Source organism: Kibdelosporangium philippinense (genome assembly GCF_021390435.2).
GTDB classification, from domain to species: Bacteria; Actinomycetota; Actinomycetes; order Mycobacteriales; family Pseudonocardiaceae; genus Kibdelosporangium; species Kibdelosporangium philippinense.
The window spans coordinates 1,669,845-1,896,802 of the sequence record NZ_JAJVCN010000004.1; the positions used below are offsets into that span (position 1 = coordinate 1,669,845).

Consider the following 226,958-nt stretch of genomic DNA (forward strand, 5'->3'; position numbering starts at 1 on the left):
AGTGCCTGGCATGGGCATTGAACGCGCCGAATCTTCCCGCATAACCCTAGGTCCGGGCGATCATCTTGATCTCGATCAGCTGCACCGGTAAGGCGAGCCCGGTCACGCCAAGGATTGTGCTCGCGACCTGAGGGTCTTGCCTGCCGTACGCTTCCTTGCGGACCGGCCCGGCGACCTGCATGGCGGTGGGCACGTCCAGTACGTAGATGACCTCCTCGACGACGTTGTCCAGGGTCGCGCCGAACGGCTCGAGCATCTTCTTGGCGTTCTCGTAGGTCTGGCGCATCTGCTCGGCCATGTTGCGGAAGTCGGTGATTTTGCCGTTCTCGTCGAGCGGCGCCGGAGCCACGAAATCCGCGCCGTCGTTGGCCAGCTGCCCGGACACGTAGATCGTGTCGCCGTGCTGGATGGCCTGCACGTAGCCGTACGCCTCTTCCCAGGGGACGCCGAAATTCGCGGTCTTCGCCATGGCTCTCTCCTTGCGCATCGTTGCGGTGAGTCACGACGTTATGCGGGCTGTGACGCCTCGAACACCGGCGACGATGCCGTAGTTCGCAAGGATCGTGCCACTATGGGTGGATGGCTCGGACGATCGCGATCGTGGCGTTGCCGGGGGTGATCGCCCTCGACTACAGCATCGCCGCCAACATCCTTGGCGGCCAACCTGGATATCGGGTGATTATCGCTGGCGAGGCGTCGGCCTCCGGCGGCGTGCGGATCGTCCCGACGCATGACATCGCCGGGGTCGACGAGGCGGATACCGTGGTGCTGCCGGGTTTCGACGACCCACACATCCCGCCTCCCGACGAGTACCTCGATGTCATCGCTCGCGGGTTCGACCGTGGCGCGACCATGGTCGGGATCTGTACGGGCACGTTCGCCCTGGCCGCCGCTGGAATCACCGCTGGGCGTCAGGTGACCGCGCATTGGCAGTTCACCGCGCAGCTGCAGGATCTGTATCCGTCGACCAAGGTGATTGAGAACGTTCTCTTTGTGGAGGACGGAAATTTGCTCACAGCGGCGGGCGGTGGCGCCGGAATTGACCTGTGCCTGCACCTGATCCGCTCGGATTTCGGCGTCGACGCGGAACTGACGGCTGGCAAGAGTTTTGTCGCCGCGCCTGCCCGGCCAGGTCCGCAACCCCAGTACGTCGACACGTTGACGCCGCCTGGTTCCGACTTGGCTGAAACTCGTTACTGGGCAATGGAAAACCTGAGCTCGCTGATCACTGTGGACTCGTTGGCCCGCCGCAGTGCGATGGCGCGCAGGACTTTCATCCGCCGGTTCGGTGAAGAGACCGGGATGCCGCCGATGCGGTGGCTTACCCTGCAACGGATCCTGCTGGCCAGGCGGTTGCTGGAGACGACGGACTGGTCGGTCGACCGGATCGCTGCCCAGTCGGGCATGGGGACCGGCGCGAACTTCCGTGTGCTGTTCCGCCGGGAGACCGGTCTGGCGCCCAGCGAGTACCGCCGCCTGCACAAACACTGAATTGTCTGACCCCTGTGCCATGCTGCTTGGCATGGTCATCACGTTCGACGCCGAAGTGTGGGAGTGGGACGCCCGGCGAGCCGACACCTGGACTTTCGTCAGTCTCCCTGAGGATGTGTCCGAGGACATCAGGGAGCTCTCGGCCGAGCCGAGACGGGGGTTCGGCTCGGTCCGAGTGCGGGTCACGGTTGGTGGCACGTCGTGGGCGACTTCCATCTTTCCCAGCAAGGACGGCGTTTTCGTGTTACCCGTGAAGCGTGCCGTGCGCAGGGCCGAGGAGCTGGACATCGGCGACGTGGCCACCGTGACCGTGGAGTTGGTCGACTTCTAGGTCCTGAGTGGACGCTTGGACTTGGTCGCGGCAATGATCCCGCAGACCAAGGCCACGATCACGCCGCCCATTTGCAGTGCCGTGCCAAGGAAAGGCCCGAAGTCGGCCACGTTGCCCAGCCTGCCCCAGATGGACCCTTCAACCAGGCCACCAACGAGGATGAAGGCCGGGGCGACGATGCCGACGGCGACGATCCACTTGATCCGGTCGGCCAGCGTGAGCATCAGGATGCCCGCGACGGCAAGGATGATCGGACCCGGTGGCACGTAGGGATATCCAGGAACACCCGAGATGATCTGCAGCACGATGCCCGCCGCGGCGATGAGGAGGAAGATGCCGTTGATTCGGTTCATGGCCAAGAGCATGGTCCACTGAGCAGGGCCGAGGCGTCCGCTGGCGAGCGGCTCGGTCGTACGCAAGTTTGCGTACGACCGGATACGCAGCTGGCAGCTTCTGGAGAGCCGTCACGTTTTCAACAATGGCTGCGTGAAAACTCGCTTCGTGGTGGCTGCGGTGATCGGCGCTGCGTTGATCGGCGCAGTGGCCGCCACCGTAGGCGCTGCTGCACTGCAGGCGGGGCGTAGCGAGCCCTTGGATGTGTGGGCTTTCCTGCTCGTCGTGGTGGCTGTTGTGACGACCTTGGGCCTTCGTCGGACAAGGCCGGTCTTGGCGCTGGCCGTAGCCATCGTGGCGACGGGCGGCTACTTGCTCGCTGGGTATCCGTATGGGCCGATCCAGCTATGCATGATCGTCGCGATGTTCGAGGTGGCTCGGCGGTGCTCGCTGAAGGTGTCCTTGCTTGCCTGCGGGTTGGCGGCTGTTGTCGCGTCGGCGTGCGTGGCGGCGAGGTTCAGCCGCGAGCTCGAAAGCCCGTTGCTGATGATGGCGGCCTGGATGGGCTGGGTCGTCCTGCCGTGGTCGCTTGGCGCGCTGGCCAACGCGATCGGCTCGGCCAGGGAACGCGCCCGTCAGCAGCTGGTGACCAGAGTTGCCTTGGAGGAGCGAATGAAGATCGCCGCGGACGTGCACGACATCGCCGGGCATGGGTTCGCGCTTGTCGCGATGCAGGCCGGGGTGGCGTTACTGGTCTTCGACGAACAACCCGACCAGGCGCGCACGTCCCTCAACGCGATCAAGGAGACGTCCGCGAAAGCATTGGCAGAGCTGCGCGGCATGCTGGACGCCATCGCCATGCCGAAAGCCGCTGGTTTGACCGGATTGCCAGACCTGGTCGAGCAGGTCAGAGCCGGTGGACTACGAGTGCATGTGGAGGTGGAGCCTTTCGACCTCGCAGAGGACATCGACGCGGTCGCGTACCGGGTGGTGCAGGAGTCGCTCACCAACGTGTTGCGACACGCAGGATCGAGCAGCGCGGACGTGCGCATCGCGCAGCAGGACGACGAACTAGTGGTGCAGGTGGTGGATCGTGGCCAAGCGAAGGTGGCGCCGCGCGTGGGGCGTGGGCTGAGCGGAATGCGTCGCCGGGTGGAAGACATTGGCGGACGGCTCGAAGCAGGGCCCAGAGCAGGCGGCGGGTTCGGCGTGGTTGCCCGGCTGCCATTAGTCCGATGATCCGGGTGGCGCTCGCGGACGACCACGAGTTGGTCCGGATGGGCCTGCGCGTGCTGATCGACCGCGAGCCCGACATGATCGTGTCCGCCGAGGTTTCCAGTGGCCAGGAGACTTTGCAGTTGCTGCACCGGGATCCGCCGGACGTCCTGCTGCTCGACGTCCGGATGCCAGGGATGGACGGACTGGCGACCTTGCGTGAGGTGCCGGACGGCATATCCACCCGGGTGATCATCGTGACGACGTTCGAAGTGGACCAGTACATCTTCGACGCACTCAGTTCAGGCGCCGCCGGATTCATCTTGAAAGACGCCGATCCCGGCGAACTGGTCCGCGCGATCCGCGTGGTCGCCGACGGCGATGCGTTGCTGTCCCCATCAGTTGCGAGCCGCGTCGTCGCCAGATTCAACCGCCCGACGGCCACTGTTGTCGGTCTCGATGAACTCACCGAGCGCGAATGCGAGATCGTCGCCTGGGTCGCAACCGGTAGTTCCAACGACGAGATCGCCAAGGAGTTGGTGGTCAGTCCCGCGACCGTCCGCACACACATAGGCCGAGCCATGGTCAAACTCGGTGTCCGGACCCGCGCGCAACTCGTGGTATCCGCCATGCGTGCAGGATTGACGATTGATGCGTATCGACAAGCGCCGCGCGCCGATATATGACTGTTGGGACAGATCAAGTGCTCGCCGCGGCTGGACTGGTGAACAAGCTGGAACTGGAGAAGCTGATCCGCGGCGACGGAGTGGAACCAGGCTTGGTCGACGCGGTCGACCTGGTCGTGCAGTCCTTGTCGACTGCGCCACCTGGACCGCCGCTCGCGGGCGTGTTCCTAGTTGGAGGATCCTCCCGGATCCCATTGCTCGGAACCCTTGTCGTAGAACGAATCGGCCAAATCCCTTTGAAACATGGCGATCCGACAACCGCCGTTGCCGACAACCGCCGTTGCCGACGGCCCCGCACGACACGCTTTGGCCGCAGTACAACCCGTGCAGTACTGGGCCTCGCCACCACCGCAGCCGCCGCCACCAGCGCGGAGCGCGGTGGTGGCGGCTGTCGTGATCACCCTCTTCGTCATCCTGGCGCCACTAGCGGTTTTCGCGGAACTGTCCACCTATTGAATGCCCCAGAACCGCGCGATTTCCGCGGCCGCGCATACGCCAACGTCGAGTATGTACGGCCCAGCACGGCCACACCCAGGAGCGACAGGCTGCCCATGCCCCATCCCTTGAATGGTACGGGTCTCCACGCGAGCGCCCACGTTCGTCCACTGCTCCGAACTTTCCCGCAGATTCGCCGGGGCCACAGTGTAGTCAGCAGTACCGTGCCAAATGCTGACACCAGGGCGGACAACCGTGGAACTCGCTGCGCGCACCTTGTCACCCCATTGCTGTGGCGTGAGGTTCAGGCCGGGATTCATGCAGGTGAAAGCCTCGAAAATGGCGGCAGCGCACCCATAGGGAATCCCAGCGACCACACCACCACCCGCGAACAAATCGGGATACTTCGCCAGCATCACCGACGTCATCGCGCCACCCGCGGACAACCCGGTCACGTAAACCCGCCGCGGGTCCGCATTGGTGTCGGCGATGGCACGGCGCGCCATCTGCGCAATGGATTCAGCCTCGTTGGAACCGCTGGCCTGGAACCAGTTGAAGCACTTGTTGATGTTGTTGCCAGTAGTTTGTTGCGGGAGAACAAGAGTGAACTTCAACGAATCGGCAAGCCCGGTCCAGCCCGCATTGTGGCTGTAGCTCGCATCCTGGGTACACCCGTGGAGTGCGACGACGACCGGTTGCCCGGCGGCCAGTCCATCGGGTACGTATTCGAACATCTGCAACGCGCCAGGATTGCTACCGAATCCGGTAACTGGCCTGAGTTCAGCGGCATTGGCCGGTGCTGCCAGGAATGTCAGGGCCAGCAGCACGGCGGAGAAAACCTTCACGACCACCTCCTTGTGACCGTTCGTGAATCGAAGGTAAGTCGCCTGGTGAGATGTGCCCACGTTGCCAGCCACCACAATGTCGTAGCCGTTTGTGTGGCCGCAACGGATACCCACACAAGCACTGGTGACCTACGGTCCGCCCATGCGCATCCTCCTGGTCCTCGCCCTCCTCACGGTCACCCCCGCCGCAGCGCACGCGAGCACCTGCGCACCGGTCGCCGTTCCCGGCGCGGCCTACGCGAAACAGTCCTGTTTGGACGACCTCACCACAACAGGAACGCTGCGCACGGGCCACACGGTCCAAGCCGACTGGGCTGGTCTGACCTCAGCGGGATTCCCGTTGGTGAGCGCGGTTCCCGGAATCCAGGTCGACGGGTATTTCCCAGATACCTCGAAGACCAACACAACGCATGGCTGGAACCACGATTCCAAGTTCGTCCTCAGACTCCCATCCCGCTGGAACGGGGGATTGGTGGTATCCGGCTCGCCGGGAGTCCGCCGCCAGTACGCGAACGACCGCGCGATCGGCGACCAAGCGATAGCTTCCGGACACGCATTTGCCGCAACAGACAAGGGAAACACCGGAGCCGACTTTTTCACCGACGGCCACCGCCCTGCAGACGCGTTGGTCGAGTGGAATATGCGGGTAACTCAACTGACCGTGGCATCGAAGCTGGCCTTGGCACTCCACTATGGACGCAGTCCGAACAGGACGATCGTCGCAGGCATCTCCAACGGCGGTTACCTTGTCCGGTGGCAACTGGAAAACGCGCCATGGCTGTACGACGGCGGCGTCGACTGGGAAGGAACCCTGTGGAACCAAGACGACAACCTGCTGACGTTCCTCCCGCCCGCGATCCGAGGCGAACCCCTGGCGGCAGGCTTCGACCCCGCATCGGAATTCCTTTGGCTGTACCACAAACAGGTCTACTGGGACCTCACCCAACGGATCTACCGGACAGAACTCGACCCCAGCTACAACGGTCCGGAAGCTGACTACGACTACGCATCCCGGCCGAGAGCAGTCCATCAAGCAGTTTCCCGAATTTCACTGACCGGCCGAATTGGCAAGCCACTTCTGACGTTGCATGGGACCTTGGATGCCTTGCTGCCGATCAGCCGGGATTCCGATGTGTACAACCAGATGATCGCCAGCCAGGGTCGGGCGCATCTCCAGCGTTACTACCGGATCGAGGGCGGCAACCACGTCGACGGACTCTACGACGCTTACCCAGACTTGTTGCGCCCCATCGCACCCTGCTTCACAACAGCATTCCACGCACTGGAAGATTGGCTCAAGGGCGCCCAACCACCGCCGTCGGCCACCATCCCACGCCCGACCGGCACGGATCTTGCGACCACGTGCGCGCTCAAATAAACCTTGACTTCAAGCAAACTTCAACGTCAAGACTGACTACATGACAATCTGGATCTGTGCGACGTGCGGAGTGGAACACCCAGAAGCCGCTGAACCCCCGAAATCCTGCCTGATCTGCGAAGACGAGCGCCAATGGGTCCCGGAGGAAGGCCAAATCTGGACAACCATCGAAGAACAGAACGAAGGCGACCACACACTCCTGCACCACAACCCAGAACCAGGGCTGCACCAGCTCAACCGGGAACCCGCCCTCGGTATCGGGCAATGGTCCTATCTGGTCCAGACCTCAGCGGGAAACCTCCTCTGGGACGCGCCGAACCACCTTGACCCTGCCATGGCCGACAAAATCGAAGAACTCGGCGGAGTGGCGGTGATCGCGGCCAGCCACCCGCACATGTTCGGCTCACAAGTCTCCTGGAGCCACAGGTTCGGCAACGTCCCGGTCCTCGTCCACGCCGCCGACCGCCACTGGGTGCAGCGGGAAGACGCCGTCATCCGGGAATGGAAGGACACCGAACAGATCCTGCCGGGCATCACCCTCGTCACCGCGGGCGGGCACTTCCCGGGAGCGGCGGTCGCCCACATCGAAACGGGCGCGCTGCTCGCGGGCGACACTATTGTCCCGGTCCAGGACACCGGCTGGGTGTCGTTCATGCGCAGCTACCCCAACAAGATCCCGCTCTCGGCAGGCCTCGTCCAGCAGATTGTCGACCGGATCGAGCCGTATGAGTTCGAGCGCCTGTACTGGCTTGCCGACGCCAAGCGGGTCGACGATGCCACAACCGCGGTCAAACGCTCGGCGCGCCGCTATATCGCCTGGGTGAGCGGCGAAAACGACCACCTCGGGTAGAGGAAGTGGCAGGTGACGGCCGCGAAGGGAACTATGGGCAGCATGATCCTGTCGTTCCCGTACCGCGGCGGCCTGTCGTGGCCGTTACGGCTGGTCCGGCTGGCGGGCTTGGTGGTGCTGATCCTCTCGCTGCTCCCGGATCCCAGCTGGTCCCCGTGGCAGACTGGGCTGCTCACGGCGGTAAGCGTGGGGTGGCTGCTGTGGCTGTTCGCTGACTGGCTCACGATGCCCTGGCAGACAGCCGTGCTCCTGCTGATCGGCCTCGCCGGTGGAGTGCTGACGGGACTGAGCCCACACGGCGTCGCCATCGCGTTTCCTGCGGTTGCTTTGCTAGACGCCGCGACTCGCCTGCGTACGCGGTACAGCCTGCCGATCACCGCGGCGGTCGTGGCGTCGACGGTCGCTTTCGACAGCTGGGACCGCGTCCTGGAACACGGCTTGATCCTGCTCGCGGCGGCACTCGTTGGCGCACTTCGGTGGCAGCACTTGCAGCGGGTCGAACAGGCTGATCTGCTGCAAACCCAAGTCCAGCGCGCGGCGGTGTTGGCCGAGCGAACAAGGATCGCGCGCGAGCTGCACGATGTCCAGGCGCACGCGCTCGCGGCGTTGTCCGTGCAGCTGAAGGTTATCGATGCGCTCGTCGAGGACGGCGCCTCGGCCAACCGGATTCGCGAGTTCGTCAATCGTGCCGAGCAACTGACCCGCGAAGGTCTAATTGAGACCAGACGGGCGATTCTGGCGCTGCGCGGGGAAGTTCTGCCGATCGACGACCTGCTTGACAGCCTGGCCAAGGTGTACACCGACCGCGACGGCAACAACGCGTCGCTCGTCGTCACCGGCAGCCATGCCACATTGCCGACAGAAACCACCATGGTGCTTTATCGGGCGGCGCAGGAGGCGTTGACCAACATCCGCAAGCACGCCGGGAACAGCCCAGTGACAGTGAAACTCGACTACGCGGGAAATGCGGTTTCGCTGACTGTCCTCAATGAACTGATTCCGCACGAATCCGACCTGGCCTCGGTCGGTGCAGGATATGGCTTGCCGGGCCTGCGGGAGCGCGTTGACGCCGTTGATGGCACGCTAACCGCAGGGCCGAAGGGCGGGATCTGGGAACTGGGCGTCAGGATACCGATATGGTGAGAGTGGCCATCGCCGACGATCATCCCGTGGTCCGTGACGGCCTTGGGCTGCTGATGGACATGCTGCCGGACGTCGAACTTGTCGGAGTGGCCGCGACCGGGCTGGAAATCGTCGCACTGGCCGACGCCCGCGAAATCGACGTGATCCTGATGGACCTGCGGATGCCCAAGCTCGGCGGCGTCGAGGCAATCCGGAAGATCCGGGCTCGGCACCCGGACATCAAGGTTGTCGTGCTGACCACGTATGCCGACGATGTGGCCGAGATTGCGGACGCTTACGAGGCGGGCGCGGTCGATATCCTGACGAAAGACGCTGACCGCAAGGATATTCACGCGGCGGTCGTGGCCGCGTTCAAGGGCCTGGTATCGCCGAGGATCGTGCGGCGACGGGAAAATCGTGCGCCAGATGGGCTGACGGCCCGCGAGGTCGATGTGCTGCGGCTGATCGCGGCAGGCAAGTCCAACTCGGAAATCATCGCGCAATTGGGCGTGAGCGAGGCGACGATCAAAACGCACATCAACCGGATCTTCGCGAAGACCGAGAGCGAGCATCGGGCGCAAGCCGTGCGATACGCCTACCGGCACGGGTTGGCGTCGAGCGACGAATAAGAGTCAACCCTGGGTTTGACGCCCGCTGCCGTTTGCCTTCCTAGCGTTGACCGTATGACGGTTTCCATCCTGTTGCTGAACCTGATCGTGGTCTTCGTCGCACTGGAAAGCGATATCGGCCGCCGCAAGATCGGCCCGTTCCGGGTGTTCCGACCGTTGGTCACCGCGCTGGTGATCGTGCCGTTCTTCTTCAGCGGCATGGCTTGGTCCGGTAATGGGCTGCTGTTCGAGGTGGCGGGCGCGCTCGTCGGCGTGCTGCTTGGCATTGCGGCGATGTCGTTCATGAGGTTCGAGCACGACCCCGACCAGCGCCGGTCCTATTCGCGCACCGGTGTCGGATATGTCCTTGCGTGGCTGCTGATCACCGGCGTCAAGATCTTCTTTTCTTACGGCTCAACGAATATCTGGGGGAGCGAGCTGTTCACGTGGATGGCGCGCAACGAGATCTCGGTCGACGCCTTCCGAACCGCCATCATCTTCCTCAACGTCACCATGATGCTGACTCGCATCGGCGTGATCTATTTCGGGTGGCGGTCGGCGGAAACCCCGGGTCAGATACGTGAGGCTGCCGAAACCGAGCGCCAGCCAGATCACGCCGAGCGTGACGGCTGTCCCGTCGAGGTGCGTGAGCAGCCAGATGTTCACGACCGCGCCGATCGCCGGGAACACCACGTGAGTCAGGGCTGACCCGCGCCGCCGCAACCACATCGCGATCACGGAGATGTTGACGAACGTGAACGTGGTGAACGCCCCGAAGTTGATGAACGATGTGGACGTCGTCACGTCCAGCATCAGGGCGCCGAAACCGACAAGTCCGGTAAGGACAATCCCGAACACCGGTGTCTTCAGTTTCGGGTGCAGGTAAGCGAAAACCCGCTTGGGGAGCACGCCGTCCCGGCCCATCGCGAACATCAGCCGGGACGCGCCTGCCTGCGTGGCGATGCCGGACGCCAGTTGCGCGACCATGAACGCGGCGAGGAATAGCGCTGTCATCAGGTTTCCGCCGATCTCACCGGCGATCTCCAGCGCGGCCGAGGACTCGTCACGGAATGTGTCACCGGGATGTGCGAGCTGTGTGGCGTAGGCCAGAACCACGAAGATCACGCCGCCGAAGTGCCGATAGCAGGATGGCGCGCGGGATCGTCTTGCGTGGCTCGAATGTCTCCTCGGTCAACGTACTCACGGCGTCGAACCCGAGGAACGCGTATGCGGCTAGCGCGGCGCCCGCGGAGATCCCGTCAAACGTGGAACCGTTGTGGTAGAAGGGAGCGAGCGCGGGACCGGTGGCGTGACGCAGCGACAGGATGACGAAGAACAGGATCACCAACATCTGGAACGCCATCAGCAGGAAGTTGACCCTGGCCGCCACCTTGATGCCGAGCACGTTCAGCCCGGTCGTCACGACGATGAACGCCACCACCCACAGCCAGCTTGGCACCGACGGGAACTGCGCCGACATATAGGCGGCGCCGATCAGCCAGATGACCATCGGCAGGAAGAAGTAATCCAGCAGAACCGCCCAGCCGACCAGGAAACCGACCCGGGGATCGATGGCTTTGCGTGTGTATGTGTACGCCGAACCCGCGTACGGATAGATCCGGCACATCTTGCCGTAACTGGCGGCGGTGAACAGCATCGCGACCATCGCGAGAACATAGGCCGTCGGCACAGTGCCATTGGTTGTGCCCGCGAGGATGCCGTACGTGCCAAGCACGACAATCGGCGCCATATAGGACAGTCCGAACAGGACAGCGCCACGTAGACGCAGATGCGGTGTCAGTGCTGTGGTCATGACCGCGGCTGCCAGTTTCCGGCGTCGATCCGTCCCTGATACAAGGGAACGTCAAGGGGAGCGTCGCCGTCGGTGAACTGGTTCCACATTCGGTTGAGGCCTTCCGTGCCACGTTCGCGCACGCGGCGTACCTCGTCGAGATCGAGCGTCAGCGCGATCACGGCAGGCCGATCGTCGGGCGTTTCGGCGAGAATCTGGCCTTCTGGGCCGACGATGATGCTGCGGCCTCTGCCAAAGGGCGCCGCGGAGTTGATGCTCGCCACGAACACCTGGTTGACGATGGCGTTCGCCTGCGCCAGCACCACTTCCTGCTTGCGGTCGGGCGTGTGCGTCAGCACCGGGTTGATGATCAGATCGGCGCCCAGCCAGGCCAGATGCCGTGCCGATTCGGGAAACCAGGCGTCGTAGCAGATGGCAAGGCCGATCCGGCCGGTGTCCGGGATGTCGAACACGACAAACCGGTCGCCGGCCTCGTAGGGCTCGTGCGGTTTCCACGTGAAGACCTTGCGATAGGACGTGACCAGCTCGCCGTCGGGCGAGAAGACCAGGGCGGTGTTGTACATCTTGCCGTCGTCGCCCAGCTCGGCCACCGAGCCTGGGATGAACCAGACGCCAAGGTCACGGGCGATTTCGCCGAGCTTGCGGCTGCGCGGCCCGTCGAGCGGTTCGGCAGCGATTTCTCGCCGCTGCGGTGAGCACAGGTGTAGCTCCGGGTAGACGAGCAGCCGGGTATCGGGATGGTCGGCCAGTACTGCCTTGGCATCGCTGGCGAACCCGTCCAACGGCTGGTCAACCGCGTACTGCGGCGTCTGTACCAGCGCTACGGGCAACGGTTTCGACACGTGGGCAACCCTTTCGTCGATCGTTGCGAGCAAAATAGCTCAGTTTGAACGCTTTTTGTAAGTGCTCACTTTGAGCAATTTTGATGGGCCGGTAGTAGGGTTCAGCCGTGGACGCGCTGAGCACGCCGGCGCTGACGGGTATTCGTCGGCTATCCGCACTGGACACTGTGCGCGCGCGGATAGCACTAGCTGTGGAGCTGGGCCTGCTCCAGCCCGGCGAGCCGCTGCCACCCGGCCCGGAGATCGCCCGCGCGCTCGGCGTCGGCGAGCCGACCGTGCGCCGCGCCCTGGAGTCGCTGTGCGCCGATGGCGTGCTGGAGCGCCGACGCGGCCGTGGCGGCGGAACCTTGGTCGCCGCCAACCCTGTTCGCGGCACGGTTGCTGAGATCAACGCGTACACGGACGCGACAGCTGAAGTGCACGAGCTGATCGACCACAGGCTTGCATTGGAAAGCGGCCTTGTGCACCTGGCTGCGCTGCGGCGATCTGACGCCGACGTGGTGGCGTTGCATGAGCTGGTCGACGGGATGGAGAACGCGCACTGCTGGGCGGAGTTCCACGACCTCGACGCCCGTTTCCATCGCACTGTCATCGCGGCAAGCGGCCTGCCGTCAGCCGTGGCCCGATACGACGACCTGATGCGCGACCTGTACCGCTACTACCTGCCCTACCCGATCGAATACCTGCTCGAATCCAATCGGGAGCACGACGAGCTAGTCACCGCGATCGAACACCGTGACCCGGCGGCAGCGGTGGCGGTGACATGCAAGCACGTAGAAGTGCTGCACCAAACCATGCTGTCCCGCCACAAGGACTAAAACCCACTCCCTCGGCCGTGTTCACCGTTCCGGCACACCGTGTCGACCGTTGCAGAACACCGTGTCGACCGTTGCAGCACACCGTGTCCACCGTTCCGGCACGCCGTGTCCACCGTTCCGGAACGCCGTGTCCACCGTTCCGGAACGCCGAAATTTCCCTGGCCATCGACTGGACAACTGCAAGTTAGACCATCTAACCTTCAAGTTAGGGGCTCTAACCACGGATGGGTCAGCATGGCGCGCGCAGGTCTGTCGAAAGTCAAGTTGACCTCGTCAGCCGCCGAGATGGCTGACGAGGTCGGCATCGACAACGTCACCATCTCGGCGTTGGCCAGGCGTTTCGGCGTGACAGACGCGAGCTTGTACAAGCACTTCAAGAACCTGCGTGAACTGCGGGTGCGGGTCGCGTTGATGGCTGGCGAGGAGATGACTGACCGCATCGGCACGGCGGTCGCCGGGCGTTCAGGCAAGGACGCATTGATCGCCTTCGCCGACGCTTACCGACGGTACGCGCTTGATCATCCTGGCCGATATGCGGCGACCCAGATGCGATTCGAGCCGTCGGAAGTCGCCGACTCCTTGGGGTTGCGTCGAAGCATCGAGCTGACCTACGGGATGCTGCGCGCGTATCGGCTCACCGAGCCGGACCTGACCGACGCGGCCCGGCTGTTGCGTAGCGCGTTGCATGGCTACATCCATCTGGAACTCAGCGGTGGCTTCGGGCATCCGCGTGACGTCGAGGCGTCGTGGTCGCGATCGCTCGACGCGCTGCACGTACTTCTGCGGAACTGGCCGTCACACCAAGGGGAAAGCTCATGATCGACGTTCCTGGCGCGACTTTGTACTACGAAACCCATGGCAGCGGCCCGGTTTTGCTGCTCATTCCCGGTGGTGCGGGCGATGCCGGTATGTACGCGGGCATGATCGCGCAGCTCGCCGATCAGTACACAGTGGTCTCTTACGACCCGCGCGGTTTGTCCCGCAGCAAGCTTTCCGGGCCCGTCACCGATCAGGTTGTCGCTGAATGGAGCTCCGACGCGCGCTGCCTGCTCGACGTGGTCACGCCTGACGAGCCAGCTTTCGTGATGGGGTGCAGTTCTGGCGCGATCGTCGCGTTGGATTTGCTTGCCCGGCATCCCGAGCGGGTGCGCGGGGTGATCGCGCACGAGCCGCCGTCGCTGAACCTGTTGCCGGATCCCGTTCCGTGGCGAGAACTGTTCGCTGAGGTTCGCGAGATTTCGCTGACCGACGGGGTCGGTCCTGCCATGGCCGTGTTCAACAAAGTGCTTGACGAGCCCGAGTTCGAGCTGCCGCCTGAGATACAGGAGATGCTGCCTCGGATGGTTGCCAACATGCCGTTTTCCTCTCGCGCATGCTGGTTCCATTCTCCTCGACGATGCCGGACGTGACGGCGTTGCGAGCGGTCGCGGCCAAACTCATCCCGGCCGCCGGCCGCGAATCCCGTTCACAGGTGCCTTTCCGTGGCCCCATCGCACGGCTCGCGGACTTGGTGGGGCGTGAGCTGGTCGAGTTCCCAGGCGGGCACCTCGGCGTGACCGAACACCCGAGTGAGTGCGCGCTTTTGGTTGGTCAGTTGGCGAAACCGTCACGCCATGAAGACCATCGGGGCTTCCAGTCAAGTTCTTTGCGCGCGTAGCGGTTGTCGGCGCCACGAGCCCACGGCGTGCGGGGAGCGTCTGATGTAGACGGTGATGGCGCTCCGACAGCCTTGCAGAACGCGGGAGTCCAGTCGTAGCCCGTGGCAGGCTCGTCGTCGCAGACGTTCACGGCGCCCGTTGGCCATTCCAACGCCGCCACTGCTGCAGTGGCCGCGTCGTCGATGTGTAGGAAGCTTGTGACGTCGGCGGTTGCGGGAAGTTCGCCGCGATGTGCGAGTTGCGCCATGAGCCCGTCGGCCGTGTACCAAGTGTCTGGGCCGTACAGCATTCCGTAGCGCAGCACGACCCACTCCGGGGCTTTTTTCACCTTCGCTTCGAGCGTGGCCACCGCGCTGACCGTGGCCAGGCGGCCGCTGGAGGATTCCAGGTCGAGTGGGACGTGTTCGGCTGCCGGGGCCGATCCGGGTTCGTACACCCAGCAGATGCTCTGGGCGATGACGCGCCGCACGCCCGCTTCGAGCGCCGCTTCCACCAAGTTGGCCGTGCCCACCTCGCGAATCCTGGCGTTCGCGGCGCGGCTGCCGTCACGCAGATCTGTCAATTGGTGCATGACGACGTCCGGCTGGGCCGCCCGGACCGCCTCGGTCAGCGCGGCACGGTCGTAGACATCTCCGATGCTGACTTCGGCGCCGAGTATCTCGAGCAGGGGCGACGGTTTCCTGGTCAGTCCGACAACCTGATGTCCACCGGCGATCAGCAGCTGGGTCGCTCGCCGCCCGATCACGCCGGTGGCACCGGCCATGAAGATGCGCATAGATCCGAACCTAGGGCCTGGTCAACGCCTGCCGTGGTCCAGTTGGGACTCGATTTCGCGAGCCACCTGCTATGGACGCCAGATCCAATCCGGTCGTGGATAAAGCAGACGCAGCCCGGCGCGTACGAGGTTGTTCAGCGAGGAGTTGGTGCCTTCCTCGGCTGGATAAAACGCCTCCGAGGTAATGAAACTGCTTCCGTTCGCGGCTGCTTGCTTGATCCGGTGGGCGATCAGGGCCGACTGGATCTGGATGCCGCGGTTTCGATACTCAGCGCGTACCGCGCCTATGCCAAGGTGTCCAGACTCGCCGATTGTGACCAGCGCTGCCGTCCCTGCGAGGTGGTCTTCATTTCGTAGACGTCAGTGACCAAGTCGAGCCACTGGGCGCCGTCATCCCTGGTCAACTCTCGGATCGGCAGGTCCGTTTCGCCTGTCGGGCGTACATCCGAGATGGGGGCCGCGACTTTCGCGAAGTTCATCTCCGTTGGCTCGATCCCGAACTTCGCACAGATTTCCGGCCAGTCATCCGGCAGGATCTCCGGCGCGATCTGCAGAACAGCCAGCGGACTGCCCTCGGCGCGGTAGAAATCCAGCAGCGACTCGATCAGTTCCCCGGTGACCTCAGTGAAGCCAAGAACCTTGTTCCAATAGTCCGAGGGATCATTGCGCACAGACAAGGCCGTGCCGCCCTCGCCAAACCTGCGCAGCGCAATCCCCAACGGGCCGCCGGGACGATACAAACCGATCTGGGCCATGTACTCAGCTTCATCAAGCTCGGTCATCCGCGACAGTTGATCCACAGTCGGAGTCTCGCGCCATTTCCCCACCCCCGCCTGGCACATTGATGCCGCCCAATCCTGAGACTTGTGGACAACCAGGCGATGTGGATCTTGGAGCCCGTCGCCTTGTCGGTAGCCGTCGGTACGCTGGTGATTGGGGGCCGTGGCCGCGCTTCTGGCGGTCGGCGGAGCCTTCGAAGGTGCCTGATGGCGCCTGGGGCCAGTGACCGCAATGGCGATTGGCGAGGTCGGCCAGGCCGGTGGTCGCGACTATGGCTGGCTGGGACCTGATAGCTGGATAGTGGCTGGGTGGCGACCGGCTCGATGGCCGCAATGGCGATCCTGACGGTGACCATGGCGATGGGCATGGCTGGCGCGACAGGGACCGGCACCGCCGCCCGTACACCCTGTCCGACCTGCGGCTTTCGGGTGAAAGATCCGGTATGCCCGACCTCGGCGTGATCACGGTATCCTGGATCTTGCGTGGGGGCGTCGACGGCGACGGTTCCGCATTGTGGTTTTCCACAGTAGGCGTGGTGAGGTTTAACGCCGCGAAGTGGGAGGAACACTTCCTTATGGCGGCGTCCACGCATTCCTAGGCTTGTGGGTGTAAGAAAGGTTTCCTGGAAGAGAGCGTTGATGTCTGCTTACCTGTTGGCCGAGAACGCGCAACAACCAGTCGGCGGTATGGCTGGCTGGGCCGTCGACTTGATGGACACCCTTGGCGGTGTCGGCGCGGCACTCGTCGTAGGGCTGGACAACCTTTTCCCACCTATCCCGAGTGAACTTGTGTTGCCGCTTGCCGGGTTCTCGGCGAGCAAAGGCGTGTTCACGCTGGCTGGCGCGCTGTTCTGGACCACGCTCGGCTCTGTTGTCGGTGCGGTCATCGTCTACCTCGCTGGTGTCTTACTTGGCAGGGAGCGGACGAGAGCCATTGTCGGAAAGATCCCGCTCGTCAAAGTCGGTGATTTCGACAAAACCGAGAAGTGGTTCGCGAAGCACGGCACCAAAGCCGTCTTCTTCGGTCGGATGATTCCGTTGTTTCGCAGTTTTATCTCGTTGCCTGCTGGCGTTGAGAAGATGAATTTTCCCAAGTTTCTCATTTTAACGGCAGCGGGTAGCCTGATCTGGAACACCATCTTCGTGGTCGCCGGATTCCAGCTGGGGGAGAACTGGCATCTTGTCGATCAGTACGCTGGCGTTTTCCAGAAGATCGTCATTGGCGCGGTCGTTGTGGCCGTCGTGCTGTTCGTCATCCTGCGGATCAGGAAAAAGCGCAAGGACGACGACGCGACGCAGGTCCTGCCAAGGATCGAGCACGACAACGAAGTCACTCGTCCGATTCATCAAGGCCGTCGCTAGTGTTTGACTGTGTCAGAAACCGAGCCGTGGTCCGTTGAGAAGTTCGTTGCCGGGTTGAACCGCAAGCGGATGGCAGCAGGCGTGCTGTTTCGCGACGACAAGGACCGTGTCCTGCTCGTCGAGCCGTCGTACAAGGCGGAGTGGGAGATCCCCGGCGGCGCGGTCGACGAGAACGAAGCGCCATGGGCGACCGCGACAAGGGAACTGACCGAAGAACTCGGCATGAAGCGCGACCTCGGCAGGCTGCTGGTCGTCGACTACGTCTTCCCGCGGGAGAGTTGGCCCGAGGCGGTCATGTTCATCTTCGACGGCGGCACGCTGACCCAGTCCGATGTGGACGCCGTCGAGTTCGTCGACGGCGAGATCCTCTCGGCGGGTTTCTACGACCTCGACGAAGCGCGTGAGCGCCTCGTGCCGAGGCTGGCCAGGCGGGTCGAGGCAGCGATGCATGCGGTGCGGATGGGCACGACCGTGCTCTGCGAGCACGGGCACCGCATCGCCTAGGCGGAGTTGGCGAACACCAGCACGGCCGCCTGGTCGCCCGCGCGGACCGGGATCCAGGCTTCGGTGAGGTCGTCGAGACGGTCGAAGTCGAGGCTCAGCAACGCGCGGGACTCGAACTCGATCTCGGCGACGAAGTACACCACTTTCTCCCGGATCAACCGCTGCAGGTCGTCAAGGTCGCCAGCGGTCCACCGGACCGGCGGCCTGCCGTCGAACTTCGCGAAGAAATCGATGAACGGCGTCGCCCGGCCGACCACGACCAGGTAGCCCTCAAGGGAGTTCTGCAAGCACGCCCGGCCACCGCACCGGTTCTCGTACACCACACCCGTAGCCGACGGCACAAGAAGACACAGCACTTCGGGAACCGCGTCATGCGGATTGAAATCGACGCGCACCTGCATGGACGTAAGCGTAACGTCCGTACTTCAAAAGCCTGGCGCCGTACGTCCTGTTTGCGGTAGATGTGGTGTGTGGTCCAGATCGTGGACCGGTGGAACACGGCATATTTCCATGGCCGTCTCTCCACTGGGGTACTCGCCGAATTGCGCCAGCTCGCTGATGCGTCGCCGGACGCCCTGGCATTGGCCGACCGGGCTTTCCGCTTGATGCGGACTGCCCGGCTCGCGCCTGCCGACGTCTCGGTCTTCACCGCGTGGCTGATCGGTTTCGCCATGCCGAGAACCGTGCCAAGCGCTTGGTCAGGCACGGTCCCACCGGTCACAATGGCGGGCAGACACCGCACCATCGACGAATACGTGGCCCGAAACCCCTGGCACCGGCCGGCCGGGCAGGGCGTGTTCGTCGACATCGGCTGCGGATTCCCGCCATTCACCACCATGGAGACCGCACAACGGCTCAACGAGTGGCGCGTCATCGGCGTCGACCCGTCGTTCGGGCGATATCTGGTGTACGACAAGCAAGGCACGTACGCCTCCTACGACGATGACCTGCGCCTGCGCTACTACCAGGCGGGCAACTTCGATCCTGATCAGACCGCCACCAGGAAGCGCTTTCAGCAGATTCTCGATCGGCTCCTGCCCAAGCTGACCGGCGACGAAGTGGCCGACGAGGATGGCCGGATCGTGTGCGACCCGATGCGTCAGTACGAGACCGGCAACCTCGAACTGCGTGGCGGCGGCATTGGCGAGTTCACAGTGGACGGCGGGGCCGACGTGATCAGGTGCATGAACGTCTTCATGTACTACGACCACCCGTTCCGGCAGAAGGCGTTGGCGTGGGCCGAGGACCTGCTGCGGCCCGGCGGCCTGTTCATCTGCGGCAGCAACTGGATCGACTCGGTCGCCTCGCGCTACACGGTCTATCGCAAAGAACAGTGCGGGCTGATCGCCAAGGAGTTCGCGTTCAGCATCGACAACATACGGCCGATCGAACTGGCGCCTTGGTACGGGTTGCACGACGACTACCTGGAAAACCTCGCGAACGCGCATGCGGTCGGCACGATCCGCGAGGACACGCCGTTCCGCCGCCGGTTCGACAAGCGTCTGGACATGTTGCTCGCCAAACTGAACATGTGCCCACGTGACGCGAACGGCTACCTCGGGCACGCGCCCGACGAGATGCCCGCGGAGGAACGCTCCCGGTGTAGCTCTGTCCTCGCCTCGCAGCTGGACGACGAAGGTTTCGTGGCCGAGGCCGTCGATGTCCTGCGGCGATCGGGGCGGCACGCGTGGCGCAACCATGTGGGCCATATCGCGATGCGACCAGTGACACCACCCCCACTGGCGCCTTCATCTGTACTTTGACCCACGTGAACACTGAGCTCATGCTGATCGCCACCCAGGCCGTGTCGTTGGCGCGACGGATCATCCAGGAGCGGACGCCCGCGAACGTGTCCGCGAAAGGCGACCGCGACATGGTCACCGACGTGGACCTGGCGGTGGAGGAGGCGGTACGGGAGTTCCTTGCCGCCGAAACCCCGGAGATCGGCCTGCTCGGCGAGGAACACGGACAAACCGGCTCAACCGCGCAGAACTGGGTGCTTGACCCGATCGACGGAACCGCGAACTTCGCCCGTGGCATCCCGCTGTGTGCGGTGTCCCTTGCCTTGGTCGACGGTACGAAGCCCGTGCTCGCGGCCATCGACGCGCCCTTTTTGGACACTCGGTACACGGCGAGCTCCGGCGCGGGCGCGTACGTCAACGGCGAGCCCATTGAATGCTCATCAGTGGAGAACCTGTCCGACGCGATGATCTCGATCGGGGACTTCGCGACCGGGGAGCACGCCGCCGAGAAGAACCGGATCCGCCTGAACCTGCTCGCTGAGCTGGGCGCGAACGCACAGCGCATCCGGATGATCGGCACTGCCGCGATCGACATGGCATGGGTCGCGCAGGGCAAGCTGGACGCGACGATCAACCTGTCCAATCACCCGTGGGACACCATGGCTGGCGCGTTGGTCGTGCGCGAGGCGGGTGGCATGGTCGTCGATCACGATGGATCAGACCACTCGATGGAATCCGGCTACACGATCGCGACAACCCCCGGCATCTACACTGCGATCATGACGCGACTGGCGGACGCGCAGCGATGACGCGTCGAGTGGCTGTGTTCGGGCTCGGCGGCACGATCGCGATGACCGCGGACGCCGGTGGTGGCGTGGTTCCAGCATTGTCCGCAGGGCAACTCGTTGCGGCCGTCCCGGGTCTTGCTGAGACGGGCATAACCGTTGATGTGGTGGACTTCCGGCGTGTCCCTGGCGCCTCACTGTCCTTTGCGGACATTTACGAGCTTGCCTCGGCCTTTGGCGAGCATGATGGTTTCGTGGTCACGCAGGGGACCGACACCATTGAGGAAACCGCTTATCTGCTGGACCTCCTGCACGCACGGGACGAGCCCGTTGTGGTGACGGGAGCTATGCGCAATCCGACGTTGGCTGGAGCCGACGGCCCGGCCAACGTGTTGGCAGCCATCCAGACCGCGGCGTCTCCGGTGGCTCGTGGACTTGGTGCGCTTGTGGTGTTCGCTGACGAGATCCATGCCGCGGTCCGCGTGCGGAAGACGCACACCACAAGTGGATACACGTTCCAGTCGGCGAATGGCGGGCCGCTTGGCTACGTCGTCGAAGGCACTCCCCGCATCGTCAACCGACCAAACGCTCGCTTGAGCATCCCTCCTGCCCGAGAGCGCGACCAAGTCGAAGTTGCCGTGGTCCCCATGCTGTTGGGAGACAACGGGACTGTTCTTGAGGCCGTAGGTGACCGGGTCGATGGGCTTGTGGTGGCCGCGTTTGGCGTCGGGCACGTGCCGGTGGCCGTCGTTGAGGTCCTCAGTGGACTGGCCGAACGGATGCCGGTTGTGCTGGCTTCCCGTACCGGCGCGGGGTCAACGCTTGAGCGGACGTACGCTTTTGCGGGGTCCGAATCGGACATGCTCGGCCGAGGCCTGATCCCGGCTGGCTTCCTCGACCCGCTCAAATCCCGTGTCCTCTTGCGACACCTGCTCAGCACCGGTCACGACAAAGCAAGCATCGCCGAGGTCTTCCGGCGCGCGGGTTAGGCACGTTCCTCGGCGACGGCCGTACGCAGCGCGGGAGCGACTTCCTCGGCGAACCTCCGGATGGTCCGTGGATCGTCGCCGCCGATGAAGAACGCGCTGAACCCGTGCTCGATGACCAACGGCAGCAGCTCGTCAACCCAGTCCTCTGGCCTGCCACGCAGGAAAGTGTCCGACTGGTCGTCGAAACTCGGCCGCACGATGTTCAGCAGCCTGCGGACCTGACGCGGGTCACGGCCCGCATTCGCCGCGGCCTCGTCGATGATCGCGTTGGACCGGGCGATGTCGCCTTGCTTGAGGTACTCGAGGGTCGGCAGCCAGCCGTCGGCCTTGCTCCCGGTCAGTTTGAGCATCCTCGGCTTGTACGCACCAAGCCAGATCGAGATGTCGTGCGCGGGCTTCGGGCCGTGTTTCATCCCAGGCACTTGATAGTGCTTGCCGTCAAAGCGAAACGCGCCTCGGGTATCGGCATCCCACACACCCCGGAAGATGTCGATCGCCTCGGACAACGTCTCGATCCGCTCGCCAGGGCTCTTGCGCCCGCCGCCCATGCCATGGATCGGGTCGACGAAACTGCCCGCGCCGATGCCCAACTCGAAACGCCCGTGGGAGAGCAGATCCAGGCTGGCCGCTGACTTGGCGAGAACCGCGGGCGGCCGCAACGGCAGGTTGAGCACGTTTCCGGTGACCAGGATCCGCTCGGTCCGCGCGGCGACCCAGCTCAGCAAGGTCCACGCATCCAGCAGGCCCACGTTGTACGGGTGGTCCTGGAAAGTGGCCGCGTCCAGCCCGACAGCCTCGGTCAACTCGGCCAGTCCCACCACACGGTCCGGATCGTTCACGGACGGCGTGATGAACGTGCCCAACACCAGGTCATGACCATAGTCAGTCATGGTCGCGACAACACAGTCGATGGCCGAGATATTCCTACACCTCACCGCGTTTACGCAGCGAGCAGGAACAACGGGACGCCGACGAGAGCGGTGAACACGCCGACGGGAACCTCGCGTGGCGCGTACGAGATCCGGGCGAGCGCGTCCGTCCAGACCAGGAAAATCGCACCGGCCAGCGCGGTGAACGGCAGCAGGACCCGGTGCGTCGGGCCAACCAGAAAACGCACCCCGTGCGGAACGATCAGGCTGACGAAGCCGATCGCACCCACCGAGGCCACCGCGACCGAAGTCAACAGAGCGGTAGCGACCAGCAGGACAACCCGAGTCCGGCGAACGTTGACGCCAAGGCCGGCGGCGGTCTCGGTACCCAGCGCGAGTGTGTCCAATGCCCGAGTGCACAGCCAGATCGCGGCGAGTCCCACAACTGCCGTGACAGCGCTGATCGCGACCGATTCCCACCGCGCCGAAGACTGGACCCAAGCAACCCGTGACACCAACGGCGTTGGCTCCAGTGCCGAGCACGACAACCGCAACCGCGCTTGAGGACGCTCCATTTGAGACACCCAGAAGGTGCGGATCAGCCAGCGAATTGCGTGTGACACCTTGCAAAACGGCGCCACAGACCGCGAGGACCGCGCCGACCATCGCAGCCAGTACGACCCGGGGAATACGCAGCTCCCAGATCACCGAGTCGGTCAGTCTGGGTCGCCTGCTTGATCACGTCGCGTTGCTTGGCGATCAACGCGTTGGCGCGGTCCTGGATGCCGAAGATCTTGCCGTAGTCCTCGTAGTCACGGAAAAGCCGCTCGAACGGGGTGCCCGTCTCCTGCTGGGGACAGTCCACCGCGCTGATGTACGACGGCAGCCCGAGGCTCTGCAGCTCTTCGCGCGTGCCGACCTTGTCCTTGGTGAACCACGACTTGAACGAGCTGACCACCAGGTCGGGCGTGGCCGCGCGGAGTTGCTCGCCGGACAGCTCCTTCGCGCTGAGCACTGGGATCTTGTTGTACGCGTCCAGGTACTCCGGCAGGATCCTGCCTGCCCGGTACGCCGTGGCCCAGCGCCAGCAACGTCTCGGTCGACGACTGTTCCAGCGTGACAACCCGGCTGGGGGATCGGTCGAACCGGAGTTCTTGACCGCAGCTGGTCACAGTGATTGGCCCTGGGACTGCGTTTGCTGTACGGGTACCGCACACGCCGCGACCATGACCGTTGCGGACAACACCGCAGCCAACCGGATCACCAAGACCTCCGCTATTGCATATATTTTGCAACTACCAATTAGTTGTCGGTATACCGTAACGTACTGACAACGGTTTTCATCAGTGGTCAGGGGTTGGGACCCAACGAGCGTCTATCGAAGGGGAGCCGTGTTTCTCCGGCTATGGACTGGCACGACCGCGTCCGGCCTGGCCACCTGGGCGCTGCCGTTCATTCTGGGGCTGGCAGTCCTCGACCGAACCCTCACACCGGCCGCACTTGGTGTGATCTTGGCCGCCAGGACGATCGGTTTCCTGGCGGCCGTGCCTGTCGGCAGGGTTCTGGCGGACAGGTACGCACGCCGAGCGGTGGTGTTGTGGTCGGGCTTGATCGCGGCCATCGGGTCGCCGGTGATCGCGATGAGCTCGGTGCCCGTGATGGCTGTCGCGGCCACGGTCGTCGGAGTTGGGCAGGGCGCGTGCCGTCCGGCGTTCCAGGCCTTGGTGGCTGAGGTCGTGCCCGAGGATCGCAGGCAGCGGGCCAACGCGGCGATGACGCTGTCGGTACGTGTGACCACCTTGGTGGCGCCCGGCCTGACCGCTTTGCTCGCGACTGTCGTGAGCACGGGCGGGCTGCTTGTCGGAACTGGCGTGTTGTGGCTGGTAGCGGCTCTGGTCCCGCCCAAGGGGGCGGGGAAGCCCGTGGCTGCCCCTGACACGCGGCTGGTGAAGGAGTTCGTCGAGGGGATTCACGAAGCCCGGCGGCATCCGTGGTTTGTCGCTGGGCTCGGCGCGTTGGCAGCGGTGATCTTCACCGGCTACTCGGCGACCGGCGTGGCCTTGCCGCTGTTGAGCGAATCCGAGGGGATGCTCACCGCGGCTCTGACCGGATACACCGCTGGGGCGCTGGTCGGGGCGTTGATCATGTCCAGGTGGCGGCCCCGATCACCGGGACGGGCCGCCCTGGCTGGACTGGCGTGTTACGGGTTCGCGCCGCTGAGCCTGTTGCTGGACGCTGGGCCCGTTGTCGTGGTGGCTGCTTATGTCGTCACCGGGATCGGCATCGAGCTGTTCAACGTGCCGTGGTTCACCGCGACCCAGCGCGAGGTCGAGCCGCGGCTGCTCGCCCGGGTTTCCTCTTTGGACTTCCTGCTGTCCTACGGATTGGCCCCCATCGGCTTGGCGTTGATCGCACCGGCCATCGAAGCCTTTGGCACGACGGCTGTTTTGGCCGCGTGTGCGGCCGTGTGCTTCGCCGCTCCCGGCCTCGCGGCCTTGGTTCCGGGGGCCCGCGGGTTTCAGTCGCTTGTCAAAGCCAACCGCTGACTGATTTCCTCGCCAGCCTTACGAACCAGTTCAACCAGTTGGGGCTGTTGCTCGGGCGAAACCCGAGACGCCACCGCGGCAACACTCACCGCGGCCACGACCGAACCAGCCTCATCCCGGATAGGCGCGGCAACCCCGAGGACCTCGGCATCAACCTCAGCCCGGGTAACTGAATATCCGTTCTCACGAATCTCAGCCAACCGAGCCATCAAGTCATCGACGCTGGTCAGCGTGTTCGGCGTGAACCGCTGCAGCGAAGAAACCGCCAGAATCTCGCGAGCCTCCTCCGGAGCCGTCCACGCCAGCAGCACCAACGCCGAAGCGCCCGCGTTGATCGGCAAAGTGCTTCCGCGCTCGTAAGAGATCCGGACCCGGTGCGTTTCGGACTCCGCCCGGTCAAGGCACACCACGAGATCTCCGACCCGCCGAGTCAGCAGCACGGTCTCGTGCGCCGAAGCCGCAAGCGAGGCCATCACAGGCGCGGCCACCTCGGACAGGCCGTACGACTTACGAGCAAGCCTGGCCAGTTCGAGGATCCGCAGGCCTAGGCGGAATCCGCCACCGGGTGCCTCCTCAAGGAAATGGCTGCCGACCAGGCTTTGCAGGTAGCGATACGCCGTCGACTTCGCCACGCCAAGCCTGCTCGCCACTTCAAGCCCGGAGACCACCGGCAGGTCCTCGGAGAACATGCCGAGGATGTCCAGCGCCTTGTCCGCGGTGGAGTTGCGCTCCCGATAGCCCGATGAATCGCGTCCAGCCATAGGCAACATTATGCGTAGGTGATGTGCACCGCCTTCGTCTCGGTGAAGCTGACCAGCTCTTCGAGACACTCTTCCCGGCCGATCCCGGACGACTTGACCCCGCCGAACGGCGTACCGACGTAGTGCGTCGACGAGCCGTTGACCCACACGTACCCGGCTTCAAGGGCATTGGCGACGCGGTGTGCGCGGCGCAGGTCGTTGGTCCAGACCGACCCGGTCAGGCCGTATTCGACGGAGTTGGCGATGCGCACGGCCTCGGCCTCGTCCCGGAACGACAGCACGCTCAGCACCGGCCCGAAAACCTCCTCCTGCGCGATCCGCATGTCCGGCGTGACATCCGTGAACACGGTCGGCTCGACCGCCAGTGCCGTGCCAGGAACCGCGGCGCCACCAGCCGCGACAGACGCGCCTTCGCCGCGTGCGATCTCCAGGTAGCTGGTGACCTTGTCGAACTGGTCCTGGGAAACCAGGGTGCCGACGTCGGTCGCCGGGTCGAACGGGTCGCCAGCGCGCAGCGATTGGGCCAGCCGAGCGACCTCAGCGACGACCTCCGCGCGAATGTCCTCGTGTACGACCAAGCGCGTGGTGGAACCGCAGGATTGGCCGCACCACGAGAAGTTCATGCCGTGCACAACCGATTGCGCGACCTCAGCAGGCGAGGCGTCCGGGAAGGCGATCATCGCGTTCTTGCCGCCCAGTTCCAGCGTCACGTTCTTCACCGAGGTCTCGGCCGCGGCACGCTGAATGATCAGCCCGGTCCGCGCGCTGCCGATGAACGCGATCCGCCGAACCTCAGGGTGCCGCACGATGGCGTCGCCGGTCGCCGGTCCGCTGCCGGTCAGGATCGACAGCACGCCCTCTGGCAGCAGATTGGCGATCAGCTCGCCGAGCCGCAGGGCCGAGAGCGGAGTCTGGTGCGGTGCCTTGAGGATCACGCTGTTGCCCGCCACCAGCGGCGCCGCGATCTTGCCTGCCGCGAACATGATCGGGTGGTTGTAGGGGATGATCCTGGCGACGACGCCGATCGGCTGGTGGGTCGTGAAGTGCAGCTGATCCGCGGTCACCGGGATCGTGTCACCGGTCAGTGAGCGGGCGATGTCGGCGAAGTACTCCAGCATCTCCGCGCCGCGGTGCACGTCGTCCTGCGCCAGCCGGATGATGTTTCCACCGTCCAAAGTGTCCAGTGCGGCCAGCTCGGCGGCGTTTTCCCTGACCCTGGCCGCGATCTGGCGGACGATCGCGGCACGTTCCACGATCGGCGTGGCCGCCCATGCGGGAAAGCCTTGGGCCGCGGCGGCTACGGCCGCGTCGACTTCTGCTTGGCCCGCGTCCGGCACGTGGGCGATCACCTTGCCGGTGACCGGTGACGGGTTGTCGTAGGTGGTCTTCGCCGGGACGAGCTTGCCACCGATGAGCAGCCGCCAGTCGTGCGCGAGCGTGTCGGCGGTCAACGTGATCGCGTCAGGCATCGGTTATCTCCTTCCTTGGCGGGCCAGATAGTCCCAGCCCGCTTCGATCTGGCTCGGCGGCCAGCATTCGGCTACTTTCAGCGCCACTTCGGCCGGGTCCGACCACCGCTTCGGGCCACCGGCGGCCATCGCGGTGAGCTGGATGCTGCACGCCCGGTCCAGCAAGACCGTGTGCATGACGGCATGTGCGACATCCATGCCCACGGCGACAAGACCGTGCTGCGGGATCAGGCACGCTCGCGCGTCGCCGAGGGTTTCGGCGAGGGCGTCGCCCAGCTCTTTTGTCCGAATGAGACTGCCGGTTCGCGTGAAGCGGGGGATGTCCGGTTCGGTGAACAGCACGCCGTCGTGGTTGATCGCGCGAATCGGCACTTCGAGCGACGCGAACGCGCTCGCGGCCATGGCATGTGTGTGGATCACGCAGTCCACATCGGGGCGTGCCGTCAGTATACGCGTGTGGATCGGGTACTCGATATGCCGCTTTCCTTCTCCTTCAAGCACTTCGCCGTCCCACGAGACCAGAAGGACACGATCGGGGTCGATCTCGTCGAAACACCAGCCGGAGGCCTTTATCCAGATCCCGCGGCCATCGCGATCACGGATGGACACGTGCCCCCACACCATGTCGTCGTGCCCGGCCACGGCGAGTGCGTGGTGCGCTCTGACGACATCGGCGACCTGCTCATTCATGCGTTGACCTCCTGCTGCTGCCTTCTACCGACGACAACCAGCACCGACACAATGACGGCGGCGCAGAGGGCGGTCGTTGCGAACGTGTAGAACACCGCTTGCGGACCCAAGCCCGCGGAGAGCACCCAGCCGCCGAGTGCCGGTGCGATTACCGCGCCGGATCGTCCCATGCCGTTGGCCCAGCCGATAGCCGTGCCACGCAGGCGAACCGGGTACGAGTCCGCGACCGAGGCGATCACCATGTTCAACGCCGAGTGCGCACCCGCGCCGATCAAGGCGATCAACGCAAGGAGCAGCACCATGCTGCTGGTGCCGATGGCGGCGCCGAAGATGCCCGCGGAGGTGAGCAGGGCGCATACGACAGCCATCGGCCGGGCGCCGAATCTGCGTGCGGCGGCGGCGAACAGGAAGGACGCCACGACCGCGGCCGTGTTGAGCGTCATCGAGAACTGCAGCGCAGAGCTCAGCGGGTAGTGCAGTTCGCGCATCAGCGTGGTCAGCCAGGTGTTCATTCCGTACCAGGTCAACAGGTTCAGTACGGACGCGGCGGCGAACAGGATCGAGGTCGCCAGGAACGCGCGGCTGAACAGCGCGGTGATCCTGGTTTTCTCAGTCGTGCCAAGGAACTGCTGCGACTCCGGCAGCTTGAACCAACCGAGCAGAAGGATCGCCACCGAGATCGCGCCACCGATGAGGAACATCGGGCGCCAGCCGTGCGTCGGCAGAATGGCAAGTCCCAGCAGGGATGCCGACGTGCCGCCGAGCGGAACGCCCGCCATCAGGATCGTCACGGTCAGCGGGGTGCGGCCTTCCGGCGAGTACTCCTTGGCCAGTGCCAGCGCCGACGGGATCACGGCGCCCATGCCGAGCCCCGCCAGCAACCGGAAAAGCCCTAGCTGCCACGGCGCTTGGGCCAGCGCGCAGGCGAACGTCCACACGGTGAACATCACGGTCGACGCCAGCACGATCGTGCGGCGGCCGTGGGTATCGGTGAGCCTGCCGCCGATCAGTCCGCCGACGAGCATGCCCAGGTAGACGAGGCTGCCGATCTCGCCAGCGCTCGACGTGGTCAGTCCCCATCCGGGCTCGGCGAGCAGTTTCGGCAGCAAGGCGCCGTACACGATCAAGTCGTATCCCTCGGCGACGACGACCGTCGCGCACAGCGCGACCACCGTCCACGAGCTGGTCTTTGACATCAGGACTCCCTCGGCTTTGACGTCCCCGGGCCACCGCTGACAGTAGAGTCCTGAATTTCGAAAAACAAGTCCTTGTATTCAGGACTGAGATGGGTTACCTTCGAGAAGTCGGAAGGAGGACGCCGTGCAGACACGACAGTTCGATGTGGCGATCGCAGGCGCTGGGCCGGTGGGAATGACCGCGGCCGCGTTGCTTGTCCGGCTTGGGCTGGACGTCATCGTGATCGAACGCAACGCCACCACTAGCGACGAGCCGAAGGCGATCAGCATCGACGATGAGGCTCTGCGCGTTTACCAGTCTGCTGACCTGCAGGAACGCCTGCTGGACATCATCGTTCCCGGTACCGGTACGCGGTACTACAACGCTTCCGGGCGCCCGGTTTTCCAGGCTCGGGCGGCTCGTCCGTACCGCCTGGGGCACCCGTTCAAGAACCCGTTCGCGCAGCCCGACCTGGAGCGCGAACTCATGGCGCACCTGCGTGCGCAGAGCAACGCGACGGTCATGATGGGCACGGAGCTGCTCGGCTTCACCCAGGACGCCGACGGTGTCGAGCTGAAGGTCCGCGACGGCTCGATACGTGCGCGCTACCTGCTCGGATGCGATGGCGGCCGGTCGACCGTGCGCGAATACCAGCACATCGGCATGACCGGCGAGAGCTATTCAGACGTGTGGCTCGTCGCGGATGTGCTCGGCGACCCGCACAACGAGCGCTACGGCATGCACCACGGCGACCCGTCGCGGCCGTACGTGATCATTCCTGGCCGCGATGGCCGCTGCCGGTACGAGTTCTTGCTGCACCCTGGCGAGGGCGAAGCGGGTGTACGACCTCCTTTCGAACTGGTCCAGAGCCTGCTGGCGCCGTTCCGGACGCTGGAGCCAGCGGAAGTCGAGCGCGTGGTGACGTATCGGTTCAACGGCGTGGTGGCCAACGAATGGCGCCACGGCCGGACGTTCCTGCTCGGCGATGCCGCGCACATGATGCCGCCGTTCGCGGGGCAGGGCCTCAACTCCGGTATCCGGGACGCGGCCAACCTGACGTGGAAGATCGCTGACGTGCTCGCTGGCAGGCTCGACGAGTCCGCTTTGGATAGTTATGAAGCCGAGCGCCGCCCGCATGCCGAGGCGACCGTGCAGCTTTCGGTCAAGCTGGGAAGGGTCGTGATGACCACGAATCCCCGGCTTGCCGAGCGGCGTGACGTGTTGATCGACCGCGTGATGTCCACAGCGGACGGACGTAGTTTCCTTGAAGAGATGCAGTATCGGCCGCCGCACGTCTACCGGTCAGGTCTGGTGTCCGCGGGTGGCGGCGATGTGATCGGTCAGCCACGGGTTTTCGACACGGCGACCAATCGGACGGTAATGCTCGACGATGTCCTTGGCGTCGGCTGGGCACTCGTCGGGGTCGGAGTCGATCTGGACTCTTATGCAGACGCTGTGTCCGAGACTTGTCCTGTCGCGCCCGCGGTTTTCCACGTCCCTGTTGACGATCGGTTGCCGGGCGGGGATGTGCGAGTGCTCGTTGACGTGGATGGCGGTCTGGACATCGAGTTCGCGCCGTACCGCGGGAAGTTTGTGTTGGTGCGGCCCGACAGGTTCGTCGCCGCCGCTTGGGAGCCCGGCGACCCGCCCGCTCTCGCTTCGGATCTTTCCTGGTCCCTGGAACGAAAGGCAGTGTCATGAGCAAACCTGTCCGCGTGACCCTCCCCGAGACGGGAGCGGCCGGTGCGTTGCGAGAGACCGCCGTGTCGCACATCGGTTTCCGCGTCCCGGATGTGCCAGCCGCAGTCCAGTTCTACGCCACTGTGCTGGGCCTTGTCGTTCAGGACGAACTGCCCGACGGCGGAGCGCGGCTCGGCTGGGGGACGGGGCACCACGTGGTTGACTTGATCCCTGGCGAGAAGGGGCTCGACCACTTCGGCTTCGAAGTCCGTGACCCAGGTGGCATCGAGGCCATCGCGTCACGGTTGCCGTCGTACACCGAGCTGGACGAGTCCTATGTGGATCATCCGCTTGGCAAGGTGAGCGGGATCAGCACGACCGACCCCGAAGGCAACACCGTGCACTTCCACAGTGCCGTGTACCGCCAGGGCGAGAACGCCGCGGACACCGGCCGCAGGCCGATCAAGTACCAGCACGTCACTGTGGCCACATCGGACGTTGCCCGGATGGCCGAGTTCTACGTCGGCACAGTGGGTTTCCGGATCTCCGACCAATTGGCTGACGGTGGATTCGCTTGGTTGCGCAGCAACCGTGACCACCACACCCTCGCGATTGTCGGAAGTGGACAGAAGGGTCTCGACCACTACTCCTACGACCTGGCGGAGTGGGAGGACTTCAAGGCGTGGTGTGACCGGCTGACCGACATCGGCGTTGACGTGGTCTGGGGCCCCGGACGGCACGGGCCGGGCAACAACCTGTTCGTGTTCTTCGACGACCCGGCGGGCAACCACATCGAGCTGTCGGCGGAGATGGAAAAGTTCCACGATGACCGCGTCGAGTATGTGCCGCGGCGGTGGGAACCGGTGCCCAACAGTGTGAATCTGTGGGGCGGCCAGTTGGCGAAGTGGCGCCACACCTCGGAAGGGAAATGAATCGTGCCTTATGCCAGCTACACGTACCAAGGCGTCGACCGTGTCGGCAGGGTCGACGGCGACACCCTGATTCCGTTGGATTTGCCCGCTTTGGGTTCGTCGGAAGCCCTGCAGGCGGCTGCTGAGTTGCCTGCGGAGGCGGTCGCGGTTGCCGACGTCCATCTTCGCCCGGTGATCCGTCATCCCGACAAGATCATCTGCGTTGGCCTGAACTACCACGCGCACGTCGGCGAGACCGGGCGCGAGCTGCCGACGTATCCCGTGATGTTCACGAAGTACGCCAGCAGCCTGATCGGCGCCAACGACGACATCATCTTGCCCCCGGAGTCCAACCAAGTGGACTACGAAGCCGAACTGACCGTGGTGATCGGCCGTGCGGGCCGCCGAATCCCGTTGGAAAAGGCCTACGACCACGTCCTTGGCTACACTGTGGCCAACGACATCACCATGCGGGACTACCAATACAAGACCCACCAGTGGTTGCAGGGCAAAGCGTGGGACAACTCGACCCCGCTGGGCCCTTATCTCGTGCTGCCGCAGGAGGTTGACCTGACTTCGGCGGGTATACGGACTCGGCTGGGCGACCGGGTGCTGCAGTCGTCTGACCTGTCAAAGCTGATCTTCGACATCCCGACCTTGATCTCGACAGTCTCCGAGTTCACAACGCTGCTGCCCGGAGACCTGATCCTGACCGGCACCCCTGGCGGCGTCGGCTACCGCCGTGACCCGCAACTGTTCCTGCAGAACGGCGACGAGATCACCGTCGAGGTCGACGGCGTCGGAACCTTGAGCAACAGGGTTAGAAGCGAGTAACCCATCGGCTGTGTCCACCATTCCGACACACCGAAATACACTTTCCGGCACACCGAGATGTGCGGTGCCATGTCCGGTGGGGAATTCGCCGTGCTGGAACGGTGGACACGGTGTGCTGGAACGGCACCGCCAACGGGATCAGTGCGCCGAGGATTCCGGTGGTGGAGTTGAATGCCGAGACCAGTGCACCGATCAGGCAGATGATGATGGCTGCGAGCAAAGCATGGACGGCCCGATGGCCGTGAATCTGATCAAAGCAGGCCACGAAGTGATCGGCTACTCCCGCAGCAAGCGCGAGTTTGGCGGGCGCGTTGCCAATAGCATCGCCGCGGCAGTGTCCGATGTGGAGGTCACGCTGACGGTTTTGCCGGATTCACCAGACGTTGAGGCACCCTTGATCCGGGTCAGCTCGAAGCCATCGGTGTCACCTCCGTGTACACCCTTGCTGACCTCGAGCCCGACCTGAACGTCTGCATGAGCCGGCCAGGACCGATCCTGGAACGCATCGGCCGCCTGATCGCTCAACGCCTGCGCTGACTGGCCCGATACAGGTCCATCACGTGCCCTTTCACCATCGAACCAAGCCCTGCGGCCTCGATCCGCAGGCCAAGCGCTGCCTCGGTGATGCCGATCGCCGCGGCGGTCGTCGGGATATGCCAGTTGTTCGCGGCCAGCAGGTTCAGCAGATACCCGCGACGAACTTGGTTCTCTGACAGCCGAAAGGTCTTCAGGTACGCCGTGCGGCCGTGTTGATCCGTGATCAGCTCACCGATGTGGTTCTCGTGCTTGGGCAGGAAGCCAGGCACGAAACGGGTCAACGTGTAGTCGCCCATACGGTACGTCCGGCGAATGTCGTAAGTAGCGTCGAGCAGACCCGAGGCCATCGCCGAGTCATGAAACCGCGGCCACGCGAGCTGCTGCCGACGAGCCTCGGCGCGCAGGTCAGCCAGCGAGTTGACATGACTTTCGTTCAGGCGCACCCGGAACTGTGGCACAGGCGGGGAAAACAGCGCGTACTGATAGATCAACTCGCCGTACGCGTCCATGATCAACGTGGGATGCAGCTCCCGGTAGTCATCCGGGTGCGGCACGACAAACGCAGCAGCCAACGCGTCGGCGACGTAGACCATGACCCCGCATTGGCCAGGGTGGATCTCGAAGACCCGCAACGCGTCCGCGAGCCCTTGGACCTGGGCGCCGACGTATGCCTCCTCCACACGGGGTGAAAGCCCGTTGCGGATCGCGCGCTGCGACCACTCCTCCCACACGATGTCCGGGCCGCCGAAATGCAGCGCGAGGTATCCCTCGATGGCAAGGTGCATCGGCAGGAACCGCAGCCGCTTTTTGTCCGCACGCTGGGCCATCCTGCGATGGAAGTGCAAGCGCAGGAGAGCCGAAGGAGCGTCCTGCGTAATCTCCGTGCCATACGCGGCAGCGGGCGTGCCGTCGGTGGACCATGTCGTGACGAACCCATGCGGGATATACGACATATACGCCGTGCGGTGATTGACCTTCGCGACGCCGATCGAGTCACCGTAGATCTGCGCGTGCAGGCGCAAAGTCTCGATCGGCTCGTCGCGGACGAGCGGCACCAGCCGGACACCGCCCCATACCTGGGAAGGCCGGACGGACAGACCGGTGAGGTCGAACGTGCTCATCATCCCTCCAGGAATCGGGTGATCCGGGTATCGAAGTGTTCGCGCAGCTCGGCAAGGCTCGTGTCGCCTTCGGTGAACCGCGCGAACTCCACCAGCGCAGGCACGTCCTCGGCGTTGCGCACGCCGACCGTCGGCACGTGCCCGATTTTGCGCACGTCGAAAGAGTCCGCGTCGTACTCCGGATTCAGGTGCACGACACTGACCTTGTGCTGGGGATCCAGCCGTGTGCGCCAGACCCGGAGCACTTCGCCCGCCATGCCGTCGGGCGCGTTGTCCCAGCCGTCGGACACGATGAGCAGCCTGTCCGGGTTGTGCTCCAACGCGTCGAGGATCCGTTCACCCAGCGGTGTCATCCCGAGTGGGTACGTCAGCAGCGCGTCGGTCCGTCCGGACGTCCACAGTGGAACGTAGCTGTCGGCCATCGCCTCGAACAGGTAATGGCAGGCCAGCGCGACCGCCAAGGGACGCCTGCGCTTATGCCGCGAACCCGACGCCGAGAAGCTGTCGTCAAGCACAGCGACAACCCGGCCCCATCGATTGCTGGCAATCCGCGCTGCCGCAGCCCGCAACGCGCCCGTCAGCTCGTCCCGTCGCGAGGCGCGCTCGGCCAACGGCAGGGACAAAACGTAGGACGACAGCCGTGTCAACGGCATTGACCCCAGGTCGACGTCCACATCGACCTTGCTGCGACTGGCGGACCCTTGCAGCCGCAAGAGTTCCATGCGAGTCATCCGAGGCGTGATCCGCTCGAGGAACGTGGCCCGGTTAATGTTGTGTTTGGCAGCAAAGCCTTCTGCGACCGTGTACGGCAGCTTGTAGATCGCCGCCTGCTCGTAGTGCGCCCGTCGCCACGCCTCCAGAATCGGCGTGTCGTAGTGGGTTTTCCCGGTGAACAGGAACGGCGCGAGTTCGTCGCTCTCCGGCTTGACGTGCGCGTGCCGGACAGCCTGCTTGAGCTGCGCGCGATACTTCACGGCATCGAACGCCGGGTCAGGCCGGTGCGCCAACCAGTCCCGGACGATCGCCCTGGTGCGTCGATTGTTCACACGCGACTGTCGCAGCCTGCGAAACAGCCGGTACACCCGTTGCGGCGCGACAAGACGCAGCCTGCGGCCGATCAGCTGCCCTTCAAGGCGCCGCTGGTCATCGTCGGCATCGCGTGACGTTGCCAACAGCTGGTGCACGATCAACGTCGCATTGTGGTCGTTGATGTCCAGCGCCAACGCCGCCGCATACAGGTCGCGGTAGTTGCCGATCATGTACTCGTGCAGGAAATCCAGCGAAAGCCGCTGCTCGGCCTCGGCACTGTGGAACTCACGCTGGCCGCTTGATGTGATCGCCGCGTTGACGAACATGAGCATGTCCTCAGCGGTGACGCGGTCCATCCGTTCCTCCCCCAAACCCTGGCGCCGGCCGGGGAATGGGAGCACGAGCTGCTAAACATCGCTTCAAAGGCGGGTTCCGGAAGTCGCGCCGAAGTCCCACGGCCGGCTCGCAGAACCGTAGCAGCCGTCGTGTCCGCAGGCGAGGCGAATTATGCAGGTAGCTGCGAGTGTTCGTCGGAATCCGTGCACAACGAGGCGATGTAGTCCAGCGAGATGTCCAGCGCGTCGGCGATCGCCGCGACCGTGAAGAACGAGGGGCTCGGAATCCGGCCTGCCTCGATCTTTCGCAGCGTCTCGTGTGACAGGCCGGTTTCGCCTGCCAGCTGCACCAGGCTCATCGAGCCACGCGCCGCGCGCAATACTGCGGCCAGTTGCTTGCCGCGTTCCCGTTCTTGGGGTGTCAGGGGAGCCCGCACCATGGATCAACGGTAACCCAGATCATGAAGCGAGTCACCTCAAGACAGTGATGTGCTCGAGAACATCCTCGAATACGTCGATATCGCCGAAGTTGACAGTGACGTCGCCGACCGACACCAAGGGCTGCGCGGCCGCCGGGCTGCCGATGAGAATCGTGCAGCAGGCCGCCGCGACGAGCATGGTTCTACGCATGTGAACCTCCTGGAGGCAAACGGGGTGTTCTTTCCAGAAAACACGGGGTTCGCGGGATGATCAATCGGCCGGTGGGTGGCTTGTCGCTCCACTCTGGACACGCTCGGCCAGCAGTTCTGCCAGGTGATGGGCCGATCGGTTGGTCAATTGGGTGATCTGTGTCCGGCAGCTGAAACCATCGGCGAGTACGAGGGTATCGTCGCGCGCGGCGCGGATCCGCGGCAGGAGTACCTGTTCGGCGGCGGCCACGGACACGTCGTAGTGTCCGCGTTCGAAGCCGAAGTTGCCAGCCAGACCGCAACAACTCGCCGGGAGTTCGGTGTTGTCCACACCCGCCCTGCGCAGCAGTTCGACATCCGCCGCGGAACCGGTGTCGGCGTGCTGATGGCAATGCGTTTGGCTCATTGAGCGTGCGTCGAGTTTCGGCGGTTCATAGTCCGCCTCGATCAGCAACTGCGCGAACGTCCGGACACGGCTTGCGCTCCGACGTGCGGCTTCGGTGTCGAGTACGCGGGGAAGATCCGAGTGCAGTGCCGCGGTACAGCTCGGTTCCAAGCCGACAATGGGGATGTCCGGGATGGCGTCGAGCGCACGCACAGTCCTGGCCATAACTCGCCGTGCGACGCCGAGTTGACCAGTGGTGAGCCAGGTCAGGCCACAGCACTGGGTTCCTGGCGGCACGATCACCTCAAATCCCGCCGATTCCAGGACTTCGACGGCTGCTTGGAGTACCTGCGGGCTGAAGTGGTTGTTGAACGAGTCCACCCACAGCAACACGGGACGGTGTGCCGTGAAGGTCACCTTCGCGGCGTCTGACGCACCAAAAGAGGCCCTCACGGCGTTGCCATCGTGGGTGTGCCGTGCCCGGAACCATTGCCGGAACGTTTCCCTCGCGTACTGCGGGATCGCCCGTTCTGGCGCGATTCCGCCAAGGCGCTTGACCAAAGCGGACCGTGTCACCGCGTTCACCAGGCGTGGTGCTCGTGCGGCCTTTCGTGACCACAAAGGAAGCCAGCCCATCGAGTAGTGTGACATCGGGCGCAGCCTGCGGCGGTAGTGGTGGTGCAGGAACTCTGACTTGTAGCTGGCCATGTCCACCCCGACGGGGCAGTCCGAGCTGCATCCCTTGCATGACAGGCACAGATCCAGCGCGTCACGGACCTCGGTCGACCGCCAGCCGTCGGTGATCACTTCGCCTTGCGTCATCTCGTACAGCAACCTGGCACGGCCACGGGTGGAGTCACGTTCGTCGCGCGTCACGCGATAGCTCGGGCACATCACCGAACCCGACATCGTCCGACATTTGCCGACGCCGACACAACGCCTGGTGGCCTTGGCGAAATCGTCGCCATCCCCGGGATAACGCAATACCGGGGTCAACGGCAGCGGGACGCGCGCCGGTGACACCCGCAAGTCCTGATCGGACGGTCGAGCGTGCACGACCATCCCTGGGTTGAGCAGGCCCTCGGGATCCCAGATCGCCTTGAACCGGGCCATCAACGCCATTGCCTGCGGGCTGTAGACCAGGCCGAGCAAATCGGACCGGGCCTGGCCGTCGCCGTGCTCACCCGAAGGGGAACCGCCGTGTTTCGCGACAAGGCGGGCCGCGTCGGTGAGGAACCGCCGGAACGCGGCCGTACCGTCGGTGGTGCTGAAGTCGAAGGAGAGCCGGACATGCAGGCAGCCTTCGCCGAAATGGCCGTAAACCGCACCACGAAGTCCATACCGCCGCAACAAGTCGGTGAATTCACGCAAGTACGCGCCGAGATTGGCAGGCGGGACGGCAGCGTCTTCCCACCCGGGCCATGCTTCCGAACGATCCGGCAGCCGGGTCGCCAGACCGGCTCCATCCTCGCGGATGCTCCACAATGCGCGCTGATCCGCGGGATCTTGGGCCAGGTAGGCGCCGACGAATCCCTCGGTCTCTTTCGCGGCTGCGATGAGCCCGTCGGACTGGTCCGGGGTGATTTCGGCGAACAGCCATGCGTTGCCGTCGGGCAGGTTTTCCAGCGCGGCGGGCCTGGTGACCATTTTGGTCAGCTCGCGGTCCAAGCCCTCCAAGGTCATTGGCTTGCGCTGGATCAACGCGGGCACCGCGTTTGCGGCGGCGAACGTGTCGCTGTAGCCGAGCACCAGCAGTTCTCGTGTTTTCAGCCGGGACACCAATTTCAGGGTCGCCGAAAGCACCACGACACAGGTGCCTTCCGTGCCGACGAGGGCGCGGGCAAGGTCGAAGCCGTTCTCGGGCAACAGGTGCTCTAGTGCGTAACCAGACACCTGGCGGGGAAACCGGCCGAACTCCGTGCGGATCGTGGCCGGGTTGTCCATGACCAGTGTGTGGACGGCAGCCAGTGTTTCGTTCGCTGGCTCAAGGTTGGGACCGACGGTCATGATCGTGCCGTCGTAGGTCATGACTTCGAGCTCGCGGACGTTGTCGCTGGTCCGGCCCCACGCCAGGGAATGCGAGCCGCAGGCGTTGTTGCCGATCATGCCGCCGATCGTGCACCGTCCGTGTGTGGACGGATCCGGTCCGAACGCGAGGCAGTGCCCATTCGCGACTGTTTGCAGGTCGTCCAGCACGATGCCGGGCTCGACGACAGCGGTTTTGGTGTCTGGGTCGAACTTGAGGACCTTGTTGTAGTGCCGCGAAAAGTCCAGGATCACGCCATCGCTGATGGCCTGGCCGGATGTGCTCGTGCCACCTCCGCGTGCGGTGATCGGCGCGTTGTGCCTGCGACATGCTGCACGGCCGCGACCTCGCCACGGACCGATGCGGGCAGGTCGTCGATCAGCTCAGTGCTCATGCTGACGAGCTTCTTGTTGAGCTTCGTACAAAGCGAACGGGTCGAGCACTTGCCTGCCGATCATCTCCGCGAGTGTCGCTTCATCGTACGAGGTCACGGCCTGTGTCGCGTCCCGTGTTCCTTCGTCGGTGCGGTTGGACTGGAAGATCCCGGCTGCGGATCGGGGCAGGAAGTCCTCGTAGACAATCGGTTTCGCTTCGCCCGCGAGGTGCTTCGAGGCGAGGCCCTGCTCTGCCATGCCTTTCTCGTCCGCTGGCAGGTCCTCCCGCCACACGCTTTCGGCGATGTCCTGCCTCGGTTGCCCTGTCTCGGCGACCAGACGGTCCACTTCGGCGATCATCCGGTCGTAGAGTTCTCGGCCTTTGCGGGTCAACGCGATGCCACGGGCTTCGACTTCGCCGAACCTCACGCGCATGGTTCCGTCGGTTACCTCGCCATCGGTTTGGCGGAACTTGCGTGGCAGCCAATGCGCGGAAGGACGTCTGTCGCAAAGGACGTCCAGGTCCGGCATCTCGGTGTGCCCCTCGGACGGTCTTCGAGGCAGCATGAAACCCGCAGCCGTCGACTACGTCCGCGCGGAGTCCGTGGCCCACACACTGGCCCTTCTGTCCGATGTGGATGGAGCTAGGGTCATCGCAGGCGGCCAAAGTCTTGTCACCATGATGAATCTACGCCTGGCCAGGCCAACGCTCCTTGTCGACGTCACCGCATTGCCCGAGCTGGCAAGGACCTTTGACGACGTCGACTCGGTGGTGCTCGGAACCCTTGTGCGGCAACGAACCCTGGAAACCGACCCGCTGCTCACGCATCGCCTGCCATTCGCGGCCGATGCCGTGCGGCACACCGGACACGTGGCGATCCGAAACCGCGGAACTCTCGGCGGCGCCCTGGCGCACGCGGATCCGTCCGGCGAGTTGCCGCTGGTAGCGGTGGTGAGCGGCGCGACGATCCACCTGGAGTTCCAGAGGGGACGCCGGGAAGTGGCCGCGGAGGACTTCTTCCTGTCGTACTACATGGCCGACATCGAGCCCGACGAACTCCTGACCTGGGTACGGATGCCCACCCAATCTCCAGGCCAAGGCTGGGGTTTCACAGAACACGTCCAACGCCACGGCGAATACGGCATCGCGGACGCGGGCGCCCTGATGACCACGGACGCAAAAGGCCGTGTGACCAGTGTCCGCGCAGGTCTCTTGCACGCCGCCGACCGCCCGCTGCTCGTCCGCGAACCCGCGGACGTCATCGGAGAAAACCCGTCCTCCGAGGCTTGGGCAAGCGTTGCCCGTTCCTGGGTACGCAGCGCCGAACCCGCGGAGGACCCCGACTACATCCGTGCCGTCGCCGCAGACGCACTGGCAACAAGCCTGACCCTGGCATACCGCCGCGCGCAGGAGGAGCAGCTATGACCGACCATGCGATTCGCCTCGTGGTCAACGGCAAGGAGGTCACCGCGACCGTGCCCGCGCGTCTGACCCTCGCCGACTTCCTGCGTGACCACCTCGGTCTCACAGGCACGCACCTTGGCTGTGAACACGGCGTCTGCGGCGCGTGCACAGTCCTGCAGGACGATCGCAGCGTGCGCGCGTGCATCACCTTGGCAGTCCAAGCCGACGGATGTTCAATCACCACAGTCGAAGGGCTCACCGGGCCACTCGCCGAACGACTCAGGGCGTCGTTCACTCGTTGCCACGGCCTGCGATGCGGGTTCTGAACGCCGGGATTCCTGATCACGGCAACGGAAATGATCGAGAGCGAGGCCCGGCCGAAGCCGCTGACCGCCGAGTTCGTCCGCGAGACGTTGTCCGGCAACACCTGCCGCTGTACCGGCTACCAGGGCATCGTGCAAGCCGTTCTCGCAGCTGAAGACTCGTGAGTGGTTAGCCGTGTTCTAACCCTGCTAACCACTCACGAGGGGTGGGTTACTGCCTGGCGTCCGGTGATCCGCGCAAGGTGCAGATCGATGGCGCCATGACCTCTTGCGGGCTGCCCCAGCCGGCACACCGGTACGTGGAGTGGCCGTACCAGTCGTGGCCGAACTCGTGCGCGGCAAGCAAAGCGTCGTCACCGACGCCGCCCATGTACAACGCGATGCGCTGGCCACGGCCCCAGTTGCAGCCGACGATCCGGCCGCCACCACCGCAGTCGGTGATGTAGCTGTTCCGGCATTCCACTGGGGTTCCGCCGCCTTCGGTCAGGCCTTGCCACGCGGCGGCGCCCCGCCGGATGGCGGCGGCGTGCTGCGAGCAGGAGGCGGTGATGTAGTAGCTGCGCCGGTTGGGCACCGGCCACGCCTGGATCTCCACGCCGTCGGGCAGTGCCGCTGGCAGTGCGCTGGCCTCGACTTCGACGGCCGTGGTCGCGTGTGCTTCGTTTTCGTCGTGGCCGAGATCGACTTGCACGGCCGGGCCCATGACCGCGAGCGCGACACCGGCGGTGGCTACCAGGCCATATCTCAACAACAGCTTTTTCAGCATAGATGTGTCCTTCACTTGCAGGGGAGTGACGGCGAGGGCAAACCTCACCAAGTGGACACCGGAAACGTAAACCCTTAACTCTGGCTCGTTCAATACGACGTTAGTAGGTATTAGGTTCCCGCGATATGTACATCTGAATATGATTCAGGTTTGACGGGAGGAGCTCGAATGGTCGAAGCGTATCCCTTTGGTGCGGCGGACAGTGCCGCACCGCACCCGCGATATGCGGCGCTACGTGAGGAAAGCGGGCTCGCGCGGATCAAAACCCGGTGGGGCGGCGAGGGTTGGCTGGCCACGCGATACCAGGACGTCAAGCTGGTACTGGGTGATCAACGGTTTTCCCGCGAACTGGCCGCGGGACGCGAGGAGATCCTCCGGCCCAGGCCCTCGGTGGACGCGCCAGAGCAGATGATCAGTATGGATCCGCCCAATCACACCCGGCTGCGTCGCTTGGTAGCCAAGGCTTTCACCGCGCATCGCGTCGAAGAACTCCGCCCGCGTGTGACCGCGATGGTCGACGACTTACTTGATCAAATGGACGTTCCCGCGCGTACCGGCGATCTCGCGACCGCGCTGGCATGGCCGCTGCCGATGATGGTGATCAGTGAAATGCTCGGTGTTCCCGAGGCGGACCGGGACAACTTCCGCCGGTGGACCGAGTTGGTGCTGGCCCTCGGCACGGAAACCACACTCGAGGAAATGACCGACGCCCGCGGGCAACTCAACGGATACCTTGCCGATCTGATCGCGCAGCGGCGCGTGAACCCGACCACTGACCTGCTGTCCGACCTGGTGGCGGCACGTGACGAAGGCGATCGGCTGTCCGAGGAGGAACTGATCCGGCTCGGCGTCACGCTGCTCATCGCCGGGCACGAGACGACCGCCAACCAGATCGGCAACTTCGTATTCGTGTTGCTCGACAACGATCGCGCGGGCTGGCGGCACCTGGTGGCCTCACCGGATGTGGTGCCCAAGGCTGTTGAGGAACTGCTGCGCTACGTCCCGATGGCCGCGAGCGCCGACTTCGCTCGTGTCGCCCGCGAGGACGTCGAAGTCGGTGGCCACCTGGTTCGCGCGGGTGAAACCGTTCTCGTGCAGATTCACGCCGCCAACCGTGACAGCTCGGTATTCGAGGCGCCTGACGACCTCGACCTGGCCCGGACGCCGAACCAGCACATCGCGTTCGGGTTCGGCGTGCACCACTGCCTCGGGGTTTCCTTGGCACGACTGGAGCTGCGGATCGTGCTCAGCGCACTGCTCGCGCGTTTCCCTGATCTCCGCCTGAATGTGCCCGCTGCGGACGTGCCGTGGCGCACCGACCGGTTGGTCCGTGGCGTGCGCGCTTTGCCTGTGGCGTGGTGAAGTCAGCTCGCCGGTTTCCACCCCAGTTCCGGTCCTAGCTTCGTGGCGATGTCGGTGAGGATCTGCACGTAGTCCTCGTGATCGAAGGTGAACGGCAGCGCGAACGCGACTTCGTCCACCTCGCGGAAGGCCGGGTCGTTGTAGAGCTGCTCGGCGATCTGGGCTGAGGTGCCGATGATGTCGCGGGCGAACATCATCCGTGCTGGCCCTTGTGGTGTCGCGGTTCGAGGCGTGCGCTTTTCCACGTACGCCTCGTACTTCGCGCGCTGTTCCGGCGTGGCGGTGTCGGTCGGGATGACGACAAGGCCTTGAGAGACACGGGATTGCTCGCCGTTCGGGTGATGCGCGCGGTACGCGTTGACCAGTGCGAGCTGGATCTGCGCGAAATCCTCGATCTCTGTCGCCTTGACCACGTTGCTGATCAGCAGGTTCATCCCGTTTTCGGCGGCCCACTGGGCGGATCGTTCGCTGCCGCCGCCGTACCACATCCGGTCGATCAGACCGGTCGAGTGCGGCTGCACGTGATCGGAGAACTCCTCGATTCCCACGGTCGCGGTCTCGCTTGCCTTCTCGCCCTTGATGAAGTTCAGCAGCCGGGTAACGCGCTGGTAGCTGAAATCCTCGATGTCCGCGGTGTCCGGATAGAGGGATTCTTTGACGGTTTCGTACCGCATCGGCGGGCCGACACTGACACCCGGATTGAGGCGCCCGCCGGTCAGGATGTCGACGGTGGCAAGGTCTTCGGCGAGCCGCAACGGATTCTCCCAGCCGAGCGGGATGACCGCGGTGCCGAGGCTGATCCGGCTGGTGCGCTGGGACGCCGCCGCGAGGATCGCGACCGGTGACGAGATTCCGTATTGCAGGTGGCGGTGCCGGACCCACGCACTGTCGAAGCCCAGCTCCTCGCCGAGGGCGATGATGTCCAATGTCGACTCATGGCCGGGGCGCGGATTGTTCGCGTCGAAGAGACCGATGGTCAGGAAACCCAGTTTGCGCAGGGACTGCGTAGGCAACGGCACGGCTGCGGGTCCTTCCTAGCTGAGAGATGACCATCTTGGAAACATCGCAGATTGTCCAACGTACTGACCATCTTCGTTGAGAAGGTTCCATAGGGTGAGAGCCTCGACCCGGAAAAGTCGGCCGGATTTTGCCACCCGGATCCCGTGGTAGCCCGAGATGAAACCGTTCTCGCTGACGGTATCCAGCAGGTGCTGCCGGTCTTCCCGGTTGCCAGGCAGCGCCGACAGGCGGGAAGGTAGTGTGACGAACTCGTCCCAGCTGTATTCGAAGCAAGCCTGCGCGGTCTTGTTGGCGTACGTGAAGACCGGATCGGGCGCCGCGTCGTGGGCCAGCAGGCCGAAGGGTGCTTCTTCGTAGAGCCACTCGGGGTCGTCGCTTGGCAGCGGATGCCCGACGAGCTTGAGGTGGTTCAGGTTGAGCAGCCTGGCGAAGGCTTGCGCACGCCGAATGTCCACACTGCACTGTAACCCCGCTTGTACTGGGACGATGCCGCATGGCCTGAAATTGTCGGACCCCATTGGCATGCTGTTGCGGTGACCGCATCAGACGAGAAGGAAAACCTGCGAAGCTACCTGCAGGCTGGCCGGGACGCGCTGGTCTGGAAGCTGGACGGGCTGGGTGAGTACGACATCCGCCGTCCGATGACCAAGACGGGGACGAACCTGCTCGGCCTGATCAAGCACGTGGCGGCGTGCGAGCTCGGGTACTTCGGCTGGACCTTCGGCAGGCCGTTCGACCAGCGGCTGCCATGGTCCGAAGAGGGCGCGGAGCTCAATTCGGACATGTGGGCAACCGAGGACGAGTCCCGTGAGGAGATCGTCTCGCTCTACCGCAGGATCTGGGCGCATTCGGACGCGACGATCGAAGCCTTGGACCTCGATTCGCTCGGCCGCGTGCCGCACTGGGCGCCGGAACGTGCCGAGGTCACGCTGCACAGAGTCCTGATGCACATGATCGCGGAAACGCACCGGCACGCGGGCCACGCGGACATCGTCCGTGAGGCGATCGACGGGGCGGCAGGCCGAAATCCGGCGTACTCCAACTTGCCCAGCGAAGACAGTGCCTGGTGGGCCGAATACAACCAGCGCCTCGGGCGGAGCGCGCGAGCAGCGGCAGAACGCTGGGAGAATTGAGCCATGGCTGACGGCGACTACAAGCGCGACCAGAACTACATCACAACCCGGATCACGGCAGACGGCCGCGACGGCTACCCCGTCGAACCCGGCCGATATCGCCTGGTCATCGCCCGTGCGTGCCCGTGGGCCAACCGTGCCGCGATCGTCCGCAGGCTCCTCGGCCTCGAAGAAGTGCTGTCCATGGGCATCGCCGGGCCGGTACACGACAAGCGCAGTTGGAGCTTCGACCTCGACCCGGGTGGCAAGGACCCGGTGCTGGGGATCGAGCGCCTGCAAGAGGCCTTCTTCAAGCGTGACCCGGAGTACCCGCGAGGGATCACGGTGCCCGCGATCGTGGACATCCCGACTGGGCAGGTCGTGACCAACGACTTCGACCAGATCACCATCGACCTGTCGGGTGAATGGACCAAATACCACCGCCCCGGCGCCCCCGCGCTGTACCCCGAGCACCTGCGCGACGAGATCGACGATGTGAACGCCAAGGTGTTCGCCGACGTGAACAACGGCGTCTACCGCTGCGGCTTCGCTAGCACGCAGGAGGCGTACGAGGCCGCGTACGCACGACTCTTCGACCGGTTGGACTGGCTGTCCGACCGTCTGGCAAACCAGCGGTACCTGGTCGGCGACACGATCACCGAGGCCGACATCCGCCTGTTCACCACCTTGGCCAGGTTCGACGCGGTGTACCACGGGCACTTCAAGTGCAACCGCCAGAAGCTGTCCGAGATGCCGGTGCTGTGGGCGTATGTGCGGGATCTCTTCCAGACGCCTGGCTTCGGCGACACGACCCATTTCCCGCAGATCAAGGAGCACTATTACGTCGTACACAGGACCATCAACCCGACCGGGATCGTCCCGGTGGGACCGGACGAGTCCGGCTGGCTGACACCACACGGCCGGGAAGAGTTGGGCGGCAAGCCTTTCGGCGATGGAACGCCACCCAATCCACCCATCGAAGCCGAGCGCGTGCCTAGCCCGCGAGCAGAATCGTCCCCAGTGGCGTGATCACGTGCAGCACCGTGTTGCGGTGCCGGTAACTGGTGATCAGCTTGCTGTCCCTGAGCACATTCAGGTGATGGCTCGTGGTCTGCGGGCTGATTCCGGCGGTCCGGGCGATCTCGCTGGTCGTCATCCCGTACGTTGTCGCGGCGAGAACGGCCGCTCTGGTTGGCCCAATCAGAGCGGCCGCGTGTGCGTTGCCCGGTAGGCCATGTTCGTTGGCGATGGTGTTGACGAGTGGATAGATCAGGACAGGGGGAAGATCTGGGTCGGCGAGGGTGACTGGGCGGTGCCAGCAGAAGTACGACGGCACGAGCGTCAGCCCGCGACCGCCCAGGTGGATCTCGCGCGTCACCGGATAGTCCAGTTCGAGCACGGGCGGCCGCCATCGCATGAGCGGGCCGAAGCTGTTGAGCAGGGCATCGACGCCGCCGTCGAGCATCGCGCGCCCACGTGCGACCCGGTCTCGGCCCACTGCGGGCTGGATCAGGCTTTCGTGCGGTGCGATCACCAGATCGTGGTACTTGCGCAGGGCGAGCACGAGTTCCTTGCGCATGTCATTGCTGGCGACCGACCGCGCCCACGAAGGCGCGCCATGCAGCCGGTCCAGGGTCTCAATCTCAAACGTCACCCGATCGTGGGGCGCACGCAGGATCGAGTCCAACCCGGCCTCGAAACTCTCCCTGCCTTCGGCTGGTGTCAGGAAGTCGGGGAAGTAGGCCGCCCTTGGCAGCAACGGGATCAAAAACCGGGCGACCGTCCTGCGGAAATCCGCTTTGGCCAGTGTCCGCACGGTATTGCCGTGCCACTGGCCGAACTCGTGCCTGCCATCGGTCGTCTGCAGCCGGTCGAGGCTGTTGGTGATCTCCCACAACGGATCGGGAACGCTGGCGACGCGCACTCTGGCCAGGTCCCGATCGGTGAACACGATACGCAACACCCTTGGCCACCTTCGTCTTTCGAACCAGGTCGTAGGACGTCGACACCCTGAGTGTAAGGCCAGACACTGCTTGTCAGCGCCGCTGAAGCGGCAACTGGCCCGTGATTGGCCTTTCCGGGGAGGTAGGGCGTGGGACAGCCAAAGAAGAAGATGAGCCTGCAACACATTGTCAAGCAACGTCAGGAGGCCGGTTTCGTCGGCCGCGAGGATCGGTTGATCGAGTTCCGGGCGAATCTCGATCTGCCCATCGTGGACCGGCGGTTCCTTTTCAACATCCATGGTGATGCCGGCGTCGGCAAAACCTTTCTGATCCACCAACTGCGCCGCATCGCCGAACAACGCGGCACCCGCTGTGCGTACCTCGACGAAAGTTGTTACGACGTGCCTGAGGCACTGGCCGCGATCGCGGCGGATTTCGCCAGGTCAGGTGTGCATCTCAGCAGATTCGAACGTCGATATGCGACGTACCGTCAGCGCCGTCACGAACTGGATGTCGATCCACAGACGCCTGCGGGATTGACACATGTGTTCACCAAGGGCGTTTTCCGTGTCGGCCTGCATTCCGCCAAGCTGGTTCCGGTCGTCGGTGCGGCGACCGAATTGGTCGACCCAGCTGCCGCGGCCGAACAACTGGACCGGTTCCGGGCGTTTCTCGGACGAAAGTTCCGTGGTCCGGACGATGTGACGTTGGTATTGTCGCCCGCGGAGGCGCTGACACCCGTATTCGTCGAGGATCTCTACGACGTCGCGCAGGATCAGACCGTGGCGTTGTTCATCGACACCTATGAGCGAACTGGCACCTTTTTGGACAGTTGGTTCCTTGATCTGCTGGCGGCCAAGTATGGTGAGTTGCCTGCCGATCTCGTTCTGGTCATTGCCGGACGCAGCCCGCTCGACGCTGGCAATTGGTCCTCGTATCACAGCATCATCGCCGATGTCCCGTTGACACCGTTCACCGACACCGAGGCGCGGATGTTCCTCGCGCGCCAGAACGTGGTCGATACTCAGGTCGTCGACGTGATCCTGCAACTGTCCGGCCGATTGCCGCTCTTGGTCGCGATGCTTGCCGAGGGAAAACCCAGCAATCTCGCGGACATCGGCGGCAGGACAGGTGACGCCGTCGAACGATTCCTCAAATGGGAGACCGACGAACGCCGCCGTGCCACCGCATTGGCAGGCGCGTTGCCACGCAGGCTCAACGAGGACCTTCTCGCCGCGGTGTGTGATGGCGGTTCGCTGTTCGATTGGTTGCGGTGTCAGCCTTTCATCGCGGAAACAGCAGGCGGTTGGCAGTATCACGATGTCGCGCGGATGTCGATGGTTCGGTTCCAGCGCAGTACTTCTCCGCAGCTGTGGCGCGCCCAGCACCGACGTCTCGCGGAGTATTACCGTGTGGAGCGGGCGACTTGTGGTGTGGCCGATGAGGACGGTTGGGCGGATCCAGCATGGCAGGACCAGTTGGTCGAGGAGAGCTACCATCGGCTTTGCGGTGATGGCGCTGCCGCGCTGCCCGCGGCGCTCAGCCAATTCGTGTTCGCGCTGAACGACGGGACGACATCGGCTCGACGATGGATCGACACGATGGTCGCCGCCGGTCGTGACTCGGACTCTGATGCGGTTCAGGGGTGGGGCGCGCGATTGTCGGCCAATTTGTCGGACCAAGTCGGGTTGCTCACAACACTGCTTGAGTCCGGCGAACTGGAATCAGCGGCATACCGGGAGGGACTGCTTCTGCGCGGTGACGCGTACCGCCGAGCCGAGCGATTTCTCCTAGCCATAGCCGACTTCGACAAAGTGCTCAGCCGGAATCCCGACTCGTCGGCGGCGCTCGCCCGACGTGGGGAAGTCCATTGGTCCACTGGCTCGTACGAGAACGCGTTGATCGACTTCACGCGCGCGATCGAGCTCGATCCCAAGTATGGCTGGGCAGTCGCCAGCCGTGCGTACCTCAACTGGTGGCTGGGACGATACGAGACGGCACTCGGCGACTTCAAACGTGCCCTGGAGTTGAACCCCGGCTATCACTGGAGTGTCACGCTCCCCGGCGACATCTACCGCAGGATCGGCCGGAGCAAGGAAACCCTGGCCAAAGCTCAGCGAATGCCGGGATTCGACGTCAGCGACGCGTTCGCCGCGCTAGGACGTGGCGAAATCTACTGGCTGATGGGCCGCAACGAGGACGCGCTCGGCGAGTTCGACTCGATCGTCAAACGTGAGCCGAACTTCGCACGAGCGATCTCCAACCGTGGCGAGACCCTGTTCCTCCTTGGCAGATATTCCGAAGCGATCGTGGATGTGAACCGGGCCATCGAGCTTGACCCGGACAGCAGCTATCAGCAGTTCCTGCGTGGTGCGTTGATCACGCTCCAAGGCCAGCAAGAGCTTGGGCGTGCGGAGATCCGCAAGGCGATCGACGTGGTCGGACGTGAATCGCGCCGAGAGCCCGCGGAAGTCCTGCACCTCTGCCACCTGACCGTTTATCTTGCCGCACTGGGCGAGTGGTCCGAGGCACGCAACCAGTTGCGAACTTTCCTTGGCCGTAGCCGAGTCCCGTGGTTCGCCGCGCACGCTTTGTTCGATCTCCGCCAGTTGTTCCACCTGCCGGAGATCTGCCGTGACAATGTCGTCGAGCTGATCGAGGAGGTCGAACGCAGTGGGTCGCTCGGCTAGCCTTCGACGGTGAAAATCGTTGAGTGCCAACCGGTCGCCCCGTCCGGAATCGGTGGCACGCGCTGTTCCGGCTGGGTGTATCCGGTCTTGTCCGTGGCCCGGCATTCCACTGTGTACAGGCCAGGAGAGAGGTCAAGCTCAGCTCGCCACATCCGCCATGTGTCCACGTTGACCTCTGCGGCCAGACGTGCGGGAACCCATGGACCGTTGTCGAAACGGACTTCTACTTTGGCGATCCCGCGCGTCTGCGCCCACGCCGTACCAGTGATCTGGACTTTGCCAGCGGGCACTCTGGCAAAACCAGCCGGCGAGTCGATCCGCGACTGGGTCTTGATCGGCGCCCGCTGGGCCCAGCCACGTTTGAGCCAATAGGACTGCTTGTCCGCGAAGGTCGTCAACTCCATGTCGACGACCCATTTCGTCGCCGAGACGAACCCGTACAGTCCAGGAACAACCATCCTGGCTGGGAATCCATGCTCTATTGGCAGCGGTTCGCCGTTCATCCCGATCGCGAGCAGCCCACGGTCCAGAATGTCGGCTAAGGGGGTTCCAGCGGTCCAGCCGTCCACACTGGTTGAGAACAATTGGTCGGCATCGGGTTTGACGCCTGCGTCGGCGAGGATGTCGCGCAGCGGCACACCGATGAAGTTCGAAGTGGACAAGTACGGCCCACCGACCTCATTGGACACGCAGGTCATCGTGATCGTCCGTTCCACCAACGGAAGCCTTCGGATGTCCGCGAACCGCAAGACCACCTCCCGATCGACCCAACCGTGAATCCTGAGCACGTAATCCTCGGCACGCAGTTGCGGCACAGTCAAAGCTGTGTCGACACGGTAGAAATCGCGGTTCGACGTGATGAATCGAGGTGTCCCGAAGTCCGCGTCCTGCGGAATCGGCGGCGTGGGTGTCGCGGGAGTCAAGTCTCCAACCGCGGCCCGTGATGTCGAAACATCCCGTGCGGCGAGAAGTTGACCACCCACCCCAGCCGCCACCACACCCGCGGAGAGGAGCAAGAACTGCCGCCTACCAGGCACTGAACTCGTCTTGAACACGTGGAAGACGAGTACCCCGGTAACCAGACTCGCTACTGGCGCAAGGACAGCAACGAACGCCAGGTCCGGTCGAGAAAAGACGGCGGCGATTCCAAGACCGCCAAGCAAGAGCGCAAGGATGACGCCAGGAAGTGGACTCTTTCTGGACATCAATCCCGCGACGACGCCAACAGTCAGGAGGACCAAGCCCATGCCGCCAAGGAGAACGAGTTTGTCATACGTCCCGAAGGTACGGACCGCGAAGTCCTTGACCGCAGAAGGAGTCAGGTCGATCGCGGTATTGCCAACAGCGAGGAGGGGCGACGCATTAGGCCCGACAATACCGGCGACAAGATGACCGGTGGCCAGTGCACCCGCAACCGCAAGTACACCTACCGCGATCCTGGCCAACACCGAGTTCCCCACCGAAGGCGTTCCTGCCATCTCGACAGTCGGGTCTGCTGCCCTGTTCTTATGTTCAGCCATTACCTTTGCTGGATCCTCACCATTGGCCGTGCCTGGAGTGGCTGATGGTGAGACTCCGGACTTTCCCGCCACCACACCCTTCTGATCAGCCGACTGTGTTGCGGTGCGTGCTCGGCGGCGCGAGAGGCTCATGCCGGACATTCGGTGCTGCCCTTCACCCGGTTGGGGAGTGTCCACAAAGAATTTCAAGATTTTTCTGAACCGGCCAATCCGTTCGGCCGTACGCGGCGAATGTCTGGCGAAGTTCGTATCCACCCAAGGAGATCACTGATCATGCGTTTGCGACGTTCAGCAGGTCTTGCTGTCGCCGGACTTGCCGTGTTCGGCATGGCCGCGTGCGGCACCAGTGAACAGGCCTCAACCGGCAATGCACCGCCAACCCAGCCGCCGCCTCCGCCAGCCACGACGCAGATGGCTGACGCGGAGTTCGGTTCCGCGTGCGGCGCCGTTCCCAAGGAAGGCGCGGGTTCGTTCGAAGGCATGGCACAGGATCCGGTCGCTACGGCCGCGTCGAACAACCCTGTTCTGTCTACATTGGTCAGCGCGGTGAAGCAGGCGGGGCTTGTCGACACGCTTAACACTGCCAAGAACATCACTGTCTTCGCGCCGACCAACGACGCGTTCGCCAAGATTCCCAAGGAGACGTTGGACAAGGTGCTCGCCGACAAGGCGACGCTGACCAAGATTCTCACGTACCACGTCGTCGGTAAGCAGGTCACGCCAAGCGACCTGACGATGGGCAACTTCGAGACCCTTGAGAAGGGCGCCGTCAGCACGACCGGCAGCGGCCAGTCGTTCAAGGTCAATGACGCCAATGTGGTGTGCGGGAACGTCAAGACCGCCAATGCCACGGTCTACATCATCGACAGTGTGCTCATGCCTCCCGCGGCATGATTTCCCGATAGTGCCTCGCCGTCCACAAGGGCGGCGAGGCAAGGTTATACCCTGTAACAACTATGTCTGGAGCACGCCGTCGTCTAAAATGGATGAGTCAGAACGCTTTTCAGCGGTGGTGGGGTTTTCGCGAAAGGGCGGCCCGAACTGGTGGACGGTGGCGATCTCGTGGTGGACGGCACCCGGATCGCGGCGGTGGGCGCACCAGGCGAGCTCAGCGGCGAAGAAGTCGACCGGACAATCGACACAACCGGCGCGCTTGTGCTGCCAGGCTTGGTGAACACCCATCAGCACGACTGGTACATCTACGGCAAGGGCCTCGGCGGCAACATGCTGCTGGAAAAGTGGATCTCCGACTGTCTTTTCCCGCTGAAATCGCACATCACCGTCGACGATCTGCGGCTGGCAAGCGAGCTCGCGTCGCTCGACATGCTCAGAGGCGGAACGACAACCTCGGTGAATCACCAGGTCAACGAAACCACGCTGAGCGTTGAAGAAGCGATACTGCAGCCGGTCGCCGAAACCGGAATCCGGCAGTACTTCGGGAAAGTCATCCGGCCAAGTGACGTGGCGACCGGATACGAAGGCGCGCAGGAATCCTTCGAGCGATGGGACGGTTACGCGAACGGGCACGTCCGGGTCGGATTTGTCCTTGAAGCAACCGCGCATTGGGTGCAGGTGGGCACGTGTACTCCCGAGATGGTCCTAGGTGGACAGAAACTCGCTGTCGCCAAGGACACGTTCGTCACCTCGCACATCGCTGGCGGCACGATGTCCGAAACCGTGGGTTACTTGAAGTTCGTCAACGCCATGGGCCGGACGGATCTTCAGTTCCTGCACCAACTCGGCGTGCTCGATGACCGGTGGATCCTCGCGCACACCATCAACCCGATGGGCAATGACCTTGACTTGATCGCCGAGTCCGGCAGCACGGTCGCGCACACGCCGAGTTCCGAGGCAGCACGTGGTGGGGGCATCACGCCGGTCAAGCACATGCTTGGCAATGGCGTCCGGGTCGCGATCGGTACCGACGGCCCGATGGTCGATCTCACCAACGACATGGTCGAACAGCTCAAGTGGACTCGTTTGCTGCAGAACCAAGTCACCCTCGACCCGGACTCGATCCCGCTTGAGAAGATCATCGCGATGGGCACGGAGGATGGCGCGCACGCGGTCCGTGCGGGTGACCTTTTTGGATCGCTCGAAGTCGGCAAAGCCGCGGATATCGCCGTTTTCGACCTTGCGACCCTGCACGCATCGCCGGTTTACCGTCCACTCAGTACATTCGTGCACGCGGCGAGGGGCCGGGACGCCAAACACGTGATGGTCGATGGTGAAATGCTTGTCGAGAATGGAAAGTTCACCAGGGTCAACGACTTGTACGTGACGGACTTGCTGCGCCAGGCAGGGGAGCGCGGGAAGGCGCTCGCCCGCCGCGCCGGACTGATCACTTCCGACTGATCTGGTAGCCGAGGACTTCGCGGATGTGCACCTCGATGAAGTCACGCAGATAGACATCGCGTCCCATCTCGGCGAAGAAGTCAATCATCGCCTGGTCCGGCTGGTCGGTCACGTGCACCATGCGCCACCGGTTGATCGGCTCGTTCTCCTCGCCCTCGACCCAGTGCTCGACGTGGACGATCGGCTGACGGGTGTCCGCGACAAGGTGACCACCATCAGGCGTGGTGTAGTCGGTCGCGCCGATGAAATAAACGGACTGTTTGGCGTGATCGAGCTCGACGTGTTCGATGATCACCCCGAATTCCGCGGGGTTGAGCCAAAGGCGCTGCTCGGACGCCCGCGTGAACACATCGGGATTGTCCGACGGCCACTTCTCCGCGGTGTACGGCTTGACCACCGAAGGGATGTAGAAATCCGGGGCCGACGCCTTCCTGATCTCCATGTCCCACAGGTTCATCCTGGTGTACCGCAGGTCCACCCCCGGCCGGTGGTCACCCTGTGTCCACCACCCCAACACGCTGAGATGCCCGTTCCAGCACACCGTGTCCACCGTTCCAGCACACCGTGTCCACCGTTCCGGAACATCGTGTCGACCGTTCCGGAACATCGTGTCGACCGTTCCGGAACATCGTGTCGACCTTTCTGCACATCGTGTCCACCGTTCCGGCACACCATGTTGCGTTTTCCGGCGTCGTGAGGTGTTCGTTCCCGCGAGGTGGCTCGAGTCGTATGACGCTGGGGGAATTTCATGCTGTCGCAATGGTGGACACGGCCTTCTGGAATGGTGGACACGGTGTGTCGGAATGGTGGACACGCGCGTCTGTCCATTTGCGACTGTCAATAGTGGGACGGGTTTCCGGAGAGTGGGACATGACAGGGTGGGTACCTTCATGGGAAGTGCTGTAACCCAAGGAAAGGCACTCCCCGTGACACTCGATCGTCGACGGTTCCTGCTGACCGCCGGTCTCGGTGTCGCCGCCGCAACGGCATCCCTGCCTGCCATTGCGGCGGCCCACCCGAAAGCGGAGCCTGACTGGGCGGCTCTGCGCAGCAAGCTCAGTGGACAGTTGTTCCTCCCTGCCGATTCCGGCTACAACGACGCCAAGCTGGGCTTTTTCACCATGTACGACCGGCATCGACCGGCCGCTGTGGCCAGGTGCACGCGTCAAGAGGACGTCCAAGCCTGCGTAGCGACCGCGGTAGCCAACGATTTCCCGCTAGCCGCACGCTCCGGCGGCCACAGTTACGCCGGATACTCCACGCCGGACCGTGGGCTCGTGATCGACATCAGCCGGATGAACACAGTCGAGGTCCGTCCGGACGGCACGGTCGTTGTCGGAGCGGGCGCCAGATTGTTCGATATCTACAGCGCGGTCGCGAAGGCGGGACGCCTGCTACCAGGCGGAACCTGTCCCTCGGTGGGCATCGCCGGACTGACGCTTGGCGGTGGGCTGAGCGCGATCGGCCGCAAATACGGGCTGACGTGCGACCGCCTGGTGAACGCGCGCATCATCACGCCGGACGGCACCATCCGGGAAGCATCGGCCACTCCGGACTTGTTCTGGGCCTTACGAGGCGGAGGTGGGGGCAATTTCGGCGTCGTCACGTCTTTCACGTTCCAGACCGCGCCGAGCCACAACTTCACCACCTTCAACCTGTCGTTTCCGGCACAAGCATCCGCTGCGGTCGTCCACACCTGGCAGACGTGGTGCCAGGAGGTGCCCGACGAGCTGTGGTCGCAGATCGGCGTCAGCGGCAACACCCAACTCGCTGGCACGTTCGCCGGACCGCCCAACCAGTTGCAAGGCTTCCTGGATACGTTCATCCGCCGCGTTGGCAGTCAACCGACTGGGCGTGACGTCCGCGAGAGGTCCTATTTCGACACAATGGTCTCCTTCGCGGGCTGCGAACCGTCCAACGGCGGCTGCACTCCAAGTTGGAACGGTGGTGGCGGCAGGCTCGATCGCGGGACGTACGTGGCGACATCCCGGATTCTGACCAAACCGGCCGCCGATCCGCAGGCGTTCGTCAATCTGTTGAACAGCGTTCCAGGCATGTACACGCTGCTCGACTCCTTCGGCGGCGCGATTGCGCGCGGCGGCGACGCGGCTTTCCCGCATCGCAAGGGGATCGCGAGCATTCAGCTGATCAAGGGTGTGAACAACGGTGACGAGGCGGCGGCGCGGGCGGCGATGCGGCCTGTGCGTGACGAACTTGGCCGCATGTTCGGTGAGTCGGCGTATGTCAACTACATCGATCCACAGATGCCGAACTGGGCCAATGCCTACTACGGGGCGAACTTGGCACGCTTGCGATCCATCGCGGCCAAGTACGACCCCGGCAAGGTGTTCCGGTACGGGCAGAGCCTGCATGTGTGAGCCAGGTGACAGTCCAGCCGGGATTATCCGGACGATGGGCGCTGTTCGAGGCAGTCAGACTCACTGACCTCTTGAACACGAATAGTCCACTGGAGTGACCGTCATGACCTACCGCGTCGGCTACATAGTTGGCAGCCTCTCCCAGCGTTCGATCAACCGCAGGCTGGCGAAGGCGCTGACCAAGCTCGCGCCGTCGCACGATCTGGAGCTCGTGGAGATCCCGATCGGAGATCTGCCGTTGTACAACCACGACTACGACGCGGACTACCCGGAGGTCGGCAAGCAGCTCAAGGCGGCCATCGAGTCCAGTGACGCGATCCTGATCGTGACGCCGGAGTACAACCGCTCCATCCCCGGCGCGCTGAAGAACGCGATCGACTGGGCGAGCCGTCCGTGGGGAACCAACTCGTTCAACGGAAAGCCAGCCGCGGTGATCGGCGCCTCTGGCGGCTCGATCTCCACCGCCGTCGCACAGCAGCACCTGAAGAGCATCCTGCTGTTCAGCAACGCCGCGGTGCTCGGTCAGCCGGAGGCGTACATCCAGTTCGCCGAGGGACTGGTCACCGAGGACGGTGAGGTCACCAACGAGACCACTACCGAGTTCCTCTCCTTGTTCCTCAACGCGTTCGCCGCGCACACCAAGCGCAACCTCGGACGCTGATATACCAACGAGAAGGGTGCCGCGATCCGGCGCCCTTCTCGTTGCGCACTGGCGGGTTTGTGCCAGTGAACGTGCTGGTCAACGATCTTTGTGAGCTACGAGTCATTGTCCGGCAACGGCATTTCAGGTTAGCGTTCCTAAAAGTCAGGGTCGTTGACTACCGATGGCCCGTCCGGGGACAGGAGCCTGACATGGCGTCCGAACTGGCGCAGGACTACGCGGCGGAGTTCGACCGAGATTGGACCGCCGCGGAGAACACTCCCGTCGAGTTCCCGCCGATGGACGTGAACGCCCTGATCAAGCAGCATTTCCGGCTTGGCCGCGAGCTCGTGGCCAGCAAGTCGATGCTATGGGACTTACTGGTGCGTCAAGCGCACGCGATGGACATCTACGTTCCGTGCCGGATCAAGCCGGGTTCGATGCGTACCTTTTCCACCGAGGAATCCGACTTCATCCGAGTATCGGATCAGCCTGTGTGGACCGACGACACCCGCTACACCCAGGTGATCCAACGCGTGTTCGTGGACAACGACAGGCGCGCGGTGCTCCACCTTGGCACGGGCCACATGACCACACCGGACGGTGAGTATTTGTGGGCCGGTGCGGACCAGCCGCTGTATCACATCGAATGGGTCGTAACGGGCACGGAAACGCGGCCGATTCTGCGGCGGCGGATGGTTCATTTGACTGACGCTCCGGACGCCCGTCTTGCCTGGTACTTCGCGCGCCTGATGCGCGAGAAGCCAATGGTCGAGTCGTTGGAGATCTACCTGCGCGAACAGTGGGGCCTCGACACGGCGCACCACCCGATCAGCGCTTAGACGAAGACCTCAGGATGGCGCGAAAGTTCCACTCTGGTCCGCCGGATATGCATTTCCAGCACCTGTTCCGCAGACGCGTGATCATGGTCCCGTAGCGCCTGAATCAGCAGCCGGTGCTCGGCGCCGATGATCCAGTTGCGTTGTGAACCGGCAAGCCTGGTGAACGCGCGGCGATAGTGCTGCGTGGTGTCCCACAATCGAGCCACAATGGACGCGAGTTCCTCGGCGTTGTGGTGCTTGTAGACAGCCCAGTGTAGACGCCGGTCCAGTACGAGGAAGTCCTCGACGTCCGCGCTGCGCTCGATCTTGTCCTGCAGCTCGTCCATCTCGTCGATGTCCTCATCGGTCAGCAACGGCGCGGACTCGGTGAGCAGCAACGGTTCCAGGCGTTCGCGCATCCGGTAGATCAGGTCACACTCGCGCATGTCCATTCTGGTCACCCACGCGCCTTGGTTGGCGCGCAACGTGATCAGGCCTTGTGACGCCACAATCCGCAACGCCTCGCGTACTGGGAGCCTGCTGGTCTGCAGTTCCTCGGCGAGCTCGTCCTGGATGATCCGCGTACCGGGCGCCAGCCGGCCGGTCAGGATGCGTTCACGCAACACCTCGGCGATCCGCTGACTCGCGACGCCGGCGCCCTCGGACACCGCTTCCCCCTCTACCGGAAGGCCTCTGGATGATGGTCGAATGCTTTGCCGTTCGGATAGGACACTAGCTCACACTGCAGGCCCCACGGGGCGAGGAAGTACACCCAGCGCTGCCCCTCACTTGGTCCTTTGCTGACCGTCGGCTCACCGAGAACGCGCAGGCCACGGCGGTGCAGGTCGGCGACGGCTGCGTCCATGTCCTCGACGTACAGCGCGATGTGGTGCCCGCCGATATCGCTGTTACGCGGCGGTTCGGTGTCCTGGTCGGGCGCCTCGTACTCGAACACCTCGAAGATCGCCTGGCCGCCGAGCCGGAAGAAGTGCAGCTTGCGCATCACCGTGCGGTCGTCGACGTTGAGGTGCTCGCTCATCCACGTGCCGTCGTCCTGGTACGGCCCGAGTGTGTACATGTACTCGCAGCCCAGCACGTCAACCAAGAACTCTCGCGCCTGCGCGAGGTCGGGCACGGTCAGCCCGATGTGGTCGACGCGGCTCAGTCCCGGGATCGGCATCGATGCCTCCAAATGTATCCATTCGGCTTGATTTTGGGCCCGCTTTCTCGCATAGTACTTGATGAGACGCTCAAAATGGATCCATTTGGAGCTCAGATGCCTTCCCATGAACCTCTGTCCGCCTCGTCGCCGTTGACCGCGCTGAGCACAACGACGGCTGACTGGGACGATGCCGATCCGGCCTTGCTGCTGCGCCTACTCGGGCAGGCGGCTTGGATCCGATCGTTCGAGGAGTACGTGCTTGAGCTGGCTGGTGAAGGGCTCGTGCACGGCCCCGCGCACTCCAGCATTGGGCAGGAAGGCGGCGCGGTCGGCTCGATCGTCCCGCTGCGCACCGACGACTTCGTCAATGGATCCCATCGGGGCCACCACCAGTTCCTGGCCAAGGCGTTCGGGCACGTCATACCGGGCAAGACCGACGGCCTGCCGGAAGTGACCGACGACGTGCGGACCGTGCTGCGCCGGACGTTGGCCGAGATCTGCGGCCTGGCTGACGGTTATTGCCGCGGCCGTGGTGGATCCATGCACCTGCAGTGGAAAGAAGCGGGCGCGATGGGCACGAACGCGATCGTCGGCGGCGGCGTACCGCAGGCCGCGGGATTCGCGTTCAACCAGCGCCGCGCGGGCACTGACGCGGTCACTGTCACCTATTTCGGTGACGGCGCCGTGAACATCGGGTCGGTCCTTGAGACATTCAACCTCGCGGCGGCCTGGAAGCTGCCGCTGTGCTTCTTCATCGAGAACAACCTGTACGCTGTGTCGACGCCGGTCGATGAGGCAACGGCGGAACCGCGACTTGCCGCGCGTGGCCTTGGGTTCAACATCCCGAGCTGGCGGGTCGACGGAATGGATCCATTGGCGGTCCACCTGGCGATGACCGAGGCGCTCGAGCACATGCGGGCAGGCAACGGGCCCACGATCATCGAGGCTGAGGTCTACCGGTACTTCCACCAGAACGGCCCATACCCGGGCAGTGCGTTCGGCTACCGGACCAAGGCTGAAGAGAAGGCGTGGCGCGATCGTGATCCGATAGAACTGTTGCGGTCACATGTAATCCGGCGAGGTATTGCCACAGCCGACGAGATCACGGCCGCCCACGACGAAGTAGTCAAGACGCTGCGCGAGATCGGCGATTCGTTCCTGGAGGCTGACCCGGCGGGTAAGCGGCGGATCAAGGAATCCGCTTGGCCTGACACGAGTTTCGTCGATGTCGGTGTCCGAGGTGATCTGTCCGAACTGGACGGAAGCCGGTATGAGGAAGAGGACACGTACTCCGGAACGTTGGGAAAGCGCAAGTTCGTCGACGCGATCAGCGACGTGCTCGCCCGCCGGATGGAGACCGACGAACGAGTCGTGATCCTCGGCGAGGACGTCAACAGGCTCAAAGGCGGCACGAATGGTGCGACCAAGCGTCCGCTTGAGCTGTTCCCCGACCGGGTTTTGGGCACGCCGATCAGCGAAAACGCGTTCGCTGGGCTTGGTGGCGGGATGGCGATCGACGGGCGAGGTCGTCCGATCGTCGAGTTCATGTACGCCGACTTCATGTGGGTCGCCGCCGACCAGTTGTTCAACCAGATCGCCAAGGCACGGCACATGTTCGGCGGCCAGGGGAGTGTCCCCTTTGTACTGCGCAGCAAGCTCGCGGCTGGGACGGGGTATGGCTCGCAGCACTCGATGGATCCAGCTGGCGTGCTGACCACGGCGGCGGGTTTGCGGGTGGTGGCGCCTTCCAATCCCTTTGACTACGTGGGCCTGATGAATACGGCGCTGGCGTGCGACGACCCTGTCGTGGTTTTGGAACATGTGGACTTGTATACGTCCACCGGAACAGGGCCGGTGGATGACTTGGACTATCGGATCCCGGTTGGGAAGGCCGCTTTGCGGTCGCAGGGTGATGATGTAACTGTCATCTCTTACCTGTCCATGGTCGGGCATTGTCTTGAAGCGCTCGGTCAGGTTCCTGAGGTCAGCGCGGACTTGATTGACCTGCGCTGGCTCGACCGTGCCAGCCTTGACTGGGACACCATTTCGGCCAGCGTGAAGAAAACCAACAAGGTGTTGATTGTCGAGCAAGGCGCGATCGGGACTTCGTACGGGGGACGGCTCGCCGACGAGATCCAGCGGCGCCTGTTCGATTGGCTGGACGCGCCCGTCGAGCGGGTCACCGGCGGCGAGGCTTCGCCGAGCATCAGCAAGGTCCTGGAGCGCGCGGCCGTTGCGCGCACGGAGGAAGTCGTTGCCGCGTTGCGTCGCATCGCCGCGTATTGAGCCGATAGGAGACATGATCATGGCGACGCTGCTGCGCGTGCCTGAAGTCGCGACCGGCTCTACGTCGGCTTTGCTGACCGAGTGGCTGGTGGCTGAGAATGCGCGGTTCGCTGCGGGCGACCCGCTTGTCGTGCTGGAGACCGACAAGGCCGCGGTCGAGGTCGAGGCCGAGGTGGACGCTGTGCTGTTGCGGGCTTTGGTGCCCGGCGGGACGAATGTGGAGGCTGGCTCGCCGATCGCGCTGCTCGGGTCGGAGGCCGAGGCCGCTGATGTGGACAGGTTGCTGGTGGAGCTCGGCGTTGGTACCGGGTCAGAGGCCGCGGTTGAGTCTGGGCCGGAGTTGGCTGCCACCAGTCCTGAGCCTGTTCAGCGGCCGCGGGTTTTCGCCAGCCCGCTGGCCCGGAAGCTGCTCAAGGAAGCGGGAATGACGCCGGACCAGGTCACAGGCACGGGTCCGGATGGCCGGATCGTGCGCAGGGACGTGGACAAAGCGATTGAGCTCAAGTCGATGGCCCTCAACTCGACGGACCCCAATCTGGCTGCTGCCAACTTGGTCGCGCCCAGTTCGGTTGCGCGCAACTCAGTTGAGGCCAGCTCGATTGAGTCCCAGTCTGTCGGCCCCAACTCAGGAGGCCTCAACCCGGCGGGGCTCAACCCGGTGGGGTCCGATTCAGCGGGACTCGATTCAGCAGGGCTCAACTCGGCTGGCCTCGACTCAGCGGGGCTCGATTCAGCAGGGCTCAACTCGGCTGGCCTCGACTCAGTGGGGCTCGATTCAGCGGGGCAGGACCGAGTTGGCCGCGAGTCAAGTGGATCTGATCGAGTTGGCCATGATCTGGCTGGATCCGAGCGAGTTGGGTCTGATCGGGTTGGCCGTGAACCTGTTGTGGGCAAGCACCTGCCGCCTCAACTTCCGCCTGCTCAGGGCGAGGAAGTCCCGCTGACCCGGATGCGCCGGGCGATCGCGCGCAGGCTCACCGAAAGCAAGCGGGACATCCCGCACTTCTACCTCCGCCGGACCGCCCGCATCGACGCGCTACTGGCCCTACGCAAACAACTCAACGAGGTGTCGCCGGAGAAGATCTCCGTCAACGACCTCGTCGTGCGCGCAGTCGGAGTCGCTCACACCCAAGTGCCCGACGCCAACGTGATCTGGACTGGCGACGGCATGACCCGATACTCCACTGTGGATGTCGGAGTTGCCGTCGCGTCCAGCCGCGGCCTGCTCACCCCGGTTCTGCGCGGCGTCGAGCGTAGCTCGCCCAGTGCGATTTCCCGGCAGATCAAGGAATTCGCCCGGCAGGCCGATGGTGGCAAACTTCGCCAGTCCGATCTGGAAGGCGGCACGATCACCGTCAGCAACCTTGGCATGTACGGCGTCGAGGAGTTCTCCGCGATCATCAATCCACCCCAGTCCATGATTCTCGCTGTCGGCGCTGGTCGTCAGGCGCCGGTTGTCGTCGATGGCGAAGTCCGGGTGGAAACCCAGATGGCGCTGACGTTGTCGGTCGACCACCGTGCCATCGACGGCGCGTTGGCCGCCCAATGGATGGCCGCTCTGATCACAGCGCTTGAGGAGCCACTTCGACTGCTGGCTTGAGCGCGTACTGGTGCGAGAGGGTCCGGTAGGGCCTGGACCTCAGCGCGAAGATGGTCACGATCAGGCCGATGATGCCGACCATGATGAAGACCAGGGCGATACCGCGGTCGGGTCCGGTGCCGAACCAGCTACCGATCAACTCGGCGCCCGAGCCCGTGGTCATGTACGGGATGAACACGAACTCCGCGATCGGGCTGATCAGGAACGCGGTCAACGGCGACGCCGCCTGCTCGACGCTCTGCGCGAAACCGAACACCCGGCCTTGTCGTTCGTAAGGCACGACCTTCTGCAGGATCGTCTGCTCCGAGGCTTCGGCGGCCGGAATCAACAGCAGGTAGACGAACAATCCGACAGTCAGCAGGGCTATCGACGGTTGGAGCGGGAAGCCGAGCGTGATCGTCCAGAGGACGAGGTTCACCAGCAACAGTGTCCGGACCGGGTTTCTGCCGAGCCCGGTCCTGGCGATCAGCAGTCCACCGAGGATCATGCCTGAGCTCAACGCGCCCCAGAGGAAACCCCAAACTTCGACGGACACGAGCGCCAAACCGTAAGCGTCCAGCAACGCCATGAACGCGCCGCCGAGGAAGTTGTTGAACGTAGCGAACAGGATCAACGCCATCAGGCCAGGCATACCCCTGACGATCTTCACTGTGCCTCGGATGTCCACGCGCTTTGGTTCGCCAGAACCCTCCGTAGCTACGATCCTGGGGACGCGGGTGAGGATGACGTCGATGCTCGCCAACGTCAGCACGGCGATACCGCCGGTCAGGACGTACGTCATGCCGCCCTGTGCGACGAGCACACCGCTGATGACCGAGGTGACCAGCATTGACACGCCGGATGTTGTGCCGGTCAGTCCGTTGGCGCGATCACGTTGGCCTTCGTCGATCAGTGCCGTGACCATGGTCGGCAGCGTGATGTTGCGGATGTTGCCGGTGATCACGCCGAACATCAGCATGATCGCCATCAGCCACAGGTACGGACTCGTCGGATCCTTGAACGAGCCGTCGGGCGCGGTCACGTAGATGATGTAGCTGACTAGGTAGAACGCCAACGACCCGACGCCGGACAGCAGCATCATCGTCTTCTTGTTGTGATGGTCGACAAGACTGCCGAACCAGATGCCCGTCGCCGCCGTCAAGATCAGAAACAACCCGGAGAGCACACCGGTCGCGAACACCGACCGCGTCTCCAGGTACACATAGAACGTGATCGCGAACAACACCGTGAAGTTGGTGACGGACACCAGCAACGTGTTGCTCAGCAACCGCAGGAACGTGCGTGTCCCTGGCGCACGCATGTCCAAGCGTTGTTTTGTGGATGCCTGTGGAGCACTCATCGTGTCACAGTATGGACCGTTTGTCCGTTCTCGCCACCGGATTAACCGGATGTGACAAATCCCGATTTCGGGACGGGGACTTGCGAATGGGGGACGATGTCCGCATGCGTTTGGTGCTGGTGTGTCTCCTGGTCATGGCGGTGGCCGGATGCGGACCGGAAACGTCCGCGTTCACCAGGATCGACCTGACCGGACAACCTGTTCTGCTGACACCGGCAGGTGACGATCTACTGGTCGGCGTGCGCCGTGACGGCCAACCGGTTGTCCCGGGCCTGATGCGCATCGCACGAGACGGCACGGTTACTGAGATCCCGATCCGCGCGGAGAGTCCGTACGGAATGCTCGCGAAGTGGTACGCGATCGACTCCGACGGCACCCAGATCCTGGCGGTCGGCGGTGAACGTGGTGGAGCCCATGCGAACGTCCGCTGGTCAGTGTGGACGGGGACAACGGCGGGAATCACGGAGAGGGTCCAGGGCTTCAGCACATTCGGCGGCTGGGGCGCGGGTGAACTGGTTGGTGCGGCTGTTTCGGCCTCGGGACCGTTGGTGGTCGGCTCATGGCAAAGCGCCAAGGCCGGTTTGGACATCGCGGTGTGGACGACTGATGGGGAAACCTGGACGCGCCAGGACTCCGGGGGGAGTGTGGTGGAGAGCAACCGGGACACGCTTGGGTTTGCCAACAGTGCTGTGCCGTACAAGCAAGGGATTCTTGTCGCGGGGATGGTGTTGACGGGCGGGCGTCAGATAGCGGCCGTGTGGCAGTCGACCAATGGCAACACCGGGTGGACGGTGACTCCGCTGCCAGACGCGGGCACGATCGCGGTGGCTTCCGGGATTCGTTGTTGGGGCGCGGTGTGTGGCGTCGCTGGGACTGACGATGGCAAGTTGGCTTTGTGGCGCTTGACGAGCGGGGTGTGGACGCGAGTGCCAGGCACGCCGCCGATTCCGGTGAAGGACAGCGACAAACCTGCGGCGCCGGTGGACGAGAACATGACGCAGGTCTTGTCGGAGAATGGCCAAGTGAAGATCGTCCGGGCCGATGGCGGCAAGTGGACGGTGGACGAGGTGCCCGGTCCAAGTGGGACGGTGACGTCGGCGGCGAAAGTGGCCGGAAAGCTCTACATCCTCGCGGGCGACCAACTCTGGCGCGAGTAGAAAACCTCGTGAGTGGTTATCAGGGTTAGAACCCTGATAACCACTCACGAGGGGTTTTATGCGTTGGGGTCGAACGGGATTCCGGCGGGTTTGGCTTTGCCGAGCTCGTAGCTGAACGAGCCCTCGCGGATGCCCAGCTGCGCCGCGCCGAAGTCGGCGCTGGTCAGCTTGTCACGCAGACCGGCTGGGAAGCCGTCCCAGCCGACCAGCGGCGGGTACTGCCACGACATCTCGTGGTTCTCCGGCTGCTCGCCGAAGTTCGCGAAGCGGAAGCAGTGGGTGCCGATGCCGTCCTTGTGGTAAATGATCTTCGGGTGCGTTCCGCTGTCATCCCAAGGGATGTCGTTGCGGGACTTGGTGTTGTAGTTGCCGTGCGCGGATGCCGAGACGTACTGCGGCCAGCCGCCGTCCTGCACCCACACCACCACGTGCTCCCAGTCGTGCTTGTGCCCGCCAAGCCCTGACCCGGCTACTGCCTGGTCTTTCTCGAAGTAAAGCGCGTAAAGGTAGGCGCACCAACCGTTGTTGCACTTGGACCTTGAGTAGGCGTTGGTGTTGTCCAAATCGGACTGGTCGTGGCACTGGCCGTTCACCGCTCCGCCTGGGTTCAGGCCGGGCGCGATGGTTCCGTCCCGTCCTATTCCTGGCGTCGGGTAACAGCCGTCATTGTCGTAGTCGAATGCCGGTTCGTACGTGCGGTCCGGCCATGGGGCGCTCCAGTCGAGTGCTTTCGGCGGTTCCGCGAAAGCCACTCCAGCGAAAACAAAAAGCATTCCGGCTGCGGTAGCGAGCAGCACCGAAATCCATCGGCGCAGCCGCGTCCGCATGGCCAAAGGTCGCAAGGTGACCTCCTTGTCAAGTTCGGCAGGGAAACCGCGTCAGACGCGGCCGAACAGGCGACGCGCCGCACAGCACACCATGCCGAAGATCATCTGCGCTAGCGCGCGCGTCGACTCGATGCCGGATCGTCACCGGTATCAAGGCAATCTCAGCCCAGCCGGGTTTCATGATCATGAACAGCGCGCTCATGGAAGGTCAACATCGCTGGGCCGCAATGAGATCCGGCATCCCGTGCATATCGGGTTGACCGGGGTTCAGCCCGTGCGCGTCCCCTACTTTCGAGGGGTACTCCGGCCGGGCAGGCCGCGGTTACGGTGATCCATAACGGGAATCGTGAGGGCAATTCCCGCTTCTTTCCCCTGCGAAGAAGGCTGGAAACAAATGAAAATGAGAATTCTGGGCGCCTGCCTTACTGTCGGCGCCACGGTAGGCGCTGTCTTCGCACCGGCCGCGCAGGCCGTGCCGCAGTTCGACCAGGCCATGGTGCAGGCAGCCGCGACCGAGCTGGGTGTCAGCACTGCCAAGGCCGCCAGCGCCTCGACCTTGAGCAGCGCCTTTCCCGCAACCTGGCCACTCTGCAGGCCAGTGGAGTCGCTACGGACGGTGCGTTCTTCGACAACGCGGGCGCGCTCGTTGTGAACACTTCGGACACTGCGAAGGCCAAGGCCGCTGGTCTGACCCCGCGTACCGGTGTTCGCGGTGAGCGTGCACTTACCGACATGTCGGCGCAGGTCGAGCGGGTTCTCGGGGCCGTCATCAGCCAGGTTCAGTCGTGGGGCCCGGATGTCGCGGGCGACCGTGTCGTTGTCACCGTCGACCCCGGTGCGAGCAAGGCGTTGGTGAGCAAGCTGTCCGCAATGGACGGTGTGGTTGTCGAGACCGGCGCGAAGCTGGAAAAGCACGCTGACGTCGTCCCCGGCCGGATCATGGACCTGCAGCCGGGCACCAACTGCTCGCTCGGTTTCAACGGCACCCGCAACGGTGCCAAGGTTCTGCTGACCGCTGGGCACTGCGTGGTCGGCAACCCTGACATCCTCGACGCCAACGGCACCAAGATCGGCAAGGGCGCGGGCACCCGCTTCCCGTCGGTGGACATGGGCATTGTGAACGTCGACGCCGAGGACACCCAGCGGGCCTATGTGGACACCCGGATGGGCACGACCGTCCGCGTCACCGGCGCCTCCAAGGCCCCGATCAACACCACGATCTGCAAGGCTGGCAACACGACCGGCTGGACCTGCGGCCGGATCACGCACTACAACCAGTCCGTCCGGTACTCCGGCCAGTCGACGACCACCACGGGCCTTGCCCGCGCCACGGTTTGCACCGAGGGCGGCGACAGCGGTGGCGCGTACATCTCCGGCAACACCGCGCAGGGCATGACTTCCGGTGGCCCGGTCGGCGTGGACTGCGGCTGGAACCAGGGCGCCAACGCCGGTTCCTACTCGTTCTACCAGCCCGTCGTCGACGCGGCGAGCTACTACGGAGTCACGCTGCTGACCTCGTGATGACAGCATGAAAAGAGGGAGCGTGCCGCACGGCACGCTCCCTTTTTACTACGCGGCGACCGGCTGGAGGTCGACCTTACGGGCCCGCGGCACGAGCAGCGCGCAGCCCGCGGCCAGGATCGCGATCACCGCGAACGTCGCGAAACCGTTGATATATCCCGCTTCCAGTGGCAAGCCGGTAATGCTGAGCTGTGCCGTCACCAGGCTGCTCATCACGCCGGCGCCAATCGATCCGCCGATCGTCCGGATGTTCGCGTTCATCCCGCTGGCCACACTTGTCTGCGTCACCGGCACGGCGTCCACGACCAAGTTGGTCATCGTCGCGTATGCGAGTCCCACGCCAAGTCCCAGCAAACCACCGCCGACGGCGACCTCCCAAGCCTGATCGTGCGCGACGGCAAGGACAGTGCACGCGGCAGCCGTCAAGATGGAGCCGACGGCCAACTGGGCACGGAAACTGAAGAACGGCGCCATCCGTCCACTGAGGATGCCCACGAAGAACATCACAACCAGCATCGGCAGCATCAACAAGCCAGCCTGGGACACGCTCGCCCCGAAGCCGTAACCCTGGCTCGGCGGAGTCTGCGCGAGCTGCGGGATGAACGCCCACGCGGCGAACATCGCCGCTCCGAACAACAGCGCGACGGTATTTGTCGTCCACACGGCGGGCAGCCGCATCATCCGCATGTCGATCAGCGGGTTCGCCGAGCGCACTTCGAGCCGGATCCACGCCACCAGCAGCACGATCGCGACGCCGAACAGTGTCAGCACGGCAGGCGAACCCCAGCCCCAAGACGAGCCTTGACTGACACCAAGCAGCAGCGCGACCAGCCAACCCGACAGCAAGAAGGTCGCGGTCCAGTTGATCCGGCCCGGCGTGCGGACACGCGACTCCGGCACGAATCGGTACGCGGTGAACGCGGCCATCAGCACGACGATCATCGGAAGCTAGAAAAGCCAACGCATTCCGAGCGTGTCGACGATGGGACCGGCCAGGATCACGCCAAGCCCGCCGCCAGCGGCGATGATCGCGGACAAGGTGCTGATCGCGCCAGCCACTCGTTCACGCGGGAACTCGTCGCGGATGATGCCGTACGCCAGCGGGAACACCGCGCCACCGGCACCTTGCACGGCACGGGCGAGGATCAGGATCTCAATGGTGGGAGTGAGCGCGGCCAGGAGCAGGCCTGCGGCCAGCGCGGTCATCACGGCGACGAGCGTGCGGCGTTTGCCGACCATGTCGCCGACCCGGCCGAGCACCGGCGTGAAGATCGAAGCGGACAGCAGATACGCGGTCAGGACCCAGGTCGCGGTGTTCTGTGAGGTGTGCAACTCCTGCTGGATCGTCGGCAGTACCGGGGCGATCAGCGACTGTAGGAGCGAGAAGACGCCGGCGCCGATCGCCAGCACGACCATGGTTCTGCTCATAACTGTCACACTACTGCGACATTTAGGTGGAGTAAAGCGACGGGCATGTGACGGAAGGCATGTCAGGTGTCACACGGTTAGACTTGGTGACGTGAGAGCTGACGCCTGTCGAAACCTCGACAACCTGCTGCAGACCGGCGCGAAGGTGCTGGCCAGGGACCCATCGGCGTCCATTGCCCATATCGCGGCCGAGGCTGGCCTCGACCGCAGGACGGTCTACCGGCGCTTCGCCACCCGCGAGGCGCTGCTGCTCGCCTTGTTCGAAGCCAAGCTCGACGCCGCCGAGCAGGTGCTGGACGAAGCCCGGCTGACCGAAGCGCCGGTCGCGGTCGCGCTGCACCGCTATGTCGAGGGCATCGTGCCCGTCTCCCGGCAGTGGCCGATGGAGTTCTCCAGCCTGGAAAGCCCTGATCAGGGCACTGAGGACCGGCGTCAACAGCTGCGTGGCCGGATCAGGGCCTTCGTCGACCGTGGGATCGACGAAGGCTTCTTCCGTGCTGACGTGCCGAGGGAATGGGTCCGGAAAATGCTGGATGACCTGGTGAAACTCGCCGCGCACAGCGAACCGCTGATGGACCCGCCGAAGGCAGCCGACCTGGTGGTCGAGATGCTGCTCAAAGGCGCCGGTTGCCGTACGGCCTGACCGCCCGGGCGTCGCGCAACGCGTGCGCCCACCAGGCCAGCTGGTCGAGCATGCCCTTCGCGGCGATCGCACAGGGCGACGGATCCTTGGGATTGCCGTCCCTGTCGAACTGCGCATGCGCACCGGCGAAACTGACCGAGTCGCGGATGGTTACGGCGTGCAGCTCGGCGAAGACCTGACGCAGCTGTTCCACCGCGCGCACACCGCCCGAAAGCCCGCCGTACGAAACGAATCCGACGGGCTTGGCGTGCCATTCCGTGTAGCAGAGGTCGATCGCGTGCTTCAGGGGCGCCGGATAGCCGTGGTTGTACTCCGGCGTCACGATGACGTACGCGTCCGCCGCGGCGATCCGTTCGGTGAAGTCGGGCGCATCGAGCAAGTCGATCACGTCGACGTCCATGTCCGGGTGGTGCGAGGCATGCGTCGCGAACCATCGGGCGATCGTCGGACCGAACCGTCCTGCACGCGTACTGCCGAGCACGACGGCCAAACGAAGCTGCTCACTCATGCGGCGACCGCCATTTCCTTGGCAAGAAAGCCTTTTCGCAGCAGCGGCCGGGCCAGCACGATCGCCAGCAGCACTGAGATCCCGCCCATCAACCACAGCACGGTGTGCAAGCCGCTGGTGAAACCCGGTTCGGCCAGCCGTCCGCCGGTGCTGCCCGCCAGCACCGCGCCGGTCACCGCGATCGCGACCGTCTCGATGGCCAGCCGGACTGTGTTGAACATGCCTGCCCCCGTGCCCGCGTGATCGGGTGGCACGCTGCCGATTGCGACGCCATCGACAAGGCCAGTCGACACACCGAATCCCAGTCCGATCGTCAGCAACGGTCCCGCGATCGCGGCAACTGACGTGTCAGGTTCGAGCACGGTCAGCCAGGCGGCGCCGATTCCGACGAGTGCCACGGAAAGCACGACCACGGCAGCCGGCGTGATCCATTTGGTGATCACGCTGCCCAGCATCGGCAAGACCAGCAACAATCCGGTCAGCAGGAGGAGCGTGGCACCGGCTGCACCCGTGCTCATCCCGCTGACATTCGTGAAATACGAAGGCAAGTAGACGACCAGTGGAACGGGAACCGACACGAGTACGGCCGCAGCCAGCGACAACCCGATGAACCGGGGATTGGCCAACAGGCCGAAGTCGAACATCGGCTGCGTCTGGTGCCGCTCGACCACGACAAACACCGCCAGCAACGCGGCTGAGGCGAGGAACCCCCCGACAACCACAGCCGAGGACCAGCCGAGCTCAGGCCCTTCGACGAACGTGAAAACCAACAACAGCAAGGAAAGCGTGAACGACGCCGTCCCAGCCCAATCCACCCGGCGCGAACCTGGAGCACGCGATTCGGACAGCATCGGGACCAGGCAGAAAGCCACGAGGCCCGCGACGGCTGGTGCGCCGAACACCGCACGCCAGCCGAGCCATTCCAGCAGCAAGCCCGCGATAGTCGGGCCGAACGACAGCCCGATTCCCAACGTGGTTCCGAACATGCCAAACGCTCGGATCCGAGCGCGGCCTTCGAACGTGGCCGCCAGGATCGCCGCGGCGCTACTGGCCGCGGCGGCCGCGCCGACTCCGGCGAGCACGCGCAGGACGTCCAGCAGGACGATGTCCCACGCCACCGCGCTGAGCACTCCGGCCGCCGCGAACAACGCGACTCCAGAAGCGAACACTCGCCTGCGGCCGATCATGTCCGCGAGGGAGCCCGTTGCGAGCATGAAGCTGGCGAAGGTCGCTATCTGGCCGTTCACTACCCATTGGGTGGCCGCGAGCCCGGCTTCGAGGTCGGTGGCGATGCTCGGCAACGCCACCGACGCGCCGGTCAATGTGATCGGGATCGACAGGGTCGACAGCAGGACAGCGCCCAGTGCGACGGTTGGTTTCGGGTGCACGGCAGTAACCGTGCAACCTCAAGTAATGTTGAGGTCAACTCGCCAGGATCGTGCTGACCGCATCGACGGTCGTGGGCGCGTTGTCCCTGCCCAGGGCACGGATGATCGGTCCGGCGATGGCGTCGAGCTCGAGGGCGCGGCCGTCGATGAAGTCCTTGAGCATCGAAGACCGAAACGTGGGCGGCATGCCGCGCAGGCGCGCCTCGATCGCATCGGCGTCCACGTCCGCGCCTTGGCTCGCCGCTGCTGCCGCGGCCTCACGGATCAACAGATGCAGCCGGTCGCCGTGCTTCTCGACAGCTTCGCCCAGTGGCGCGTTCAGGCCGGTGGTCAACAGGGCGAACGGCGCCAGGAAGACCAGCTTGCGCCACAGGACAGTGTTTTCGTCCGGGTGCGTTGCCACATCGAACCCTGCCTTGGACAGCAGTTCGGCCACGTCGCTGCCTTCGGTGATGGTCACGTTGGCCATTGGCGAGACCTGCTCGATCACGCCAGGGCGGTGGCGCGTGGCCTCAACCGCGATGGTCGCGCCCACGACGTTCGCTTCGGGATAAGTCGCACGTAGCAACGGCATGTGGTCGACGCCGTTCAGAAACGGGACCACTGTGGCGTTTCCGAGCGTCTTCGCAGGGATTCGTTGCAGCGCGGGGACTAGATCGGTTGCCTTGACGGCAACGAACAGCACGTCCACCGGCGACGCCAGGTATGTTCGCGCTGTCGGATACGACACGACCTCAGCTGCGTCGGGCGCGGTGAAACGCAGCCCTCGTGCGGTGATCTCGGCGGCCGTGCTTTCGCTCGCCACGATCGTCACGTCGTGTCCGGCGGCGGCAAACCTCGCAGCCAGCAAGCCGCCGATTCCGCCTGGCCCCAGTACGCCGATCATCTGATCTCCCTGTTTCGTCCACTATGGAACTTACCGGTCGATCAGCCTGGCGCGTGTGGGTTACTTCTCACATCCGATACCGTCGTTGTTGTTGTCAAGGCCGTAGATATCGGTGCCGATCACCCGCACCGGGCCGTCGACATACGCGGGGCCGTTGCCCTTGCCAGCACAGTCGACGTCCTCGGCGATCGGTACACATCCTGAGTAGTTCGGATCGCACTTGCCTTTGGCAGGCTCTTCGGCGGCACGACTAGTGGGCGGCGGTGTTGTTTTCTTGGTGCTGGTGGGTTTCTTGGCCGTTGTCGATGGCGGGGGAGTGGGGTCCGCGGAGGAAGTGGTCGTCAGCGGTTCCAGTGTTACCGGAACCGTCGTTGTTGTTGTCGCGGGTGCGAGGTCGGCGATGGGAGCGGATGAGGTTGGCTTCTCGTCGCCTGAATTGACCAGCCCGGCGGTCAACAAGAACCCCACCACACCGGCCGGGATCCATACCGGTCGCCTTCTGTTACGCGGTTTCTTTTGCGGCACGGGAGCGTGCGCGGGCAGAGTGGGCCGGGCAGCGGGAATGGCAACGCGGGTTTCGACACGGGGCAGCCGTAAACTGACCTCGATACCGCGCTTGCCGATGTATACAAGGGCTTCGCAGCCAGGTAGGTAGCCGCTCGCGGTGATCTCGGTCAGCAGGTCCTGGTAACGCTCCGACATCGTGTGGGTCAATTCCCCGACACGCATTCCGTCCAACCGGACTTCGACCGCGCGCTCACCGCGGTATTTCCCGGTTTCGATCGTGCACCAGGCCAGTTCGGCGACAACCTGCCGCGCGACACCCGCCGTGACCGGATATCGGGCAAGAGCCTGCTGATCCTGCTCCTCGCGGGTGACTGTCACCGTGACTTCGGCCGGAAGCATGAAAAGACCGGTCATCAACTCTCCTGGCTGCTGGCTGGACACGTACCCAATCGGGTCACACCACCCGGCGTTACCTGTCCACAAAGGATCGACTTGACCAGCAACGCGACGACGCAAATCAGCCACGTTCGGCCCATGGCGCTTTGTCGGGAAATCGCTGACACTTGGCGAGAGCAGAACAACGGGAGGTGCGATGACGAGCCCTGCCCACCCGAAATCGATGAATCGGGAAGCCAAGCGCGTCGCGGTCGCGAGCGCGATTGGTACGACGATCGAGTGGTATGACTTCTTCATCTACGGCACGGCGGCCGCGCTTGTGTTCGCGCCGCAGTTCTTTCCGCAGGTCTCGGAGCTGACCGGGACACTGGCCTCGTTCGCGACGTTCGCCATCGGGTTCATCGCGCGGCCACTCGGCGGAATCGTGATGGGACATTTCGGTGACCGGATCGGCCGTAAATCGATGCTGGTCTGGTCCTTGATGCTCATGGGTATCGGCACGGTGGTGATCGGCCTCTTGCCGACGTACGCGCAAATCGGTGTCTGGGCGCCGATCCTGCTCGTGCTGATGCGCTGCGTGCAAGGCTTCGGGCTGGGCGGTGAATGGGGCGGCGCGGTGTTGATGTCGGTCGAACACGCGCCGGAGAAACGCCGTGGATTCTTCGGCGGATTCGTCGCATTCGGGCTGCCAACCGGGATCATCCTGTCAAACCTGGTGTTCCTGATCGTCACAAGCGTGACGACCCGTTCGGAGTTCACCGACTGGGCATGGCGCATCCCGTTCCTGTTCGGTGCGCTGCTGGTAGTGGTCGGCCTGTTCATCCGGCTGAGGGTCGCCGAAAGCCCGATATTCGAACGTTTGGAGCAACACCGCCGGATCCCGATCGTCGACGTGCTGCGGACGGATCTGCGCAAGGTGCTGCTGGCCGCGGGAAGCTACCTCGGAATCGGCGGAATCGGATACATCGTCATCGTCTACTTCGTCTCATACGCCAACCGTCAGCTCGGAATACCAACCCCGACGGTGTTGACGATGCTGATCTTCGCATCGGTGGCGTTCGCGATCGGCGTGGTCTTCTTCGCGCGACTGTCGGACCGAATAGGCAGAAGAAAGGTGATGGTGTGGGGCTGTGCGGCGCACGCGGCATGGGCCCTGGTGTTCTTTCCTTTGGCGGACACTAAATCCGTCCCGCTGATCGCGATCGACTTGATCATGATCCTGGCACTGCAGTCGGCGTACATCGGTCCGCAACCGGCGATGTTCGCGGAGCTGTTCTCGACCGGAATGCGATACAGCGGTGCTTCGCTCAGCCTGACCCTTGGCACGATCCTTGGTGGCGCCGTGACTCCGTTGGTCGCGACTGCGCTATACGGCGCAACGGGTTCGTCGTGGTCGGTGACGGCGTATGCGTTCCTGATCGCGTTGATCACTCTTGGTTGCCAATTGGCTTTGAAGGAGACATACGAGAAAGAGCTGTAGTCGCGTGAACACGCGCGTCCTCGCGTGGACACGGGCTCGCGTTCGCGTGTCCACCGGCTCCGTCATGGTGTGTTGAACACGCGAGCGGCGCACAACGGCGATCCGGCCACAGCGGTAGCGAGTCGAGCAGTTTGACACACCGTGACGGAACGGTGGACACGCGCCAGGGCGGAGCAATGCCAGACACCGTCCGGTGGAAGCCCCGACTCTTTACGGCCCGGCGATACCGACAGACCCGGCCTATGGCTCGCCTGACGTTCACTGCCGGGTTGGGTTGGATGAACTACCGCGTGTCCGCCCCACCGGCACGGCGAGTCAAACTGCTCGACTCGCCACCAGCCTGCTTGCTCGCCACCGTGCGCCGCTCGCGCGTTCAACACGCCATGCCGGAGCGGCAGACACGCGCGGGCACCCGTCGCTGACTCCCCGCCTGTTCGCTACCGCTCACGGCGATACGTCATTGTGCTACCGGGTGCACGCCGCACATTCCAGGCCCAACCCTTCATCCCCTCAACCAAGGTCGGCACACCGCCCAACCCCTCAACCAACGTGAGCTAAGCCGCCCAACCCTCGATCAAGGTGGGTGTACCGCCCGACTCTCGACCAAGGTGGGTATGCGGCCCGACTCTCGATCAAGGTGGGTGTACCGCCCGACTCTCGACCAAGGTGGGTATGCGGCCCGACTCTCGATCAAGGTGGGTGTACCGCCCGACTCTCGACCAAGGTGGGTATGCGGCCCAACTCTCGATCAAGGTGGGTGAACCGCCCAGCTCCTCATGCAAGGTGGGTGAACTGCCCAGCCCTTCACGCAAGATGGATAAACCCAAGGTGGGGCTAGGCTTGGGTGGGCACAGTGGGAGGTGGGCGGACTTCTTTCCCGTGCGGGTTTTGGGGTGATCGAGTTATTTCGGCCTTGGTGCTTTTCGCCTTCGGCTCAGTACTAGCCAGCCTGTCACCACCACTGCCGAGATTGTCCAGACCGTCCACAGGAGGGCCCAGTCGCTGAGGATGTTGCTGCCTTGGGTTCGGTTGGTTGGACCCAGGAGCAGCAATGATGCCACCATCACCGCTGCGGGCACCACTGTCTTGAAGCCTGGTAACGCGATCACCAGGATGGCGATCGGGATCGCGAAGGCCAGACCGACAGCCGTTGCCGTCGGCTCGTCACCACTCTTGATGTACCCGGCGATGCCTGCCGCCAGCGCGGCGATCAGGATGCTGAGCAGTCGCTTCATGGCATGCAGGTGCCCGCCGGGCCGGGGTGTTCAAACCAGCCGTGCGTGGATGTTCCGCAACGCTTCATATGAGTCCCGGTATACCGAGTACAGCATGTCCATCGACTTCGATGGCTCGAACACCGAGTCCACTCTTACTGTCGCCGCGGCCGCTTTCGCGACCGATGGGTAGATCCCGGCGCCGACCGCGCCCTGCAAGGCCGCGCCCAGGGTGCCGCTGTCATGGATGCGCAAGCGTTCGACTGGCCGTCCGAGGACGTCCGCGAAGATCTGAGTCCACAACGGACTCCGGGCGCCACCGCCAGAGAAAGTCAAGGATTCCAGGGTGAACCCGCACGCGGCCTCGACGGATTCCAACACGTGTCTGCCGGACATGGCCACGCCTTCCAACACGGCACGGGACATGTCCGCCTGCGTCGTCGACGACTGCAGGCCCAGAAAGGATGCCCGGACAGTGGAATCACACAGCGGCGCGCGTTCACCTGCCAGGTACGGTGTGAAGACCACTTCGGACGATCCAGAAGCGGCTGAGGAGAATACGTCAGCGATGTCCAGGCCGCTGACCTGGCTCCACCACCGGACGGCGTCACCCGCTGCCTGAGTCGGCCCGGCGTGCACCAGAACTCCGTCATACGGCGGAAAGGTGACAATTCCAGGCGCCGCACCGGAAGCCGAAGCGCCAGCCACGACAAGGGAAGTCCCGCACAACACCATGCCCCGGCGCTCGGACCACGGCAGACCGGTACCCAGGACCGCGCCGAAGGCATCCATCGTGCCAACCTCTTCCGACGGCAGGATCGGCGGCAGGCGATCCCCGAGGCCGTCGACCAATGCGACGGCCTCGGGGATGTAGCCCGATGGCCCGGCAATTCGGACAGAGGACAACAGGTCCGTAGCGACCCGGCCGGTCAACCGAGCGGCGATGTAGTCCTTTGGGGACAGTACCCATCGGACAGCGTCCCAATTGGATGTTGACGCGAACCATTTCGCCCGAGCCGGGAGGAACGAGGCGTCAAGGACTATGGGCGAGCCCCAGATCCGCTCCTTTTCCGCTGCGCTGAACTGTGCGTCGAACGTGGCCGCGATCGACGCACAGCGCTGGTCCTGCCAGATGATCGCCGGGGCCAGCGGCTGCAGCCTCGCGTCGACGAACACGTGCGTGTTCACCTGGCTGACTATCCCGATCGACTGGATGTCGTCCTTCGGCAGCGAGGCGAGGCCTTCCTGCGTGCCGCGCCACCAGTCGAGCGGGTCTTGCTCCGCCCAGCCGGGCCTTGGCCTGCTGATCGGGTAGCCCACGCTGTGCGTGTGCACGAGCGTTCCGTCCACTGTGAACGCGGAGACCTTGACTGCCGTTGTCCCCACGTCGATGCCCACGATCACATCACGACAGTACCTACACCCGTGAGCCCGACCAGATCGACCTCAGGCCACGCAGGAACTGCAACGGCATCGGCTGCCCTGGCAGGCTGATCCACGCCCGTGCGGTCGTCTCCTTCACCGACACGCGCACTTCACGGAAGTCCGTCGGGTTGGTGATCCCGCTGTGCCGGACCACCTCGCTGTAGAACCAGTCGGACGTGATCAGCGCGAGCACGCCCGGCGAACGCGTCAAGGCCTCCTTCAAGGGCTGGGAGCTCAGCAGGCGGAACGCGTGCATGATCGCAGCGCCCGTTGAGCCGCTGTCGTCCAGCTCCACTTCGCCCGCGTGCATCGCCATCCTCAAGCGAATTTGTTCTGCCTTCGGGTGTGACGAGTTGTGCTCGTTCAGGGCGGCCACCAGTTCCAGTGGCACGTAGTCGATGAACACCGACTTCGGGACCTCGGCTGGTACGAGGACGAAGACGCCGTCGCCTCTGTCCTCAATGGCGCATCGGTCCGGATCGACGCCGGCGTGGCGGAAGGCCCGTCGCCACGCGTGTTTCAGGCCTTCCCTGACGACTATCTGGTTCTTGTTGGTCCGGCTGTGATCGCCGAACGCTTCCACATCGACCAGAAAGATGGTGCGATGCGTGGCAGGTGGTCTCGCCATGCCGGTTAGTCCCCTCGGCTTTGGTTGTGGTCAGGCGGTTTTGTCGTAGTGCCAGACAGGTTCGGTCGGCCACCGCCGTAGGTCGGCCAGTGTCGGCACGGGCAGCGGGGATCTCCCCGTCTGCCGGGCGGCGTGGATGTACGCCGCCAGTCTTGCCCGGAGTCTCGTGGCATTCGCCGCGGTCAGGTCGATTTCGTAGCTCTCGCCGTCGATCGCGAAGGTGACCCGGTGCACGTCCGGCGCTGCTGTGCCATCCATGTCGTCGATCAGCAGGAATCGGACTCGAATAGCCATTGTAGACACTCCTATCGCAGCATCGGCTTGACGTCAAGCCGCCGGTTGATCACGGAGAACTCCAGCATCAGGTCGGCGACCCGCTGGATCTGGCCGGCATCCAGGTCCTTCGGGTACTGCGCGATCCGGACGTGTCGTGCGATATCGGCGTCGATCCGGAGATACTTCATCAGCAGTGGTTCGAGCACCTCACGGTCGGACACATCGTCGATTCCCTTGCGCAACGCGCGGACGAACTTCTCGACGGCGTTCGGGGCATCGTCGTTCTGGCTTCGTGCCGCATATCCCGAAAGCGGGATCCGGGCGGTCGCGCCCAGTGCAACGTCCAGAATCGGCAACGCGTTGAAAGCCCTGTTGTTCAACTGGATGTACGGTTCGACGATCACCCCACCGTCCACTTCGCCACGTTGGATGGCCGGGCCGATCTCCGGCATCGGCATCGGCACCCACTTGATCCCCGAGATGTCCACATTGCGTGCTCGCAGCTCCGACATCGCGCCGAGGTCGGAGATCGATCCGACACTGGTCACCGCGATCCGTTTGCCCGCGACGTCTTCCGCTTTGCCGATCGGACCGCCCGGTTTGGACACAAGCATCAGGTGGCTCGTGTCCGCTGTGTACGCGGGCGCGATGATCTTCAAGTCCGCGTGCCGTTCGCTTTGTGCCTGCAGCACACCGGGATAGCTGGTGAAGGCGATGTCGAGCCGTCCGGCGGTCAGGTTCTCGATCGCCTCTGGGCCGCTGTTGGCGACCACGGTGTCGACCGAAAGTCCTTCGTCGGCAAAGTATCCGGCGTCCAGCGCGCGGTAGAACGGTGCCGCGTCGACAACCGGCAGTACGCCGACCCTGATCTTGGTCAGCCCGGTGGTGACGCCGCCGAGTCCCGGCCGGGTCATGAAGACCCCGACGACCCCGATCAGCACCACGACGACAACGACGATCCCCGCTTGCACCGTTTTCGGGATCCGGTGCAAGCGGTTGATCAGCGACTTCGGTTCCGCCCTGCGCAGTTGCCGTCGGGTCGGCCGCGCGTGGCGTGGCGTGCGGCGGCCGGTTTTCGGCTCGGTCAGCAGGGTGTACTGCCTCGGCTCGTGGCCTTCCGGTTCGGACTGGGGCGGATCCATCCGGCCCATGGCGTCGATGAGTTCGATCATCAGCCGGGCCCGGTGTTCAGTGTCCATTCCCTGCGGCAGTTCCGCGTTGGCTGCCTGCCGCAACTCGGCGAACCACTGGTCGACATCGCGGGGACCGAGGTGTGATCGCGACCGCGTCCGACGAAACATTCTCAACGACCCTTCCGTTGTCTGAGCATCCTTTCGACGCTTGCTAACCGTCGGCTGGCGGCCGGACGGATCGACTGGGATGCCGCGGGTTCTTGCGCCGCCGGTACTGGAGGATCTTCCCCAGGTTCTTGCGGCCCTCGTAGAGGTAATGGGCGATGGAATTCTCGGCCAGCCGGGTGATGCCGGCGATCTCCTTGTTCGAGAAACCGAGCGCGGCGAGAATGATCACGCACGACTGCGATCGGGGCAGCGCGTGCAGCGACTCAATGATCGCGGTCACCCGCACCTGTTGATCGGCCACACCGAGACCGGAGACCGGTGTGCCGTTGCCGTTCACGATTTCTTCCTCCAATCGGCTGGCCGGAGCCTTGCGCAGTTCGTCGAGCGCGAGATTTCTCGCGACCGTGATCGCCCATGGCAGCGGGTCGTCGACCGTGTGCCATTTGACGTACAGCCGCTCCATCGCCGCGTCGGCGATCTCCTCGATGTCGACCAGCCTGGCGAACTGGTGGTGGAGATAGACACGAACCTGTACACGGATGTCCTGGTAGCTATCCGTGAAGAGGTCCGGCTTGCTATCTCGCATCGGATCGTCGTTCAAGCTCCGGGGTACATGCGGCACTCTGCATTCGCCTTTGCCTGCGTTGGTGGTGGTCGAGGTGCCCTGGTTGCATACCTATGACGGGTCGTGTCGCGCCAAATGTATATCTGTCACCCGATCGATGTATGTGAATTACTTGTATGACCATTGCCGATCAAGAATCGTTTGCCGTGCGTACTGTTCGTCGGATATCGAAGCTCGCAGCGTGACCGGCAGAATTGTTGATCTATAGCCCGCGCGACCCACTTGATCGAAATCAGGCAGGCTTGATTCTTCCCGCATTTTCGCGGAATTTGCCAGTCAGTGGGAAGGGGTGGACCGGCGGGGCAGGATGGCCAGTGGCATATCCGAGGACAAGGAGTTTGATCAATGCGACTTCGAAGAGCCGTCGTGCTCTCGTCGGTGCTGATGATCGGGTTGACGCTGCCCGCGGCGGCTACCCAGCCGGAAAAGGTGATCGTGCTGCCGGGCGCCAGCTCGGCCGAGGGTATCGCCGCAGGGCACGGGTCCGAGTTCTTCGCCGGTGACCTGCTGCGCGGCGACATCTTCCGAGGTGACGCGCGACGCGGCAAGGCGGAGCTGTTCATCGACGCGCCCGACGGCCGGATAGCCGTCGGCATGACAGCCGAGTTACGGCACGACTTGCTGTTCGTAGCGGGTGGCGCGACCGGCCAGGCGTACGTCTACGACACCCGGCGCCGGACCACGGCGGCAACGTACCAATTCGTCCCCGCCAACCAGGGCTTCATCAACGACGTGACGTTGACCAGGGACGGCGCCTGGTTCACCGACTCGATGAACCCACAGCTGTACTTCGTGCCGCTGAGCCACTTCGGCAAGCTCGGACCGTCGAAGACCTTGGCGCTCAGCGGACCGGCGGCCGACACGAGCGGGTCGTTCAACCTCAACGGCATCAACACCACGCCCGACGGCCGCGCGCTGATCGTGGCGCACTCGTCCAACGGTCAGCTGTACCGGGTCGACGCACGCACGGGCACGAGCCAACTCGTTGCGGGCGTGAGTGTTCCCGGCGCGGACGGGGTTGCCCGCGACGGGCGTACCGTGTGGGTTGTGCAGGGTGTCAACCGTGTCGGCGGAAATCCCGTCACCGGACAGGTGGATCGGGTCCGCCTGACGGCCGACGGCACTGCGGGGACGCACGACAAGGTCATCACAAGTACGAAGTTCCAAACCCCTGCCACAGCAGCGAAACTGGGGAACAAGCTGGCTGTGGTGAACGCGAAGTTCGACACCGGCTTCCCGCCGACCGCGGACCGCTACGAGGTCGTCGTCACCAACAGCTGAGCGCGTCACGGCCGACAGGAGTGTCCTGTCGGCCGTCACACAAGAGGAAATTTCCGGTTGTTTGCGCGCACCGGCGAGCTCACAGTTTTGGCCATGACAAACGAGATTTCGCAGCAGCGGATGCCGGGCAGGCTCAAGCTGACCCTCGGCATCCTGGTTTTCCAGGTTCTCGCCAACGGATTCATCGGATTCCTGATCGTCGACGAGATCAGCACCCGGTCAAGCCACGGCGCGCGGACCCCGAACTCGGGCCTGCTCTACTTCATCGGGTTCCTGTCCATCGCGATCGCGTTGACACTCTTGGCATGCGTGCTGATGGCAGGAACGCGGCGGGCGTGGATCAGGATGACCGTGATCGGCATCGAGGTGGTCGGTCTGATCAGTGGCGTGATCAACCTTTTCAGCGGGCAGGTCACCGCTATCGCCGGGATCGCGCTGGCGATCGGCGTGCTGTCCATTCTCAACCGCGACGACGTCCGCGAATGGTTCAGCGAGTGAACTCACGATACGGTGTCCGTTGTGGATACCAGATTCCCGGCGACGCGGAGTTTGTTCGGGCTAGCGGTCGGTGACGCGTTCGGCGCGCAGATTCTTTTGCCGGGCGACCATCCGACCGTGCTCGAACGTCGTTTGCCTGCGGCGCCGTGGGAATGGACCGACGACACCGAGATGGCCTGCTGTATATATCAGACACTGACGCGATATGGCCAGATCGATCAGGACGCTTTGGCTATGTCCTTCGCCACGCACTTCACCGCCGAGCGTGGCTACGGCAGTGCCGCCGAGCGGATGTTGTTGCGGTACCGCAAAGGCGACTCGTGGCGGGAAGTCGCGCCGTCCATGTTCGGCGGTAAGGGTTCGTGGGGCAATGGGGCCGCGATGCGAGTGGCCCCACTCGGAGCGTGGTACGGACCGAATCTTGACGCCGTCGTGACCGAGGCTGCGAAGTCCGCGCTGGTCACGCACAATCATCCGGAAGGCGTCGCCGGTGCGATCGCGGTCGCGGTCGCCGCGGCAATTGCTTCAACCGCACCAAATATCTCATCTGGCGAATTCCTGCAAGCCGTTGTCACGCGTGTGCCGGACAGTCAAGTCCGTAGCGGAATCCATACTGCATACGAGCTTCTGAGCACTGACGATCCGCGAATTGCCGGGGAGCGACTCGGGATCGGCCACGGCGTCAGCGCGCAGGACACCGTCCCGCTCGCACTGTGGCTCGCCGCGAGAAATCTCAACTCCTTTGAGGATGCGATGTGGACGGCCGCTCGCGTCGCCGCGGATCTCGACACCGTTTGTGCCATCACTGGCGGCATTATCGCTGCTGGGCCGGGGTCGGTGACCGTTCAACCGGCATGGTTGCGAGCGTGTGAACCGCTGCCTGAATGGGTAGGTTGACCAGATGATCAGCCGCTGTGCGGTTGCGCTCACTGGATGATGTCGATCACCACGTTGCTGTGGTTCATGATAAAACCTCCGTGATCGGTTCCGCGGTAGCTCGGAGAGAGCCCGGGTTCCCAGTTTTCGCCGACAGCACTCAGGAGTTCGTGAACCGTGCAGCGCACAGACGAAGACGAGTCCGGTAAGCCTTATGACAAGTCGATCCGCAAAAGGCTGACCAGGACTGTTCTCATTCCCAGCGTGACACTGCTGGTGTTGTGGATTGCGGTGTCGTCGTACTTCTTCATCAACGGTCTTTACGTGCGGCTGGTCGCGGCGTCAGTGCGTGAGGTGTCGATCCCCGCAGCCACGGCGCTCGCCGCGTTCCAGCGGGAACGCCAGATCGCCTTGCAGTACCTCGACAATCCCGCGCTGGGGCAATCCTCGATGCAGGAACAGCAAAAGGCTACTGACGAGAAGCTTGTTGCGTTGCGCAGCGCGTTCGACGCGACCATCTCCAACGCGCCAGACGAGATCGCCACCAAGGTCAACACGCTGAAGGCCCAGTTCGAGCAGTTGCCGGTGGTGCGGTCGCAAATCAACTTCCGAAGCATCGATCGGGGAAAAGTCAACGACTACTACAACGAAGTGCTGGACACGGCGTCGGATCTGTTCGACACCCAGGCCCGGATCGTGCCGGACGCGCAAGCCGCGCAGGGTGGCATCACCGCGACCTCGACCTTTCGTGCCGGCGATTTGATGTCACGAGAGACTTCGCTAGTCCTCACGGCGTTCGCGGCCAAGGCGTTCACGCCGGACGACTTCGTTCAGTTCACCCAGTTGCGCGGCTTCTACCGCACGGAACTTGGCCAGATCGCGCCGTTCCTCGATCCCGAAGTTCGCGCCGCGTACCAGGCCTTGACCACCAGTGATGCCTGGCGGCAGCTGACCAGCGCGGAAGACGCACTGATCAAGCGCGGCCCGTGGACGGCGCGTGAGATGAGCAGCGTCGCGGTCAGCGAAGCCGACTGGCAGAAGGCGACGAACGAAGTCGCCCAACGTCTCAACGAGATCGCGATCAACCAGGCGGACAAGGTCTCGGCCGCCGCATTGGAATCCGGCAACTCGCAGCTACGCAACGCGATCGTCGGCAGCATCTTCGCGCTGCTCGCGTCACTCGTCGCGATCATCGTCGCGGTGCGGGTGTCCCGCTCGCTCGTTGACCGTGCGCTGATGACGCGGCTTGCCCGGCTGCGCAACGACTCGCTCGACCTCGCCCAGAACCGGCTGCCGAACATCGTTGACCGCCTCAAGGGCGGCGAGCACGTCAACGTGGCCGAAGAGCTGCCACGACTCGACCACGGCCGTGACGAAATCGGACAGGTGGCCGAGGCGCTGAACATCGCGCAGCTGACCGCGGTCAACGCGGCCGTCAGCGAGGCGAAAGCCCGTAGCGGTGTACACAACGTGTTCCTCGGTATCGCACACCGCAACCAGGTCCTTGTGCACCGGCAGCTGCAGATCCTCGACGAGATGGAGAAGCGCGAGGAAGACTCGTCGCAGCTGGCGTCGCTGTTCCAGCTCGACCACCTTGCCACCCGCGCGCGGCGGACCACCGAGAACCTGATCATCCTCGGTGGCAAGCAGCCAGGCCGCCGGTGGCGCAATCCGGTGCCGCTGCTGGAAGTCCTGCGTGCCGCGGTGTCCGAGACCGAGCAGTACTCCCGGGTGCGGGTCGAAGGCATCCCCGAGGTCGCGATCGTCGGCTCGGCCGTCGCCGACACCATTCACCTGATCGCCGAGCTCGTCGACAACGGCACGTCCTTCTCGCCGCCCGGTTCGCAGGTCGAGGTCAGCGCGACGACCGTGGCGCGTGGCGTGGTCATCGAGATCTCCGACCAGGGTCTCGGTATGAAGGACGCGGTCCGCGAATGGGCGAACCAGATGATGAGCGAGGCCCCCGAGTTCGACGCCATGGCGTTGCGCGCGGACACCAGCCTCGGCCTGTTCGTGGTGGCGCGGATCGCGTCCCGGCTCGACATCACGGTCACCTTCGACCCGTCGCGCTACGGCGGGACGCGGGCGACCGTGCTGATTCCAACGCACATCCTTGTCACCGACGGACAAGCCGAGGAAACCATGGTGGTGAGCGAACCGGCGCCCACGGCGCCGCCCCCTGCAGCAGCTCCACTTCCACCGGCCCCCGCACCATGGCCGGAACCCCGCGAAGCTGATCATTCCAACGGATTCCTGCCCCGGCGCGCCGACATCGCGCCGCGGCCGCACCCCGTCCAGCCACCACCCGTGGCCAAGGAGCCGGTCGCCGACCAAGAGCCGACGCCGGCCACGGACGCGCCTCGCGCGCCGCTGCCACAGCGAAGGCCGCAGCAGAACCTCGTGTCCCAGCTGCGCGACGACCCGGCGGCGGACACCATCGAGAACATCGAGCAGCAGACGGACGACGACACGGTCGAGTACGGCCAGTCGAGGACGTTGTCGGCGTTCCACAAGGGCAGCAAGCGCGGTCGCGAATCCGATGTCACGCCCACCTGATCCACCGCTCTCCAGCAGGGAAAACTCGACAATGAACCAGAAAACCGATCTGAACTGGCTGCTCGACGACATCGTCAGCCGGGTTGTCGGCTCCCAGCACGCGATCGTCCTGTCCGCGGACGGTCTGCTGCTCGGCAAGTCGGCAGGCATGAACAAGGACGACTCCGACCAGTTGTCCGCGATCGCGTCAAGCCTGCAGAGCCTGGCAAAGGGCGTGAGCAGGCACTTCGACCGCGGTGGCGTACTGCAGAACCTGATCGAGATGGAGCGTGGCTACCTGTTCGTGTCCGCGGCGGGCCGTGGGGCGTGCCTCGCGGTGCTCGCCGAGGAGACCGTCGACGTCGAAATGATCGCTTACGAAATGAACCGCCTGGTCAAGCGCGTCGGCGACTACCTCGCCTCGGCGCCACGGGACACCGTGAAAACCGGGGAAAGGGCGTAAGGAGTGGACGACGGTTGGTATGACGACGCCGCCGGTCCCTTGGTCCGGCCATACGCGATCACCGCTGGCCGGACCCCGTCCGCGTCAGCGGGGGCGCAACTGGACGTGGCCACCCAGGTGATGACGTTGCGGTCGGCCGAGAAGACCGACAACGGCCTCACCCCAGAACACCTGAAGATCAAGCGGCTGTGCCAGCGGCCGCTGTCCGTCGCCGAACTCGCGGCGCACATGAACCTCCCACTCGGAGTGATCAGAGTGCTGTGCGGCGATCTCATCGAACGCGGCGTTGTCCTCGTCCGGTCCCCGGCGCAGCGGGTCGAGGCACCTGATCGCGAACTACTACAGGCGGTACTTGATGGCCTCTCCAACCTCTGAGGACTATGTCGATGACGGCGGGGACACGATCCCAACGCCGGTCAAGATCATCGTGGCAGGCGGATTCGGCGTCGGGAAGACCACTTTGGTCGGCTCGGTCTCCGAAATCCCACCGCTGACAACGGAAGAACTGCTGACCGAAGCCAGCGATGGAATCGACGACCTCGCCGGTATCGAACGCAAGACCACGACAACGGTCGCACTGGACTTCGGCCGCATCACCATCTCGCCGAAGCACGTGCTGTACCTGTTCGGTACGCCAGGCCAGGATCGCTTCTGGTTCATGTGGGACGAACTGGCGCGCGGCGCGATCGGTTGTGTTGTCCTTGTGGACACGCGACGGCTGGACAACAGCTTCGCGGCGATCGACTACTTCGAACGCAGGCGGATTCCGTTCATTGTGGCGGTGAACGTGTTCGATGACGCGCAAAGCTATGCTGAGGATGAGATCCGTGGCGCGCTTGCCGTCCCGTCACATGTCCCGATCGTCATGTGTGACGCGCGAAAGCGGGATTCGGCCAAGCTGACGTTGATCAAATTGGTCAAACACGCGATGAGCGAGCTCCCCGTCGCCTGAGAAACCCTCGTGAGTGGTTAGACGTGTTCTAACACGTCTAACCACTCACGAGGAATTTCAGGCAAGACGCTCCCGCCATTCTGTGAATGCGGTGACCAAGTCGGCCGTCTTGCCCTGAAACCTAGGCAGCTGCACATCGATGTAGTGCAGATAGAGCGGGATCAATCCCGTTGCCAGTTCCGGGGTGAGCTCGGCGGGATCCAGTGGGTGTCCTGCTCGGACGCGCGCGGCCAAACGGACCAAGGACGCTGCGACGGGTCGCGGTTCATCCAGGTACCAGTCGATGGCCTCGTCGTTGGTCGCGGCACGGCCGGATGTTCTTGTGCTGTACAGGAAACGCACCGGGAACAGTACGGCCTTGCTGAACCATACCGCGTCATCGAGGAGACGCCGAGGTCTGTGGAATTCTGCGATCACCGCATCGGATGCGAGAATGTCGACGGCGAACTTGGCGCTCTCCAACAACAATTCTTCGCTTGTCGGTCGAGCCACCTGGTTGGCGATGTCTTCACCGAACAGGAGCTTGCCGTGGTCGGCTACTTCCAACCGGTCCAGTGCGGGAAAGCGCCCGTCGTCACGCCCTTCGCGCAGAGCCGTCAGCGAGCCCCAGAAAACAGACAGCTTGCGGTGCAGATCGCTTTGCGCGTGGAGGGATTCGTTCGTGGTAGCGACCGTTTCACGGTCACCTTCACGAATGTCGTTCAGGACAACGGCAAGGTCGATGTCGCTGACGACAGGCGAGTACCCGCCGTACGCGAGGCTGCCTAAGAGATAGGCCGCGATCAAACGCTCACCGAAGGCGTTCTGATAGGCGCGGACGCTTTCATTGACGACCGCGCATGCCGCTTTGGTCATGCTGCGACGACGCTCGTATCCCGTCGGGCACACTCGGCGATTCTGTCGGAGACCACGGCGATAACCTGCCATGCTCGGTCCAGCAGGGTGATCAGGTCGTCCGCAGTCCAGTCGCTGCGGCTACGCAGCAGCCGGTACCCCATTTCGAGGTGCTCGGCGTCGGCTTCGTCGTGCAGCGTGAAGTACGGGTCTTCCGGGAACGCGCGGGTGCCCGCCTGGCTCAGCACAAGACTACCTGCCTCTAGCGCGAGGTGAGCGAGGACTGCGCGCTGAACCCCCGGCAGGACAGCGAATTGGTCCACGAACCACGACGCGCCCGATTCGATCACGGGGTCCCAGACGAGCCGCTGGTCGTCCGCACGGCTGCGGGCCAGGATGGCGTCGTGACCAACTTCTTCCTGCTGATGCTCAAGTGCGAGGGTACGCAGCTGCGGGTCGGTCTCGAAGGTGACACGGGCGCTGATCATCCGCTGGAACGCGTTGGACCACGGCTGCAGGTAAGTGAGCACGGCCTTTTTGGTTTCGACGGTGGTGTTCTCATCAGCCAGTAGGCGAATCAGCTCCGACGACTCGTATTCCCGTTGCCGTTGCTCGTTGTAGCTGGCGATGCGCTCGATATCTTGCTGGCTCACTGCCGGTTCCTTTCGATCACGCAGAACAAAATCACCATACGACGACGGAGGCACTGGGTGGTCATAGACCGGAAACCGGAAGTACGTGGTGATGTCACCCCGTCGTCCCGCGGCGCGGTAGCTGACCAACGTCAGTACGCGTTGACTGTCCTCCAATGGTTCCGGTGCGAGTGCGGTGACGAGCGCGCGGAACCGACCGGGATCTACGCCTTCATTGTGCATCAGTGCCGCCGTGCGGTCCACGGCTTGGCGGTCGTTGGAGGCCAAGTCTGCCATCCGGAGATAGCTCGTACACTCCGCTACTTGGTCTAGACCATAGCGGAACGCAAGGCAACTCAAAGCGGCTTCGCCCGCATTCGCGTCGCCTCCGGTCAGTGTTCGGCAGGCCGTCAGCGACCCTTGGGCGTCGTGACGCCTTGCCACCGAAGCGATCCGGTTCACTTCGTCGATGTCGGCGTCGTGGCTGCGGTAGTAGATCTTGACTCTGGCGTGCGCTTCGTCAGCTTGGTCAATGGCGAAGAACTCGATCTCGCGCCTGCCGCCGATACTTTCGATCCGCCTGCGGGCATCGTTCCATGCGGCGCCCATGCCTAGCCGGTTCATGGCTTCGTCCACAGCGGCATAACGTTGTGCGAGCGGCCATGTGTACAACCCGAAGTATGTTTTGTGGACCACTTGCATGGGCGGGCGCCATGCGACCGAACGCCACAGTGGTGCACGCGACGGACGGCCGATGTGTCTGCCGAAGATCTCTCTGATTTGTGTGATCCTGGTTTCATCCTGCCACACAGGAGAAATCAGGGTGTGGTCGTCGTCGAGGCAGTCGAAGAGCAGTCGCACCTCCGGATGTCGTCCCGACCAGTTCACGGACAACTCGGCCGGGAATCCGTCATCCGCCACATAGGACGGCTGCCTTGGCGCGGTCCCGATTCGTTCGGTTGCCCATGCCGGGAGCGCGTTTCGCAGCATCCGGGTGGTCCGGATGGACTGTTCGGCAGGGACATGCAGCGCACCACAGGCCGTAGCCCACAGCTGGCACAGGAAGTCAACGAACCGTCGACCTTGTGCGGGGTAGATTTTCCTTACATAACCAGGTAACCGCAGCGATCGGCTGGCCACCAGCGGAGGTTATCAGCGGGGTAGGTGTGCAACGATCAAGCTTTACCCGAGTGGTCCAACCAATTGGGCCATCCGGGGTTCGCCTTGTCCGCAACGAACACTCAGAGTTCGTAGGTCATCTCGACGCCTTCGAGCTGCACACCGTCCGGCATCCGAACCATCGTCTTGCGTGTTTCTTCGAAGCCGTAGGAACGGTAGAGCGGAACCCCTGGCAGCGTTGCCATCAGCGACAACGAGCGAAACCCTTCGGTGCGAGCGGCTTGCACGCAACCGTCGAGAATCTGCTTGGCCAGTCCTCGGCGAGTCCAGTCGGCACGAACGAACATCGCTCGCACTCGTGCGGGTTCTGTTGCGGGATCGAGCATCCGGCCGTCGTCTTCTTGCGCACCCGATCCGGTGTAGAGCTTGTTGCGTTTGCTCCAACCACCACACGCGACTATCTCTTTGTGAACTTCGTGAACGAAGTACGTGCCATCATTGACAAGTGTGACGTCCGGCTCAGTTAGATAGATTGCCGCACTGGCAGCCTGTTCCGTGGTGTAGAAGCGCGGGAACAACTCGGTTCCCGAGACACGCATCAGGGTTTCGATCTGTGAAATATCGGTGATGGTGGCAAGGCGCATGGTCTAAAGGATCCCAGGACCGGGTGTCAGGATGTGGTCAGGGTCATACATTCGTTTGGCGCGCTGGACTTCGGGCCACTGCTCGCCATAATGTGCGACCCAGTCCCGTTGACTGAAGTCTATTGAGCCGATCGGGTACCGGACTCCGCCGAGACTGCGTGCCTTGTCGAACAAATGGTTGTTGCGGGCCAGCATCTCTTTGGCGAAAGCCGGATTCGGGCCGGGTCGCTCGGACGCGGTGAGAATGTCGAAAAGGAAAACCCAATCGTCGTCGGGAACCCGCATCATCGGCCGGGTCAGCTTGGCCCGCTGGACAGGAAACAGCAGAACCCAGCCGCCCGCGCCGACATCACGTGGAGTGAGCGCGGGGACGACCTCGTTGACGTAACGCTCCACTGTGGAGGATGGCAGCCAGACGTCGAACCACGGCTTGACGAGTTCGTTCCACGAGATGCTCTGGCGCAGGCCTTCGACCTGAGTGTCGACGCGTTCGACGTATGTCAGGTGGTCGAGGTCGACGGCTTGGAAGACGGTCCCGCTGATCCCGCGCAGCAGTTCGGCGTCGTTGGGCGGGTTCACGGGATCGAAGGTGGCTGCGGCGAAGATGTGTGGCACGCCGCCGAGCCATTGCCCGAAGATGTCACCTATCTCGTTACGTGCCAACAGAGTTCGCAGATCCTTGAAGAACGTCTGCTGGTCGGCGTACGACAGGATGTACGAGCGGGCCATCGGTAACGCGGGCACCAAGTCCACAATGGCCCTCGTGATCACGCCAAACTGACCGACACCGGCGAGAACCGCTTCGAACAGTCTTCGGTTTTGCTTGTGCGAGCACCGGACTGCGCGACCTTCTCCCGTGACTACTTCGAGTTCTCTGACCCGGTCGACGATCAGACCTTCCCGGTTGGTCGACGACACGCCACCCATCGACAGCACGCCACCGATGGAAAGTCCAATGTAGCCAGTCAAAACCGGTGGCGTCAGCTGCTTCTGGTAGGCGGCCCTGGTCAGATCAAGCCAAGTCGCGCCCGCGTCGATGTCCGCGTAGTCAGGGCCGATCGCGTGAATCCTGTTGAGGGTCCGGCTGTCGATGAGCAGACCGGCGACCAAACCCTGGCCGTGCGTGGAATGCCCACGGCCTCGGGTGGCGACCTTGATCCGGTGCTTACGGCAGAACAGAATCATCTTCTCGATGTCACTGACCGACTTGGGCCGCAGCACTGCCAACGGTTTGCGGACTACGTATTGCCCGTTGTCGGTGGACACGTCGTCGAAGACGAGTTCACCGTCCAGGTGCGGTACACGTTCGAATGGGCCTTCCGCGGCCCAAACCCGTCCGACCGGGTCGAACCCTGCGACAAGAACACCAAGACCCAAGCCAGTCAACAGGTTCCGTCGAGTCAGCATATCGCCGGATGTTACTCGGGCCAGGCGTTGTCCTGAATGACCGAGACGAAATCGGCACGACGAAAGTTCGCCTCGAAATGCGCGATGACGTCGTCGTTCATCGTCCCGAAAGTGCTGTCCGGGCGGTCTTTCATGCCTTCATAGAAGGCCTTGATGATGCCCTTCTTGAAGTCCGGCCGCGGATGTGCGGCGGTGACGGCCTTGACCTCGTCCTCGGTGACCTGGTCGAGGTCGAACCCCAGCACATCGGTCTCCACACCGAGAGTGACCACGGCGATCTCGGGCGCGAGATACATGGGCAGCTCTGGCGTTGTGTGCAGCGCGATGGCGTACCAGACCTGGCGTGCGTCGTACTCGCTGTAACCGTGCTCGAGCAGGAACGCGAGCGCGAGCTCGGCACCGTCGACCTCGAAGCGGCGGTTTCTCGTGCGGTACTTCTCGGTCAGCCCGAGATCGTGGAACATCGCGCCGACGTACGCGGCCTCGGGGTCGACCTCGAGGCCACGGTAGCGGGCCTTGAGCGAGCCCCAGAGATAGACCCGGCGGGAGTGGTCGTAGAGCAGGTCGTCGGCGGCTTCCCTGACGAGGTCGGTTGCCGCCTTGGCGATGGGGGTGTCCGGGATTTCGATCCCGGCGATGATCTCGGTCATGACATGAGCTTGCCGCTGCTCAGGCAGCGCGCCCATGCGCTGGCAGACATACTTCGCAGTGATCCGGACATGGGAGTGCAGATGCGTGTGGGTGTCGTCGTCTTCGACGGTGTCAAGCTGCTGGACGTCGCCGGGCCGACGGAGGTCCTCGCCGAGGCCAACCGAATCGGCCGGACCGACTACTCGCTGGTCACGCTGGCGGTCGGCACGAACGCCGTGACCTCGTCGACCGGCATGGCGATCAAGGTCGACGGTGACCTGCGGGACGCCGAGGTGGACACGCTGCTGGTGGCTGGCGGTGACCGGCTTGTCGGCAGGCCGATCGAGCCTGCCCTTGTCGATGCGGTCCGGGACGCGGTGCAAGGCACGCCCCGGGTGTGCTCGATTTGCACGGGTGCTTTCGTCCTGGCCGCCGCCGGAGTGCTCGATGGCCGTCGCGCGACCACGCACTGGCAGCACGCGCGCCTGTTGGCGAAGAGCTATCCGGAGGTGGTCGTCGAGCCGGATTCGATCTGGGTGCAGGACGGATCCGTGTTCACCTCGGCCGGGGTGTCGGCCGGGATCGACCTAGCGCTTGCTCTCGTGGAGATGGACGCGGGTGGCGAAGTAGCCAGGACCGTGGCCCAGTCACTCGTGGTGTTCCTGCAAAGACCAGGCGGGCAGTCGCAGTTCTCGCCATCGACTTCGCGGCCGCGCCCGAAGTCGTCCCTGCTGCGCGAGGTGATGGACGCCGTTGTCGCGGATCCAGGCCAAGACCACTCCACAACGCGGATGGCTTCGTTCGCTTCCGTCAGCCCTCGGCACCTGACCCGCTTGTTTCACGCCGAGTTGGGGGTCACGCCCGCGAGGTATGTCGAAGAAGTGCGGATTGACGCGGGGAAACGGGCACTTGAACAGGGGATGACGGTTTCGGATGCGGCGCGGGAAGCCGGATTCGGGACCTCGGAATCCATGCGGCGTGCCTTTGTTCTGCGCGTGGGAGTTTCGCCACGCAGCTACCAGCAACGGTTCCGTTCCACGCTAAGATGACCTTGTTCTGGGGGGCAAGGGGAACATCAATCGTGTATCGAAGACTTCTCGTCCTCGCATGCGCTCTGCTGATCTCGATTCCGGCTCCAGCTGTGGCAAGCGGAGTCACGCAGTCGTCCGCCCTCGTCGGCGTGCAGCAGGTGCTTTACCGAGGCGGCACGAACGGCTATGGATGCTTCCGAATCCCTGTCCTGTCAAGGACTTCGGCGGGCACGCTGCTGGCATTCGCCGAGGCTCGCAAGTCGCCGTCGTGCGCTGATCGCGGTGACATCGATCTGGTGGTCCGGCGGTCCACAAACGACGGTCGGACGTGGGGACCGATCCGAGTGGTCACGTCGGGTTCGCCGACGGATCCGGACGCCCCGTTCACCCGGGGCAACGCGGTGCCGGTGGTGGACAGGGAAACCGGCAAGATCAACCTGATCACAACGTCCAATGAGGCCACACCGACCGGCAAACGGGTGCCGTGGATCCAGCAGAGCTCGGACGACGGTCTCACGTGGACCGCGCCGCGACCGTTGGGTGCTTCCTTCGACGGGACAAACAACGGATGGTTCGCTACGGGGCCTGCCCACGGCATCCAGTTGACAAAAGACGGGCCTTACAAGGGGCGTCTCATCGTTGGCGCACACCAGAAACCGAACTCCACGACCGTGCTGGCAGGTGTGCTGTACAGCGATGACCATGGTGAGACCTGGAATGCCAGCCAGGTTCCCAATTCCTTTGTGGCCGGTCAGCTCAGCCCCGGCGAGATCGCGGTCGCTGAACTGCCCAATGGCAACCTTTACGCGGCCGCGCGCAACGAGGTTGACGACGCACCTCACCGTGCCAAGGCAGTCAGTACAGATGGCGGCACCACGATGCCCGCGTTCAGCACGGTTCCATCGCTGGCATCACCGAACGTGCAAGGCTCGGTTCTGCCGTTGCAGCAGACTTATCGCACGACCCCGGGCGATGTGCTGATCTTTTCCGGGCCTTCGGATCCGAACAACCGGGAAGAGCTGAAGATCCGCTATTCCACCGACGGTGGCACGACGTGGGCGGGCGCGTCGAACGGTCTGGTGACCAACGAACGTTCGGGGTACTCGGACCTCGCCGAGCTCACTGGCGGCGAGATCGGCGTCGTCTACGAAGGTGGTGTCACGTTCTCCGCCGACGAGATCCGCTTCACCCGGTTCACTCCCACCCAACTGGGACTGCCAGGTACGACTCGGGGCACGCCGTCGCCGCAGCCCTCGGTGCCTGCCGGACTCACGACGCCGGACAGCACGGCCGAGGCCAACGATGCCTACCTGCGCGGGAACGCGACCTTGAACGACGGGCTCCTGCTCGACGGAACCGGGGACTACGCGGACATCCCGTACACGCGGACCCTCGATCCGGGTGCTGACGACTTCACCATCAGCACCCGGTTCCGCTATTCCGCCACTGAAACCAGTGCTGACCAGGTGCTTTTCTGGGGCTACGGCACCGGATCGGCCATCCCGCAGGTCTGGCTCAGGGTGCGACCAGGCAGCGACGAGGTTGCTGCTTGGGTGCAGGGCCAAGGCGGTCACGCGTATTTGACGATGAACGCGGTCCGTGCGTTTGGGGACGGCATGTGGCACCAACTGACCCTCACCAGGACCGGTTCCAGGGTCGATCTCACGATTGACGACGTCACGGCGACTGGAACCGGAGTTGTAGGCCCGGTTTCGACGGGTGTGACCGGCCTTCGCCTTGGTGCGAAACAGGATGCGACCGCCAGCGACGCGTTTGCCGGTCGACTCGGGAACTTCAGCTTGGTGCGTAACGGCGTTCCCCGGGTGAACCTGGCGTTCAAGACTGTCGATGGGGCCTCGGTGCCTGCGCGGGCTGTCGCACCGGTCACGGATGACGTGTCCGGGCATTGCGCGACCGGACGCTTGCTTGGTGGCAAGCAGACGCCGGTTCCTGGCCGTGCCACCAACACTGTGGCGTTGCCGGTCAACAGCGCGCATCCCGGGGTGGAAACCCCGTTCTCGCCGACGCTCGACCTTGGCGCTGGCGATTTCACCTTCGCCGTGTGGTTCAAGTACTCCGGTTCAGCTGAACAAGCGATTGTTTGGGCATACGGAACGACCTCGGGCAAGCGCTCGCTTTGGGTTCGGGCGCAGCCGGAGCACGATCAGCTGTTCGCCTGGGTGGAGACCGGCACGGACCGGGTCTCGCTCCACTTGGCGGACAACTCGAACCAGGTGGCATTCGGCGGTGACCGGTGGCACCTGCTTGCGTTGACGAGGTCGGGGGAGCGGGTGGAACTCAGTGTCGACGGCGGTGAGCCCGCGGTCGCCACTGGACTCACTGGGTCGGTCAGTGCCGATCAGGCCGACGCCATCAAGGGCCTGCGGCTAGGGTCCAAGATGGACGGATCAAACGTCATGCAGGGCGCGGTGGACGACTTCCGGCTCTATCACCGGGCGTTGACCAGTGCGGAGCTGGCGCAGGCCGCAACCGGGCGGTTCCCAGCCGATCTTGCCAACCTGTGGTGGACGTTCGAGAACCAGAACACCCAGGCACACGATGTCGTCCAGCCGATCACCGGCCCACAGACCTCGGACGCATCCGTCCATTGTGCACACGCGGCAGTGTCGGGAACCCCGGCGGTCGTCACAGGGAAGATCGGAAACGCTGTGCGGTTCGACGGTGCCGATGACGCGGTGTACATGCCGTACAAGCCAAGTATCGCTTTGGGGGACAAGGACTTCAAGGTATCGACCTGGCTGCGCTACGCCGGAAGCGGCGACCAGGTGGTCTTCTGGGCGTACGGCATGGGTGCGACCGAACGCGGCCTGTGGATGCGCGGCCAACCCACCCAGAACCGTCTGTTGGTGTACATGCAGACGGACACTGGCGCGTTCCAAGCCGCGACGCAGAGCGCGTTCAACGACGACGATTGGCATTTCGTTGAGGTCGAACGGAAAGCCGGAACGCTCACTGTGAGCGTGGACGGCATACAATCAGGCAGCGTGACTGTCAGCGGTTCTGTCACGTACGGCGACACGTTCGCGGTGGACGGGTTCCGGTTGGGCGCCAAACCGGACGGCACCAACCGTCTCATCGGGACACTGGACGAGTTCCAGATCCACCGTGGCGCGGCGTTGGCGGCACATCTGCCACTCAACGCCGCGTCATAGACAGCTACATTCTCGCGGTGACGAGCGGGGTGTAACCAGCGGACTGGCCTGTCCGATTTGGATGGTAGGACTCCGAGATCGGATCGGATAGTCCATTGATCCACTCGGTGTCGTCGCACACGGCGTGACCCGTGAACGCCGAACGCGGGTCCACGAAGGTGAAACCGTGTGCGGCGGCCCGTGCCGAGATCACTCCGGCGAGCAGGTCCGCGCTCTTGTTGAGCTCGGCCTGCTCGCCCGGGCTGATCCTGGCGAGCAGGTTGCATTCCTCGCCGTTGAAGATCCGCGGATAGCCGACCACGATCACCCGAGCACTCGAAGCGCGGCTGCGAATGGCGTTGTACAACGCGTCGAGCCTGCCAGGGATCGTGTTGCGGATGGTGTTGTTGGCGTTGTTGATCTCCGTGGTGCACGTGGTCGGCCATGGCTTGGCGCACTGGGTGATCACGGAACTGAACCCGGCGTCGTTCCCGCCCGCTGACACCGTTACGTATGTGGTGCTCGCGTTGAGACTGCCGAGTTGGTTGTTCTGAACGTCCGCGATCCGCGCGCCGGAGCACGCGGTGAACGTCAGCGTCGCCCCTTTTTGTTGCGCGGCGAGCACTGGATACGCGTAGGGGGAGCGTTGGCAGGAACCGCTGTCGGAGTAGTAACTACGTGACCCGGTTCCGGATGAGTACGAGTCGCCGAGGGCGCTGTACGTACCGGCGGCGGCCTGCACGGTGTGCACACCGACCAGGCTCAACCCGAGAACAAGCACGGAAAGCAAGGACAATCGGCGCATGGTGACCCTTCCAAGCGTCGAAGCAGGGAAGACCAGCTTGATCGGATCGCCCGGGTTCCTCAATGGACTGAACAGGTGAAGATTTCAACGATTGCCTGAACGACTGGTTACTTATTGCCCACCGCCCCTCGTGAGCGTTTTAGCCGGTTAGAACCGGCGAAACCACTCACGACCCTCACCCAGCGCGGCGCGGCTTCTTCGCGGTGGACTCGTCCGGAGAACCCTCGGCGATCCGGGCGAAGTCCGCGTTTGCCTTGTCTAACAAGTCGCGCATGGCACGCTCGGCGCCGACAGCGTCGCGTTCCCTGATCGCGTCCAAAACCTTGCGGTGACTGGGAACGGGATCATCAGCCTCGGCGCCGTGCACAACTTTGTCTCGCATGGCGAGGCCGTTGGCGAGAACTCGCTGCATCTCCATCAGCAACTGGTTGTGCGTCGCCCCGAACAGGGCCCGGTGGAACTCCAAGTCCGCCTCGACCGCGTCATCAGAGGCGTCGGCCATCCGGTCAAGCGCGGCCGTCATGTCCGACAGATCGTCCTCTGTGGCCCGTTCCGCGGCCATCCTGGCGGCCGCGGGCTCGATCACGGACCGAACTTCGGTCAGGTTCTCCAGCAGGTCCATGTCCGGCGGCCCTGCTGACCGCCAGCGCATCACGTCCACGTCGAACATGTTCCAGAAGGCCTTCGGGCGGACGAACGTGCCACGCTTCTGCCTGGCGTCCACAAGGCCCTTGGCCGAGAGGACCTTGAGGGCCTCGCGCAGCGCGGTCAGGCTGACGTCGAGTTCTTCCCGCAGGGCCATCAGGTCCAGCGTCGCCCCTTCCGGCAGGTCGCCGGACAGGATGCGGCCGGCAAGCGCCGCCACTGTCTGTCCATGGACGCCGCGAAGCTGGTAGTCGGCCACAGTGGTCCTCTCGTAGGTGGTGGGACCTAGTATCTCGCGCCGATGGGTGATCGTTGCAATAATAATTTAGTAATTTATCTTGACACGGGCGTCACAAGCTTGCAATCTCTCGCCATGAGCAACGACAGCTTCAGCCGCAGAGGGTTCTTGGCCGGTCTCGGCTCCCTGGGAGCGGCGACATTGCTCGGGGGATGTGCCACTTCCGCCACTGGTGGCGGCGGTGCGCAGACGAGTGGGGCAGTCACCATCGAGTCCAATCTGTCCGCACCGGCGGCCAAGGCGGCCATGCAGGCACTGGTCGACGCGTTCAACGCCCGCAAGGGCGCACAGGCCACTTTGAACACGATCGCGTCCGAGACCTACCGGACGCAGCTGCCGAGTTACCTTACTTCGCAGCAACCGTCCGATCTGTACACATGGTACGTCGGTTCGGTCGCACGGTCCTATGCGGACAAGGGGCTGCTGCTTGACATCAGCGATGTCTGGCAGAACGTCCAGGGCTACAACAATGCCGCGAAGACGTTGAGCACGGCTGGTGACGGCAAGCAGGTGATCGTGCCGATCAGTTACTACTGGTGGGGCATGTTCTACCGGAAGTCGAAGTTCGCCGAGTGGGGCGTGCAGCCGCCGACCGACTGGAACAGCTTCATCGCGCTGTGTGAGACGCTCAAGAGCAAGGGCGTCGCGCCGATCGGGATGGGAGCCGGTGGCACGACTCCGTGGGTCGCCTCCGCGTGGTTCGACTACCTCAACATCCGGATCAACGGCGCGCCGTACCACCGCGAGCTGCTCGCCGGGAAGCGCAAGTTCACCGATCCGCAGGTCAAGGCCGTGTTCGACCGGTGGAAGACGGTTCTGCCGTACTTCGACCCGCAGGGCACCGCGATTCCGTTCCAGGACGCGACCACGTCGTTGCTGCAGGGCCGGACCGCGATGATGCTGATCGGCACGTTCTTCGCCGACTCCGCGCCGAAGGACCAGCTCGCGGACATCGACTTCTTCCAGTTCCCGATCATCGACCCGGCCGTCCCGGTCGCCGAGGAAGGCCCGATGGACGGGTTCTTCGCCAGCGCCCGGTCCTCGCACGTCGCGCAGACCAAGGAGTTCCTGTCCTACGTGGCCACCGCGGAGGCGCAGGAGCTGTACGCCAAGGCCTCGACGAGCACGGTCCTGCCGGTCAACACCGGCGCAAAGGCGAACAGCTCGCCGTTGGTGGACAAGGGCAAGAAGCTGCTCGACAGCGCCGCGGAGATCACCCAGTTCTTCAACAGGGACTCCAGCGACGCGCTACAGCCGACCGCGGACACCGCGCTGATCAAGTTCTTCAACCAGCCGAACAACGTCGACGGCATCCTGTCCGAATGGCAGTCGGCAGCAGAGAAGGTGTGGGCCTCCTGACATGGCGACCCTGACCGCCCAGCGACCGAAGGTCAAGGCGCCGGTTGTCCACAACCGGCGCCGTAAGCGGATTTCCCCGCTGTTGCTCGCGTTCGTCCTTGTGCCGCTGGCGGTCGAGGGTTTCTTTGTCTTCTGGCCGGCCATCCAGGGCGTGTACCTGTCGTTCACGAGCTGGGACGGCATCACCGCACCGGTGTCGGTCGGCTTCGGCAATTACGTCGAGATGTTCTCCGACCCGACGTTCCTGTCGGCCTTGTGGCACACCGTGATCTGGCTCGTTCTGTTCGGCGGCGTGTCCGCGCTCGCCGGGCTCGGGATGGCGATGCTGCTGGCCAAGGAACGTCGTGGTGTCGGGTTCTACCGTTCGGCGTTGTTCACGCCGGTTGTGTTCTCGCTCGTCGCGACTTCCTTGATCTGGCAAGGGATGTACCAGCCCGACGGATTGATCAACAACGTTCTCGGCTGGGTCGGGCTCGAGTCGTGGCAGCATTCGTGGCTGGCCGATCCGGACACCGCGCTGTACGCCGTGATCGTTCCCGCGCTGTGGCGCCAGATCGGTTACGTCATGGTGCTGTACTTGGCCGGGCTCAAGGGAATCGATCCGACGCTGTACGAGGCGGCCACTATGGACGGTGCGTCCGCGTGGCAGAAGTTCACGAACATCACGTTGCCACAGCTGAAGAGTGTGAACTCGGTCGTGCTGTCGGTGATCGTGATCGACTCGCTGCGGTCGTTCGACGTGGTCTGGTCGCTGACCAAGGGCGGGCCGTTCCATTCGTCCGAACTGCTCAGTACCTATATGTACTCGACCGCGTTCCAGACGCTCCGGCTTGGTTACGCGTCCGCGCTCGCGGTCGTGATCTTCTTGCTGGCGTTCGGCGTGATCGTCGCCTACCTGGTGCGCGCGTTCAAGGAGACCGACTGATGAAGCGCGTCAAGACGGCCACCTTCCACCTGTTCGCCGGTGGTATCTCGATCCTGTGGCTGCTGCCGATCGGGCTGGTCCTGGTCACCGCGTTCCGCAGCTTCGACGACATCGCCGCGAACGGCCTCGGCAGCCTGCCGCGGTCGTTCACGTTCGACGGGTTCGTCTCGGCATGGACCGAGGGCGGTGAGGCGCGCGCCATGCTCAACAGCATGATCGTGACGATCCCGACCGTGATCATCACGCTGTTCCTCGGTGCGATGGCGGCGTTCGCGTTGAGCCGCTACGACATCCCGTACCGGCGCACGATTCTGCTGGTCATGCTCGCCGGAAACCTGTTGCCGCCGCAGATCCTGCTGGTCCCGGTGTCGCGGTTGTCCGAGGTCCTCGGCATCTACGACACTTTGATCGCCTTGATGGTCGTGCAGATCGGGTTCGGTCTCGGCTTCTACACCTTCGTGCTGTACGGGTTCATGCGGGCGATCCCCGGCGAGATCCAGCAGGCCGCGGTGATCGACGGCGCCAACACCTGGCAGGTCTTCTTCCGGATCATCCTGCCGCTGGCCCGTCCCGCGCTCGCCGCACTCGGCGCGCTGGCGTTCACCTGGGTCTTCAACGACCTGCTGTGGGCGATCACCGTGCTGAAGACCAACACCGTCATGCCGGTCACGCCTGCTTTGCTTGCCCTGCAAGGACAGTACGTGTCGGTATGGAACGTGATCGCGGCGGGCTCGGTGGTCGCGGCGATCCCCACGGTCGCCGTCTTCCTGAAGTTCCAGAAGCACTTCGTCTCCGGTCTGGCGGTCGGAGCCGTCAAGTGATCTGGACGTGGGCAGGCGGTTCGATAGAGGTGGCGACCGGCCGGGTCCTGCAGGTCTCGGTCGGCGGCCACGACGCGTTCTGGACGGCGGCCCACCCCGAAGGTTGGAACGTCGGCGGCGACCGGCTCTGGCTCGGGCCAGAACGGGATTGGTTCTGGGCCACCGACGACCCCGATGACCTGGCGGGACACATTGTGCCCGCGGAAATCGATCCGGGGGAGTGGCGCACGGTCCGTGACGAGCTGGGACATGCCGAATTCACCGCGAATCCCGTTCTGCACCACCGTCGAAATGGCACCAGCACGAAGGTCGCCATCACGCGGCACGTGTACCTGCGGTACGCCGACGCGCAACGAGTGGCTTACGAAGTCCAGACCGAACTGACGATCCAGGACGGGCCCGCTGGGCAAGAGCTGAGCGCGTGGAGTGTTCTGCAAGTGCCGACCGGCGGCGTGCTCGAGGTCGACTTGGCTGGGCCGTGGGCGTTTCGCGACTACCTCAAGCCAGTCGATCCTGACCGGTTCACCGTCGGTGACAACCGCGCGCAGATCCAGCTGACCGGCGACACGATGGGCAAGATCGGTGTCCGGCCAGACGTTTTCGCCGGATGGATGCGGTACACGACCGACACGCTGGCGATCGAACGGGCCGTGGAAGTCCAGCCACAGAGCCGTTATTGCGATCATCCGCTCGGCGCGGATCCGGCAACGCAAGGGGACGCGTTGCAGGTCTTCGAGGACGACGGGCACTACGGCGGGTACGCCGAACTTGAGCACCACAGCCCCGCGATTCGCGCGAACGGGACGAAAACGGTAGTAGACGTCTGCCGTACGGCGGTCACCCTTCGTCACCAGGCTTGACGTCCAGATTGGTCTATGCCAATACTTTCAGGTACGTGAACCACCCGGTCATGGCGCGTGGCCAGGTTGCTCCGCTCGTCACCCTGCCAGCAGCGAGGAGCAATCCCCATGCGTGCCTTCACCGCACTCGTCGCGGCCATCGCGGCGATCTTCCTCTTAACGGCTGCCACCAGCAGCGCAGCCAACGGGCTCAGCGCGACCTTCGTCAAAGTGTCCGATTGGGGCAGTGGCTTCGAAGGAAAAATCACTGTCACCAATGGGAGTAGCAGTGCCCTGAGCACGTGGACGGTCGAGTTCGACCTGCCAGCGGGCTCGCAGATCACCTCTTCGTGGGACACCGTTCGGACCAACAGCGGCCAGCACTACACATTCCGGCCGCCGGGCTGGGCCGGTCCGCTCGCGGCCGGCGCGAGCGCGTCCTTCGGCTTCAACGGCAGCCCCGGCAACTTCGGCGGCATCCAGAACTGCCGTCTCAACGCCGACTCGTGCACGAGCGGGCCCTCAAACCCAGGCGCGCCAGGCATTCCCGGCAACCCGACTGTCACGTCAACGACCAACACCAGTATTTCCTTGGCTTGGGGCGCGTCCACAGGAACCGTCACCGGCTATCGGGTCTACGAAGGCACAACCGTGCGAGCCACGGTTGCCGGAACCAGTGCGACCATCTCCGGCCTGACCACGTGCCAGTCCCGCACTTACACCGTGGCCGCGTACAACAACCTTGGTGAATCAGGGAAATCCAGCCCGGTCACGGGAACGACCACAGGATGCCCGCAGCCGGTTGGCGGCCGCGGCGCGCCCTACCTCTACATGGGTTGGGGCAACCCGCCGGGCCCGCAGACGGTCATGAACGCGACCGGCGTCAAGTGGTTCACGATGGCTTTCATCCTGTCCAGCGGTGGCTGCGCGCCCGCGTGGGACGGCAACCGGCCGTTGCAGGGCAGCGCTGACGCTTCGGCCATCCAGCAGATCCGGGCCGCGGGCGGCGATATTGTGCCGTCCTTCGGTGGCTGGAGCGGCAACAAGCTCGGCCCGAACTGCCAGACGCCCGAGGCGCTCGCCGGTGCCTACCAGCAGGTGATCAACGCCTACAACCTCAAGGCGATCGACATCGACATCGAGAACACCGACGAGTTCGAGAACACGGTCGTGGCCGACCGGATCGTCAACGCACTGCGGATCGTCAAGCAGAACAACCCTGGTATCCAGACGATCGTCACGTTCGGCACCACGACAAGCGGGCCGAGCTTCTACGGCAACCGGCTGATCGACCAGGCGCGGGCGTTGAACGCCAACATCGACATCTTCACGATCATGCCGTTCGACTTCGGCAGCTCGAACATCGGCGCGGACACCCAGAACGCCAGTGAGGGACTGAAGAACAAGCTGAAGTCGACGTTCGGCTGGACGGACGCGCAGGCGTACGCGCATATGGGCATCTCCGGCATGAACGGCCTTTCCGACCAGCAAGAAATGACGACAACCCAGACGTGGACACAGATCAGGGACTACGCCAAGTACCGTGGCCTTGCCAGGCTCGCGTTCTGGGCGGTCAACCGGGATCGCGGTTGCCAAGGTGGCGGTGTCGTCGCCAACTGCAGCGGGATCGCGCAACCCGACTGGGAGTTCAGCCGGATAACGGCTGGCTTCTAAGCCCTCGTGAGTGGTTATCCGTGTTAGAACACGGATAACCACTCACGAGGGTCCAATGTGGCCCGGCGGTCCCTGTCCCGCTGGGTCACTTTGTTTCACTGAACGGGAAATTGACGCCTTGACCGGTGCAGTGCTTCACTGCTGAATGTCCGATTCCGCCGCCAGCAACGTTGCTCGGAGGTCCCTGTGCCCACACGACGTTCAGTGCTGCTCGGTGGCGCTGGCGCGATGGTTTCCTTGCCAGTACTCGGTTCCCCGGCCTCGGCCGCGCTACCGGACTGGTCGGTCGAACTGGTCAACTCGACGATGGCGCGGTTCACCCCCGCGACGCTCGGCGGCTGGGACTACACGCGTGGTCTATACCTCTACGGCCAGTACCTGGTGTACAAGCGGACCGGAAACCAGGCGTACTTCAACTACATCAAGTCATGGGTGGACCGGTTCGTCGACGGCAACGGCAACATCAACAACAGCTTCAACAACCTCGACGCCATGCGGCCGGGCGTGCTGCTGCCGATCCTGCACGCCGAAACCGGCCAGCAGCGGTACAAGACCGCGGCCGACAAGATCCGCAACCGGTTCAACACCTACCCGCGTACACAGGACGGCGGGATGATCCACAACACCGGTTACACCGGCCAGCTCTGGGCCGACGGCGTCTACATGGCGCAGCCGTTCATCGCCGACTATGCCAAGCGGTACAACCAGACCTACGGGTTCGACGAGTCGACCCAAAACATGGTCACGTACTTCAACCGCCTGCGGTCCAGCAACGGCCTGATGTTCCACGCATACGACGCCGACGGGTCATCAGGATGGGCCACGGGCGCCGACCGGGCCTCGGACTTCCACTGGGCACGGGCGATCGGCTGGGTCGCGATGGCCGCGATCGACATCCTGGAAGTGTTGCCCGCCAACCACGTCCGGCGGCAGGCGATGATCGACATCATCCGGCACCTCGCCGGCGGCTTCCAGCGGTTCCAGGACCCGGCCAGCGGCCGCTGGTTCCAGGTCGTCGACCGTGGCAGCACGGCTGGCAACTGGACCGAGACGTCTGCCTCGGCGATGTTCACCTACATGATCTCGCGGGCGGTCGAGCGCGGGTACATCGACGCGAGCTTCAAGCCCGTCGCCGACCGTGGGTATCAAGGCGTGCTGCAGCGCATCTCGTTGGGCGGCGACGGTCGTACCAACGTCAGGGAGATCGTGGTCGGTACCAGTCCCGGTGACTTGAACTACTACTTCAACAGGCCTCGGCAGACCAATGACTTCCATGGTCTAGGTGCGTTCCTTGTGATGAGTGAGCAACTCATTCGAGTGCCCTGATCAGGCCTTTATCGATTGTGTGGCCGGATTCCGCCGGTGTTCGATCAGTGCGTCCGTTGGGGCAGGATTAATCGACGGAAAGTTCACCGACGTGCACCGGCGGGATCAATAGCGGGAGTCGTGAACCAGCAGGTGAACTGCCAGAACCGTCCCGGTTATTCGTGAGACAAAGTGCCCGTACGGGCAATTCTTCATATATCACTGGCTTAAAAATGCCGTCACTGTGACCGTCGTTATGTCCGAAAACCAACTTTAGTAGGTTGTCGGCAATCTCGCGTCATCTGCAAGATCACGCATATGGCACGAATCAGAAAAGCCGCCGCCATCCTGGTCCCCTTAGCACTTTCGGCGAGCCTCGTCGCTTTCGCGGGACCGGCGGAGTCGAAGCTCCCACAAGAGAGCCCGATCGACGTTGTCCATCCGCGGTTGGACACGCACGCGGCCAAGCTGAACATCAGCTACGGCCGCTCGGACCTCGACCTGCACTACGACCAGAAGGACGCCGCGGAACCCAACGGGTGCAACGTCCGGCACCACGAGGAGAGTGAGAAGGCCGAGGTCAAGTCCGGCAACCCGCACATCAGGCTTGGGTCGGACGCAACTGACTGGAAGTTGCTCCAGTTCCACTTCCACACCCCGTCAGAGCACAAGTTCGCAGGTCACAGCTACCCGCTCGAGCTGCACCTCGTGCACGAGAACGTGTCAACCAAGCAGCTCGCGGTCATCGGTGTCCCGCTGAAGGTCGGCGCGGCCTCCACTGTGGACACGGTGCTTGCCAAGCTCGCGCCGGAGTGCGGTGACAACGTCCACCTCTCCCAGATCGACCTGAACACGCTGCTGCCGCACGACAAGTCGACGCTGCGCTACATGGGTTCGCTGACCACGTTCCCGTACAGCGAGGGCGTGCGGTGGTTCCTGATGGGCGAGAAGACCGTCACGCAGGCCACGATCACCCGTTTCCAGCAGATGTTCCCGCACGGCAACTCCCGTGAGGTGCAGCCGCTCAACGGCCGCGTTGTCACCGCGGTGCCGCACATCTAGTACCGCATCACTCGAGTGACCGACTGACTGATCAGCGCATCAGCCATCTGGCCGATGCGCTGATCGTTTTCGCTGGCTTCGAGGCCGAAGCGGCGACCCACTTGGCCACGGCAATCTCCTCGGCGTTCGAACTTCAGCCGAGGAGGAGAAACGGTGACAGAGCCGATTCTGGCCGGACGTGGCGTGGTGAAACGCTACGGCGACGTGACCGCGCTTGCCGGGGTGGACATCACCATCGGGGCGGGCGAGGTGGTCGCCATCGTGGGGCCGTCCGGGTCGGGGAAGTCGACCCTGCTGCACGTACTCGCTGGGATCCTGCCCGCGGACGGCGGCGAGGTGTTCCTCGGCCGCCAGGCGATTACCCGGCTGTCGGAGACCGAGCGCAGCAAGCTGCGCCGCTCGCAGTTCGGGTTCGTGTTCCAGTCCGGCATGCTGGTCGCCGAGCTGACCGCCGAGGAGAACGTGGCGCTGCCGATGCTGCTCGCGGGCACCCCTCGCGACCAGGGGATCGCCGCCGCACGCGAGTGGCTGGTGCGGCTTGGCCTCGGTGGTCTTGCCAACCGCAGGCCCGGTGAGGTGTCCGGTGGACAGATGCAGCGGATGGCGATCGCCCGCGCGCTGGCCCACCGGCCACAGGTGATCTTCGCGGACGAGCCGACCGGTGCACTGGACACCAAGACCGGCGAGGAGACGATCGGCGCCCTGCTGACCGTCGCCAAAGAGACCAACGCGGCCGTCGTCATCGTGACGCACGACATCTCTGTTGCGAATCGGGCGCAGCGGGTTATCGAGATGCGTGACGGCCTCATCGCTGTGCGGGCGGCGGCGTGAACCCCGTCCAGCTCGCACTGCGGGTACTGCGGGGCGATTCCCGGAGCCGTACGTCAGCCATCTTCACTGCCATCGGTGTCGCGGTCGGGGTGACACTGGTGCTGTGGCTGGCAACGGTTCCGGGAGCCCTGCAGTCACGCGCCGACCGGGAAAGCTGGCGTAGCCAAGGGTATTCCAGCCAGGAGCAGTTCGAGCAGTCCAAGGACAACGCTGCTGTCCTGGTCGCGAACACGCGTGACAACGTCGGCACGCAACGGATCGAACGGTTCGACGTGGCCGCGCTCAAGCCGAACGTGCCTGTCGCGCCTGGGATCCCGAAGGTGCCGGGACCGGACGAGGTGGTGCTCTCGCCCGCGCTGGCCAAACTGGCCGCGAGCATGCCCGCCGACCAGTTGGCCGACCGGTTCAAGGGGAAGGTCGTCGGGCAGTTCGGGCCCGAGGCGCTGAAGTACCCCGATGAGCTGGTCGCGATGGTCGGGCACGATCCGAGCGAGATGCCCAACGCGTCACCGCGTGCGGGGCTGACGTCGTCCGGTGTGGTTGGCGAAGTGAATCCGATGCTCGTTTTCCTCAGCCAGATCGGCATTGTCGTGCTGATCGCGCCATGCCTTGTGCTCGTGGCATCGGCGGCACGGCTGACCGCGGCTCGCAGGGAGCGTCGACTGGCTGCGTTGCGGCTCGCCGGGGCAACCCCTCAGCAAGTCGTGGCCATGACCGCGGCGGAGACCGCGATCGCGTCGATCATCGGCGCTGTTCTCGGTGTGGTTATTACGTTCCCGATGCGGGAACTGACCGCGTTGATTCCGTGGGACGGCGGCGGCTGGTATCCGTCGGACTGGACACCGTCCGGCCTGCTGATCGCCGGAGTGCTTGTGCTGGCGCCACTTCTGGTGGTTGGTGCCGCGGTCTTCGGGTTGCGGCGCGTGGTGAACCGGCCGTTGGGTGCCGCGCAGCAGCAGAACAAGCGTCAGCCCAACGTGGCACGGTTGCTCTGGCTCGTCGGTGCCGCCGTGGCGTTCGTCGTCGCGATCGGTGCGGCCCAGAACAGCCGGGGCGACAGCGGGATGTTCTTCGTCCTCATCGGACTCGCCGCGGTGGCTGTGTCGCTGGTGTTCGTTGGTCCGCTCGTGACTTCGGCGATCGGCCGGATCTTCACGCACCGCTGGCGATCGCCTGCCACACTCCTGGCCGGGCGCAGGCTGATGGACGATCCGAAGGCCGCTTTCCGTGCGTCCGCCGGTGTTGTGCTCGCGGTCTTCGCTGGATCGATGGCGCTGGCCATGTTCCCGAGCGTGGAAGCCCAGATCGGTTACAGCTCAGGGAAATGGCGTGACGGCGTGTTCGTCGCTGAAGGCTCCGGGCACACGAAGGACCAGATCGACGACGTGAAGGCCGACCTCACCGCGCGCGGTGTCAACGCGCCGGTGATCGAGATCGGTGAAGGCAGCTTCCGTAGCAACAGTGACAAGGACAGGTCGATGTCCGGCCTCGTGCTCGGCTGCTCGGACGCCGCCCAGGTGCTGGGTGCGAAGATCGACGGCTGCCGTCCGGGACCGGCGATCTACCTGCCACGCGGAACCGCGCTCGACCCGTCCCGCCTGGAGTACCAGTCCTACACCAGCAAGACAGGCGATTACCTCCCGCTGCCGCAGGGTGTTTCGGTTCAGGAGTACAACCCCAGCGGGTGGTACGGAATCCTGATGGACCCAGCGGTCTTCGGGGACCGGCCGGACGCGACCGGGACTGTCGCCGTGGTGACGTCACCGGCCAACCGGGAGGTCGTGCACACGGTCCTGGTCCGTAACCTGCCCGGGATTTCGTTGTACAGCAACGAAAGGTACGACTCGCGGGCAGACACCCTGTCGGGCGACCTTCGACGGGCGACGCTGCTCGGGTTGAGCATCGCCACCGTGCTGGGCGGGATCAGTGCCGCTGTCGCCGCGGCGGGCTCGGTCGTGGACCGGCGCCGGACGTTCGGGGCGCTGATCGCGGCAGGTACCCCGGTCAGCGTGCTGACCAAGGCTTTGCGCCGGGAGGCGATGCTGCCCGCGCTGGTCGCCACGCTGGGCGCGGGGACCGCCGGAGTACTGGTCGGCTCGGGGTTGCTGACCCTGATCAAGGGCGAAGTCTCGCTCAATCCATGGATTCTCACGCCGGTCGTGCTGGGAATCGTCGTTGCTCTGATGGCCGCCGCCGCTTGCGGACCTGTACTCCGCCGGGTCTCGGCAAGGGACTATTCGGACGAATAGAAAGCCGCCATCGCCATGACGCCGGGGGAAGTTATCGGGGCTTCCTCCGGCGTCTTTCCTTCGCCGGAGTCATGGCTGATCGGCTCGGATCCGCTTCTGCTGTGCCGACTCCCTTTCTCCTATGCCGACTCTCTGATGATCAGCGTCGGGTCGAAGATGACCGACCGTGGCGCCTGCTCCGGGGATTCGATCTGTTCCAACAGGATCCTGGCCATCTCGGCCGCCATTTCCTCAAGCGGCTGGACGACCGTGGTCAGCTGCGGCCGTGAGGTCAGCGCGGGCCCGCTGTTGTCGAAGCCGATCAGGGCCACGTCATCCGGGGCCTGACGGCCGTTCTTCTGCAGCACGAGCAAAGCCCCATGTGCCATCAGGTCGTTGGCCGCGAACACGCCGTCGAGGTCCGGGTGTTCGGACAGCAGCCGGGACATGGCCGCTTCGCCGCTTTCCTGCGTGAAGTTGCCTTCGGCGATCGGGATGTAGGGAAAACCGTGTCGTGCCATGGCTTCCTGGAAACCGGACAGTCGGTCCTGCGCCGCGGGCACGTCCAGCGGGCCGCAAATCGTGGCCACTCGCGTGCACCCGCGGGCGACCAGATGGTCGGCCGCGAGCGCGGCGCCCGCTTGGTGGGCCATGTCCACGTAACTGATCGGAACCGGCCGCGCCGGGCGGGCGAAGAGCACCGCGGCCAGCCCAGCATCGGTCAGCAGCCGGGGGAGTGGGTCTTCGGGATGCGTGGAGACGAGCAAAGCCCCATCCGCGTTGCCGCGCTTGAGGAAATCGACCACCTCGGCACGGGCCTTGTCCGTCTCGGCCAGCATCAACACCGGGTGAATGCCCTGGTTACGCAGGAAACTGACCACGCCACCGGCCACCCGGCCGAAGAACGGGTCGGCGAACACCTGGGTCGCGAACTCCTCGCCCTGGCCCGGCGCACCCGCCATGACCAGGACGATCGTGCCCGCGCGGCGCGTCACCAGCGACCGGGCCGCCTGGTTGGGCGTGTACCCGGTCGACTGGATGGCTTTGCGGACCGCTTCCTGGATCTCGGTGTCCACGTTGCGGATACCGTTGATCACTCTGGACACGGTCGCCCGGGACACGCCGGCGACCCGTGCGACATCCTCGAGGGTGGGTGTGCGAGCTGCCGGCTTGCTCATGCCCTATTTCTACAACCATCCACGCCCGGCGTTACGAGAGCGTTTTCATTCAGCTGTGGCCAGCCGCTCAAGCCAGTGCTTGAGCAGGTTCACCTCGGGCTCGACCAGCTCGGTGCCCGGGTCGGCGTCCAGGATGGCCTTGAGCTGCAGCGCCTTGGCCGCCAGCGACGAGGTTTGCTTTGGCTCCTTGTCCACGAAGATCGCCGAGAACACCGCGTCCCGCTGACGCCGGATGAGCTCGCTGTCCGAGTACACCTCCGGCTGTGTGACCAGGCTCAATGCCACGCCAACGCTCGCGGTCATGACCATCTGCGCGGCGGCTTCAGTAGGAATGCGCAGCCGTCCGGCCTCTGCACAGCGTTCCAGCAGTTGGCGCAGCAGATCCAAGGCCTCCTGCGCGGCTTTGGGAACCGCACTCAGCGCAGGGGAGTACATCATTCGGTAGACCGTGGGGTGCTCTCGTGCGAACGCCATGTGGTTGTCCCACCCGTTCATCACGTCGACCACGGGGTCGTCCGAGGGCTCGGCCACCCGCTTGATCGACAGGTACTGCTCGAAGCCGTGGTCGACGACCGCGCTCAGCAGCCCGCTTTTGTCGCCGAACAGCCGGTACAGCACAGGTGCGCCGACGCCGACCGCCTCACAGACCGCACGCGTGGAGATGTCCCGGTCAGGTGAGGAGTCCAGTAGTTCCGCAGCCGCTTCCAGCATGCGTGTCCGTAGATCCTCCATGCGTAGAGCGTAGCAGTGATACGCGAGATTGTTAGCGATGTTACCTACGTCATAGTGTTGATACGGGTTTGGGGGTAGCGCCGCTACGATCCATGCCGTAGCGTTGCTAACAACAGAGCGGAACGGCGCTAACAAGGAGAAGAAAATGACTCGGGTTGCCATCGTCACCGGTGCTTCTGGCGGAATCGGCCGCGAGGTCGCGGAGCGGCTGGCCAAGGACGGCATGACTGTTCTGGTGCACTACTCAGGTAACAAGGTCGCCGCCGACGAGATCGTCGAAGGCATCGTGAAGGCGGGCGGGACGGCAAGCACCTTCCAGGCCGACGTCGCCGACGAGACCCAGATCAGCGCCCTGTTCGACGAGGTCGAGCGCCTGTACGGCGGCGTGGACGTGGTCGTGAACACCGCGGGCATCATGCCGCTCGCGCCGCTGGTCGACCTGAAGCTCGAAGACCTGGACCGCGTGCACCGCACCAACATCCGCGGCACGTTCGTGGTCTCGCAGCAGGCCGCGCGGCGCGTTCGCGAAGGCGGCGCGATCATCAACTTCTCGACCTCGGTTACCAAGATCGCCGTCCCCGGCTACACGGCCTATGCGGCAAGCAAGGGCGCCGTCGACGGGATGACGCTGATCCTGGCCAAGGAGATGCGCGGCCGCAACGTCACGGTCAACGCGGTGGCCCCTGGCCCGACCGCGACCCCGCTGTACTTCACCGGCAAGCCGCAGTCGGTCATCGACGCGGCGACCAAGGCAGCTCCGCTTGAGCGGCTCGGCCAGCCTGAGGACGTCGCCGAGGTCGTGTCGTTCCTCGCCGGTCCGGCCCGTTGGATCAACGGCCAGGTCATCTACACCAACGGCGGCGTCGTCGCCTGATCGGCTGGTACTGGGCTCCTGGCCCGGCAGCGCACCGGGCCAGCCCTGGTCGGCCTTCACGGTCAGCCTGCTATTCCGATCGGTCCATGGCTTGCACCCAGGCCATCACTGATAACCCCATGGCCGGCCCCTTCCCAGACCAGCTTGCTATCCCCATCGCATTGTTAGGAACAAGATCATGTCGAAGATCGTCATCATCTCCGGTGCTTCAAGCGGCTTCGGTGCCTTAACCGCCCGTGCCCTCGTGGACGCGGGCCACACCGTCTACGCCGGAATGCGGAACGTCGGGGGCCGCAACGCCATCGCGGCCGCCGAGGCCAGGGCATACAGCGACCGCCTGCGCCCAGTCGAGATGGACGTGCTGGACCAGCGTTCGGTCGACGCGGCAGTCTCTGAGGTCGTCGCCAACGAAGGCCGCCTGGACGTGATCGTGCACAACGCCGGTCACATGGTGCTCGGTGCTGCCGAAGCGTTCACGCCGGACCAGTACGCCAGCGCCTACGACACCAACGTCCTGTCGACACAACGACTCAACCGTGCCGCGTTGCCACAGCTGCGTAAGCAACGTGACGGCCTGGTTGTCTGGGTTGGTTCGTCCAGCACGCGCGGCGGCACGCCGCCGTTCCTCGCCCCATACTTCGCCGCGAAGGCAGCCATGGACGCCCTCGCCGTAAGCTACGCGACCGAGCTGACCCGGTTCGGCGTCGATTCGACGATCATCGTGCCTGGCGCCTTCACTCGTGGCACGAACCACTTCGCCAACGCGGGCTACGCGGCCGATGAAGAGGTCGCGGCCGCCTACGACGAGAAGTACGCAGGGTTCTCCGAAGAGGTGGCACGGCGGCTCGCGGACCTGCTGCCGCCGGACGCCGACCCCGCCGACGTCGCCCGCGAGATCGTGCGCGTGGTCGGCCTGGAGAAGGGACAGCGTCCATTCCGCGTCCACATCGACCCTTCCGAGGACGGCGCTGAACTGGTCAACGCCGTCGGAGACGCGGTCCGCCAGCAGTTCTACCGTCGCATCGGCTACCCGGAGCTGCTAACCCCAGTGCACTGACCTCGTGAGTGGTTGGACGAGTTCTAACTCTGCTAACCACTCACGAGCTTTGACCGGGGGCAATTCAAAACTGTCGGGGGTCACCTATATCGTCCTTCGCATGCTCGTCGTACACGCTGCCTGGTCCCCCACCAGCGGCGTGTGCGTATGGGCGGAGGACGCGACCGTGCCCGCTTCGGCTGTCCGGGTGGGGAAGAAGCCGAAGATGCACCCGTTCGGTGCCTCAGCGGAGACCATGCGGAAGGTCTTCGATGTCGGCACCGAGTTCGCCTACACGCTCGAACTGCCGTCGTCGAGCACGGGACCGGTCGCCGCGCCCGAGCTGGTCCGGCCCACGGCCGATACGACCAAGAAGCTGAAGCTGGCGCCGTGGACCGTGAACGCGTTGGCGCTGACGCCCGACGAAGCCTTGCAGGTGTTGCCTGATCCGCCGGAGACACCGAGTGGTTCGTGGCGGTGGATGGCCGCGGTGGCGCGGTACGCCAAGAGCCTGGTTGATCGGGGGCAGGTGCTGCCGGGGCTTCTCGAGGGGCGGGCCCGGTGGATCCCGCAGCTGATCGGCGAGGACGCCGACCACACGAGGGCGCTGAACCAAGCGATGCCATCGGTCCTGCGAGCCGAAGCCGCCGATCTGCTGCCCCATGTGCTCACCTCGTTCGCGGACGCCACGGCACGGGGCCGCCTCGACGAGATTCAGCTCGGCGCCGAACCTTCCATCGCGGAGCAGTGGCTGCGGGCGTTGACCACGCCGGACGCCCGTGTCGAAGGGGATCTGGGCTGGCTCAGCGGCAAGCTCAAGGAATGGCACCGCTCAGCCGCCCCACCCGCGGGTCCACTGCGGACATGCTTTCGTCTTGCACTGCCGGACGAGAACAGCGACGACTGGCGCGTCGAATTCCTCTTGCAGCCCACGGCCGATCCCAGCCTCACGGTCTCGGCCAACGACGTCTGGCATGGCACGGGAGCGTCGAAACTCCTGACGCGGCATGCCAATCACCCCGAGGAAGTCCTGCTGGCCGGGTTGGGGCGGGCGAGTCGCGTCTACCCGGAGCTCGACGCGGCTCTGCGCGTCAGCACGCCGGCTGAGCTTAAGACCGATCCGGAAGGGGCGTACCGGTTCCTGCGGCAGTCGGCGAACGCCTTGTCGCTGGCCGGATTCGGCATACAGCTGCCGTCGGCGTTGCAACGCGCCCCTGACCTCGGCCTGAAACTCAAGGCCAGTTCGTCGGCCAAGGGACAGACCGCGGTCGTCAGCGGCGGCCTTGGGCTCGACGAAATCCTGAACTACCAATGGAAACTCGCGGTCGGCGAAGAAGAGCTGACTGACGACGAGATCGCCGAGCTGGCCAAAGCCAAGGCGCCGTTGGTACGCCTGCGCGGTAAATGGGTCGAGCTCGACAACGCCAGGCTCAGGCGCGCGCTGACGTTCCTCGAGCAGGCGGGCGAAGGCGAGATGACCGCCCGCGACCTGCTTCAGGCCGATTCCGTACTGGCTGAGCAGGGCGTGGATGTCCCGGTCACCGATGTCGTCGCCGATGGTTGGCTTGGTGACGTGCTGGCCGGGCACATCCAGGACCAGCTGGCGCCAGTGTCCACACCGGACAACTTCACCGCGACCCTGCGCCCCTACCAGGAACGCGGCCTTGCCTGGCTGAGTTTCCTGTCCAGGCTGGGTCTCGGTGGCTGTCTGGCCGACGATATGGGACTGGGTAAGACAGTTCAGCTGCTCGCGTTGATCGCCGCCGAGGGCAGCAAGCCGAACCTGCTGGTGTGCCCCATGTCTGTCGTCGGCAACTGGCAGCGGGAAGCCGCCCGGTTCACGCCGGATCTGAAGGTGTACGTGCATCACGGCTCCGGCCGCGTCAGCGGTACAGAGCTGGCCGCCAAGGTCGCCGAATCCGACCTGGTGATCACCACGTACGGCGTCGTGTCCAGGGAGAACGAGGAGCTGGCCGGGCTTGGCTGGCACCGGGTCGTGCTGGACGAGGCGCAGAACATCAAGAACTCCGGGTCGAAGCAGGCCCGTGCGGTGCGTGCGTTGCCTGCGGCGCACCGGATCGCGCTGACCGGCACGCCTGTGGAGAACCGGCTCGCCGAGCTGTGGTCGGTGATGGAATTCGCGAACCCCGGCCTGCTCGGACCGGCCAGTACGTTCCGCACGAAGTTCGCTGTGCCGATCGAACGGGACAAGAGCGAAACCGTGACCGCGGCGCTGCGCCGCCGGACGCAGCCGTTCATCCTGCGCCGAGTCAAGACCGACAAGCAGATCATCTCGGACCTGCCCGACAAGATCGAGATGACCGAGGTCTGCCAGCTCACCGCCGAACAGGGATCGCTCTACCAAGCCGTTGTCGCCGACATGATGGAACGCATCGAGAACAGCGAGGGCATCGAACGCCGCGGCCTCGTGCTGTCCACGTTGTCCAGGCTCAAGCAGGTCTGCAACCACCCGGCGCACCTGCTCAAAGACGGCTCACGAATGCCAGGTAGGTCTGGGAAACTGACCAGGCTCGAGGAGATCCTCGACGAAGCACTGTCCGAAGGGGACAAAGTACTGTGCTTCACGCAGTTCGCCGAATTCGGTGAGATGCTGCGAGCCCACCTGACAGCCAAGTTCGAGCAACCGGTGTTTTTCCTGCACGGCGGCGTGACCAAATCCCAGCGCGACGCGATGGTCGAACGCTTCCAGTCCGACGCGGGACCGCCGATCTTCGTACTGTCACTGAAAGCCGGTGGCGTCGGCCTGAACCTCACCGCCGCGAGCCATGTCGTGCACGTCGACCGCTGGTGGAACCCGGCGGTGGAGGACCAGGCCACCGACCGCGCGTTCCGAATCGGCCAGCTGCGCAACGTCCAGGTCCGCAAATTCCTCTGCGCAGGCACGGTCGAAGACCGCATCGACGCGATGATCCGCAGCAAGAAAGCCCTGGCCGAGATGGTCGTGGGGTCAGGGGAGGACTGGCTGACCGAGCTGTCGACGGACGCGCTGCGCGAAATGTTCGAGCTGGCGCCCGACGCGATCGGGGAGGCGGCGTAAATGCCTTCCAAACCGGACCCGAACTGGTGGCAGGACAACCCGTCGACCGGCCCGATCAAGGTCGAGAACGGCATCAAAGCGCGCCGGACCAGAGGCAAGATCGCCACCAGCTGGTGGTCACAGCGATTCATCACGGTGCTGGAAGAACTGCAGCTCGGTGGGCGGATGAGCCGGGGAAAGAACTACGCGCGCGCCGGACAGGTGATGTCGCTGAACATCTCATCCGGCAAGGTCATCGCAAAGGTACAGGGTTCCCGCCCACAGCCGTACACAGTCAAGCTGATCTCAAAGCCGCTGACCGGCGAGCAATGGGACAAGGTAACCGAAAAACTGGCGAGCAAAGCCTTGTTCGCGGCGAAACTGCTGGCTGGGGAGATGCCGCCGGAGATCGAAGAAGTCTTCGCCGAACTCGACGTCCCGCTGTTCCCAGCCGCCGCCCGTGACCTGCCAATGCACTGCAGCTGCCCAGACTGGGCGGTGCCGTGCAAGCACGTCGCCGCCGTGTGTTTCCTGCTGGGAGAACGGTTCGACGATGACCCGTTCCTGATCTTCGAATGGCGCGGCCGCTCGAAGTCAGAGCTGCTGGGCAAACTCCGCAAGAACCGTGTCGAAGAAGCCCCGGACCACCCGGCGCCGGAACTGAATCTGGAGAACTTCTTCACCGTAGGCACGCTGCCCCCGGAGCCCGAACCACAGGACGCCGACCTGGTGTTGCTCCGGGTCGACGCGCCCGCGATCGAAGTGGGCGGCGAGCCGCTCATCGACGTGCTCACCCCGCTGTACCAGCGGTTCCAGCGACCGGACGACATCCCGCAGGAGTAACTATGCGGGGAATGGGATGCCGTGAAGGTCACCTTCGCGGCGTTGAACGCGTCAAGGGAGGCCCTCGCGCGGCTAATGCCAATGGCAGGAACTTGAGCACGTCTACCGGGGGTGGGCCAGGCAGCCTGCGAGGATGGCGCGGTGTCGACCGCTGATACCGCACCATCCGTGCCAGGCAACCGGCTGGCCAAGATCGTCACCGAAGTCCTCTCACCCGCGACAATCGTGGTCCTGCTGCCCTTCGCGGTCGCCTGGAACGCCACGGGCCACCAAGTCCTCGCGACCATCCTGTGGTCACTGGTCGTAGCCATCTTCTACAGCGTCCTGCCGATGGTCTTCATCATCCGAGGGGCCCGGCGCGGGAAATGGGACGGCCACTGGGTGCGTGAACGCGAGCGCCGCTTCCTGCCCCTGATGATGTGCCTGGTGTCGGCGCTGGTCGGCCTGGCCATCCTGCTTGTCGGGGACGCGCCGAGGGATGTCCTCGCGCTGGCCTGGTCCATGATTTCGGTCTTGATCGTGTGCGTGATCATCACCAAGTGGTGGAAGGTTTCGCTGCACGCCACGGTCGCGGGCGGTGCTGTCGCCACCGTCATCCTGATCTACGGGTGGATCATGGCCGTTCTCGTCCCGCTCGTCGTCCTTGTTGCCTGGGCTCGGGTGAAGGTTCGCGACCACACGACCGCTCAGGTCATCGTTGGTGCACTTCTTGGCCCTGTCGTCGGTGGTGCCGTGTTCTTGCTTTTGCGTTGATCTAGCAGGTCGGGGCCGGTTTTCGCAGAGACTCCGGCCACATCGGGTTGTCCGCGAGAAGGTTGGACGTCAAACTATTCTCATGACTCCTCAGGCGCCTTTGCACCGTCCGGCGAACCCGGTCAGGTTCGTCACGGCGGCCAGCTTGTTCGACGGCCACGACGCCGCGATCAACATCATGCGGCGGATCCTGCAGTCTCAGGGCGCCGAGGTGATCCATCTCGGGCACAACCGCTCGGTCAAGGAAGTCGTCGCGGCCGCGATCCAGGAGGACGCGCAGGGCGTCGCCATCAGCGCCTACCAGGGCGGGCACGTCGAGTACTTCTCCTACCTCGTCGAACTGCTCAACGAGCGCGGCGCCGGGCACATCAAGGTCTACGGCGGCGGTGGCGGCGTGATCGTGCCAGCGGAGATCGAGCTGCTGCATTCACGCGGGGTCGCGCACATCTTCTCGCCTGCCGACGGGCAGAAGATGGGCCTGGCCAAGATGATCAACACGATGGTCGAGTCCTGCGACTACCCGCTGGCTGACCAAGCACCTACCTCGTGGGACGGCCTGTTCAGCGGTCAGCAGGACGTGCTGGCGCGCGCGATCACCCAGATCGAGGCAGGCGTCTTCGACAAGGACATCCTCAAGACGAGCCGTCAGGTGCCGGTTCTCGGCATCACGGGCACCGGTGGTTCCGGCAAGTCCTCGCTGACCGACGAGATCGTCCGCCGGTTCCGCCAGGACCAGCAGGACAAGGTCCGCGTCGCTGTCCTCGCGATCGACCCGACCCGTCGCCGCGGCGGTGGCGCGTTGCTGGGTGACCGCATCCGGATGAACAGCGTCGACGGCGAAACCGTCTTCTTCCGCTCGCTGGCCACGCGCCGCGCCGGTGCTGAGGTTCCTGATGGTCTCGGCGAGGTGATCACCGCGTGCAAGGCCGCTGGCTTCGACCTGATCATCGTGGAGACCCCGGGTATCGGTCAGGGTGACGCGGCGATCGTGCCGTTCGTCGACTTCTCGCTGTACGTGATGACGCCGGAGTTCGGCGCCGCGTCGCAGCTTGAGAAGATCGACATGCTGGACTTCGCGGACGCGGTGGCGATCAACAAGTTCGAGCGTCGCGGCGCCGAGGACGCGCGGCGCGATGTCGGGCGCCAGATGGTGCGCAACCGCGAGGCGTTCGGCCAGTCATGGGAGGACATGCCGGTTTTCGGCACCAGCGCCGCGACATTCAACGACGACGGCGTGACCGCGCTGTACCAGTACCTGCGTGACGAGCTGGTGGACAAGGGCCTGACGGTCAGCGAGGGCACGCTGCCGGTCGTCGACCACAAGACTTCGACATCCGCCGCAACCGTGGTCCCGGCGGCCAAAGCCCGCTACCTGTCGGACATCGCCGACACGATCCGCGGATACCACGATCGCACGGACCAGCAGGTCGCAGCGGTCCGCGAACTCAAGCACTTTGAGGCCACAAAGGACGCTCTGGCACGGGCCGAATTGTCCACAACGGACGTTGACGGACTCGTCGCGCGAGCGGCGAAGAAGGTCGACCAGGAGAGCCGGGAACTCCTTGAGGAATGGCCGAAGGTCAAAGAGGACTACTCCGGCGACGAGCTCGTGGTGAAGATCCGCGACAAGGAGCTGCGCACGCCGCTGGTCAGGGAAACGCTGTCCGGCAGCAAGATCCCGCGCGTCTCGCTGCCCCGGTTCGACGACGAAGGCGAAACGCTGCGGTTCCTGCGTAAGGAGAACCTGCCCGGCAAATTCCCGTTCACCGCAGGCGTTTTCCCGTTCAAGCGGGACGGCGAGGACCCGGCGCGGATGTTCGCCGGAGAGGGCGACGCGTTCCGTACCAACCGCCGCTTCAAGTACCTGTCCCAGGGGTCCGAGGCAACGCGGCTGTCCACAGCGTTCGACTCGGTCACGCTCTACGGCCGCGACCCCGACACCCCACCGGACGTGTACGGCAAGATCGGTACCTCGGGCGTGTCCATCGCATCGCTGGACGACATGAAGGCGCTCTACGACGGCTTCGACCTGACCTCGCCCACCACGTCGGTGTCGATGACCATCAACGGTCCCGCGCCGACGATCCTGGCGTACTTCCTGAACACCGCGATCGACCAGCGGGTGGACGCGTTCCGGGCCGACAACGGCCGCGAGCCCTCGGAGGAGGAGCGCGCGGAGTTGGCAGCGTGGGCGCTGGCGAACGTGCGTGGCACAGTCCAGGCCGACATCCTCAAGGAGGACCAGGGCCAGAACACGTGCATCTTCTCCACCGAGTTCTCGCTGCGGATGATGGCGGATGTCCAGGAATGGTTCATCCAGCAGAAGGTCCGCAACTTCTACTCGGTGTCGATCTCCGGCTACCACATCGCTGAGGCCGGGGCGAACCCGATCAGCCAGCTCGCGTTCACCCTCGCCAACGGCTTCACCTACGTGGAGTCGTATCTGGCGCGGGGCATGCACATCGACGACTTCGCGCCGAACCTGTCGTTCTTCTTCTCCAACGGGATGGACGCCGAGTACAGCGTGATCGGCCGGGTCGCCAGGCGGATCTGGGCTGTGGCGATGCGCGAGCGTTACGGTGCCAACGAGCGGTCGCAGAAGTTCAAGTACCACGTCCAGACCTCGGGGCGTTCCCTGCACGCGCAGGAAATGAGCTTCAACGACATCCGTACGACACTGCAGGCGTTGTGCGCGTTGTACGACAACTGCAACTCCTTGCACACCAACGCTTACGACGAGGCGATCACCACACCGACCGAGGCCTCGGTGCGCCGGGCGATGGCGATCCAGCTGATCGTGAACAAGGAGTGGGGCCTGTCGAAGAACGAGAACCCGCTGCAGGGCTCGTTCATCATCGACGAGCTGACCGACCTGGTCGAAGAAGCGGTCTTGGCCGAGTTCGACCGGCTCTCCGACCGCGGCGGCGTGCTCGGCGCGATGGAGACCGGCTACCAGCGCGGGCGTATCCAGGACGAGTCGATGCTCTACGAGACCCGCAAGCACGACGGATCGCTGCCGCTGATCGGCGTGAACACCTTCCTGCCGGAGAACGGCTCGGAGGAGCCGATCGAGATCGAGCTGGCGCGCGCGACCGAGGAGGAGAAGCGCTCGCAGGTCGACCGCACGCGTGACTTCCAGGCCAAGCACCGCGAGGAAGCCCAGGAGGCGCTGCGGCGCCTGCGCGCGTCGGCGATTTCCGGTGAGAACGTGTTCGCCGAGCTGATGAACGCGGCCAGGGTGTGCACGCTCGGCCAGGTGACCGAGGCGTTCTTCGAAGTGGGCGGTCAGTACCGCCGTAATGTGTGACCTATGAGCGATGAAGGGACGAGCGTGAGCGAGATCCGCCGCGTCGGGGTGATCGGCTGTGGGCTGATGGGTTCGGGTATCGCGGAGGTGTGCGCGCGTTCCGGCCTTGACGTCAAGGTGACGGAGGCGTCGGAGGCCGCGCTGACGGCAGGCAAGGCCCGGATCGAGAAGTCACTCGACCGGGGTGTGCGCAGCGGCAAGCTGTCGGCCGACGACCGTGAGGCGGCCTTCGCCAGGATCGCGTTCACGACCGACATCGGCGACCTGGCCGACCGTCAGTTCACCGTCGAGGCGGTCGCGGAGAACGAGCAGATCAAGACGGACGTCTTCACGGCGCTGGACAAGGTCGTCGAGGACGAGACCGCGATCTTCGCGTCGAACACCTCGTCCATTCCGATCATGAAGCTCGGCATGGCGACCAACCGGCCAGAGCACGTCATCGGTGTGCACTTCTTCAACCCGGTGCCGGTGCTCAAACTGGTCGAGCTGGTGCCGTCGCTGCTGACCGGCGCGGAGACGCAGTCGCGGGCGCGCGGCTTCGTCACCTCGGTGCTCGGCAAGCAGGTCATCAGGTCGCAGGACCGGGCCGGGTTCGTGGTCAACGCGCTGCTGGTGCCGTACCTGCTGTCCGCGATCCGGATGCTCGAGTCCGGCTTTGCCTCGCCGGAGGACATCGACAACGGCATGGTTCTTGGTTGCGCGCACCCGATGGGCCCGCTGCACCTGACGGACCTGATCGGTCTCGACACCACGAAGGCGATCGCGGAATCGATGTACGCGGAGTTCAAGGAGCCGCTGTACTCGCCCCCGCCGCTGCTGCTGCGCATGGTGGACGCGGGACTGCTCGGCAAGAAGAACGGCCGCGGCTTCTTCCAGTACTGAGTTAACTGGTTCGTCGTCGCGCCGCCATCCCCAGCGGCGCGACGGCAACAGCGGCCAGCGCCATCGGCACGGCGGCAACGGCGATGATGCTCGTGGCGGCGAGTCCGGCGGCGAGCAACGACCCGCCCAGCGTGGGGCCGAGAATTGAGCCGATGCGACCCACGCCGGTCGCCCACCCCACACCTGTGGCCCTGGCTGCCGTCGGATACATCGAGGCCGCGGCCGCGCTCACTCCACCTTGGCTCCCGCCAACCCCAAAGCCAGCAAGGAAAACCGCGATGAACAGCAGCGGCGGCTGCTGGGTCGTCACGGACGCCACCACCGCGCACGCCGCGGCTATGAGGTAGCCGAGTACGAGGAACCGGTGGGTTCGGCCGTGCTCGTCGCGGTCGATGAGCCGCCCCAGCAAGAACCCGCCGAAGATGCCGCCTGCCGCGAACGTCGAGGTCGCCACGGTCGCCGTGCTCGCGGACAGACCAGCCTGCTGGAACAGTACAGGCAACCAGCTGAGCAGGAAGTACACCGACACGAGGTTCATGAAGTACGCGATCCACACAAGCACGGTCCCGAGCGCCCGGCCTTCGGTGAACAGTGACGCCACCGGTGACCGCCCGGTGTGGTCAGTCGGCGATACAAGATCGACTGGCCCGTCCGCCACGGCGTCCGGCGCGACCCTCCGGAGCAGGTCACGTGCCTCGTCGGCACGTCCGGCCGCGAGCAGAAACCGGATGGAGTCAGGCAGCCCGCGCGCCATCCAGACGGCGAGGAGCAGCGGCAAGACACCGCCGATCGCGAAGATCATCCGCCAGCCGAAGGCCGGGATCACCACGGCGGCGACCAGCCCGCCGACCGACGCCCCCAAGCCCACCGCGCCGACCAGCAACATGACAACGGTCGAGCGGGCCCGCGCGGGTGCGTATTCCGCTGCCATGGCCAGCTGAGTCGAAATGGTTCCACCAAGGCCGATTCCGGCAAGGAACCGCAATATGGCCAGGGTTTCGACCGAGTTCCCGACCACGGCGACAAGCAGGGTGCCGACGCCGAAAACCAGTGCGCCGACAACCAGCACGATCCGTCGCCCGAATCGGTCGGCTGTGAGCCCGAATATTCCACTTCCGAGGAACATTCCGACCAGGCCGCTTGAGAAAACAAAGGACAGCGCGCCGGGCCCGAGCCCGAATTCCCTTGCCACGCTCGACGCGGTGTAGGCCATCGCCTGTAAGTCGTATCCTTCGAGCAACGCGAGGCCGAAGCACATCCCGATGACCAGTTTCTGCAGGGCGGACCACCTCGACCCGTCGATCACCTTCCCGATGTCGACCTTCGGCAGACCATCCATCATCGGTTGTTCCTGTGGCACGTTGAAAGCCTTATCGAGAGATCTCGGCAATGTCCATGTGCATGGCAACAAACCGACACCAAAGCCACTGGATGGACGAGTCAAACAGCGGGTCGCCGATTCGATTTCAGTGAATTCATCGAGTTTCGCCCCGCGTTGTACGCTGTTCGGTGTGACGTCCGCTGAGCCGAATGCCTTGCTCGATCTGGTGCTGACGGCCGGGCACGAGAGTGATCCCGTCTCCGAGAGCATCCTCGATGGCGCGCTCGCGGAGTTCCTCGCCTATGGCCTGCGGCGCACGAACGTCGACTCTGTTGCCAAGCGTGCCGGAGTGTCCCGAGCGACCCTGTACCGGCGTTTTGAGAGCAAAGACGTCCTTGTGCAGGCTGTTCTGGTCCGGGAGTGCCGCCGGTTCTTCGGCAGCATCGCCGCGGCTGTCGACAAGTTGCCGACCGTGCGGGAACGGCTGGTCGAGGGTTTTGTGGTAGGGATGCGGTACACCAGGCGTGACCCGTTGTTGTCACGTCTTCTGTCCACTGACCCGGAAGCTCTATTGCCCTATCTCACGGTCAATGGCGGGCTTGTCGTCGCTGCCGCCCGCGATTTCCTGGTCAGCCAGGCAGAAGGCCTGCCAGGGGGTGACAAGCCGGTTGACGGACGGGATCCAGCAGGTGTCGCCGAGCTATTCGTAAGACTGGCGATCTCGTTCGCGCTCACTCCGGACAGTTGCATTCCGCTGGACGATGACGAGTCCGTTCGCGCATTCGCGATAAGTTACTTGGCAGTATTGATGGGACCGGCGCGACACCCCGGAAAACGTAGACCTGAGGATGACGCTCTTACTCATTGGTAGCCAGCAAGATGTGGTTCATGGGTGGAGTTTCTGCTGTGAAAGTTTCTCGCATTCGGCGGGCCGCGCCGGTCGCGGGTGCCCGGATCATCGGATTCGGCGCATACCAACCGTCCACTGTGGTCACGAGCGAGGAGACGGCCAAACGGTTCGGCCGGACGGGGGAGTGGGTGGAAGGCCGCACCGGCATCGTGTCGCTGCGCAAGGCCAGCGCGGCCGAAACCGTGCAGGAGATGGCGATTCCCGCCGCTCGGCAGGCCTTGGACAACGCTGGTCTCGATGCCGGGCGAATTGGCCTGGTCATCGTCGCCAGCTGTAGCGCGGAGAAACCGGTGCCGGACGTGGCATCGGAAGTCGCGCATCGGATCGGCGCGCGAACCGCGGGCGCGTTCGACCTGAACGCGGCATGTGCCGGTTTCTGCTACGCGTTGACCGTGGCGGCGGATGCGGTGCGTAACGGTTCCGCCGAATATGTCCTCGTAATTGGCACCGAAAGGATGACGGCGTGGGTGGATCCCGCCGATCTGGGCACTTCGATCATTTTCGGTGACGGCGCCGGTGCCGCTGTCGTGGGCCCGTCACCCGAACCGGGGATTGGGCCGGTGGTGTGGGGCAGTGACGGTCAAGGCGCCGATCTGATCCGCATTCCGGACTTTTCGCACGGTATGCACATGGAAGGTCAAGCGGTTTTTCGCTGGGCAACCACCGAAGTTCACCCGATTGCGCTAGCCGCGTGTGAACGGGCCGGGGTGAAACCGGGCGATCTGGCCGCGATCGTGCCACATCAGGCGAATCTGCGGATCATTCACGCCATGGCCAAGAAGATCGGGGCGCCGGACGCCATCGTCGCCCAGGACGTCGTCCAGTCGGGCAACACGTCGGCCGCGTCGATCCCGCTCGCACTGCAACGACTGATCGAGGCCAAGGCGGTCGAGAAGGACTCGCTCGCGCTGCTGGTCGGCTTCGGCGCCGGCCTCAGCTACGCCGCGCAGGTGGTCACCTTGCCCTGACCTGGGGGAACGTGTCCCGCACCAGGGTGAGCAAGGTGTGGCTGAGCAGCAGGTGAACCTGGTCGCGGCTGAGGTGGTTGCGCATCACCCATTCGCGTCCCGCGGCCTTCACCATGGCCGCGTACGCCCTGACCATCGCGCGCAGCTGCTCGCGGTGTTCGTGGACCTCGGTCAGGCCGACGAATTCCAGCACGCGGTCCGCGGCGTGCTCGTCCGCCTCGGCCAGTATCCGCTCGATGTCCGCGTCGTGACCGACTCCGCCGACTGCGACGAGCCACGTTTTGCTGTGCCGCAACACCCGGTCGAGGAACCAGCTCACACTCGCGTCGATGCGCTCTTCCAAAGTGCCATGCTGTCCGGTCAGCGGCGCTGAACTGGGAATAGTCACCATTCGGCGTACGACTTCCAGATAAAGATCGCGCTTCGTCCCGAAATAGTGGTTGATCAAACCACGCGCGACCCCGGCATCCTGCGCGATGTCCGTTGTCGACACCGATGGGTACGGCCGTTCTGAAAATAGCTTGATAGCACAGACAAGGATCTGTTCCCGCCGAGCATCTGGTTCGAGTCGTCGCCAGCGTGGTTCGGAAGCAGAACTCATGCCTTTACTCTTCCATGCCGCTGATGGCAGCGTGGAATGAGGTGAGCCTTAAATGTCAGGCTGTTCGCTTACCGGACTTCGTCGCCTTCTTCTTCGGTGCGGGCTTGTCCGCGCTCTTCGCGCGCGTCTGTTCGACACTGCGTTCCAAAGCGGTCATCAGGTCGATCACATCGCCCTGATCCTCTTCTTCTGGTCGTTCCGGCAGCTCGGCGCCCTCGGCCTTGGCCGCGACAAGCTCGGCCATGGCATCACGGTATTCGTCGGTGAACTGCTCGGGTTTGAACGAACCGGCCATGTTGTCGATCAAAGAGGTGGCCATCTTCAGCTCCTGCGGACGCACCTCAAGATCTTGATCAAGGAATCCGAAATCGGGTTTCCTGATCTCGTCCGGCCAGAAGATGGTGTGCAGAACAAGGACGTCATCACGAGCCCGCAAGATCGCCAACGACTCACGCTGCCGGATGGTGATCTTGACAACCGCGTGCCGATCGGTGTCCTCAAGCGCCTGCCGCAACAGGACATAGGGGCGGCCAGCGGTTTTGTCGGGCTCGAGGTAGTAGGTCTTCTGGAAAAAGATCGGATCGACCTCTTCGGTCGGCACGAACTCGAGGACCTGGATCGACTTGTCGGTGGAGACCGGCAGTTTGTCGAAATCCTCGTCGGTCAGGATGACCACGCGGCCGTCTTCCAGCTCGTAGCCCTTGGCGATGTCGCGGTATTCGATCTCGTTGCCGCAGATCTCGCAGACACGCTTGTAGCGGATCCGGCCCCCGTCCTCGGGGTGGACCTGGTGAAACCGGAAGTCATGCTCCTCGGTCGAGCCGAACATCCGGACGGCGATGGTCACCAGCCCGAATGAGATGGCACCGCGCCAGACGGGTCTCATAGTCGTTTGGTACCCATTCGCAGCGAGATTCGCAACCCCAATGGGCCAAATAGTCGCAGGTCAGCACGCGTAGCCCGCAAACAGTGGGTCGCCAGCCCACGCCCGAAATCAACTGCGGCGCAGCGGCGCGGCCTGGCATGATCGCCGTCGTGGTGCACGAACTGCTCTACCTCTGATCGAGGCGCGTCCAACCGCCGCCGCAGTGGCGCGCGGATCTCCGCGCGGCCCTTTCAAACCAGAGTCAGGAGTTTCGATGATCCACGTCCTCATGTCCACCTCGGCCGCGCACGGTCATGTGCACCCCAACCTGCCGGTGATGGCCGAGTTGGTCGCCCGCGGCCACCGCGTCACCTACCCCGTCCCGGACCGTTTCGCCGACGCCGTCGCCGCCACTGGCGCGATCCCGCTGCTGATCCGTACCGACCTGCCCGACCCGGCGAAGGGCGAGCAGTGGCCGGAAGGCGGAGTCGAGGCGATGCGGTTGTTCTCCAACGAGGCCCGCTCGGCGTATGCGCAGATCACCGCCGCGCTGACCGGCGATCTGCCGGACATCGTCTGCTACGACGGCAGTGGTTGGGCCGGTCACGCGCTGTCCAGGGTGCACGGGCTGCCGCGGGTCGAGCTGGCTCCGCACATGGTCGCCTGGGACACCTTCGAAGAGGACTTCGCCGAGGCGTACGCGTTCTACGACACGCCGGAGGGACTGGCCTGGCAGGCCGAGATGGACGCCTGGCTTGACGAGGTCGGCGTCGGGCTCGGCAACCGGGAGTTCCTCGGTCAACCGGACCGGTCCGTGGTGCTGATCCCCGAGGCGATGCAGCCCAACCGCGACCGGGTCGACAGCGGCCGCTACACGTTCGTCGGGCCGGTGATCGGCGACCGCTCCCACCAGGGATCGTTCGCCGATCTCGGGGTGCGGTCGGACCGGCCGCTGTTGCTGGTCTCGCTCGGGTCGGCCTACAACGACCGGCCGGCGTTCTGGCAGGACTGCATCACCGCCATGCACGGCACCGGCTGGACGACAGTGCTGGCTGTCGGCCCGTACGCCGACATGACCGAGCTCGGTGACATCCCGGACGACGTCATCGTCCGGGAATGGGTGCCACAACTCGCGGTGCTCGCGCACGCGTCGGCGTTCGTCACCCACGCCGGGATGGGCGGCTGCTCGGAAGGCCTGTGGCACGGTGTCCCGATGGTGGCCGTACCGCAGGCGGCCGATCAGTTCGTCAACGGCCCACGGCTCGCCGAGATCGGTGTCGGGGAGCATCTGCCTGCTGAGGAGGTCACCCCGAAGCGACTGCGTGCGGCAGTGCTGCGGGTCGCGTCCTCGGAAGACGTCGCGGAGCGGTGTGCCGCAGAGAAGAAGATCGCCAGGGCCGCGGGCGGCGCCTCAGCCGCCGCAGAGGTGATCGAGTCCTTGGTGGAGTGACGAGAACTGCGGGATGACGCCTCACCCGTTCGGTGGGGCGTCATCCCGCAGTACCGGCTCGGTGAGATCAGGCGTCGTTGGACAGGCTCGCGCGCAGCGTGTCCAGGCTTTTGGCCAGCAACCGGGACACGTGCATCTGGCTGATCCCCAGCCGATCAGCGATCTGCGTCTGCGTGAGATTGCCGAAGAACCGCAGCGTGATGATCTTCTGCTGCCGCTCGGGCAACCGCTTGATCAGCGGATACAGCGCCTCGCGGGCATCGACCACGCTCAACTCGGGGTCATCGGCGCCGAGCGTGTCGGCAAGCGAAGCCGAGTCCGGATCGTCGGTGAGCAGGTAGTCCAGCGACAGCGAGTGGTGCGCGTTGGTCGCCTCAAGCCCCTCGAACACCTCTTCCCGGCTGATTCCCAAGTGTTCGGCGATCTGGCTTGGCGTCGGAGCCCGGCCGAGCCGTTGGGACAAGTCCGTCACCGCGCTGCCGATGGACAGGCGCAACTCCTTGAGCCGACGCGGCACGTGCACCGCCCAGCTCGTGTCACGGATGTGCCGCCTGACCTCGCCCATGATCGTTGGCACGGCGTAGGACATGAAATCGGAGCCGTGCTGCGGGTCGAATCGGTCGACCGCGTTGATCAGGCCGATCCTGGCGACTTGGGCGAGGTCTTCGAGCGGTGCGCCCTGGTGGCTGAACCGGCGTGCGATGTGCTCGGCGACCGGCAGGTGTTCGGTGACGAGTCGTTCCCGCAGCGCAGCGTGTTTCGGGCTGTCCTTCGGCAACGATGCGAACTCTTCGAACAGCGGGGCGAGATGGTCGTAGCCGCCGCGCGGGTTCACTCGTCGACCAGCCCGTTGCGTTTGGTCAGCTCGATCCACAGGTTTTTGCCGCTCACGCCTGCTTCGAGCGAGTCGGTCAGTGTGGAAAGCACGTGCCACGAGAAGACGCCGGTGTCCGGCCAGTCGTCGCTGTCCGACGGGACCGTGGCCAGGACCTTGATCTCGGTTTTCGGGGTGAACCGGACTGTGAGCACCGAGCCGGTTGTCGCCCTGAGCATCAGCATCGAACAGGCCTCGTCCACGGCCATCTTCAGATCCGCGATCGAGTCGAGGTCGAAGTCCTTGCGCATCGCGACCGCGGACGTGATCGCCCGCAGCATCTCGAGCTGCGCAGCGTCCGCCGCGACCCTGACCTCGATCTCGTCGCCGGACGGATCGGGCTGTTCTGGCTTCGTCACCCACACAACTGTAGTGCTAACGAACGTTTGCAAGAATGTCGGCATGACGGTCCGCCGCCAGTCCGACCGGGCAGAGTCCGGCGAGGGTGACGAGGCCCGCAAGCCGAGCAAGGGCGACTTGACGTCGCAGGCCATTCTGGACACCGCGGCCCGGCTGCTGGCCAAGCGGTCGATGCACGAAATCGGCATCGACGAGCTCACCGCGGGCGCGGGCGTGTCCCGGTCGACGTTCTACTTCCACTTCGAGTCCCGCGACGCCGTGCTGCTTGAGCTGTCCGAACGGGTGCTGCGCGAGATCTACCACTCCGGCATCGTCTGGTTCCGGCGTAGCGATGAGACGCCTAGCGACGCCGTACGCCGCGCGCTGACCGCGACCGTGGCGCTGTGGCGCAAGCACGGTCCGGTGCTGCGTGCGTCGGTGCGCGGCCGTGAGTCAGATCCGCGCCTGGCGCAACTGTGGGTCGAGGTGGCGCGGCGGTTCATGCGGTCGACCGCCGTGCAGATCGAGAGCGAACGACGAGCAGGGCTCGCACTGCCGGGCCCGCCGTCGGCCAAGACCATCGCGAGGGCGCTCGTGCTGATGAACGAGCACGTCTGTTACCACCAGTCGATGGCCAAGAAGTCGGCCAAGTGGGACGCGGACATCGTCGACACGCTGACCACGATCTGGTTGCGCACGATCTACGGGACCGAGTCCGAATAGCGAACAAAACCCCAGGTCAGCCCTCGTGAGTGGTTACGCCGGTTCTAACCGGCATAACCACTCACGAGGGGGTTTCAGCGGGCCATGATCGGTTCGGTCAGCTTCGAGCCGTCCGCTTTGCCGACAAAGCAGTAGGTCAGCCGGTTCGACATTCGATAACCGTCGCTCGTCTTGACCTTCCACGCCTCGGTGTTGGGCACGATCACCCAGAACTTCAGCGTCTCCTCCTTGTTCGGCACGGGCACGGCCTCGGACAGGAAGATCCGCGTGCACAACTGGGTCGTTTCTTCGACGAGCTGCTCGAACGGCGGATACGGGACTTCCTTCTCCAGGTCGCGGTTGGCCCAGTCCTGTTCGAGAACTTCCACGTCATGCGGGCCGTAGCAGCCGACGTCGGTGTCGAAGTCGGGGTCTTTCGCGCCTTTCTTCGGCACCCAGTCGTTGTGGCACTCGCCGGAGATCATCGCGCCGGACAGGTCGGGGATGTCGCCGCCGGGCCCGTGCGTCATCACCGGCATCATGGCTTTGGATGTCACCTTCGCCGCGGTCGTCGGCGTCGGCATGGTGAACGAGAACGTGGGCCGTGGCAAGGATTCCGGGTCGGCCTTCGAGTTCAGCGACATGACCACGGCGGCCGCGAACGCGGCGACAAGGACAACCGAGATCGACGCCGCGTACAGCGGTTTCCGGTTCTTCTTCGGCTTGCCGACGGGCGCGAGCCGGTTTGTCGGCGGATCGACGGGCTCCGCGCTGAGCGCCTCTTCGATCAAGCTGTGGGCGCGGTGCGTACCAAGGCGGCGCTCAGGATCACGCTCGAGCAGGCCCATGATCAGCTGCGCCATCGGCCCGTGAGCCAGGCGCGGCTGCGGGTACTCGGTCATCACCGCGAGCATGGTCGCCGAGGTGTTGGCACGTTGGTACGCCGAATACCCCTCCACTGCGAAGAACAGCGTGGCACCGAGTGCCCACAGATCCCACCCGGCCGTCACCTGGCCGCCTTCGAGCCGTTCCGGCGACATGTACGCGGGGGAGCCGATCAGCATGCCGGTCGTGGTCAGCCGTGGGTCCTCAAAGGACTGAGCGATGCCGAAGTCGGTGAGTTTGGCCGAATCCTTCGCGGGTACCATCACGTTGCCCGGCTTGACATCCCGGTGCACGATCCCAGCGTCGTGGGCGGCTTCCAACGCGGACAGCAGCTGCGCGGCCAGCCGTGCTGCCTTGGCGACCGGCATCGGCCCTTCGGCCTCGACCAGCTCGGTCAGGGTCGGCGCTTGGACGTACTCCATCACGATGAACGTGTCATCGTTTTCCCTGATCAGGTCGTACACCCGGACGATGGCCGGATTCGCGAGCCTGCCCGCGATCCGTGCCTCACGCAGCACACGCTCCTGGTAAGGCCCACGTTCGCTTTCCGGGACGATCAGTTCCTTGACAGCGACCGGCCGCCCGAGGACGGTGTCTTCCGCCAGCCAGACCACGCCCATCCCGCCACGACCCAGTTCGCGGACAAGCGTGTACCGCTGATTGCCGATCTGCCGCATGACGGCGCAGTGTTCCATCGGGACTGGCCGCCCGGACTGTCCTTTCGGGCAGTCAGATGGTCACCGTTACTGATTGACTCGTTCGTCCCAGGTTGCAGGCTTGGCCAGGGTTTCAAGCAATTCGTTGAGGCGCCCCGCGTTGCGCAGCACGGCGACGGTGTTGTGGTAGTCGCGTGACGTGGTGATCTTGCCGTCCACGACGTTGGTGATGATCGCGTTGTAGATGCTGTACGCCTCGCCCGTTGCCAGGGAAAAGCCCCGGTACTCCCATTCCGCGACGACCTCGGTCGGGCCGGTTTCGTGGATGATCAGGTCGTGTACTTCCACGTTGACCAGGTTCGCCTGGTCCATCTGCGTGGTCGTCGAGCGCCTGATGCCCTCCGAGCCCTCAAGCCGGTTCGGGCTCGGCAGGAAGAAGCGGACCTCGGTGACCGAGTCCTCTGCGTACAGATCGGGGATACGGGAGAAGTCCGTGGTGGCGAACTCGTGGATGAGCTTGGTGACGACCTCGGCTGGTGTTGCCATCTCAGTTCCCCTCCGCCAGCTGCGCGAGCAGCGTGTCCAAGTCACCGGAGATCCAGGCGCGCACGACGTGGTCGTGGTAGTCGCGTGAGGACACGATCTTCCCGTCACGGACCCTGGTGACGATGAGATTGCCGGTCTCGAACGGTTTGCCGGTGGCGGGACTGACGCCTGCGTAGTCCCATTCCGCGATGACCACTTCGGGGTCGGCGGTCGTGCGGATCGTCAGATTTTGGACGTGGATGTCCTCGTACATCGTCGTTCTGCTGGCGTTCGCCATTTTGCGGATCCCCGCGCCGCCGACCATGATCGGCGCATTCGGTTGCGCGAGCGGCAGAACGAGGACCGCGTCGTCGGAGTAAAGGTCGGCTGCCTTGTCGAACTGCTTGGCAGCGAAGAACTCGATCAACTGACTGACCACTTGGGACGGTGTCGTGTCTGACACGGATGACCTCCATCATTGACCCGTCATCAGTGATAGTCAGTATTAGTGACTTTCTCAAGTGAACGGCACGAACGTGCCAGCCGGTCGCAATTAAGCGAAACTAGGAACCGCAATTCAGCGAAACCACGAACCGCCCGCATTGACCTGGTGATACCCCAATGCTCGGTATGTCGCGTCCACCAAGGACTGCCCGCGTGCGTTGATTCCGATACTTGCACCCTGCTGGTTCATCGCGTATCCGAACGAGACCTTGGCCAGCGGATCGGCGAAGCCGAGCGCGCCGCCCATTCCACTGTGGCCGAACGCGTCCTCGGCGAGGAGAATGCTTTCCTGGTCGTTGGGTGCCAGATGCCGGTTGTCGCTGGACTTGAGGAACCCGCTGGCGAACCTGCTCGGCACAAGCACAGCGGCGTCGACCGAACAAGCCGAAGTCACCTGACCCATCACCGCGACCTGATTTGGACGTACCAATCGGACATCCCCGAACGTCCCGCCTAGAGCAAGCGGCCGATACATGCCCGCGAGGCCGCGAGCATTGGTGACGGCACCCACCGAACCGATGGTCGACGCGTGCGCGCGCCGTGAATTGAACTCGCCCGACACCATGTAGCCGCCGGTGTTGAGCAGCATCAGGCCAGGAGTGGACTTCGGATCGCCCGTCGCGATCATGTACACGCTGGGAACAAGGGTTCCCGGCTTCGTCAGATCCGGCGGGATGGTTGGCGCGACGCGGGTTTCTTGCTCTTCCGGCAGGCTCAGCCAAAAGTCGAGCTCGAGCGGCCCGGCGATCTCGGTGTCGAAGAACTCGGCCAGCGGCTGCCCAGACACCCGCCGTACGACCTCGCCGACCAAGAACCCGAAGGTCAGGCCGTGATACCCGTGCGTGGTGCCTGGTGTCCACAACGGCTTGGCGGCGGCAAGGGCGCTGGTCATCAGCTCCCAGTCGTAGAACGCACCCTCCGGCAGCTGCTCGGCCAGCCCAGCCAATCCGGCCTGGTGGTCGAGCAGGTGCTGGACGAGCACGCCTTCCTTGCCGTTCTGGGCGAACTCCGGCCAGTACTTGGCCACCGGCGCCTTCAGATCGAGCGCGCCCCGGTCATCGAGGATGTGGGCGCAGAGCGCGGTGGCGCCTTTGGTGCACGACCAGACGTCGACCAGGGTTTCCTCGGTCCACTCGGCGCCTGTGGCCGGATCAGCCGTGCCGCCCCAGAGGTCGACGACCGTCTTGCCGTCGACCGTGACGGTGACCGATGCCCCGATCTCGCCGCGCTCGGCGAAGTTCCGCTCGAACTCGGCCAGCACCTCGACGAACTCCGGATCGTGCGTGCCGTGGATCGACATCAGACCACTCCTTCGCGACCGGGCTGCCTCATCCCATCATTCGGTCATCTCCGGCGCCAGGCGTGGTTCAGGCGACCTGATACTGGCTGGTGATCGCGACGCGGTTGAAGGCGTTCATCACAACGGCCAGCCAGGCGACCGCCGAGATCTGGTCGTCGGTGAGTACGGCCGCGGCGGCGTTGTAGTCCTCGTCGCTGACGTGTCCGTCCGACACGCGCGCCATCGCCTCGGTCAGGCGGAGGGCGGCGCGTTCCATCTCAGAGAAGTACTCGGTCTCTTCCCACGCGGGCAGCACGGCGAGCCGGTCCGGGTTCTCGCCAAGCTTGAGGGCGTCGCGTGTGTGCATGCGCAGGCAGAACGCGCAGCCGTTGATCTGGGAGGAGCGTAGCTTCAACAGTTCGAGCAGGAGTGGGTCGAGGCCTGCCGCGGCTGCGGTGTTCAGGACCTCGGTCGACAGGGCGACAAGGGTTTTGTAGGCGGCCGGGTGCTGCTTGTCGATACGGACGCGCTGCGTGTTCGTCACAGTTCCTTCGATTCGTTCCTGGCCAGCATCGTGATGGCCGGTGGGTGCTTGTCCGGATTGATCACCCTGCGATACGCGATGATCAGGCCGTCGGTGATTTGGACCGTGTCGATGGAGAAGACGCCCTGCCGGTGAAACACCAGGGCGAGTTCGCCGCCGACCTCGGCGAACTCGATCCGGTCGGCAAGCCACTGGCGACCAACCCGGACCATCACCTCGGCGACGCGCTCGCCACCGCGAATGATCTTGCGGGCGGCCGCGGCCCTGCCACCGCCATCGGTGACGTAGACCGCGTCCGGGTGCAGGAGCCGGACCAGGCCTGCCAAGTCACCGGATATGTAGGCGGCACGGAAGATCGTCAGCAGCCGTTCGCGCTCCGCCTTCGGGGGCGGCGAGGTGTACTGCTTCGCTTTGGCCACCCGCCGTCGAGCCCGCGAGGCGAGCTGCCGGGCGCCGGGCACGGAGGCGTCCAGCACCTCGGCGATCCGGCCGAAGTCGATCCCGAAGACATCGTGCAGGACGAAGGCCACCCGCTCCGGTGGGCTCAGCTCCTCCATGATCAGCAGCATCGCCGTGCTCACGGACTCGTCGACGAGCACCGGCTCCGAGGCATCCGGCCCCGTCAACAGCGGTTCCGGCAGCCACGGCCCGATGTAGGCCTCGCGGCGTACCCGAGCGCTCTTGAGGATGTCGTACGAGCGACGCGCGGCGACCGTGACCAACCAAGCCCGCAGGTCGTCGACCTCGTGCAGATTCGCTTGTGCCGCCCGCAGCCACACGTCCTGTGCCACGTCCTCGGCATCGGCCACACTCCCGAGCAGCCGGTAGGCCACACCGAACACCGCAGGCCGGTGTGTCTCCCACTCGGTACCGAGTGTGTCGTGCCGCTCCATGCAGATTTGTCCTCCTCAGTGCGGGTCGTCCGTCTTGAGCGGATCGTCGGTGTTGGCGACGAAAACAGTCAGGAGCTTGGCCGGTTGCGTCGCACTGGCGTTTTCGGCGGCGACGTGGTGGGAGCCCGGTAACTCGACCCAGCCCTGACCCTGCTGATACGTCATCACGGCCTGGCCCTCAAGCTGGCTGCGGATGGCGCCCTCGATGACGTAGGCGTAGATGAACGCCTGGCCATGCCGGTGCGGTACCGCCTTCGCGTTGGGCGGGAAGTCGACCGTGGCCGAGGTGAACGTCTTGCCTGGCACGTCCGGCAGCGCCTGCTGCAGCAGCGGCGTCAAGATGTCGGATGGACGCTCCGCAGTCATGGAACTGGCTGACACGGGCTTGGCCGAGCTGCCACAGGCGGTGGCCCCGGTCAGCGTGGCGAGGGCCAACAGACCGCCGACAATCCTCGCGCCCTTCATGACTGGTCCTCGGTAATGGCTTGCATGGTGGTCCTTGATCCAGTGAGCGTTGTCATCAGGGAGACGAGACAGCTACACCGGACGTGACGGCCCGTTCGGTTTTGTTCGCTCTGTGAAGAAAGTCAGCAGCTCCACCAGGGCATACTGCGCAATCATCGGACTTCTCAGCTTTCGATGCGGTCACAGGACTGGACGGAGAGGACACCTAGGGGATATACATCGGATGTCTTGCCGGGCGGGGAGGAAGGGAAACCGACATGCACCTGATGCGCCTCGGCGCGATCGGCGAGGAGAAGCCCGCCGTTCGTGCCGACGATGGAACGCTGTACGACATCAGTGGGCTGACCGGCGACATCGACGGTGCTTTCCTGGCCGGGGACGGTATTCAGCGGGTGGCCGACGCCCTTGCCGCCAACACGCTGCCGGCGATCGACGGTACCGGTCTGCGCATCGGCGCGCCGATCGCCACGCCTGTCAAGGTCGTGTGCATCGGGATGAACTACGCCGCGCACGCCAGGGAGTCGGGCGCGCCGCCGCCCAGCGAGCCGGTCGTCTTCATGAAGGACCCGAGCTGCGTGGTCGGGCCGTACGACGAGGTGCTCATCCCCAGGAAGTCCACCAAGACCGACTGGGAGGTCGAGCTGGCCATCGTGATCGGCAAGACCGCGCGCTACCTCGAGTCGCAGGAAGAAGCCCTCAAGCACATCGCCGGGTACGCGATCTCCAACGACGTCTCCGAGCGTGAGTTCCAGCTCGAACGACCGGGTGGTCAGTGGGACAAGGGCAAGTCGTGCGAGACGTTCAACCCGCTCGGCCCGTGGCTCACGCCCGCGAGCGAGGTCGGCGACCCGCAGGACCTGACGCTCAAGACGTGGGTCAACGGCGAGCTCAAGCAGGACTCCACCACCAAGGACATGATCTTCCCGGTCGCCGAGATCGTGCACTTCCTGAGCCAGTACATGGTCTTGCGGCCCGGCGACGTGATCAACACCGGCACGCCGCAGGGCGTCGCGCTCGGCCAGCCGGAGCCCAAGCCGTACCTGCGTGCAGGAGACGTGGTCGAGCTGGAGATCGAAGGTCTCGGCCGCCAGCGGCAGAACGTGGGGCAGGCCTGAGATGCCCCATATTGTCGCTATGGACGTGCTCGACGTCCGTTTTCCCACATCCCGTGAGCTCGACGGCTCCGACGCGATGAACCCGGACCCGGACTACTCGGCGGCCTATGTCGTGCTGCACGCCGACGAAGGCCCGGACGGGTACGGCTTCGCGTTCACCATCGGCCGCGGCAACGACGTGCAGGCCGCTGCGATCAGGGCGCTGGAAGGGCACGTTGTCGGCTTGCCAGTGCCGGAAGACGCGGCGGCACTGGCTTCCTTGAGCCAGCAACTGGTCGGCGACTCGCAGCTGCGCTGGCTTGGCCCGGAGAAGGGCGTCGCGCACATGGCCGTCGGGGCCGTGGTCAACGCGGCGTGGGACCTCGCGGCGCGGCGTGCGGACAAGCCGGTCTGGCAGTTCCTCAGCGACATGACGCCCGAGGAGATCGTCGGCCTGGTCGACTTCCGGTACCTCACGGACGCGATCACGCCGGACGAGGCCTACGAGATCGTGAACAACGCCCAGAAGGGCAAAGCCGAGCGCGCGCAGGAGATCATCGCCAACGGCTATCGGGCGTACACGACCTCACCCGGGTGGCTTGGATACTCCGACGACAAGCTGGTGCGACTGTCCAAACAGGCCGTCGCGGACGGCTTCGACATGATCAAGCTCAAGGTCGGCGGCGACCTCGACGACGACATCCGGCGCATGCGGCTGGCACGGGAAGCAGTCGGCGACGACGTGCGGATCGCGGTGGACGCCAACCAGCGCTGGGATGTCGCGGTCGCGGTCGACTGGATGACGGCGCTGGCTCCGTTCAATCCATATTGGATCGAAGAGCCGACCTCACCGGACGACATCCTCGGGCACGCGGCCATCGCGAAGCAGATCGCGCCGATCAAGGTCGCGACCGGTGAGCACGTGCAGAACCGCGTTGTCTTCAAGCAGATGCTGCAAGCCAACGCCCTTGAAGTGTTGCAATTGGACGCTGCTCGCGTCGGTGGCGTGAACGAGAACGTCGCGATCCTGTTGCTGGCAGCCAAGTTCGGTGTTCCCGTGTGTCCACATGCGGGCGGTGTCGGCCTGTGTGAGCTGGTCCGGCATCTGTCCATGTTCGACTATGTCGCGGTGTCCGGAACTCAGCAGGACCGGGCCATCGAGTGGGTCGATCACCTGCACGAGCACTTCACCGACCCGGCGGTGGTCAAGGCCGGGTACTACCTCGCGCCACGCAAGCCCGGATTCTCCGCGCGCATGCACGACGCCACGCTGCGCCGCTACCGTTTCCCGGATGGTCCTGAGTGGACAGGAGAGAACTCGTGAGCGACTTTGACGGTCTGGTCGCGATCGTCACCGGCGGCGCCTCGGGCATCGGCCTTGCCACCGCGAACCTGCTGACCAGCAGGGGAGCCAAGGTCGCGGCGCTCGACCTGAAGCCGGACGGCCTGCCGGAGGACATCGCGGGCTTCGAAGCCAACGTCACCGACGACGCGCAGGTCAAAGCCGCGGTCGATGCGGTCGTCGAACGCTTCGGGCGACTGGACATCGTGGTGAACAACGCCGGGATTGGCGCGATCGGCGACGTCGCGGCGAACGACGACGACGAATGGCTGCGCGTGCTCGACGTGAACGTGGTCGGGATGGTGCGGGTCGCCCGTCATGCCTTGCCGCACTTGCGGAAGTCCCCGGCTGCCGCGATCGTCAACACATGTTCCATTGCCGCATGGGCAGGTCTGCCGCAGCGTGCGGTGTATTCGGCCAGCAAGGGAGCGGTGTACGCGCTCACCCTGGCCATGGCGGCGGACCACGTCCGCGAGGGCATCCGGGTCAACTGCGTCGCCCCCGGCACGGCGGACACGCCGTGGGTGGGTAGGTTGCTCGACCAAGCAGACGACCCCGCGGCCGAACGGGCCGCACTGAACGCGCGTCAACCCACTGGCCGTCTGGTGTCGGCCGACGAGGTCGCGAACGCGATTGCCTACCTGGCCAGCCCGTTGTCGGGCGCCACGGTTGGCACGGTGCTTGCCGTGGACGGCGGCATGCACGGCCTGCGGCTGCGGCCGCAGACCCAGCAGTAGACCCGGACCGACAAAAACACGTTTCAAGTGAAAAGACACCGCCGTCAAGGAGGACCTGTGGTGCCCGTCCGCAGATCAGTGAAAACCGTCGCCGTCGCGGCGACGGTCGTTCTTGCCGCCGCCGCGTGCGGCGAGTCGTCAACCGGTTCGACATCGGGCACGGCAGGCGATCCCAATGCCAAGGTCGGCGTGGACTTCCCGCGTGCTGACTCGGACTTCTGGAACTCGTACATCAAGTACGTCCCGCAGTTCGGCAAAGAGCTCAGCGTCAACCTGATGTCGCCGACCAACTCGCAGAACAAGGTCGAGAACCTGGTCGCGAACGTGCAGACGCTGACCGGCCAGGGTGCGAAGGCGATCGTGATGGCGCCGCAGGACACCGGTGCGATCGCGACCACGCTGCAGCGGCTCGAGCAGCAGAAGATCCCAGTGGTCACTGTGGACACCCGGCCGGACAGCGGCAAGGTGTACATGGTCGTGCGCGCGGACAACAAGGCCTACGGCGAGAAGGCCTGCAAGTTCCTCGGCGACAAGCTCGGCGGCAAGGGCAAGGTCGTCGAGTTCCAAGGCGCACTGTCCAGTGTGAACGGACGAGACCGCTCGGAAGCCTTCGCCGCGTGCATGAAGACGAACTACCCGGACATCACGGTGTTCGAGGAGCCGACCGACTGGGAAGGCTCGAAGGCCAGCTCGGCACTGCAGACCCGGCTGAACCAGCACCCGGACATCAAGGGCATCTACATGCAGGCCGGTGGCGTGTTCCTGGCGCCGACCCTGCAGGTGCTGCGCGCGAGCAACAAACTGCTGCCAGCGGCGGACCCGAACCACATCTTCATCGTGTCCAACGACGGCATCCCGCAGGAGTTCGACGCGATCCGCAAGGGTGAGATCGACGCGACCGTGTCGCAGCCAGCGGACCTCTACGCCAAGTGGGCGCTGTTCTACGCGAAGGCGGCGCTGTCGGGCCAGACCTTCAAGCCAGGCCCGACCGATCACGAATCGACCATTGTGGACGTAGGAAACGGCAACCTGGAAGACCAGCTGCCCGCACCGCTCGTGACCAAGGACAACGTCGATGACAAGGCGTTGTGGGGCAACCAGATCGGTCAATGATGAGTTCAGTGACACCGGCGGCGGCGAGCACCGAGCTCGCCGCCGCGGCGCGCAACATCACCAAGCGCTACGGAAAGACGGTGGCGCTCAACGACGTAGGCATCGAAATCCGCGACGGCGAGTCGCATGCCCTCGTCGGCCGCAACGGCGCCGGAAAGTCCACTTTGGTGTCTATCCTGACTGGACTGCAGGCGCCGGACAGTGGCGAAGTCTCGTTCTACGGCAAGCCATCGCCCGCGTTGAGCGACCGCGAAGGCTGGCGTCACAACGTGGCCTGCGTGTACCAGAAATCCACGATCATGCCAGCGTTGTCGGTTGCCGAGAACCTCTTCATCAACCGCCAGGGCAAAGGCCTGATCAGCTGGTCGAAACTGCGTAAGCAAGCGGCCGAGCTGCTGGAGCCCTTTGATGTCAAGGTGGACGTCACCACGCCAGCCTCGGATCTGACGGTCGAGCAACGCCAGCTCGTCGAGATCGCGCGCGCATTGTCGGTCGGCGCGAAGTTCATCATCCTCGACGAGCCGACCGCGCAGTTGGACGGTCCGGCGATCGAGCGCTTGTTCGAGCGGCTGCGGGCGTTGCAGGACAGCGGGATCACGTTCATGTTCATCTCGCACCACCTGGAAGAGATCTACGAGGTGTGCCAGACCGTCACGGTTTTCCGCGACGCCAAGCACATCCTGACAGCGCCGGTGGCCGAACTCGGTCGTGCCGAGCTGGTCGACGCGATGACCGGTGAGCCAGGCGGCCTTTCGGTACCGGGCGCGGCAGACCGGCCGACCATCGGTGACAAGTCCACAGTGGCCTTGAAGCTGAGTGGCCTTTCGGGCGATTCCTTTGACAGCATCAACCTCGAAGTCCGCAGGGGCGAGGTGATCGGCCTCGCGGGCAGCGCGTCCAGCGGCAAGCACCAACTCGCGGAGACGATCTACGGCCTGCGCAAAGCCGCGACCGGCACGGTCGAGGTCGACGGCAAGGCGGTCAAATCCGGGTCGGTGGTCGACGCGCTGCGCCACGGCGTCGGATGTGTTCCCCGCGACCGGCATCACGAAGGACTCGTACCGAGCCTGAGCATCGCCGAGAACGCCACGTTGACAGTGATGGGCCGCCTCGGCCCCGGCGGTCTGGTACCGCCGAAGCAACTGGCCGAGAAGGGCCGCGAGGCCATCAAGTCCTACGACATCGTGGCCTCGGGCGGGGAGCAGCCGGTTTCGGATCTCTCCGGCGGAAACCAGCAGAAAGTCGTGATAGCACGGGCCTTGGCCAACGACCCCAAGGTGCTTGTGCTGATCAACCCGACCGCGGGTGTGGACGTGAAATCCAAGGAGTCGCTGCTCGGTGTGGTCGACCGGGTGGCACGGACGGGCACGGCGGCGATCGTGGTGTCCGACGAACTGGACGACATGCGGGTGTGTGACCGGGTATTGGTGATGTTCCACGGCGAGGTGGCACACGAGTTCGGGCGGGACTGGACCGAGCAGGATCTCGTCGCGGCCATTGAGGGAGTGACGGAGAAATGACCAAGACATTGTCACCGGAGACGGACGTGTCGACGGCCACCGCCTCCGGCCGCCGTCCACTGATCAGATTCGCTCGGTTGCGAGACCTCGCATTGGTTCCGGCGATTGTCGCGCTGATGATCATCGGTGCCGTCCTCAGCCCGACATTTCTGACTTTCGGCAACCTGGCTGATGTTCTGCAACAGCAGACCGCACTCGCCCTGCTGGTGCTTGCCGAAGCGATGATCCTGATCACCGGCAAGTTCGACTTGTCGCTCGAGTCGACGATGGGGTTCGCCCCTGTCTTGGCGATCGTGCTGGTCATGCCCACCTCGGCGCACGGACTGGGCACCGAGTGGCCACAGTGGATGGCCGTGCCGTTGTGCTTGGTGATCGGCGGGCTGATCGGTGCGTTCAACGGACTGCTCATCCTCAAGTTCCAACTGTCCGCCTTCATCGTGACCCTCGGCATGTTGATCACTGTGCGTGGCTTGCACATCGGTTTTTCCGGCGGCAGCAGCCTGTTCGAGTTGCCGCAGTCGTTCATGTACCTGGGTTTTGAGAAGTGGGGCGGGCTCGCGGCCTCAGTGTGGATCGCGCTGATCGCGTTCGTGATCGGCATCATCGCGCTCTCGTACTTCCGGCAGGGCCGTTCACTGTATGCGATCGGCGGCAATGTGGACGCGGCAAAGGCAGCGGGTATTCGGACGAATGCCGTGACCTGGACCGTGCTGATCATCGGTGGTGTACTGGCCGCACTCGCGGGCACCTTGGAGACTGGCCGCCTCGGCGCGATCGGTGCCAACATGGGCGAACAGCTGATCTTCATGGTCTTCGCGGCCGCGGTGATCGGCGGGATCAGCCTCAACGGCGGCAAGGGCACGTTGTTCGGCGCGCTGTGCGGTGTGCTGATGCTGGGCTTGATCCAAAACCTGCTCACCCTGATGGGCGTCAGCGGACACTGGTACAAAGCGATCTACGGTGCCATCATCCTCATCGCGCTTGTGCTGTCCCGAGTGACAACTGGTAAAGCCCAGGAGTAACTGCCTTATGGAGACGGTTGCGTTACACACCCGGCTCAAGCCGGGCAAGGAAGACGACTACGACCGTGTGCACGCGGTCATCCCGCAGGACCTTGACGTGGCCCTGCGGGAGGCGGGTGTGCGTTCGTGGCGGATCTGGCGCAGTGGCCGGGATCTGTTCCACGTCGTCGAGGTCGACGACTACGCCCGGATGCGTGACCAGCTGCGGGAACACCCGGCGAATATCCCGTGGCAGGCGCGGATGGCCGAGTTGCTGGAGGTCGAGGACGACTACTCCGGTGCGCAGCCGGACGTCAAACAGGTCTGGGAGCTGCCGTCATGAAGGTCGATGTGACCAAGTTCGGCTTCGGCGCGGCCGGAATCGGCAATCTGTACACGGAAGTCTCCGACGCCGAAGCCGAAGCCGCACTGCAAGCCGCGTGGGACGCGGGCGTTCGGTACTTCGATACCGCTCCGCACTACGGCCTCGGCCTGTCCGAACGGCGGCTCGGCAAGTTCCTCGCCGGATTCCCGAGGGACGAATACGTTGTGTCCACAAAGGTTGGACGCATCCTCGAACCGTACGACGGCGAGGGACTCGACCTTGACAACGGGTTCGCCGTGCCGAAAAAGCACCGGCGGGTCTGGGACTTCAGTGCTGACGGCGTCCGACGCTCGGTTGAGTCCTCTTTGGAGCGTCTCGGGCTCGACCGGGTCGACATCCTGTTGCTGCACGACCCGGACAATCACTGGGAACAGGCTTCGCGGGAAGGTGTTCCGGCGTTGGAGGAGCTGCGTTCCCAAGGTGCCGTCGATGCCATTGGCGTTGGGATGAACCAGTGGGAAATGCCCGCGCGGTTCGTCCGCGAGACCTCGATCGACGTCGTGATGCTCGCCGGCCGGTACACCCTGCTCGAACAGACCGCCGCCGCGGAGTTCCTGCCGTTGTGTGAGGAGCGCGGGGTTTCCGTTCTGGCAGCTGGGGTTTTCAACTCGGGCATGCTCGCGCGGACGACCGTTCCCGATGACGCGAAGTACAACTACGCGCAGGCGCCGCGTGACTTGGTTGTACGTGCGCAGCGGATCGCGGCGGTCTGCGACCGGCATGGTGCGACGTTGCCTCAGGCGGCCGTACACTTCGTCCTGCGTCATCCGAGTGTGGCTTCGGTCGTGCTCGGCGTGAAGTCGGCTGAGCAGGCCGCGCGCAACGCGGATCTGTTCGACAAGCCGGTGCCGGATCAGCTGTGGGACGACTTGCGCTCGGAAGGCTTGCTTGGATGAGGGTTGACGCGCACCACCACCTGTGGGACCTGAATGTCCGCGACCAGGACTGGATCGACCCGTCGTGGGTGATCCGCCGCGACTACGACCTGTCGGATCTCGCTGACGCGGCCGTCGGGTTCGACCGGACCGTGCTCGTGCAGACGATCACTGTGCCCGAAGAGACTCCGGAATTCCTGGCGATCGCTGGGGAATCGGACCTGGTGGGCGCGGTGGTTGGCTGGGTTGACCTGACTTCGCCCGCGGTCGCGGACACCTTGGCCGAGCTCCGGACGGGCGTCAACGGGGAGTGGTTGCGCGGGATTCGTCACCAGGTTCAGGGCGAGGCCGATCCGCGGTGGTTGTGCCGTGACGACGTGCAGCGCGGGTTGCAGGCGGTGTTCGATGCGGGCCTGTTGTACGAGCTTTTGGTGCTGCCACACCAGCTTGAGGCGTCGATCGAAACCGTCGCGGCCTTCCAGGACCATCCTTTTGTGCTGGATCACTGCGCCAAGCCGCCGATCGCCAGCGGCTCGCTTGAGCCTTGGGCGTCGTCGATCCGTGAACTCGCGGGCTTCGAGAACGTGACGTGCAAGCTTTCCGGGCTGGTCACCGAGGCTGACTGGGCTAAGTGGACAGTGGATGACCTGCGGCCGTACGCGGAGGTCGTGCTCGAAGCGTTCGGGCCGTCGCGGGTGATGTTCGGGTCGGACTGGCCGGTGTGCCTGTTGGCTGCTTCGTACGAGGATGTGGTGGAAGCGGCCGAAGACCTGACCTCGAACTTCTCGCAGGAGGAACGTGACCAGGTCTTCGGCGGTACGGCGGCGCGGGTTTACACGCTCTGAAGGGACTTCTTACGGTCGAGCAGTCCTGAGTAGAGGGCCACGGCGAGACCGGCGACCGCTAGCAGCGCGCCGATCCAGTTCGGTGCGGTGTAGCCGAGGCCCTCGTCGATCGCCAGTCCGCCGAGCCACGCGCCACCGGCGTTGCCCAGGTTGAACGCGGCGATGTTGGCGGCCGACGCGAGCGCGGGCGCACCTTCGGCCTTGTCCATCACACGTGCCTGAAGCGGGGCGACCGTGGCGGATGCGGCCACGCCGAACACCAGGATCGTGATCGCCGCGGGGATCTGGGCGTGCGCGGTGAACGTGAACACGCCAAGGACGATCGCCAACACGGCCAGGATTCCGTAGAGACTCGGCATCAGCGCCTTGTCCGCGGCCTTGCCACCGAACAAGTTGCCCGCGACCATACCGACACCGAACAGCACGAGCAGCCACGTGACCATGCCGGACGAGAACCCGGCGATGTCGGTCATCATCGGCGCGATGTACGTGAACGACGCGAACACCCCGGCGAACCCGAACGCGGTCATCGCGAGCGCCAGCCACACCTGTGGCCGCTTGAACACGGCCAGTTCGTGCCGCAGGTTGGTTGTGGTGTCCCTGGGCAGATCAGGTACCAACGCGATGATCCCGACCAGGCCGATCACGCCGAGAATCGCCACGGCCCAGAACGTCGAGCGCCAGCCAAGCGCCTGGCCGAGGGCCGTACCGAGCGGCACACCGAGCACGTTGGCCACGGTCAGACCGATGAACATCATCGCGATCGCACTGGCCTGCTTGGCGGGCGCGACCAGCCTCGCCGCGACAACAGACCCGACGCCGAAGAAGGCACCGTGGGAGAGCGCGGACACGATCCGTCCGGCCATCAGCAGCCCGTAGGTCGGCGCGATCGCAGCGAGCACGTTGCCCGCGATGAAGATCAGCATCAGGCCGATCAGTAGGCGTTTGCGTGACCATCGGGACCCGGCCGCGGTGAGCAGTGGCGCGCCGACCACCACGCCGAGTGCGTATCCGGAGATGAGCAGCCCAGCGGTGGGGATGCTCACTGAGTAGGTGGCGGCGACTTCGGGAAGCAGTCCCATGATCACGAACTCGGTCGTGCCGATCCCGAAAGCACCGATTGCCAGCGCCAGCAGCGCAACAGGCATGACGTTCACTCCAGATAGTTGCACACGCGGGTATTTGCCCGAGCTCAATACTGCGCCGCGCATGGAGTGGATGCAAGCCTGGTGTCCGGTGAAGCCGGTCACTGAGCGTGCTAACCGGTGCTAACCGGCCAAAACGCTCACGAGGTAAAGTACTTGCAGACGCCGCGTACGTTGAGGAGTGAGTGACCATGTCGCTGGACGACGACGCCGCCGAGGCGCGCGCACAGGGATGGAGAACGCTCGCGGCCCTGCATGCCTCCCTCGAAGACGCGCTCGAACGCGCGTTGCAACGGGAGTTCGCCCTCTCGGTCAGTGAATACAGCGTCCTTGACGTCCTCGCGCGCCAGGACGGGTGGCACATGCGTATGAACCAGCTGTCACGTGCCGTCGTGCTCAGCCAATCCGCGACGACGCGGTTGGTCACGCGGATGGAGAACCGTGGGTTCCTGCAGCGGTATCTGTGCTCGACAGACCGTCGCGGCATCTACACCGAAGTCACACCGTCCGGGCAGGAGCTGTTGACCAAAGCCCGCCCCTTGCACGATGCCACTCTCGCGGAAGCGTTGCGGGAAGCGCAGAAGCTGCCTGAGCTCGCACCTTTGGTGGACGCGTTGGCGCGGTTGCCGGTCAGCCCCGCGAAGGCTTAACCGGCGAAGAGTGGGTAGTCCTCTCTTGTGCGCTGCGGAAGCGCATAAGAGAGGAGAGAACGGGTCATGCCTGACATTCCGGCTCACGAAGAGGAACTGGTCGCCGAAGACAGCGACCCGGTTCCGTCGCCCCGTGAGACCGAAGAGGACTTCGAGCCGACCATAGTGCGGGGACGTGAATAAAAGACGGGCACCCCTGGCCGCCTGGGGGTTACGGTCCAGGGGTGCGGTGGCCTCGGGACAGCCACCATTCATGTGGTACTTGGGAAAAGTTTGAGGTACGCCGCCGGCTCGCGGAGGGGGGATTACGCGAGCCAGCGACGCCAAAGGACGGCCCTAGGGGTGAACCATCCTTTTCACAGCCCCTGGCCTGTGGAGGGGGATACACGGGCCAGAGGCTTTGATCCAACTGGTGCGGCGGTCGCCTCGCGGCGGGTGGCGCATGGGGACTCCGGCTTTACCCGGTATTCCCCGATGGCTTTGGTTGAGGCCCGGGGACTCGTTCCGCACCAGTCACTTAGCTTAACTCGCTTTTCCGCTCCGGTGTTCCTGGCGCGAGTGTGACGTGGCTCGCGATGGGTACTCCCGTTGTGGAAGGGAGAACAGCCATGTCTGCCCGAACAATCATCAGGCTTCTCGTCGGGGCGATTGGGGTTTTCTACTGCGTGCTAGCGGTTTCCGGGTTCGCCTCACTCAGCGATGACACCAATGTCGGTGGCGGGCTGCGCGGTGGCAACGACCCGGACCTGTTGTGGGGCCTTTTCGGCGTTAACACCGTACTGGGCTTCATCCATTTCCTCCTCGGCGCGCTGACCTTCATCACGGCGTTCACCGCGGACCGCTCAAGGCTCATGCCGGGGACCATGGCGGGGGCGTTCGGCGTCCTGTTCGTCTATGACCTCATCTCACTGCTCGCCATCGACGGCACCGACCCGCTCGCCATCAACACCGCCGACCTGTGGCTGCACGGGATCACCGCGGTCGTGCTGGTGCTGACCTTGGTTCCGGCTCGCCGGACACAGGGTGACCGGCGGCAACGCCAGTCGCTGCGCAGTGGATGAAAAAAATTCTGGCAACGACCGATCCGGATCTTCGGCGGCTCCGTATAAGAGGTGTCCGAGGGAGGACGAGGCGCATGACCGACCCTTAAGGATTGGTTATGCAACAACCCCATACCGTGCGTGTCCCGCGCAAGGCACGTGCTACCGCGGCGCTGTTGGCGGTGGGCGCGGCGTTGGCCGGAGGGTTGGTTCCCGGCTCAGCCACCGCGTCCAGCCACCGTGAAGCGCCGCTGATAGCCGCTGACCCCACTGTGGACAACACGGATCTGTACGCGTTCGTCAGTCCGGACAAGCCGGACACCGTGACGATCGTGGCGAACTACTTTGGGTTGCAGGAACCCAATGGTGGTCCCAACTTCTACCCGTGGGCGGAGAACGCGCACTACGACATCAACATCGACAACGATGGCGACGCCAAGCCGGATCTGACCTACCGGTACACGTTCGTCACCGACGACCGGCGCAAGAACGCCACCTTCCTCTACAACAACGGCGAAGTCTCGTCGATCAACGACGAGAACCTGTTGTTCCGGCAGAACTACAAGCTCGAACTGATCGACCAGCGCGGCGGCGAGAAGGTACTGATCAAGAGTGCCCGCTCGGCTCCGTCGAACACCGGCGAAGCGTCCATGCCGAACTTCCGAACCATCCGTGACCAGGCGATCGCGCAGATCCCCGGCGGCGGGCTGAGCTACGCCGGTCCCGCAGAGGACGCGTTCTTCGCCGACCTGCGCGTGTTCGACCTGCTCTACGGCGGTGACCTGTCCAAGACCGGGCAGGACACCTTGCGGGGCTACAACGTCAACACGATCGCCTTGCAGATCCCGACGCACATGTTGGCGCTCAAAGCAGACGCCAAGCGCAACCCGGTCGTCGGTATCTGGGCGGACACCGAACGTCAGTCCATCAAGCTCTCGCCAGGCAAGGCCAAGGCCGAAGGCGACTTCGTGCAGGTGTCCCGGCTGGGCAACCCGCTGGTCAACGAAGTCGTCGCGCCCGCCGGCCTCAAGGACGCCTTCAACGGCCTCACGCCGGACCAGGACGGCAAGGTCAAGGCGCTGCTCGACCGGGTGACCGATCCCGAGCTGCCCAAGCTGATCGAGCAGATCTACAAGATCCAGGCGCCTGCCGGGCCGCGTGCCGACCTCGTCGAGATCTTCCTGACCGGTATCACCACCAAGGCCGACGGCCCGATCAAGGCCGACTTGAACTCGCAGCTCAACAACGCGGACGTGATGGCGCACATGTTTGTGCCCTCCGAGATGCTGCGACTCAACATGGCTGTCCCGCCGAGTGCCGAACCCAACCGCCTCGGCGTGCTCGGTGGCGACAACCAGGGTTTCCCGAACGGCCGCAGGCTGACTGACGACGTCATCGACATCGCTGTGCAGGCCATGGAAGGCGCGGCGCAGTCCGGCGTTCTCGTCGAGGCGCTCGCCGCTGGTGACAAGGTCGACGCCAACGACGTCGCGTTCGAGCACCGGTTCCCGTATGTCGCCGTGCCCAGCAACCAGGGCGTCAACACGGCGGTCCAGGCACAGGTCGAGACCAAGTCGAGCATCCTCGGCGACCTGCCAACCGGTGCTTTGATCGGTGGCGCCCTCGGTGCCCTTGTGCTGCTTGGCGGCACGGTCTACCTGTGGCGCAAGCGCCCGACCAAGGCCCGTCACCGCAGTACTCGTCCCTGGTGAGTGTCCGAATTGACGCACGGAGGCGCGATCGCGATCGCGCCTCCGGCGATCCGGGAGGCATTGGCGTGCAGTCGTTTCTCGAACCGGAGCAGCCGACCATCCTGCGCTGGTGGCCGCTCGCGGCACTGGTCGTCGGGCTGGCCACGGTGTTGTCGGTGTTCACCGGCTACTCCGAACCGCAGACGGCCGCCGCGTCGCCGAATCCGACACAGCAGAGCCGGATCCTGCAGTCGGTGACCACGTTGCAGGGCAGGCTGCATCGGATGCCGAACGACTCGCTCGGCTGGGCGCAGCTCGGATCGGCCTATGTGGAGCTTGCCAGGATCACCGCTGATCCGTCGTACTACGCCAAAGCCCAAGGGGTACTGGACAAATCGCTGGCCTTGAAGCCCGAGGACAACGGGCCGGCGATGCTCGGCTTGGGCGCGCTGGCCAACGCGCGGCACGACTTCGGCGCCGCGAAAGAGTGGGGATTGAAGGCGTTGGCCGCCCAGCCACGCTCGGCCGAGGTGTTCGGGGTGCTCGCGGACGCGTACACCCAGCTCGGCGACGAGGGCGGGGCGATGGACGCCGTGCAGAACATGCTGGACGTCAAGCCGAACGTGGCTTCGTTCACGCGTGCTTCCTATTTCTTCGAGACACACGGGCGGATCGACGACGCCCGGATGGCGCTTGACCGTGCGCTCGCCGCGGCGGGGGCGCCTGACGAGATCGCGTTCTGCCGCTATTACTTGGGTGAGTTGGCGTTCAACTCCGGCGACCTGGCCGAGGCGGATCGGCAGTTCACCGCAGGCCTCCGGGTCGTGCTCGACCAGACCTTGCAGCAGGGACAGGCCAAAGTGGCCGCGGCGCAAGGCAATATCGAACGTGCTTTGGGTGCCTACAAAAACCTTGTCATGCGGACGCCGTTGCCACAGTACATTGTGGAATACGGCGAACTGCTCGACGCGGCCGGGCGGCAAGAAGAAGCCGCTGCACAGTTCGAAATCCTGGCACAGCAACAGAAGCTGATGGAGGTTCAGGGCGCGACCGATGACCTGGCCACCTCGTTGATGCTGGCCGATCACGGCGACAAGGCTGAGGCACTGCGCCGGGCCGAGGCCGAATGGGGTCGCAGGCACAACGTGCTCGTCGCCGACGCGCTGGCGTGGGCGTTGCACGTCAACGGCCGTGACGCGGAAGCCTTGCCGTACATGGACAAAGCAATGGCGTTGGGATGGAACAACGCCTTGTTCGCCTACCATCGGGGAATGATCCACTTGGCGCTCGGGCAGTCGGCCGACGCGGAGAAGTACCTCGCGCAGGCGCTGGCGACGAACCCGCACTTCTCGGTGCTGCACGCGCCGATCGCGCACAAGCGGCTCGCCGAACTGCGGAGTGGCCGATGAAAACGCTGGCCAAGGCAGGCTTGGTCGCGGCGGTCGCGCTACCGGCGTTCCTGCTCGTCTCCGGGCACGCGGACGCTCATCCGCTCGGCAATTTCAGCGTGAACCACTACAACGGGCTGCATCTGCATCCCGACCGGGTCGAGCTCAAGTCCGTTGTGGACTTGGCCGAGATTCCGACACTGCAGGAGAAGTCGATGGACGCGGCCCGCGAGTGTGGTTCGCTCGCGGCCTCGGTTCGGTCCAGTGTGGATTCGCAGGTGCTGACGTGGTCGGTTCGTTCGTCGCACGTGGAGTATCCGAAGGGGCAGGCCGACCTGGCTACGACCAGGCTGACCTGTGAACTCACCGCGCCTGCCGAGATCAGCGGGCCGGTCACGCTGTCGTTCAGCGACTCGTTCAGGCCGGATCGGGTGGGCTGGCGGGAGATCACCGCCGTCGGTTCTGGTGTCTCGCTGGATTCACCGGTGCCCGCGCGTAGCGTCAGCGACGAGTTGCGGCAGTACCCCGAGGACCTGTTGGCCAGCCCGTTGGATGTCCGGACCGTCGAGCTCAAGGCGCAGCCGGGTGAGGGTGCGTCGGTTACCGCTGGGGCGCCGACGGGCGGCGATGCGGGGATTCTGGACCGTGCTTCCCTTGCGCTGGCTGGGTTTGTGGGTCGTCACGAACTGACACCGGCGATCGGGCTGCTGGCGATTCTGCTGTCTTTGGTGCTAGGCGCGTCGCATGCGGCTTTGCCTGGGCACGGCAAGACCGTGATCGCGGCTTACCTCGTGGGTCGGCGTGGGACTCCTCGGGACGCTGTTGTGGTTGGCGCGACCGTGACTCTCACGCATACCGCTGGTGTGCTGGTGCTGGGGCTGTTGTTGAGCTTGTCCAGCGTGCTGGCGGGGGAGAGCATGCTGCGCTGGCTGGGGATCGCCAGCGGGCTGCTGATCGCCGGGATTGGCTTGGTGCTGCTGCGTTCTGCGCGCAACCGTGAACCCGCGCTCGTGGGTCACGGACATGGCCATGGGCACGGACATGGCCACGGGCATGGGCATGGACACGGTCCGCGCTTCGGCAAAGGCAGTTTGATCGGCATGGGTGTGGCAGGTGGTCTTGTGCCCAGCCCGTCCGCGCTGGTGGTCCTGCTTGGCGCGGTTGCCTTGGGGCGCACGTGGTTCGGCGTCCTGCTGGTCCTCGCGTACGGGCTGGGAATGGCTGCGATGCTGACCGCGGCAGGGCTGCTGCTGGTCAAGTTCTCCGCGCGGCTCGAAGGCTGGTCGTCCCGGTTCAAGATGCAGCGGTTGATCGCCGCAGCGCCAGCGATCACCGCCGGAATGGTGCTGGTGGTGGGAATGGGCCTGACGGTCCGGGCCGTCCTCGGCTAACTACCTCGTGAGTGGTTATTAGGGTTAGAACACGGATAACCACTCACGAGGGGTTACCAGGTCACTGGAAGGCTTGCCACGCCGTAGATCCCGCGTTCGACGTTCAACGGCACGTCGGCGGGATCCACGGCCAGTCGCAGCGTCGGGAACCGCGTGAACAGCGCCGAGAAACCGACGCGCATTTCGATCCGGGCCAGCTGCTGGCCGAGGCATTGGTGCACGCCATGCCCGAACGCCAGGTGCCCCGCGGTCGACCTCGTGACGTCCAGCTCGTCCGGGCGCTCGAACTTGTCGCGATTGGCGGCGGGAAGGGACACCAGGACGGTCTCGCCTTTCTTGATCACCTCGCCGCCGAGTTCGACGTCCGCCAGCGCGGTCCGGTTGACCTCATACTGGACAATGCTGAGGTACCGCAACAGTTCCTCAACCGCAGCGTCGACGTCGTCGTGCAGCTTCGCAAGCTGCTCTGGATGCTGCAGCAGCGCGAACGTCCCCAGCCCCAACATGTTCGCGGTCGTCTCGTGCCCGGCGAACAGCAGCATGATCGCCATCCCGGTCAGCTCGACATCGTCAAGTTGGCCGAGCAACCCGCTGATCAGGGCGTCATCCGGGGCGGCACGCTTGGCTTGGACGAGTTGGTGGAGGTAGCCGAACAGTTCTTCGCCTGCCGCGCCACGGCTTTCGTGGCTGCCCTTGGGGTCGACCATGTCGTGCGACTTCTGCTCGAAGAACTCGTGGTCGGTGTACGGCACGCCCAGCAGCTCGCAGATAACCCGGGATGGCAACGGCAAGGCGAACGCCTGCACCAGATCCGTTGGCGGCGTCATGGCGTCCAATAGCTCTTTGGTGATCTGCTCGATCCGTGGTTCGAGGATGCGCATCCGCCGGACGGTGAACTGGCCGGTCAGCAGCTTGCGGTAGTGCGTGTGGTCCGGGGGATCCATGAACGCGAAGGCGCCGGGCGCGGCGGGTTGCATGACCGGCCGGATCGGTGACCGCACGAGTTCGCCGCGGGCGCTGAACCGAGGATCGGTCAGCACAGTGCGGCTTTCCGCGTGTGTGGTCACCATCCAGCCGAGCGTGCCGTCGGCGAAACGCAGTCGGCTGACCGCCGGTTTGTCGCGTAACTCGGCGGGCGGATCGAACGGGCATGTCCTGGCGATCGGAAGCGTCATCTGTACATCGTACGCGCGCCTGACCTGCGGACGTGCCCTATATCGCTGGGCTAATGCACTAGTGCGCTCTAGGGTTTGCGGCCGACCGCGCCCGCGATGCAGTACGAGACCTGGGTGAGCGGTTTGATCCGTGGACCGTCCGGCCACCAGTTCGCGCACAGCGAGAATCCCGGATCGACGAGTTCGAGGCCGGGCAGCATGCTGCGGATCTGCTCCTCGGTGCGGAACAGGCCCGTGCCCATCGGGCTGTGCACGAACATGTCCTCCATGCGCCGCGCGAGCGTGCTGTGTTCCTCGGTCAGCGGGTCGAGGAAGTGGCTGACGGCCACGTACGAACCGGACGGCAGGGCGTCGATGTACGCCTGCATCATCTCCTGGTAGCGGTCGCCGTCGTAGTGGTGGATCGTGCCGAGCTGGAACAACGCGACGGGCTCGCTGAAGTCGAGTTCCTGTTGCACGATCGGGTCGTTGAGCACCTCCTCGGGCTTGAAGATGTCCGCGGAGGTGAGGAACGTCTGGTCGTTCTCTTCGAGCAGTGCGCGGCCGTGGGCGAGCACGACCGGGTCGTTGTCCACGTACACGACTCGGGATTCCGGCTGGATCCGTTGCGCCACCTGGTGTGTGTTCTCCGCGGTTGGCAGCCCGGAGCCGAGGTCGAGGTACTGGGTGATGCCGGTTTCCATCGCGATGAACCGCGTGACCCGGATCAGGAATCCGCGATTGTCGAATGCGAGCTGCGCGGCCTCCGGTGCGACCGACTGCACCCGGCGCAGCACCTCGCGGTCGACCTCGTAGTTGTCCTTGCCGTTCAGAAAGGCGTCATAGACCCTGGCGATGCTCGCCTTTGTGGTATCGATATGGGTGGGCACAACCTTCTGCGACATTTGATCCTCTCAGCCCCTGGGAATCGTCAGTCAGGGTTTTCTATCCCATCACAACCACTTTGTCATTGGGCAGGGCCGGCTGGCTATCATCGCAATCTACTCCGATCAGGTGACGTGTACGTCCGCTGATCGTTTAGCGACTACTATGAGTCGATTTAGCGACAGGCGCGGATGAGGGGGTCGTCGGGGAATGGATCAACGGATGGCTGACGGTGGCGCGGCTCGTCCGGCAGGCCCGACCGCCTTGCGCATTATTCTGGGCACGCAGCTCAGGAGGTTGCGGGAGGCCGCTGAAATTTCACCGGCCGAGGCGAGTGCGCGCATCCGCGGCTCCAAATCCAAGATCAGCAGACTCGAGCTCGGCCGGGTCGGCCTCAAGGAACGAGACGTAGAGGATCTACTCACTCTTTACGGTGTCACCGATTCGAGTGAACGCCGTCAGTTCCTGGAGATGGTAAAACAGTCGAACGAGCCGGGTTGGTGGTATCGGTTCGCCGACCTGATGCCCGAGTGGTTTCAGGACTACGTCGGACTGGAAGAGGCCGCGATTCGAATCCTGACCTGTGAACTCCAGTTCGTGCCCGGACTGATGCAGACCGAGCACTACGCGCGCGCGATCGCCACGAGTGGACACCCCGCTCTGGCCACAGAGGACGCCGAGTGGCGCGTGACTTTGCGTATGCGCAGGCAAAAAGTCCTGCACCGGCCCGCGCCGCCACGGCTGTGGGCGGTGATCGACGAGTCGGTGTTGCACCGTCCACTCGGGGGTAGGGAAGTCCTGATCGAACAGATAGATCATTTGCTGGAACTGACCACATTGCCGCACGTCACGCTGCAGGTGGTGCCATACGCGCTGAGCGGGTATGCCGCTGAGGGCGCGTTCACGATGCTGCGTTTCGCGGAACCGGAATTGCCGGACATTGTCTACATAGAACACTTGACCGGTGCTTTCTACCTGGACAAACGTGATGATGTGGAGCAATACGGCCGCGTTTTCGATCAGTTGACAGTGGACGCGGCGACGCCGCGCGAGACGCGTCAGTTGCTCATGAAGGCGCGCGCATCCGTCTGAAGCATCACCCTGTTAGCCCTATCGGTCGCATGTGCACGTGCTACGGTTGACCGCAATCCCGAATGCAATTGCATCCCCACATCTGATCGACAGAGGAGGATCGGCGATGCACACTGCCGCGTCCTTGTCCGCTGATCTGTCCTGGCGAAAGAGCAGCAGAAGCGGAAAGAACGGCAACTGTGTCGAACTCGCGTGGCTTGAAGACGATCGTGTCGCGGTTCGAAACTCCCGCAATCCGCACGGCGAGATCGTGATCTACCGGGCGGGCGAACTGCGGACAATGGTTGCCCAATTAAAAGAGGGGGCCGAGGTTTGAACGCGGCGGAAGTCACCGAGGACAGACTCCGGCAACTGATCGAGCGCGGTTTCAAATTCGTGCATCCCCGTGACGAATCGGGCGACATCACCGCGATCGTCGGAGTCCGGCCACATGACAACGTCATCGACGTGGTCCAACTGCGCACCGAGGACGACGCCGTCGCCTTGCGGCTGGCCGGCGACACCAAGGATGTGCTGGCCCCGGAGAAGCACAGCTGGCGCTCGGCCGGACCCGCGCCCCGTGTCCTCGACGAGCTGCTGAACCTGCCGGACGTCATCGCCGAAACGGCTGTGCCTGCGCAGTCGACGTCGAATGGATGCTGGATCCACACAGACAAGAACCGCGCCAAGTGGGTCCCGGCTTCCTAGCCAGGCGGTGAGATCCCCAGGTTCCGGGCGTGTGTCGTGGCTGCCCCCCACGTTCGCACGCCCGTTCTCACGTCGATGGCTTCTTCGCGTACACGATCGCCGCGCCGAGCAGTGACCACCTGGCCCAACGGCCCATTTTCGACATCATCATCCTTGATCGGGCGGTGAGATCCCCAGGCTACGGGCGTGTGCCGTGGCTGCGCCCCGCGTTCGTACGCCCATCTTTCGCAACACCCGGCTGACGTGCGTTTTCACCGTCTCCTCGCCGACCACGAGCTGTCTGGCGATCTCCTTGTTGGTAGCACCGCCGACCATCAGCCGAAGCACCTGCATCTCCCGCTCGGTCAAAGTCGCGGGCGCCGGACTTTCCAGCTGCCGCAACAACCCAGCGGCGAACGGCTCGTCGATGAGGCGTAGGACAGTCGCCGCGGCTTCGCCTTCGAGCAGGATGCGTCCCGGTGTCCGCACGCACTCGGCCAGCACCGGCCGCGCGATCCGCAGTGCCTCGTCGATACGGCGGCGCTTGGCGTACAGGTGTGCCAGTCGGATTCGGGTGCTGCCATAGATGTTCAGGACTTCGAGCCGGTCCTCCATCTCGACGGCTTCGACCAATGTGGACGTTGCCTGCCGGTAGTCACCCCTTGTTGTGGCGAGCAAACCGTCCAGCGACAAGCGGTTCATCGCGATCATCGGCGCGGACCCGGTTGGTGGGCCGTCCACTGTGTCCATCATTGCGCGCGCGGCCTGTGCTTCATCGAGTCGTCCGCGTGACCACAACGCGCGGCCGATCATGAACCAGGCGTTGGGATACATGAACGAGGCTGTGGTCAACTGTGTCGCGTACGTTCGCAGATCCTCGATCGCCGATTCGATGTCGACCGGCATCGGCACTGTAGACATGAGACGCGTCGCGGCCAGTGTGAATCCGGTGAGCGGTGGTGCGCCGCCGAATCGTTGGTATGCCGTGAACGTGTCGGCGGCCTTCGTCGCGGCCTCGTCCAGACGTCCGCGTGTCATGGCGATCGACGCCGCCAGACCGTCCACTTGCAACGCTGCAAGGCCATTCAGCTGAGCAGTCGTCACGAACCGTTCAAGATGGTCGATGGCGCCTCTGATCAGCAAGAGCGTAGGGGAGACGTGCGCGGCCGCCGTTGCCGTCGCGGACTGCTCGACGGCGAGCTGGATGCCTTGCGCGACCGCGGCCTCGGCCACGCTGAACCGGCCGCTGATCTGCGCCGCACGTGCTCTGGTCAGCAGCAGGCGGACTCGCGTCTCGATATCGACAGGCCCGGCGAGCGCACGTGCCAGCAAATCATCGGCCGCCGCGATTTCCCCTTGCAGGATCAGGGTATCGGCGAGTCGTACCGGAGAATCCGCGCGTTCGTACGCGGCACGCGCCTCAGCCAAGTTTCCTGCGCCGAATGCCAGATCCCCTTGCAACACAAGCAACTCCGGGCGGTCCACTGGAAGCGCCGACAACAACTGGCGGATCGAGGTCGTACGTCCGGCCCGCAGTTGCCCCTCGCCGACCTCGGCCAGGATGTCGGCGGCTTGTGCCGTGTCACCAGCGGTTAGGAGATGCTGAGCCTTGGCAAGTGGATCGGTCTCCACGGCAGCCGCCCGTCGATGCAGGTCCGCGCGTTCCGGAAGTCTGACGCGCCCGAGGAACTCGGCGAACAGCGGGTGGTAGCGGTAAGCATTGCCTTGCTCGGTAATGAAAAGGCCGATCCTGGTCAGCCTGTCCAGTACGTCCGGCGCATCATCCCGTGCCGTCAAGGCGGCGCACGCCTCGGCGGACATTGTTGTCAGAACTGAGGTTTCGAGCAGAAACCGGCGAATGTCCTCGGGCTGCCGGTTGAACACCTCGTCGGCGAGGAAGTCGAAGACGTCAGTGTCACCTGATCGCGGCATCCGATTGGCCCGGCCGGAACCCGCGAGCAGGCGTAGCCCAGCCGGCCAGCCCTCGGTCCTTGCCAATATCCCGTCCACGGCGTCAATACCAAGCATTTCGGCCGCCTCGGCCGCGGTGAAGCGAAGGTCATCCGGGCCGCGCTCGGCGAGTTGCCCGCGCGCTCGCAGCCTGGCCAAACCGATCGGCGGATCGTGCCTGGTCGTCACCACGACGTGCAGCGCCGGCGGAGCCCACTCGATCAGGTACGCCAAGTGCCCGGCGACTTCGGGCGCGGTGATCACTTCCCATTCGTCGAGAACAAGGACAGTGTGGTCTTGGATCGCGTTGAGCAACGCGACGACTCCGCGCCGTACCGCGTCGGGATCCTTGTCGAGCGTGACTTCGTGGCCCAATGCCGTGGCGATCGCGGTGAGAAACCGGCGTGGGTCATTGTCGTCGGGATCCAGCGCCATCCAGCTCGTGCCGATCCGGGCGAACACCATCGAGGCCACCGTCGTCTTGCCGTAACCGGCAGGCGCGGAGATAACCGTCAGTGGAACTGACAGGACATCGGTGACGAGTGGGCCGACCAATGCCCGGTCGACCAGGTCCGCCCGCAGCCGCGGGGCCTGGAACTTCGTCTCCGGGAACGCCACTCCGCCGAGCGTAGATCCCCCGCGCGTCCCCCACATCAGGGACGCGCGCGGACATGCCGCCGGAAGAGGCTGGGGCAATGAGCGATATTCAGACGATCTCGCGTGTGTACGAAGCCTTCGCCAACCGGGACCTCACAGCTGTTCTCGCAGTGATGGACCCGGCGGTGACCTTCACCCAGGAGGCGCCGCTGCCGTGGGGCGGCGTGCACCACGGAGTCGAAGGTGTGCAGACCTTCCTGACCACACTGCTGTCACACCTCGACCCGCAGGTGACGGTCGAAGCGCTGTACTCGTCGGGCGAACACGTGGTTCAGATCGGCCGGACCAGTGGCCGGGTACTCGGCAACGGCAAGTGGTTCGACCTGCCCGAGGTGCACATCTGGCGGCTCGTCGACGGCAGGATCGTGTCCTACCAAGCGCACACGGACGTGCCCGGCCTGCTCGAAGTGCTGGGATGATCTCGCATTACAAGCGGCTCGTGCTCCGGCTGTGTTTCGCCGACACCGACATCGCCGAAGTGGTCACGCCGGACTTCGTCTCTCGGGGGAGGGCGTTTTCCGGTCCGGATGTGCAGGTCGTCGGTCTGGTCGGCGAAGGAACCACGGTCGTTCTGCGGGTGGTGTTGTGGGGCCGGGAGCAGGTGCAGTACTTCGAAGGGCGAGATGCCCGATTGGCGTCAAGAGTCTGTATTGATCGGTGCTTGGCCGGGCAGGAGGTCGAGGGCGGTGCCACGATGAGATGGTGGAGCGGGAGAAGATCACACTGACCGGGGCCCCGGAGACCATGCTCGCCACGCTCTACGGGCGTGCGCTCGACAGCCATCGGCCCAACTCCGTCTTGCACGACACCGCGGCCGCGCATGCGATCTCCCGGATCGACTACGACTTCCGCAAGACGCGCATAAAGGGCACGACCGCGGTCGGCGTCGCCATCCGTGGCAAGGTCCTCGACGACTGGACCAGCGAGTTCCTTACGGCATATCCCGCCGCGACCGTCCTGCACCTGGCCTGTGGCCTCGACACCCGGGTGCAGCGGATCGCGCCGCCGAGCACCGTGCGCTGGATCGACCTCGATGTTCCGGACGTCGTGGCGTTGCGGAAACGGCTCATCACGTCGCCGAGCGGGGACTATCGACTGGTCGGGGCCTCGGTCACGGCTGACTCGTGGCTGGCCGAGGTGCCCAACGACCGGCCGACCGTTGCCGTGTTCGAGGGGCTGTCCATGTACCTGCACAAAGCCGATGGCAAGCGGCTGATCGAGCGGATCACCAGCCGGTTCCCGACTGGGCAGCTGCTGTTCGACGTCTACGGCACGACCGGGATCAAGCTGCAGAAGCTCGTGCCCGCGGTGCGCAATGCGGGGGCGACCTTGCACTGGGGGCTCGATGATCCTGCCGAGGTCGAGGCGTGGCATCCGGGGTTGCGGTGTCTTGACGCGCTGCGCAGCGTGGACATGCCTGGGTTGGACAAGCTGCCGCTGTCCGGGCGGATCGGGCTGAAGGTCGTGTCCAAGATCCCAGGGCTGCGGGACGCGGGGCGCATCCTCCGCTACCGCTTCTAAAAATTTCGAACAAATGTTCGAAGCTGTGACCAGGGGTGATGGCGTCGCGCTAGGCCATTCGAGTGAGGAACGGCTGTGCGAAGGACTCAAAAATGTCAGACCCCTTCGGTAGCTTTCTCCCCATGAACAGAACCGATCGGCAGTTCGCCTTGGTGGAGGAGCTTCGCGTGGCGGCGCCCGAACCGCGTGCGGCGCGGTGGCTGGCAGATCGTCTCAACGTCTCGATCCGGACGATCGAGCGTGACCTGGCCGCCTTGCAGCAGTCGGGTATCCCGGTCTACGGCGACCGGGGACGACGTGGGGGCTACGTGCTGGACAAGGACCGGACCTTGCCCATGCTGAACATGACCACCGAGGAAGCGATGGCTGTGTCCGTCGCACTGCGAGAGCTTCGCGGCGAGCCGTTCGAAACGGCGGCCCGCTCAGCCCTCGCCAAGCTCATTTCGGTGATGCCAGAAGGAGATTTGGAGCGCGCCGACCAACTCGTCGACCGCGTCCGACGCGTCAGCGCACCACTTGGCCCACGGTCAACAGTGCCGCGTCCAATCCAGCGCGCCCTGGAAACCGGCCACGTTCTACACATCAACTATCGCGACGGCAACGACCACAACACCCGCCGCACAGTGGAGCCCATGGGCCTCTTACACGGCCCACGCGGGTGGTACTTGCTCGCTTGGTGCCGACTGCGCGACGCACCACGCGGGTTCCTGCTCGACCGTGTCCACAACGCCGAAGTCGGGGAGGAATCCGTGGTCGACCGCAGCGTCGACCTCAACCCAGCGGGGCCCGGTGCCCCCACCCTCCGCGTCGCGGGTTAGCGATTCCTACCTCGTGAGTGGTTATGCGGGTTAGAACACGCATAACCACTCACGAGGTCTGACCAGGCAGCGCTCTACTGGAAGCGCTTCGTGCGTGCGATGCGGGACCGTTGCGGGGCTGACCCGTGCCGCCTGCGATCCATCCCTCGGACATAGCCGCCGTCGCGAGGGTGGCGCTCACGGAGCCCGGGCATCGAGGCCGGACCTACCGGCTGACCGGACCGCGACGTGTCACGCCCCGCGAGCAAGCCGCCGACATAGCGGAAGCACTGGGCAGAAACTGTCCTTTGTGGAGGTCAGGCGGGACCAGGATCACCAGGAAATGGTTCCATACATGGGAAACGAGACCGCAGACGCTGTCCTCGACCTCATGGGCGGAGACGTCAACCAAGAACTGTTGACCGTCCACGACACGGTGCAACGGATCACCGGCCGCCCAGCCGCCAGCTTTGCACAATGGGCCAAGGGAGAACGTCAAAGCTTTCGACATGTGACAAAACCGTGGCCTCAAAGCACGTCACATTCTCGGGAAACCACGAAGACGTCCCGAGGAGACGCTGCGAAGCTGTCCGGCGCAATCGCACTCGGCGGAAGGACACGACATGTCGAGGAGACCGAACCCGGTATCGGCTGCGTGCACTCGGACTGGTGATCGCCACCGCGGCGGCGTTGATCACCTCGACCGAGGTGGCGACGGCGGCACCCGAGAACGAAGACTACCTCTGTGTCGAGGAAGTCGAAGTTTGTGAGACGGCCGGGCAACTGGCTGGCGGGTCCGCCCAACGGGCCACGGAATACCTGCGGGACTACACGACCCAAGTGGCTGCGAGCGGCCACCTGATCCACCCGGGGCCAGGGCAACGCCGGTTCTTCGGGTGGCGGCTGTCCCGCTCGATGATCGAAGGCGACCGGATCAAGCTCTACCGATGCCAGCTGATCAACGGCAGGCCGGTGAACTGCCGCTACATTGGCGACATCGGCGTGCAAGCGGAGTACCACCTGCGCAACAGGTACGTCTCCGACATGGAGACGGCCGTGGTAAACCTGATGAACGAGCCATTCATGATCAGGCACTCCGCGACCTGCCAACCAGTGTCACACGAGTGCATCCCGCAACCCGGCTTCTTCGCGAGCCTGTTCTCGCGCGCCAAAAGCACCCACGGATTCGAGGACTTCCAACTGCGGACCAGAGCGACGTTCTCCATGACGTTCCAATGGGAGATCGACGATCCGGTCACCAGGACGCGGGCACTCACAAGGCCCTTCACGTCACACTCGTTCATCTGCACCCAGTACCTGCCACCAGACCGCCCGGGTGACTGCTGGTTCTAAAAGCGTCACTGAACCGGCATGGTGTGGCATCCCGATGTGTGCCACCACGTCCGGAAAGCGTCGCTGCACTCCTGATGATCCGCGTACGCCTGGCCGATGTGCCCGACGATCGTCGTGATGTGGGCGGCGATCGGGCCGTCGGGCCGGAAGATCAGCCGCAGCCGTTGTCTGAGCGGATGGCCGTCCAGTGCGCGGATCACCAAACCCGGTGCCTCCTCTGTGGTGGCGAGAACCGGTGCGACGGCCGAAGTCGTCATGACCAGGCGACGGGCTTCCAACAGGTTCTGTGCGGACTGTCGGATGTGGAGCGACACTCCGGCGCGCTGGCACACGTGCTTCAGATACACCGGCCACGTTGTGGGGCCGCCGGGTTCGTCAACCCACACGTAGTCCATGAGTGCACGAAAGGGAACCTGTGGCATGTGCGCGAGTGCGTGCCGTTCGGACATCATCACGAAAACGGGTTCATCAGGCAGAACCACACGCTCGCGGACTGTCGCGGGCCTCGGCAACGCCACTGGCGGCCAATCGTAGACCACCGCGAGATCGAGGTCTCCGGTGCCGACCATCCGGATGTTCACCCTGGAATCACGGTTGTCACGCAACTGTACGCCGGACGCCCACGGCTCGCCGGCCAGCCGCCTGCCGAGTTCGCCAAGCATCGCTCCGGCGTAGCCGCCGATCCGGACCCGCATGGCTCCCCTTGTGGCTTGAGCCTGGGGGCAGCGCACCGCACGCTGCCCCCAGCCCTTTCAGCATTCGCCAATCGGCTGCCAAACCCAGCTTTGGCCCGGCGCCTGGCCGTAGGTCCAATACTGCGCCTGCCATTCCGCGTTCTGGAATGACACGGCACTGCCCGGCGGGTAATTGACTCCAGACCGCCACGCCACCGCCTGGCACGGTTCGCCGCCGCCGATTGTGCTGTCAATCCATTGCCGGTACGCGACAACATCGGTGTAAACCGCGTTGTCCGTTCCCGTTCCACACGTGGAATTCGTTCCACCGCTCCGGCTTGTCGCACCGACCAGCTGCCAGCCGCCATTGGCCTGAACCAATGCTGGGCCGCCGGAATCGCCATAGCACGCGGTCGCCGATGTCGTTCCGTACACACAGAGTTCGCTGCCTGGCTGGACGATCGTGGCTCTTCGAACTTGGCCGGGGTTTGACTGGGTCGTGAGGTTTCTGCCCAGTGTGAGGGCCCGTGGCTCTGTGCGTGATCATTTCTGTTGTCTACGCAGGAAGATCACGACAGAAGAGCCACGGGCATGGTTAACGATACGACCCGTCTGCTGGGCCTGGCCGGCCTGGTTGTCGTTCGGGTCGATGAAGCAGCACACGGTGGGCCGGTGGTCCATCTGGTCACCGCAGACGAGCAGGCCCGTGCTTGCCCGGGATGCGGCGTGACAGCGACCAGGATCAAGGAGTGGGTGACCACACAGCCGAGGGATCTGCCGGTGGTTGGCAGACAGGTCGATCTGCGGTGGCGCAAACGTCGCTGGCACTGTGACCAGCAGGACTGCGGCAGGAAGACGTTCACCGAGGCGGTCGAGCAGGTTCCGGCGCGGGCCCGGGTGACCGGTCGGTTGCGGCGGGCGGCCGGTGCGGCGGTGGCCGATGGTGGGCGCACGATCGTGCAGTCCGCTCGGGATCACGGCTTGTCCTGGCCGGTGGTGTCGGCCGCGTTCACCGCCCACGCCGCCGCGGTGCTGCCGGACAGGCCAGACCCGGTGGCGGTGCTGGGGATCGACGAGATCCGCCGGGGCCGTCCGCAGTGGACCTGGAACGACGACCAGCAGTGCTGGGAGGTCACAGTGGATCGGTGGCATGTCGGGTTCGTGGACCTCGCGGGCGGGCAGGGCCTGCTCGGGCAGGTCGAGGGCCGCACCAGCGTGGCCGTGCGGGACTGGATCACCCAGTGGGACCAGGCCTGGCGCCAGGGCATCCGGGTCGTGGCGATCGACATGTGCACCGTCTTCGCCGCCGCGGTCCGCGCCGTGTTACCACAGGCCAGGCTGGTCGTGGACCACTTCCATCTCGTGCAGTTGGCCAACCAGGCCCTCACCGAGGTCCGTCGCCGGGTCACCCTGCAGGTGCGGGGCCGGCGAGGCCGCAAAGGCAACCGGGAGTGGGAACTGCGCAACCGGCTGACCCGCTCGGCCGCCCGGATACACGAGAAACACCTCGACCCGATGATCGACGACCTGCGGGCACTCCCGACGGGGATCGGCACACCGATCCTGACCGCGTGGAACGCCAAGGAAGACCTGCTCGACCTGCTCGACCTGGCGCGCACCCACCCGGACCGGGCCGTGATCTGGCCCCGGCTGTCGCGGTTCTACGAGCGGTGCGCCACAGCCGGCCTGCCCGAACTGGAGCGACTGGCCAGCACGGTCTCGGCCTGGTGGCCCGAAATCCTCGCCTTCCTCGACACCGGCATCACCAATGCAGGATCCGAGGGCACCAACCGGGTCATCAAAACCGTCGCCCGCGACGCCTACGGCTTCCGTAACCCGGTCAGTCAACGTCTGCGCACCCGCTGCGCCACCACCCGCAAAGGCCGAGGATGCCTCAACCCCGCATAACTTCGAAGAGCCACGATCGTCTGGCAACTGGAATCCGGCAGAATCCGGGTGTCCAGTTGTTTCAGGCCGTCCGGGCCTTGGTCACAGCCGCGCTGCGGACACGTCTGGCCCCAGCCGAGCAGGCGGCTGCCTGAGTTCACGGCAGGGCTGGTAGATGCGATGGTCACCGGCGTGTTGGACACCGACTGCGACAGGCGCATCAACGCGATGTCATAACCGCCGCTGACGTCACCACGGTAATTCGGGTGCTGCACGATCTGCGAAACCCGCACCAGCGTCCCGCCACTCGACCGGCTGCGTGAGCCGATTCGCAGCTGGAATTGGCTGGCGCTTTGCCCAGCCACACAATGAGCGGCTGTGACGACCCACTGCGCATTGATCAGCGAGCCGCCGCAGCCATGTCTTCCGTTGACCTGCAGGCTGGTCATGAATGTGTAGTCCTGGGTGGCGGTGCCGCCTGTGCCGGGGTGGCCGCGAATGCCGCGATCACAATCGGCACGAGCAGCAGCATTGTCTTCATTGAAATTGCAGGGACTCCTTGAAACGCACAGCAGGGAATGCCCCGGCACGTCAGCGCCAGGGTGCGACAGGTATTGCCCACTGACCGCCCTGATGGGTTACACCAAGCGGTCGAATCAACTGTGCGACACGAATACCGATTCCTATGACAGCATTGATCCATAACTCTGGCTGATGCCCCTGTGGCGTCCACAGAGGACGAATCGGCGAAGGTTGGCCGCCGAACCGCCCATCATCCTGCGTCCATTGGGTTGAGGCGCCGCACGGCCGTGCAACCCGCAGGTCCGCACGGATAGTCGCCCGAAAGGGCGGTGTTGATCAGTAGCACGCGCGAGAACCTGTAGGCCTAGCCAAGCCGAGGTAGAAGGAGCACTTCATGGCGGCGACTTACGGCGCCCCAGGCGTCTACATCGAGGAGCGTCCCAGCGGTTCGATGCCGCTGCAAGGTGTGGGCACGGCCGTTGCGGCGTTCGTGGGTTTCACCGCGACCTACAACGCGGACGCGGGTGACCCGACCGACCCAGATGGCGTCAAGCCGCAGCTGGTCACCAGCTGGCCGCAGTACGAGCGCATCTACGGCGGGTTCGCGCCGGGCATCCTCCTGCCGCACTCGGTGAAGGGTTTCTTCGAAAACGGTGGCGGCATCGCCTACATCGTGCGTATCCCGAGTGGCAACGGCACCGGAAAGGCGCAGCGTGCGCTGCCCGCGTCCGGCCGCCAGGAGATCGAGACGCTGAACGTCGAGGCGCTCGACCCGGCAGCCACCTATGACATCGTCGTCGAACCCGCGCCGGTCGCCGAAGGCGAGACCAGCCAGGAGTTCACGCTCAAGGTCATGGACAACGGTCAGGTCCGCGAGGAGTTCGGTGGCGTCCACCTTGGACGCGGCCCGAAGAGCGTCGAGAAGGCGATCAACGAGCGCTCCAAGCTGATCCGCGTCGAGGTCAAGAACGCGCAGGGTCTTTCGGTCGCCGAGCGCGCACCGGCTCCCGGCCGCTACGCCATCCAGGCCGTCGCGCCCGCGACGAACTCCGTCTCGCCGACCGAGTTCGAAGGTTCCGAGGTGACCCGTACCGGTTACGAGGGCCTCGCGATCGCCGAGACCGTCACGATGGTCGCGATCCCCGACCTGATCACGGTCGCCACCCGCCCCGACGGCACCTTCGACACCGAGGGATACCTTGCCGCGCAGTCGAAGCTGGTCGACTGGTGCGAGCGCAGCCACACCAAGATGGCCATTCTCGACTCCCCGCCTGGACTCAACGCCCAGCAGGCGCTCGAGTGGCGTACCGCGCTCGGCAAGGACAGCGCGTTCGGTACCGCGTACTACCCGCACCTGGTCGTGCAGAACCCGTTGGCGCGTCCCGGCGCGACCGATGGCGAGAAGTTCCTGACGGTTCCGCCGTCCGGCCACGTCGCCGGTGTGTGGGCACGCACCGACGCCGCACGTGGTGTGTGGAAGGCCCCGGCCAACGAGGTCGTCCGCGGCATCGCCCGGCTCGAGACCGACGTGACCACCGGTGAGCAGGATCTGCTCAACCCGCAGCAGGTCAACTGCATCCGGTCGTTCGGCGCCAACGGCATCCGGATCTGGGGCGCCCGCACGCTCGCGGCGACCGACCAGAGCTGGCGCTACATCAACGTCCGGCGGCTGTTCAACTTCATCGAGGAGACCATCCGCCAGGGCACCCAGTGGGTCGTGTTCGAGCCGAACGACGCCGACCTGTGGGCCAGGGTCAAGCGCACCATCAACGCCTTCCTTCGCAACCTGTGGATGCAGGGCGCACTCGTCGGCAACACGCCTGAGCAGGCCTTCTACGTCCTGTGCGACGAGAGCAACAACCCAGCGTCCTCTGTGGACGAAGGAAAGCTGATCGTCGACGTCGGGCTCGCGCCGGTCAAGCCGGCCGAGTTCGTGATCTTCCGGCTGAGCCAGTGGCAGGGCGGCGCGGAGACCTCGGACTGAACAGGGTGACAGGGAACTAGGGAGCAGACGCTATGTCAGACGTGACAGCCACGAACATCTTCGTGATCGAGGCGGACGGCATCGAACTCGGCACGTTCATGAAGTGCAGCGGCGTCGTCAACGAGTCCGAGGTCATCGAGCACAAGGAACTCAACAAAGAGGGCCGCATGATGATCATCAAGACGATCGGCGCCCTGAAGTGGTCCGACATCACCCTTGAGCGCCGTGTCGACAACGACACAGGCCTCTGGGAGTGGCGCAAGGAGATCATCAACGGCGACATCACCAAGGCGCGCCGCAACGGCTCCATCGTGGCGAAGAACTCCAAGATGGAAGAGGTCGCGCGGTGGAACTTCACCAACGCGTGGATCTCGAAGTGGGAGGGCTCGGAGCTGTCGGCCGACGCGAACTCGGTGAGCACCGAGAAGGTCACCATCACGCACGAGGGTCTTGAGCGGGTATGAGCGAGCTTGCGAGCGAATCATCGATACAGGGTCGGGCTCATGCGACGCGACTGGACCAGATCGAGGAGCCCGCATGAGTCTGAACACCGAATACCCTTTCACGTTGCCGAAAGGCTTCATTGACGACGAAGGCGTGATCCACCGCGAAGGCGTCATGCGCCTGGCGACGGCTCGCGACGAGATCGAACCGTTGCGCGACAACCGCGTGAAGGACAACGAGGCGTACGCGACGGTGATCGTGCTCGCGCGTGTGGTCACCGAGCTCGGCACGTCCGGCCGGGTGACCACGCGCACGATCGAGCGCTTGTTCGCCAGTGATTACCGGTATCTCCAGGACTTCTACCGGGTGATCAACTTCGGTGACCCGTCGATCCTGGAGAACATGGAGCCAGGCAGCCCTTTCCCGGAGGAGGCGGCAGCGGTGGGCTGACACGCTACGCCGCGGCGACGCTGTGGCGCGAGATCACGTATCTGGCCTACCACTTGCACTGGGGGTTAGACCAGTTGCTTGATCTCGAGCACGGCGACCGGGTCACGTTGCTCGAGGAAGTCAGCACTTTGAACGAACGTTTCTGGCAGGGGATCGGCGGCAATGGCGAATAATCAGGCTCGCACCATGGATCCGCCGTTCGCAGGCCAGTTCGTGTTCACTGTGGACGGACTGACGATCGGTACGTTCCTCGAGGTGTCCGGGCTCTCGGTGCAGATCGACACCGAGGAGATCGTCGAGGGCGGGCAGAACCAGTTCACCCACAAGGTGCCCAAGCAGATGAAGTGGCCCAATCTCGTGCTCAAGCGCGGGATCACCGAGACGGACGTGCTGTTCGAGTGGTTCGCCAAGTGTTCAGGAGAGGGCCTGGACGCGGCTGGCAGCAAGATCGAACGCAGGCACGGCTCGGTCCAGTTGAAGGACTCGACGGGCAAAGTGGTGAGGCGTTGGGATTTCACCGACGCCTTCCCGGTCAAGTGGAGTGGTCCCAAGCTGGCCGCGTCGTCGAAGGATCTGGCCACCGAGGAGCTGGAGGTGTGCCACTGTGGCTTCAAACCGGCGAAGTAGCATCGGTGGCCGCCTGCGTGGGCTTATCCCGTTTCGCAGTAGGCAACCGGAGGTGGCTCGCAGCACCCCGGTAGGATCAAGCAAGTCGCTGGCTGTCCGTCCGCCCTGGTGGCGGATGGCGGCCCAGCGGCTTGTCGGCGGTTTGCTGCCGGGGTTCCGTACCGGCAGCGACCCCCAAGCGAAGACGTTCGCTGAGCCGACGTACACGCCCGAAAGGCCGCTGCTGGCCAGGCGCATCCCATTGGCCAGCAAGGATTCCATGCTGCGGCATGGGAAAGACAAGGTTGTCGGCGGCTCGACGGCGCATCTGACGATGGCGCCGCCGCAAGGGCAGGCTGCAGTGGTACAGCGGGAAGCCACGTCCATTGTGGTCCCGCCGGTGCAGCCGTTGATCGGATCGCCTGTGGCGCAAAGGCCAGTGGCGCCCGCGAGTGTTACCGGACCGGTGGCGAACTCGCCGGGAGCAATTGGAGCGGCGGCGCAGGTCATCGCGACGCAGCGGCTCGCGGCGGCCCAGCCTGGCCAAGGGCGCCTGACCACCTCGGATGGCGTGTCGGTACAGCGGCTCGCGGCCGCGGCCTACCAAGCGACCGGCCAAGCCTCTTCGGCTCACGGGCCATATACCCGGGGCTCGGCGGGCCCATTCGGTGACCGTTCTTCGGGCCTGCCGAACCAGAGTCTCGCGGCAGCCTCGGCGGTGCTCGGCCGCGGACTGTCCGCGCACCCCGCAGCCCCGACGTCAGCCCCCGGGCTCTTCGCGCATCGCCTTGCCGCGGCGGCCCGGATGTCGGTCGTTCAAGCGTCGGCGGCGCAGGGACTTTCGGCAGAAAGCCTTGCCTCAGCGGCACAATCCACCTCAGGTTTCCCAGGTCAGGCTGCCGGACCGGGCCACCCGCCTGCCCCGCAGCGGCTGGCCGCCGCGCCCCTTTTTGCCGCTAGGTCGGCGAAGGGCCAGTCCGGGCCAATGTCCCTGCCCGGTCAGCCACTCTCGCTGGCGTCGGGCACATCCGGCCAGCCACGCGTTCTGCCATCTGCTTCCGGCCGGCCTTCGCTCGCGGGTCCCGAAGCTTCCCCAGAACAACGCTGGCGAGCGGCCGTTGCCGCCGTCCCACTCGAATCTCCCAAGCCTTTCCCGACCAGCATGCGACCCCTTGTCGCACAGCTGACCGGCAGCGCCGACGGAGCCTCGTACACGACCGGCTCCGCGACCCGCCGGGCCCTCAACGAGGTCGGCGCGCTGGGCGCGACCACCGGCCGAGTCGTCCACCTGGCACAACAGCCCAGCAGCGACCCGGCTTCACTCAGCGTCCTTGCCCACGAGCTCACCCACGCTCGTTCGCCGATCACCCGGCCACGCTTCATGCTGCACAACCACACCGGCTCGATGGACTCCGACGAACGGCACGCAAGGACCGTCGGCTCTCAGTTCGAAACCGCTGCGCCCATGCGGGTGCAGCGGTTGTTCGGCGGTGGCGGACTGCCTAGTGTCGGTGGTCTGACCAACCAAGCGACCGGTGCACTGAGCTCACTCGGCAACAAGGCGACCAGCATGGTCGGCGGCCTCGCTAACTCCGTGACCTCGGCAATCGGGTCAGGGGCGAACGACATCAGCGAGCGCTTCTCCAGTGCCGCATCGGGTTTCGCCAACCGGGTCGGTGAGGAAGCCGGATCCGTCTCAGCCGGTCTGATCGACAGTCTGCCGGTCGGTGGCGGAGCCAGTGGCGTTGTCGGTGCCGTGTCGCAGATCGCCAAGACCGTTGTGGACAATGCGGTTCGCGAGGCCACGCAGGGTGCGATCAGCGAAGCCAACCAGGCCGTGAGCCAGGTGAGCCAAGCCGCCCAAGGCATGGTCAGTCAGGCACAGGGCATGGCGACTGAAGGCGTGAACGGCCTTGCAGGTCAGGCAAACCAATGGGTCAACGGCGCGGTGTCGCAAGCCACGGGCGCCGTGCAGGACTTGGGCAACCAGGCACAGGGCGCCGTCGATGCCGCGCAGAACGCGGTTGGCCAGGCGCTCGGCCCTGGTGTCCAACAAGCACTGTCTGGTGTGGACCTCGACCGGATCGCCGAGGCCTTGGAAGAACGACTGCTCCGCCAGCTCGAACGGCGTGGCGGACGCTATGCGGGGGTGTTCTAGATGGCCGCGGTGAAGGCGTACCTGCTGACCGAGGGCGGGGACCAAATCAAGTGCTTGTTCAACCCGGCCGAGCTGACCATCAGCAAGTCCAACAGCTGGCAGGGCGGCGAGGCCAAGGGCAAGAACGCGCCTGAGCTGCGGTTCCAGGCCGGTCAGTCGGCCACGATGTCGATGTCGCTGATGTTCGACACCACCCGCGAGGGCACGCCGGTCACCGAGCACACCGACAAGTTGTTGAAGCTGATGAAGGTCGACCCTGCGCTGGCTGGCGCCGACCCGAGCCGCAACAAGGCCCGGCCGCCGTGGGTCGAGTTCCACTGGGGTGACACGAAGTCGTTCAAGTGCATCGTCGAACGTGTCCAGATCCGGTTCACCTACTTCGCCAGCTCCGGCAAACCCTTGCGGTGCAAGGCGGACATCACGATGAAGCAGTGGAAGGACGAGGACCAGTTGCCGCTGCAGAACCCGACGTCCTCCACGCCGACCCTGCACACCGTGCACCAGCTGAGGCCGGGGGAGACCTTGGACCGTGTGGCCGCCGCGCACTACGGCGACGCGACGCGCTGGCGCCAGATCGCCGAGGCCAACGGCATCCTGGACCCGTTGCTGCTGCCCAAGGGCAAGCAGCTAGCCATTCCTGAGCAGGGCACGCGTCGACGGGACGGCGGTTATGCCTGAGCAGCGGCGCCTTGACGGCGTCATCCTGACCGTCGACGGCTCGCCTTTGCGGACCGAGCTCTACGGCAGGTTGATGCTCGTCCACGTCGAGGAGTCCGTGCAGCTGCCGGACTCCTTCGCGCTGCATTTCGACGATCCGCACTTCGAGCTGTTCGACGAGGACAAGTTCAGGCCGGGGACGAAGATCGAGATCGCGTTCCGCGCGGAGGGCGAACCGGTTGTGGTGACATCCGGCGAGGTCACGGCGGTTGCGGTGGAGCCGGGCGTGTCCGGGCGGCACGAACTGGTGGTGACCGGGCTCGACCTGACCCATCGGATGGCCCGTGGCGGCAAGTCGCGCGCGTTCACCAACATGACCGACGCGGACATCGCGCGCCGGGTCTCCGGCGAGTACGGCCTGGACCCGGACATCGACGGCACGTCCGAGGTTCGCACGCACATGTTGCAGCACGGCGAGACCGACTACGCGTTCCTTAGAAGGATGGCGAGCTCGATCGGCTACGACTTCTGGATCACCGAGAACAAGTTCCACTTCAAGCGCAAGCCGTCCGGCCGTGGCCAGGCGCCCAAGCTGACGTGGGGCGAGAACCTGCGCAGCTTCAAGGTCCGGTTCGCCTCGGTCGACGCGTGCGACGAAGTCGTTGTCATGGCGTGGGATGCGGTCGACAAGAAGACGATCACCGGCCGTGCCAACACTCCTGATCACGGCACCGACGCTCCGGCAGCGCAGCAGATGGCGTCGGCTGCGAAGCGAGCGTTTGGTCAGGTGACGCGCCGGGCCGGGCAGTTCCCAGCCGCCAGTCAGTCCGAAGCGGACGCTCGCGCGCAGTCGTTGATGGCCAAGGCTTCCGGCGGTGGCGTGATCATGCGCGGTGAGGCCGTTGGCAATCCGTGGATCGGCGCGGGCAACGACGTGACGCTTGACAAGGTCGGCAGCAGGCTCGCGGGCAAGTACCGGGTGACCACGGTCGAGCACATCTATGGCGCCGATCGGCCGTACGTCACGCGTTTCACCTGTGGCGCCAAGGAAGCCGAGAGCCTTGTCGACATGATCGGCGGCGGTGGCACGGCCAACCGCCAGGAGCACCGAGGGTGGGGAAGCCTTGTCGTCGGGGTTGTCACCAACAACGACGACAAGGAAAGCCAAGCCAGGGTCAAGGTGAAGTTCCCGACCCTGTCGGAAGACGAAAGCCAGTGGGCCCGGGTGGCCACGATCGGCGCCGGCGCGGCCCGTGGCATCGAATGGCTGCCCGAGGTCGGCGACGAAGTTCTTGTCGGGTTTGAGAACGACGACAAGTCGCGGCCGATCGTGCTCGGCGGACTGTGGGGCCGCAAGGACAAGCCGCCTGAGCCGAACCCTACGCAGGACGGCAAGGTCAAGGACCGGGTGATGGCCAGCCGCAAGAACCATCGGATCGTGCTGACCGACGACCCGAAGAGCAAGATCACGATCAAGCTCGGTGACGCGGAGTGCGAGCTGACGCTTGAGAAGGACGAGTCGAAGCTGGTCGGTGAGACGAAGCTGGTGATCAGTGCGAAGGACATCGAGATCAAAGCGGGCAATTCGCTGAAGGTGGAAGCGGCGAAGATCGACATCTCGGCCAAGGGCGCGATCACCGCGACCGGTAAGCCGATCAAGCTGAACTAACACCCTCGTGAGTGGTTAGCCGCGTTCTAACCCTGCTAACCACTCACGAGGCTTGAGCAGGGAGTTGGGTGATGAGTCAGCCGGGCAACGGCGATTTGATCGGATCGGGCTGGGCGTTTCCCGGTCAGATCACGCCGGGCGGCAGCGTTCGTCTTGTCCAGGGCGGCGAGGAGATCGATGCCGCGCTGCGGATGATCCTGACCACCGCGCCGGGCGAACGCGTGATGCGCCCCGACTTCGGCTGCGCGATGTGGGAACAGGTTTTCGCGCCCGTGAACGCGAACACGCTCGGCCTGATCGAGCAGAGCGTGCGGGAGGCGGTGACGCGGTGGGAGCCGCGGGTCGAGCTCGAATCGGTTGACGCGACGCCGGACGGTGACGGGTCAATGATCGCGATCGACATCGCTTATCGGATCAAGGCCACCAACGACCACCGCAACCTGGTTTACCCGTTCTACGTCATCCCGCAGGAGGAACCGGCGCCGTGAGCGAGCTTGCGAGCGAATCATTCAACACAGCGCCCAGGCTCATGCAGCGGGACGCAAGCCACATCGGAGAGCGCTCATGAGCCTTCCAGCGCCCAATTTGGACGATCGCCGGTTCCAGGACATTGTGGACGAGGCCAAACGGCGAATCGCCCGTCACTGTCCTGAATGGACCGACCATAACGTCTCCGACCCCGGCGTCGCGCTGATCGAGCTGTTCGCCTGGATGACCGAGATGATCCTGTACCGGCTCAACCAGGTGCCGGACCGGTTGTACGTGAAGTTCCTCGAACTGGTCGGCATCGAGCTCGCCTCGGCCAGCCCGGCCCGCACGGACATCCTGTTCACGCTGGCCGCGCCGCCGGAGCAGTCGATCCGCGTGCCCGGCGGCACCCAGGTCGGCACCGAGCGCGGGCACGGCGAAGACCAGATCGTCTTCATGACCGACACAGACCTGATGCTGGTCCGCCCGAACCTGACGGCGCTGCTGACCAGGACCGACGGCCGGTTCGAGAACCGGACCGAGGAGCTGGGCCTTGAGGGCACGCAGATCCCGGTGTTCCCGTCGTTGCATGTGGACGACGCGATGTACCTCGGCTTCGACGAAAGCCTTGAGGGCAATCTGATCCGGGTCGACATCGAGGTCAGCGGCGCGGCCGGTCGTGGTATCGACCCACGTAACCCACCGCGCGTCTGGCAAAGCTGGAACGGTCGCGATTGGACGAACGCGCGGGTCCTGAGCGACACCAGCGATGGCTTCAACACGACCGGCGAGATCACGTTGCTGCTCAAGGGACGCCACGAGAACCTGGCGATCGGCCCGGTTCGCGCGCACTGGGTGCGCGCCAAGCTGATCGACCCGGCCGTCGAGGGCCAGACCTACGACACCCCGCCACTGCTGGACTCGGTCGCTGTGGTTGGCCTCGGTGGCGCTGTGGCCGCGCACCACGCAGAGCCCGCGCCGCGCGAACTGCTTGGGACCAGCGATGGCGAGCCTGGCCAGGTGCACGTCGTGCGGCGCGCGCCTGTGCTGCCGCGTCGTGGCGCTCGTGAGCGTGTCGAGATCGTCCCGCCGCGACGGGAGCCGGGCGTGGACCCGGATCCCGTGCCATGGACCGAGGTCGCGGACTTCACCGACGCCACTGAGGACGATCGGGTGTACACGTGGAACGGTGCGACCGGCGAGATCCGGTTCGGGCCGCGCGTGATCGGCCGTGACGGCCGGATTCGCCAGTATGGCGCGGTTCCCGAGGAGGACTCGCAGATCTGGGTGACCGGTTACCGGTATGGTGGCGGCAGGCGTGGAAACGTCGGCGCTGGCAAGCTGACCGTGCCGCTGAGCGCGATCCAGTCGGTGGATTCCGTGCGTAACCTCGAACCAGCCACGGGTGGCGTCGACGCGGAGTCTGTCGAGAATGCCAAGGTCCGCGGGCCGTTGTACCTGCGTGGTGGTCACCGCGCGGTGACCGGCAAGGACTTCGAGCGTCTCACGTTGGCTGCCGCGCCAGGTGCTGCTCGTGCACGATGCTTGCCGCCGTTGAAGGCAGGCGATCCCGTGCGGCTGCTCGTGGTTCCGCGCAGCGATGTCGCGCCCGAGACGATGAAACTGCAGGACTTGGCGTTGAAGCAGGATCTGGTCGATCAGATCAAGGGATATCTCGACGGCCGCCGCTTGCTGACGACTCAGGTCCGGATCGACACGCCTTCGTACCAAGGAATCACGATCGTCGCCGAGGTTCACGCGGCCCCGACCGTGCGGCCGGAGAAGGTGCGTGAGGACGCCGAACGCGCGCTGTACGAGTTCGTCAACCCGGTCACCGGCGGTCCGGACGGCAAGGGCTGGCCGTTTGACGCAGATCTGTCCATTGGCGACATCTTCTCGGTTCTCCGTGGTGTCGCTGGTGTTTCGCGCGCGGAGACCGTCCACATGTTCCTGGCGGACCTGCGTGGCCAGCAGCAACCTGAGGAAGTCGGCCAGCGTGTCCGGCTCGCCAAGGAAGAGCTGTTCATGTCCGTGTCGCATCGGGTGGTGGTCAGGCAGTGAGCGAGCTTGTCGAGCGCACCATTCAACACAGTCGACCGCGGTCATGCGACGGGCTTAGCCACGGCGGGAGCCGCGCATGACCGCAAATGCAGGATGGTTGGTCAACCAGCTCCCGGCGGTCATGCGCCGGGACCAGGTGATCTCCGGGTTCGTCAAGGCGTTCGAGGAGATCGGCGACTCGGTCCGTGAGCAGGTCATGGACATCGAGCACGAGCTTGACGTCAACCTCGCGTCACCCGAGATGCTGGTGTACATGGCTTCGTGGATCGGCGTGGATGTCGACGCCGCCATGCTCAGCTCCGAGGACGCAGGCGTCCGGGACGCTCAGCGCCGCCTGATCCGCGCGGTCGGCCAAGCGCTTGTCTGGCGCGGCACCAGCCGTGGCCTGGAGTTGCTGCTTGAAGCGTTGACCGACAGCCGGGTCGACGTGATCGACTCTGGCGGCGTGTTCGGGCCACGTGACGACGTGCCCCAAGCGTCCCATGTGGTCACGGTCGAGCTGGATCACACCGGCCTGCTGACAAAGAAGCAGGTGATGACGTTCCTCGCCGAGGAACTGCCGATCGGCGTCCGGGTAGACCTGGTCGTCCGGTCCGAACAGCAGGAGCAACGATGAACTGCCCAGAGTGCGGCCACCCGGTCCCGCCACAGGGCGCGAAACTCTGTGCGCACTGCGGCTACCCCTTGCTATTGGACAAACCAGCACACGTGGAGCCGCAACCCCACAAGGTCACCCACAAACCCGTCGACGACGGCGTGGTCAGCTACACAGGCCAGTACGCGCCACCCCCACAGCGGCAACGCGCTTACGCACCTCCGCCGCAACAGCAGCAACAGCACCGCCCGCCGCCTCAGATGATGCGGGAGCCGCAGCGTGCGCTTGGACCCCATTGCCCGCAGTGCCGTCAGGTGAACCCGCCGCACCGCAAGCGATGTGAGATCTGCGGGTGTGAGCTGTGGCCCGGTTCGGCTTTCCCGCCACGCTGGATGCCCGAGCCGCCACCCGTCGCCGCAGGTCCCAAGCGCAAGAGCCAGTGGTGGAAGACCGCGCTGCTGATCGGCTTGCCATTGGTGGCGATGGGAACGGTCTGGGCCCTGGCCTACTTCCTTTAACTGCTACGGAGCTTCAGATCGTGGCAATGGTGAGCATGTCTTCGAGGCCCACCAGATCGTCGGCGTTGCGTGTATAGATTGTCGCGTTATGCGCATGCGCGGTGGCGGCGATCAGGAGGTCCATGACCCGTGCCCGCGGTTGCCGTCCGGCCCGGACGACGCGTTCGGCCAGCCGTGCGTAGCTGTCAGCGACGGCGTCGTCGATTGGCAGCGGATCGAACCGGCGCTGAATGGAGCTGAGACGGGTCAACCGTGCGCCACGCACTTGATCGTTCTTGGCGACCAGGACTCCGAACTGAAGTTCGGCCAAGCTTGCCACGCTGATCGCGAGTTCTCCAGGGATGGGAGCGACATCGGTCGCGATCAACACGCTGGTATCAAGGATGCCCCGACTCACCGTGGTTCCCATGGATCTGTGACGCTGCCGTCGACCAGATCACGATCTTGTGCCCAGTCGGGGTCCGCGGGCCCATTGAAGATGGCTGCGAACTCGTCCCATGGGCGCCACGTGCGGGAGCTGACCGGGCCGAGTACGGCTGCGGGCCGACCAGCGACCGTGATCGTCACCCGTTCACCGGCTTGTGCACGCCGCACCAGTTCGCTGGCGTTTTGTCTCATTTCGCGCAGTCCAGCTTCGCTCACCATCACACGGTAGCACATGTGCTACCCCTCTTGTTGGAGGTGAACTTGGTGAGGTCTGGGCCTGAGTCGGCTCCTGTGCGGCCTCTCGTATCCTCTGCGCGTGTCAGTTGATCTTGAGGCGACTTTGCGTACGCCGATCACGTTGGCTGTCCTGATCGATCGCACCCGAAACGTGCTTGCCGATCTCTTAGGCGGAGTTGACGTACCGGACTTGGCCGTGGTCACCGATCGCAGGCGCGGCAGGCAACTTGGCCCCGCCGGACTGGCCGCCGCTGTGATCGGCGAGCCGATCGAGCCGGACGCGGACGGTCTGTCCGGCTCTGTCTTCTACGACATCGACGTTCCCGCGACCGGCGACGGGGTCCGGCTGATGGTGATCGACTTCATCGGCGAAGCCAGTATCGACGACGACCGGCATGCCGTGTTCAGCCCGAGTCGCACGGCCGTCGGTGTCACGGTGGCGACCGGATTAGCCCTGGCCACAGCACAATTGGCCGATGGCGAGTTCGTGGACGACGAGATCCGGATGCTCACCCCGCCCGTGCGGGAACCTGACGAAATGGTCAACCGGACCCGTCTTGACGGTCCGGCTGACAACTTCGTTGTTCAGTGCGGGAAGTATCTGAAACAGTTCCCGAATCTCACGGAACTCGGGTGAAGCCGACCCGCTTGACGATGGTCAGCGTGTCCTTCGTCGGCTGGACGCTCGGGCTGTAGCCGAACTCGACCATCTGGATCGGCGGCTGGCCCGGCTCGACCTTGATCCCGATCGGCACTTCCTCACCCATCTTCGTGGCGACCGCCTCGAAGGTCTTGCGTGTGCCGTCCTGATAGGTCGCGATCGCCGCGTACTTGGCTCCCTGCACACCGGTGAAGTAGACGTTGAACGCGCTGAGCGGCTTGTTGAACTGGAACCGGATCGGGACCACGTTGCATTCACGGATGTCCGTCGGCAGTGACGACGTCAGGAACACGCCTGCGCCCGCCAGTTCGAGCCCCGTGCCCGGCCTGGCGATGCGCAGGCCTTGGTGGGTCGCGCTCTTGCAGACGACGGGCGCGCGTTCCATCGCGTTGCTGAGAGTGAGCCCTCGCTCGAGGTAATGCGTGTTGTCGATCAACCGCGGGCTTTGCACGGGCTGGCCATCGATGCCCATTGAGAAGTCGATGTTGTCGATCACGGCGACGGCCGTGGGCGCACCCGACTGCGACGGAGGCGGAACAGGCTGCGAAGGCTGAGGAGCGCCCGAGCTAGCGTTAGGTGGTGGAGCTGGCTGGGTCGGCTGCGGCGCGTTCTGCTGTTGAGGCTGCGGCACTTGCTGCTGGACCTGTGGCGGCAGCGGAGAAGTCGCCGCCGCGTTCTGGGTTTTGATGTCACGCAACAAAAGCGCGCCACCGACGGTCGCGCCGCCCAGCACGGCCACCCCGGCAGCCAAAGCACCGAACTTCATCCAGCCGCCACGGATCTTCGGCCGCTGCACGAACGAAACCGGCTTCTCCACCACGGTCTCGCCAGCATTCGCCCGCAACGTCGCTGACCGGTGCTTTTCCGAGCCAGTCAGTGGCTGGTCGGAGTTCACGGTCACCTGCGAACCCGCGACCATGCCTGGCTCGAGCCGCAACTCACGCGGCGCGAACTTGAATCCGACGCGGTTCTCTGGGTCAGTGCCCGACAGCGTCACGGCCATCGGCATGTTGCCTTCGTTGGCCAGGTTGATCACGTAGTTGCCGACCTTGCCGCCGTTGGCGACCTCCGGCTGCACGTTCATCGTCAGCACCGGCGCGGGCCGCACATCGAGCGGAAGTTCCTCACACCGCGAGACTTCCTGGCTGTACGGCGACTTCACCACCAGACCGAGGATGTACGGACCGGCGATCATGCCGCCGCGCTCCGGCACCGAGATCTGCATCCGCAGCGTGCCGACTTCCTTCGGGCGCAGCTTGACCACGTCGGGCTCGCAGCGGAACAGGTCGTTGCTCGGCAGGCCGACGACGTGCGCCGAGAAGTGCTCGACGACCTGGCTCGCGTTCTGGACCGTCAGCTCGACATCGGCGGTCTCGCCCGGCCCGAGCGAGATCCGCTCCGGGCTGACGGTCACTTTCATCGCGATGGCCATGACAAGATCATCCTTCGATTCGTGGTCCGACCCAGGACGCCCAGTCCTGGCCCGCGGAAGCGCCCGCGTTGAAGCGGAACCTGATCCCGGTGGCGCCCGCGTGCGGGGTCAGGTCGACGTTGATGGGCCGCATGACACCGTCCGAAGCGGAGTCGTTGACCGTGGCGATCGTGGTCGCCGCACCGCCCTTGATGATGCTCACGATGAACGTGCCACTGCCGGCCGATCCGCCCTGCACGGACATGAAGCCGACCGTGGCTCTGAACCTGTCACCGGCGATGACCGGACGTGACAGCGTGAAAGTGCCTTGAATGAAGCCGTTGGCTACCCACTGTGGGTGCGTTTCGAGCAAGGCGGGATATGAGCCGTCCTCGACCTGGTAACCCGTGCGTGGCTTGACGAATCCGCGCTCGTCGACATCGCTTCCGTTGTACGGCAGCGTTCCAGCGCCACTGGTCCATGTCGCGCTCGCGGCCCGTGCACGCAGGTCGATGACGGCCGGTTTGCCCGACGAGACCTGCAAAGTCACCATGGTCTGCGGCGCAACGACCTTGCCACCAACAGGATTCTGCGAGACCACGAGCCCGGCCGCGACCGTGTGGCTCGCGACGTGTGCAACGGTACTGCGCAGGTTGGCGTTGGTGAGCGCGGTGGTTGCGGCGTTCTGAGTCTGTCCGATGACCGAAGGCACTGTGGTGTCCGGCTGTTTGGTCACTTCGATCGGACGAGAGGTCATCGCCTGCTGTCCGTCCGGCATGGTCACCTGCACGCTGACCTGGTACGTCCCGATCGTGGCCCACTTGTGGCCGACCATCGCGCCATTGCCGTTCTGGCCGTCACCGAACGACCAAGTCGCGTGGGTCGGAGCGGTGCCTTTGCTGTCGTCGACCTTCAGCGTGATGTTCTCAGCGACCACCGGGCTCGTCTTGGATGACGTGATCTTGATGACCGGTTTCTCCTGCGTAGGAGGTGGATCGTCCGGTGGCGGAGCCGGTTCTGGCTGCGAAACCGGAGGCGGAGGTGGTGGGGGAGGCGGTGGTTGGACCGTCGGAGGAACCGGCGGGGCCTCGGTGGAAGGCTGTTGCGGTGGAACGGGAACCTGCGACGCATCCGGTTGCTGCGACGGCTGCTGTGGCGGGTTCGGCTGCGTGGGAACGCCCGTGATGGGCGCGTTCAAGCCCTTGTTCGGGTCGTTCTTGTCGTACTTGGCGACATCCAACACAGCACCCTCGACCGTGATCACACCGGCCTCGTCGGTGTCGGGCACGTTGAAGAACACCATGTTGTCCCGCGACACCAACTGGAACTGCCGGGCCGTCTTGACCACCTTCGGCTGCGCCAGCACTGTTTTCTTGTCCAGCCCGACGATCCAGACCTGGCCGGTGGTGTAGTCCGGCACGAACAAGTGATTGCCCGCCTCGACCGCGGCACCGAGCTTGCCACTGGCCAGCGGCACCGCGTCGGAACAGCTTTCCTCTGCCAGAGAACAGATCGTGAGCACGCCACGCGGCGCGACCACGTAGAAGCGGTCGCTGTACGGCGAACCGCTGAGCTGAATGTCCTCGCCGTCCCGTAGGTCGATATCGATGGTCGTGTCGACCTTGCGCAGCGACGGGTCGACTGTCGTTGCCTTACGCGCGGCAACCTCAACGACCAGCGGCCTGCCGTTGACCATCGTCAGCACACTGCGCCCTGGACGGGTGACTTCCTTGATCGGGACCTGTTCTTCGCCGTCGATGATGGTTCGCACGTCACCGGTGGCGTTGTCGGAGATCCACAGCCGCCCGTCCGTATCAATTCCCGTTGTGTTCGGCGCGATCTGGGTCGCCAGGGTTTGCGGCGTGCTCAGCGCACGTCCGGTTCGCGGGTCGGCGTTGGTGAACAGCCCCCGTTGAGTGTCCACGATGTACAGCTTGCCGGAGCCTGCGAACGCGGTCAGCCCGCTGCGCGCGCCCCCAATCGGCGCTTCCGGCGCACTGACCTCGAAAGTTGCCCCATCGATCCGCCGAATGGTCCCCGCGGTCTGGTCGACCGAATACGCGTTCGGGCCGGCCTGCACCACTTCGAGCACCGATCCAGGCTGCGAAACCTGGACCTGGGCGGAAACCTCGGCCGAAGTCCCGTCAAGCAGGCTCAGTTGGCCGACCCGGCCGGACGGCAGCCATGCGGCACCGGACAGCAGCTTGACGTTCTGAACCTCGTGGCCACTGTCCATACCGGCCACAGCGACCCCGCCGAGTACCGCCACCGCGCATCCGGTGGCGAACCCGTTGCGTATCCACGGTTTCCGCAGGGATAACGGTGTCATATCCCCACCTTCCGTTGTCGCTTCTCGGTCATCCGCTGCTGCGGGATCCGCAGTCCCAGCATCGGCAACAGCCAGATGAAGTTCGCGGACCCCACGGCGAACCTCGCGGTGATACTGGTGTCAGTGAAGACGTTGAAGGAGCAGCCGGAGTTGCCTCCCGAGCACGGGCCGTCGGACCAGCCGACGAAATGTGAGTCAGGACGTGGGTTTCCCCAAAGCGTGACGGCGTCATTGTCCGGATTGTTGATGGTGTACGTGCATGTCGTTGTTTGCGACAGCGCCGAGCACTCACGTCCGTTGTTACCGCCACCATTGACGGACACAGCGCCGGAACTGCCGGTCGCGGCGGTCACACGGACCGTCAACTTCGTGGGTGGCGGCTTGACCTCGAACTCGTTGGCGACGGAAATGCTGCCGGTGTGCGTGTTCGTCCGCACAGTGCAGGTCGCGCTGGTCGAGCCCGCGCACTCGGCTGGAGTACGCCATTGTTTGATGCGGTGCGTCGAATCGGGCTCCTGGCGGAAAGTGATGTTGGTACGCCGGTCCACTTCGCCCGTGCAACGGGAACCGGACGAGCACGAAGCCAGATTGCCTGGGCCGCCGGTGATCCGGCCTCCTTGCGCCACCGTCACACTGACACTTATCGTCGGCGCGGCCCCGACCGTCACGGTCACCGACCCGCTCGTGTCCCTACCGTCAGGGATTCGTGCCTGAACGCTGACCAGGTACTGGCCTTCCTGAGTCCACGTCTGCTGCACGGGCGCGCCGGTCTTCGTCCCGCCACCCTGGAAACTCCAGCGGATGTTCGACAGCTGCTGGCCATCGCTTGCCGTCACGTTGAACGTGGCCGGATCGCCCGCGACCGGCGCACTGGGATTGGCCGTGACTCGCAAACTGGGCAAGGGATCCGGGGTTGGCGGCGGTGGAGTGGTGCTACTGGATGAGCCTGGCGGCTGATCTGCAGGCGGCTCAGGTTGGTTCGAGGTCGGCGGCTGCTGTGATTGTTGTGTCTGCTGTGGCCTGCTCGACTGCTGCGTGACCGAAGGCGTGGTGCGTGGACTGGTCGCCTGATTGGACTGCGAAGGCGGCACTGGCTGGTGGGCCGTTGCGGATGGCGCTACCTGTCCTGCTTGGCCCGCAACAGGTGTGGTCAGGCCTTTGTTTGGGTTCTTCTCGTCGTATTTCGCCGTTTTCAGGATCGTGACATCCAGTTGGACGACACCGGCACGCGCGGATTCCGGATCGTTGAAGAACACCATGCCGTCGCGCGCCAGCAGCTGGAAATCGCCCGCAGGCGTGAGTACCTGGGGTTTGGCCACGACGCTTCCGCTGTCCAGGTTGATGATCCAGACCTGGCCGGTGGTGTAGTCGGGCACGAACACCCGCTTGCCCGCTTCCACCGCGGGACCGAGCTTGCTGTTGGCAGTCAACGGAATCACCTGTTCACAGGATCCCGCAGTGAGGTCACAGATGTGTACGACACCGCGTGAGGCCACGATGTACACGCGAGGATCGTGGGGTGATCCGCTGACCTCGACGGTGTCATCGGCCCGCAGATCCAGATTGATCGTGCGGTCGGCCGCACCGGTGACCGGGTCCACCGTGATCACCTTGCGGCCTTTGACGTTCACGACCACTGGGCCGCCAGCGGCAACCGTGACAACGTTTTCACCGGGATCGGTGATCTTCGTGTTCGTCCGCTCCTGGCCGTCGAACCTGGTCAGCAGGCCAGTCGAGTTCTCGAGCACCCACAGGCGACCGGCTTCGTCCAAAGTGGCCGTACCATCGCCGACCTGCGCGGCGAGCGTCTGCTCGCGTCCTTTTCGGGCGATCGTGCGCGGGTCGGTGTCGACTAGCACGCCGCGTTCACTGTCGAATGCGTACAACACATCTTTGCCAGCGAATGCCGACAAACCGGTGCGAGAACCCGGGATCGGCGCCTCGGGCGTGCCCAGTTCGAACGTGGCACCGTCGATCCGGCGGATCGTGCCCGCGGTCTTGTCCACCGCGTACGCGGTCGACCCGGTCTGAACCACGTCCACCACGTTGCCGGGCGAGGCGACTTGCAGCTGGGCAGCCACCTCGGCCGTCGACCCGTCGAGCAGGGTCACCTGCCCGACCTTCGCCGACGACAGCCACGCGGCACCGGACAACAGCCGGACGTCCTGCGCGGGAATCCCGTCGTCAGCTCCGAAAACCACGGCCGCGCCGACCAATAACGCAGCTGATACGCCCCACGCAGTTGAACGCATGTCATCCTCTGGTCAGCCTGTCCATCGCGCGCTTGCGCCGTCGCTCGTCACGCCAGCGGGCGTACAGCGGCCGCGGGTCGAGCCAGGCGCGGACAGTCAACAGTGGACTGCGAGCCTTGCGTAGTTCCCTGCGGAGCTGACCTTCCAGCTGCCAGGCTTCTTCAACGGCGTTATCGTCCGGCTCGGCCGGTTCGAACACCGCCTTGGTGACGATCGGGGCAAGCACCGCGAGTGATCCGGTACCCGCTTCGCCGATCTTCTCACGGGCCTGGGTGCTGACTTCCTGCGCGGTGGACGCGGCTGTTATCGGAACGCCGTGTTCAATCAATCGGTCGGTTGCTTGCTGCCACGCGCCGATGATTCTGGCCGCACGACTGCCAGAACGCCGTTTCTGGCGTCGCCGGAACTTCTCGATGGCGATCGCGATCGGCGTGAGGATGGCAAGCGCGCCGAGTCCGATGAGGACGAACAGTGCCCAGTCGAGCACGGTCAAGGTGCCTTCGCCGAGCCTCGGCAGGTTCGGGTCCTCGGCGGGCTGTGACGCGGTGGAGTTCTCCTCAGGGCGGTTCTCGTCCGCGGGTGTTTCGGTGTCCTTGGGCTTGGGAGCGTTGGCAGGATGGCGTTTCGGGTCGGTCGGTTCGAACGCGACCCAGCCGTATCCGGCCAGGTTCACCTCGGCCCACGCGTGCGCGTCACCCGACCTGACCTGGTACGTGTCGCCGGTGCGGCGGTCCTTGTTGAGCAGGTAGCCGACCGCGACCCTGGTCGGGAATCCTTGCGTACGAGCCAGGACTGCGAACGCGGCCGCGAACTGCTCGGCGGAGCCGACCTGCTCGTTGATGTTCGGGCCGAACAGCCTGCTGATCGCGTCGTAGGAATGCCCAGGGCGGGTGTCCAGGCTGTACGGGAAGCTCTGCATGAACTTCTGGATCGCCATCAGCTTGGCGTACGGCTCGGACACGCTCGACGCCAGCTCGGTTCCCTTGGCCAGAATGACGTCCGGCATGCGTGGATCGTCGCGTGGCAACTGGGTGTACCGATTGGACACCGAGTACGGCACGCTCTTGTCCAGACCAGTTTTCCGGCCGACTTCGGTGACCAGCTCGTAATTCCAGCCAGTCGGCTGCTGATCGGTCGCGAGAACCCCGGAGTCCTTGCTGTATCCGACCCGTGGCGCGCCCTTGATCGACACCGGCGCGCCGATCTCCGGAAGATACTGTCCTGGCAAGCCGTTGACGGTCACGTTCATCGTGACCTTGCGCGGGTTGACCAGTGACTCGTCTTGCGGCAGCGTGCTTCCGGCGAGCAGGAACTTGTCCTGCGAGCTCCACATCGCGCCATCGAACGTATCCAGCGCAACGGTCCTGACCCGGTCGATTCCTTCGGTGTCACCGGTCAGCTTGACCGTGAACATGTCCGCGTCCGGCTTGCGCAGCTGTGTTTTCAGGGTGACCAACGGGTTGATCAGATCGTCGATGTTCAGCTCCGGCTCGACGACCTCGCGCAGATCGAACCGGTTGTCGCCGTCGGCGAGCGGAACGAACTGCATCCCGGCCAGTCCCGCGGCGATCGCCATGATCACCACCGGCAGGCCGAAAAGGAACCTGCCCCAGATGGCTTTCGTGTCGATCGTGCGTGCCATCGGATCGGAAGTCCCGGCCCGGATCAACGTCGCCAGCAATACGACCGCGAGCAACACGCCGACCGGGATCATCCCGCCGACCGACCGTGGCGCGGTGATGGGTAGCGCGAAGGCGAAAGCCAGTACTGGCGCCAGAATCGGGGCAAGCAAGTACTTGGTTCGCAACACCAGCGATGCCGCGACGGTCCCGCCCAGGAAACAGATCAGTGCTGGCGTGAACTCCAGCTCGCCGCTCGGGTCAGCGGGCAGCGTGACCGACAGCATCTTGTTCCAGCCCGACAATAGGCCGGACCCCAGCGATTGCAGTGTCGTCAGGGTGGGAATCCCGCGATTGAGCGTCCCGCGGAACACCGCGAAGATCGCGACGAGCAGGAATCCCAGTACCCCGACGCCGACCGTGACCAGCAACGACCAGCGGCGAATGGCCGCGAACGAGCCGATCAGCACGCCGACAGCGGCGGCGGTGAGTGTCGAGATCAGGAAACCGAGGCCACTGAAGAACCTGAGGTACACCAAGCTGGAAACACCCATCGCGACACCGATGAGCACCAGCTGCGAGTACGCGGGCAGGCCGATTTTGATCCGTGGCTGGGTTTGCGGGATGTGCTGGCGGGCGCGCTTGGCTTTTTTCGTTGGCGGAGTTGGGTTGAGCAGCGCCGATTGCGTGACGCTGACCGTGTGCGTGACACCGCCGTGCGGCCCGGCGGGCGGGGTTTGCGGGCGGATGGCGGTCATGTTCGCACCAGCTTGTTCCAGGCGTCCGCGAATTCGTCGGCTGTGCGCACAGTCAGCGACACGACCCCGTGCAACGGTGTTGGGGGAGCGTTGAACTGGCTGGAGAACTGGACGAGGCTGACCATCAGGAAATGCCGGCGCACGGTCGGCAACACCGACAGCATCCGGGGATCAGGCGTTCCCGTGACTACGCCCAATGCCACGCTGTCGTCCGTCGCGACCATGCTTGGCAACGCAGTCAGGCCAGGATCGTCCCTTGTCGCCTTGGCCGCGGCCAGCAGATCCAGCGCGGCTACGGCGCCATCGAAGGCCTTGTCGCTGGCAGCCACACCGCCGCTGGTCGTGCGCAGTTCGAGGGGGAACCCGCCACGAATCGCCGCCATCGCCAGCGAAGCCGCGGCACTCACCGCGGCCTCGAAGGTTTCCTCGGCATAGCCAAGCGAATTGGTGTCCAGTACGACCATCAGCCGCGGCTGATTGGGAACAACGTTGTGCCGCACCATCATCTGGCCGGTGCGCGCGGTCGACTTCCAGTGGATCAGCCGCCAGTCGTCGCCGGGCACGTACTCACGCAGGCTGTGGAACGCTACACCGCCCTGCGGCGAGTAGCTGGACGTCGGCCCGTCCATGTCCCTGGTCTGCCCGGTGGGCACGGGTTCGACGTTGAGCAGCCGTGGATGCACGTACAGCGTGGAAAAAGTCGAGAACACCGTGCCGACTCGCATCAGCCGCAATGGGTCCGTGTGCCCGATCGACATCGGGCCGACCTGGTAGATCCCGCGCCGGTTGGTCGGCAGGTAGTACGTGGTGGTGTGGTCGGTGCCGCCAGCGAGGCTCGGAATCGGCACCTGGACCTGCCGGTTGGCCATCTGCTCGGTCGCCAGGATCGGCGGACTGCGGCGTTTGGACTCGTTGGTCAGCGTGATCACGCCCATCGCCTTCTCGCCCTCGGAGACCCGTTGCGGACGGACCTCACGGATCGCGGAAAGGTCTGGGCGCAACGCCATCCACGCCCCGGCGATCGCCAATGTGGCCAGCGCGGCGAAACCGAGCGCGATCAGCTCCGGATAGTCAGCGAGCCAGCCGAGGGCGAGCAGAACGGCCGCCGAGACGGCCATCGCCACACCGGACTTCGTAGGCATGTCACGCCCCGACGGGAGCCTGCGGCACCGGGACAGCCGCGAGAATGCGGTCCACGATCCCTTCCGGCTTGAACTCCTGCACGGCCGCCTCAGGTGTGAGCACCAACCGGTGCGCCAGCACAGGCTTGGCCATCTGCTTCACGTCATCCGCGGTCACGAAGGCACGTCCGTCGACGGCTGCGCGCGCCTGCGCCGCCGTGGCCAGCGCGTTGCTGGCACGAGGGCTCGCCCCGAGCTTGAGCTGAGGAATGGTCCTGGTGGCGTTGGTGATCGTCACGATGAACGCCTGCAGCGCGGGTGCGACGTAGATCCCGCGCACCACTTCAATCATCTGCTGCATATCTTCGATCGTGCAGACGGGCTGCAGCTGTTCGGGCAGTCTGCGGGCGATCGCGTCACCGACGATGCGGACTTCGTGTTCCGGCGTCGGGTAGCCGATCCGCAGCAGCATCATGAACCGGTCCAACTGGGCTTCCGGCAACGAGTACGTGCCCTGCTGGTCGACCGGGTTCTGGGTGGCGATCACGAAGTTGGGCCGTGGCAGCGGGTACGTCACACCGTCCACAGTGACCTGACGCTCGGCCATCGCCTCGAGCAGCGAAGACTGGGTTTTCGGCGACGCCCGGTTGATCTCGTCGGCCAGCAGGATGTTGCCGAAGACCGGGCCTTCCTTGAACTGGAACTGGCCCTTGTGCGTGTCGTAGATCTGCACACCGACCACATCGGACGGCAGCAGGTCGGGCGTGAACTGGATCCGGCGCATCGAGCCGCCGATGGAGTGCGCGATCGCTTTGGCCAGCGAGGTCTTCGCGACTCCCGGTACATCCTCGATCAGCAGATGGCCCTCGGCGAGCAGTCCCACAACAGCGTTCCAGATCACGCCGGTCTTGCCGTGGATGAAATGCTCGACGTTGCGGACGAGGTCGTTGCAGCGCCGCTGGACCCAGCCGACCCGCTCGGCGAGCTGAGTTCCATAGGTCATCGAACGCCCCCAGCCACTCTTTTCCTGGAACTTGTACGGGAAAACACTATTCCGGTTGGACCGCCATGGCCTGCCCCAAAGGGCGGCGATACGGGCGCGCGGCCGTGACGAGAAGTGATCCACGGAGGGGATCGGCGCCGAACGTGACAGTGTGACCACTACTGTTTGCCGGGTGACCTATCCGCTGGGTGTCGATATCGGGACCACATACACCGCGGCGGCGTTGTGGCGCGAAGGCCGGGTGCAGACCGTGCCGCTGGGAAACCGCGCCAACGCCGTGCCGTCTGTGCTGTTCCTGCGCGACGAAGGCAGCTTTCTGGTCGGTGAAGCCGCGGCGAGGCGTGGCATCACCGATCCGGACAAGCAGGCCCGTGAGTTCAAACGGCGGATGGGCGACGACATTCCGATCCTGGTCGGTGGCCGGGGTTTCACCGCGCAGCAGCTGACCGGCGAGGTACTGAAGTGGTCGCTGGCCCGTGTGGCGGAACTGCAAGGCGGCCCACCGAACCACGTGGTGCTGACCCATCCGGCGGCATGGGGCGATTTCCGTAAGAACCTCCTCGTCCAAGCGGCGATGTCGGCAGGTTTGCGAGAGGTCGGCCTGCTGCCCGAACCGGTCGCGGCGGCAACGTGGTACGCGGCGCAAGAACGAATCGAACCCGGATCGCTGATCGGCATCTACGACTTCGGCGGCGGAACGTTCGACGCGAGCGTGGTCCGTAAAACCGCGACGGGCGTGGAGATCTACGGCGAAGCAGGCGGCGACGACTCGATCGGTGGTATCGACTTCGACCACGCCCTGTTCAGGCACGTCGGAAAGCACGCGGGAGTCGACGTCGCACAGCTGGACTTCACCGATCCTGTGGTGTCCAGCGCGATGGCGCAGCTTTTCAGCTCGGTGGTCGAGGCCAAAGAGGCACTCTCGGCGGACATCGAGGTCGTCATTCCGGTCGTCCTGCCGGGAGTGAGCCGTCAAGTACTGATCACAAGAGCGGAATTCGAAGACCTGATCAAGCAGCGCGTCCTTGGCACAGTGGGAGTGTTCGGCCAGGTAGTCCAGCGCGCCGGAGTGGACCCATCGAAGCTGCACGGCGTCCTGCTGGTGGGTGGATCAAGCCGGATCCCACTGGTACGCAAGCTGTTGTCGGACGAACTGGGCATCAGGGTCGCGCTTGACGCGCACCCGAAGTACACCGTCAGCCTCGGCGCGGCAATCGCCGCCGCTCCACGAGCCGTCGGTATCCGATCCTCCGGCGGCTTCGCCCCACCAGCGCCCCGCCCTCCGCACCCGTTGTACAACCCGGCGGGGTCGCGGCCGATGGCTTATCCACCTGGCCAACGCTCGCAGCCCGCATTCCCCGTCCAGCAGCCGGGTCCTGGACAGCGAAGCATGGGCACAATCCCGCCGCAGATGCCCGCGCCTGCCGTGAGCGAGCAGGTCGACCTGGCCCGCTCAGGCCTGACCGGCGTGACGGACATCCGGACCGTGCTCAAGCAGATGCAGCCGCTCGAGCCCGTGAACCTGGCGCCCCCACGACCCGTTGGCCCGGTGGCAGAGGTCCGTACGCGCGACGGCAATGGCCGCGGCCGCTGGATCGCTTTGGTGGTCGTGCTCGTCATCGCGGCGGTGGTCGCCGCGTTGGTCATTTTTGTGATGAACCAAGGCACATCAGAGCTTGGGCCGCAGCAGCAAAACCAGCCGGAGGGCGCGGTATCGCTGCCCGCGGTCGGCAAGATCACGGTAACCGGTCAGCCATTGGTGACGCCGCCCGCGGGCACCGACGAGATGCGAGCAGTGACCGGCAGGGCCAACGGAGACGTGGTCGCAGTGGGCTTTTCCCAGAACCGGCAACCCCGGGCGTGGCTGAGCAAGGGCGGAAAGGACGACTTCGTCCCAGTTCCGGTGAGCGAAGACGGCCAAGGCCTAATGCTCGACGTGACGCCAATGGGCTCCACTTTGGTCGCCGTAGGCTGGACCGGAACCGGGCAGAGAAAACGCGCGGCCGTATGGACATCGGCGGACGGAACCAAGTGGGAATTGCTGCCCCAGCAAGGTGATTTCAATCCAACATCGGGCTTCAAAGAGCTAACTGCGGTGACCGTGGGTCGCGACAATTCCTTGCTGGCTATTGGCCGCGACGACCGTAACGACCGAAACGACGGTGACGCGGCCGTCTATATGTCCACCGACGGCAACACGTGGAACCCCGTCACCACCTCCGGGCTTTCCGGCACTGGGCCGCAGGACGTAGAGAAGGTCACAAAGACCGAAGACGGCTCATTCATGGCCGTGGGGACCGTTTTGCAGGGCGCCAAGCGTGGCCCGGGGATCTGGACCTCGAAGGACGGGGTGAAATGGGAGCTCTCGCCCTACCTGCCAGAAGGCGCGCCCGCACTCCGCGGCGTCGCCCGACTGTCCGATGGAACAATGATGGTCTGCGGTTCTGTTGGCTCAGGCCAGCCGCCTCCCGCCAGTTGCTGGACCTTGAGCAAGGACCAAAAGTGGGAACGCTGGAACGTCGCCAGCGCCCAGGCTTCGCCCCGAGTCGTGTTCCTCAACGGAATGTTCCCGGTCGAAGGCAACCAGGTAGTGATCGTCGGCCTAGGTCAATCCGGCACAGAGAACACGACGGACGCGGCTATGTGGCTTGGCACTTTCGGCGCTCGCGGGAGCAGCTAGCGGCTCGTCTCGAGTGGTTGACCAGGTAACCGGGCTTCCGGTCTGTCCATAATAGATAATCAATCGTCACCTGAGTCGCACCTGTCGCACGTACCACACCTGTTGCCCACGTTGATGCCGTGAAGGTCACCTTGACGGCGTTCAACGCGCCGAATCTTCCCCTCGCAACGGCCTGCTGCCCGCACGGCGCCGTGGCATGCCAGGGTGACCGTGGCCACGGCAGCCTCCGCGCTGTGTCACCAGGCAAACCTGGCGGTCACCGACTCGAACACCGACCAGCAAGCCTGAAACTCTGGCATTGGCGTTCAACGCCGCTCACTCGGCCCTCGCGAACAGTCGCGGGCGTGACCGGCGCTGGACGACGCAGGAGGCGGCCCTCCCGCCGGGGAAATGCCTCATTCGGGGTCACTCGGACCACCGCAGATTGATCCTGGCTGGCGGAGACCGGCTCTGCGGAATAAACGCGGCAACGTTCCCGAGACACACCCTAGGCAGTAACGTAGACCTTGAAAGTGAATGGCAGACTGCCTCCGCGGTGTGCCCGCAGGTAGTCCTGTAGCCAAGGACTGTTCGCGGTGCATCCCGCAGCCGTTACGCTGCCGTTTTCGACACTGGGGATAACGGTGTTGCATCGTGCGGCGTAGTGGTTCGGGTCGTCGTTGTGCATGACATCGAAGGTCGCGGTGGCCGTGCCCCAACCGCCGTCGTTGCGGAAAATCGCTTTCATCGGACACCCGTAGGACCGATCACAATTCCCGTTCCACTCAACTGTTACGACGGTGAAGTCGGGCCGCTGCCGGGTCGTCGTCGTGGTCGGTGGTGTCGTCCGTGTCCACGTCGGCTGCTTTGTGTACGTATCTCTCGTTAGTGCATCGGCCTCGTTGACCACCGGCACTCGGGCCGTTGTCGTAGCCGAACCTTTGGAGGACGTCATGTCTTTCAGCGGGTTCCACCCGGTCAGGGTGTGCACCGCCACCAGTGCTGCCGCAACGGCCCCGATCGCGCCGACAATCGTGGACCATTTCTTGTAAGGGGGTTCGTCCTGAGGGCCAGTTGGCTTTACCGGCTGGTCAGACATCGGTCCAACATACTGCCCAGCGATGCCCGTGTCATGGTAATCGGACACAGAGCGGACTCACGTGGTCCCACACCCGCAGCAGAGGCATGGGGCGTGCCCGGCCAGGCCTGCAGTCACTTCCACTTCGGATGCGGTGATCATGTCGTCGGTGACTAACACGGCCTGATCAGCCAACCCTGCGACGACCAGATACGACCCAACCCCGTGAGCCAGCACAACGTACCGGGTATTCGGGAACGGTCCGAACACGCGGATGGTCAAGTCTCGGTGACGCATGCGCTCACTGTGACCCACCGATATCCGCGCACGCAAGACGCTCGTTCGTGGGCCATTCCTTAATGCTGGCAATGAAATTAGTGCGAATCCCAAAGGTGAGATTCTTGATTGCTAGTTGCCGCGCGGAAGGTTCGTGGGCCACTGAAAGGCGGTCGTCTTGTCCTCAGGCGTTGGCGGCTTCTGGATGGTCTCTGTCTTGTCCACAGAGGGAGGCCCGGGACGACGCGGCGGCATAGGCGGCATTGACCGCTGTCCAGTCGGAGGCCCCTGGGGAGCACGTTGCGGAGCGGCCCGAACGGCAGCCGCCAACCCCTCGCAAGTACGCTGCAAAACCTGGGCGGCCCGGGTGAAACTTGGGTCGATCAAAGGATTCTGCGCAACCCGGCGCCAATGCCCATGCATGCCACTGATCGCGGCCTGGACAGTCTCAAAAGGAGCATCGGGCCGCAGATTCAGCCTGTCCGCGACGGAAGCGCCCTGGCCGCCAAGAAGTCGTTCCATCACAGCGACTTGCTCGGCCGGTGCCTGGACTGACCCCGTGCGCAACTCGGTCAGCAGGCGAAGCTCAGTCAACTCATGTGCGCCAACCCGCAAACGCTCAACAGCCTGCCGGAGCCGGGGAGCCGCGGGAATCGGGTCATTACGGGTAACAGACTCGATCGCCCGCAGCGCGCCATCGGCCTTCAAAACGTCCCGCCGCTGGGCGAACTGAGTCAGCAGCAACCGTCGAAGCTCATGTAGCCCACTGCGTTCACGCAACATCGTGCACAACTGAGTCTGGTCAACGTTCCCAGATCGCAAAAAGTCCAAACTGAGCCGAAGGCCGTACAACCCCAGCATGCCAAGCAAGCGCTCGCGCGACTCGGCGGCCACATCGACCGCGCGAGTCGGCGAGACGAACCGACCTGCGGACAACAAAAGAGGCATGGTCGCGCCATCGCTCGCCGAAGCGATAGCCTTCAAGTCCGCGAAATCCTTGGCGCTCATAGTGGCCGCAGTCTCCGCAAGCAGACCAGCTACCGGCAGTACGGTATGCACCAAACTGCGGATACGAGAATCCGACCGATACCCGGCAGCCACCTTGCCCGCGTGCGTGATCGCGTCCTCGTCCCCACCGCCAATCTCATCTGCGCGAGACAGCACACCAACGGCATTCACCGGACTGCTGTCAGTGTCACTGTCATTGAACGCGTCAAGGAAATCGATGTCAGTGGAATGCAAGTGCCGCATCAGATACAGCACCGCGTCCACACTCGCGGTCTCCCCAAGGAAATCCTGCGTACGACGCCCAGCTGACTCCGTCAGCGACCCCATCCCAGGAGTGTCCACAAGGGTCATCTGGCCGAGCCAGTCACTCGGCAGAGCAACCTCAATCCGGTCCACACCTTCGACATCCAACGTGCCGAGATCCAACGCATATCGACTGCCGTCGTAGTCAATCGGCAGACCCACAGGCCTTGTGCGATGCGGGAAAGCAGTCGCACGCGGCTCAGGGCCACGGAAATACCACGTTACGATCCGAGTGCACTCGCCAGCATCGGTCGCCGCGATCCGCGTGCCAACCAGAGCGTTGAGCAAAGTGGACTTACCGGCCTTCACCCGCCCCGCGATAGCCACACGCAACGGCCCATCGAGGTGTCTGGCCACATCGGTCAACGCACGGCCGCTTGGCCGACCTTGGTATGCCTGGACCGCGTCGTTGAGCAGCGAGCGGACCCGTGCGGCAAGGGAAACTGTCACGACCGGCCCTTCTGCGTCACTCGTTCCGCGCTGGCCAGCAGCGCGGAGACCCGGTCGAGCTCGGCCTTGGCCGCCGCGCCCCGGGTTGCCGCCGCTTGCGCGTCGGCCTGCACCGCGCGCATCGCGGCTTCCTGCTCGTGTTTGGCGGCCGAGACCATCTCCTGCGCCTGGTCGAGGTAGTAGTCACGGATCTTGCCGCGACTGTGCCTGATCAGGTCATACGAAGCCCGGTTGGCGTCCACTCTTGCCTGGTTCAAATAGACCGCCGCGGCGCGCAACGCCTCGGCGCGAGCCGCGTCGACCTTTGTGGTCTTGTAGCTACGAACCGCACGCCACGCGAACACCGAACCCAGAGCCGCCGTGATCGGCAAGACGATCAACAGGCTCGGCGCCAACGTGGTCACAAGAACTGTCGTCACAATGGAACTGGACAGCGACCAGCCACGGGCGGCGTGCATGCCGACTTCGAGCTTGCCGCCTTTCTTGCTGGCCAGGTTCTCGACTTTCAGGTCGACCGACATGTCCGTGCCCTTGGCGATCGCGTCGACCTGTTCGGCTGTCGCGTCGAACAACGCGGCGACGTCGTCAGCGAGCTCGTTGATCTGGCGGATCAACAGCGTGTGCGCGTCGGTCATCTCCTCGTTCGTGCGCTTCTGCAGCCACGGCACGATCTCCGACCATTCCTTGGTCGGGTCGCCTTCTTTGATTCGTCTGGTGGTCTCGTTTTCCAGTCGGCGTGAACGCTCGGTCAGGTCAGCGTCCACATGCGCCTGAATGTCGGCGAACCGGTCGGTGATCGTGTTCAGCCACCGCGCGGACGGGCTGGACAGCGCCTTCGCGCGCTCGCCACTCGCCTCGACCTTGCGCATGGTCGCCTGGCGTTCCTCGGGTTTGGTCAGCGCCGCGTGCTCGGTCACCAGCACTTCGGCAACCTGGCGCAGCGAATTCCGTACGACCCCGGCCGCGGCCAACACGGACTTCGCCGCATGGTCAGCAAGCAGTCGGGAACCCAAGCGCTCCACCAGAACCGGGAACCCGCATTCCGCGTTCAGCGCCGGATCACCAGTGTCCAAAGCCAACTCTCGCAGCACGGACGACACCGCGACGATCTCAGCCTGGATGCCCGCCGCGCGCAGATGCTGCCGGTCGAGTTCGAGAATCCGTTGCCACTGCGGATAAAAGTCCGTCTTGGTCAGAACGACGATCAAGTTTGGACAGACGTCGACCGCGTGCTTGATGAAGTCCACTTCGGCCGCAGTCAGCTCCTGTGAGGCGTCCGTCACGACGATCACGCCGTCCGCCAACGAAAGCGCCCGCATAGTCGCCGACGCGGCAGCAGCCGCGAAACCGCCACCAAGGCCAGGCGTATCCACAAGCACCAGGCCGTCGGCGAGAAGCTCACGCTTCAACGTGGTTTCGATTGCCCGCAGCCGGGTTCCGTCATCCGCAAGGCCGGTTCTGCCGTATTCGGCGGCTTTCCGGATGTCGATCTTGATCGGTGGCGGCAGTTGCACCGCGTCCGCCGGTGCTTCGGTCATCAGGTAGGCCGTCGGCTTGTCGCCGTGCTTGATCGTCGTTGGCACGGCCGTGAACGCGACCGGGTCGACGCCACACACCGGAACCCCGAGCAAGCCGTTGATCAGGGCGCTCTTGCCCTTCTTGAACTCGCCAGCGACCAGCACGTGCCAGGCGCCGGTGGTCAGCTGACGGCGGCATTTGAGCAGCTTTTCGGCCAGGTCAGGCCGACCGGCCGAGCGGGTCTCGGTGATCGCGGTGTCGATCAGCTGGAGCATCTCGGCGGTCTCGGCCGCGCTTCGTCCTGCGTTGGTCATCAATGCCCGGGTGTGTGGTCGGGGCCGAGGTCGTCGGCCAGGTGGTCAGGCATCGAGTGGTCCGCGGGGGCGATCCAGTTGTGCGCGAACTGCATGCCGTCGACCTGGTTGTCGTTGTCGAGATCGTCGTCGTTCTGGTCCGCGGGCGGTTGTGCTGGCGCCGCCATGTCCACCGGCTGGGGCGGAGGGGGAGGCGGCGGTGGCGGGGGAGGAGGCGCCGGAGCCGGATCGGCGTTGGTCATCTCCTGGCTGATCGCCACGGTCGACGGGTTGCGGTCCATCGGCGCCGGGTCGTTGTTCACGCGGTAGGTGAACGTGTCTGTAGGCGGCGGAGGTGGGGGAGGCGGCGGCACGTTGCCGATGCCCGCGCCCATTTCCGGCAGGAAGCCCGCGTACTGGAACCGCTTGGTGTTGGCCTCCCATGATCCGACGCCGTACTGCGTGCCCTTGGCCTCGATCGTCTTGCCGTTGCCAAGGCTGATCGCCACGTGCGCGGCCGACGGCCTGCCGCCGGACATCGGGTCGGACGAGAAGCTGAACAGCAGCGCGCCCGGAGTCTTGAGGGCCTGCTCGACCGACATGGTCGTGCCGCCGTTGGCCAGCTGCCGGTACTGCATCCACGAGCCGTCCGGCACCTTCACACCTGCTTGGGCCGCTGCCCATTCGACCAGTTCAGAGCAGTCGAAGGTGCTCGGGTTGCGGTCGGTGAGCTTGACCTCGTGCCCGAAGACGTACTTGTCACCGGTCTGCGCCACGGCCGAGTTCAGGAACGTCTGCAGCTTCGTGCCGTCGCCGGTGGGCAGCGCCTGCTGGCCCATCTGCTGGTTCGTGGCCTGCGCTGTCGTGCCCTGCTGCGGTGTCGCTTGGAGCGGATCCTCGTCCAACGGCGCGCCGAACTGGATCCCGGCCTGCTTCTCCGCCAGCGCGTTCGGGTCGGTGGAGCCTGACGTCAGGCTCTGCACACCGGCGGCGTCCTGCGCTGGGACGTCGTCGTCGAGCGGGGCGCCGAACTGGATTCCCTCTTGTTGCTCGGCAGGCGCACCGGTGTCGGTCGTTGTCGTCGTCGCGACCTGCCGGACGTTGACGTTGTCGCTGCCTGACGAGGTCGCGGACTGTGTCGGCGCGACGCCTTGGCCGCCGCCACGCGCGTCGCCTGCGGACGTGTGGTCGCCGTAGCCCGAAACGCCGGTCCACATTCCCCGGTTCGGCCCATCGCCGTACGCCTCAGCGGCCGCTTGGGCTTGCTCCTTGTACTTCAGGTACTTGGCAGCGGAGCCTTTGTGCGTGGTCGTCCACGGCGAGATGTCGTCGCCACCCTTGGAGACCTGGAACGCGGCCCTGGCGTTCTGCACCGGATCGAACAGGTTGACGCTGGCGAACTTCGGGTGCGCGGCCTGGTTGATCTGCCACAGGCCTTTGCTGTTCTCGCCGACCGGGTTGTGGGCGCCGTCGTTGCCGCCGGATTCGGCCATGGCGATCGCGGTCATCGTCGCGGCGCGATCTGGGGAGAACCCAGCCTCGCGCGCGAACGCGTAGATCTGTTCCGCGGAGTATCGCGCCATGTATCCATTATGTTTGACTTCCACCGCCGGTGGGTGGCATTTCGTGTGCCCAAAAGGGCACTGTTCGCGCAGGTTGGCGCCACTTGGTGTTAATTTCAGGCGCGAGAAGTGTCCTGCGGTGACCAAGGGGTGAAGTGCGCGACGATGTCCGGCCGCGATCCGCGCCGCCGTGGCAGGTGATGGCCGACACCTTGCTGCAGCGCGAGGCTTTGGTCTGCCGTCTTGGCGAAGGCCTGCTGCCGCACGACTTCGCGGGCCTCTACATTGGACACGAAGAGGTCGACCGGATCCTCGCTGAGCTGCCAGGCGCGTCCGGCCCGGCTGCCGCGAAGGTCGAAGCTCTGGTACGTCAGCTTGAGCCCGAGATTGTGCTGGCGCGTAAGCAGTTCGACGAGTCGCTGGCATCTGGACAGTCCACTTTCGACCGTCTGGCGCGGACCGCGCGACTGGATTCCCGTGACGCCCAAGCGCTTGCTGTGTTGCTGGCGGTGGAGCGGTCGCCGCACCGGATGCGGCTTGTCGCGTACTTCCAGGACAATGTTCAGCTTCCCCGGCTGACTGTGGCTTCGTTGAGCCGGATTCTCGATGCTCGAAGCGTGGCGCCGGACGCGCCGTTGCGTCGCGCCGAGTTCGTGGAGATCGGCACCGAAGGTCCTTGGGCGACCAGGATGTGCTGGCCCGCACCGCGTTTGACGTGGGCAATCGCTGAAGACGATTCGGTGGATTCCGCGTTGCCCGCAGGCTCGCGGCGCTTGGAAACCAGTGGCACTGGGGCACTTGACCCGTCGATGCTGCTAGTCACGGGCGCGGACTCGGACAGCAGGCTCGCTGCGGTACGTGATCGTTGGCCTGGCAAGGCGTTGCTGGTCTGCCCGATTCCGGCGACCCCGGCTGAGTGGGCCGCTGTTGTGCGGGAAGCCGGTGTCGGTGATCGCGCGATCGTGCTGGAGTTGGAGGGGCCGCCCAGCCGGGCTGCGGCTGACTGGCTCGACCGTGCCGACCATCTGAGCTGGGTGCTCAGCTCGCCGAAGGAGCTCGCGCTGGACGCGTTGCCTCGGCGATCGTGGCAGGAGATCCGCCTGGATTCGGGGCTTGCTTCGGCTTCGGACTGGGAGCAAGCGCTTGGTGTGGGTCCGGATCCGTCGTTCCCGTTGTCCCGTGAGCAATTGCGGCTTGTCACGGCCGCGTCCGCTGGTGATCCGCAGCAGGTCGCCGCGGGTGTCCGGCGTCTCGCCGGTGGGCACCTTGACGGTCTGTCGGTCCGGATCCGGCCTCGCCGAACAATGTCCGACCTGGTACTTCCGTCCGATCAGGTTGGCCAGGTGCGTGAGCTGATCGCGCGGTACAAGCGCCGGACAGTCGTGTACCAGGACTGGGGTTTCTCGCCGCTGCCGTCGACCGGTGTGGTGGCCCTGTTTTCCGGGCCGTCCGGCACCGGAAAGACGCTGGCGGCCGAGATCGTCGCCGGTGAACTCGGCCTCGATCTGTACAAAGTGGACCTGTCCGCTGTGGTCAGCAAGTACATCGGCGAGACCGAGAAGAACCTGGAACGGATCTTCGGCGCAGCGGCGGCCGGTGACCTCGTGTTGTTCTTCGACGAAGCGGATTCCTTGTTCGGCAAGCGGTCCGAGGTCAGCGACGCGCACGACCGGTACGCCAATATCGAAGTCGCGTATCTGTTGCAGCGACTGGAGTCCTACGACGGGCTGGTCGTGATGGCAACGAACCTGCAGCGCAACATCGACGACGCGTTCCTGCGCCGGATCTCGGTCTCGATCGACTTCGAGACGCCGGACGAGCCACAGCGCAAGCAGATCTGGCAGCAGGCTTTCCCGGCAAGCGCGCCCGTGTCCGAACTGGACTTCGACTTCCTCGCCAAACAGTTCCGGATCACCGGCGGAATCATCCGAAACGCCGCACTCGGCGCCGGATTCCTTGCCGCGGACGAGAACGCGCCGGTGACGATGGAACGGATCGCGCTGGCGTTGAAGCGGGAATTCCAGAAGATGGGGCGGCTGCGGACCGAGTCGGAGTTCGACCGTTATTTCAACCTGGTGAATGGGGACAGCCATGCTGAACCTGCTTGACGAGTCCCTTGAAGAGTTCTTGCGGGCGGTCGTGCCCCTGCCCAAGCGTGAGATCGACATCTCGTTCGACGCGCCGGACAAGGACTGGTCGGCCCGTGTCTCCCGCCCGACGGTGAACCTGTACCTGTGGGACGTGCGCCGCAACGTGTCCGAGCGTGAATACGGCCTGGAAACCGTGCACGACGAAAACGGCAGGCCACACCGCCGCCCACCACTGCCCAGAGTGGACTGCCGCTACCTGGTGACAGCGTGGACATCGGACATGCGTGACGAACACTCATTGCTCGGCGCGACATTGACGGCCCTGTTGATGCACACCGAAATCGAGGCGCAATACCTGCAGTCGCCGTACGACAAGGTGACGCCGGTCCCCGGCATCTCGATCGCAACGGGTGGCGAACGTGACAACTCCGACTTCTGGTCGGCATTGGGCGGCCAACTGAAACCAGGCCTGGACATAACGGTGACCGCCACAGTGGACAGTGCTCTCCTGGTGCCTGCGGGCCCGCCTGTCCAGCGCTTCGCGATCATCACGTCCAATGGGGACTCGGTCTCCGAGGAGCGGATGTGGGTCGCGGGCCAGACGGACGCGGGCGCTGTCGTGTCCACATCACATGGCGCGGCCGAAACCGACGAGGAAGGCAAGTTCCTGGTCCCAGCCGAAGTCGGCGACAAGGTCTCGGTAAACGGAAAACCCCAAGGCGAAGTCCCACCAACCGGCCCAGTCACCTTCAAAAAACGCCGCTAGCCAACGCCGTGTCCACCGTTCCTGAAGGCCGTGTCCACCGCTGCGTGCGACCGTGTCCACCATTCCGACACATCGAAATACACATTCCGACATCGTGAGATTCCCGGCCACCGCCTGGCGGGGATTTCATGGTGCCGGAACGGTGGACACGGTGTGTCGGAGTGGTGGACACGGTGTGCTGGAACGGTGGACACGGCGTTCAGCGGGCTGTGGCCTCCTGGATGTAGCGGATGGCTGTCTCCTCGTCGGTCAGCCATCCCGTGTAGTCGCGGGGGTCGTTGAACAACTCGGCGAACCGATGCGCGACCTCGGGGACCTGCTGTGCCGTCGCCAAAGTAGCGAGCACATGGTCCGGTGGAGGCAACAGCAGATCGTTGGAGAACCGGGTCGCGTGCTGCCCGATCTCCCAGAACCGCTGAAACCCAAGCCGCATGAACTCCTCATCGAACGGCCGGTCGCCCTGCTCCAGAATCGTCTGCTGGTACGCGGCAGCACAGTGAGCAGCCATGTTCGCCCCCTGACCCGCGATCGGGTCGTTGGTCACCGCGGTATCGCCCATAGCCAGCACCTTGGCCCCAGAATCAAGTGTGCCAACGGGATCCCGCACGACCGGAGCAATCCGTCCTTTGAGGAAATCAAGCGGCCCACCAGGTTCAGCGTCCACGAGAAGCGAAGCCAGCCACGGGAAATGCCGCTCCAAGGCCTTCGAGGCTCGCTCGAAGAAGTCCTCGGAATTGGCGACATCATCCCAACAGTCCAACGGCCCACCGGGAATCCCGGAGAAGTAGATGCCACACCTGGGTCCGTCCACACTCAACAGTGGAAGCGAGAAGAACTCACCCTCCGGGCCTAGCGCGAAGTTGACGCCCTGATACTCCGTGCCCTTGGTCTTCACGTACAGCAAGGAGATCCCGCGCTGCGCCTCGCTGAAAGGCGACAACGCCGAATCGCGTGCGAACAGCTGAGCGAACTGCGGCCCCCGGCCCGCAGCGACGAGAACGAGCGAGAACTCCCGTGCCAACTCCTCCAAATCCGCCGGGCCGACGCGCTGAAGCCGGATCTCCCCGCCACGCTTGGCAAACTCGGTAAGCCAGTCGGACATCTTGAGTCGCTGGTCAACGGACTGTCCCGGATTGTCCAAAGGCGATTCCCACGAGATGCCCGCGGTCGCCCGAAACGCGATCCCGTCGACGGTCGGTGCCCGATCGTCCCAGAAGTTCAGCCCCTGCTGCCGTTCGAACCGCAGTGCCTTGTCGAACATGCACTGGTTCGACAAGATCCGGCCCGTCCTGATCGTGTCCGCGTCCCGCTCGGTCACAACCGTGATCTGATATCCGTGCTGCTGGAGCCCCAACGCAAGCAACATTCCCGCTTGGCCGGCCCCCACGATGACTATTCGGCGCATAACCGTTCGTACCCCACCAGCACGCGGGATCGCCACCCTGACCGAGCGACCTTATGGGCAGCTTTGCCGTGCTACCAGGAAGTTGTGGCCATTGTGGCTTTCTGCGCGTCGGCGACGAGCTTGTTTCGGACTTCCTCCAGCATTTCCGGGCTGACCTTGCTTGGATGCCCTGCGTCGTACGGCGGCTGCGGGTCGTACTCGATCTCCAACTGGGAACGTTCGGCCTGTTCCGGCCCGCAGATCTCGCCGACGAGCCACAACGCCAAGTCGATTCCCGCTGACACCCCGGCGGCGGTCACGATCTTGCCCGCGTGCACGATTCGCTTGTCCGGCTGAGGAATCGCGCCCATCGAACCCAGGACGTCCTGGCAAACCCAGTGAGTCGTTGCCGGAAGGCCCTTCAACAGCCCGGCCATCGCCAGGATCAGCGCACCGGAACACACCGAGGTCGTCCACGCGGTCGTCGGGTGCACGGCCTGCAGCCACGTGATCAGCGCCTTGTCGTTCATCGCGCCGACCGTGCCGTTGGAGCCGCCGGGCACAAGCACGATGTCGGGCGACGGGGTTTCGTCGAACGAATGTGTGGCGCCGAGGACAAGGACGCCGCTGTCCGTGACGACCTTGCCGGGAGCCTCAGCGACAAACCGGATCTCCGAGTCCGGCATCGAGCGGAGAAGTTCATACGGCCCGATCGCGTCTAGGGCCGTCATTCCTGGGTAAACAACGATTGCGATCTGCATAACTTGACCGTATCGCCAACGAACGCACCTTTTCGGACACGTCGGCCACGGTTGCGGCCACATCGGATGCTGTAAGATATGAGGCGTCTGCAAATATTGCGCACGCCGCTAGCCCTGCTGAAAGGATCATCGTGCCGGACATCCCCACCATCAAGCTCAACAACGGCGTGGCCATGCCGCAGGTCGGCTTCGGCGTGTTCCAGGTCCCTCACACCGAGACCTTCGATGCGGTCACGTCCGCGCTCGACGCCGGATACCGCAGCATCGACACAGCCACCGCCTATGGCAACGAGGAGGCCGTCGGCAAGGCGATTGCTGGACTCCCGCGGGAACAACTGTTCATCACCACCAAACTGTGGAATGACGATCACGGTTACGACGAGACGCTGCGGGCGTTCGACAAGAGCCTTGCCCTGCTCGGCCTGGACTACCTGGACCTCTACCTGATCCACTGGCCGGCGCCGAAGCAGAACCGCTTCGTCGACAGCTGGAAAGCCCTGATCAGGCTGGCTGACGAGGGCCGCGTCAGCGCGATCGGCGTCTCCAACTTCCAGGCGCCGCACCTCGAGGAACTGATCAACGAGACCGGCCGCGTGCCCGCGGTCAACCAGGTCGAACTGCACCCCTACCTCCAGCAGACCGAGCTTCGTGAGGTGCACACCAAGCTCGGCATCGCGACCGAGGCGTGGAGCCCGCTTGCCAAGGGCGGCGACCTGTTGACGCATCCGACGGTCGTGGCGATCTCGAAGCGGCTCGACCGCTCGCCCGCCCAGGTCGTGCTGCGCTGGCACCTTCACCTCGGCAACGTGATCATCCCGAAGTCGGTGACCCCGAGCCGGATGAAGGAAAACCTGCGGATCTTCGACTTCGACCTGTCCAACGCGGACCTCACCGACCTGTCCACGTTGGACAAGGACGAGCGCACCGGCCCGCACCCGGACCATTTCGGCTGATCAGCCCTCGTGAGTGTTTTCGCCGGTTAGAACCGGCGAAAACACTCACGAGCTTTTCAGTCGGTGACCACGCGAAGTGTGACCGCTGACATGTCGGCCGTGATGTGCTCGATCGTGCCCTCACCCCGCGCCGAGGCGTATGCGCCGGTCCCGCCCACGATCGCCATCGGGTGTTTCACGCCGCCTTCAGGGACTTTCCACAGCTGCATGCTGCTCGCGTGCACTTCACCGGTCGGCAACCGGAAGATCGCCTTGGCGGACACCACGATCTTGGGCGGAATGTCCACAGTGACATCCACGACCATGCCGAAGAACGAGCCGTCGCCGATCGAAGCGCCGGTGGCATCCCGCAATGCCAGATAGATGATGAACGGCGCACCCAGCGGCGGGCTGAGCGGCAATGTGTTCTTGGCTCGCACCGCAGTGAATTCGACCACGGCCAGACCGGCACTCGTTGTCGCCGCAACGGTTCCCGCCGCGGCGAGGGGCATCCCGAGCATCGCGGCCCGGCGTGACAAGTCACCCATGAAAGACCTTCTTCCTCCGGTGCGCTCCCGACGCAGAACGCTAGAAGGAAGTGGTCACGTCCACAGTGGAGTTCACTCCTCGACCGGGTGGTTAGGCCAAACGAGAGTCAGACTCGGTCACGCGAAGTGAGTTTTCGGCCTCGGCTGGAGCACTCCGTCCACAAAGGTGTCGACCTTTTCGTTGTAGAACGCCACCATTCCGGCGATCTTCTGGCTTTCCGGCAGGGGAGTGTCGTAGTACCAGACGATGTCCTCGTGCAGCTTGTCCTCGACACGCACCGAGTAGTACGACGCCTCGCCCTTGTACGGGCAGGCCGTGTGCGTGGAACTCGGCTCAAGAAGATCTTGCCGGACCGCGGTTTTCGGCAGGTAGTAACGCGTCGGCAGGCTGGTCTCGAACAACATCCGAGCGTTGGCCGATTCCGCCACGGTCACACCGTCGATCTCGACGCGCACGTGCCGTGAGCTGCTGAGGACGTCGACCCGCTTGTACGGATCGCGAGGATGGACGTAGATTTCCTCGTCCTCTTCGAACCACGCGTCCATTGCGGCGAAGTCGAAACGGACCAGGTCACGCAGCTCTTCCAGCGGCGAGTCCAGATACACGCGAGCCGCGTCCACGGCCTCTTTGCCACCCGCTTTGACGGTGTACAAGGTCGCGTCGCCGCGTGAAGGGGAGTGGTCGGTGTTGCCCGAGGCGATGAGCTCGGCTTTCACGTCCGCACGCGGGATGTAATAGGCGGGATAGTACGGAATCTCCCATACATACACCGGCGTCAACGTGTCCGCGACCAGCACACCACCGAGGTAGACCCGGACACACCTGGTGCCCGGTTCGATCTTGACTCGTCCACGAGCTTCCATGCCCAGGTCAACCCCGGTGGTGGCGGGGAGATTCCGTTACGGCTCGATCGTTACCTTGATGGCCTCGCCGGTGCTGACCGTGTGGATCGCGTCGAGCACGCCATCCAGCGGCATCCGGTGGGTGATCAGGTCGTCGACCGGGACCGCGCCGGACGCGATCAGCTCAAGCGCTCGCTTGTTATGCGAGGGGCTTGAGCCGTTGGCGCCCACGATCGTCAGCTCGCGGTAGTGCACCAGGTTGGAGTCGCACGCGATGATCGGGTTGTCCTTGGGCAGGCCGCCGAAGAAGCTGATCCGGCCACGCCTCGCGGCCATCTTCAAGCCGTCTTCCTGGGCCTTGCCCGCGGCCGCTGCCGTGATGACGACGTCGACACCGCGCCCGTCGGTCAGCCGCAGCACTTCCTCGATCGGGTCCACGTCCGAAGAGCAGATCGCCGCGTCCGGTTTGACCAGCGCAGCCGCCATTTCCAAGCGCTGACGTGACAACTCGACCAGGTACACGGACTCGGCGCCACGAGCGCGAGCCAGCCGAACGTGCAGGCAGCCAATCGGGCCAGCACCGACCACGACAACTGTGTCACCTTCGCCGACGCGCGCCAGCTCCTGTCCGTTGAGGACACACGCAAACGGTTCCGCGACCGAGGCTTCCGCGTACGACAGCGAATCTGGGATCCGGTTCACACCGTCCACTTTGAGCACAGCATGCGGCACGATCATGTACTCGGCGAAGCCACCGTCGTAGTGGTAACCCATCGAGCGCTGGTTCGGGCAGATGGTCATCCAGCCGCGCTTGCAGTCCGGGCATTCGCCGCACGGAATCGCGGCGATCACCTGGACACGGTCGCCGGGCTGCCAACCGTCCACAGCAGAGCCGACCTCGACGATCTCGCCGGCGATCTCGTGGCCGATCACCCGTGGCGGATCGATGTGGTGATGCCCGTGCCGGAAGATCTTCAGGTCCGTTCCGCACGTGGAACAGTTGTGCACCTTCAGCTTCAGCTCGTCTGGGCCTGCCGATGGCTCGGGCGCCTCCTCGATACGGATGTCTCCCGGCGCGTAGAAGCGCGCGACCTTCACTGGTTCGTCTCCTCGTCGATCGACTGCAGCAGGCCCAGCACCGTCTCGGCGTCGGCTGCCTGCCGCAACTTGGCGGCGTTCTCGCTGTCCATCAGCACCATGGCCAGCGCGGACAGGATCCCGACCTGCTCTGATCCGTTGGCCGCGATGCCGATGCACATCTGGACGGTGTTGCCTGGGCCCCATTCCACGCCGTCGGGGAACTGCAGGACCACGAGCGTCGTGCGTTTCACGTACTGCCGTGACTGGTCTGTGCCATGGGGAATCGCGACGCCCTCGCCGATGAAGGTCGACAGCGATTCCTCACGTTCGTGCATCGCGGGCAGGTAGTCCGCCTCGACCGCACCGAGTTCGAGCAGGGCGCGACCGCACTGGTCGATCGCGTCCGCCCGGTCTTTCGCGGTACGGCCGAGGCGGATGCCTTCGGCCGTGAGCAGCGAGGTCCGCTCAGTCGGCAAGGGACCCACCGTCCCGGATCGCGGCCTCCACGCGGTCGAACACCGGGTCGCCGAGGAAGCTCTGGAACCCGAGAACGACCGTCTCGCCGGTGGTCTTACGTGCCCTGGCCAGCAGCGTTGTCTGGCACAGCACGACATCCGCGTCCTGCGGGATGTCGTTGACCGGCGTGTGGGTGACCGAGACCTTGTACGGCTTGAGCCGCTTGGCCAGCTGGGACGCGACCATCACGCTGCTGCCCATCCCGGCGTCGCAGGCGATGACGACCTTCTTGATCGCGGACCCTTCGATGCTGCTCATGTCAGGCTTTCCTTTCAGGACTTGACAGTCCCGCCGTTGGCGACTACCTGCTCACGTTCGGCCTTCCGCGCGTCCCTGCCGAACTTCAGCAAGATCGACGCGATGATGAACGACACCGCCGCGGAGATCACCACACCGGCGATGACCCCGAAGTAGCCACCCTTCGGCGTGACGGCGAGGACCGCGAAGATGCTGCCGGGAGACGGGGTCGCCGTCAGACCAGCACCCGTGATGCTGAAGACGAACACGCCTGCCGCGCCACCCGCGATAGCGGCGAGAATCAGCCGAGGCGCCGCGAGGATGTACGGGAAGTAGATCTCGTGGATCCCGCCGAGGAACTGGATCACGATCGCGCCTGGCGCGGTCGAGCGCATCGCCCGGACGCCGAACAGCATGATCGCGACCAGAATGCCGAGGCCAGGGCCCGGGTTGGGCTCGATGAGGAACTCGATCGCCTTACCGGTCTCGGCCGAGTGGGTGACACCGAGCGGCGACAACACGCCGTGGTTGATCGCGTTGTTGAGGAACAGCACCTTCGCCGGTTCCACGATGATCGACACCAGCGGCAGCAGATGCGCCTCGACCAGGAACTGGACGCCGTTGCCCAAGCCCTTGGTGATGCCCTCGACGACCGGGCCGATCGCGATCGAGCCGACGACAGCCATCGTGCCGCCGATGATGCCCGCGCTGAAGTTGTCCACGAGCATCTTGAAGCCCGCGCCGACCTTCTCGCCGACCGAGTTGTCCCACAGCTTCAGCAGGAACGCGGTGAGCGGGCCGATCAGCATGGCGCCGAGGAACATCGGGATGTCCGCGCCGACCGCGATACCGACGGTGGCCACGGCGCCGACCACGGCACCGCGCTGACCGTGCACGAGACGGCCGCCGGTGTAGCCGATCAGGATCGGCAGCAGCAGCATGATCATCGGCTCGACCAGCTGGTTGAGCTGTGCGTTCGGTGTCCAGCCGGTGGGGATGAACAGTGCGGTGATCAAGCCCCACGCGATGAAGGCGCCGATGTTGGGCATGACCATGCCGGCGAGATACCCGCCGAAGCGTTGCACCGAGGCGCGGAGCTGATGCGCCTTGCTTGGCGCGTCTTCTGTCTTTGTCATCGTCGACACTTCCCGTACTGGTTTCAGTTGTCCCCGCGTAGTTCCCGGCCTGCCTTGATCCGTGGATGCACCTCGACGAGGTGCGGCCGGAGGTCGTCCGGCCTCGGCATCGTGCTGCCCGGCAACGAAACCGCCGCCGCGCCCCATGCCACTGCGGACACCAGTGCCTGGCGTCCTTTTCCTCCTGCGGCGAGGAAACCGGCGAGCATCGCGTCACCGGCCCCCACCGAGCTTCGTGCGGTCACGACCGGTGCTTCGGCGTGCCATGTTTCCGTAGCGTCCACGAGCACCGCGCCGTCTTGGCCAAGACTGGCCAGAACTGCTTTCGCGCCAAGGGAACACAGTTCCCGTGCGGCCTCGATGACCTCGCCGATCGTGGCCAGTGGACGGTCGACGGCTTCTTCGAGCTCGTGGTGGTTCGGTTTGATCAACGTCGGGCCTGCGGCCAGGGCCGCGCGCAAGGCCGGTCCGCTCGTGTCGACGACGACCTGGGTGTCTTCGTCAGTGAGGCGGGTGATCAATCCTGCGTAGAAGTCGTCACGAACTCCTGGTGGGAGGCTGCCCGCAAGCACGACGTACGACGCGTTGTGGGACGCGTTGATGATCGCGTCCGCCAGCGCCGTGGTTTCCGGTTCGGTCAGCCGCGCGCCTGGTTCGTTCAGTTTGGTGACCGTCGCGTCCGGCTCGATCACGCTGACGTTCATCCGGACTGTGCCCAGCGTTGGCACCCGTACGACGTCGATGCTGTAGTCGGACAGCAGGCTGATCAGCTGTTCACCTTCGGCGCCACCGGCCGGGACGACCGCGCGGGCCTTGACCCCGTTGCACACCAACGCCCTGGCGACGTTGATCCCCTTGCCGCCCGGCTGGACGTGCACGGCGGTGGCCCGGTGCAGGCTGCCTCGCACGAGCGCGGCCACCTCGACCGTACGGTCGATGCTCGGGTTTGCCGTCACCGTGACGATCACGCTCGCTTCCACCTCCATGTGGTTCAACGCACATCCAACGTGGATTTAAGTGATTGTGCATGGATTCATGTTGGTTTGCAATACCTGGGCGTTGCTGGCACGCACGAATCAACATAAAGTCACACCATGTACGCGGAGGAACGGCAGCAAGTGACCCTCGACAGGGCCAGGGCGAAGGGGCGTGTCGACGTCGCCGCGCTGGCCGAGGAGTTCGACGTCACCACCGAGACGATCCGGCGTGACCTCACTGTCCTTGAACGCCACGGTGTGCTCCGCCGCGTGCACGGCGGTGCGATCCCGGTGGAACGGCTCGGCTTCGAGCCCGCCTTGTCGGTGCGTGAGACCGTGATGACCGAGGAGAAGAACCGGATCGCCAAGGCCGCTCTCGCCGAGTTGCCGGAGTCCGGCACGATCCTGTTGGATGCGGGCACGACCACCGCGCGGATGGCCGACGCGTTGCCAGTGGATCGTGAGCTGACCGTGGTCACGCACTCGGTGAACATCGCGCTGTCGTTGATCACGCGTCCCAACGTGACAGTGATGCTGGTCGGCGGCCGGTTGCGTAGCCGGACGCTGGCTTCTGTGGATGCTTGGGCCTTGCAGGCGCTGCGGGACACGTTCGTTGAGGTCGTTTTCATTGCCACGAACGGGGTTTCCGTCGACCGCGGGCTGACCACGCCCGATCCGGCCGAGGCGATGGTCAAGAAGGCCGCGATCGCCAGCGGCCGCCGGTGCGTCCTGCTCGCCGATCACACGAAGGTTGGCAACGACCACTTCTCCCGGTTCGCCGATCTGGGGGACATCGACACCTTTATTACTGACACCGGCATCGACGACTCGGTCGCCGACGAGATCTCGGCCGCTGGGCCACGGGTACTCCAAGCGTGACCACTTAAAACAAACTAAACCAACACGAAACCCTTGCTTAACCACATCGGGCGTGGTTACCGTGGGCTTCTTCTGCGATGGAGGAGAACCATGGCGACCAAGCGAGTGAAGATCGCGTCCACCGTGGGCCTGCACGCCCGGCCCGCCGGCCTGTTCGCCCAGGCCGCCGCCCGTCAGCCGGTGCCGGTGCTGATCGGTCGGCCCGGCCAGAAAGGTGTTGCGGCGTCGAGCATTCTGGCCGTGATGGCGCTGGGCGTGAAGTTCGAGGAAGAGGTCGAACTGTCCGCTGAGGGCGACGGCGCCGAGGCGGCGTTGGAGGAGCTGGCCTCGCTGCTGGCGCAGGACCTGGACGCGACACCAGCTACCTGATTTTGCCTCGCCCCTGTGGACAAACTGACACTGCAATATTGACAGTGTCAGAACCGAGTGACAGTATTGCAGTGTGAGCGAGCTGTGGACGATCGAACAGCTCCCGGACCAAGTAGCCGAACTGCTGGCTGATGATTACAACGGCCAGAGCAGCGGACGGGTCCGGGAGTTGCCCGACCGTCGAACGATCCGGTGGTACACCACGATCGGCCTGGTAGACAGGCCGGCGGCGACGCGTGGGCGAACGGTGCTGTACGGGCGCCGCCAGCTTTTACAGATCGTCGCGGTCAAGAAACTGCAGGCCACGGGCAACACCCTGGCGAAAATCCAGGAGTTGCTGCTCGGCGTGACCGACGAACGGCTGTCCGAACTGGCCGGGGTCGCGCACGTGGACATGGTGCAGCCGCAGGCCGAGATCGAGACAACCCCACAGTTCTGGAAAGGGCATGCACACGGCCGTCTGGTGTCTCCGCACGACGACGCGCCCGATGCTGCCGGGAACACTGCAAGAAGTGGCGACACTGTAACGAAGACGGTCCACGGAGTCCGCCTTGCTGACAGTGTCACGGTCTTACTGGATGCTGCGGATCGTGCGCCCGACGCGGACGACCTCGCGGCCATCGAGGCGGCCGCCGCACCGTTGCTCGAAGTGCTCGGCCGCCTAGGCCTGGCGCCGACCACTGGAGGGGAAAACGCATGAGCACGCAGGTCGACCTGATCGCGAGCGACGCACCTGGACGCCCAACGGAGGACGACGGCGTCGGCTGTCTGCACACATCGCGCGGCAACCTGCCGCTCGAATTGATCGACGTCCACGCGGCGATCACCGGCCTGGCAACAAGTATCGAAGTCACACAAGGCTTCCATAATCCGTACGACGAACCGCTCGAAGCGACATACATATTCCCGTTACCGCCACGTGCCGCGGTCACCGCATTGCGGATGGAAGCCGACGGCCGCGTGATCGAGGGCGTGCTCAAGGAGCGCGGTGCCGCGCGGGAGAGCTATGACCAGGCGATCGCCGCAGGCCAACGCGCATCCATCGCCGAGGAGGAACGACCAGGCGTCTTCACCATGCGCGTCGGCAACATCATGCCCGGCGAGCGCGTGAGCGTAGACCTGACGCTGGCGTCCCAGCTGTCCTATGAGGACAACGAGGCGACGTTCCGGTTTCCACTCGTCGTCGCGCCGCGCTACATCCCTGGCGCGCCGTTGGCTGGCGATCAGGTCGGCGACGGCGTGGCTCGTGACACGGACGCTGTCCCAGACGCGTCCCGGATCAGCCCGCCCGTGCTCCTGCCAGGGTTCCCAAATCCAGTCCAGCTGTCGGTAGTAGTCGACATCGACCCAGGATCCCTGCCACTGCAAGGTATCTCATCGAGCCTGCACGCACTGGCCACATCGGACGCGCCGAGCGGAACACAAGTCCGGCTCGACCCGGGGGAGCGCGCCGACCGTGACTTCATCCTGCGCCTGAACTACGGCACCGACGCGATCAGCACATCGCTTGCCGTAGTGCCAGACGATTCCGGCGGCACCTTCGCCCTCACGGTGCTGCCACCAACGGCCAAGGCCGCCGCGCGCCCACGTGACGTGGTGTTGGTGCTGGACCGCTCGGGTTCCATGGGCGGCTGGAAGATGGTCGCCGCCCGGCGTGCCGCTGCACGCATCGTGGACACGCTCAGCTCAGCCGACCGGTTCGCTGTACTCGCGTTCGACCACGAGGTGATTACGCCACCGACACTCTCGTCCTCGTTCGTGGAAGCCAATGACCGCAACCGCTTCCGTGCCGTCGAGTTCCTGTCCACCCTGGACGCCCGCGGCGGTACAGAGTTGCTGTACCCGCTGCGCACCGCGGCGTCCCTGTTGAGCGAATCACCAAACCGCGACCGAGTCCTGGTACTGGTGACCGACGGCCAAATCGGCAACGAAGACCAGCTACTCCGTGACCTGTCGCAATCCCTGGCAGGTGTCCGGGTGCACACAGTAGGCATCGACCGTGCGGTCAATGAGGCGTTCCTGCAGCGCTTGGCCGGATCCTCTGGCCGATACGAACTGGTCGAATCCGAAGACCGGCTGGACGACGCGATGCAGAACATCCACCGCCGCATCGGCGCGCCCGTAGCAGTCGGCCTGACCCTCAATTCGACGGACCTGGGCCTGGAACAAGACTCCATCGCCCCGCACCCGATCCCAGACCTGTTCGAAGGCGCGCCAATCGTGATCACCGGCCGCTTCACCGGTGCTGCCACCGGATCGGTCACGGTGATCAGTGCCGAGGGCTGGCGTGCCGACGTCGCCGCGACCCCTAGCGAGAACCCAAGCCTGGGTGCGTTGTGGGCCAGGACCCGAATCCGTGACTTGGAGGACCAGTACGTCGTTGGTTTCGGTGACCAAACATCGCTCGAAAACCAGATCGTCGTCGCATCACTGGCGTTCGGGGTGCTCTCCCGTTTCACGGCATTCGTGGCAGTCGACCAACGAGTTGTCAACGAAGGCGGTAAGACCCACAAGGTGACCCAACCCGTAGATCTGCCAAGCGGCTGGGAAATGACAGCACCGGCCGTACCAGCAGCCATGCCCGCATCTCGCGCCTACGGAACCGCCACATTCGCAGCCAGCCCAGCAATGCAAAGCTATGCAGGCGGCCCAGGTGCAGCCGTGAAGCTCGGCGGCCAAGCCTCTGCCCAAACCAGCAGCCTCACCTTCGGCGAGGGAGCACCGCCCCCACCAAGCCAACCGGGCAGTTTCCCCACCGCCCCACCGGCCCCGAAGAAACTGAGCCGACGCCGCGGCGGCGCCCAATCATTCGAAGACCCAGAGCCATTCGACAACAACCCAACCCCAGTCGACAACTCAACCCCGTCCGACAACCCAACCCCGGCCGACTCGACACCAATCCACAACCCGGCACCATTCGAAAACCCAGTGCCCCCAACGCCAGCAACCCTGGCCGACTTCGTCGCCGAACACCTGAAGTCCCTCCGAGCAGCCGAAAAGGAGCCTGCGGCAACAAAGGCAGCCATCCTCGCTGCCCTCGCCACAGCCATCCGCATCCGCGTACCCGCCTGGCAAGCAGCAAACGAACCAGCCGACGCCATCGCCACCCTCGCTGCCCTGGCGACCACTCTCGAAACGCCAGTGCCAACCGACGACGCAGCCATCGATGACCGCTGGACCAATACCGTCACCACCCTCGAATCCCTAGGCGGTGAAAAGCGAAAGGCCTTCTGGAAGCGATGACTACCCAAGGCTCGGCGTAGCGAGCCTCCGGGCCGGCTCTCGAAGCTAGGAAAACGACCGGCCCGGAAGCTGCTCGCACAGGTACTGTGCCGGCTCAGTCCCTGATCTTCATCACGTCCTTGGCGATGGCCAGTGTGTCGGCCTCGACCCGATCCACGGCGACCGGCGAGACACCGAAGAAACCGTTCGTGAAGCCGTAATAACCCACCTTGTACATCGTGTCGCCGCGCTGGATGTACAGGTCGATGTACGTTTTGTTGACGTACTCGCGTAGCGTGTAATACGACTTGTCGCCGATCGGCGGGCCAGGCTTCACCTGGCTCAACGTGTTCTCCCGCACGCGAGCCTCAAGCCATTGGTGGTTCGCGCTCATGTCCGTGTCGAGCTTGGTGACGGGCACGGACACGTTGCTCTCGGTCAGCCCGTCCGAGCCTTTGCGGGTGGTGTAGCCGCAGGCATAGGTGATGCCGTCGTAGAAGTCATTGGACGTGTTCACCGACACCTTGGCCGCGTCGAGAACCGGCTGGCTCACCGCGCACTCCGGCTGTGCCGTCTTGCCGTTCGCCTCAACACCCGCGTCCGTGGTCACCACGATGATCCGCCACCCGACGAGCCCGACAACCGCCAACACGACCAACGCGAGCGCGGTAATGCCGATGATCTTCGGCGCCTTGCTCTTCGGCTTCGGCGGACGCGGTGGATAGCCGGGCCCCGGCGGATATCCAGGACCAGGGTGATATCCGGGCCCTGGCGGTGGATACCCAGGCCCTGGTTGATATCCCGGTCCCGGCGGTGGTGCGTAACCAGATCCTGTGGGTTGTCCCGGTCCCGGCGGTGCATAACCAGGCCCAGTCGGTTGTCCCGGCCCTGGCGGTGGATAGCCGGGCGGTGGTGGATAGCCGCCCTGCTGCCCGCCCTGGTGTTGTGGTGGATGTGGCTGCTGTGGCCAGCCTGGTGGTGTCGACACGTCCCCCGCCTCCCCGTTACCGAGGTGGATAGTACGCAGGCAGGCGGCGATATCGGGCGGGAACCAGCGGATGGCCTGAGCAGGCTGCCTCTGGCTCAGTTAATCGCCTACCTGCCATCGAACGCTGACTCAACTGTCCGCGCTGAGGACCTCAAGCGGCAGCCCCTGACCAAGTCCCCAGGCTTCCACGAACCGCCCGTCCGCCACCCGGAAAATCTCAATCAGCATCGGCTGAACCCCATCATCCGGAACCGGAATCCCCGCAACAGCAGACCGAACCGCGACCCTGTCCGCATCCACCAGGATGTCCTCGGCGACCAGACGGTAGTCGGGGAAATGGGAGATGAGAGTGCGCCAGGCATGCTTGCCTGCCTCAAACCCCGTAGTCCCAAGAGGATGACTGAAGAAATCGGGTGCGAACAGCTCATTCTCGATGGGTTACGGCCACAGCGTCGTTGAACCCGATGCAGGTTTGTGGTTACAGTCCCACCACCACGAGAAACGAACTATTTCCGAACCTGGTTCCTAATTAACCGGTGGTGCGGATGGGCATCGTGATCGGCCTGGTGATGCATGCCAGGGGCAGCAAGACGTTCCGGGAAGCGGCGAGCACTCTTTCCGGCGTCACGCTCGAATGGGTGACCTACGAGTACGAGCGCGAAATCCGGGCGGGCGTCGAGCGGCTGCTGGCGGACAAGCGGGTTGACGGGGTGCTGCTCGGGCTCGTCCCGTATACCGCGTGCCGTGACCTGCTGCCCGCAGATCTGCAGGTCACGGTCACCAAACCGGCCTCGCTCGACCTTGCCCTGATACTCAGCAGGGCCGCGGGGCGGGGATGGCCGATGACGCCGGTCAGTATCGACACGTTCGAGCAGAGCATCGTCGACGAGGTTGCTGGGGCGCTTGATCTCGACGGGACCCAGATCGCCACCCTGCCGTATTCACCGGACCAGTCAGCCACGGAGATCCTTCAGTTCCACCGCGACCATCCCGACTGCTACGTGATCACCATGCGCACCGCCGTCGCGCGTGAGCTCACCGGTCGGGTGATGACCGCGGAGAAGGTCGTGTCGGCTGTCCGGGCTGAACTGCATGAGCTGGCGTTGCGCATCGAGTCCGAACGGGCCAGCGCGCAACGGTTCGCGGCCGGTGTCTTCTTCGTGTCCAAACAGGATGGCGGGGTTGACCTGGACAAGGCCCGAGTCCGGCTGATGAACCTGCTCGTCGAGACGCCCGAGTTCGGCGACGCTTGGATCGAGAATCGCGGCAGGCGTGGCGTTGTGGTGTTCGCGCACAAGGTGTTGTTCGAACGGATCACCGGCAATTGGGTGTCGGTGCCTGCGTTGGCGCAGGCTGAGGCGTCCATCGGGCTACGGGTGGTCGCCGGGTTTGGTGTCGGCGCCTCGGCTCGCAACTGTGTGCTGCTGGCGGAGCGGGCTGCGGCGCGTGCCGACCAGGAAGCGTTGCCGTGCGGCTACTTGATCGAGGACAACGGGCTGATGATCGGCCCGATGAGCGCGGCGCAGCCGTCGTTGAGTTTCGCCTATCGGGGCCATCCCAGCGAACTCGAAGCTGTCGCGCGGGACGCGGGGCTCTCCGCAGTCACGGTGGCACGGCTCGCGGCGCTGGAACGCAGCCTGCGCGGCCAGCCCATCGCACCGAGCGATCTGGCCGACTCACTGGGCATCACCGACCCCAGCGGCCGTCGGCTGATCCGCAAGCTTGTGGCAAGCGGCCTGGTCAGGCCGGACGGAACCAGCCAGACACACCGAAAGGGGCGACCGACCCGGCTGTACCAGCTTTCGATCGACAACGCTGTCGACGCCAGGAGGGGCACGGTATGACAATTGCCCGTCGAACGCTGCTCGGTTCCGCGGTGGCTCTGCCGCTGTTATCGGCGTGCGGCGCCGGTGCGAGGGGGACCGGCGCCGTGCGCTTTGAAGGCTGGGACTATGAATCTCAGTTGGTGCAACAGAATCTGGATCGGTTCACGGCGACGAACGCCGACATCAAGGTTGAGTACACGCCGATCACCAGCGCGCAGTACGTCCGCAAGGTCGTCGCCGAATTCACCGGCAACAACGGCCCGGACGCGCTGTACTGCTACGACGACTCCCTGGCGAGCTGGGTGCAGGCGGGGTATCTGCAACCACTCGACGGCCTGCCTGGCGTTGACGAGATCTACCAGGGGATTTATGCATCCAACGCGCAAGCCATGACGTTCCAGGGGAAACGCTACGGTTTGCCGTACTACACCGACTGCCAGGCGTTGATCTACAACGCGGCCATGCTCGACAAGGCAGGCATCACAACTCCGCCAACGACCCTGGACGAACTCGAACAGCAGGCACTGAAACTCAAGAACGCAGGCGTTCTGCAGCATCCGATCGGCTTCGCGGCCCAGCTGTCGGACGCCTGGGCAGGCTGGATCTGGGGCCTGGTCTACGGCAGTGGCGGCGCGATGTTCACCGACAACTTCACACCGTCGATGGCCACCGCCCAGAAGGTCTTCGACTGGGTCCACAAAGCCGCCACCACCAGCAAAATCATCGACCCGGCAGGCCTGCAACTGACGCCGGTTCCGTTGGACAACGCGATGATGGCGGGCCAATACGCGTTCACGATCGGCTCCCGCTACGCACTGAGAACCTACAACGACCCGGCGAAGTCCAAACAAGCAGGCAAGATGAAGCTCGCGGCGATCCCCAGCATCGACGGCACGACAAAAGGCACAGTCAGCAGCACGCGGATGTATTGCCTGTCAGCCAAAACAAGCGTCAAAGATCACGCGGTGAGGCTACTGAACTACCTCGGCGGCCCGGAAACCGCGCGGTTCTGGTTCATGCAACGCGGCCTTGGCTTCGCGTTCAAGGAAATGGCCGTCGACGCGGAAATCAAAGCAACACTGGCGAAGTTCGCCGAACCAGACGTCTACACCGGACTAGCCGAGAACGCCAAAGCACGCAATGTCCTTGGCGCGCCTTGGTATAGCGAGTTCGAGGCGGCGCTGCAGAAGAGCGTCCAGCAGCTGCTGACCAACCAGGCAGACGGCGCGGCAGTGGCCGCGAGCCTGGCCGAAACCGCGACCTCGCTGGCGAAGAAGTACTCGTGACGTCAGCGCCGGGCAACCATGTTGAGGAACAACGGCATGCGGCTCCACGCGCTGTCCGGATTCGGGTTGGTCGGCTCACGCAACCTCGTGATGGCAAACCCAGCGTCCGCAAGCGCTTCGGTGTACTCCTGCAGCGGCCGGTGTGCATTGTGGAACGTCATGCTCAACTCCTCCTTGTCGATCACGAACACCTCGTTTCGCTGCTCGTAGTACGGCTTGGAGATCACGAACGGCCGATCCACCTCCTCGCCTTCGACGAATTCGCCCGCGGTGTTCATCGGGTGAACGATCGCAAGCACCAAATGCCCACCAGGAGCCAGAATCCGCGCGATCTCACGCACGGACTCCCGCATCAAATCGATGTCGTGCAAGCTCATGAACGCGACCGCGCAGTCGGCGCTGCCGGTGGCGAACGGAAGCGCCGTCGCATCCGCCACGACTACCTGCGATTGCTCGCCTGCTGCGCGCGCCATCGTCAACGAGCGGTCGATTCCCACCACTCGGTGGCCGAGTTCTTGCAGGTCACGGGTCACGCGCCCTTCGCCGCAGCCGATATCGACGGTCAGCCTGCCCGGCGGCGGGATCAGCGGAAGAAACGCGGCCCTGTGGTGCTGCCAATAGGAATCAAGGCCAGACGCCCGAGACCACTTGATCCAATCCGAAGCGTGGTTGTCCCAGCCTTCGTGCAGTTTCATTCCATCCCCCTGGGGTCACCGTGCGGCAGTTGAGTGACAACGCGCGCGGTTACGCGATGAACGCGCCTGCGCTGATTGCGATCCTACTGCTTGTGGCATACCCGATCGGCTACTCCTTCTGGGTCAGCCTGCACCGCGACAACCTCGCACAACCCGCGGCCCGCAAGCTGATCGGCCTGGACAATTATCTGTCCCTTGTGGACGACCCGGCATTCCTGGCCTCGCTCCGGGTTTCAGCGCTGTTTGTGCTGGTCGTTGTCGGTGTCACGGTCGTCATGGGACTCGTGCTTGCCTTGGTGCTGAACGAGACGTTCATGGGCAGGGGAGTGCTGCGCAGCCTCGTTCTGCTGCCGTGGGCGATGCCGGGAGTGGTCAACGGACTGATGTGGCGGACCGTCTTCGACGCCAAAACCGGTGCACTGAACGGACTGTTAACCGACCTCGGGCTGATCGACTCTTACCAGGCCTGGCTGGCGTCCGATACTGGCGCCTTCTTCTTCACGGCGTTCGCGCAGGTGTGGAACACACTGCCGTTCGCGGTGATCATCTTGCTAGCCGGGCTGTCAACCATCCCGGGCGAGCTGTACGACGCGGCCAAGGTCGACAGAGCCGGTGTGTTCCAACGATTCCGCCAGGTCACGCTGCCCTGGCTGCTGCATCCGCTGTTGATCGTGCTGATCTTGGAGACGATGAACGCCTTCCGTGCGTTCGACACCATCTACGTCCTGACCGGCGGCGGTCCGGGCGATGCGACGACCACGGTCGCGTTGCTGAGCGTGCAACGCGTGCTCACGTACACGGATGTCGGCCTGGGCAGCGCTTATGCCTGGGTGATCACGCTCATCACGTTGATCATCTCGGTGGCCTATGTCGGGCTGCTCTACCGGAGGGGAGTTTCGAGGTATGACGACAGTTCCCCTCCGGTGCCGGATTCCGTGGAAGAAGATCGTGGTCTACGCGGCGGCCGTGCTCTTCGCGTTGTACCTCGTCCTGCCGTTCTACTGGATCGTCGCGATGAGCTTCATGCCCGAAGTCGACGCGAACTCGGTGCCTCCACAGTGGATTCCCGAGCGTCCGACATTGGAGAACTATGGCGCCTTCGTTGATCCGACGGGTGCGCAGGCGATGGTCGGGTCCCGTGCCATCCAGGAAACGCCGTTCGCGTTGGGCAACAGCTTGCTTGTCGCGTCGATGACGGCCTTGCTGAACCTGCTGCTTGGAGTTTTCGCGGCCTACTCGTTCTCCCGGATCCGCTTCCGGGGCAGTCAGGTGCTGCTGATGGTGTACCTGCTGACCAGGATGGTGCCCGGCATCGTCATCATCATCCCGTTCTACCTGCTGATGCGGGAATTGGACCTGCTGGACACGTATTGGGCGCTGATCCTGTCGTACACCACCTTCGCATTGCCGGTGACGATCTGGGTTCTCAAGGACTTTTTCCGTGCTGTGCCAAGAGAACTGGAAGACGCGGCCCGAGTGGACCGGTGCGGCTGGTTTCGTACGATGTGGTCGGTGGTGTTGCCGATCTCCGCGCCAGGACTCGTTGCCGCGGCGGTGTTCTCGTTCATGACCGCGTGGAACGAGTTCATGTTCGCGTTGTTTCTGACCAGTACGATCGCGTCCAAGACCATGCCGGTGATCGCGGCCAACTTCGCGACGGACATCAATACGCAGTTCACGGTCATGGCGGCATCGGGTGTGCTGGCGGTGCTACCGCCGTTGGTGCTGGTGCTGATTTTCCAGCGGCTGATCGTGCAAGGTATGGCTGCCGGATCGGTGAAGGGGTAGACCATGGCCGAGGTTCGGATCGAAGGACTGCGTAAGGATTTCGGCAAGGCGACTGCGGTGGACGAACTGACGTTGACCGTGCGGGACCGTGAGTTCCTGACGCTGGTCGGACCGTCCGGGTGCGGAAAGTCGACCACGCTGCGGATGATCTGCGGCCTTGAACGGGCTACATCAGGCCAGATCTACTTCGACGACCAGGCCGTCGGGCACCTGCCAGCCAACAAAAGAGACATCGCGATGGTGTTCCAATCGTACGCTCTCTATCCACACCGGACGGTCGAGCAGAACATCGGGTTCGCGTTGAAGATGATGCGAGTTCCGCGTAAGACGATCGACGGAAAGGTACACGCAGCCGCGAAAGCATTGGGAATCCTGGATTTGCTGGACCGTAAACCTCGGGAACTGTCCGGTGGTCAGCGGCAACGCGTCGCGCTTGGCCGAGCGATTGTTCGGGACGCTGGCGCGTATCTCTTGGACGAGCCACTGTCCAACCTAGACGCACAGCTTCGCGTCCACATGCGAGCGGAAATCAAGCGCTTGCACGCCGAGGTCGCCAGGACGTTCATCTACGTCACGCACGACCAGGTCGAAGCGATGACGATGTCCGATCGGATAGCGGTGCTGTCCGATGGCCGTTTGCAGCAGTGCGGCACACCGGAAGAGATTTACGAACGCCCAGCAAATCGCTTTGTGGCGGCGTTCATGGGAAGCCCGCCGATGAACTTCCTCTCCGGCGCGCGCCGCTTCGGTGTGTCCGTCCCTGATGACGCGGAGGTCGGCATCCGCCCTGAGCACGTTCGAATCTCGCCGACGTTTGTGGACGGATACGTGCCCGGTCGGGTGTTCGTGGCCGAGTTGCTGGGCGCGGACGTGCTCGTGACGGTCGATGTCGGCGACGAGTTGATCAAGGCAAGAGTTCCGGCGCCGTTCGATGCCGGTGTCGACAGCACTGTCTACGTGGGAATAGATCCGGCGAAGATCCACATGTTCGCGGCGGCCGACGGTCGCGCGTTGCCTAGGGGAGCGTGATGAGGGATCCGGAGAACGCCGCCATAACCGTCCCATTGCCCGACGACTTCGAGTCATTCTGGGCGGAGACCTTGAAATCAGTGCCGGACTTGGACACGTCGATGACTTACGTGCCCGCACTGTCCACACAGGAAGTCGCCGTTTATGACGTTCGGTACACAAGCTACGCGGATGTCCGAGTCGCAGGCTGGTACGCTGTGCCCCGGGTGGACGGTCGCTTCCCGGCTTTGGTGAACTGGGCGTGTCGGAGTGGTGGACACGCGCAGGGGGCATAGTGGATGTGTGCGATGGGTTTCGCGGGTGGCGGTCGCGGCGGTCCTGAGTGGCGCGCCGTCCACTGTGCACGCGCTGCTGACCGGCCGCGATCCGTTGGCAGCCACCCGAGCCGCCGCAACGCTCGTCCCACGCCGGAAACCTGCCTCGCTAGCTGATATCACTGCGGGGTTCCAGGGTGGCCCGCGATCTGCCTTGCCTCAGCAACGCGAAACCACCGCATGGCTCGAGAGTGGCCCGCAACCTGACCGAGCTCAGCCAATCAAGGCCGTCGCTGAGCCGCACGTACCTGGTCAGGCAGTTACCTCGCTTCAGCCGGGCCAACCCGTTGCCGACCCACATCTGCCTGGCCAAAACCCCGCCGTAACACCGCGCCCTGGCCAAAATCCCGCCGCACCGCACCGTCCACCGCAACAGGAATTCGCCCGGGGGACCCCCTTGATTTCACGCTACCAAGGGGGTCTGACAGTTTTGGCTGGCGTGGCCGTTCACCTGGGGATATCGGTCTTCTGGGCGGCTGTCGTCGATGCGGTGGACCGGCGCCGCCGCCTTGACGGGGGTGGCCGGAGGTCTGGACTGGCTGTGGCGGACCCGCGGAGCGAGCGGCGTGGGCTGGGTGTGGTTGGTGGCGCGGTGGCCGGCCTGATAATCGCCATCCTCGACCTGGAGATCATCGGCCGGCGCTATCCGGCGATCCGGGAACTGCCGAAAATCCCGCAATACCTCGATCACATCGTGTTCGGCGCGTTGGTCGTCAGACCACGGGCCGAGTCGGCCGGGTGGGCGTCAAACCGAACTGCCCCTTCAACATCCGGCCGCCGTCCGCGGTGAGGCGCAGGTAGTAGTCCGACGAGCACGGCGTGCCGTCCTCGTCCAGCGCCCACAGGCCCGACCCTGAAGGCACCATTGAGGCGTTCTCCGCTGTCTTCGCGATCTGGTTGCCTTCGTTGTATTCGTCGAACATCGATATGTAGATGCCCTGCGCTCCCGCGCGGACGACGTTGTAGAACTGGCGCCACATCAGGTCTCCGTGTGCTCGTTGGCGTTCGGCGACGTCGCCTGGTAGGACGCAGGGCTGGTAGTCGATACCGTTGGCGTTGCAGTAGTTCTGGTCGGGCACTGTCACTTCGTTGTACAGCCGGTCCGAATCGCCCGCGTTTCCTATTCGGCCGACCATCCATGGCGAGATCATGTTGAATGCTCGATAGACATCAGCGAAGCCTGGCCGCGAATCTCCTGTACCGGTTCGCCACCAGGTTGGCACGCCGCCCATCACGTAGCAGTTCTGGCTCTTGAACCAGTTGATCACGTCAAGACATGGGCCTGGTCCCCATGGGCGGCCGCTGTCGTTGAAACCGAATCCCCAGATGCCGACGACCGGTTTGCCGTTCTGGCGCGCGTAAGCACTTGATGACGTCAGCGCGGACATCTTCGACGTCCAGTCCGTCTTGATCTGGGACTGCATCTCCGTCCAATTCGTGACGTCGTACATGATGTAGAACTTGCGGCCGGTGGCTTCGGCGGCGGAACGCACCTTCGTTGCCATCGCGTCGCGGGTTGGGCCTTCTCCTCCGACTGGGTTGAATCGCTGCAATGCCGCTGTGTCGCAGCCGTATTGCTGCATCCATCTGAAATGGATGTCCACTGTGCTCTGGTCGTAGGATGAGAACAGGGTTGCGGGTTGACCGTTGTTCAAGGCTGGGTACGCGGTTTGGTACGTGCGGGAGTATTCGCGCATGTCCGGCCATGCCTTGATCACGTTGTTGCTCAGTGATGGCGGTTGGCCCCAGTTGTGGCTCCAGTGCCACCAGCCGTTGATCGGCGCGCCGTCACCAGCGCAGGCGAACCAGCCTTGGTAGCCGACCGTGATCTTGCCGACCACGTCTCCTGGCGGGCTGGCCGCGAACGCTGGTCTGGGCGTGACCAGCAGTGATGTGCCTGTCAGGGTAAGGAAAGATCGACGTGTGAGTCCCATGTGGACTCTCCTCGACGTTGAGGTGCAGGGTTTCGCCACTCTACGAATCACTGACATAGGCCGACAACGGCTAAAGCCCAGAGAAAATCTTTATGGGATGCGATGAGTTTCGCGCGCTGCCCAGGTCTGTACGGGCAGGAAAGGAGCAAAACATGAGTCTTCCTCAGATCGTGTCCCGGGACGAGTGGCTTGCCGCCCGGCAGGAGCTTCTGGTCAAGGAAAAGGCCGCGACCAGGGCATACGACGGGCTGAACGCCGATCGCCGCAGGCTGCCGATGGTCGAGATCGACAAGAACTACCTCTTCGACGGCCCGGACGGCAAGGCCAGCCTGCTCGACATCTTCGACGGCCGGTTGCAGCTGGTCATCTACCACTTCATGTTCCACCCCGACTGGGATGGCGGGTGCAAGAGCTGCTCGTCGTTCGTCGACCAGATCGGCCACCTGACCCACCTGCACGTCCGTGGCACGTCGTTCGCCGCGGTCTCGCGCGCGCCGATCGACAAGATCACCAAGTTCAAGACGCGGATGGGCTGGACCGTGCCGTGGTACTCCTCGTTCGGCAGCGATTTCAACTTCGACTTCAACGTCACGCACGACGAGTCGGTCAAACCGATCGTGTACAACTACCGGTCTAAGGACGAGCACATCGAGTCCGGCACCGGCTACTACGTCGAGGGCAACGACCAGCCGTTCGAACTGCCAGGCATGAGCGCGTTCCTACGGGACGGCGACCGGGTGTTCCACACGTACTCGACGTACGGCCGAGGTCTGGAAGGCCTCACCGACACCACGAGCATGCTGGACATCACCGCTCTTGGCCGCCAGGAAGACTGGGAAGAGCGGAAGGGACGCACCACTGGTCTCGGCGCGCAGGCAGGCAGCCCGGTGATCCGACTGCGCGACGAGTACTTCACCGACGACTAAAGCTGCGAGACTGGCCAGGTGGAGAAGAACTGGGCAGGCAACGTCACCTACCGCGCTACCGAGATCCACCACCCGGCCACCCTCGTCGACCTGCGGTCAACGGTCGCGAACGCGGCCAGAATCAGGGCCTTGGGGACAAAGCACGCGTTCAACGAGCTCGCTGACACTGGGGGTGAGCTCGTTTCATTGGCGCGTATGCCAAGGGAGGTCGAGGTCGACTCGGATGGCGCCCAAGTCAAGGTCTCCGCGGGCCTGCGGTACGCGGAGTTCTCCGAAGACGTGGACGCCAAAGGTTTCGCACTGCCCAACCTCGCCTCGCTGCCCCATATTTCAGTCGCCGGTGCGACCGCGACCGCCACGCACGGGTCGGGATCCGGCAACGGAAGTTTGTCCACTTCCGTTGCCGGGTTGGAGATCGTCACCGCGGACGGTTCCCTGCACATGATCACCCGCGGTGATTCAGAGTTCGATGGCGCGGTGGTCAACCTTGGCGCGCTCGGAGTCGTCGCCAGCCTGACTCTGGATTTGGTTCCTGCGTTCGAGATTCGGCAGTATGTCCACGAAGGACTGCCGCTCGGCGCGGACATTCTCAAGGTGCTGGATGGCGCTTACAGCGTCAGCCTGTTCACCGACTGGTCGAGTGACACGATCAATCAGGTCTGGGTGAAGCAGCGAACCCAAGACGCGGAGTTCGTCCCTGATGGGACGATTCCTGCTGATGGTCCACGTCATCCAGTTCCCGGCATGGCGACCGAGAACTGCACGCGACAGCTCGGGATTCCGGGGCGGTCGTTTGAACGTCTGCCGCACTTCCGCCCGGAGTTCACGCCGAGTGCGGGGGAGGAGCTGCAGACCGAGTTCATGGTCGCGCGTCACGACGCTGTCGCTGCTTTGCAAGCAGTCAACGAGATCCGCGCACATATCCACCCGGTGTTGCAGATCAGCGAAATCCGTGCCATCAAAGCGGATGAGCTGTGGTTGAGTCCGCACTACCGGCGTGACACGGTCAGCATTCACTTCACGTGGATCGCGGACGCCGCTGCCGTTATGCCGGTTGTCTCCATGGTGGGGGCGAGGTTGGCGGAATTCGACGCGCGGCCGCATTGGGCGAAGATCTTCGACATCGCACCGGAAGTCCTGCAGTCGCGCTATGAGCGGCTGCAGGACTTCGAAGATTTGGCTGTGGAACTGGATCCTGCTGGCAAGTTCCGCAACGAGTTCGTGAGCGAACTCTTTAGCTGAGCGCCTTGCTCAGAACGGCGATGGCCTGGTTGATCGCGGCTTCGGCGGCGTGCGTCTCGCGCAGGGCGTTGACCATCACGAAGTCGTGGACGATGCCCTGGTATCGGACCGCAGTCACCGGCACGCCCGCCTGACGCAGCTTGGCCGCGTAGGCCTCGCCCTCGTCGCGCAGCACGTCGGCTTCGCCTGTGATCACCAACGCCGGTGGCAGGTCGGCCAGTTGCTCCAGCGTTGCCCTCAGCGGCGACGCCGTGATTTCCGCGCGCTGCGCCGGGTCGGTCGTGTACTGGTCCCAGAACCACTGCATGCCGTCGCGGCGGAGGAAGTAGCCCTCGGCGAACTCGGTGTACGAACCGGTGTCGAAGTTGGCGTCGGTGACCGGGTAGAACAGCACCTGCTGCTTGAAGGTCACGTCGCCGCGCTCCTTGGCCATCAGGGTCAACGCGGCGGTCATGTTCCCACCGACCGAGTCACCCGCAATCGCGATCCTGGTGGGGTCGAGGTTCTTCTCGGCGCCGTGCTGCGCGACCCACTTCGCGGCCGCGTAGTTCTGCTCGATCGCGACTGGGTAGCGCGCCTCGGGTGACCGGTCGTACTCGGGGAAGACGACTGCGGCACCAGTGCCGACCGCGAGCTCGCGAACCAAGCGCTCGTGCGTGTGGAAGTTGCCGAAGACCCACCCGGCTCCGTGGATGTAGACGATCACCGGAAGCTTGCCGGTCGCTCCCTGCGGCCGGACGATCCGGACCTCGGGAACGCCAGGGATGTCGGTCAGGGTCTCGATGTCGGCGGGTGGCAGGTCCACCGGGCCGTCCTGCACGCCGTCGACGGCGACTCGGCCTTCGGCCGGCGGCAGGTCGAAGAGGTAGGGCGGCTCAGCGGTTGCCTCGACGAACGCCTGGGCAGCTGGCTCGAGGGCAACGTTGCGCGGGTTGGCGGTCATTTCTTCCTCCTCGGGGTTCGAGTTGACTCGGGGGCCGAGCCTCTCGGGGTTCGAGCTGATGACACGAAAGTTAGTCCACAACTAAGTTGTACACAACTGAGTTGAGGGCAATGAGATGAAGGCCACTTGAGTTGCGCAGCGGATGGTTGTGCGGCAGTCAGTTGACCGGCATTCGATTGTGCGGGGGAGGCTTGACCGGCACTTGGTTGCGCGGGAGAAGTTTGACCGGCATTCGGTTGCGCGGGAGAGATTCGACCGGCAGTGAGTTGCCCGGGGCAAGGTTGTGCGGCTGATGATTGGGTGCGGCCGGGTTGCGCGCTGACTGTGGGGCGGGGCCGGGCGGTGAGCCGGGCTCTGCGGGTTGAGTGGGGCAGCGGGTGGAGCGTTGACTGTGGGGTAGGGCTGGGTTGGTCGGTGAGCCGGGGGCGGAGGGGGTTGAGTGGAGCAGCGGGTGGAGGGGCCGTTTGTGGCACAGGATTGGGATTGTCGAGTTGGCTTGGGCTGGGTTGTGCGGCGTTGGGTAGGTGCCCCCGGTTATGGCTGTGGATTGGGTGCGGTTAGGTTGTGCGGCGGTTGGGGGGTGGGCGCGGTTAGGTGTGCGACTGCGGGTTGGGCAGGGCTGAGTTGGGTGCAGGTTGGTTGTTCGGCACTCGGTTGCGCGGGAGGCTTGGCTGCCGGTGAGTTGCCCGAGGCTGGGTTGGCGGCCCCTTGGTTGCGCGATACTGAGTTGTGTGCCACTTAGTTGTTTGGCATGAGTTTGCGCGGGACAAAGTTGCGCGGCATCATGGTGGGATGTCGTTGCGTCTTGATGACCAGGTGTGTTTCGGGCTCTATTCGGCCTCGCGGGCGGTCACCGCTCTCTACCGCGTGCTGCTCAGCGGGATGGACCTGACCTACCCGCAGTACCTGGTGATGTTGGCGCTATGGGAGCAGGACCATCGCCTGGTCAAAGAACTCGGCGCCGAGCTGAACCTCGACTCAGGGACCCTTTCTCCGTTGCTCAAGCGTCTGGAGTTCATCGGTTACGTCAAGCGAACCCGGCAAGCGACGGACGAACGGTCGGTGGGCATCAGCCTTACCCCGCTGGGAGTGGCGCTGCGCGAAGAGGCTGAGAAGATCCCGGACATCATTGGCGAAGCCATGGGGCTCGATGTGAAGGGCCAGGCCAAGATGCGCAAGGACCTGGACAAGCTGACGGACTCCGTCAACGCCTATCGGGAAGCGCTGGCTTGAGCGAAGTGGGCGAGGGACTGGCCCACCGGGAGGCGCTGGCTTTGAACGAAGTGGGCGAGGGGACTGGCCTACTGTGAAGCGCTGGCCTCAGTGAAGCGGGTCGCCAGAGCGCGTGCTCTGGCGATCAACTC

General features: G+C 64.5%; 226 protein-coding genes and 1 pseudogene (1 of these 227 only partly in view). 124 read left to right on the forward strand and 103 right to left on the reverse strand.

The window, feature by feature from the left end; translation table 11 throughout:
• Positions 1-46 precede the first annotated feature (46 nt).
• Positions 47-469: a RidA family protein gene (locus tag LWC34_RS50755; RefSeq protein ID WP_233733354.1), complete on the reverse strand. Its 423-nt coding sequence runs from the start codon at positions 467-469 to the stop codon at positions 47-49.
• Positions 470-579: 110 nt separating this feature from the next.
• Between LWC34_RS50755 and LWC34_RS50760 the strand changes: the two genes are divergently transcribed.
• Together LWC34_RS50760 and LWC34_RS50765 are read left to right on the forward strand one after the other, a co-directional pair.
• Entirely contained in the window at positions 580-1,491 is a 912-nt protein-coding gene (locus LWC34_RS50760; RefSeq protein WP_233733355.1) for a GlxA family transcriptional regulator, read from the forward strand.
• Between the two features lie 31 nt (positions 1,492-1,522).
• A complete protein-coding gene (locus LWC34_RS50765; protein WP_233733357.1) occupies positions 1,523-1,822 on the forward strand; it encodes a DUF1905 domain-containing protein in 300 nt (99 codons plus the stop codon).
• Here LWC34_RS50765 and LWC34_RS50770 read toward each other — a convergent pair.
• On the reverse strand, positions 1,819-2,175 hold the full coding sequence (locus tag LWC34_RS50770) for a hypothetical protein (RefSeq protein ID WP_233733367.1): 357 nt from the start codon (positions 2,173-2,175) through the stop codon (positions 1,819-1,821). The genes LWC34_RS50765 and LWC34_RS50770 overlap by 4 nt on opposite strands.
• Positions 2,176-2,308: 133 nt before the next feature.
• Here LWC34_RS50770 and LWC34_RS50775 point away from each other — a divergent pair, with 133 nt between their 5' ends.
• The 3 genes from LWC34_RS50775 to LWC34_RS50785 all read left to right on the forward strand — a co-directional run bounded on the left by LWC34_RS50775 (position 2,309) and on the right by LWC34_RS50785 (position 4,512).
• The gene (locus tag LWC34_RS50775) at positions 2,309-3,394 is read left to right on the forward strand and encodes a sensor histidine kinase (RefSeq protein ID WP_233733369.1); all 1,086 of its coding nucleotides are present in this window, start codon (positions 2,309-2,311) and stop codon (positions 3,392-3,394) included.
• The gene (locus tag LWC34_RS50780; protein WP_233733372.1) at positions 3,391-4,056 is read left to right on the forward strand and encodes a response regulator; all 666 of its coding nucleotides are present in this window, start codon (positions 3,391-3,393) and stop codon (positions 4,054-4,056) included. The genes LWC34_RS50775 and LWC34_RS50780 overlap by 4 nt, the downstream gene beginning before the upstream one ends.
• Before the next feature lie 243 nt (positions 4,057-4,299).
• Positions 4,300-4,512, forward strand: coding sequence for a hypothetical protein (locus tag LWC34_RS50785; protein WP_233733373.1), 213 nt, complete (start codon positions 4,300-4,302; stop codon positions 4,510-4,512).
• On the opposite strand, the gene LWC34_RS50790 is transcribed toward LWC34_RS50785, so the two are convergent.
• Positions 4,506-5,336 carry an extracellular catalytic domain type 1 short-chain-length polyhydroxyalkanoate depolymerase gene (locus LWC34_RS50790; RefSeq protein ID WP_372496815.1) on the reverse strand — a complete coding sequence of 277 codons (831 nt, stop codon included), beginning with the start codon at positions 5,334-5,336 and terminating at the stop codon, positions 4,506-4,508. The two genes, LWC34_RS50785 and LWC34_RS50790, sit on opposite strands and share 7 nt — an antisense overlap.
• Before the next feature lie 142 nt (positions 5,337-5,478).
• Here LWC34_RS50790 and LWC34_RS50795 point away from each other — a divergent pair, with 142 nt between their 5' ends.
• The 4 genes from LWC34_RS50795 to LWC34_RS50810 are packed head-to-tail and all read left to right on the forward strand — an operon-like array spanning position 5,479 to position 9,315.
• The gene (locus LWC34_RS50795) at positions 5,479-6,714 is read left to right on the forward strand and encodes a 3-hydroxybutyrate oligomer hydrolase family protein (RefSeq protein WP_233733375.1); all 1,236 of its coding nucleotides are present in this window, start codon (positions 5,479-5,481) and stop codon (positions 6,712-6,714) included.
• A gap of 40 nt (positions 6,715-6,754) precedes the next feature.
• Positions 6,755-7,564, forward strand: a complete 810-nt coding sequence (locus LWC34_RS50800; protein ID WP_233733376.1) for an MBL fold metallo-hydrolase — start codon at positions 6,755-6,757, stop codon at positions 7,562-7,564.
• Between the two features lie 12 nt (positions 7,565-7,576).
• Positions 7,577-8,707: a sensor histidine kinase gene (locus LWC34_RS50805; RefSeq protein ID WP_233733377.1), complete on the forward strand. Its 1,131-nt coding sequence runs from the start codon at positions 7,577-7,579 to the stop codon at positions 8,705-8,707.
• Complete coding sequence (locus LWC34_RS50810) at positions 8,701-9,315, forward strand: response regulator transcription factor (protein WP_233733378.1); 615 nt, start codon at positions 8,701-8,703, stop codon at positions 9,313-9,315. The genes LWC34_RS50805 and LWC34_RS50810 overlap by 7 nt, the downstream gene beginning before the upstream one ends.
• Positions 9,316-9,708: 393 nt before the next feature.
• On the opposite strand, the gene LWC34_RS57705 is transcribed toward LWC34_RS50810, so the two are convergent.
• From LWC34_RS57705 to LWC34_RS50820, 3 genes are read right to left on the reverse strand one after another with little or no spacing between them, the layout of a single operon-like run.
• A complete protein-coding gene (locus LWC34_RS57705) occupies positions 9,709-10,419 on the reverse strand; it encodes an APC family permease (RefSeq protein ID WP_308200278.1) in 711 nt (236 codons plus the stop codon).
• On the reverse strand, positions 10,370-11,107 hold the full coding sequence (locus LWC34_RS57710; RefSeq protein WP_284051908.1) for an APC family permease: 738 nt from the start codon (positions 11,105-11,107) through the stop codon (positions 10,370-10,372). Before LWC34_RS57710 ends, LWC34_RS57705 begins: the two co-directional genes overlap by 50 nt.
• A complete protein-coding gene (locus tag LWC34_RS50820; protein ID WP_233733379.1) occupies positions 11,104-11,949 on the reverse strand; it encodes a carbon-nitrogen hydrolase family protein in 846 nt (281 codons plus the stop codon). Before LWC34_RS50820 ends, LWC34_RS57710 begins: the two co-directional genes overlap by 4 nt.
• 107 nt (positions 11,950-12,056) lie before the next feature.
• On the opposite strand from LWC34_RS50820, the gene LWC34_RS50825 reads away from it, so the two are divergent.
• The 3 genes from LWC34_RS50825 (at position 12,057) to LWC34_RS50835 (ending at position 14,176) form a co-directional block, all read left to right on the forward strand.
• Positions 12,057-12,767: a FadR/GntR family transcriptional regulator gene (locus LWC34_RS50825; RefSeq protein ID WP_233733380.1), complete on the forward strand. Its 711-nt coding sequence runs from the start codon at positions 12,057-12,059 to the stop codon at positions 12,765-12,767.
• Positions 12,768-13,001: 234 nt separating this feature from the next.
• On the forward strand, positions 13,002-13,586 hold the full coding sequence (locus LWC34_RS50830) for a TetR/AcrR family transcriptional regulator (protein WP_233733381.1): 585 nt from the start codon (positions 13,002-13,004) through the stop codon (positions 13,584-13,586).
• On the forward strand, positions 13,583-14,176 hold the full coding sequence (locus LWC34_RS50835; protein WP_233733382.1) for an alpha/beta fold hydrolase: 594 nt from the start codon (positions 13,583-13,585) through the stop codon (positions 14,174-14,176). The genes LWC34_RS50830 and LWC34_RS50835 overlap by 4 nt, the downstream gene beginning before the upstream one ends.
• 181 nt (positions 14,177-14,357) lie before the next feature.
• On the opposite strand, the gene LWC34_RS50840 is transcribed toward LWC34_RS50835, so the two are convergent.
• Together LWC34_RS50840 and LWC34_RS50845 are read right to left on the reverse strand one after the other, a co-directional pair.
• Positions 14,358-15,200, reverse strand: a complete 843-nt coding sequence (locus LWC34_RS50840) for an NAD-dependent epimerase/dehydratase family protein (protein ID WP_233733383.1) — start codon at positions 15,198-15,200, stop codon at positions 14,358-14,360.
• 284 nt (positions 15,201-15,484) lie between these two features.
• Positions 15,485-15,982: a hypothetical protein gene (locus LWC34_RS50845; RefSeq protein WP_233733385.1), complete on the reverse strand. Its 498-nt coding sequence runs from the start codon at positions 15,980-15,982 to the stop codon at positions 15,485-15,487.
• A 636-nt stretch (positions 15,983-16,618) separates the two neighbouring features.
• On the opposite strand from LWC34_RS50845, the gene LWC34_RS50850 reads away from it, so the two are divergent.
• Together LWC34_RS50850 and LWC34_RS50855 are read left to right on the forward strand one after the other, a co-directional pair.
• On the forward strand, positions 16,619-17,341 hold the full coding sequence (locus tag LWC34_RS50850) for a DedA family protein (RefSeq protein ID WP_233733387.1): 723 nt from the start codon (positions 16,619-16,621) through the stop codon (positions 17,339-17,341).
• Between the two features lie 9 nt (positions 17,342-17,350).
• Positions 17,351-17,845, forward strand: coding sequence for an NUDIX domain-containing protein (locus tag LWC34_RS50855; RefSeq protein ID WP_233733389.1), 495 nt, complete (start codon positions 17,351-17,353; stop codon positions 17,843-17,845).
• On the opposite strand, the gene LWC34_RS50860 is transcribed toward LWC34_RS50855, so the two are convergent.
• Complete coding sequence (locus tag LWC34_RS50860) at positions 17,842-18,246, reverse strand: DUF6210 family protein (RefSeq protein WP_233733391.1); 405 nt, start codon at positions 18,244-18,246, stop codon at positions 17,842-17,844. The two genes, LWC34_RS50855 and LWC34_RS50860, sit on opposite strands and share 4 nt — an antisense overlap.
• 69 nt (positions 18,247-18,315) lie before the next feature.
• On the opposite strand from LWC34_RS50860, the gene LWC34_RS50865 reads away from it, so the two are divergent.
• The 3 genes from LWC34_RS50865 to LWC34_RS50875 are packed head-to-tail and all read left to right on the forward strand — an operon-like array spanning position 18,316 to position 21,361.
• Entirely contained in the window at positions 18,316-19,608 is a 1,293-nt protein-coding gene (locus LWC34_RS50865) for a class I SAM-dependent methyltransferase (protein WP_233733393.1), read from the forward strand.
• A gap of 20 nt (positions 19,609-19,628) precedes the next feature.
• Positions 19,629-20,396, forward strand: coding sequence for an inositol monophosphatase family protein (locus LWC34_RS50870; RefSeq protein ID WP_233734176.1), 768 nt, complete (start codon positions 19,629-19,631; stop codon positions 20,394-20,396).
• Positions 20,393-21,361 carry an asparaginase gene (locus tag LWC34_RS50875; protein WP_233733395.1) on the forward strand — a complete coding sequence of 323 codons (969 nt, stop codon included), beginning with the start codon at positions 20,393-20,395 and terminating at the stop codon, positions 21,359-21,361. Before LWC34_RS50870 ends, LWC34_RS50875 begins: the two co-directional genes overlap by 4 nt.
• Here the strand turns inward: LWC34_RS50875 and LWC34_RS50880 are convergent.
• From LWC34_RS50880 to LWC34_RS59240, 3 genes and pseudogenes are all read right to left on the reverse strand, one after another.
• Positions 21,358-22,251, reverse strand: a complete 894-nt coding sequence (locus LWC34_RS50880) for an LLM class flavin-dependent oxidoreductase (RefSeq protein WP_233733397.1) — start codon at positions 22,249-22,251, stop codon at positions 21,358-21,360. The genes LWC34_RS50875 and LWC34_RS50880 overlap by 4 nt on opposite strands.
• Before the next feature lie 50 nt (positions 22,252-22,301).
• Complete coding sequence (locus LWC34_RS50885) at positions 22,302-22,805, reverse strand: FecCD family ABC transporter permease (protein ID WP_233733399.1); 504 nt, start codon at positions 22,803-22,805, stop codon at positions 22,302-22,304.
• Positions 22,798-22,896 (reverse strand): annotated as a pseudogene (locus tag LWC34_RS59240) (iron chelate uptake ABC transporter family permease subunit); the annotation flags it as partial. The gene LWC34_RS50885 and the pseudogene LWC34_RS59240, both read right to left, overlap by 8 nt.
• Positions 22,897-23,621: 725 nt before the next feature.
• Here LWC34_RS59240 and LWC34_RS50895 point away from each other — a divergent pair.
• Entirely contained in the window at positions 23,622-24,776 is a 1,155-nt protein-coding gene (locus tag LWC34_RS50895; RefSeq protein ID WP_233733402.1) for an MFS transporter, read from the forward strand.
• Here LWC34_RS50895 and LWC34_RS50900 read toward each other — a convergent pair.
• Genes LWC34_RS50900 through LWC34_RS50915 form a run of 4 tightly spaced genes read right to left on the reverse strand, consistent with a single transcriptional unit; the run spans position 24,749 to position 28,892 of the window.
• A complete protein-coding gene (locus LWC34_RS50900; RefSeq protein ID WP_233733403.1) occupies positions 24,749-25,537 on the reverse strand; it encodes an IclR family transcriptional regulator in 789 nt (262 codons plus the stop codon). The two genes, LWC34_RS50895 and LWC34_RS50900, sit on opposite strands and share 28 nt — an antisense overlap.
• An 8-nt stretch (positions 25,538-25,545) precedes the next feature.
• Positions 25,546-27,006 carry an aldehyde dehydrogenase family protein gene (locus LWC34_RS50905; protein WP_233733404.1) on the reverse strand — a complete coding sequence of 487 codons (1,461 nt, stop codon included), beginning with the start codon at positions 27,004-27,006 and terminating at the stop codon, positions 25,546-25,548.
• A 3-nt stretch (positions 27,007-27,009) separates the two neighbouring features.
• Positions 27,010-27,696 (reverse strand): class II aldolase/adducin family protein, encoded by a 687-nt coding sequence (locus LWC34_RS50910; protein WP_233733405.1) that lies wholly within the window; start codon positions 27,694-27,696, stop codon positions 27,010-27,012.
• A complete protein-coding gene (locus tag LWC34_RS50915) occupies positions 27,693-28,892 on the reverse strand; it encodes an MFS transporter (protein WP_233733406.1) in 1,200 nt (399 codons plus the stop codon). The genes LWC34_RS50910 and LWC34_RS50915 overlap by 4 nt, the downstream gene beginning before the upstream one ends.
• A 124-nt stretch (positions 28,893-29,016) precedes the next feature.
• Between LWC34_RS50915 and LWC34_RS50920 the strand changes: the two genes are divergently transcribed.
• The 4 genes from LWC34_RS50920 to LWC34_RS50935 all read left to right on the forward strand — a co-directional run bounded on the left by LWC34_RS50920 (position 29,017) and on the right by LWC34_RS50935 (position 32,763).
• Positions 29,017-30,573 (forward strand): FAD-dependent monooxygenase, encoded by a 1,557-nt coding sequence (locus tag LWC34_RS50920; RefSeq protein WP_233733407.1) that lies wholly within the window; start codon positions 29,017-29,019, stop codon positions 30,571-30,573.
• Positions 30,570-31,484: a VOC family protein gene (locus tag LWC34_RS50925; protein WP_233733408.1), complete on the forward strand. Its 915-nt coding sequence runs from the start codon at positions 30,570-30,572 to the stop codon at positions 31,482-31,484. Before LWC34_RS50920 ends, LWC34_RS50925 begins: the two co-directional genes overlap by 4 nt.
• Before the next feature lie 3 nt (positions 31,485-31,487).
• Positions 31,488-32,297, forward strand: a complete 810-nt coding sequence (locus LWC34_RS50930) for a fumarylacetoacetate hydrolase family protein (RefSeq protein ID WP_233733409.1) — start codon at positions 31,488-31,490, stop codon at positions 32,295-32,297.
• Between the two features lie 235 nt (positions 32,298-32,532).
• Positions 32,533-32,763: an NAD(P)-binding domain-containing protein gene (locus LWC34_RS50935; protein ID WP_233733411.1), complete on the forward strand. Its 231-nt coding sequence runs from the start codon at positions 32,533-32,535 to the stop codon at positions 32,761-32,763.
• A 55-nt stretch (positions 32,764-32,818) separates the two neighbouring features.
• Here the strand turns inward: LWC34_RS50935 and LWC34_RS50940 are convergent, their stop codons facing one another.
• From LWC34_RS50940 to LWC34_RS50970, 7 genes are all read right to left on the reverse strand, one after another.
• Positions 32,819-33,955 carry an ARPP-2 domain-containing protein gene (locus tag LWC34_RS50940; RefSeq protein WP_233733412.1) on the reverse strand — a complete coding sequence of 379 codons (1,137 nt, stop codon included), beginning with the start codon at positions 33,953-33,955 and terminating at the stop codon, positions 32,819-32,821.
• A complete protein-coding gene (locus tag LWC34_RS50945) occupies positions 33,955-35,340 on the reverse strand; it encodes a hypothetical protein (protein ID WP_233733413.1) in 1,386 nt (461 codons plus the stop codon). The genes LWC34_RS50940 and LWC34_RS50945 overlap by 1 nt, the downstream gene beginning before the upstream one ends.
• A gap of 149 nt (positions 35,341-35,489) precedes the next feature.
• On the reverse strand, positions 35,490-35,759 hold the full coding sequence (locus LWC34_RS50950) for a helix-turn-helix domain-containing protein (RefSeq protein ID WP_233733414.1): 270 nt from the start codon (positions 35,757-35,759) through the stop codon (positions 35,490-35,492).
• Positions 35,760-35,790: 31 nt separating this feature from the next.
• Positions 35,791-35,949 (reverse strand): hypothetical protein, encoded by a 159-nt coding sequence (locus tag LWC34_RS50955; protein WP_233733415.1) that lies wholly within the window; start codon positions 35,947-35,949, stop codon positions 35,791-35,793.
• Between the two features lie 60 nt (positions 35,950-36,009).
• Positions 36,010-38,667, reverse strand: a complete 2,658-nt coding sequence (locus tag LWC34_RS50960) for an FAD-binding and (Fe-S)-binding domain-containing protein (protein ID WP_233734177.1) — start codon at positions 38,665-38,667, stop codon at positions 36,010-36,012.
• Entirely contained in the window at positions 38,610-38,753 is a 144-nt protein-coding gene (locus LWC34_RS50965; protein ID WP_233733416.1) for a hypothetical protein, read from the reverse strand. The genes LWC34_RS50960 and LWC34_RS50965 overlap by 58 nt, the downstream gene beginning before the upstream one ends.
• Positions 38,743-39,300 (reverse strand): 2-oxoadipate dioxygenase/decarboxylase family protein, encoded by a 558-nt coding sequence (locus tag LWC34_RS50970; protein WP_233733417.1) that lies wholly within the window; start codon positions 39,298-39,300, stop codon positions 38,743-38,745. Before LWC34_RS50970 ends, LWC34_RS50965 begins: the two co-directional genes overlap by 11 nt.
• Here LWC34_RS50970 and LWC34_RS50975 point away from each other — a divergent pair.
• Genes LWC34_RS50975 through LWC34_RS58520 form a run of 3 tightly spaced genes read left to right on the forward strand, consistent with a single transcriptional unit; the run spans position 39,299 to position 40,626 of the window.
• Complete coding sequence (locus LWC34_RS50975) at positions 39,299-40,159, forward strand: FAD binding domain-containing protein (RefSeq protein ID WP_233733418.1); 861 nt, start codon at positions 39,299-39,301, stop codon at positions 40,157-40,159. The genes LWC34_RS50970 and LWC34_RS50975 overlap by 2 nt on opposite strands.
• Positions 40,156-40,464: a (2Fe-2S)-binding protein gene (locus LWC34_RS50980; protein WP_308200279.1), complete on the forward strand. Its 309-nt coding sequence runs from the start codon at positions 40,156-40,158 to the stop codon at positions 40,462-40,464. Before LWC34_RS50975 ends, LWC34_RS50980 begins: the two co-directional genes overlap by 4 nt.
• Before the next feature lie 12 nt (positions 40,465-40,476).
• Positions 40,477-40,626 carry a 2Fe-2S iron-sulfur cluster-binding protein gene (locus LWC34_RS58520; protein WP_308200299.1) on the forward strand — a complete coding sequence of 50 codons (150 nt, stop codon included), beginning with the start codon at positions 40,477-40,479 and terminating at the stop codon, positions 40,624-40,626.
• A 46-nt stretch (positions 40,627-40,672) separates the two neighbouring features.
• On the opposite strand, the gene LWC34_RS50985 is transcribed toward LWC34_RS58520, so the two are convergent.
• Positions 40,673-41,227: a hypothetical protein gene (locus LWC34_RS50985; RefSeq protein ID WP_233733419.1), complete on the reverse strand. Its 555-nt coding sequence runs from the start codon at positions 41,225-41,227 to the stop codon at positions 40,673-40,675.
• A gap of 168 nt (positions 41,228-41,395) precedes the next feature.
• On the opposite strand from LWC34_RS50985, the gene LWC34_RS50990 reads away from it, so the two are divergent.
• Positions 41,396-42,589, forward strand: a complete 1,194-nt coding sequence (locus LWC34_RS50990) for a cytochrome P450 (RefSeq protein WP_233733421.1) — start codon at positions 41,396-41,398, stop codon at positions 42,587-42,589.
• Between the two features lie 2 nt (positions 42,590-42,591).
• Here the strand turns inward: LWC34_RS50990 and LWC34_RS50995 are convergent, their stop codons facing one another.
• A complete protein-coding gene (locus tag LWC34_RS50995) occupies positions 42,592-43,608 on the reverse strand; it encodes an LLM class flavin-dependent oxidoreductase (RefSeq protein WP_233733423.1) in 1,017 nt (338 codons plus the stop codon).
• 15 nt (positions 43,609-43,623) lie between these two features.
• A complete protein-coding gene (locus tag LWC34_RS51000; RefSeq protein ID WP_233733425.1) occupies positions 43,624-44,064 on the reverse strand; it encodes an MEKHLA domain-containing protein in 441 nt (146 codons plus the stop codon).
• A 78-nt stretch (positions 44,065-44,142) separates the two neighbouring features.
• Here LWC34_RS51000 and LWC34_RS51005 point away from each other — a divergent pair, with 78 nt between their 5' ends.
• Positions 44,143-44,742, forward strand: a complete 600-nt coding sequence (locus LWC34_RS51005; protein WP_233733426.1) for a DinB family protein — start codon at positions 44,143-44,145, stop codon at positions 44,740-44,742.
• 3 nt (positions 44,743-44,745) lie between these two features.
• The gene (locus LWC34_RS51010; protein ID WP_233733427.1) at positions 44,746-45,750 is read left to right on the forward strand and encodes a glutathione S-transferase family protein; all 1,005 of its coding nucleotides are present in this window, start codon (positions 44,746-44,748) and stop codon (positions 45,748-45,750) included.
• Here LWC34_RS51010 and LWC34_RS51015 read toward each other — a convergent pair.
• Positions 45,716-46,684 (reverse strand): ArsR/SmtB family transcription factor, encoded by a 969-nt coding sequence (locus LWC34_RS51015; protein ID WP_233733428.1) that lies wholly within the window; start codon positions 46,682-46,684, stop codon positions 45,716-45,718. The genes LWC34_RS51010 and LWC34_RS51015 overlap by 35 nt on opposite strands.
• Before the next feature lie 129 nt (positions 46,685-46,813).
• On the opposite strand from LWC34_RS51015, the gene LWC34_RS58525 reads away from it, so the two are divergent.
• Complete coding sequence (locus LWC34_RS58525) at positions 46,814-49,354, forward strand: tetratricopeptide repeat protein (RefSeq protein ID WP_233733429.1); 2,541 nt, start codon at positions 46,814-46,816, stop codon at positions 49,352-49,354.
• On the opposite strand, the gene LWC34_RS51025 is transcribed toward LWC34_RS58525, so the two are convergent.
• Positions 49,351-50,832, reverse strand: a complete 1,482-nt coding sequence (locus LWC34_RS51025) for a molybdopterin-dependent oxidoreductase (protein WP_233734178.1) — start codon at positions 50,830-50,832, stop codon at positions 49,351-49,353. The two genes, LWC34_RS58525 and LWC34_RS51025, sit on opposite strands and share 4 nt — an antisense overlap.
• 315 nt (positions 50,833-51,147) lie before the next feature.
• Here LWC34_RS51025 and LWC34_RS51030 point away from each other — a divergent pair, with 315 nt between their 5' ends.
• Together LWC34_RS51030 and LWC34_RS51035 are read left to right on the forward strand one after the other, a co-directional pair.
• Entirely contained in the window at positions 51,148-51,768 is a 621-nt protein-coding gene (locus LWC34_RS51030; protein ID WP_233733430.1) for a fasciclin domain-containing protein, read from the forward strand.
• 150 nt (positions 51,769-51,918) lie between these two features.
• Positions 51,919-53,229, forward strand: a complete 1,311-nt coding sequence (locus LWC34_RS51035) for an amidohydrolase family protein (protein WP_233733431.1) — start codon at positions 51,919-51,921, stop codon at positions 53,227-53,229.
• Here LWC34_RS51035 and LWC34_RS51040 read toward each other — a convergent pair.
• Positions 53,216-53,779 carry a hypothetical protein gene (locus LWC34_RS51040; RefSeq protein WP_233733432.1) on the reverse strand — a complete coding sequence of 188 codons (564 nt, stop codon included), beginning with the start codon at positions 53,777-53,779 and terminating at the stop codon, positions 53,216-53,218. The two genes, LWC34_RS51035 and LWC34_RS51040, sit on opposite strands and share 14 nt — an antisense overlap.
• Positions 53,780-54,155: 376 nt before the next feature.
• Here LWC34_RS51040 and LWC34_RS51045 point away from each other — a divergent pair, with 376 nt between their 5' ends.
• From LWC34_RS51045 to LWC34_RS51055, 3 genes are all read left to right on the forward strand, one after another.
• Positions 54,156-55,607: an FAD-binding oxidoreductase gene (locus LWC34_RS51045; protein WP_233733433.1), complete on the forward strand. Its 1,452-nt coding sequence runs from the start codon at positions 54,156-54,158 to the stop codon at positions 55,605-55,607.
• Positions 55,608-55,710: 103 nt separating this feature from the next.
• The gene (locus LWC34_RS51050; RefSeq protein WP_233733435.1) at positions 55,711-56,268 is read left to right on the forward strand and encodes an NADPH-dependent FMN reductase; all 558 of its coding nucleotides are present in this window, start codon (positions 55,711-55,713) and stop codon (positions 56,266-56,268) included.
• Positions 56,269-56,459: 191 nt separating this feature from the next.
• The gene (locus tag LWC34_RS51055; protein ID WP_233733437.1) at positions 56,460-57,089 is read left to right on the forward strand and encodes a hypothetical protein; all 630 of its coding nucleotides are present in this window, start codon (positions 56,460-56,462) and stop codon (positions 57,087-57,089) included.
• Here LWC34_RS51055 and LWC34_RS58530 read toward each other — a convergent pair.
• Positions 57,086-57,736: a GntR family transcriptional regulator gene (locus LWC34_RS58530; protein ID WP_233733439.1), complete on the reverse strand. Its 651-nt coding sequence runs from the start codon at positions 57,734-57,736 to the stop codon at positions 57,086-57,088. The genes LWC34_RS51055 and LWC34_RS58530 overlap by 4 nt on opposite strands.
• A gap of 11 nt (positions 57,737-57,747) precedes the next feature.
• Complete coding sequence (locus tag LWC34_RS51065) at positions 57,748-58,248, reverse strand: VOC family protein (protein WP_233733441.1); 501 nt, start codon at positions 58,246-58,248, stop codon at positions 57,748-57,750.
• Positions 58,249-58,344: 96 nt separating this feature from the next.
• Here LWC34_RS51065 and LWC34_RS51070 point away from each other — a divergent pair, with 96 nt between their 5' ends.
• Positions 58,345-60,516, forward strand: a complete 2,172-nt coding sequence (locus LWC34_RS51070; protein ID WP_233733443.1) for an alpha-ketoacid dehydrogenase subunit alpha/beta — start codon at positions 58,345-58,347, stop codon at positions 60,514-60,516.
• Between the two features lie 13 nt (positions 60,517-60,529).
• Entirely contained in the window at positions 60,530-62,116 is a 1,587-nt protein-coding gene (locus tag LWC34_RS51075; protein WP_233733445.1) for a dihydrolipoamide acetyltransferase family protein, read from the forward strand.
• Here LWC34_RS51075 and LWC34_RS51080 read toward each other — a convergent pair.
• Positions 62,079-63,455: an MFS transporter gene (locus tag LWC34_RS51080; protein ID WP_233733446.1), complete on the reverse strand. Its 1,377-nt coding sequence runs from the start codon at positions 63,453-63,455 to the stop codon at positions 62,079-62,081. The genes LWC34_RS51075 and LWC34_RS51080 overlap by 38 nt on opposite strands.
• A gap of 104 nt (positions 63,456-63,559) precedes the next feature.
• On the opposite strand from LWC34_RS51080, the gene LWC34_RS51085 reads away from it, so the two are divergent.
• A complete protein-coding gene (locus tag LWC34_RS51085) occupies positions 63,560-64,612 on the forward strand; it encodes a hypothetical protein (protein WP_233733447.1) in 1,053 nt (350 codons plus the stop codon).
• A gap of 56 nt (positions 64,613-64,668) precedes the next feature.
• Here LWC34_RS51085 and LWC34_RS51090 read toward each other — a convergent pair whose 3' ends face one another.
• Positions 64,669-65,439: an NPP1 family protein gene (locus tag LWC34_RS51090; protein WP_372496839.1), complete on the reverse strand. Its 771-nt coding sequence runs from the start codon at positions 65,437-65,439 to the stop codon at positions 64,669-64,671.
• A gap of 394 nt (positions 65,440-65,833) precedes the next feature.
• On the opposite strand from LWC34_RS51090, the gene LWC34_RS51095 reads away from it, so the two are divergent.
• Positions 65,834-66,091, forward strand: a complete 258-nt coding sequence (locus tag LWC34_RS51095) for a hypothetical protein (protein ID WP_233733448.1) — start codon at positions 65,834-65,836, stop codon at positions 66,089-66,091.
• Positions 66,088-66,960 carry a S1 family peptidase gene (locus LWC34_RS51100; RefSeq protein ID WP_233733449.1) on the forward strand — a complete coding sequence of 291 codons (873 nt, stop codon included), beginning with the start codon at positions 66,088-66,090 and terminating at the stop codon, positions 66,958-66,960. Before LWC34_RS51095 ends, LWC34_RS51100 begins: the two co-directional genes overlap by 4 nt.
• A 48-nt stretch (positions 66,961-67,008) precedes the next feature.
• Here the strand turns inward: LWC34_RS51100 and LWC34_RS51105 are convergent, their stop codons facing one another.
• Positions 67,009-67,902, reverse strand: coding sequence for an MFS transporter (locus LWC34_RS51105; RefSeq protein ID WP_233733450.1), 894 nt, complete (start codon positions 67,900-67,902; stop codon positions 67,009-67,011).
• A gap of 6 nt (positions 67,903-67,908) precedes the next feature.
• Positions 67,909-68,388, reverse strand: a complete 480-nt coding sequence (locus tag LWC34_RS51110) for an MFS transporter (protein ID WP_233733451.1) — start codon at positions 68,386-68,388, stop codon at positions 67,909-67,911.
• A 91-nt stretch (positions 68,389-68,479) separates the two neighbouring features.
• On the opposite strand from LWC34_RS51110, the gene LWC34_RS51115 reads away from it, so the two are divergent.
• A complete protein-coding gene (locus LWC34_RS51115; protein WP_233733452.1) occupies positions 68,480-69,031 on the forward strand; it encodes a TetR/AcrR family transcriptional regulator in 552 nt (183 codons plus the stop codon).
• On the opposite strand, the gene LWC34_RS51120 is transcribed toward LWC34_RS51115, so the two are convergent.
• From LWC34_RS51120 to LWC34_RS51135, 4 genes are read right to left on the reverse strand one after another with little or no spacing between them, the layout of a single operon-like run.
• Entirely contained in the window at positions 69,003-69,539 is a 537-nt protein-coding gene (locus LWC34_RS51120; protein WP_233733453.1) for an NADPH-dependent FMN reductase, read from the reverse strand. The genes LWC34_RS51115 and LWC34_RS51120 overlap by 29 nt on opposite strands.
• Positions 69,536-70,927, reverse strand: a complete 1,392-nt coding sequence (locus LWC34_RS51125; RefSeq protein WP_233733455.1) for an MFS transporter — start codon at positions 70,925-70,927, stop codon at positions 69,536-69,538. Before LWC34_RS51125 ends, LWC34_RS51120 begins: the two co-directional genes overlap by 4 nt.
• A gap of 34 nt (positions 70,928-70,961) precedes the next feature.
• Complete coding sequence (locus LWC34_RS51130; protein WP_233733457.1) at positions 70,962-71,813, reverse strand: ketopantoate reductase family protein; 852 nt, start codon at positions 71,811-71,813, stop codon at positions 70,962-70,964.
• A gap of 60 nt (positions 71,814-71,873) precedes the next feature.
• The gene (locus tag LWC34_RS51135) at positions 71,874-72,734 is read right to left on the reverse strand and encodes a hypothetical protein (protein WP_233733458.1); all 861 of its coding nucleotides are present in this window, start codon (positions 72,732-72,734) and stop codon (positions 71,874-71,876) included.
• A gap of 178 nt (positions 72,735-72,912) precedes the next feature.
• Between LWC34_RS51135 and LWC34_RS51140 the strand changes: the two genes are divergently transcribed.
• Both LWC34_RS51140 and LWC34_RS51145 read left to right on the forward strand, forming a co-directional pair.
• A complete protein-coding gene (locus tag LWC34_RS51140; protein ID WP_233733461.1) occupies positions 72,913-74,196 on the forward strand; it encodes an MFS transporter in 1,284 nt (427 codons plus the stop codon).
• A 242-nt stretch (positions 74,197-74,438) separates the two neighbouring features.
• On the forward strand, positions 74,439-74,618 hold the full coding sequence (locus LWC34_RS51145) for a hypothetical protein (RefSeq protein ID WP_233729629.1): 180 nt from the start codon (positions 74,439-74,441) through the stop codon (positions 74,616-74,618).
• Between the two features lie 480 nt (positions 74,619-75,098).
• Here the strand turns inward: LWC34_RS51145 and LWC34_RS51150 are convergent, their stop codons facing one another.
• The 6 genes from LWC34_RS51150 to LWC34_RS51175 are packed head-to-tail and all read right to left on the reverse strand — an operon-like array spanning position 75,099 to position 79,626.
• Positions 75,099-75,431, reverse strand: a complete 333-nt coding sequence (locus tag LWC34_RS51150) for a hypothetical protein (RefSeq protein ID WP_233733463.1) — start codon at positions 75,429-75,431, stop codon at positions 75,099-75,101.
• Positions 75,432-75,461: 30 nt separating this feature from the next.
• The gene (locus LWC34_RS58535; protein WP_233733465.1) at positions 75,462-76,814 is read right to left on the reverse strand and encodes a xylulokinase; all 1,353 of its coding nucleotides are present in this window, start codon (positions 76,812-76,814) and stop codon (positions 75,462-75,464) included.
• 13 nt (positions 76,815-76,827) lie between these two features.
• On the reverse strand, positions 76,828-77,463 hold the full coding sequence (locus LWC34_RS51160) for a hypothetical protein (RefSeq protein ID WP_233733466.1): 636 nt from the start codon (positions 77,461-77,463) through the stop codon (positions 76,828-76,830).
• A gap of 30 nt (positions 77,464-77,493) precedes the next feature.
• The gene (locus LWC34_RS51165; protein WP_233733467.1) at positions 77,494-77,757 is read right to left on the reverse strand and encodes an Lsr2 dimerization domain-containing protein; all 264 of its coding nucleotides are present in this window, start codon (positions 77,755-77,757) and stop codon (positions 77,494-77,496) included.
• Positions 77,758-77,768: 11 nt separating this feature from the next.
• Positions 77,769-79,040, reverse strand: coding sequence for an ABC transporter substrate-binding protein (locus LWC34_RS51170; RefSeq protein ID WP_233733468.1), 1,272 nt, complete (start codon positions 79,038-79,040; stop codon positions 77,769-77,771).
• 43 nt (positions 79,041-79,083) lie between these two features.
• A complete protein-coding gene (locus tag LWC34_RS51175; RefSeq protein ID WP_233733469.1) occupies positions 79,084-79,626 on the reverse strand; it encodes an RNA polymerase sigma factor in 543 nt (180 codons plus the stop codon).
• Between the two features lie 384 nt (positions 79,627-80,010).
• On the opposite strand from LWC34_RS51175, the gene LWC34_RS51180 reads away from it, so the two are divergent.
• The 7 genes from LWC34_RS51180 to LWC34_RS51210 all read left to right on the forward strand — a co-directional run bounded on the left by LWC34_RS51180 (position 80,011) and on the right by LWC34_RS51210 (position 86,270).
• Positions 80,011-80,946 (forward strand): SMP-30/gluconolactonase/LRE family protein, encoded by a 936-nt coding sequence (locus tag LWC34_RS51180; RefSeq protein WP_233733470.1) that lies wholly within the window; start codon positions 80,011-80,013, stop codon positions 80,944-80,946.
• Positions 80,947-81,039: 93 nt separating this feature from the next.
• Positions 81,040-81,444, forward strand: coding sequence for a hypothetical protein (locus LWC34_RS51185; protein ID WP_233733471.1), 405 nt, complete (start codon positions 81,040-81,042; stop codon positions 81,442-81,444).
• Positions 81,445-81,465: 21 nt separating this feature from the next.
• Positions 81,466-82,341 (forward strand): ADP-ribosylglycohydrolase family protein, encoded by an 876-nt coding sequence (locus LWC34_RS51190; protein WP_233733472.1) that lies wholly within the window; start codon positions 81,466-81,468, stop codon positions 82,339-82,341.
• 156 nt (positions 82,342-82,497) lie between these two features.
• Positions 82,498-84,876, forward strand: a complete 2,379-nt coding sequence (locus LWC34_RS51195) for a sensor histidine kinase (protein ID WP_233733473.1) — start codon at positions 82,498-82,500, stop codon at positions 84,874-84,876.
• A gap of 31 nt (positions 84,877-84,907) precedes the next feature.
• Entirely contained in the window at positions 84,908-85,318 is a 411-nt protein-coding gene (locus LWC34_RS51200) for a roadblock/LC7 domain-containing protein (RefSeq protein WP_233733474.1), read from the forward strand.
• A gap of 3 nt (positions 85,319-85,321) precedes the next feature.
• A complete protein-coding gene (locus tag LWC34_RS51205; protein WP_233733475.1) occupies positions 85,322-85,693 on the forward strand; it encodes a DUF742 domain-containing protein in 372 nt (123 codons plus the stop codon).
• Entirely contained in the window at positions 85,674-86,270 is a 597-nt protein-coding gene (locus tag LWC34_RS51210) for a GTP-binding protein (RefSeq protein WP_233733476.1), read from the forward strand. Before LWC34_RS51205 ends, LWC34_RS51210 begins: the two co-directional genes overlap by 20 nt.
• 57 nt (positions 86,271-86,327) lie before the next feature.
• On the opposite strand, the gene LWC34_RS51215 is transcribed toward LWC34_RS51210, so the two are convergent.
• The 5 genes from LWC34_RS51215 to LWC34_RS51235 all read right to left on the reverse strand — a co-directional run bounded on the left by LWC34_RS51215 (position 86,328) and on the right by LWC34_RS51235 (position 91,556).
• A complete protein-coding gene (locus LWC34_RS51215) occupies positions 86,328-87,125 on the reverse strand; it encodes a nucleotidyltransferase domain-containing protein (RefSeq protein WP_233733478.1) in 798 nt (265 codons plus the stop codon).
• Positions 87,122-88,876 carry a hypothetical protein gene (locus LWC34_RS51220; protein WP_233733480.1) on the reverse strand — a complete coding sequence of 585 codons (1,755 nt, stop codon included), beginning with the start codon at positions 88,874-88,876 and terminating at the stop codon, positions 87,122-87,124. The genes LWC34_RS51215 and LWC34_RS51220 overlap by 4 nt, the downstream gene beginning before the upstream one ends.
• 101 nt (positions 88,877-88,977) lie before the next feature.
• Positions 88,978-89,499, reverse strand: coding sequence for a GNAT family N-acetyltransferase (locus LWC34_RS51225; protein WP_233733482.1), 522 nt, complete (start codon positions 89,497-89,499; stop codon positions 88,978-88,980).
• Between the two features lie 3 nt (positions 89,500-89,502).
• Positions 89,503-90,906: an FAD-binding protein gene (locus LWC34_RS51230; protein ID WP_233733484.1), complete on the reverse strand. Its 1,404-nt coding sequence runs from the start codon at positions 90,904-90,906 to the stop codon at positions 89,503-89,505.
• A gap of 11 nt (positions 90,907-90,917) precedes the next feature.
• Positions 90,918-91,556, reverse strand: coding sequence for an HD domain-containing protein (locus tag LWC34_RS51235; RefSeq protein WP_233733486.1), 639 nt, complete (start codon positions 91,554-91,556; stop codon positions 90,918-90,920).
• 3 nt (positions 91,557-91,559) lie between these two features.
• Between LWC34_RS51235 and LWC34_RS51240 the strand changes: the two genes are divergently transcribed.
• The gene (locus LWC34_RS51240; protein WP_233733488.1) at positions 91,560-92,585 is read left to right on the forward strand and encodes a GlxA family transcriptional regulator; all 1,026 of its coding nucleotides are present in this window, start codon (positions 91,560-91,562) and stop codon (positions 92,583-92,585) included.
• A gap of 32 nt (positions 92,586-92,617) precedes the next feature.
• A complete protein-coding gene (locus LWC34_RS51245) occupies positions 92,618-95,740 on the forward strand; it encodes a LamG-like jellyroll fold domain-containing protein (protein WP_233733490.1) in 3,123 nt (1,040 codons plus the stop codon).
• A gap of 4 nt (positions 95,741-95,744) precedes the next feature.
• Here LWC34_RS51245 and LWC34_RS51250 read toward each other — a convergent pair whose 3' ends face one another.
• A complete protein-coding gene (locus LWC34_RS51250; protein ID WP_233733491.1) occupies positions 95,745-96,524 on the reverse strand; it encodes an SGNH/GDSL hydrolase family protein in 780 nt (259 codons plus the stop codon).
• 175 nt (positions 96,525-96,699) lie between these two features.
• Positions 96,700-97,428 carry a FadR/GntR family transcriptional regulator gene (locus LWC34_RS51255; RefSeq protein WP_233733492.1) on the reverse strand — a complete coding sequence of 243 codons (729 nt, stop codon included), beginning with the start codon at positions 97,426-97,428 and terminating at the stop codon, positions 96,700-96,702.
• 114 nt (positions 97,429-97,542) lie between these two features.
• Here LWC34_RS51255 and LWC34_RS51260 point away from each other — a divergent pair, with 114 nt between their 5' ends.
• The 9 genes from LWC34_RS51260 to LWC34_RS51300 all read left to right on the forward strand — a co-directional run bounded on the left by LWC34_RS51260 (position 97,543) and on the right by LWC34_RS51300 (position 108,532).
• Positions 97,543-98,826, forward strand: a complete 1,284-nt coding sequence (locus LWC34_RS51260) for an ABC transporter substrate-binding protein (protein ID WP_233733493.1) — start codon at positions 97,543-97,545, stop codon at positions 98,824-98,826.
• A gap of 1 nt (position 98,827) precedes the next feature.
• The gene (locus LWC34_RS51265; RefSeq protein ID WP_233733494.1) at positions 98,828-99,751 is read left to right on the forward strand and encodes a carbohydrate ABC transporter permease; all 924 of its coding nucleotides are present in this window, start codon (positions 98,828-98,830) and stop codon (positions 99,749-99,751) included.
• Positions 99,751-100,572: a carbohydrate ABC transporter permease gene (locus LWC34_RS51270; protein WP_233733495.1), complete on the forward strand. Its 822-nt coding sequence runs from the start codon at positions 99,751-99,753 to the stop codon at positions 100,570-100,572. The genes LWC34_RS51265 and LWC34_RS51270 overlap by 1 nt, the downstream gene beginning before the upstream one ends.
• Positions 100,569-101,432 carry a hypothetical protein gene (locus LWC34_RS51275; protein ID WP_233733496.1) on the forward strand — a complete coding sequence of 288 codons (864 nt, stop codon included), beginning with the start codon at positions 100,569-100,571 and terminating at the stop codon, positions 101,430-101,432. Before LWC34_RS51270 ends, LWC34_RS51275 begins: the two co-directional genes overlap by 4 nt.
• Positions 101,433-101,540: 108 nt before the next feature.
• On the forward strand, positions 101,541-103,085 hold the full coding sequence (locus LWC34_RS51280; protein WP_233733497.1) for a cellulose binding domain-containing protein: 1,545 nt from the start codon (positions 101,541-101,543) through the stop codon (positions 103,083-103,085).
• Between the two features lie 186 nt (positions 103,086-103,271).
• Positions 103,272-104,411, forward strand: coding sequence for a glycoside hydrolase family 88/105 protein (locus LWC34_RS51285; RefSeq protein ID WP_308200281.1), 1,140 nt, complete (start codon positions 103,272-103,274; stop codon positions 104,409-104,411).
• Positions 104,412-104,708: 297 nt separating this feature from the next.
• On the forward strand, positions 104,709-105,452 hold the full coding sequence (locus LWC34_RS51290) for a carbonic anhydrase family protein (protein WP_233733498.1): 744 nt from the start codon (positions 104,709-104,711) through the stop codon (positions 105,450-105,452).
• Positions 105,453-105,605: 153 nt separating this feature from the next.
• On the forward strand, positions 105,606-106,283 hold the full coding sequence (locus LWC34_RS51295; RefSeq protein ID WP_233733499.1) for an ABC transporter ATP-binding protein: 678 nt from the start codon (positions 105,606-105,608) through the stop codon (positions 106,281-106,283).
• On the forward strand, positions 106,280-108,532 hold the full coding sequence (locus LWC34_RS51300) for an FtsX-like permease family protein (protein ID WP_233733501.1): 2,253 nt from the start codon (positions 106,280-106,282) through the stop codon (positions 108,530-108,532). Before LWC34_RS51295 ends, LWC34_RS51300 begins: the two co-directional genes overlap by 4 nt.
• 119 nt (positions 108,533-108,651) lie before the next feature.
• On the opposite strand, the gene LWC34_RS51305 is transcribed toward LWC34_RS51300, so the two are convergent.
• Complete coding sequence (locus LWC34_RS51305; protein WP_233733503.1) at positions 108,652-109,689, reverse strand: LacI family DNA-binding transcriptional regulator; 1,038 nt, start codon at positions 109,687-109,689, stop codon at positions 108,652-108,654.
• Between the two features lie 45 nt (positions 109,690-109,734).
• Positions 109,735-110,421, reverse strand: coding sequence for a TetR/AcrR family transcriptional regulator (locus tag LWC34_RS51310; protein WP_233733505.1), 687 nt, complete (start codon positions 110,419-110,421; stop codon positions 109,735-109,737).
• Positions 110,422-110,566: 145 nt separating this feature from the next.
• On the opposite strand from LWC34_RS51310, the gene LWC34_RS51315 reads away from it, so the two are divergent.
• The 7 genes from LWC34_RS51315 (at position 110,567) to LWC34_RS51345 (ending at position 121,153) form a co-directional block, all read left to right on the forward strand.
• Positions 110,567-111,295, forward strand: coding sequence for an SDR family oxidoreductase (locus LWC34_RS51315; protein WP_233733507.1), 729 nt, complete (start codon positions 110,567-110,569; stop codon positions 111,293-111,295).
• A gap of 178 nt (positions 111,296-111,473) precedes the next feature.
• Positions 111,474-112,352 carry an SDR family NAD(P)-dependent oxidoreductase gene (locus tag LWC34_RS51320; RefSeq protein WP_233733509.1) on the forward strand — a complete coding sequence of 293 codons (879 nt, stop codon included), beginning with the start codon at positions 111,474-111,476 and terminating at the stop codon, positions 112,350-112,352.
• A gap of 100 nt (positions 112,353-112,452) precedes the next feature.
• Complete coding sequence (locus tag LWC34_RS51325; RefSeq protein ID WP_233733511.1) at positions 112,453-115,389, forward strand: DEAD/DEAH box helicase; 2,937 nt, start codon at positions 112,453-112,455, stop codon at positions 115,387-115,389.
• Positions 115,390-116,211 (forward strand): SWIM zinc finger family protein, encoded by an 822-nt coding sequence (locus LWC34_RS51330; protein WP_233733513.1) that lies wholly within the window; start codon positions 115,390-115,392, stop codon positions 116,209-116,211.
• Between the two features lie 141 nt (positions 116,212-116,352).
• The gene (locus LWC34_RS51335; RefSeq protein ID WP_233733515.1) at positions 116,353-116,964 is read left to right on the forward strand and encodes a hypothetical protein; all 612 of its coding nucleotides are present in this window, start codon (positions 116,353-116,355) and stop codon (positions 116,962-116,964) included.
• 82 nt (positions 116,965-117,046) lie between these two features.
• Positions 117,047-120,271, forward strand: coding sequence for a fused isobutyryl-CoA mutase/GTPase IcmF (gene icmF / locus LWC34_RS51340; protein WP_233733517.1), 3,225 nt, complete (start codon positions 117,047-117,049; stop codon positions 120,269-120,271).
• A gap of 24 nt (positions 120,272-120,295) precedes the next feature.
• Positions 120,296-121,153: a 3-hydroxybutyryl-CoA dehydrogenase gene (locus LWC34_RS51345; protein ID WP_308200300.1), complete on the forward strand. Its 858-nt coding sequence runs from the start codon at positions 120,296-120,298 to the stop codon at positions 121,151-121,153.
• Position 121,154: 1 nt separating this feature from the next.
• Here LWC34_RS51345 and LWC34_RS51350 read toward each other — a convergent pair whose 3' ends face one another.
• Positions 121,155-122,495 carry an MFS transporter gene (locus LWC34_RS51350; protein ID WP_250109479.1) on the reverse strand — a complete coding sequence of 447 codons (1,341 nt, stop codon included), beginning with the start codon at positions 122,493-122,495 and terminating at the stop codon, positions 121,155-121,157.
• A gap of 169 nt (positions 122,496-122,664) precedes the next feature.
• Here LWC34_RS51350 and LWC34_RS51355 point away from each other — a divergent pair, with 169 nt between their 5' ends.
• Together LWC34_RS51355 and LWC34_RS51360 are read left to right on the forward strand one after the other, a co-directional pair.
• Complete coding sequence (locus tag LWC34_RS51355) at positions 122,665-123,345, forward strand: TetR/AcrR family transcriptional regulator (RefSeq protein WP_233733523.1); 681 nt, start codon at positions 122,665-122,667, stop codon at positions 123,343-123,345.
• 35 nt (positions 123,346-123,380) lie between these two features.
• Positions 123,381-124,352 (forward strand): beta-ketoacyl-ACP synthase III, encoded by a 972-nt coding sequence (locus LWC34_RS51360; protein WP_233733525.1) that lies wholly within the window; start codon positions 123,381-123,383, stop codon positions 124,350-124,352.
• Here LWC34_RS51360 and LWC34_RS51365 read toward each other — a convergent pair.
• Positions 124,339-124,953, reverse strand: coding sequence for a TetR/AcrR family transcriptional regulator (locus tag LWC34_RS51365; protein WP_233733527.1), 615 nt, complete (start codon positions 124,951-124,953; stop codon positions 124,339-124,341). The two genes, LWC34_RS51360 and LWC34_RS51365, sit on opposite strands and share 14 nt — an antisense overlap.
• A 55-nt stretch (positions 124,954-125,008) precedes the next feature.
• Complete coding sequence (gene ku, locus LWC34_RS51370) at positions 125,009-125,839, reverse strand: non-homologous end joining protein Ku (RefSeq protein WP_233733529.1); 831 nt, start codon at positions 125,837-125,839, stop codon at positions 125,009-125,011.
• Between the two features lie 253 nt (positions 125,840-126,092).
• On the opposite strand from ku, the gene LWC34_RS51375 reads away from it, so the two are divergent.
• Complete coding sequence (locus LWC34_RS51375) at positions 126,093-127,268, forward strand: macrolide family glycosyltransferase (RefSeq protein WP_233733531.1); 1,176 nt, start codon at positions 126,093-126,095, stop codon at positions 127,266-127,268.
• 67 nt (positions 127,269-127,335) lie between these two features.
• On the opposite strand, the gene LWC34_RS51380 is transcribed toward LWC34_RS51375, so the two are convergent.
• Positions 127,336-128,103: an RNA polymerase sigma factor SigF gene (locus LWC34_RS51380; protein WP_233733532.1), complete on the reverse strand. Its 768-nt coding sequence runs from the start codon at positions 128,101-128,103 to the stop codon at positions 127,336-127,338.
• On the reverse strand, positions 128,100-128,501 hold the full coding sequence (locus LWC34_RS51385) for an ATP-binding protein (protein WP_233733533.1): 402 nt from the start codon (positions 128,499-128,501) through the stop codon (positions 128,100-128,102). Before LWC34_RS51385 ends, LWC34_RS51380 begins: the two co-directional genes overlap by 4 nt.
• 43 nt (positions 128,502-128,544) lie before the next feature.
• On the opposite strand from LWC34_RS51385, the gene LWC34_RS51390 reads away from it, so the two are divergent.
• A complete protein-coding gene (locus tag LWC34_RS51390) occupies positions 128,545-129,204 on the forward strand; it encodes a TetR/AcrR family transcriptional regulator (RefSeq protein WP_233733534.1) in 660 nt (219 codons plus the stop codon).
• Positions 129,205-129,278: 74 nt separating this feature from the next.
• On the opposite strand, the gene LWC34_RS51395 is transcribed toward LWC34_RS51390, so the two are convergent.
• The 7 genes from LWC34_RS51395 to LWC34_RS51425 all read right to left on the reverse strand — a co-directional run bounded on the left by LWC34_RS51395 (position 129,279) and on the right by LWC34_RS51425 (position 134,934).
• Positions 129,279-130,745, reverse strand: coding sequence for a serine/threonine-protein kinase (locus LWC34_RS51395; protein WP_233733535.1), 1,467 nt, complete (start codon positions 130,743-130,745; stop codon positions 129,279-129,281).
• A 66-nt stretch (positions 130,746-130,811) separates the two neighbouring features.
• Entirely contained in the window at positions 130,812-131,270 is a 459-nt protein-coding gene (locus LWC34_RS51400; RefSeq protein WP_233733536.1) for a nuclear transport factor 2 family protein, read from the reverse strand.
• Between the two features lies 1 nt (position 131,271).
• Positions 131,272-131,712 (reverse strand): nuclear transport factor 2 family protein, encoded by a 441-nt coding sequence (locus LWC34_RS51405; protein ID WP_233733537.1) that lies wholly within the window; start codon positions 131,710-131,712, stop codon positions 131,272-131,274.
• Positions 131,713-131,826: 114 nt separating this feature from the next.
• Complete coding sequence (locus LWC34_RS51410) at positions 131,827-133,053, reverse strand: serine hydrolase domain-containing protein (RefSeq protein WP_233733538.1); 1,227 nt, start codon at positions 133,051-133,053, stop codon at positions 131,827-131,829.
• Positions 133,054-133,120: 67 nt separating this feature from the next.
• Entirely contained in the window at positions 133,121-133,576 is a 456-nt protein-coding gene (locus tag LWC34_RS51415; protein ID WP_233733539.1) for a carboxymuconolactone decarboxylase family protein, read from the reverse strand.
• Complete coding sequence (gene sigJ / locus LWC34_RS51420) at positions 133,573-134,469, reverse strand: RNA polymerase sigma factor SigJ (protein ID WP_233733540.1); 897 nt, start codon at positions 134,467-134,469, stop codon at positions 133,573-133,575. The genes LWC34_RS51415 and sigJ overlap by 4 nt, the downstream gene beginning before the upstream one ends.
• A 15-nt stretch (positions 134,470-134,484) precedes the next feature.
• On the reverse strand, positions 134,485-134,934 hold the full coding sequence (locus LWC34_RS51425) for a cupin domain-containing protein (protein WP_233733541.1): 450 nt from the start codon (positions 134,932-134,934) through the stop codon (positions 134,485-134,487).
• Between the two features lie 257 nt (positions 134,935-135,191).
• Between LWC34_RS51425 and LWC34_RS51430 the strand changes: the two genes are divergently transcribed.
• Genes LWC34_RS51430 through LWC34_RS51470 form a run of 9 tightly spaced genes read left to right on the forward strand, consistent with a single transcriptional unit; the run spans position 135,192 to position 143,846 of the window.
• Positions 135,192-136,049 carry a fumarylacetoacetate hydrolase family protein gene (locus tag LWC34_RS51430; protein WP_233733543.1) on the forward strand — a complete coding sequence of 286 codons (858 nt, stop codon included), beginning with the start codon at positions 135,192-135,194 and terminating at the stop codon, positions 136,047-136,049.
• A 1-nt stretch (position 136,050) separates the two neighbouring features.
• Positions 136,051-137,352, forward strand: coding sequence for an enolase C-terminal domain-like protein (locus LWC34_RS51435; RefSeq protein WP_233733545.1), 1,302 nt, complete (start codon positions 136,051-136,053; stop codon positions 137,350-137,352).
• Positions 137,349-138,107: an SDR family NAD(P)-dependent oxidoreductase gene (locus tag LWC34_RS51440; protein WP_233733546.1), complete on the forward strand. Its 759-nt coding sequence runs from the start codon at positions 137,349-137,351 to the stop codon at positions 138,105-138,107. Before LWC34_RS51435 ends, LWC34_RS51440 begins: the two co-directional genes overlap by 4 nt.
• A 60-nt stretch (positions 138,108-138,167) precedes the next feature.
• A complete protein-coding gene (locus tag LWC34_RS51445; protein WP_233733547.1) occupies positions 138,168-139,220 on the forward strand; it encodes a sugar ABC transporter substrate-binding protein in 1,053 nt (350 codons plus the stop codon).
• Entirely contained in the window at positions 139,220-140,740 is a 1,521-nt protein-coding gene (locus tag LWC34_RS51450; RefSeq protein WP_372496818.1) for a sugar ABC transporter ATP-binding protein, read from the forward strand. The genes LWC34_RS51445 and LWC34_RS51450 overlap by 1 nt, the downstream gene beginning before the upstream one ends.
• Positions 140,737-141,762: an ABC transporter permease gene (locus LWC34_RS51455; protein WP_233733549.1), complete on the forward strand. Its 1,026-nt coding sequence runs from the start codon at positions 140,737-140,739 to the stop codon at positions 141,760-141,762. The genes LWC34_RS51450 and LWC34_RS51455 overlap by 4 nt, the downstream gene beginning before the upstream one ends.
• A gap of 7 nt (positions 141,763-141,769) precedes the next feature.
• Complete coding sequence (locus tag LWC34_RS51460; protein ID WP_233733550.1) at positions 141,770-142,084, forward strand: L-rhamnose mutarotase; 315 nt, start codon at positions 141,770-141,772, stop codon at positions 142,082-142,084.
• Positions 142,081-143,022: an aldo/keto reductase gene (locus LWC34_RS51465; protein ID WP_233733551.1), complete on the forward strand. Its 942-nt coding sequence runs from the start codon at positions 142,081-142,083 to the stop codon at positions 143,020-143,022. The genes LWC34_RS51460 and LWC34_RS51465 overlap by 4 nt, the downstream gene beginning before the upstream one ends.
• Complete coding sequence (locus LWC34_RS51470; RefSeq protein ID WP_233733552.1) at positions 143,019-143,846, forward strand: amidohydrolase family protein; 828 nt, start codon at positions 143,019-143,021, stop codon at positions 143,844-143,846. The genes LWC34_RS51465 and LWC34_RS51470 overlap by 4 nt, the downstream gene beginning before the upstream one ends.
• Here the strand turns inward: LWC34_RS51470 and LWC34_RS51475 are convergent.
• Entirely contained in the window at positions 143,834-144,994 is a 1,161-nt protein-coding gene (locus LWC34_RS51475; protein ID WP_233733553.1) for an MFS transporter, read from the reverse strand. The genes LWC34_RS51470 and LWC34_RS51475 overlap by 13 nt on opposite strands.
• Positions 144,995-145,182: 188 nt before the next feature.
• Here LWC34_RS51475 and LWC34_RS51480 point away from each other — a divergent pair, with 188 nt between their 5' ends.
• The 5 genes from LWC34_RS51480 (at position 145,183) to LWC34_RS51500 (ending at position 151,151) form a co-directional block, all read left to right on the forward strand.
• On the forward strand, positions 145,183-145,641 hold the full coding sequence (locus tag LWC34_RS51480) for a MarR family winged helix-turn-helix transcriptional regulator (RefSeq protein ID WP_233733554.1): 459 nt from the start codon (positions 145,183-145,185) through the stop codon (positions 145,639-145,641).
• A 608-nt stretch (positions 145,642-146,249) separates the two neighbouring features.
• On the forward strand, positions 146,250-146,702 hold the full coding sequence (locus tag LWC34_RS51485; RefSeq protein ID WP_233733555.1) for a DUF4383 domain-containing protein: 453 nt from the start codon (positions 146,250-146,252) through the stop codon (positions 146,700-146,702).
• A 98-nt stretch (positions 146,703-146,800) separates the two neighbouring features.
• Positions 146,801-148,393, forward strand: coding sequence for a DUF4331 domain-containing protein (locus LWC34_RS51490; RefSeq protein WP_233733556.1), 1,593 nt, complete (start codon positions 146,801-146,803; stop codon positions 148,391-148,393).
• 65 nt (positions 148,394-148,458) lie between these two features.
• A complete protein-coding gene (locus LWC34_RS58540) occupies positions 148,459-149,781 on the forward strand; it encodes a tetratricopeptide repeat protein (protein WP_233733557.1) in 1,323 nt (440 codons plus the stop codon).
• Positions 149,778-151,151, forward strand: a complete 1,374-nt coding sequence (locus tag LWC34_RS51500; RefSeq protein WP_233733559.1) for a nickel/cobalt transporter — start codon at positions 149,778-149,780, stop codon at positions 151,149-151,151. Before LWC34_RS58540 ends, LWC34_RS51500 begins: the two co-directional genes overlap by 4 nt.
• 53 nt (positions 151,152-151,204) lie before the next feature.
• Here the strand turns inward: LWC34_RS51500 and LWC34_RS51505 are convergent, their stop codons facing one another.
• Together LWC34_RS51505 and LWC34_RS51510 are read right to left on the reverse strand one after the other, a co-directional pair.
• The gene (locus tag LWC34_RS51505; protein ID WP_233733560.1) at positions 151,205-152,326 is read right to left on the reverse strand and encodes a cytochrome P450; all 1,122 of its coding nucleotides are present in this window, start codon (positions 152,324-152,326) and stop codon (positions 151,205-151,207) included.
• Between the two features lie 68 nt (positions 152,327-152,394).
• A complete protein-coding gene (locus LWC34_RS51510) occupies positions 152,395-153,210 on the reverse strand; it encodes an SAM-dependent methyltransferase (RefSeq protein WP_233733561.1) in 816 nt (271 codons plus the stop codon).
• 202 nt (positions 153,211-153,412) lie between these two features.
• Between LWC34_RS51510 and LWC34_RS51515 the strand changes: the two genes are divergently transcribed.
• The 3 genes from LWC34_RS51515 to LWC34_RS51525 all read left to right on the forward strand — a co-directional run bounded on the left by LWC34_RS51515 (position 153,413) and on the right by LWC34_RS51525 (position 154,969).
• A complete protein-coding gene (locus LWC34_RS51515; protein ID WP_233733562.1) occupies positions 153,413-154,282 on the forward strand; it encodes a Sco1979 family transcriptional regulator in 870 nt (289 codons plus the stop codon).
• Positions 154,283-154,388: 106 nt separating this feature from the next.
• A complete protein-coding gene (locus LWC34_RS51520) occupies positions 154,389-154,598 on the forward strand; it encodes a DUF397 domain-containing protein (RefSeq protein ID WP_233733563.1) in 210 nt (69 codons plus the stop codon).
• The gene (locus tag LWC34_RS51525; protein ID WP_233733564.1) at positions 154,595-154,969 is read left to right on the forward strand and encodes a hypothetical protein; all 375 of its coding nucleotides are present in this window, start codon (positions 154,595-154,597) and stop codon (positions 154,967-154,969) included. The genes LWC34_RS51520 and LWC34_RS51525 overlap by 4 nt, the downstream gene beginning before the upstream one ends.
• Before the next feature lie 147 nt (positions 154,970-155,116).
• Here LWC34_RS51525 and LWC34_RS58545 read toward each other — a convergent pair whose 3' ends face one another.
• Entirely contained in the window at positions 155,117-157,516 is a 2,400-nt protein-coding gene (locus tag LWC34_RS58545) for a winged helix-turn-helix domain-containing protein (RefSeq protein WP_233733565.1), read from the reverse strand.
• Positions 157,517-157,593: 77 nt separating this feature from the next.
• On the opposite strand from LWC34_RS58545, the gene LWC34_RS51535 reads away from it, so the two are divergent.
• From LWC34_RS51535 to LWC34_RS51550, 4 genes are all read left to right on the forward strand, one after another.
• Complete coding sequence (locus LWC34_RS51535; RefSeq protein WP_233733566.1) at positions 157,594-157,974, forward strand: nuclear transport factor 2 family protein; 381 nt, start codon at positions 157,594-157,596, stop codon at positions 157,972-157,974.
• Positions 157,971-158,282, forward strand: coding sequence for a hypothetical protein (locus LWC34_RS51540; protein WP_233733567.1), 312 nt, complete (start codon positions 157,971-157,973; stop codon positions 158,280-158,282). The genes LWC34_RS51535 and LWC34_RS51540 overlap by 4 nt, the downstream gene beginning before the upstream one ends.
• The gene (locus LWC34_RS51545; RefSeq protein WP_233733568.1) at positions 158,258-159,076 is read left to right on the forward strand and encodes a class I SAM-dependent methyltransferase; all 819 of its coding nucleotides are present in this window, start codon (positions 158,258-158,260) and stop codon (positions 159,074-159,076) included. Before LWC34_RS51540 ends, LWC34_RS51545 begins: the two co-directional genes overlap by 25 nt.
• Before the next feature lie 122 nt (positions 159,077-159,198).
• Positions 159,199-159,894, forward strand: coding sequence for a helix-turn-helix transcriptional regulator (locus LWC34_RS51550; RefSeq protein ID WP_233733569.1), 696 nt, complete (start codon positions 159,199-159,201; stop codon positions 159,892-159,894).
• Between the two features lie 205 nt (positions 159,895-160,099).
• Here LWC34_RS51550 and LWC34_RS51555 read toward each other — a convergent pair whose 3' ends face one another.
• A complete protein-coding gene (locus LWC34_RS51555) occupies positions 160,100-160,384 on the reverse strand; it encodes a hypothetical protein (RefSeq protein WP_233733570.1) in 285 nt (94 codons plus the stop codon).
• 158 nt (positions 160,385-160,542) lie between these two features.
• Between LWC34_RS51555 and LWC34_RS51560 the strand changes: the two genes are divergently transcribed.
• Positions 160,543-161,226, forward strand: a complete 684-nt coding sequence (locus LWC34_RS51560) for a hypothetical protein (protein ID WP_233733571.1) — start codon at positions 160,543-160,545, stop codon at positions 161,224-161,226.
• Between the two features lie 5 nt (positions 161,227-161,231).
• Here the strand turns inward: LWC34_RS51560 and LWC34_RS51565 are convergent, their stop codons facing one another.
• Both LWC34_RS51565 and LWC34_RS51570 read right to left on the reverse strand, forming a co-directional pair.
• Positions 161,232-161,921: a LysR substrate-binding domain-containing protein gene (locus LWC34_RS51565; protein WP_233733572.1), complete on the reverse strand. Its 690-nt coding sequence runs from the start codon at positions 161,919-161,921 to the stop codon at positions 161,232-161,234.
• A 57-nt stretch (positions 161,922-161,978) separates the two neighbouring features.
• Positions 161,979-162,416, reverse strand: a complete 438-nt coding sequence (locus LWC34_RS51570) for a trypsin-like serine protease (protein WP_235731351.1) — start codon at positions 162,414-162,416, stop codon at positions 161,979-161,981.
• 75 nt (positions 162,417-162,491) lie between these two features.
• Here LWC34_RS51570 and LWC34_RS51575 point away from each other — a divergent pair, with 75 nt between their 5' ends.
• Positions 162,492-163,808, forward strand: coding sequence for an ISL3 family transposase (locus LWC34_RS51575; protein ID WP_233724452.1), 1,317 nt, complete (start codon positions 162,492-162,494; stop codon positions 163,806-163,808).
• On the opposite strand, the gene LWC34_RS51580 is transcribed toward LWC34_RS51575, so the two are convergent.
• Positions 163,745-164,377 carry a S1 family peptidase gene (locus LWC34_RS51580; protein WP_372496819.1) on the reverse strand — a complete coding sequence of 211 codons (633 nt, stop codon included), beginning with the start codon at positions 164,375-164,377 and terminating at the stop codon, positions 163,745-163,747. The two genes, LWC34_RS51575 and LWC34_RS51580, sit on opposite strands and share 64 nt — an antisense overlap.
• Before the next feature lie 326 nt (positions 164,378-164,703).
• On the opposite strand from LWC34_RS51580, the gene LWC34_RS51585 reads away from it, so the two are divergent.
• The 12 genes from LWC34_RS51585 (at position 164,704) to LWC34_RS51635 (ending at position 175,919) form a co-directional block, all read left to right on the forward strand.
• Entirely contained in the window at positions 164,704-166,293 is a 1,590-nt protein-coding gene (locus tag LWC34_RS51585; RefSeq protein WP_233733576.1) for a phage tail sheath family protein, read from the forward strand.
• A 32-nt stretch (positions 166,294-166,325) separates the two neighbouring features.
• Positions 166,326-166,757, forward strand: a complete 432-nt coding sequence (locus LWC34_RS51590) for a phage tail protein (protein ID WP_033380928.1) — start codon at positions 166,326-166,328, stop codon at positions 166,755-166,757.
• Between the two features lie 73 nt (positions 166,758-166,830).
• Complete coding sequence (locus tag LWC34_RS51595; RefSeq protein ID WP_233733578.1) at positions 166,831-167,187, forward strand: hypothetical protein; 357 nt, start codon at positions 166,831-166,833, stop codon at positions 167,185-167,187.
• Between the two features lie 20 nt (positions 167,188-167,207).
• Positions 167,208-167,360: a DUF6760 family protein gene (locus tag LWC34_RS58550; RefSeq protein WP_308200301.1), complete on the forward strand. Its 153-nt coding sequence runs from the start codon at positions 167,208-167,210 to the stop codon at positions 167,358-167,360.
• 13 nt (positions 167,361-167,373) lie between these two features.
• A complete protein-coding gene (locus LWC34_RS51600; protein WP_233733580.1) occupies positions 167,374-167,814 on the forward strand; it encodes a phage tail protein in 441 nt (146 codons plus the stop codon).
• Positions 167,815-167,866: 52 nt separating this feature from the next.
• Complete coding sequence (locus tag LWC34_RS58555) at positions 167,867-169,951, forward strand: eCIS core domain-containing protein (protein WP_233733581.1); 2,085 nt, start codon at positions 167,867-167,869, stop codon at positions 169,949-169,951.
• Complete coding sequence (locus LWC34_RS51610) at positions 169,952-170,629, forward strand: CIS tube protein (protein ID WP_233733582.1); 678 nt, start codon at positions 169,952-169,954, stop codon at positions 170,627-170,629.
• A complete protein-coding gene (locus tag LWC34_RS51615; RefSeq protein WP_233733583.1) occupies positions 170,622-172,277 on the forward strand; it encodes a VgrG-related protein in 1,656 nt (551 codons plus the stop codon). The genes LWC34_RS51610 and LWC34_RS51615 overlap by 8 nt, the downstream gene beginning before the upstream one ends.
• Before the next feature lie 71 nt (positions 172,278-172,348).
• Positions 172,349-172,765, forward strand: coding sequence for a GPW/gp25 family protein (locus LWC34_RS51620; RefSeq protein ID WP_233733584.1), 417 nt, complete (start codon positions 172,349-172,351; stop codon positions 172,763-172,765).
• A 76-nt stretch (positions 172,766-172,841) separates the two neighbouring features.
• Positions 172,842-174,806 (forward strand): putative baseplate assembly protein, encoded by a 1,965-nt coding sequence (locus LWC34_RS51625; RefSeq protein WP_233733585.1) that lies wholly within the window; start codon positions 172,842-172,844, stop codon positions 174,804-174,806.
• Between the two features lie 76 nt (positions 174,807-174,882).
• Positions 174,883-175,422, forward strand: coding sequence for a hypothetical protein (locus LWC34_RS51630; RefSeq protein ID WP_233733586.1), 540 nt, complete (start codon positions 174,883-174,885; stop codon positions 175,420-175,422).
• Positions 175,419-175,919, forward strand: coding sequence for a zinc-ribbon domain-containing protein (locus LWC34_RS51635; protein ID WP_233733587.1), 501 nt, complete (start codon positions 175,419-175,421; stop codon positions 175,917-175,919). Before LWC34_RS51630 ends, LWC34_RS51635 begins: the two co-directional genes overlap by 4 nt.
• 13 nt (positions 175,920-175,932) lie before the next feature.
• On the opposite strand, the gene LWC34_RS51640 is transcribed toward LWC34_RS51635, so the two are convergent.
• Both LWC34_RS51640 and LWC34_RS51645 read right to left on the reverse strand, forming a co-directional pair.
• Complete coding sequence (locus LWC34_RS51640) at positions 175,933-176,316, reverse strand: PIN domain-containing protein (protein ID WP_233733588.1); 384 nt, start codon at positions 176,314-176,316, stop codon at positions 175,933-175,935.
• Positions 176,313-176,561, reverse strand: coding sequence for a type II toxin-antitoxin system Phd/YefM family antitoxin (locus LWC34_RS51645; protein ID WP_233733590.1), 249 nt, complete (start codon positions 176,559-176,561; stop codon positions 176,313-176,315). Before LWC34_RS51645 ends, LWC34_RS51640 begins: the two co-directional genes overlap by 4 nt.
• A gap of 100 nt (positions 176,562-176,661) precedes the next feature.
• Between LWC34_RS51645 and LWC34_RS51650 the strand changes: the two genes are divergently transcribed.
• On the forward strand, positions 176,662-177,219 hold the full coding sequence (locus LWC34_RS51650; RefSeq protein WP_233733592.1) for a hypothetical protein: 558 nt from the start codon (positions 176,662-176,664) through the stop codon (positions 177,217-177,219).
• On the opposite strand, the gene LWC34_RS51655 is transcribed toward LWC34_RS51650, so the two are convergent.
• From LWC34_RS51655 to LWC34_RS51680, 6 genes are read right to left on the reverse strand one after another with little or no spacing between them, the layout of a single operon-like run.
• Positions 177,203-178,675: a COG1470 family protein gene (locus tag LWC34_RS51655; protein WP_233733594.1), complete on the reverse strand. Its 1,473-nt coding sequence runs from the start codon at positions 178,673-178,675 to the stop codon at positions 177,203-177,205. The two genes, LWC34_RS51650 and LWC34_RS51655, sit on opposite strands and share 17 nt — an antisense overlap.
• 7 nt (positions 178,676-178,682) lie before the next feature.
• A complete protein-coding gene (locus tag LWC34_RS51660) occupies positions 178,683-180,983 on the reverse strand; it encodes a PKD domain-containing protein (RefSeq protein WP_233733595.1) in 2,301 nt (766 codons plus the stop codon).
• Positions 180,980-183,235 carry a PKD domain-containing protein gene (locus LWC34_RS51665; protein WP_233733596.1) on the reverse strand — a complete coding sequence of 752 codons (2,256 nt, stop codon included), beginning with the start codon at positions 183,233-183,235 and terminating at the stop codon, positions 180,980-180,982. The genes LWC34_RS51660 and LWC34_RS51665 overlap by 4 nt, the downstream gene beginning before the upstream one ends.
• A 1-nt stretch (position 183,236) precedes the next feature.
• Positions 183,237-185,612 carry a transglutaminase TgpA family protein gene (locus tag LWC34_RS51670; protein ID WP_233733597.1) on the reverse strand — a complete coding sequence of 792 codons (2,376 nt, stop codon included), beginning with the start codon at positions 185,610-185,612 and terminating at the stop codon, positions 183,237-183,239.
• Positions 185,609-186,754 (reverse strand): DUF58 domain-containing protein, encoded by a 1,146-nt coding sequence (locus LWC34_RS51675; protein WP_233733598.1) that lies wholly within the window; start codon positions 186,752-186,754, stop codon positions 185,609-185,611. Before LWC34_RS51675 ends, LWC34_RS51670 begins: the two co-directional genes overlap by 4 nt.
• Position 186,755: 1 nt before the next feature.
• On the reverse strand, positions 186,756-187,736 hold the full coding sequence (locus tag LWC34_RS51680; RefSeq protein WP_233733599.1) for an AAA family ATPase: 981 nt from the start codon (positions 187,734-187,736) through the stop codon (positions 186,756-186,758).
• Positions 187,737-187,908: 172 nt separating this feature from the next.
• Between LWC34_RS51680 and LWC34_RS51685 the strand changes: the two genes are divergently transcribed.
• Positions 187,909-190,416 carry an Hsp70 family protein gene (locus LWC34_RS51685; protein WP_233733600.1) on the forward strand — a complete coding sequence of 836 codons (2,508 nt, stop codon included), beginning with the start codon at positions 187,909-187,911 and terminating at the stop codon, positions 190,414-190,416.
• A gap of 487 nt (positions 190,417-190,903) precedes the next feature.
• Here LWC34_RS51685 and LWC34_RS51690 read toward each other — a convergent pair whose 3' ends face one another.
• The 5 genes from LWC34_RS51690 to LWC34_RS51710 form a co-directional block, all read right to left on the reverse strand.
• Positions 190,904-191,143, reverse strand: coding sequence for a hypothetical protein (locus LWC34_RS51690; RefSeq protein WP_233733601.1), 240 nt, complete (start codon positions 191,141-191,143; stop codon positions 190,904-190,906).
• Between the two features lie 408 nt (positions 191,144-191,551).
• Entirely contained in the window at positions 191,552-191,770 is a 219-nt protein-coding gene (locus tag LWC34_RS51695) for a hypothetical protein (RefSeq protein ID WP_233733602.1), read from the reverse strand.
• 111 nt (positions 191,771-191,881) lie between these two features.
• On the reverse strand, positions 191,882-193,510 hold the full coding sequence (locus LWC34_RS51700; RefSeq protein WP_233733603.1) for a dynamin family protein: 1,629 nt from the start codon (positions 193,508-193,510) through the stop codon (positions 191,882-191,884).
• Positions 193,507-195,342, reverse strand: coding sequence for a dynamin family protein (locus tag LWC34_RS51705; protein ID WP_233733605.1), 1,836 nt, complete (start codon positions 195,340-195,342; stop codon positions 193,507-193,509). Before LWC34_RS51705 ends, LWC34_RS51700 begins: the two co-directional genes overlap by 4 nt.
• The gene (locus LWC34_RS51710; protein WP_233733607.1) at positions 195,342-196,904 is read right to left on the reverse strand and encodes an NlpC/P60 family protein; all 1,563 of its coding nucleotides are present in this window, start codon (positions 196,902-196,904) and stop codon (positions 195,342-195,344) included. Before LWC34_RS51710 ends, LWC34_RS51705 begins: the two co-directional genes overlap by 1 nt.
• Positions 196,905-197,038: 134 nt before the next feature.
• Between LWC34_RS51710 and LWC34_RS51715 the strand changes: the two genes are divergently transcribed.
• Positions 197,039-198,991, forward strand: a complete 1,953-nt coding sequence (locus tag LWC34_RS51715) for an ATP-binding protein (RefSeq protein ID WP_233733609.1) — start codon at positions 197,039-197,041, stop codon at positions 198,989-198,991.
• The gene (locus LWC34_RS51720; protein WP_233733611.1) at positions 198,975-199,739 is read left to right on the forward strand and encodes a Pvc16 family protein; all 765 of its coding nucleotides are present in this window, start codon (positions 198,975-198,977) and stop codon (positions 199,737-199,739) included. Before LWC34_RS51715 ends, LWC34_RS51720 begins: the two co-directional genes overlap by 17 nt.
• Positions 199,740-199,938: 199 nt before the next feature.
• On the opposite strand, the gene LWC34_RS51725 is transcribed toward LWC34_RS51720, so the two are convergent.
• Together LWC34_RS51725 and LWC34_RS51730 are read right to left on the reverse strand one after the other, a co-directional pair.
• The gene (locus tag LWC34_RS51725) at positions 199,939-201,126 is read right to left on the reverse strand and encodes a styrene monooxygenase/indole monooxygenase family protein (protein WP_233733613.1); all 1,188 of its coding nucleotides are present in this window, start codon (positions 201,124-201,126) and stop codon (positions 199,939-199,941) included.
• Positions 201,127-201,215: 89 nt separating this feature from the next.
• Positions 201,216-201,884 (reverse strand): DJ-1/PfpI family protein, encoded by a 669-nt coding sequence (locus LWC34_RS51730; RefSeq protein ID WP_233733615.1) that lies wholly within the window; start codon positions 201,882-201,884, stop codon positions 201,216-201,218.
• Positions 201,885-202,015: 131 nt separating this feature from the next.
• Between LWC34_RS51730 and LWC34_RS51735 the strand changes: the two genes are divergently transcribed.
• On the forward strand, positions 202,016-202,837 hold the full coding sequence (locus LWC34_RS51735; RefSeq protein ID WP_308200282.1) for an aldo/keto reductase: 822 nt from the start codon (positions 202,016-202,018) through the stop codon (positions 202,835-202,837).
• Between the two features lie 56 nt (positions 202,838-202,893).
• Here the strand turns inward: LWC34_RS51735 and LWC34_RS51740 are convergent, their stop codons facing one another.
• From LWC34_RS51740 to pfkB, 7 genes are all read right to left on the reverse strand, one after another.
• Positions 202,894-203,364 (reverse strand): hypothetical protein, encoded by a 471-nt coding sequence (locus LWC34_RS51740; RefSeq protein ID WP_233733617.1) that lies wholly within the window; start codon positions 203,362-203,364, stop codon positions 202,894-202,896.
• Positions 203,365-203,481: 117 nt separating this feature from the next.
• Positions 203,482-204,234, reverse strand: coding sequence for a DUF427 domain-containing protein (locus LWC34_RS51745; RefSeq protein ID WP_233734184.1), 753 nt, complete (start codon positions 204,232-204,234; stop codon positions 203,482-203,484).
• A gap of 30 nt (positions 204,235-204,264) precedes the next feature.
• Positions 204,265-205,305, reverse strand: coding sequence for a zinc-dependent dehydrogenase (locus LWC34_RS51750; protein WP_233733619.1), 1,041 nt, complete (start codon positions 205,303-205,305; stop codon positions 204,265-204,267).
• Complete coding sequence (locus LWC34_RS51755; protein WP_233733621.1) at positions 205,302-205,763, reverse strand: PTS mannitol transporter subunit IIA; 462 nt, start codon at positions 205,761-205,763, stop codon at positions 205,302-205,304. Before LWC34_RS51755 ends, LWC34_RS51750 begins: the two co-directional genes overlap by 4 nt.
• Positions 205,753-206,061 (reverse strand): PTS lactose transporter subunit IIB, encoded by a 309-nt coding sequence (locus LWC34_RS51760; RefSeq protein ID WP_037272365.1) that lies wholly within the window; start codon positions 206,059-206,061, stop codon positions 205,753-205,755. The genes LWC34_RS51755 and LWC34_RS51760 overlap by 11 nt, the downstream gene beginning before the upstream one ends.
• Positions 206,062-206,075: 14 nt before the next feature.
• Complete coding sequence (gene mtlA / locus LWC34_RS51765) at positions 206,076-207,176, reverse strand: mannitol-specific PTS transporter subunit IIC (RefSeq protein WP_284051909.1); 1,101 nt, start codon at positions 207,174-207,176, stop codon at positions 206,076-206,078.
• A 23-nt stretch (positions 207,177-207,199) separates the two neighbouring features.
• A complete protein-coding gene (gene pfkB, locus LWC34_RS51770) occupies positions 207,200-208,162 on the reverse strand; it encodes a 1-phosphofructokinase (protein ID WP_235730969.1) in 963 nt (320 codons plus the stop codon).
• A gap of 108 nt (positions 208,163-208,270) precedes the next feature.
• On the opposite strand from pfkB, the gene LWC34_RS51775 reads away from it, so the two are divergent.
• From LWC34_RS51775 to LWC34_RS51790, 4 genes are all read left to right on the forward strand, one after another.
• Complete coding sequence (locus tag LWC34_RS51775; RefSeq protein ID WP_233733623.1) at positions 208,271-209,032, forward strand: DeoR/GlpR family DNA-binding transcription regulator; 762 nt, start codon at positions 208,271-208,273, stop codon at positions 209,030-209,032.
• Between the two features lie 90 nt (positions 209,033-209,122).
• On the forward strand, positions 209,123-209,401 hold the full coding sequence (locus tag LWC34_RS51780) for an HPr family phosphocarrier protein (RefSeq protein ID WP_233733625.1): 279 nt from the start codon (positions 209,123-209,125) through the stop codon (positions 209,399-209,401).
• Positions 209,402-209,474: 73 nt separating this feature from the next.
• Positions 209,475-210,101, forward strand: a complete 627-nt coding sequence (locus tag LWC34_RS51785; protein ID WP_233733627.1) for a helix-turn-helix domain-containing protein — start codon at positions 209,475-209,477, stop codon at positions 210,099-210,101.
• Entirely contained in the window at positions 210,098-212,644 is a 2,547-nt protein-coding gene (locus tag LWC34_RS51790; protein WP_233733629.1) for a VIT domain-containing protein, read from the forward strand. Before LWC34_RS51785 ends, LWC34_RS51790 begins: the two co-directional genes overlap by 4 nt.
• A 94-nt stretch (positions 212,645-212,738) precedes the next feature.
• On the opposite strand, the gene LWC34_RS51795 is transcribed toward LWC34_RS51790, so the two are convergent.
• Together LWC34_RS51795 and LWC34_RS51800 are read right to left on the reverse strand one after the other, a co-directional pair.
• Complete coding sequence (locus tag LWC34_RS51795; protein WP_233733631.1) at positions 212,739-213,611, reverse strand: hypothetical protein; 873 nt, start codon at positions 213,609-213,611, stop codon at positions 212,739-212,741.
• A 129-nt stretch (positions 213,612-213,740) separates the two neighbouring features.
• Positions 213,741-214,046, reverse strand: a complete 306-nt coding sequence (locus tag LWC34_RS51800) for a nuclear transport factor 2 family protein (RefSeq protein ID WP_308200302.1) — start codon at positions 214,044-214,046, stop codon at positions 213,741-213,743.
• Between the two features lie 110 nt (positions 214,047-214,156).
• Here LWC34_RS51800 and LWC34_RS51805 point away from each other — a divergent pair, with 110 nt between their 5' ends.
• Together LWC34_RS51805 and LWC34_RS51810 are read left to right on the forward strand one after the other, a co-directional pair.
• Positions 214,157-215,455: a helix-turn-helix domain-containing protein gene (locus tag LWC34_RS51805; protein WP_233733633.1), complete on the forward strand. Its 1,299-nt coding sequence runs from the start codon at positions 214,157-214,159 to the stop codon at positions 215,453-215,455.
• Complete coding sequence (locus LWC34_RS51810) at positions 215,452-216,723, forward strand: ABC transporter substrate-binding protein (RefSeq protein ID WP_233733635.1); 1,272 nt, start codon at positions 215,452-215,454, stop codon at positions 216,721-216,723. Before LWC34_RS51805 ends, LWC34_RS51810 begins: the two co-directional genes overlap by 4 nt.
• Positions 216,724-216,725: 2 nt before the next feature.
• Here LWC34_RS51810 and LWC34_RS51815 read toward each other — a convergent pair whose 3' ends face one another.
• Positions 216,726-217,418 carry a class I SAM-dependent methyltransferase gene (locus LWC34_RS51815; protein ID WP_233733637.1) on the reverse strand — a complete coding sequence of 231 codons (693 nt, stop codon included), beginning with the start codon at positions 217,416-217,418 and terminating at the stop codon, positions 216,726-216,728.
• Positions 217,419-217,447: 29 nt separating this feature from the next.
• Here LWC34_RS51815 and LWC34_RS51820 point away from each other — a divergent pair, with 29 nt between their 5' ends.
• The 4 genes from LWC34_RS51820 to LWC34_RS51835 are packed head-to-tail and all read left to right on the forward strand — an operon-like array spanning position 217,448 to position 220,510.
• Positions 217,448-218,524, forward strand: coding sequence for a carbohydrate ABC transporter permease (locus LWC34_RS51820; RefSeq protein ID WP_233733639.1), 1,077 nt, complete (start codon positions 217,448-217,450; stop codon positions 218,522-218,524).
• Complete coding sequence (locus tag LWC34_RS51825; RefSeq protein ID WP_233733640.1) at positions 218,442-219,206, forward strand: carbohydrate ABC transporter permease; 765 nt, start codon at positions 218,442-218,444, stop codon at positions 219,204-219,206. The genes LWC34_RS51820 and LWC34_RS51825 overlap by 83 nt, the downstream gene beginning before the upstream one ends.
• A gap of 3 nt (positions 219,207-219,209) precedes the next feature.
• Positions 219,210-220,235, forward strand: a complete 1,026-nt coding sequence (locus tag LWC34_RS51830; protein ID WP_233733641.1) for an ABC transporter ATP-binding protein — start codon at positions 219,210-219,212, stop codon at positions 220,233-220,235.
• Entirely contained in the window at positions 220,235-220,510 is a 276-nt protein-coding gene (locus LWC34_RS51835; RefSeq protein WP_233733642.1) for an acetylxylan esterase, read from the forward strand. Before LWC34_RS51830 ends, LWC34_RS51835 begins: the two co-directional genes overlap by 1 nt.
• Positions 220,511-220,952: 442 nt before the next feature.
• On the opposite strand, the gene LWC34_RS51840 is transcribed toward LWC34_RS51835, so the two are convergent.
• The gene (locus tag LWC34_RS51840; RefSeq protein WP_233733643.1) at positions 220,953-221,240 is read right to left on the reverse strand and encodes a hypothetical protein; all 288 of its coding nucleotides are present in this window, start codon (positions 221,238-221,240) and stop codon (positions 220,953-220,955) included.
• Positions 221,241-221,262: 22 nt separating this feature from the next.
• Positions 221,263-222,483 carry a glycoside hydrolase family 99 protein gene (locus LWC34_RS51845; RefSeq protein WP_233733644.1) on the reverse strand — a complete coding sequence of 407 codons (1,221 nt, stop codon included), beginning with the start codon at positions 222,481-222,483 and terminating at the stop codon, positions 221,263-221,265.
• A 152-nt stretch (positions 222,484-222,635) separates the two neighbouring features.
• Between LWC34_RS51845 and LWC34_RS51850 the strand changes: the two genes are divergently transcribed.
• Together LWC34_RS51850 and LWC34_RS51855 are read left to right on the forward strand one after the other, a co-directional pair.
• The gene (locus LWC34_RS51850) at positions 222,636-223,409 is read left to right on the forward strand and encodes a DUF899 domain-containing protein (protein WP_233733645.1); all 774 of its coding nucleotides are present in this window, start codon (positions 222,636-222,638) and stop codon (positions 223,407-223,409) included.
• An 18-nt stretch (positions 223,410-223,427) separates the two neighbouring features.
• Entirely contained in the window at positions 223,428-224,651 is a 1,224-nt protein-coding gene (locus tag LWC34_RS51855) for an FAD-binding protein (protein ID WP_233733646.1), read from the forward strand.
• Here LWC34_RS51855 and LWC34_RS51860 read toward each other — a convergent pair.
• Positions 224,644-225,594, reverse strand: a complete 951-nt coding sequence (locus tag LWC34_RS51860) for an alpha/beta hydrolase (protein WP_233733647.1) — start codon at positions 225,592-225,594, stop codon at positions 224,644-224,646. The two genes, LWC34_RS51855 and LWC34_RS51860, sit on opposite strands and share 8 nt — an antisense overlap.
• Before the next feature lie 792 nt (positions 225,595-226,386).
• On the opposite strand from LWC34_RS51860, the gene LWC34_RS51865 reads away from it, so the two are divergent.
• Complete coding sequence (locus LWC34_RS51865) at positions 226,387-226,827, forward strand: MarR family winged helix-turn-helix transcriptional regulator (protein WP_233733648.1); 441 nt, start codon at positions 226,387-226,389, stop codon at positions 226,825-226,827.
• Positions 226,828-226,895: 68 nt separating this feature from the next.
• Here LWC34_RS51865 and LWC34_RS51870 read toward each other — a convergent pair whose 3' ends face one another.
• Positions 226,896-226,958: the 3' end of a helix-turn-helix transcriptional regulator gene (locus tag LWC34_RS51870; protein WP_233733650.1), read on the reverse strand. The gene runs 873 nt beyond the window's last position; the window shows 63 of its 936 coding nt (coding positions 874-936); its start codon lies off the right edge, out of view; it ends in the stop codon at positions 226,896-226,898.

Excerpts from the sequence above, each read along its gene's own strand:
- LWC34_RS51590 (WP_033380928.1), top strand. The coding sequence starts at position 166,326 with ATGTCAGACGTGACAGCCACGAACATCTTCGTGATCGAGGCGGACGGC.
- LWC34_RS51845 (WP_233733644.1), bottom strand. The coding sequence starts at position 222,483 with ATGGGACTCACACGTCGATCTTTCCTTACCCTGACAGGCACATCACTG.
- LWC34_RS51280 (WP_233733497.1), top strand. The coding sequence starts at position 101,541 with ATGCGTGCCTTCACCGCACTCGTCGCGGCCATCGCGGCGATCTTCCTC.
- LWC34_RS51680 (WP_233733599.1), bottom strand. The coding sequence starts at position 187,736 with ATGACCTATGGAACTCAGCTCGCCGAGCGGGTCGGCTGGGTCCAGCGG.
- LWC34_RS50840 (WP_233733383.1), bottom strand. The coding sequence starts at position 15,200 with ATGCGCATCTTCATGGCCGGTGCCACCGGCGTGATCGGGCGGCGAGCG.
- LWC34_RS51775 (WP_233733623.1), top strand. The coding sequence starts at position 208,271 with ATGTACGCGGAGGAACGGCAGCAAGTGACCCTCGACAGGGCCAGGGCG.
- LWC34_RS51825 (WP_233733640.1), top strand. The coding sequence starts at position 218,442 with ATGCCCGAAGTCGACGCGAACTCGGTGCCTCCACAGTGGATTCCCGAG.
- LWC34_RS50780 (WP_233733372.1), top strand. The coding sequence starts at position 3,391 with ATGATCCGGGTGGCGCTCGCGGACGACCACGAGTTGGTCCGGATGGGC.
- LWC34_RS51215 (WP_233733478.1), bottom strand. The coding sequence starts at position 87,125 with ATGACCAAAGCGGCATGCGCGGTCGTCAATGAAAGCGTCCGCGCCTAT.
- LWC34_RS51565 (WP_233733572.1), bottom strand. The coding sequence starts at position 161,921 with ATGCGGGTCCGGATCGGCGGCTACGCCGGAGCGATGCTTGGCGAACTC.
- LWC34_RS51095 (WP_233733448.1), top strand. The coding sequence starts at position 65,834 with ATGAAAATGAGAATTCTGGGCGCCTGCCTTACTGTCGGCGCCACGGTA.
- LWC34_RS50970 (WP_233733417.1), bottom strand. The coding sequence starts at position 39,300 with ATGCTGCCTCGAAGACCGTCCGAGGGGCACACCGAGATGCCGGACCTG.
- LWC34_RS51550 (WP_233733569.1), top strand. The coding sequence starts at position 159,199 with ATGAACAGAACCGATCGGCAGTTCGCCTTGGTGGAGGAGCTTCGCGTG.
- LWC34_RS50910 (WP_233733405.1), bottom strand. The coding sequence starts at position 27,696 with ATGAATGAGCAGGTCGCCGATGTCGTCAGAGCGCACCACGCACTCGCC.
- LWC34_RS51760 (WP_037272365.1), bottom strand. The coding sequence starts at position 206,061 with ATGAGCAGCATCGAAGGGTCCGCGATCAAGAAGGTCGTCATCGCCTGC.
- LWC34_RS51425 (WP_233733541.1), bottom strand. The coding sequence starts at position 134,934 with ATGAAGGGCGCGAGGATTGTCGGCGGTCTGTTGGCCCTCGCCACGCTG.
- LWC34_RS50980 (WP_308200279.1), top strand. The coding sequence starts at position 40,156 with ATGACCGACCATGCGATTCGCCTCGTGGTCAACGGCAAGGAGGTCACC.
- icmF (WP_233733517.1), top strand. The coding sequence starts at position 117,047 with ATGACTCCTCAGGCGCCTTTGCACCGTCCGGCGAACCCGGTCAGGTTC.
- LWC34_RS50785 (WP_233733373.1), top strand. The coding sequence starts at position 4,300 with ATGGCGATCCGACAACCGCCGTTGCCGACAACCGCCGTTGCCGACGGC.
- LWC34_RS51675 (WP_233733598.1), bottom strand. The coding sequence starts at position 186,754 with ATGCCTACGAAGTCCGGTGTGGCGATGGCCGTCTCGGCGGCCGTTCTG.
- LWC34_RS50875 (WP_233733395.1), top strand. The coding sequence starts at position 20,393 with ATGACGCGTCGAGTGGCTGTGTTCGGGCTCGGCGGCACGATCGCGATG.
- LWC34_RS50935 (WP_233733411.1), top strand. The coding sequence starts at position 32,533 with ATGGCCGTGAATCTGATCAAAGCAGGCCACGAAGTGATCGGCTACTCC.
- LWC34_RS50845 (WP_233733385.1), bottom strand. The coding sequence starts at position 15,982 with ATGACCGAGCTTGATGAAGCTGAGTACATGGCCCAGATCGGTTTGTAT.
- LWC34_RS50975 (WP_233733418.1), top strand. The coding sequence starts at position 39,299 with ATGAAACCCGCAGCCGTCGACTACGTCCGCGCGGAGTCCGTGGCCCAC.
- LWC34_RS51850 (WP_233733645.1), top strand. The coding sequence starts at position 222,636 with ATGAGTCTTCCTCAGATCGTGTCCCGGGACGAGTGGCTTGCCGCCCGG.
- LWC34_RS50985 (WP_233733419.1), bottom strand. The coding sequence starts at position 41,227 with ATGCTGAAAAAGCTGTTGTTGAGATATGGCCTGGTAGCCACCGCCGGT.
- LWC34_RS51615 (WP_233733583.1), top strand. The coding sequence starts at position 170,622 with ATGCCTGAGCAGCGGCGCCTTGACGGCGTCATCCTGACCGTCGACGGC.
- LWC34_RS51635 (WP_233733587.1), top strand. The coding sequence starts at position 175,419 with ATGAACTGCCCAGAGTGCGGCCACCCGGTCCCGCCACAGGGCGCGAAA.
- LWC34_RS50925 (WP_233733408.1), top strand. The coding sequence starts at position 30,570 with ATGAGCAAACCTGTCCGCGTGACCCTCCCCGAGACGGGAGCGGCCGGT.
- LWC34_RS50800 (WP_233733376.1), top strand. The coding sequence starts at position 6,755 with ATGACAATCTGGATCTGTGCGACGTGCGGAGTGGAACACCCAGAAGCC.
- LWC34_RS51070 (WP_233733443.1), top strand. The coding sequence starts at position 58,345 with ATGCCTTCCCATGAACCTCTGTCCGCCTCGTCGCCGTTGACCGCGCTG.
- LWC34_RS51460 (WP_233733550.1), top strand. The coding sequence starts at position 141,770 with ATGGAGACGGTTGCGTTACACACCCGGCTCAAGCCGGGCAAGGAAGAC.
- LWC34_RS51555 (WP_233733570.1), bottom strand. The coding sequence starts at position 160,384 with ATGTCGAAAGCTTTGACGTTCTCCCTTGGCCCATTGTGCAAAGCTGGC.
- LWC34_RS50905 (WP_233733404.1), bottom strand. The coding sequence starts at position 27,006 with ATGCCTGACGCGATCACGTTGACCGCCGACACGCTCGCGCACGACTGG.
- LWC34_RS51235 (WP_233733486.1), bottom strand. The coding sequence starts at position 91,556 with ATGACCGAGATCATCGCCGGGATCGAAATCCCGGACACCCCCATCGCC.
- LWC34_RS51485 (WP_233733555.1), top strand. The coding sequence starts at position 146,250 with ATGTCTGCCCGAACAATCATCAGGCTTCTCGTCGGGGCGATTGGGGTT.
- LWC34_RS50885 (WP_233733399.1), bottom strand. The coding sequence starts at position 22,805 with ATGGAGCGTCCTCAAGCGCGGTTGCGGTTGTCGTGCTCGGCACTGGAG.
- ku (WP_233733529.1), bottom strand. The coding sequence starts at position 125,839 with ATGAGACCCGTCTGGCGCGGTGCCATCTCATTCGGGCTGGTGACCATC.
- mtlA (WP_284051909.1), bottom strand. The coding sequence starts at position 207,176 with ATGACAAAGACAGAAGACGCGCCAAGCAAGGCGCATCAGCTCCGCGCC.
- LWC34_RS51250 (WP_233733491.1), bottom strand. The coding sequence starts at position 96,524 with ATGCGCCGATTGTCCTTGCTTTCCGTGCTTGTTCTCGGGTTGAGCCTG.
- LWC34_RS57710 (WP_284051908.1), bottom strand. The coding sequence starts at position 11,107 with ATGACCACAGCACTGACACCGCATCTGCGTCTACGTGGCGCTGTCCTG.
- LWC34_RS51325 (WP_233733511.1), top strand. The coding sequence starts at position 112,453 with ATGCTCGTCGTACACGCTGCCTGGTCCCCCACCAGCGGCGTGTGCGTA.
- LWC34_RS51270 (WP_233733495.1), top strand. The coding sequence starts at position 99,751 with ATGAAGCGCGTCAAGACGGCCACCTTCCACCTGTTCGCCGGTGGTATC.
- LWC34_RS51165 (WP_233733467.1), bottom strand. The coding sequence starts at position 77,757 with ATGGCTATTCGAGTCCGATTCCTGCTGATCGACGACATGGATGGCACA.
- LWC34_RS51230 (WP_233733484.1), bottom strand. The coding sequence starts at position 90,906 with ATGCTGACTCGACGGAACCTGTTGACTGGCTTGGGTCTTGGTGTTCTT.
- LWC34_RS51375 (WP_233733531.1), top strand. The coding sequence starts at position 126,093 with ATGATCCACGTCCTCATGTCCACCTCGGCCGCGCACGGTCATGTGCAC.
- LWC34_RS51135 (WP_233733458.1), bottom strand. The coding sequence starts at position 72,734 with ATGACCGGTCTTTTCATGCTTCCGGCCGAAGTCACGGTGACAGTCACC.
- LWC34_RS51160 (WP_233733466.1), bottom strand. The coding sequence starts at position 77,463 with ATGGCGAGACCACCTGCCACGCATCGCACCATCTTTCTGGTCGATGTG.
- LWC34_RS51520 (WP_233733563.1), top strand. The coding sequence starts at position 154,389 with ATGCACACTGCCGCGTCCTTGTCCGCTGATCTGTCCTGGCGAAAGAGC.
- LWC34_RS51625 (WP_233733585.1), top strand. The coding sequence starts at position 172,842 with ATGAGCCTTCCAGCGCCCAATTTGGACGATCGCCGGTTCCAGGACATT.
- LWC34_RS51450 (WP_372496818.1), top strand. The coding sequence starts at position 139,220 with ATGAGTTCAGTGACACCGGCGGCGGCGAGCACCGAGCTCGCCGCCGCG.
- LWC34_RS51210 (WP_233733476.1), top strand. The coding sequence starts at position 85,674 with ATGGCCTCTCCAACCTCTGAGGACTATGTCGATGACGGCGGGGACACG.
- LWC34_RS50940 (WP_233733412.1), bottom strand. The coding sequence starts at position 33,955 with ATGAGCACGTTCGACCTCACCGGTCTGTCCGTCCGGCCTTCCCAGGTA.
- LWC34_RS51320 (WP_233733509.1), top strand. The coding sequence starts at position 111,474 with ATGTCGAAGATCGTCATCATCTCCGGTGCTTCAAGCGGCTTCGGTGCC.
- LWC34_RS51505 (WP_233733560.1), bottom strand. The coding sequence starts at position 152,326 with ATGACGCTTCCGATCGCCAGGACATGCCCGTTCGATCCGCCCGCCGAG.
- LWC34_RS50880 (WP_233733397.1), bottom strand. The coding sequence starts at position 22,251 with ATGACTGACTATGGTCATGACCTGGTGTTGGGCACGTTCATCACGCCG.
- LWC34_RS51265 (WP_233733494.1), top strand. The coding sequence starts at position 98,828 with ATGGCGACCCTGACCGCCCAGCGACCGAAGGTCAAGGCGCCGGTTGTC.
- LWC34_RS51410 (WP_233733538.1), bottom strand. The coding sequence starts at position 133,053 with ATGTCGATCCACGGCACGCACGATCCGGAGTTCGTCGAGGTGCTGGCC.
- LWC34_RS51110 (WP_233733451.1), bottom strand. The coding sequence starts at position 68,388 with ATGAGCAGAACCATGGTCGTGCTGGCGATCGGCGCCGGCGTCTTCTCG.
- LWC34_RS51860 (WP_233733647.1), bottom strand. The coding sequence starts at position 225,594 with ATGACCGCCAACCCGCGCAACGTTGCCCTCGAGCCAGCTGCCCAGGCG.
- LWC34_RS51030 (WP_233733430.1), top strand. The coding sequence starts at position 51,148 with ATGCGTTTGCGACGTTCAGCAGGTCTTGCTGTCGCCGGACTTGCCGTG.
- LWC34_RS51175 (WP_233733469.1), bottom strand. The coding sequence starts at position 79,626 with ATGCGAGATAGCAAGCCGGACCTCTTCACGGATAGCTACCAGGACATC.
- LWC34_RS51080 (WP_233733446.1), bottom strand. The coding sequence starts at position 63,455 with ATGAGTGCTCCACAGGCATCCACAAAACAACGCTTGGACATGCGTGCG.
- LWC34_RS51835 (WP_233733642.1), top strand. The coding sequence starts at position 220,235 with ATGAGGGATCCGGAGAACGCCGCCATAACCGTCCCATTGCCCGACGAC.
- LWC34_RS51540 (WP_233733567.1), top strand. The coding sequence starts at position 157,971 with ATGATCTCGCATTACAAGCGGCTCGTGCTCCGGCTGTGTTTCGCCGAC.
- LWC34_RS51130 (WP_233733457.1), bottom strand. The coding sequence starts at position 71,813 with ATGATCGGCGTACTGGGGCCAGGCGGAATCGGCGGCTTGCTGGCTGCG.
- LWC34_RS51815 (WP_233733637.1), bottom strand. The coding sequence starts at position 217,418 with ATGAAACTGCACGAAGGCTGGGACAACCACGCTTCGGATTGGATCAAG.
- LWC34_RS51830 (WP_233733641.1), top strand. The coding sequence starts at position 219,210 with ATGGCCGAGGTTCGGATCGAAGGACTGCGTAAGGATTTCGGCAAGGCG.
- LWC34_RS51610 (WP_233733582.1), top strand. The coding sequence starts at position 169,952 with ATGGCCGCGGTGAAGGCGTACCTGCTGACCGAGGGCGGGGACCAAATC.
- LWC34_RS51810 (WP_233733635.1), top strand. The coding sequence starts at position 215,452 with ATGACAATTGCCCGTCGAACGCTGCTCGGTTCCGCGGTGGCTCTGCCG.
- LWC34_RS51400 (WP_233733536.1), bottom strand. The coding sequence starts at position 131,270 with ATGGCAACACCAGCCGAGGTCGTCACCAAGCTCATCCACGAGTTCGCC.
- LWC34_RS51790 (WP_233733629.1), top strand. The coding sequence starts at position 210,098 with ATGAGCACGCAGGTCGACCTGATCGCGAGCGACGCACCTGGACGCCCA.
- LWC34_RS51705 (WP_233733605.1), bottom strand. The coding sequence starts at position 195,342 with ATGACCAACGCAGGACGAAGCGCGGCCGAGACCGCCGAGATGCTCCAG.
- LWC34_RS51455 (WP_233733549.1), top strand. The coding sequence starts at position 140,737 with ATGACCAAGACATTGTCACCGGAGACGGACGTGTCGACGGCCACCGCC.
- LWC34_RS51695 (WP_233733602.1), bottom strand. The coding sequence starts at position 191,770 with ATGCGTCACCGAGACTTGACCATCCGCGTGTTCGGACCGTTCCCGAAT.
- LWC34_RS51690 (WP_233733601.1), bottom strand. The coding sequence starts at position 191,143 with ATGAAAGCGATTTTCCGCAACGACGGCGGTTGGGGCACGGCCACCGCG.
- LWC34_RS51430 (WP_233733543.1), top strand. The coding sequence starts at position 135,192 with ATGCACCTGATGCGCCTCGGCGCGATCGGCGAGGAGAAGCCCGCCGTT.
- LWC34_RS51025 (WP_233734178.1), bottom strand. The coding sequence starts at position 50,832 with ATGGCAGGAACGCCTTCGGTGGGGAACTCGGTGTTGGCCAGGATCGCG.
- LWC34_RS51260 (WP_233733493.1), top strand. The coding sequence starts at position 97,543 with ATGAGCAACGACAGCTTCAGCCGCAGAGGGTTCTTGGCCGGTCTCGGC.
- LWC34_RS50850 (WP_233733387.1), top strand. The coding sequence starts at position 16,619 with ATGTCTGCTTACCTGTTGGCCGAGAACGCGCAACAACCAGTCGGCGGT.
- LWC34_RS50945 (WP_233733413.1), bottom strand. The coding sequence starts at position 35,340 with ATGGACCGCGTCACCGCTGAGGACATGCTCATGTTCGTCAACGCGGCG.
- LWC34_RS51085 (WP_233733447.1), top strand. The coding sequence starts at position 63,560 with ATGCGTTTGGTGCTGGTGTGTCTCCTGGTCATGGCGGTGGCCGGATGC.
- LWC34_RS51150 (WP_233733463.1), bottom strand. The coding sequence starts at position 75,431 with ATGAAGCGACTGCTCAGCATCCTGATCGCCGCGCTGGCGGCAGGCATC.
- LWC34_RS50915 (WP_233733406.1), bottom strand. The coding sequence starts at position 28,892 with ATGTCAAAGACCAGCTCGTGGACGGTGGTCGCGCTGTGCGCGACGGTC.
- LWC34_RS51740 (WP_233733617.1), bottom strand. The coding sequence starts at position 203,364 with ATGGGTGACTTGTCACGCCGGGCCGCGATGCTCGGGATGCCCCTCGCC.
- LWC34_RS51050 (WP_233733435.1), top strand. The coding sequence starts at position 55,711 with ATGACCTACCGCGTCGGCTACATAGTTGGCAGCCTCTCCCAGCGTTCG.
- LWC34_RS50760 (WP_233733355.1), top strand. The coding sequence starts at position 580 with ATGGCTCGGACGATCGCGATCGTGGCGTTGCCGGGGGTGATCGCCCTC.
- LWC34_RS51350 (WP_250109479.1), bottom strand. The coding sequence starts at position 122,495 with ATGATGGATGGTCTGCCGAAGGTCGACATCGGGAAGGTGATCGACGGG.
- LWC34_RS50755 (WP_233733354.1), bottom strand. The coding sequence starts at position 469 with ATGGCGAAGACCGCGAATTTCGGCGTCCCCTGGGAAGAGGCGTACGGC.
- LWC34_RS50795 (WP_233733375.1), top strand. The coding sequence starts at position 5,479 with ATGCGCATCCTCCTGGTCCTCGCCCTCCTCACGGTCACCCCCGCCGCA.
- LWC34_RS51465 (WP_233733551.1), top strand. The coding sequence starts at position 142,081 with ATGAAGGTCGATGTGACCAAGTTCGGCTTCGGCGCGGCCGGAATCGGC.
- LWC34_RS51180 (WP_233733470.1), top strand. The coding sequence starts at position 80,011 with ATGCGACTTCGAAGAGCCGTCGTGCTCTCGTCGGTGCTGATGATCGGG.
- LWC34_RS51395 (WP_233733535.1), bottom strand. The coding sequence starts at position 130,745 with ATGCGGCAGATCGGCAATCAGCGGTACACGCTTGTCCGCGAACTGGGT.
- LWC34_RS51670 (WP_233733597.1), bottom strand. The coding sequence starts at position 185,612 with ATGACCGCCATCCGCCCGCAAACCCCGCCCGCCGGGCCGCACGGCGGT.
- LWC34_RS50770 (WP_233733367.1), bottom strand. The coding sequence starts at position 2,175 with ATGAACCGAATCAACGGCATCTTCCTCCTCATCGCCGCGGCGGGCATC.
- LWC34_RS51500 (WP_233733559.1), top strand. The coding sequence starts at position 149,778 with ATGAAAACGCTGGCCAAGGCAGGCTTGGTCGCGGCGGTCGCGCTACCG.
- LWC34_RS51805 (WP_233733633.1), top strand. The coding sequence starts at position 214,157 with ATGGGCATCGTGATCGGCCTGGTGATGCATGCCAGGGGCAGCAAGACG.
- LWC34_RS51720 (WP_233733611.1), top strand. The coding sequence starts at position 198,975 with ATGCTGAACCTGCTTGACGAGTCCCTTGAAGAGTTCTTGCGGGCGGTC.
- LWC34_RS51600 (WP_233733580.1), top strand. The coding sequence starts at position 167,374 with ATGGATCCGCCGTTCGCAGGCCAGTTCGTGTTCACTGTGGACGGACTG.
- LWC34_RS51585 (WP_233733576.1), top strand. The coding sequence starts at position 164,704 with ATGGCGGCGACTTACGGCGCCCCAGGCGTCTACATCGAGGAGCGTCCC.
- LWC34_RS51315 (WP_233733507.1), top strand. The coding sequence starts at position 110,567 with ATGACTCGGGTTGCCATCGTCACCGGTGCTTCTGGCGGAATCGGCCGC.
- LWC34_RS51630 (WP_233733586.1), top strand. The coding sequence starts at position 174,883 with ATGACCGCAAATGCAGGATGGTTGGTCAACCAGCTCCCGGCGGTCATG.
- LWC34_RS50810 (WP_233733378.1), top strand. The coding sequence starts at position 8,701 with ATGGTGAGAGTGGCCATCGCCGACGATCATCCCGTGGTCCGTGACGGC.
- LWC34_RS51120 (WP_233733453.1), bottom strand. The coding sequence starts at position 69,539 with ATGAGTGAGCAGCTTCGTTTGGCCGTCGTGCTCGGCAGTACGCGTGCA.
- LWC34_RS51595 (WP_233733578.1), top strand. The coding sequence starts at position 166,831 with ATGAGTCTGAACACCGAATACCCTTTCACGTTGCCGAAAGGCTTCATT.
- LWC34_RS50835 (WP_233733382.1), top strand. The coding sequence starts at position 13,583 with ATGATCGACGTTCCTGGCGCGACTTTGTACTACGAAACCCATGGCAGC.
- LWC34_RS51655 (WP_233733594.1), bottom strand. The coding sequence starts at position 178,675 with ATGGCCATCGCGATGAAAGTGACCGTCAGCCCGGAGCGGATCTCGCTC.
- LWC34_RS51535 (WP_233733566.1), top strand. The coding sequence starts at position 157,594 with ATGAGCGATATTCAGACGATCTCGCGTGTGTACGAAGCCTTCGCCAAC.
- LWC34_RS51515 (WP_233733562.1), top strand. The coding sequence starts at position 153,413 with ATGGCTGACGGTGGCGCGGCTCGTCCGGCAGGCCCGACCGCCTTGCGC.
- LWC34_RS51435 (WP_233733545.1), top strand. The coding sequence starts at position 136,051 with ATGCCCCATATTGTCGCTATGGACGTGCTCGACGTCCGTTTTCCCACA.
- LWC34_RS51010 (WP_233733427.1), top strand. The coding sequence starts at position 44,746 with ATGGCTGACGGCGACTACAAGCGCGACCAGAACTACATCACAACCCGG.
- LWC34_RS51365 (WP_233733527.1), bottom strand. The coding sequence starts at position 124,953 with ATGAGTTCTGCTTCCGAACCACGCTGGCGACGACTCGAACCAGATGCT.
- LWC34_RS51140 (WP_233733461.1), top strand. The coding sequence starts at position 72,913 with ATGACGAGCCCTGCCCACCCGAAATCGATGAATCGGGAAGCCAAGCGC.
- LWC34_RS51710 (WP_233733607.1), bottom strand. The coding sequence starts at position 196,904 with ATGGCGCGATACTCCGCGGAACAGATCTACGCGTTCGCGCGCGAGGCT.
- LWC34_RS51225 (WP_233733482.1), bottom strand. The coding sequence starts at position 89,499 with ATGCGCCTTGCCACCATCACCGATATTTCACAGATCGAAACCCTGATG.
- LWC34_RS51780 (WP_233733625.1), top strand. The coding sequence starts at position 209,123 with ATGGCGACCAAGCGAGTGAAGATCGCGTCCACCGTGGGCCTGCACGCC.
- LWC34_RS51490 (WP_233733556.1), top strand. The coding sequence starts at position 146,801 with ATGCAACAACCCCATACCGTGCGTGTCCCGCGCAAGGCACGTGCTACC.
- LWC34_RS51660 (WP_233733595.1), bottom strand. The coding sequence starts at position 180,983 with ATGACACCGTTATCCCTGCGGAAACCGTGGATACGCAACGGGTTCGCC.
- LWC34_RS50860 (WP_233733391.1), bottom strand. The coding sequence starts at position 18,246 with ATGCAGGTGCGCGTCGATTTCAATCCGCATGACGCGGTTCCCGAAGTG.
- LWC34_RS50765 (WP_233733357.1), top strand. The coding sequence starts at position 1,523 with ATGGTCATCACGTTCGACGCCGAAGTGTGGGAGTGGGACGCCCGGCGA.
- LWC34_RS51470 (WP_233733552.1), top strand. The coding sequence starts at position 143,019 with ATGAGGGTTGACGCGCACCACCACCTGTGGGACCTGAATGTCCGCGAC.
- LWC34_RS51510 (WP_233733561.1), bottom strand. The coding sequence starts at position 153,210 with ATGTCGCAGAAGGTTGTGCCCACCCATATCGATACCACAAAGGCGAGC.
- LWC34_RS51240 (WP_233733488.1), top strand. The coding sequence starts at position 91,560 with ATGAGCTTGCCGCTGCTCAGGCAGCGCGCCCATGCGCTGGCAGACATA.
- LWC34_RS50965 (WP_233733416.1), bottom strand. The coding sequence starts at position 38,753 with ATGAGCACTGAGCTGATCGACGACCTGCCCGCATCGGTCCGTGGCGAG.
- LWC34_RS51330 (WP_233733513.1), top strand. The coding sequence starts at position 115,390 with ATGCCTTCCAAACCGGACCCGAACTGGTGGCAGGACAACCCGTCGACC.
- LWC34_RS50990 (WP_233733421.1), top strand. The coding sequence starts at position 41,396 with ATGGTCGAAGCGTATCCCTTTGGTGCGGCGGACAGTGCCGCACCGCAC.
- LWC34_RS51475 (WP_233733553.1), bottom strand. The coding sequence starts at position 144,994 with ATGCCTGTTGCGCTGCTGGCGCTGGCAATCGGTGCTTTCGGGATCGGC.
- LWC34_RS51145 (WP_233729629.1), top strand. The coding sequence starts at position 74,439 with ATGGCTCGCCTGACGTTCACTGCCGGGTTGGGTTGGATGAACTACCGC.
- sigJ (WP_233733540.1), bottom strand. The coding sequence starts at position 134,469 with ATGGAGCGGCACGACACACTCGGTACCGAGTGGGAGACACACCGGCCT.
- LWC34_RS51075 (WP_233733445.1), top strand. The coding sequence starts at position 60,530 with ATGATCATGGCGACGCTGCTGCGCGTGCCTGAAGTCGCGACCGGCTCT.
- LWC34_RS50900 (WP_233733403.1), bottom strand. The coding sequence starts at position 25,537 with ATGGCTGGACGCGATTCATCGGGCTATCGGGAGCGCAACTCCACCGCG.
- pfkB (WP_235730969.1), bottom strand. The coding sequence starts at position 208,162 with ATGGAGGTGGAAGCGAGCGTGATCGTCACGGTGACGGCAAACCCGAGC.
- LWC34_RS51200 (WP_233733474.1), top strand. The coding sequence starts at position 84,908 with ATGAACCAGAAAACCGATCTGAACTGGCTGCTCGACGACATCGTCAGC.
- LWC34_RS51065 (WP_233733441.1), bottom strand. The coding sequence starts at position 58,248 with ATGCCGATCCCGGGACTGAGCCGCGTCGACCACATCGGGCTGACCGTG.
- LWC34_RS51310 (WP_233733505.1), bottom strand. The coding sequence starts at position 110,421 with ATGGAGGATCTACGGACACGCATGCTGGAAGCGGCTGCGGAACTACTG.
- LWC34_RS51865 (WP_233733648.1), top strand. The coding sequence starts at position 226,387 with ATGTCGTTGCGTCTTGATGACCAGGTGTGTTTCGGGCTCTATTCGGCC.
- LWC34_RS51620 (WP_233733584.1), top strand. The coding sequence starts at position 172,349 with ATGAGTCAGCCGGGCAACGGCGATTTGATCGGATCGGGCTGGGCGTTT.
- LWC34_RS51575 (WP_233724452.1), top strand. The coding sequence starts at position 162,492 with ATGGTTAACGATACGACCCGTCTGCTGGGCCTGGCCGGCCTGGTTGTC.
- LWC34_RS51185 (WP_233733471.1), top strand. The coding sequence starts at position 81,040 with ATGACAAACGAGATTTCGCAGCAGCGGATGCCGGGCAGGCTCAAGCTG.
- LWC34_RS51305 (WP_233733503.1), bottom strand. The coding sequence starts at position 109,689 with ATGAGCAAGCCGGCAGCTCGCACACCCACCCTCGAGGATGTCGCACGG.
- LWC34_RS50955 (WP_233733415.1), bottom strand. The coding sequence starts at position 35,949 with ATGCGTAGAACCATGCTCGTCGCGGCGGCCTGCTGCACGATTCTCATC.
- LWC34_RS50870 (WP_233734176.1), top strand. The coding sequence starts at position 19,629 with ATGCTGATCGCCACCCAGGCCGTGTCGTTGGCGCGACGGATCATCCAG.
- LWC34_RS51730 (WP_233733615.1), bottom strand. The coding sequence starts at position 201,884 with ATGCAGATCGCAATCGTTGTTTACCCAGGAATGACGGCCCTAGACGCG.
- LWC34_RS51390 (WP_233733534.1), top strand. The coding sequence starts at position 128,545 with ATGACGGTCCGCCGCCAGTCCGACCGGGCAGAGTCCGGCGAGGGTGAC.
- LWC34_RS51480 (WP_233733554.1), top strand. The coding sequence starts at position 145,183 with ATGTCGCTGGACGACGACGCCGCCGAGGCGCGCGCACAGGGATGGAGA.
- LWC34_RS50830 (WP_233733381.1), top strand. The coding sequence starts at position 13,002 with ATGGCGCGCGCAGGTCTGTCGAAAGTCAAGTTGACCTCGTCAGCCGCC.
- LWC34_RS51105 (WP_233733450.1), bottom strand. The coding sequence starts at position 67,902 with ATGATCGTCGTGCTGATGGCCGCGTTCACCGCGTACCGATTCGTGCCG.
- LWC34_RS50950 (WP_233733414.1), bottom strand. The coding sequence starts at position 35,759 with ATGGTGCGGGCTCCCCTGACACCCCAAGAACGGGAACGCGGCAAGCAA.
- LWC34_RS51290 (WP_233733498.1), top strand. The coding sequence starts at position 104,709 with ATGGCACGAATCAGAAAAGCCGCCGCCATCCTGGTCCCCTTAGCACTT.
- LWC34_RS51055 (WP_233733437.1), top strand. The coding sequence starts at position 56,460 with ATGGCGTCCGAACTGGCGCAGGACTACGCGGCGGAGTTCGACCGAGAT.
- LWC34_RS51170 (WP_233733468.1), bottom strand. The coding sequence starts at position 79,040 with ATGTTTCGTCGGACGCGGTCGCGATCACACCTCGGTCCCCGCGATGTC.
- LWC34_RS51665 (WP_233733596.1), bottom strand. The coding sequence starts at position 183,235 with ATGCGTTCAACTGCGTGGGGCGTATCAGCTGCGTTATTGGTCGGCGCG.
- LWC34_RS51090 (WP_372496839.1), bottom strand. The coding sequence starts at position 65,439 with ATGCGGACGCGGCTGCGCCGATGGATTTCGGTGCTGCTCGCTACCGCA.